Consider the following 230,686-nt stretch of genomic DNA (forward strand, 5'->3'; position numbering starts at 1 on the left):
GGCGCGGTGGAGATCCTGCGCGACCCTTCCGGCGCGCTTCCCTGCTATTATGCCGCGACACCCGCAATGACATTGCTGGCTTCCGAGGTCGAGCTGCTGCTGGCGAGCGGGCTGGTGCGTCCGGCGATCGACGCGCAGGCGCTGGCACGTCACCTCTGGCGCGGCAATCTTCCCACGTTCGAGACGGTGCTGGCCGGCGTTGCCGAGCTTCTCCCCGGCTTTGCGATCGAGATATCGGATCGCGAGCACACGCAGCGCCAACGCTGGTCGCCCTGGGACCACGTCCATGCCGCTGACGCAGAGCCAGTGGAGACCGCGGCGCGCCTGCGCCGCACCGTCAGCCAATGCGTGCTCGGCTGGACGGCCGGTCGCGGCCGGCTGCTGGTCAGCGTCTCGGGCGGGCTCGACTCTGCGATCGTCGCCGCGTGCCTTGCTGGCGGCGGCCGCGAGGCCCAGTGCCTTACCGTCTATGGCGACGATCCGAGCGGCGACGAGCGCGGCTATGCGCGCGAGCTCTGCGCGCATCTTCGAACCCCGTTGTCCGAGCAGCCCTACGCGCTCGAGGCGATCGATCTGGCCGTGCCGCTGGCGCCGCATCTGCCGCGTCCGATCGGCCGGACCCATGAACAGGCCTATGAGCGCGCGCATCTCGCGCTGGCGCGTGAGATCAATGCCAATGCGTTCGTGACCGGCAATGGCGGCGACAATGTCTTCGGCTATTCGCAATCGGCCGGTGCCATCGTCGATCGGCTGCGCAACGAGGGGCTTTCCTGCGGCGTGCTGAATACGCTCGGCGATGTCTGCCGCCAGACCGGCTGCGGCCCGCTAGAGGCGCTTGGCGCGACACTGCGGCTGTTGCGGCGGCGGCGCTATCGCTGGCGCGCGGTGCCGATGTTCCTCAACCCCGGCGTACGCGCGGCGCTGGCGCAGGAGTCGCTGACCCACCCTTGGCTCGATCAGCCAGGAACGGCCTTGCCCGGCAAGGCGGGGCATGTCGCGGCGCTCTTGCGTATCCAGCAGGTGCTCGAGCCAGGACGCAGCCGCCATGCGAGCGTGCTCCATCCGCTGCTCTCGCAGCCGATTGTCGAGGCCTGCCTTGCGATCCCGAGCTGGGCCTGGCGAACCGGCGGGATCGACCGTGCGGTTGCGCGCCAGGCCTTCGCGCAGGATTTGCCGCAAGCGATCACCCGGCGCCGCAGTAAGGGCGGTCCTGACGCCTTCTGCGCGCGGGTCGTCGAGCATCATCGCGCGCGCATTCGCGAACGGCTGCTGGACGGCCGGCTCGTCGGTTATGGCCTGCTCGATCGCGGCGCGATCGAGCAGGCGCTCCGCCACGGGCGGCCGACCACGAGCGACGAGAATGTCCGCATCCTCGACCTCATCGATACCGAAGCCTGGCTCGATAGTTGGGACACGCGGCTTGCCGCGCTCAGTGGGCCGGGCGAGCGCGCCTCGTGCGCCTGAGCTCGTCCCAGCGGCGGAGCTCCAACTGGCGTTCCGGCGCGGCCGAACGCCTATCCAGCAACCAATAGTCGAACCAGTCGAGCGCGCGGGTATAGGCGGCAAGCCGGTGCGCGGGCTGCCATTTGACATGGTGCTCTTGCGGAAAGACGAACAGGTCGACGGGCGCACCGGCTTCGCGAAGCGCGGAATAGCTTTCGAGCGCGCTCATCACCTCGTCGTCCGAGGATTGCATGAGGATCGGTGTCGCGATGCGCGCCGCATTGCGCGCGAGCGAGATCTGCGCCCAGAATTGATCGGCTGCCTGGCTGCGGTCGGTGGGCCCAGGATAGCCTATGCGCCGGAACTCGCGGGCTCCAATCAGGCCGACCCGCGTCGCGAGCATCGTGTCGATGCAGCAATTGCTGAGCGCTGCGGCCGCGACCCTCTCGCTGTGGAGCAGCGCGAACACGGCGGTCGAGGCGCCGTCGCTCATGCCGGTTACGCCGATCCGGGCCGGATCCGCGATCCCGCGCGCGACGGCGAGACGGATGCCGGCTTCGAGCGAAGCATGGATGCTGCGGCGATCGGCGAAGCCCTCAAGATCGCGGCGAGCGACCTCGACATAATCGGTATCGCCGCGCCGCCGTCCGATCGAGCGCGGCCGGCTGAAGCTCAGCACGGCATAGCCGCGGTTGGCGAACGCCTGGATCGGGTAATCGTCGCCCGTGCCGCCGCGCAGAAAACCGCGCGTGTCATATTGCACCACCACCAGCGGGTAGCGCGTGCCCGAGCGATAGCCGACCGGCAGCACCAGGTCAGCGATTGAGGGCAGGCCGAAGACGTTGGTGAGGTGGAGCCGTTCGGCTTTGCCCAAATGCAGTGCGTTGAGCTCGGGATTTGGGTCGAACAGGAGCTGGCGCTCGCCGGTCGCGGGATCGAGCCGCTCGAGCCGTCGCGGCGTCAGCGAACCTTCGATGAGACAGAGCAGCGTATCATTCAGCGGTACGCAATCGGCGAGCACATTGTCGGTAACGTAGAGACGGCGCGGGGTGCTGGATCCGGGCGTCCACTCATAGATCGCGGTCGATGCATCGGCCCAGCCGTCGCGTGCAAGAAACCGAACCCGCCCTTCGGCGGTCCACCAGGGGCGGCTCGCTTGCGCGCAAGTCTTAGCCGGGCAGGGGATCCTCCGTCCTTTCTCGTTCTCTGCGACCAGCTGGCCATGCCCGGGATTGAGTGTGCCGGCCTCTTGCTGGATCTGTGCACTCCGTCCGTCCTTGTTCCGCGCTTCGGTCCACAGGCCATCGCTGATATCGGTTGTGGAAAGAAGCGACGCTTCGGCTTTGCTTGCCTCGCGCACCGCCCCGGTTGCGAGATCCAGGACCGCCACGCTCTGGGCGATCGGCGCGGCGGGGAAGGGGCGGCTGCTCGCCGCCGGAGCGAAGCGCTCGTCATAGTGGAAGCCGGACAGGCCCTCGTGGTCGATTCCGGCGCGCGCTTCACCCAGCGCCGGCCGGCTGGTGAAGATCACCGACCGCCCATCGCGTGCGATCCGGAAATCCTCGACATCCGCTGGGGCATGCGTGAGGGGCTCACTACCGCTGCCATCGATTTGCGCGCGCCATAATTGGACCGCGCCTCCCTCACGCTTGAGGAAGGCGATCCAGCGTCCGTCGGGCGACCAGCGTGGCGTGATCGCCCTGGCGATGCCGGTAGGGAAGGCGGCCTTGCCGCGGAACATATGATCGACCCGGATCATCTCGCCGCCCTGATCGACGAGCCGCAGAGATCCGCTTGCGAGCTCGATCACCATCATCGCCAGGCAATAGTCGTTGCCTAGCGGATCGGCGCGACGCAGCTGGAATGCCGCATGCTTGCCGTCCGGTGAGAGCGTGATGAGCCGCGCACGCTGCGCGAACGGGTCCACCGGACCGATATCGCGCAGCCGGACCAGGTCGTCGGCGGTGAGGGCGCGCGACGAAGATGGGTGCGTCGGCGGTACAAGGCCAGCGCACGCGTCCTGTGGTGCCGCGCGGGCATCACCGGCGAAAGCGAGGAGCGCGATACTCGCGAGCAGGAACGGCGCGCTCATCACCATGTTTTGGTCACCGTCAGGCTGACGAAGCGGCCGAGCGGGGACTGATTAGTCGAATCGAACGGGATCTGCGCTGCGCTTGAGGTACGAATACGATCGGGCTTCGCGTTGAGCAGGTTGAGCGCTGAGAGGCGCAGCTCGAGACCCCGGAACGGCCCGCTTTGCGCGGTCGTCCGCACCGCTGCGCTCAAGTCGAGCGTGGTGAACGCGCCGACCCGAGCCGGCGTGGTGAAGCGATCATCGCGCGTGCCGCCGGCATGATTGACGAACCCCGAGAGTTGCACGCCGTCCTGTTCCCAGCTTGCCCCGCCGCGCGCGCGCCAGTGCGGTGGGGTGAAGATGAGCCCGGCACGTTCGAGCACCGCCTGGCCCGCGCTCAACTGGCGGTCCGCCTCGAGACGGCTCGCGGCCGCGGTAAGAAGCAGCCGTCCGGTGCCGATGTCGATCCTGTACTCGGCCTGGATGTCGACGCCGTGTGCACGCTCGCGCGCGGTGTTGCGCAGCGTCGTGTCGATGATCGCGGCGACTTGCGCGGGATCAAATGGTTGGCCGCTCTGGTTGCTGAGTCCGAGCGGCAAACTGGCAACGAGGTCGGCGACCTGGCTGGCCGAGGGCCTGAAGGTGATGAATTGCGCATAAGCGGGGTTGGCGAGAGCCGCGAAGAAGTCCGACACCGGCGAGGCGATCCGCCCGCGATAGTCGACATCGAACCAACTCGCCTCGATCCGCAAGCCCTCGACCGGCCGCAGCTCAAGCGTCGCCGTCCAGGTCGTCGCGCGCTCTGCAGCAAGGTCGGGGTTGCCACCGGTCAGCAACAGCACGGTCGTGCCGGTCGCGAGCGGCGGTACCGGCGGCGGCGCGAAGCGGGTACCGAGGAACAGCGCGCCGTCGCGGATCTGGTTCACCTGGTTCAGGGTGGGGATCTTGAACGACTTGCCCCAGCTGAGCTTCATCGTCACATCGCGGTGCGGCGCATAGACGAGGCCGAGCTTGGGTGTGGCGACCTCGTCGATTCCCGCATAATGCTCGTAGCGCAGCGCTGCGCTGAACCGCAGCGCCTCGATCAGCGGCAGGCGGTTGCGCGGACCCACCAGCGGCAGCGACACTTCGCCATACGCGAACAGGCTCTCGCGGCGCTCGGTGGCGTCGCGCGTCACCCGCACCGTGCCGCCCACCGTTTGCCTGGTATCTATGTCGAGCAAGAAGCTGCGATAGCCGCCGCCGATCGCGAGACGTGCGTCGCCGCCGGGAAACGCCATCAGCGGGCCTTCGGCATTGGCCTCGATATTGGTGAGCTGGTTCTCGTAGATGAGGCGCTGGGGCGTCTCGACCCCGCCGATGAAGCGGCGCGAGCGGATGTCGGTGCGGCTCTGCGCATGGGTGAGTTCGAGCGACGCTTCCCATTGCGCCGGGAGCGCGACGCGCAGGCTCGGCGTCACCGCGAACGAGCGCACGACCGGCCGGTTGACCAGCCCGTTGGTTAAGGCGTCGGTCGTGGCAAGGAACGCGTTTGCCTTGCGCATCCGCCGGTCAGCGAATTGCGCGTCGAGCTCGAAAGTCACGCCTTCGGCAATCCGCTGGTGGCCCGCCAGCACTGCGCTCCATTGCGATTGCTGTGCGATCAGCGTCTGCGAGCCATTGAGCGTGCGCGCATAGGCGCGGTCGATCGCGTCGATCGGCGTGTTGTGGCTATGGTCCGCGGCGACCATGAATCCACCCGAGTCCCAGCGCGCACCGGTCACCATGCCATATTGCTGTTGGAGGTTGCCGCCATCGGTCGAGGCGCCGAACCGCGCGCTCGTCTCGATCCCTTCATAGTCTCGCCGCAGTCGGATATTGACCACGCCGCCGACTGCGTCCGAGCCGTACAGTGCCGAGGCGCCATCGGCGATGACTTCGATCTGTTCGATTGCGGCGAGCGGGATCGCCGAAATGTCGACGCCCTGGGCGAGCGCGTCATAGGCAAGGCGATGGCCGTTGACGAGCGTCAGCGTCGCATCAGGCCCGAGGCCGCGCAGGTTGAGCGTCGTCGAGTTGTTGATGTTGCTTTGTCCGCCCTGGTCGCCGCCACCCGCGACCCCGGGGTTCTGCCCGCCGGTGAAGTTCTGCGGCACGATCCGCGAAAAGCCGACAAGATCGGTGATACCGGCTGCCTCGAGCGAACGTCGCGTGGCAACAATTACCGGCGACGGGCTGTCGGTGCCGCGGATGCGCGTGCCGGTCACAGTAACCTCGCCGTCCTGCGCAGAGCCGGCTTGCGTGGTGCGCGGGTCGTTGGCTGCCGGTGCCGGGTGCCGGATCAGTACTGCGCCCTCGCGTTGCTCGGCGACAAGGCCGCTGCCGGCGAGTGCCGCCCGCAGCGCTTGCTCGAGCGTCAACTGCCCGTTGAGCTCGGGCGCGCGGCGGCCCTGCACTGCGGCCGCGTCGAACAGGATCTCGCGCCCTGTCAGCCGGGCGATCGCCCGCAGTGTGTCGGCCAGTGATTGCGCGGGCAGGTCGTAGCGGGCGGTGGCTGCCTTGCCGGCCTCGGCGGCGGCGGGCAGGGGAGCGAGGGCCACGGCAAGAGCCGTGGCTGCAAACAGGCTCGCGCTGAGCGTCAATCTCGAAATCGTCATTGTCGTCCTCCCGTCGCCGGTCTGATGCCGGCGGCGAGGGGATTGACGCAGCGCGAGCCCGACTACGGGGGCGGCGCGGGAAAATTTCTTCGGTGAGTTCAGTCTGATCTCCCGGGCTTCACCGGGATCGGAAAGATTGTGAATGGCAGCAACTGGGCCGGCTGCAGCCAGTCAGCTCTTGGGCGAGGGATGGCGAAAGCGGACGTTGCCCGCGCTGAACGGTCTATTGACCTAGGTTGGGCCGCAAGCTGTCTGGCTGCTTTCGGGAGGCGAGTCCGAATAGCTGCTGTTCCTGGTATGGCCGGCCTTGAAGCACTTCGCATTCCGTCCAATCCTGCGCGCTCCTTGGGCAGGGGTGAGGGGCCGAACGCAGGACTGAAGGGTCAATCCCAGCTCAGTTAAACCTCTATAATAAGTATTAGGAATCAGACTCCGTTAACGATTTCCCGTGCATTTCGGAACCGCAACATTTCAGCGGGTACGTAGGGGAATCGCCTGATGCGCAGCAGCGGCCGTGTTTTCGCCGTGAGGATTGGCTCCCGCGTTCCGCATTGTCCCGCCGCGCGCCGCCCGCCGCCAGGCTGAGGCTGCACCTCTCATCCTCAGTCAGCCGGCTCCCGCGCGGAGCGCCCCCGAGCATCGGGCAAATCTATTCCAGGAGTATCAGTATGAGCGCGTCGTCGGACAGCAAGAGCGGCATCTCGCATTCCTTCGGCGGCAAGCGCCGGCTGCTGTCCGGCGCGGGGGGCGCGGCGCTCGCGCTCGCGCTGGTCCTGCCCTCCGCTGCGCTGGCGCGCGACTATACGGCGGGCACCGAGGCCGAGCTGCGCCAGGCGGTCCTCGACGCGAATGCGGATGGCGATGCGACCTCGACGATCACGCTGACCGGCAATATCGCGATCGCCGGATCGCTGCCGAACAGCACCAAGCCGCTTGTGATCAACACGGGCGCCTTTTCGACCAACGGTATGGCGCTCACCGGCATCGTGACCGTGATCGGCGCAGTCAACGGCAATGACGATATGCTTACCGGCAACGGTCAGGCCGGCCTGCGCCTGATCACCTTTGGTGGCCTGCCGACCACCGTCACGAACAACGCGACCGTCACCGGGGGCGATGGTACCAACAGCAGCGCCGATGGGCTCGGCGCCGAGATCCAGCACAACGGAAACCTGATCAACAACGGATCGATCACCGGCGGCAGCTCGGGGGGGCCGGGCTCCCTGAACGGCGGATTCGGCCTCCAGATGACCGGCACCGCGTCGGTGGTCAACAACGGCCTGATCCAGGGCGGCACCGGCATCGGCGTGACGGGCGGCCGCGGTGCCTTTATCGGCGTCAACCCCAGTGCCTCTCAGACCTTCACCAACAATGCGACGGGCGTGGTTCGGGGGGGTGAAGGCACCGGCGGCGCGCTGGGCGGCGTGGGCATCTTCGTCAATTTGATCCGCACCCCGATCATCAACCATGGCCTGATCGAGGGCGGCAACGGCGCGGCGGCGATTGTGAGCCGCCCGGAAACCAATATCATCAACAGCGGTATCATCCGGGCCGGCGCCGGCGGCACGGTGGCGATTGACGCGACGTTGTCCCCGCTCACACTGCTCGAACTGCAAGCGGGATCGAGCATCACCGGCCTCGTGCTTGCCAACGCGGGCGGCGCCTTCGCCCAGACGTTGCAGCTTGGCGGGACCGTCGATGCCAGCTTCGACATGTCGAGCGTCGGCGCGACCGCGCAATACCGGAATTTCAATCGTTTCGTGAAGGCCGGCACGAGCAGCTGGACGCTGACGGGCAATGCCAGCACGATGCCGGGAAGTGTCTGGGAGCTTCAGCAGGGCACGCTGGTGTTCGACAGCACCGCGACCGGCCAGATCGCAAACATACTTGGCAATGGCGCGCTGGTCTTCCAGCAAGACGGCAATCTGTCCGTCGGCAACCTCAACGGCGCCATCTCGGTCCTCCAGGGCGGGCCGGGCACGACGACGCTGGTCGGAAACAACCATAGCCTCGGCACGACGCTCACCGGCGGCAAGCTTTCGATCGGCGCGGAGAATGCGCTCGGAACCGGCGCGTTCACGATCAATGGCGGCACGCTCCAGTGGACCGGCGGAACTGGCTTCATTTCGCGGATAATCAACTGGGGTGCGAGCGGCGGCGAGTTCGAGGTCGCCACTGCCGGAACTCTGTCGATCGGGCTGCCGCTTCAGGGCGGCGGTGCGTTGATCAAGTCGGGTATCGGCCAGCTCACGCTGGTGGGGGACAACAGCTATACGGGCGGCACCACGATCGCTGCCGGCACGCTGAGCATCGGCAATGGCGGCACGACCGGTTCGGTCCTGGGCGACATCGTCAACAACAGCACGCTGACCTTCAACCGTTCGGATGCCTATACCTATGCCGGCGCCATTACCGGCACCGGTGGCCTCGCCAAGCCGAACACTGGGGCAATCACGCTCACCGGCCAGAACAATTATGGCGCCGGGACGACCATGTCCGGGGGACAGCTGCTCATCGCGGGGGGTGGAACGACCATATCCGGTGGCGCGACCTCGATCAACACCACCAGCGCTACCGGGGCTACGCTCGGTGTCGACGGGGCCGGTTCCGCCTACAGCACCGCCTCGATCACCGGATCGGCGACCCTCAACCGGAACATCACCGTAAGCGTCACCAATGGCGGCCATCTCACGGCCGCGTCCGGCGACATCTCGCTGCGGGCTTTGACCCTCACGGCTGCTTCGACCAACACGGGCCAGCTCATCGTCGATGGCGCAGGTTCGCACGCCGATGCGGCAGGCGGGCTGATACTCGCCAACTCGAGCACCACCAACGGCAAACTCACGATCAGTGCCGGCGGCACACTGACCACTGCGGGCGGGAGCACCATCGGCTTTTTGACCGGCAACACCCGCGGGACGCCAACGGCGACGATCACCGGCGCGGGCTCGAACTGGACGAGCACCGGCACACTGGGGATGAGCAATGGCGATTTCACTCTGGATCAGGGCGGTACGGCGAGCTTCACCAGCGCCACCTTCGGGTCGGGGGCGCTGCCGGCGAAGCTGACCGTCCTAGGCGCCGGCTCGCGCTTCGCCACCACCAGCGGCGATCTGGTGATCGGCTCTGGCAGCGGTACGGGCGAACTCGTGCTCAGCGCCGGAGGCGCGGTGAGCGTGACGGGATCGCTGGTTCTGGCCGACGCCGGCACCGCGACCGGCATCCTCAACATCGGCGGGGCTGAAGGTCAGGCCGCAGCCGCTGCGGGTACCCTGACAGCGTCGACGCTCAACCTTGGCAGCGCGACCGCGCGCGTCAACTTCAACCACACCGATCCGGACTTCACCTTCGCGGGCGCGATCACCGGCAGCGGCGCGCTCAACCAGCGGGCAGGCACGTCGATCCTGACCGGCGCCAGCACCTATTCCGGCGTTACGACGGTGAGCGGCGGGACGCTTCAGGTCGCCGCGGGCGGGCGAGTCAACGGCACCGCCAGTCTGAACCTGACCGGCGGGCAGATGGTCGTGGATGGCACGGGATCGCAGTTCGCGACCGCGGGGACGTCCACGCTCGGCACGGCTGGTCTGACGGTGCGCAATGGCGGGTCGGCGACGCTGGGCGCGCTGACTGTCGGCGACGGACTCGGCACGAACGCGACGCTCAACGTCATCGGCACGGGATCACAGCTGACCAGTACCGGCACCTTCTCGACTGCGCGATTCGGTACAGCGACGATCAACATCCTCGGCGGCGGCCGGATGACGACCACCACCGCGAGCACGCTGATCGGCGGCCAGTCCGCGACGAATGCCCGGGCTTTCGTGACGATTTCCGGAGCCGGTTCGGCGTGGGACGTCACCAATAGCCTGAACGCCCGTCGCGGAACGATCACCATCGCCGATGGGGGCCGCCTGACCTCGGGCTCGGCGGTGATCGGGGCCTATCTCGCCGGACTTAATGCACCCTCGTTCGCGATGACCGTGACCGGCACCGGCTCGCGCTTCGAAGCGGGCACGCTGACCATCGCCAATTCGGCTGCAAACGGCACCACCGGCTCGCTCACGATTGAAGAAGGCGGCACGGTCGCGGTCGGCGACGGCACCGGTACGCTGGTAATGGGGCCGGGGAGTGCGACGCTCAACATCGGTGCAGGCGGCGGCGCTGGGACGCTCGAAGCCGGGTCGGTGACCACCAGCGCGGGCAGCACGATCAATTTCAACCACGTCGATGCAGGGCATGTGTTCACAGCGGGCATTTCCGGAGCGGGTGCGATCAACCACCTCTCGGGCGTCACCAGTCTCACCGGCAACAGCGCAGGCTTCACCGGCCTGACTGCCGTGTCGGGCGGAACGCTGCGCGTGAACGGCACGCTCGGCGGCGCGGCCAGCGTTGTCAACGTGCTGAACGGCGGCCGGCTGGGCGGTGCGGGCACGATCGGCGGCAACGTCAACGTAACCGACGGCGTGCTGATGCCGGGCAACAGCCCGGGCACGCTCACGATTGCGGGCAACCTGACGCTCGCGGGCGCATCCCTGCTCGATTTCGAGTTCGGACAATCCAACGTGGTCGGCGGGCCGCTCAACGATCTGATCGATGTCGGCGGCAATTTGACGCTCGACGGCACGATCGACGTGACCGTGACGCCGGGCGGCAGCTTCGACGTCGGCGTGTACCGCATCATCAACTATGCCGGTTCGTTGACCAATAACGGCCTTGCGGTCGGCACGACGCCGTCGGGCGGCATTGTCGCCGTCCAGACCTCGATCGCCAATCAGGTCAATCTGGTGAATTTCGCTGGGGCCGACGTCAATTTCTGGGACGGCACCGGCGCGCGCGGCGATGGTAGCATCACCGGCGGCAGCGGTGTGTGGCAAGCGAGCAGCGGCAACGACAACTGGACCGTCGCCGACGGCAGCGTGAACAACGCCTATCCCAATGACGCCTTCGCAGTTTTCATGGCCGCGCCGGGCACGGTGACGGTCGATACCAGCCTGGGCGCGGTGAACGCGTCGGGCATGCAGTTCGCCAGCAATGGCTATACCCTCACCGGCGGCACGATCGGGCTGACCGGCGCACAGTCGGTGATCCGCGTCGGCGACGGCACCGCGCTTGGCGCAGGCTTCACCGCAACGATCGAGTCGAACCTGAGCGGTACGGGCGATCTGGTGAAGACCGATCTCGGCACCCTGGTGCTGAGCGGCGCCAGCAGCCTTGCGGGCGAGGCGATCGTGAAGGTTGGCGGGCTGCAGCTTGTCGGCGGCGGGACCCTCACCAGCCTGAACACGTTCATCGGCGGCGATGCCGGCGAGCAGGCCGTCCTCACCGTCACGGGCAGCAATGGCGGCGGCAATGCGTCGACCTGGACCACCGGCGGCCTGACGGTCGGCAATAGCGGAAGCGGCACGCTGAACGTCACCCAAGGCGGCCGAGTCGTGAGTGCGAGCGGTGGGATCGGGTACGACACCGGCGGCATCGGCGCGGCGCTGATCAACGGCACGGGTTCCGCCTGGCAGAATAGCGGGCGGATCACCGTCGGCCTGTTCGGCACCGGAACGCTGCGCATCGAGAACGGCGCTCAGGTTTCGAGTAACGACGGGATCGTCGGTGGCTCGGCACAGGGCGATACCGTCATCACGGGTCCGGGCAGTTCATGGACCAACACGACGCAGTTCACCGTCGGCAGCTTCGGCGCGGGCACGCTGCGCATCGAGAACGGTGCGAGCGTCACCAGCAATCAGGGCTATATCGGCGCCAACGCCGATGGCAGCGTCACCGTGACCGGTGCAGGATCGAACTGGCTGGTGAGCACATTCGGCCTCACGATCGGCAATCAGGGCAATGGTGCGCTCACGATCGAGAATGGCGGGCGCGTCCAGGCCTTTGAAGCCGTGGCGCTCGGCCAGGCGGCGGGCGTCAACGCAACGCTGACAGTGCTGGGTAGCGCTGGCAATCGCGGGGTTCTGGAAACCAGCCAGATCCGCGCCGGTCTGGGGACGGTCAATGTCACGCTCGACGGCGGCGTGCTCCGCGCGACGCAGAATGCGAGCGATTTCTTCGACGACTTCGGCGCGCGTGACCTGACCTTCGGCGCGAACGGCGGTGTTATCGATACGAACGGCCACAATATCGGCATCGCGCCGCGCTTCGTCGGCACAGGCGGCCTGACCAAGGACGGCGCAGGCACGCTGACCCTGACCGGGAGCAACGCCTATGCGGGGGCGACCGGCATCCTCGCGGGGACGCTGCTGATCAACGGTAACCAGTCGGCGGCTACCGGCCTCACCAGCGTCGCCGCAGCGGCGGCACTGGGCGGCTTCGGCACGATCGGCGGTAGCGTCGACATGAGCGCAGGCGGCACGCTGACGCCCGGCAGCGGCGGCGCGGGCACGCTCACGATCAACGGGAACCTCGTGCTCGGCGGCGGCTCGCAACTCGCCTTCGCGTTCGGCCAAGCCAACACCGCGGGCGGCGCGCTCAACGATCTCGTCAATGTCGGCGGCAATCTGACGCTGGACGGTACGCTGAACGTCACGGTGCCAACGGGCGGAAACTTCGGCGTCGGCCTCTATCGCGTGTTCAACTATGGCGGCACGCTGACCAATAACGGGCTGGCGCTGGGCTCGCTGCCCGCGGGCGCGAACGCCTTTGTCCAGACTGCCATCGCCGGACAGGTCAATCTGATCAACACCGGTGGCGCGACGCTCAACTATTGGGACGGCGCGGCCGGCCCCAAGTTCGACAGCGTCATCAACGGCGGCAGCGGCATCTGGCAGAGCAGCGCAGGCAACGACAACTGGACCGATGCCGGCGGTGCGGTCAACGCCGGTTTCACCGATAATGCGGTCGCGATCTTCTCGGCCACAGCAGGCACGGTGACGGTCGATAACGGCCTCGGCGCCGTGAGCGCGAGTGGCATGCAGTTCGCCAGCGACGGCTATATCGTCACCGGGGACTCGGTGACGCTTACCGGCGCGCAGGCGGCGATCCGTGTCGGCGACGGCACCGCTGTTGGTGCCGGCTACACCACGACCATCGCCAGCGCGCTCACCGGCGTGAGCCAACTGGTCAAGATGGACAGCGGCACCCTCGTCCTGACCGGTACCAACAGCTATGCGGGCGGCACCCGGATCGATGGCGGTACGCTGCGCATCGGCAATGGCGGCACCGCCGGCAGCATCACCGGAGACATCGTCAACAACGCCGCGCTGGTGGTGAACCGCGCCAACACGATTACGCTTGGCGGCGCGATCTCCGGCACGGGGACGCTGACTCAGATCGGCGGCGGCACGCTGATCCTCACCGGCGCCAACAGCTATTCCGGCGGCACTACGATCGGCGGCAGCATTGTGCAGGTGTCGAGCGACGCCAATCTCGGCGACGTCGCCGGCGCGCTCTCGCTGCAGGGCGGTACGCTGCGGGCCGGCGCATCGTTCACGTCAAACCGCACGATCCTGCTCGGCGGTGGAAGCTCGAACCGGATCGACACGCAGGGCTTCGACGTCACGCTGAACGGAGCGGTCGGCAACGGCCCCGGCAACCAGCCGGGCAATTTCCTCGACAAGCTCGGCGCGGGCACGCTCACCCTGACCGCCGCCAACGGCTATGCCAACCGCACGCTCATCGCCGACGGCACGCTGGCGCTGGCGGGCGCGGGGACGATCGGCGCGGGCAACCTCATCGTCGCGCCGGGCACCGTCTTCGACATCTCGCAGACCAATGTCGGCGCGCGGATCGTCCAGCTCAACAGCGGCCCGGCGGGGACCATCGCGCTGGGATCGAAGGTGCTGACGCTCGGCCTCACGGCGTCGTTCAGCGACTGGTCGGGCACGATCACCGATGGCGGCATCGGTGGCGGCACCGGCGGCCGGGTCGTGATCACCGCGGCTGGCGGAGCGGTCCGCTTCTTCGAAGCCAACAGCTATACCGGCGGCACCACCATCGCGTCCGGAACCCTTGAGCTCAACGGCAACGGTTCGCTCCATGCCGGTGGCGCGTTGATCATCAATTCCGGCCTCTTCAACATTGCCGGCCTGGCCGGCGCAGGCACGACGATCGGCGATCTGTCGGGCTCGGGCAGCATCGCGCTTGGCGCCAAGTCGCTGACCCTCGGCACCAGCAATGATTCGACCTCCTTCGCTGTCATCTCGGGCAATGGCGGTTCGCTGGTAAAGGCGGGCACGGGCACGTTCACCATCGCCGGCGCCGCCATCCACACCGGCGGTACGACGATCAGCGCCGGTACGCTGCAGATCGGCAATGGCAGCGTGTCCGGTACCATCGCCGGCGACATCGCCAACAACGGCACGCTGGCGTTCAACCGTGTCGGCGAGCTCACCCTCGACGGCGTGATCTCCGGCACCGGTGCGGTCAACCAGATCGGAACCGGCACCACGATCCTGACCGCCGCCAACAACTATGCCGGAGCCACGACCGTCTCGGGCGGCACGCTGCGCATCAACGGCAACCAGTCGGCGGCGACCGGGCTTACCAGCGTCCTGAACGGCGCCACGCTGGGCGGCACCGGTACGATCGGCGGCAGCGTGACCGTCGCAGACGGCGGCACGCTCGCGCCGGGCAACAGCCCGGGGACGCTGACCATCGCGGGCAATCTTGCGCTTTCGGCCGGCTCGCGGCTCGCCTTCGAGTTCGGCCAGGCCAATCTGGCCGGCGGCGCGCTCAACGATCTGATCAATGTCGGCGGCAACCTGACGCTCGACGGCACGATCGACGTGACCCAGAGCGCAGGCGGCAGCTTCGGACCGGGTGTGTTCCGGATCATCAACTATGCCGGTGCGCTGACCAACAACGGCCTGTCGGTGGGGACGATGCCCGCGGGCAGTCAGGCCTTCGTTCAGACCGCGGTCGCCGGGCAGATCAACCTCGTCAACACCGCCGGCCTCACTTTGGGCTTCTGGGATGGCGCGGCCGGGCCCAAGAATGACGGCACGATTCAGGGCGGCGCGGGCATCTGGCGCTTAAGCGGCGGCGAGAACAACTGGACCGAGGTGTTCGGGACGGTCAACGCCGACTATGCGCAGGACAGCTTCGCGATCTTCTCGGGCATCGGCGCCACGGTCTCCATCGACAATGGCAACGGCAATGTCCGCGCGGCCGGCATGCAGTTCGCCGTCAACGGCTACACGCTCTCGGGCGGACCGCTGGAGCTGACCGGCGCGGACGCGTTGGTGCGGGTGGGTGACGGTGGCGCGGGCGACGCCGCAATCACTGCCACGATCGCTTCTGCGCTCACCGGCTCGGCGCGGTTGGTCAAGGACATGGGCGGCACCCTCGTCCTGACCGGGGCCAACAGCTATACCGGCGGCACTGCGATCAATGGCGGCACGCTCAGCATCGCCTCTGACGCCAATCTCGGCGCGGCCGCTGGCGGGCTCAGCTTCAACGGCGGCACGCTGCGCAACACCGTTGCCTTCGCTTCCGGCCGGGCCGTCGATCTCGTCGGTGCAGGCACCTTGTTCACCGACGCCGGCCTCGTCCTCAACGGAATCGTTTCCGGTGCAGCGGCGCTCGTCAAGGACGGCGCTGGCACGCTCATACTCACCGCCGACAACACGCATACCGGCGGTACGACGATCAGGACCGGCCTGCTGCAGCTCGGCGATGGCGGCACGACCGGAAGCATCGCTGGCACTGTCGTCAACAACGCCCGGTTCGCGATCAACCGTTCGAACGCGCTAACGCTGGCTGGCGCCATTTCGGGCAGCGGTGAGCTGCTTCAGACGGGTAGCGGCACCACCGTTCTGACCGCGGCCAATAGCTATACCGGCGCGACGCAGGTGTTGGCGGGCACGCTGCTGATCAACGGTAACCAGTTGGCTGCGACCGGCCTGACCAGTGTCGCAGCCAATGCGACGCTGGGTGGGACCGGCACGATCGGTGGCAGCGTGATGCTGGGCGACGGTACGCTGGCGCCGGGTGCGGGCGGCGCGGGCACGCTCACGATCAACGGCAACCTCGTCATGGCGGCGGGCTCGCGGCTGGCGGTCGATTTCGGTGCGGCCAATGCCGTGGGCAACGCGCTCAACGACGTCGTGAACGTCGGCGGAAACCTGACGCTCGACGGCACGCTCAACGTTGCGGTCACGCCGGGCGGAAGCTTCGACATCGGTCTCTACCGGGTCGCCAATTATGGCGGCGCGCTGACCAACAACGGGCTCGCGATCGGGACGATGCCGGCGGGCGCCGACCTGTTCGTCCAGACCGCGGTCGCCGGTCAGGTCAACCTCGTCAATACCGGGTCGGCCTTGCTCAACTTCTGGGACGGCGGGGCAGGGGCGAACAAGTTCAACAACATAATCGACGGCGGGAGCGGTACCTGGCGGACCGCGCTGGATGACAGCTGGACCGATGCGACCGGCGCGGTGAACGCGCCCTACGACAATGGCGCCTTCGCGGTCTTCGCCGGCACCGGAAGGACGGTCACGATCGACAACAGCCTCGGTGCGGTCACCGCCTCGGGCCTGCAGTTCGCGGCCAATGGCTACCGCATTCAGGGCGGTGCCCTGACGCTCACCGGACCGCAATCGGTGATCCGTGTCGGCGACGGTACCAGCGGCGGCAGTGCCTATACCGCAACGATCGATGCCGCGATCACCGGCAGCACCCAGCTGGTCAAGACCGATCTCGGCCAGCTCGTGCTGACCGGTACCAACAGCTATACCGGCGGCACCGCGATCAACGGCGGCACGATCCGCATCGCGAGCGACGCCAATCTCGGCGCGGCGACGGGCGCGCTGAGCTTCAACGGCGGCACGCTCAGCACTGCGTCGGACATCAGCTCGGCGCGGGCGATCGTGCTGGCGGGGCAGGGCGTCCTCGCCACCGATGCGGGAACGACGCTGACCCTGACCGGCGGCATCACCGGGACCGGCCAGCTCGGCAAGACCGGCTCCGGGACGCTGGTGCTGGCGGGCACCGGCAGCCACAGCGGCGGGATCGACGCGGTGCAGGGCTTGCTGCTCGTCAACGGCAACTTTGCCGCGGCGGCCGGCCCCGTGACCATCCGCAGCGGCGCGACGCTCGGGGGCACCGGCACGATCGGCGGGAACGTCAGTCTCGCCGGCACACTCACGCCGGGCGCGGGCGGTGCGGGGACGCTGACCATCAACGGCGACCTCAGCATCAGCCAGAGCGCAACGCTCGCCTATGAATTCGGCCAGGCCAATGTCGCAGGCGGCGGACTCAACGATCTGGTCAACATCGCCGGTAACCTCACGCTCGACGGCACGATCAACGTGACCGTCCCGACCGGCGGCAACTTCAGCGCCGGCATCTATCGCGTGTTCAACTATGGCGGCACGCTCACCAACAACGGGCTGTCGCTCGGCGTGATGCCCGCGGGCAGCAATGTCGGGGTGCAGACGGCGATCGCCGGACAGGTCAATCTGGTCAATTTCGCGGGTCTTGCGCTCAATTTCTGGGACGGCGCGGCCGGGCCGAAGAATAATAGCGTCGTCAATGGCGGCACCGGCGTCTGGCAGCATAGCAGCGGTAACGACAACTGGACCGAAGCCGCGGGTCTGGTGAACGCCGGCTATTCAGACGGCGCCTTCGCGGTGTTCGGCGGCACGGCCGGAACGGTCACGGTCGACAACAGCCTTGGTCAGGTCACGGCGGGCGGGATGCAGTTCGCCACCGGCGGCTACACAATCACCGGCGGCGGCATCGCCCTGACCGGCGGGCAGGCGTCGATCCGCGTGGGTGACGGCAGCACCGCGGGTGCGGGCTACACCGCCACGATCAACGCCGCGCTTTCGGGCGCGAGCGAGCTGGTCAAAACCGACGCCGGCACGCTCGTGCTGGGCGGCACGAACAGCTACACCGGCGGCACCCGGATCACCGGCGGCACGGTGCAGATCGCCAGCGACGTCAATCTTGGCGCGGCGACGGGCGGCGTGACGTTCGACGGTGGTACGCTGGCAAGCACCGCGACGCTCACCAGCGCGCGCAACGTCAATCTGCTGGGTGCGGCCACCCTGTCGACCGCGAACGGCACGACCTTCACGCTCAGCGGGGTGCTCAACGGTACAGGCGCCTTCACCAAGGCGGGCAGCGGTACGCTGGTGCTGACCGGCAGCAATGGGGGTTACACCGGCTCGACAAGCATCACCGGCGGTACGCTGGCGGTGATGGGTGCGTTCGGTGGCGCAGTCGATGTCCGTACCGGCACCCGGCTTGAGGGCATTGGTGCCGTCGGCTCGGTGACCAACGCCGGAACCGTGGGCCCCGGCCGTGACGGCTTCGGCACGCTGACCATCAATGGCGGCTATACCGGCGCCAACGGCACGCTTGCGATCGATGCTGAGCTTGGCGGTGACAGCGCGCGCGCCGACCGGCTGGTGGTCAATGGCGTGACGGCTGGCAATACGGTGGTTCGGGTCACCAATCAGGGTGGCCTTGGCGCGGCGACGGTCGACGGCATCAAGATCATCGACGTGACCGGCACATCGAACGGCGTGTTCACGCTCGGTAACAGCGACTATCTGTTTGAAGGCTCACCCGCGCTGATCGCCGGTGCCTATGGCTATCGTCTGTACAAGAACGGCGTCACCAGCCCCGCCGATGGTGACTGGTATCTCCGTTCGAGCCTGCTGCAGCAGCCCGAAATTCCGCTCTACCAACCCGGCGTGCCGGTCTACGAGGCCTATGGCCAGACGCTGTCGGCGTTCACTCAGCTCGGCACGATGCAGGAGCGGACCGGCAACCGCCAATGGGCGGAGGGCAATGCGCGGTCGTTCGGCATCTGGGGCCGTTCGGAGAATATGCGCGCCCGGCCCGAAGCGGTGCGCTCGACCAGCTTCACCGACGTCAATGTCGACAGCTGGAAGATCGAGCTTGGCGCGGATCAGGTGCTGAGCGAACGCGCCGACGGGGCGTCGCTCGTGCTCGGCGTCCTCGGCAGCTACGGCGAGGCCAGCGCAACCATCGCCTCGCCCTTCGGCAACGGCCGCATCAAGACCCAGGGCTATAGCGCGGGCGCAACGCTCAGCTGGTTCGGCCCGAAGGGCTTCTATGTCGACGGGCGTGCGCAGGTCAGCTGGTTCGACAGCAAGCTCACCTCCGCGGTGCTCGGCAAGCTCGCCGACGACAATAAGGGCACGGGGCAGGTCTATAGCATCGAGATCGGCAAGCGCGCGCCGATCGGCGGCGGACTTTCGGTCACCCCGCAGATCCAGACGGCCTATTCAACCGTGGGGTTCGATCGCTTCACCGATCCGAATGGCGCGGCGGTCTCATCGAAGCTGGGCGACAGCCTGAAGACGCGCTGGGGCATCTCGCTCGACCGTCAGGACGGGCGCAGCCATGTCTATGGCGTGGTCAATTTGAACTACGAATGGCTCGACGGCACGATCACCGATGTCTCGGGCACGCGGATCGCGCGCGAGAACCACCGGCTGTGGGGCGAGCTGGGGCTGGGCGGCAGCCTGAAGCTCGGCGGCAGGCTCACGCTCTACAGCGAGGTCTCGGCCGATACCGCGGTCAACGACTTCGGCAAAAGCTATACCCTCAAGGGGGTTGCGGGGGTTCGCATGGCGTTTTGAGGACCGGGGAATCCGGGGGCGGGTCTGGGCGAAAACCTACGGCCGAATCATCCAGTAGGCGCAAGGGAAGGCTGAGCCTATAGAAACGGCCCCCAGGATATCGGGCCAGCGATGACGAAGCACTCGGCTATCTTCGAACTATCAACGCCGCTTATCGGCGATGCCGTGAAAGCGCGCATGGCTGAACTCGACGGCGGGCAAGCAGAGCTCCGGCGCGGTTTGCCGAGAACTGAAAGCGCGGTGCGTGGCCGCGTATATTCGGGCCGCGCTCGCGATTCGCAGCCCAATACTGCTGCCATGGTGGGTACCCGAGAATCGTGCTGCCGGTCTTTAGTCAATGCGGCCGCGAACCGGAGGCGTGGCGCCGCTGCAGCCGCGTCCAAGAACTGACTTATCCAAAAGCCGCCATCTGGCGAACGGCAGCTTTCTAGGTGGCCGGTAGAAAGGCTGAACGACCGAAATGAGGGCGCTTAGCCGCCAAACGCTCGATTGCGACACCGATAGGCTCGTGCAGCTAATTTCGTGCTTTGGATAACCGTTCGCTCGGGAATAGCCGGTGTCAGCGACCCGGTCCGCGATATTGGGAATCGCTGACCTGCTCCATCCACGTCACTGACTGCCCGCCTTGGGCTTCGGCGATGGCCACGTGCGCCATGCTTTCGGTAGCGCCGGCGCCATGCCAATGCTTGACGCCCGGCGGAATCCAGACGAGGTCGCCGAGACCGATCTGCTGCACCGGGCCGCCCCAATGCTGGACTAGCCCGCTACCCGCGGTCACGATCAAGGTCTGGCCCAGCGGATGGCTGTGCCAGGCGGTCCGTGCACCCGGCGCGAAGGTCACAATGCCTCCACCGGCCCGCGCAGGAAGCGGGCGCTGGAAGCGCGTGGAGACCTGTACGGCGCCAGTGAAATTATCGCTAGCGCCGGCTGCAGCCGGCTGCGAGCCAGCCTTGGTCACGACCACAGCGCCGCCCGGCGCAGGGGATTTCACCTTTTGCGCATCATTCTCGGCGAAGACCTCACGTGCGACGCCCACAGCCGCGATCGCATTGGGCCAGCCCGAATAGAAAGCGAGCTGGGTGATTGTCTCGACCAGCTCGGCCTCGGTGGCCCCGTTCTGGCGCGCCAGCCGTATATGCGATCGGAGCTGCTCGGGACGATTGAGCGCGATAAGCGCGGAGACGGTGATTAGGCTGCGGTCACGCTTGGCAAGGCCGGGCCGTTCCCAGACATCGCCAAAGAGTACGTCATCGGTGAGTTCCGCGAGCTTGGGCGCGATGTCTCCCATGAGCTGCTGCGCGCGCGATTGCTGGGGCACCATCGAAGGGGTCTCCTGTGAGTACGCTTGGGCGGAGGCGCTAGCCATGCTGAGCAGCACCCCCGTGAAGGATGCAATTCCGGCTGTTCTCATGAGCAATTCCTTGGGGAGGGACACGGGCTGCGGATCTAGAGCGTCCGCGCGAAGAACGGCGTGAGCTGGCCCAGTGCGGCCTCGACATATTCGAGTACCCAATAGGTCTCGATGTGCGTGGCACCCTCGATCTTGAACAGCGCCTTGTCCGTCGTCCCCGCTGCCTTCGCAAAGGCCTCTTCGGTCATGTAGAGGCTGTCCGCCTTGCTGCCCGCAATCATCAGTAGCGGCTGGTCGATCAACTCGGTCTGGTCGGTGGCATCCCAGCGCATCAGGTCGAGCAGGCTGCTCGTCGTATATCTGAACGTCGAGTTGGGGTGCGCGTGCGTCCGCCAGTAATATTCATAGCCCTGCCGATACATCTCGAACGGAAGCGCGGCGATCTGCGCGTCGGTCATGTCGGCGTCACCGGAATAGAGCACCGCTCCGCCCGCCGCTTCCTGCGCGCGCGCAGCGGACGCCCGCCGCAAGCGCTCCTGGATGGTATCGAGCTGTGAGTCCGCAAAGCCATTACGGCGAACCCGGCCCGAATTGAACATGCTGAGGGTCGCGACAGACTTGAAGCGCTTGTCGGCCTTCGCTGCCGCCAGCGAATATCCGCCGCCGCCGCAAATACCGAGCAGGCCAAGGCGCGCGACATCGACACCGGGGTAGCTGGCGATGAGGTCCGCGGCGCCGTGAATGTCTTCGATGCGGTTGGCGGGCTTATCCAGGCTGCGCGGCTCGCCGCCGCTCGCCCCCTGATAGGCGGCGTCCATCGCAATGGTGATATAGCCGCCCTTGCTGGCGAGATGCTGGGCATACAGCCCCGCGACCTGCTCTTTCACGCCACCATTGGGGTGCGCCACGACGATGGCCGGGTATTTCTTCGCCGGATCATAGCCCGCCGGCGTGTAGATATTGGCTGCGATATCGAGGCCGTGGAGCTTGTATGTCACCGGCTGCACGTTGACCTTGCTGGGCTCGTTTTCGGTGATCGCGCCCCGATAGACGGGACTGAACGAACGGATTCCGGGTTCTGCCGCACTGGCCATCATCGGCACTCCTGTTGCTGCAAATGAAACGGCGAACGCGGAGACTGCGAGGATCTCGCGCCGCTGTTTGTCGACGATTTCACCGGCCATTGGACTTCCGATCCCTGCTGCGTCCGGAGGACAGCGCTCGCGGCTCAGCCAGTTTCTTCTCCGCGAGGAATTTCGACACCTGATCCGCGATCTCGAGATTGTTCAGATCCGACATCATGAAGTGCGTGTTCCCGCGAATGCCGATCTCGGGGAGATGGACGAGCCGCGCGTCGCCGCCGCGTTTGTTGATGGCGTCGACCCAGAGCCGCGCCATCGCGAGCCGTACTCGCCAATTATCCTGTCCGCGCTCGGCGGTCGGCTCGACCGGGAAATTGTCGCCATAATAGATGACGATCGGGATACGGGTGAGCTTCTCGAAATCGGCCGATGATACTGCTTCAGGCGACAGGATACCGGCCGCACTCGGCATGGCCGCGGGACGCTCGCCTTCCGGGAAGATGAATCCGCTGCCCGGCTCGAAGGCGACGATCGCCTTGACGTTTGGGTTCCGGATCGCGGTCAGCCAGCCAGGACCGCTGCCTTGCGAGTGGGTGAAAAGGATGGCCGGCCCCGACCTGTCGAACAGCGCCGACATCGCATCCGCAATCATACGGGCATCATAAGGGCCGGTGTTCGGCGTCACCGAGCGAAGGAACTGATCGAGCGTCGCGGGTGCGCGATCGAACTGCACGCTCTTGAAATAGTCTGGCCATTTTCCCAGCCGGAACTGGTCGAAGAAAAGCTGATCGTTGGGCGTCGGTTCGATCGTGGTCGCGACGCTGCTGTTACCCGCACGTCCCCTGCGCGGCTGATCGACCAGATAGACGGGAAAGCCACGGCGCAGGAACAGCGTCTGGAAACCTTCGCGGCCGTCCGGGGTCGTCTCCCAGCTGCGCGCCGACTGAAAGGCGCCATGCAGCATGATGATCGGTAGCGCCTTGGGATTCTGCGGCACCTGATAGAAGGCATAGAGATGATCGCCGTGGAGCGTCTGCCCTGCGGCGGTCGGCCTGTTGTTATCGTAGGTGCCGGGCGTGGTCGCCACGACGCCGCCAACGACGAAGCTGCCTTGCTCCGCGATAACCAGCGGTTCGGCTCGGGACGTCTGGCTCGTGGCGCCGGGCGCGGCTGCAACACCGCAGCAGGCCAGAAATGGCGCAAAATGTCTCGTCCAGCGGCTCATTCGGCATTCCTCGGCGGATGGGAAATCCCTTCTACCGCCAAGCTTGCCGTGCAATTAGCCAGGGAATGTGAGATGAACTTATGAACATCTTTCAGTAATGGAGATGGCCATGTGGCGTCCGAAGTTGGCCGATCTCGAAGCCTTTGCCGTGGTCGCGGAGGAAGAAAGCTTTACGCGTGCCGCCGCGCGCCTGGGCGTCTCGTCTTCAGCCCTCAGCCACCGGATGCGCAAGCTCGAGGCGCAACTCGGCCTCAGGCTTCTCGCCCGGACCACGCGCCGGGTCGCGACGACCGAGGCGGGAGCGCGCCTTCTCGATACACTGCGCCCAGCAATCGAGACCATCGACCGGCAGCTTGCCGACCTCAGCGACCTGCGCGAACGGCCATCGGGCAACATCCGGATCACAGCTTCCGATCATGCGACGCGCACGTTTCTCTGGCCGGCCATTGACGACTTTCTCAAGCGGTATCCGGATATCCAGATCGAGATCAACGCTGAGTCAGGCCTCACCGACATTGTCGCCGAGCGCTATGACGCGGGCGTCCGCCTCGGTGAGCGGGTAGCCAAGGACATGATCGCGGTGCGGATCGGGCCGCAACTGCGCATGGTCGCGGTCGCGGCGCCGGCTTATCTCGAGGCGAACGGAACCCCGCAGACACCCCATGATCTGACGGGCCACAAATGCATCAACCTGCGCATGTCGAGCTCGGGAGGGCTCTATGCCTGGGAGTTCGAGAAGGACGGACAGGCCGTCAACGTTCGGGTCGAAGGGCAGGTCATATTGAACAGCGGCCATTTGATCCTGGAGGCGGCGCTCGCTGGACATGGCATCGCCTTCCTCATGGAGGATTATGTCATTCAAGGGGTCGAGAAGGGTCAGCTACGATATGTACTCGAGAACTGGTGTCCGCCGTTCGACGGCTACCATCTCTATTACCCAAGCCGTCGGCAACCGACACCGGCATTCAGCCTGCTGGTTGAAGCACTTCGGCATCGAGCGAAATAGTACCTAGGGCTGACCATCGCCGGAACGGCCGCTTTCGGGACTCCCCGCCGACAGGTGGAATGACCGCAATCAGGGCGCGTAGCCGCCGGCGCTGCGAACCCGAGATCCAACGTCAGCTCAGACCTCATTGCAGACATTCAAGTTCAATCAGCGATGCTGGTGCAGCCACCGTAGCGCGCGCCAAAGGCACGATTGCTAGGGTGTGCTGGAGTTCGCTTTGCCAATAGTGCATTTACCCCGGTTGACGCGGGCAGGCTTGTCAACAATCAATCCGAAACGAGTGATTTTTGGCGATTGTCTTTGTTTCGGTGGCGTAGCTAACTCAGCGCTGGCCGATTTGGAGGGGCTCATTTTCAACGATCAGGCATTCGCGCTTGCAATGTTGGAATTCAGATGTTTGTTTGATGTTCCTGAAGGGGAGGGCGGATATGAAAAGTAGCGCGAAGATTGGCGCACTTGCCGGAATTGCCGTGATTTCAGGCATTGCGGCAGCAGCCCTTGCCAGCGAGACCAAAACCTACAGTTATGACGCGCGCGGCCGACTGATCAAGGTTGAGCATAGCGGCACGATCAACAACGGGGTTGTCGCCAACTACAGTTTCGACAAGGCGGATAACCGGACCAACGTCAAGGTTACTGGCGCGCCGTAACGCGCGCCCTCCGCCACCTCACATCATCATTGGAGATTGCCATGACGCGCACAGCTTTTGCGCGCGACCGGTCGCGTCTGCGTCGTTCGCTCCTGACCGTCACCACCGCGCTTTGCACCTGTCTTGCGGCACCCGCGCTCGCGCAATCGGCTTCGCCGCATCCCAATCTGGATGAGAATGGCGTCGATCTGACCACGGGAGGGTTCCACCTCCGACTGCCCATCGCATCGATCGGTGCCGGTCAGTCCGAACTATCGCTTGTTGCGTATAGCGGCGAGACCGACAACTGGACCGGCGTCACGTCGCGCCAGACCTCATTCTCGGGCAACAACAGGATCACGGTCGAGATGGGGCCGCAATGGGACCAGTTCTCTTTGGCGGACGGCTATACCCGCTCGATCAACGGGACCGGCGCGACGCTGTCGTTCAGCGGCAACCAGATGACCTATCAGGCGCTCGACGGCACCACGATCGTGTTCGACGATCCGATCGGCGCCGGTGCGGGCGGCGGGTTCTGCACGGCCAGCAGCTCGACCAACTGCACCCGATTGCCGCTGTCGATGTCCGGGCGCAGCGGGATGAGCGTCAACTTCAACTGGGAGCCGTACGAGAATTGTTCGATTCCCTCGACGCCCGAAGAGGAGCCGGTCTGCACCTATAGCTGGCGGCTCGGCGGCGTCTCGAACGACGCGGGATACTCGATCGCCTATGGTTTCGCCGCGAACTCGGCGCCGCCGGGGCAGAATCCGGGACATTCCTGGTATCGGCGCACCAGTGCGGTGCTGAGCGGCGGCGGGGGCAGCCAGGCCGTTAACTATGCCAATCCCTCCACCAACGTGTTCACCATCACGACGCCGGGCGGCAATACATGGCGGATCACCGGGTCGGGCCTGGTGATTACCGGCGTTCGCCGTCCGTCGGCGTCGTCGGACACGACCAGCGTCACCTATTCGGGCCTTACGCCGACATCGGTCACGAAGAATGGCGTCACCACCGGCTACAGTTACAGCATATCGGGCAGCACCGCGACGATGGTGGTGACCGATGCGGCGTCGAACACGCGCACGATCGTGTCGGACCTCAGCAAATACCGGCCCACATCGGTCACCGACGAACTGGGCCGGACGACAAGCTTTGCCTATGATAGCATCGGGCAGCCGACCGAGATCAGTTATCCCGAAGGCAACAAGGTCCAGTTCGCGTACGATACGCGCGGCAATGTGACCGCGACCACGCGCAAGGCCAAGCCAGGATCGGGGCTGGCGGACATCGCGACGAGCGCGAACTATCAGACCACGTGCGTCGACGCGACGTGCAACCTGCCGACCTGGACGAAGGACGCCAAGGGCAACCAGACCGACTACACCTACGACACTGCAACGGGGCTGGTCCTGACGGAAACTGCGCCGGCGCCGACCTCAGGCGGGACGCGTCCGCAGACGCGCTACGGTTACACGACCACCAGCGGGGTCAAACTGCTGACCGGCATCTCGACCTGCCGCACGACAGGTAGCTGCGCGGGCGGCGCGGACGAGACAAAGGTCACGATCGGCTATGACGCGCGGTTGCAGCCGACCACGGTGACCCGCGCTGCGGGCGACAATTCGCTGAGCGCGACCACCACCAATGGCTATGACGGGTTCGGCAACGTCACCTCCATCGATGGCCCATTGAGCGGCAGCGGCGACACCGCGCGGTTCGACTATGATGCGGATCGCCGCGTGACCGGATCAATGACGGCGGACCCCGACGGGGCCGGCACCCGGAAGATTCCAGCGAGCAAGTTCACTTACAATAACGACGGACAGGTGACGCTGACCCAGCGCGGCACCGTGCCCAGCGGCGCGACCAACTGGTCGGGTTTCGTGGCGAGCGAGACCGTCCAGAGCAGCTATGACGGCAATGCGCGCAGGATCAAGGATGTGGTGTCAGCCGGCGGCGCCGATCATGCCGTCACGCAATATGGCTATGATGCGCTTGGCCGCGTCGAGTGTTCCGTCCAGCGGATGAACAGCGCCGCATGGAGTTCGTTGCCCGGTTCGGCCTGCTCGCTCGGCACCACCGGTTCGTCCGGCCCCGACCGGATCGCCAGGACGAGTTATGACGCGGCGGGGCAGGTCACAAAGGTGCAGACTGGCTATGGCGTCAGCGGCGTCGAGGCGGACGAGGTAACGGCGACCTATAGCAGCAACGGCCGGAACGTGACCGTCGCTGACGCAAGCGGCAACAAGACCACATACGAGTATGACGGCCATGATCGCCTCAAGAAGACCCGCTACCCCTCGCCGACGAGCGCCGGCACCAGCTCGGCGACCGACTATGAAGAATTGGGCTATGACGCGAACGACAACGTCACCAGCCGGCGGCTGCGAGACGGGAACAGCATCGCCTATGGCTATGACGACCTGAGCCGGCTGAGCACGAAGAACCTACCGGGCAGCGAACCGGACGTCAGCTACAGCTATAACCTACTGGGGATGATGACGGGGGCCAGCCAGAGCGGCAACGCACTGACGTTCGGCTATGACGCGCTGGGGCGCAACACCAGCCAGGCCGGGCCGCAGGGGACGATCGCCTTCGCTTATGATTTGGCCGGGCGGCGGACGCGGATGATGTGGCCGGACAGCTTCTATGTCGATTACGACGTGGCGGTAACCGGCGAGGTGACGGCGATCCGCGAATATGGCGCGGGATCGGGCGCGGGCGTGCTCGCGAGTTTCGCCTACGACGATCTCGGGCGCCGTACGAGCCTGAGCCGCGGCAATGGCGTGGTGACGAGCTATGGCTATGACGCGGTGTCGCGGCTCAGCTCGCTGACGCATGATCTGGCCGGCGGCGCGAACGATGTGACGACGACATTCGGCTACAACCCCGCGAGCCAGATCGCGAGCAGCACGCGCAACAATGACAGTTATGCCTGGACGGGTGCTGTGAACGCCGACCGTAACTACGCGGTGAACGGGCTGAACCAATATGGCAGCGCAGGCGCGACCACGTTCGGCTATGACGGCAAGGGTAACCTGACCAGCTCGGGCTCGGACAGCTACAGCTACAGCAGCGAGAATATGCTGCTGACGGGACCGGGCGGGGTGACGCTCAGCTATGATCCTATGCTGCGCCTGTACGAGAGCAGCGCGGGCCGTCGTTTTGCCTATGACGGCGGCAATATCGTCGCGGAGTACAACGCCAGTAACGCGTTGCAGGCGCGGCATGTGTTCGGGCCGGGCGCGGACGAGGTGTTGGTGTCGTACGATGCCGGCGGCAACCGCAGCTGGCCGATCGCGGACGAGCGTGGTTCGATCGTCGCGAAGACCGACGGAAGCGGCGCGGCGAACGCTATTCGGGCCTATGACGAATATGGCATCCCCACGGGCGGCGATGTGGGGCGGTTCGGCTATACCGGGCAGGCTTGGTTGTCCGAGCTGGGCCTGTCCTACTACAAGGCCCGCATGTACTCGCCCACGCTCGGCCGGTTCATGCAGACCGATCCCATCGGGTACGGCGACGGGATGAACATCTATGCCTATGTTGGAAATGATCCGGTCAATAAGGTCGATCCGACCGGATTGGAGGACGAAGATTCGGAAACCGTTGTGACCGGAAATAATGTTGCAGAAGTGAAGAAAGGCGGCGGTGGCGGCGGCAACAGTGGCGGATCGGTGCCAGCATTTGTCTTAGCGGAACTGAACCAGGCATATGAGAACACAGAACGAACGGTCGTAGTTACAGGCCAAAAAGTGGCAAAGCCACTAATCCGGTTTAAAGCATCGGTGGGGCGGTTTGGTTCCAAAGTGGGCAGCTTATTCTCCAAATATGGCGGGTGGCTGGACAATAATTTCCAGACTGTACACGATATCATCTTCACGCCGGCATGCGGTTGCGGCAACGGACCAACTGCAAACCGCATGAATCAGCTGGTTAGGCAAGGTAAGGCGCCAAGAGGAATTGGTAGAACCGATGTTCCAAAGGTAACGGGTGAGAAACAGCATACTCACTTGGTAGGAGGAGGAGCGATAAATATGGATGGGACGTGGAAGCATAAAGGATCTCCCTTGACGAGGGCTCAGGCTGATTTTCTTCGCGGATTCGGGTATGACATTCCATGAATGAAGCCGATCGAAATGCAGAGTATTTTTCACACCTTCTTATGAAGGTTGAAGGGAATGTATCTAGAAACCTCGCGGATGTTGCGGGAGATCTATCGATAGATACTTCATATCGCAGTTGGTATATCGACTTGTATGAGTCGATGCTTCCAAAATTTGAAGACGATGCCCGTATATTTGTATTGGTTTTGACGTTCCCGGATACTGATAATATATCTATGATCAGAGAATTCAATCAAGTTCCGGAAGTGGATGATCCGGAGAGTGTGTATTTTTATCTACATAATGACGATGATTTTTTCAATTATTCGAAAGAGGAATACAGAATCTCTCTGGAAGATTTGAGCGACCCGGTTTCGAGGGTTGTCTATAGATCGTGGATGACTCATGAATACTATCAGAATGGATGGGGTTTCAACAACTCAGTGTATATTTGGCGACCAAGGCCATCCGTGGGTAGTGTTGTGAGTTGACGGAGTATATGCTTGCACGCGGCTCTGGTATGCCAATCACGGCGTGATTGGCGGAGACGAGTGCATCCTATCCAGGGCACGTATGTCTCGTCCATATTTGGCCGGTTCATACAGGGACCACGGTAACAGTGCGCTAAATGTAGGCCAGGGACCGCCGTTCCCGGCCTTTTTTATGCGCTCCTGCCGTCGCGCGGGGCGAGGTGACGGCGCTCCGCGAATATGGCGCGGGATCGGGCGCGGGCGTGCTCGCGAGTTTCGCCTACGACGATCTCGGGCGCCGTACGAGCCTGAGCTGCGGCAATGGCGTGGTGACGAGCTATGGCTATGACGCGGTGTCGCGGCTCAGCTCGCGAGCAGCACGTGCAACAATGACAGTTATGCCTGGACGGGTGCTGTGAACGCCGACCGTAACTACGCGGTGAACGGGCTGAACCAATATGGCAGCGCAGGCGCGACCACGTTCGGCTATGACGGCGGCAATATCGTCGCGGAGTACAACGCGAGTAACGCGTTGCAGGCGCGGCATGTATTCGGGCCGGGTGCGGACGAGGTACCGGTATCGCGATTGCCATTCGAAGGTCCATGGGCTGAACGAATGGCGGCTTTCGGGATCGTCCTTAGACCGGCTAAACGACGGCTACGAAGGCGCATTGCGGTCGTGCTGAAGTTGTCGGACGACCGGCGGCCTGTCTTCAGGCCTTAACACATATACCGCACCTTATGAGCAGGTCGACCTCAACGCCTCCTACGAACTGAGGAAGGGATTGATGCTGACCGCGTCGATCATCAACCTCACCCAGTCGCAGGATTGGCAGTATCTCGGCAACGACACCCAGGATCGCTTCGCCGCGAGCGCCTATTCGGGCCGCCGCGGCTATTCTCGTACAACTTCTGACGATTTCGCCTACCGGGCACGGTTCGCGCCCCGGCAGACTAGGATTTCCGGAGTAACCCATCATGCGTAAAATCGCTCTAATCGGCCTTTCGCTGCTCGCCGCGGCACAGCCGAACGCCGCGCTCGCCTGGGGCGGGCGCGGGCATGCGGTCATCGACCGGGCGGCGCTCGCCGCGCTGCCGGCGGACGGGCCCGTCTTCCTCCAGAAACATGCCGATTTCATCGCAGAGGAGGCGACGATGCCGGACGGCTGGCGCTCCTCTTCCGAACCCTTTTCGAAGATCGACGAGGATCCGAACCATACCTGGTTCGTCGAGCGGCTGCGCTTCCTCGATCCGACGCCACGCTCACGCTACGCCTTCGTGCTGGCACTCTATCACGAGCATATGCGGCTCGCAAAAATCGATCCGAAGTCGGCCGAGCGCATCAATGTCCGCTGGACCGGTACGCTGCCCTATGCGGTGATGGAGGGCTATGGCCGCATCGTTGCCGGCATGCGCGAGCTGCGCAGGAAGCAGGCGAGGGGCGAGCCCACCGCCCATATCGAGCAGGTGCTTGCGTTCCAGACTGCCAGGATGGCGCACTATATCGGCGACGGCACCCAGCCGCATCATGCCAGCATCCATTGCGAAGGCTGGTTCGGCGACAATCCGAAGGGATATAATCGCAGCGGGGCGATCCACGGCGCCTTCGAAAGCGGATATGTCGACGCCATCAACCTCCAGCCTTCCGACATCGCAGATCGCATCGGTGCGCCGCAGCGCCAGGAAGGCGATCTGTTCGATGCGGTTCTGCAGTTCCTCGGCGACAGCGCGAGCGAGGTCGAGACGATCTATGACCTCGACAAGCGTGGAATATTGGCGGACCCCGCCAACCGCGAGGGCCGCGAATTCGTCTACCACCGGACCTCGATCGGCGCCGCGATGCTGCGCGACCTGCTCTATCGCGCCTGGAAGGAAAGCGCGAAGCCCGGCGTAGGCGAGCCTCGCCCGCAGGATCCTTCCAGTCCGCGTTACGATCCCGAGACCGGTTCGTCGCCAGCGCCCTAACCTCACGCTCTGACTCTGTTTCACCAGTTTCATCCCAGCATGGAAACGCTCCGCTCATGAAGATCGATCGCCGCACTCCTATGAAGGTGGGTGGAAGCCCTGCGCTGTTGAGCGACCCGGATGCCAGTTTTCGTCTTGACCGGGCTGCGGCTGTAACTGGACCGTCGCGAACGGTCCCTAGGTGGCGGGTGGAATCCAAAAGGGGACCCGACCATGCGTGCTGCCACCAACCGATCCTACACCGGTTTGCTCCTAGCGTCGGCGTGCGCGCTGACAGTTCTACTCCCTGGAATCGCAACCGCTCAGCAGGCGCCGCAGAAGGAAGCCGGCGAGGTCGCCGAAGAAAACACGGAACGGGCTGACATCGTTGTCACAGGCTCTGCACGTGCGCAGCGCCGGTTCGACGTGTCCTATGCGGTCAATGCGCTGCCGCAGGAGGAAATCCAGAGGATCGCACCAAAGAACTTCGCCGATCTGCTCGGTACGGTGCCGGGCATCCAGGTCGAGGCGACCGGCGGCGAAGTGCAGAACATCACCCGCATCCGCGGCATCCCCACCGACCGCGGCTATCTGATCTTCCAGCAGGACGGCCTGCCGCTCTATCACGAGATTGACGGCGTGTTCTTCAACTCGGGCGAAGGCATGAACCGCTTCGACCTGATGACCGAGCGGGTCGAGATCGTCCGCGGCGGCCCGGCGCCGATCTTCGCGAGCAGCGCCGCGGCGATCGCCAACAACATCACCGTGACCGGGGACGCCACCGCGCGCGGCAAGGCGCAGCTGACCCTGGGCGACACCGGCCTCTACCGCCTCGACCTGATGCAGGCGGGGCCGGTCGGCGAGAAAAGCTATTTCGCGATCGGCGGCTTCCTGCGCCAGCATGACGGCTATCGCGACAGCGGCTTCCCCAGCGACAAGGGCGGGCAGATCCGCGCCAATTTCAAGCGCGAGTTCGACAACGGCTTCGTCAAGATCTCGGCGATGTACGTCAACGACCACAACCTCTTCTATCTGCCGATCCCGGTCGCCGATCCGCGCAATCCCTCGGTCTCGCTCGATCGCTATATCGACTATCACACGGGCACGCTGAACTCGCCGGCACTGCGCAACGTCAACATCAAGTATCGCGACGGCGCGGGCGTGCTTCAGGGCGTGAACCGCGATCTCGCCGACGGGCGCCACATGCGCTTCTTCAACGCCGGGCTGGACTGGCAGGGCGACTATGACGGCTGGCTGGTCTCTGCCAAGCTCGGCGTGACCAAGGGCAAGAGCAGCTTCGACGCCTTCTACTCGACCACCAACCCCGCCGACGCGAACGCCTTCGCCGCAAGCTACCTCGCCGCGGCGCGGACTGCCTTCGGTGCCGGCGTGGCACGGCTCAGCTATGCGATCGCCGGCACCAACGGCGCGACCGCCTATGATCCCTCGACCGCTTCGGGCCTTATCATGTCGGGCCAGTATCGCGCGGTCGACGCGGACTTCTATTCGAGCCAGGGCGATCTCAGCGTCACGCGCAAGTTCGAGACCGGCTTCGGCACGCACGACATCCGCGTCGGCGTCTATGGCTCGGCCTATGGCAACAGCAGCCGGCAAATCTACCAGGACATGCTGGTCGAGGTGCAGAGCAAGCCGCGTACGATCGACCTCGTCGCCTATTCCGCCACCGGCGCGGTGCTTGGCTCGGTCACTCAGAATGGCGTGCTGCGGTACACGACAACGCTCAATCAGGGCAAAGGCGACGCCAAGATGGTCGCGCTCTATGCCAACGACACCTGGGACATCATGCCGGGGCTGCGGCTCGACGCGGGCATCCGCAAGGAATGGTACGACTATGAGGGCTATGCGCTGCTTTCGGCGAACGCCGATCTCGGCGACGCGACCACCCTCGCCGACAACACCACGCGCGCCTTCACCGGTGCGATCATCTCGCGTGAGCTCAAGCCTTCGGCGACCAACTGGACGGTCGGTCTCAACTACGACTTCACCGACAATCTCGGCGCCTATGGACGCGTGTCGAACCTTGAGGTGCCGCCGCAGCTCGGCGTGGTGACGAGCACCGCGCCGACGATCCTCAAGACCAAGGCGCGCCAGTATGAGCTCGGGCTCAAGGCGAGCTTCGGCCCTGCATCGCTCTACGTTACCGGCTTCTACACCAAATTCGACCCGTTCAACGCCTCGTTTGTCGCGTTCAACCCCATTACGGGCCGCAACGATCAGGCCGTACCCTTCATCGGCGAGGCCGTGGCGAAGGGCGTCGAGATCGACGGACGGATCGCACCGACGCGCTGGTTCGAGCTCGCCGGATCGGTGACCTGGGCCGACCCCGAATACCGCAATCTCGAGAACAGCTCGGGCGCGGACCCCAGCGCGGTGAACGGCAACCAGATCATCCGCGAGCCCAAATTCTTCGGCAATGTGCGCCCTTCGGTGCATTTCCCCATCGGCGACGGCAAGTTCGAGATCGCCGGCCGCTTCGAATGGGTCGGTCGCCGTTATGTCGACCTGTTCAACCTGACGGCGCTTCCGGCCTACAAGACGTTCGGCGCCAGCGCGTCGCTCACCCAGGGCAAGTGGCGCGTGCAGGTCGTGGGCGACAATCTCGCCAACGCCAAGGGGCTGACCGAGGGCAATCCGCGCACCGACCAGCTCGGCGGCCAGGGGGCGAGCGACGCCATCTACGGGCGCCCGCTGTTCGGTCGCAACTTCCGTCTCATCCTCAGCCGGAGCTGGTAACATGCACTATCTCTCCCGCACGCTGGTTGGGGTCTCTCTCGGGGTGGCGATCGCGTCGCTGGCCGGGGCGGCCCGCGCACAGGATCCGGTGGGTTACACCGCCCCCTTCGCCGACACGCTCGAGACGCGGGTCCATCCGCTGTTCGCGATGATGCGTGCGGCGGAGGGCTGGGCACCGGCGCTGCGGGAGGACGTGGTGCTGCGCAAGCTGGCGGCAGAGCGGGCGGCGCGCGTTCCCGCGGACACGTGCACGCCCGCGCCGCAATGCCTGGCCGACGCATGGCTCTGGACCGAAGCGGACATCGCCCTGGTCGAGAACCGCCTGCGTCTGCTGGTGCGTGATCGGCGCCTGCGCGACGCGCTCGTCTCGGGGCAGATGCGGGCCTCGGGGCGCTTCGCCCGGCATTCGGCGCTGTCCGATGCGGATCTGGTCGCGGCCGCCTGGGACGAGACTGCGGCGGCGGTCAACCGCGTCGTCGCCGTCTACGCCAAGGGCGTTCCGCCCCGTTACCCGAAGATCGATTCGATGATCTTCGATCTCGCGGCGCCTGAATTCGCCACGGTGCTAAGCGCGCATGGCGTCGCGACGGCTTCCCTGCCGCGCGACGGAGACTTGTTCTTCGATCCCGCGCTTCGCTATGCGGCCGGCCTGTTGCAGATGAACGAGCGGATTGAGGCCGGCAGCTTTCGCCCGCTGCTCGGCGGCGCGAACGAAGCGGCGGTGCGTGCGGTCGCCGGAACCGACTGGGCGCGCCAAGCCTACGCTGCCCTGCTCGTCTTCGGTCACGGGCCTGAGGATGCGCAGTCGCGCACAGGCGTGATGGGGCATATCCGCATGCGCATCGCCGCCGAGCTCTATACGCGCGGGCTCGCGCCGTTCATCATGGTATCCGGCGGCAACGTCCACCCCAACCGCACGCTGTTCAACGAAGCGGTCGAGATGAAGCGGCTGCTGATCGAGCAGTACGGCATCCCCGCCGATCGCATCCTGATCGAGCCGCATGCGCGTCATACCACCACCAATTTGCGCAACTGTGCGCGGCTTCTGCTCGCCGCCGGATTCCCGGCCGATCGCCCGTCCTTGATCGTCTCGGATCACAAGACGATCCGTTACATCGCGAGCAAGGAGCTCGCCGAACGCAACCTGCGCGAGATGGGCGTGCAGCCGGGCAGGGTGGCGCCGGGCCCGGATCCGTTCAGCCTGACGTTCTCGCCCTCACCGGTCGCCTTTCATGTCGAGGCAACCGATCCGCTCGATCCATGAAAGCTGGCCACCGCCATATCAGTCTCACCGGATCAGCACGATCTCCTGCTTGTCGCTAAGCTCAACCTTGCTGTCGAACAACGCCGCGAGCCGCTCTGCGAGCAGCGTGGTGTCGTCGATGCGGAATCGGCCCGACACCCGCTTCTCGCCGAGCGCAGGGTCGGCAATCCGGATCGGCCGGACGGCGCCGCGGTTCGCCTCAGTGACCAGCGCGGCGAGAGGGACGTCCTGATAGTCGCGCATCGTCGCGCCAGCCGGGGTGGCTGGCATATTGGTCGCCGCAGCCTCGAATGCGATCGTCTCGCCCGGACGCAGCTGGCGAACCAGGGGCGCCGCACGTTCGCTGCGCGGCAGTGCGACATCGACCGCGCCTTCGAGCAGTCGCACATCGACGCGGCCTGACGGCGTCAGCGCGACCTCAAACACGGTACCGCGTGCGGTGACGCTGCCGCCGCCGGCAAGAACCACGAATGGCCGGTGTTCACGCGCCACCTCGAACCGTGCCTGGCCGCGCAACAGCCGAAGGCGGCGACCTGCCTGGTCGAATTCGACCATGACCGCGCTGTCGCCGCCAAGGGCTAGTAGCGAGCCGTCGGCGAGGCGGACCGTGCGCGTCTCTCCCGCGATCGTCGCGAACGTCTCTGCGGGTCCAGCCTTGGCGGCGTACTGCGGCGGCCGGTCCGGCGGACCCGCCAGCTGGACGATGCTCAAGCCTCCCGCGGCGAGGGTGCCGAGCGCGCATGCTGCCAGGACTGCAATGCGTGCCGGCCGGCGGGACCGTGGGGCGGCGGTTGCCGTTGCCGGTGTTTCCGCATCAGCGAGGAGCTTGCCCATCGCAAAGATCTCGGCGGCACGGTTGTAGGCGGCGCGGTGAGCCGTTCCTTGCGCCAGCCAGATATCGAACTCAGGGCGCAGCGTTTCGGCGTCAGGTCCGCGCATGCGCGCGAACCATTGCGCGCCTTCGCGGTTCAGTTCGGTCGATGGTGCCGGTGCTTCGCTCATCGCGCGTCCAGTGCCTTCCCGATTCGGACGATCGCTTCGGCGACATGCCATTCGACCGTGCGGATGCTGATGCCGAGTTGTTCGGCAATCGCCTTGTAGCTGAGCCCATCGACGCGGTGGAGCAGGAATACCGTGCGCATCCGCTCAGGCAGCGCGGCAACCGCCGCGCGGTAGCACGCCTGCGTCTCGGCCAGCTCGAGGCCGTCGCTTTGGGTCGCGCGCATCACCGGTTCGTTCGCGAGGTCGATCGGCACATGCTGCGCGCGGTTGGCGAGGCGGCGCGAGCGGTCGACCAGCAAATTGCGCACGATGCGGCTGAGGAACGCTTCGGGGCGGTCGAGCGTCTCGCGCCTGGCCGAACCCAGCAGTCGCGCGAACGCGTCCTGCACCAGGTCGCGCGCGTCCTCGCCCGAATTGAGCTTCGCCGTGAGGCGGCGCGTGAGCCGCGGAGCTTGGTCGCGATAGAGCAGCTCGAGGCGAGGCTGCACGACGGCCGCGTCACGGCCGTCGACGGACTCATCATCGCTGCGCGCCGGTTCGGGCGCGTCGAAGGGGGTTCGCACGAGAGCATGTCCCGTGCCGGGCAGGGCCAAAGGGATATCGCCCGACCTGCATGGACGGGCGCGTGTGATGCCTGGCGGTTTTATCCGCAGCGCGCCGCCGGCCTTGTCCGCGCTGCCTGGCCATGATGCGCGAGATCGCCGCATCCTGCAAATTGCGCAGTGTTGCGGTCAGGAACCGGCGGCGAGGTCTCCGAACAAGGGCAGTTCGGCTCAATCGGCATCGGCCTCGAAATTGGAGACGGTGACCCCGACGAGCCGGATGCCGAGGGTGATCGGGTGGAGCGAGCGAATGAGGTCGAGGCTGGTTTGGCGTAGTTGCTCGGCCTCGCGCAGCACGAGCGGTGCGGTGCGGCTGCGCGTTACCTGCCTGAAGTCGGCATTGTCGAAGCGAGGCGGGACGAACACCAGCTCCGGGCAGCGCCTGAGCGCGGTGACCGAGGGCAGGGCGGAGCGCACTCCGAACGCGCGCGCCTCATAGCTCGCCGCCGCGACCACGCCGCGGGGCCGGCATAGCCGACCGCGACCGGCTTTCCCTGAAGCTCGGGATGGTCGCGCTGCTCGACCGAGGCGAAGAACGCATCCATGTCGATATGGATGATCTTACGGACGAGCAGGGCATCGGACACGGCGCAGGTCTAGCCCATCGAACATTTTGTGAACAGATGTGCTGGCACATGCACGCCGCCCGGGGCCATTTGGCGGCGATGCCCGACTCGACATGGCATCATGGCGTGATACGAACATAGGCGGAACAAGGGGGATTCGGGGACATGGTGGCGAGGTCGGATCGCGCACGGGGCGATAGCCGGTCGGAGGCTTCGCTTGAGCGGTTCGTCACGGCGCAGGAGGGTGTCTATGCGCAGGCGCTCGCCGAGATCCGCGCCGGCGCCAAGCGCTCGCACTGGATGTGGTTCATCTTCCCGCAGCTCGTCGGACTGGGACGCAGCGAGACCGCGCGCCGCTACGCGATTCACTCGATCGAGGAGACGCGCGCCTATCTGCGTCATCCGCTGCTCGGCGCGCGCTATCTCGAATGCGTGAGCGAGCTCCAGGATCTCGACGTGGCGGACGCGGTTGCGGTGTTCGGCGAGATCGACGCCCTGAAGCTGCGTTCCTCGCTTACGTTATTCGAGGTGGCCCGGCCACTGGCCTTGTTCGAGGCAGCGCTGGCACGCTGGTTCGGCGGCGTTGCCGACCCGGAGACATTGCGCCTGCTCGATGCGGCACAGGCATGAGCGCGCAGGTGCGCTGAATTGTCTACCTAATTGTCTGTATTACGATCGCTCGGGCAAGCGGTTTCATGTCCCATGCCCGAGGGCTTGTCCGGACCAGGCGATGGTGGCGGACGCATCGGGAACTTGTCCGCCGGCTATGGCAGCTTTTCTCCGGTGGACGCTTCGAGCACCGCATACCATTCGGCGCGCGACCACTGCACGCTAAAGGCTTGCGAGGCTTCCGCGATGCGGGCCGGGGTCTGCGTGCCGATGATCGGGATCGGGCGCGCGGGATGCGCCATGATCCAGGCATAGGCGGCGGCGGCGCGCGAAGCGCCGGTTTCCCGCGCCTTGACGTCGAGCAGGGCCGCGACCGCATTTTCATCGTTCAGCCGGCCGCCGCCAAGCGGCGACCAGGCGAGCACGGCCATGCCGCGTTCCATCGCCTGGTCGAGAATGCCATCCCGCAAGGGCTGGGTGTGGAAGGCGGAGAATTCAGGCTGGTGGCTCGCGAGCGGAAAGGGAAGCCAGGCCTGGAGCGCGCGGGTCTGGGCCGGCGAGAAGTTCGATACACCGATCGCGCGCGCCTTGCCGCTTTCGATCATGCGGGTGAGCGTTTTCGCGAGCTCTTCCGGGTGCGTGAGCAGATCGGGGCGGTGGACCTGCCACAGATCGACATGGTCGATGCCGAGCCGAGCGAGCGAAGCATCGAGCGCCGCGGTCAGATAGTCGGCGCTCGAATCATAGGGCGTGCCCGGGATGATCCCGCCCTTGGTGGCGAGCACCATGCGTTCGCTCAGCGCCGGCGCCTCGGCGAAGACCCGGCCCAGCAGCGCCTCGGCCGAGCCGAAGCCGCCTTGTGTATCGACGCCATAGATATCGGCGGTATCGAACAAGGTGATACCCTCCGCCAGCGCCGCCTCGATCAGGGCGCGCGCGGCGGTCACGCTCGCGCCGGCGAAGCGCCACATGCCCCAGGCGATCGGGGAGACGAGAATATCCGTCATGCCCAAGGGGCGCGGGTCGGGGGATCGGGGCGGCATAGCGGACCCTTTGGCAGAAGGAAGAGGTCTGCGATCGAGAAGACCATCTACGGGGGCCTAGTCAATCGGATTATGGAACCACCTGTACTTTGCATCGCAGAACCGCTGGCCGGTGGCGCTTCGTCCGAAGCGACTGCGCGGGACGGCGGCGATCGTCGCCACGGATATCGCGACTTTGCGCTAGGCTGACGACCGGAATTTGATGTAATCAATTGTCTATATAATTGTCTGTTGTTCGGATCCGTCCGCTTTTTTGCCAGGATCGGGCGAGAAGCTCGGCCATTCCTGCTTGGCTGGGTAATCGCGGTTGAGTCAGCCGCGGTGCTCTTCGTTCAATCGCCAATATCCCCTTGGCGCATGATCGCTTTTCGGCTGACGCTGGGGCGGCCTGAGTTGGAAAACCGCACAAGCCGATGTTCACTCGGTTCGCGAATCCGTGTTAGGGATCGCGCGCTCGGCCAGTCCGGACATGAACATTGTGTCGGTTCCCCGCGAGGGGATTAAATGGGAACACGGTCGGGGACTTGTCTCCAAATCCATGGCTGTCCCTGCAACTGTCGGCGGCGAGCAAGGGTGCTGGGCGGACGCGATGCGATCCGCCGGCCACTGGGCGAAAGCCTGGGAAGGTGCACTCGAAGCGATGACCCGCAAGCCAAGAGACCTGCCAGCGCAAGTCGCTGTTGCCTGGATTCAGGGAATGATCGAGGCGCGGACGAACGTCCGAACGGGATGAGCATTGGCCTGCGCTAAATTGTCTCTCAGGAAATTGCGTCGGGAGCAGGGGTCTTCCTTCTGGCCGGATTCCCCGGTGCTGGGCGGTTGATTAGATGCCTGTTCTTGGCCGGGCGGACTTGAGTGCACCAACATCGCAGGCATGGCGCGGCGGAACCCCGAGTAGCAGTCCGGTACGCTTGACGAGCCGTGCGACCAGAGGTGCGACGGAGAAGGGCGCGGCACGTGGGGCCGGAGACGGCGAGCCGCGTGGAAGATCGATCATGGCGACGATGACGAAACGGGGGTTGTCGATCGGGAAGGCGCCGGCGAAGAGCGCGCTTGGCTGCCAACGGCCTGGCCCGGCGACTTGCTCCGGACTCGCGGTCTTCCCTCCCACGCAATAGCCCACCATGTCGCTGCGGGAAGCAGGGCCATCGGTGACCGCAAGGCGCAACAGCTGACGCATTTGGGCACTGGTTGCGGATTTGAGGATGCGGCGCCCGGGTAGGGGCTGTCCGGCGTCACGTTTGAGCAAGGTTGCAGGGCGCCAGATGCCGCCATTAACGAGAGCCGCATAGGCGCTTGCGAGATGGAGAGGCGTCACTGCCATGCCATAACCATAGGCCGTCGTACCGGTCGTTATCTCGTTCCAGTGCCGGGGCCATAGCGGGCGTGCCGCCGACACTTCGCCCCCTGTGGGCCGGTCGAGACCGAAGTCGCGCAAGGCTGCCGCTGATTTGTCTCCGCCGCGCATAAGCCCGATGCGTGCGCCGGCGATGTTGGAAGAATGAACCAGCGTCTCTGCGACTGACAGCGCCCGGTTATGCGGGATCGAGTCGCGGATGAAGAAGCCGCCGATCGCAAGCGGCTTGTGCGCATCGAGACGGGTGCGGTCGAGATCAACGGTACCATCGTCCAGCGCCGCGGCGATTGTCAGAGGCAGGGCTGCGGCGCCCGGCTCAAACAGCATTTGGGTGGCGGCATTAAAGGCTGCCTGCTGCTTGGAGCGCCCAACGGTCGGATCGTAGTTCGGAAGCGAGGCCAGCGCGAGTACTTCGCCGGTGGCTACGTCGAGGATAACGCCTGCGGCAACTTGTGCTCCAAATTCGTTGAAGGCGGTCGCGAGTTCGCGTTCCAATGCTCCCTGTACCCGAATATCCAGCGACAAGATCAGCGGGGCTTCATTTCCCGTGGCGCGAAGTCGGGCATCAAGCGTCCGTTCGATGCCATCAAGTCCATTCTGATCCGCACCGGCGCGCCCGATTGCCTGCACGCCTACAAATCCTTGCGGATACACGCGCCGGGGTTCGCGCTCGAAGCTTATTCCCGGTTCGCCAAGTGCGTTCAGGCTGGCGACAAGATCGGGCAGGGCGGCTCGCTCAAGGTAGATGAAGCGCCGGTTCGAAGCGAGCAGTGTGCGATAGGCAGCCGCATCGCGCTGCGGCAGGTGGCGCGCGAGCGCCTCGGCTAGCTGTGCCTTGTCGCCGATCACACGGTGCGGCCGCAGCACGACAGACCATCCCTCGATCGTGCGCGCGAGTACCGCGCCGTGCCGATCAACGATATCGCCGCGGGCCAGGTTGGCGGTCGCAACATTGCTCGGCGGTCGCTCGGGCGGCATCGCAAAGAGCCAGATGAGGCGGGCGATGAGCGCCACGGTGAGACCGAGAAAAACAAGAGCGAACACGACCAGGTTCATATGCAGCCGGCTCGTGAAGTCAGGCGAGCGCCGTCGCGCAATCGCGCTGCGCACCGCAACGATACTATCCGGCAGGTCGGAACGCGCGTTCATCAGAAAAGCCGCGTGGCGGGTCTGGCGCGATCGCTCCGCCCGCTTTCAGGCGAAGAGGAATTTTGCATCGTAATGGGCCTTCAGGAACTCGCGCATCTCGCGATAGCTCATCAGCTCGAGGTCACGCAGCGCGCGCAGCCGGGCATCCGGGTCGGGGTGATGCATCCGCGCGTCGATTTCGCTCACCGCGTCGCGATACCAGTGATAGCGCTCGAGGTCCGGCTTGAGCTGTAATCCTTCTGCCACCGCACGAACCAGAATCGACAGCACGCCGAGCAGCGCGGCAATCGCGATCAGCATGCGCGGCGTCGCGCCGTCCATCGCGCTGGCTGAGGCAATCGGAGGGGCCGCCTGCGGCGCAATGAATAACATCAGGGCAACCGCGAAGCTCATGGCGAGCGCGGTGCAACTGAACAGCCAATTGAGCACCTGGGCGATGCGCCAGCCGGTGCCTGGTGAACCGAAACCGGCTTCAAGCTTCTCACGGACATAGGCAAGCTGCATGTCAACGCGCTGCTGCCGCGCGAGGTCAAAGAGTTGCGTCGCAGCCGCCGTCGCAGCGGGGGCTGACGGCACATCGCGCCATCCGCGCATCTGCCACGCCCGCGTCAGCGTCACATCGGCGATCACCGCTTTGAGCTCGACCTCCGTTCCTCCTTGGAGCCAACCGCTGATCGCGGTGAGCGCTGCGCGCTGGCGGTCTTGCCAGCGGGTGAGGGCTCCATCGTCGACAAGTGCATCGAGAGCGAGGGCGGGGTCGTGCAGGAGGAACTGGAAATAGAGTTGGCGAATGCGCTCCGTCCGCAAACGCGATTCGAGCCACTCGAGCTTGTCCCGGTCGGCAAGCGCAAGCGCGAGGCCCCAGCCAAAACCGAGCACCGAGGCGAGCACCGACAGCGCGAAGAGCCAGCGGACGGCCTGGGCGCCCAGCGGCTCGATCAGCGGAATGGCGGCTGCGATCGCCGCACCGAACGCGGCCAACAGCACGGCGCGAAAGCCCGCGCGCTGGCGCGCCTTGCGGCTGCGATTGGCTGCCGTGTCATGGCTCTTGAACAGATCGCGTAGCGCCTCCCAGTCGAGAATGCGCATGAACCCGGGATATTCGGCATCGATTGCGGCGCGATGGGCAGGGTCAAGCAGAAGGTCGTCGTTGCGCCACAGGCTGCGCCGGTCGGCGAAAAAACCTTTCACCCCATTGCCCCTGACGGTGGCCACATGTGGAAGGCTGGTCATCGTGTTGCTCGCTCCTGTGTCGGGACAACGGGCGGGGATGGGCGGCGCACCTCAGGCGAGATGCGCGGCAGATCGGCGATCGTTGCGGCATATTGTTCGGCCGAGGGCGCGGAGAGGGCCAGCATTTCGCTGTTCCAGCGTTCCAGCGCCGCGAGATTGGCGCGGCTCTCGACTTCGGTCTCGAGAACACGCACTGCACGTCTTGCGTCCGCAATGCGGCGGTCAGTCTGCTCGACCCTCGCGCGTTCCGCCGCAACATAAGAGCTGATCAGATAGGCGCTGGGTGCCACGAGCATTCCGCTAAGGAGCCAGCCAACCCCGGTTAGCATCCCGGTCTGGCGCGGACGGCGTGTCCGCCTTGGAAATCGTAGCCGGGAGATCGTGCGCAGCCACCCCACCCCGGTCCGGAGGCTTTGTGCGACCAGATGGCGCGCACCGATCTCGAACTGTACCCCCGGAGCTGTCGCGCGTGCGCCGCGAGCCAGAAGAGGAAAGGTGAGCAAGGTCGAGATCAGCAGCGCAAGATTGGCAAGGAGCGCGATTGCAGGGTCGGCGGGTGGATCGCGCAGAAGCCAGATCGCGGTGGTCCCCCACACCAGCGCCGGTGAGGCGTATTGCCAGAATATGCTGCTCCCGAGATAGCGCCAGATTGAAGGGAGCAACGCGGCACGTGCGGCTCCGGAAAGCAACGACGTATCATAGCTGTCGCGGACATTCTCGAGAATGAAGGCGGACAGCAGCCGATCGTCATTGATGATGCTGGCAGCCGGACTCGCGCCGGCGAAGAGAAAGGGCGGACGGGCGTTGGGCGAGGCTAGATCTAACTCCACCGGTGCAAGCGCATCGCAGATCCTTCGACACAGCACCGCGATATCGCTCTGCGACAGTTCGGCAACCAGCCGTCGCCGGGTCCATTCCGGCATCCATCCCTGACGGAACCATGGCAGCGCGAACAGTCGCGTCGCGAGAGGCACGCTCGAGAGGTCGAAGGTAATCGCCAGACTACGCGCCACCCACCACGCGGTCGTCTCATCGAGGCGCGGGAGCAGCGCGCAGCCGGCCAGCCAGCGCATGCCGTCTGCACCCAGATAGAGTTCCAGCGCGCCGCGCATCCTCTTGAAGCCGGTGCGCGTCGGTACCGATGTGAACCAGTCTACCTGGGTATTGAAAAGATAGTCGCCGCTGACTCGCTCAGCGAGCGACGGTGTCGCAAACGCCAGCCGTGAGGATGTCGCCTTGCGCGCTGCGCGCGCATGCTTGCTCAGCACTATGGGATCGAGCGTATCGCTTGGAATCGCCAGGGGAGGCGCCACGAGCCGGACGAAGCGCATGAGATGGGCAAGCTCTCGCTGACCCATCGCCCCGATTACCAGCAGTCGCGCGCCGATGCCTCCACGTGCAAGGCTCGAGCGAAGCTCGGGCGCCGGCGGCGAGCCGTAGGCGAGCGCCTCGCGACGAAAAGGCGCGAGATCAAGGGAGACGCCCGCGCGCTTTATCGCCGTAAACAGGCGATGCCACCATCGGCTCCATGCATCGCCCCCGGTTTGCTGCTCGATCGCTACCGTATAGTGCGGCAGCGTTCGTCGCAGCTTGGTGCGTGGCGTCAGGAACCCGCCGGCCGCTGCGGTCGCGAGGATCGAGCGTTCCAGATCGAATATCGGCTCGGCCGCGATGGATCCTCCGAGCAATCGCAGCCAGTTGCGTAGATAGACCTGATCGACACCGAGTTCCCCGGCTTCGTTGTTGCGAAGCTGCATGCGCGGTGACCCAGGCTCGCGCAGCAACTGGTTGAACAGAGGCAATCTGCGCAAGCAAATCAGCAATGCGAGCAGCATGATCAGCAGCAGCACCGGTATCGCCACCTGGTTCACAATCGCGCCAAATTGCCGCGTTATCGGCACGGCCTCCGCAGCGGGCGGCGCTGGCTCTGCTGCCGCCGTCGGCGCGGCCGATGCTGCCGCCGCGCCGTCGGTGGTCGTTGAAGGCGGCCCCTTGGGCTGTGCGCGGACAGGCGCCGGGGACATGAGAACCTTGCCCACCGGCGCCTTGGCTGTTTCGACCTCATTCCCGAACTGGAGTCCAATGCCCTGCCCAAGCAAGAGGATACCAAAGGCTGACAGCGGTACGATGATTGTCAGGGCGACCCAGCGCAGGCGAAAACGGCGTTCAAGTGCCCACAATCGGGCGAGGGGCGATCGCTTGCGTTTTGTTGCCGCGCCTGCAGCGGTGCCCGGTTCCGCCTCCCCGGCTGCAAACTCGACGGGCGCTAAGGTGCCCGTCACGCGCAGTTCGCCTGCGAGCAGAGCGAGATCATGGTCGAGTTGTGTCGGGCTTGCGGCGAGTCCGGCGAGCAGCGGGCGCAGATAACGTGGCAGCGCTTCGGCATCGAGACGCTCGGTGCCGGCGAGGCGCGCAATCAGAACCAGAATGCGGGTGCGGAGTGCTTCGTCGAGCCGGATGCCGGCAAACACGGGAAACGCCAGCAGTTCGATCAGCCGTTCGCTATCGATCGGCTCGGACGAGGCAGCGCCGGCCGCGGGCATGGTTCAGCGCCGCAGCTCGTTGTGCAGCGCAAGGATGTCGGCTTCGGATTTGGCTAGAAGCGGGACGCAGCGGTCGAGCAGGTCCGGCTGTTCCCACAGACCCGTTCGTGGATCTCCGCCAGCAGCCAGGAATGCTGCGATAAACTGCAGCAACTCGGCGCTGCTCGGCGGACGTTCGAGCTGACCGCGGTCGCGCAATCGTCCCGCCAGCTCGACGACATCATCCAGGAGGGCATGTTCACGCGTGAGTATGCCGAGGAAGCGCCGCTCGATCAGCTCCGCAAGTTCAGGGCCGCTTGGCGGCTGCAGATGGAGAAAGGCGCAGCGCCGCAAAAAGGCGTCGGGCAGCAGCTGCTCTGCGTTGGTCGTGATGATCAGGATCGGGCGAAGATGATCGGCCGGCGACGGTGTCTCTACGCCGCCAAGCTCCGGGATGCGGAAACGCAGATGGTCGAATTCGTGAAGCAGGTCATTGGGAAAGTCGCGCGGCGCTTTGTCGATCTCGTCGACAATCACGACGGATCGCTTGGGTATCGCCTTGTGGTCGTTCGTCCGCCCGAAACGCCCACGCTGCCCGGCTGGCAACGCGTTGACGATTGCCTTGCCGAGCGGTTGCAGCTCGATGAACGGCTCCACGTCGCGCATTTCGTCGGTCTGGGCCGCATGGAAGTGTCGCAATGCATCATAGCGGTAGAAAAGGTCGCGGGCTTGGCTTGAGGATTTGGTGACGAAAACCTCGGGCGGATCGAGACCAAGTTCATGCGCGACTGCGAAGCCCAGCTGGGTCTTTCCACTGCCCGGATCCCCGCTAACCAGCAGCGGCATACCCATCAGTATCGCGACGTTGACGGCATCGCGTGTCTCGGGCGAAGGACGGTACCCCGCGGGATCCACCAGCGCGCCGCGCGCCGGATCCGCAACGGTAATGGCCACTGGCTGGTCCGCGCGAAGACCATCGCCGCGATACCAATTCAGAATGTCGCCCCCCGCTACGCTCATCGCGGCGACGCTCGCTCGCTCGCGTCGGTGACACGCATTGCGTGCGCAGCCCACCGCATCATCTTCATCGATCGTCCCCCCGCAAAATCATCCTGCAGCCGATCACGCACCCTCACGCTTTCCGCGAGGGACACGGTTCGTCCCAGCTCCTCATCAATCCATCGTTCAACGCAAGGCCAGGCGACGTCGCCAAACGGGCGGAGCGGCACGAGTTCCACACTCCTGGCTTGCTTTGTCGCCTGAGCCAGCGTGCGGGTGATCCAGCGTTGCGGCCCGGTGTCGCGCCGCGTCACGGCCCTGACCATTGCGGCGAGCCTTCCGTTTCCGCCCGACAGATCGAGGCGAATATCGAGAAGCGGCAGCAACCGTGCCTGCGGGTCAGGCGCGCGATAGCGCTCCCACAGCGCGCACCACAGGTCGAGTGTCCGTTCAAGATGCGATGGCGAGGCGACATGACCGTGGTCAACGCATGCATAGATAATGGCGGCGCGGGGGAAGGGTGCTCGGTAATTGATCGATGCGATAAGGCAGTCGAGCGTATGCGGGTCGGCAGTGCCGGGAGATGGCAAGTTGATATGGATCTTTTCCCAGGGACCGGTGCCGTGGAGATCCGGCATGATTTGCTCTCGCACGACTTCGGCGAACTTGTCCGGGCAGTCCTGGCCTGTGCCAAGCAGGACCGGCAACCGCATGGATGGAGCTGCCATTGCTGTGCCCTGCATCGCAAATCGGATCGCATCGCGCTGGGGGTGCCGGTCGGCGAGAAAGGGTGAGGCCCTGGTTGCGCCGCCGAGCTTGTGGCGAAGCCGCTGAACAATCGGTACCGGCCGCGCCGAAACCAGTCCATTGAGCGTCTCGATGAGGTCATCGATTTCGTCGCAGCCCTGGCGGGTAAGGCGGTATGGTTCGCTTCGACCACGCACAAACGCCTTGACGCATTGGCGCATGCCGACAAGGTCGGCTCCCTGGCTGAGTTCCTCGGCGCTGAGCGCCAGAGGGTAGACTGGCACGCCAAGATAGTCTTCGAGAAACTCAGCGATTGAAAGCTCGGCCTGAACCTCCGGCCGCGCGCCGCTCAGGCTCGCGGCGGATACGACCGCCAGGACCGCGACCGATCGAACCATCGCGTCATTGCGCTGGGGTTTCCAGTTGCTTCCCGGACGAATCGTTGTGCGCAGCCCGACGCCCGGCCTGGTCAGCCGCGCTAGGTCAGGATCGTTCCAGTCATCGACGAATAGCGGGATGCCGGCGGCTTCAAGGCGCGCCAACACGGGCGCTAGACGCGCTTTGTCGAGCTTGGAATGCAAGACGAAGACGTGATTGATGACGTTCCCTCCCCGAAGCCAGTTTAGTCAGGCGGTCGCTGATTCTGGAAGAGGTAAACGCGATAGTCAGCGGAACCTCTAAAAACGGCTGCGCCCCGTCAGCCCATTAGTAGCTGTAGCCTGGAAGCGCCCAACACGCAGTCGAACAGGGCCGTGCTTGCCTTTGGCTTGTTCTCGAAGAGATCGCCTGTCTCGGTCAGGATGACGGCAACGCCGACGCGCCGGTTCTTGGTCGAGGCCTCCCTGCCCATAAGCGCTAACCTCGCGCCGATGCATCCTCCCGATGGCGGGCCTGAATTCTCCGCTTTCTGGTCATTCGCTCCTGGCAGCTGTCGCAGCTGCTCGACGGCCTCGTCGCTCCTGGATCCGATCCCGTCGGAACAGCGGGCGGCTGCCTGCACTGGGCGCGCCGCGGCGTCCCGCAACCCCGGCGAGGCCGGGGTCCTCCGCTGGCGCTACGGCCGTGCGGTGCGGCCCGCCGCTTTGGACGCGCCGTGCTGCGTTCCGCCGCCCGCTGTTCCGGCGGGCTGCGTAGCGATGGAGTTGCGGAGATGCGAAGCGAGCGCGAACGGGTCCATGATGCGGTGGCGACGTTGCCCTTGTGGCCGCGCGAGGTCTACTGGCTGAGCGCGGTCGAGGGGCTCGATCACGAGACGATCGCTGTGCGGCTTGCGATCAGTGTCGCGGATGTCGAATGGCTGCTCTCCCGGGCACTGGTCCTTCTTGTCCTGCATCTCGGCAGTGACGATGAGGGAGGGGAGGGATGATTTTCCGCGTCCGGATCGGAGGCGCCAATTGTGCGAATTCGTCTCCGCTGGCTTGCATAAGCATGGGCGCCGTCTAGGATTCTTGGATCATGCGGACCGATCTCGATCATCTCCCGGCTGCCAAGCAACGCGAACTTGAACGCGTGTTGCAGATCCTGTTCGAAGCGTTCGAGGAGGCGCGCGCGCTCGCGACCCAGGACTGGAAGAAACAGGGCCGCATCCTCAAGGTCATCCTCTACGGCAGCTATGCGCGCGGCGGCTGGGTCGACGAGCCGCATACCGCCAAGGGCTATCGCTCGGACTTCGACCTGCTCGTCATCGTCAACGACAAGCGCCTGACCGACCGCATCGATTATTGGTCGGGCGCCGACGACCGGCTGATGCGCGAGCACGACATCACCAAGACGCTCAAGACCCCAGTCAACTTCATCGTCCATTCGCTCCAGGAGGTGAACGATGGGCTGGCGCACGGGCGGTATTTCTTCATGGATATCGCCCGCGATGGCGTCGCGCTTTATGAGAGTGATGACCGCAAGCTGCGCACGCCCGTGCCTAAGACGCCCGCGCAGGCGATGGCGATGGCGAAGGAGTATTTCGAGGAGTGGTGTCCGTCAGCGATGCAGCGCTTCGCCGGCTCAAAGTTCTATATGGAGCAGGGCTATCTCAAACCTGCTGCCTTCGAACTCCATCAGACCACCGAGTTTCTCTATCACTGCGTCCTGCTCGTGCGGACCTTCTATACGCCACATGTCCACAATCTGGCCTTCCTGCGCGGTCAGGCCGAGAAGCTCGATCCGCGGCTCACCCATGTCTGGCCATCCGGTCGCCGCGAGCGCGCCATGTTCGCGAAGCTCAAGGAAGCCTATGTGAAGGCGCGCTATTCCAAGCACTATCGCATTACGATGGAGGAGCTGACCTGGCTCGCCGAGCAGATCGAGGAACTGGGTCGCGTCGTGCATGCGGTCTGTTCGGATCGCATCGCCGACCTTGAGCGAGAGGCGAATTCCACAACTGGCTAGACTAGCGCGCGTGGTAGTCCTTGCCGGGCCCCGGCGCTGCCAACCTTCCCAGCGCCGAAATCCCGACAAACGCGCCGCCGGCGACACAGAATAGCTGCCGCCAGATTTCGGAGGGCACTGCCTCTTTCGTAACACCATGAACGAGCGCGTATCCTGCTACGGCAGCGGGCGCTACGAAAACCAGTGCAACGACTACGCGTAGAATCGGCGAGTTCAGCCTCTCGAAAAGAACGGCAAGGATGCCGAAAGCCGCGCCAGCCGCGATCAGTCCAACCAGCCCTGCACCAAAGAGACCAGCGCCTGTCTGGTAGGCGAACTGCGCAGCGGTCAACCCGAGCATGAAGGGCAGGGCATAGACAGCTAGTGTATAGGCAACGACGCAAAGCATTGCGATCAACACAACGCTAATCAGGATCGCGGCGATCATGACTCCGCTCCTCTACGATCACCAGTGACTGGCATTGCCGTGCTCCATTCCCGGCAAGCAGACTTATGATGGCGACATGGTCTTGCCCTGTCGACTTGTAATACCACACGAAAGCCTCGATCCGTCGGCTGGGAGTGTCTCTATGTCTCCTGGCGCCCTCATTGTTGTTATGGAGCGTATCTTCGGCTGGGCCTGGAAGCTGTCGTTCGTTCACGATGCTGCATTTGTCACTGATCGGGTGACCAGCGCTTTGCGCAGAAGCGACAACGGTCCATTTAGCGCTGGTAGCTACCTGTTCGTTGTCAAGGTTGTGTTCGGTGTGTGCTCGCCAATTTGCGCACTGGACATGTGCTAGACCGCGCCTACCATTGCCAAATGGATGCGGCCATGCCGCGAGGGGGAGAGTCTCTGCTGTGGCGCTGGCGCCGAACGCCACCCAGATAACCGTGCGGGAAGTGATCGCCAAGTTCGAGGCCGAGTTTGCCGCGGTCGGGCACGCTCTGGAAAATGGCGAGTTCGCGTTATGGGTAGGTTCGGGGATATCGCGGCGCGCGCCCGATCTCGGGATGCTGATCGCGCGCGCAGTGGAATATCTGCGCGAGCGCGCGATCGATCCGGCGACGGCGGCTGCCTATCTGCCCGCCCTCAGGGAAGCGATCGAGTTGGGAGGCCAGGACCCCGCGGCGCTTGAGTTTCGATACGCTGAACCCTTCGTGACCTGGCCCGAGAGCGACGCGATCGTTAACGGCGCCTGGAACAATTATTCACGGGTGCTGGATATCCGCGTACTGGGCGAAGCGAGCGACTTCATCCTTTGGAACGCCATCGATATCCGCGATGCTTTCGCGAACGCTGCGCCACCCGCTGCGCAGCATCTATGCATCGCGATTCTTATGCTCGAAGGCGCGGTGCGCACCATCGCGTCCGCCAATTGGGACGGGTTCATCGAGGCGGCGGTCGAGCGGCTCAGCAACGGGCTTGCCGGTGTGCTGCAGGTCGTGGTCGATCCCAACCAGATGCGCGACCCGCCGGGTCGCGCCCAACTGCTTAAATTCCACGGGTGTATCCACTACGCGACGCAGGAGCCGCTCGTCTTCCGTCAGTATCTGACTGGCAGCCGGACGCAGATCATGGAGTGGCCGGAAGCGGCACAATTCGCTGCCATGTGCAACGCGGTCGTCAATGTAACGACCAATCAGAAGGCGCTGGTGTTGGGTTTGTCGATCCAGGACAACAATCTTCAGAGCGTCTTCACGCGTGCGAAGCAGGTCAATCCCTGGCCATGGCCCTGCGCCCCGCAGGCGCCTGCGCATGTCTTTTGTGAGAATGAGATCAAGCAGGGGCAGCGCGACGTCCTGCGTATCGTCTATGGCGACGCCTACAACGACAATGTCGCCGATATTCATGCGAGCTCGCATCTGCGGGCCTGGGCTGAGCAAGTGCTGATCGCCCTCGTCTTGAAGCTCCTCGCGGACAAACTGGCGGGCTTTATGGCGCTGTTTCTCGACGGCGCGGGCAAGGGCGGTATGGCTGCAACGCTCACTGCCTCGCTTAACGCACTCCGCGACGAAGTTGCGGATCTGGCAACGATCGATGCCGCCGATGGGAGCCGCACCAAGATTACCGAGGAAGGAATCGCGGTTTGGTCACGCATGCTGTCGATCTTCAGAACTGGAGCCCTCCCGGCAGCGCCCGAAGCCTATGAGCTTTTGAGCGCGCTTCCGCCCAATTTGCTCGCCGGGGACGCGAACGCGCAGGCCATGGGGCTCGGACGGCTGGCAGTCGGCTTGGCGCTGCTCCACCACGGCATTGCGACAGGCCACTGGAAGCTCGGCGGGCCGGCTAGCCTAGAGTCTGTCGCGGGCGCGTTCCGCGCCATGGCGACGCATGCTGGTGCGATCGAGCGGCCTGTGTTCCTCGTCAAATCTGCGACCGATGCAATCGCGCTTCAAAGCCAGGGCGCCTTCGCCAACGACAATGCCATCGTCGTGCATGGCGATGACACATGGCACCGGATGGTGAGCACCACCGGGAGCCCCCGTAGGGTCCGGGGCGCGCCAGGCCGGACGGGCCATGTAGGAACCGCGCACATCAGCCTCGGTTATCTGGTCGAACAGTGCGATGATGCGGATGCGCTACAGCAGGCATTTGTCGCGGAGATGATCCTTTGAGTGCCGCACCGCTTATTCGCGCTATTCAGGGCAGGCTTCGCGAAGCACAGTATCGTGACATCGCGACGCCGTTCCGGATGGCGGGCGTCGAGTTCGCCTTTACAGCGGCGATGCGAGGCAATGAAGGTCGCTCGCTGGACCTCATTCTGCTGTTCGACACGACCACCGGAGATTTCGGCGACCGGGAAGCGGCGCGTGTGCGTCAGCGGGTCGAGGCGTTGAGCCGCGCACTTGATGTCACGGGCTCGCGCTACGTCGTGACGGCGATCCTCGCGGGCGCGCTACTTGCCGAGACGATCGAGGCACTGGCCGAGACGTGTCGCGTGCTTCAGGTCGAAGGCATCGCGATTGGCGCCGACGGCAAACCGGGCGACGAAGCGGCGGTGCGGCAGCTTGAGGATCAGATCCGCGTGCTGCTCCCGCTCAGGCTTCCCGACGCAACCGCCGAGAGCCAGGACGGAAATGGCCCCGCGATGGACCAACTAGTGCGTGCGCTGCCAGCGACCAACAAAGCGCTTCTCGATGCCGTGATCACCGCGTCGGAGCATGGCGAGCAAGCCGTCACCGACGCAGCCGGGCTCGCCGCTGGTGCACCGTTCCGCAGCAACGAGGAGGCGGATCCGTCATGACTGCGTTGATCCTCAAGGAACTCGACATCACCAACTTCCGAAGCATCCGCGGCCATGTTCATGCGCCGTTGGACGCTAAGGTCGTGCTCATCCACGGCGAGAATGGTGCGGGCAAGACGAGCCTGCTCTCGGCGATCGAATTGGCGCTCACTGGTAGCGTGCAATCACTATACCGTGCCGATGCCAGCTATGCGAAGCAGCTGCTGCATCGCTCGGCCGCGCAAGGAAGCGTGCTGCTCAAGACATCTGGCGCTGTGGGCGAGCAAAGCTTCGAGACACGCCTCGACGCCAAAGGTGCGACCGCCGTTGGCAAGCTCGAACAACGCCTGGCGGCGTTCTTCAGCGAACGCGCTTATTTGCCGCAATCGCTGCTCGGACAGCTGTTGCAGATCTATCAGGAATCGGGCTCGGACGCGGATTCCCCGCTTGCAAAGTTCGTTGGCAAGTTGCTCGGGCTCGATCGGCTCGATGCGCTGGAGGCGGGCCTCAAGCCGCTGGTCGATGTCCGCAATGTCCGCAAAGTCGTGGATGGCTGGAGCAGCGCCGAAACAGAGAAAACTCGGCTCGAACGCCTGGTGGACAGCCAGCGCAAGTCGCGGAATGGTGTCACCGAGAGTCTGATAGCGGAATTCGCGCCGCTGAAGGTGATCTTCGCACAGATCGCGCCCGAACTTTCTGTCAATGAAGAGTCGCTCGACGCGCTGACAGTCGCACTCGACGACAAGGCCGATGCGGCGGCGTTGGAGAAGCTACTCGATCATGTGCGCGAGCTCGGAGCGATCAGGCGCGAAATCGCCAAGGCGCAGGAAAGTGCAGAGGAGCCCGCGGAGCTGCCCGATGCCGATGTGTCGGCTGTCGTCTATCAGCGATGGGAAGCGGGCGACGGCGCTCGGGTTTCCGTCTTGCGCGCACGCGTCGAACGGCTGCTCCCCGACGCGTCGCTGCCGAGCGAGCTTGGCCGGTTTCCGGAAGAGGCGCTCGCCAAGCTGCGTGCGGCTGCCAAGGAGTTGACCGATCGGGCAACGCAGGCACGGACCGACAGCGCCCGTCGTGCTGCCGGGGAATCTGAGCGCGACACGGCGCTCGCCCAGCGCAGCACGATCGATGCGGAGGTCGGCTCGATATCAAGCGACTCCGGCAGCCTTGCTTCCGCGCTGGCGGAGCTGACGAGCTTCGTGAACGATGAGATCTGCCCAGTCTGCGACCGGGGTTTCAGCGAGGTAGGAAAAGGTACGCTCAGCGAGCATGTTCACGCCAAGGTGCGACGACTGTCCGGATCCGCCGAACGGTTGCTGGCGCTCGGCCGCTCGCGCGGCGAGGTGCAGCTGAGCATCGAACGGCTTGAGCGCGAGATCGAGGCGCTGACGTCCCGCATCGTGGACCCCAAGGAGCTGGCGGACCTCGACCGGCGGGCAGCGGATCTGGAAGCTGCGGCGGCTGAACTCGAGAGCCTTGCGGAGGCTTTCCGCGAAGGCGGCCGGCTGCGCAGTCAAGATGTGGCCGCGCGCCGGGCGGTCACCGAGGCGCAGTCGCGCACCGCAGCGCTGCTGGGCGCACGGGAGACACTCGACGGCTTTGCGCGCACGGTCGGTGCCGCTGAGGCGGGCGAAGGCGAGTCGTTTGAGGCGGCGGCAGGTCGGATCGAACTCTTGCTGATGACCGAGAATAAACGGCTCGGCGACCGAGTGACGATGCGCCGCAAAGGCTTGGAACATTTGGCCACTATTCGCACCGCATTGGCGAGGCGCGCGGAGATCGATGCCGGGATAGACAAGGATATGACGGTTTGGCGGCGCGCCGACAGCGCGCTTACCCGAGCGCAGGGACTTCGCGACGAAGGCATCTTGATCCGCAATGCCGTCGACCGCGTGCGCTCGACGATCATCCGACGTGAGTTCAACGACCGGCTGAATTTCTTGTGGCGCGATCTCTTCGTCCGGCTGGCGCCGGCCGAGCCGTTCGTGCCGGCGTTCCGCATTCCGCCTTCGGGCACACAGCGGCTGCAGCCCAAGCTGATCACGGAGCACCGTTATGGAGGCGACGCAGGTGGCACGCCGGGTGCGATGTTGAGCGCCGGCAACCTCAACACCGCCGCGTTGACGCTGTTCGTCGCACTGCATTTGTCGGTGCCGAGGGAACTGCCCTGGCTGATCCTCGACGATCCGGTGCAGTCGATGGACGATGTCCATATCGCCCATTTCGCAGCTTTGCTTAGGACCCTGTCAAAGGAGCACGGCCGCCAAATACTGATCGCAGTGCACGACCGGCAGCTTTTCGAGTATCTCCGGCTGGAACTGAGCCCTGCCTTCGCCGAGGACAGCCTCTTGACGCTCGAGCTGTCGCGGAGCCAGCGGCGCGATACCTTGTGCAGCCATGAGCGCTACTCCTTCAAGGAGGAAACGGCCCTTCTGGCTGCCGCCTAGCGAGAGCCCGGCGAGTGTCTTACAGCAGGGCGGGCGGGATGAGCCGTAGAAGCATCGGTGCGCAAATGTCCATGCTCGTCGTTCAGCGGCACAAGCCTCAGTGACCCGAACTCGGTCCATGAGACTCAAGCATGGCCTTGAGTTCGGTGAAATCGCGCAATGACATGCGGTATTCGATCTTCGATGCCTCTGCCCTCGCATCCTTGGTGAAACGAGATGTGGTCAGCACCATACCGGCATTAAGCTTTTCGAGATCGACCACAGCGTGAAGGTTGCGGATAACATCGACCCTGACGGGGTTGTCAGGCGCATAGCGCTTGCACTCAACGGCGTAACGGAAGCTTCCCATGATGTCTGAGCGGGCAACGTAGAGATCCTTGCCACCGTCGCGGGTCGCCTTGGTGAGCTCTACCTCGAAGCCTTCCCGCTCGAACAGTTCGGCTGCAAGCTGTTCGAATTCGCGCGACGTCAGCTCGAAGACGAGTTCGGGGCGAACCGTTACTTGATGAAGCATGGCGCTAGTTACGAACCGAACGCGCTCGACTATCGTGCGTTCATCTCGAGAGCCGCGTCGAAGCGGGCGCCCGTCTGGACCGAGCAGGCATGGTCGGTCGATGGGGGAGAGTAGCGTGCCTAGTTGCCCGATAGGGCGATCGGGATTGCGCTGCCAGACCTCGATGAGAGTTGCGAGGATAAATGGCGAGCCGCGAGTTTGGTCCCACAGCGCTTGGGCGTCGACATCAGATATCTCGAATTTCAGCGTGTTGCGCAATAGCTCGCGGAAAGTCGCAAAACGAAAGCCGTCGGACGAAATCGCAGCACCAAGTCCAAGCGAAACGCGGCTGATAAAGAGGAACCGGAGATCCCAGGGCCCCGTTTCCATTCGACGGACCGCTTCCATCGTGTCGCTTGGATCGAGACTCTCGGCGCGGTCAACCACAAGCAGCCCGGGTCCATCAAACGATCGGAAGCGATCTACGAGGCTATCGATGTAATCGGTGAGTCGTCCTCCGGGATAGCCTGCGAAATCAACGATTCGATCCCCGAACAGGTATCGGGCGTGCTGCGTGTACATGCTCGCGAGAGTGGTCTTACCGGTACCTCCCGGCCCGACAATCTCTGCAATGCGGGACTTGATTAGGATCTCGCCGAGAGCCGAGAGTTCCTCGGGGCGATTCACAACCGAATGAACGAAATCGCCCTCCATACTGTAGTCGCTGATGGGGGATTGCAGGTCAACGTGAGTATGCACGGGTCCATCATTCCGCAAACGGGGCATGTTGCCTAGGTACAATCGATTGCAGCTAGATAGCCTTCGAATTACCTGATCACGGTGGGAGCAGATGTTCGAGGTTCGGTCGTGAATTTCAAACCGGATCGTCACGTATCTTCGCCGTCGCTTGCTTAGGAAGGGCTGCTATTCGCTGCTCACCACCGCAAACCCGCCTGTCACCTTACGGCCCGCGAGTTGCTGGGCCGCTTTCGTCGTCGTAGAAAAGGGGTGTCGTACCGCCAGAAGCTGGGCGGACGCTAAGCGTGGTCGCGCCCGGCCCCACTCTCCAGAGTCTCGAGTTCGCTGCGCGCGGCTTCGATGAAAGCCGCTTTCGCTTTGAAATAGTTGCTTTCCTCAAGCTTGGCCTCCGCGCTGATCGAGGAAAGACAAGCGTCGCTCAGACCCCGTGCCACATCGGTCACGGCCTTCGACGAGAGCATTGAGATTTCGCCGAAGAGCAGAAGGAGCGGGCTCAGATTATCGATCGTCTTCTCCCCCTTGGCGATGACCGTGATGTGATTGCGATCGGCTTCAGCGAGGAACTTCGCATAAAGCCGCTGGCGCTCGAGCAGGCGCTCGCGAACTAGGGTGAGCTTCCATTCGTGCGAACGCATTCCGCGGCCAGTGAAATAGCCGGCGACGGTGGCGGCCAGAGCGACGATGAGGGATGTGACGGCCGTCACGACGATCTGGGCAAGGGGTAAGGACATTGTTCCTCTTGGCCGGACAGGAGCGTCTGCTGCAATGCCGCTCAATCCGAAATGGATACTTCTGTCTATTGCCCCAGCACCTGCTTGCCGACCACCGCGGCGCCGGGAAGGGCAGGGCGACCCAATCTCAGAGCTCGGGCTTGCGCGACTTGCGCGGTCCTGCAACCTGTCGGCGACAGCGATAGGCGACGCGGGGCTTTCACCCGCTCGGCGCGATAGTCGAACATTCGGCATTGGCGTGATCGCCTGGGGGCAAGAACAACGGGTAGAGATGACCGATCAACCAGATACTCTGACCACGCCCGGCCGGGCACCCGCCGCTGGCGAACTTCGGGCTGTTCGCAACTTGACCGCACAGTACCGGGTTGCCGCCGCACTGGCCTATGACGCGCTGGTCAAAGGCGAACTAGAGTGGGTACGTCTCGTCGATCCCGATGCGGAGCGGCTGGACGACGTGATTATCGGCCGTCCCGGACTTCTCGACGCGTATCAGGTCAAATGGTCGCGCTGGAAGGGGAATGTCACCTTCAGGAAGCTGATCGACCCGACCAATATCTCCGGCCGACCTTACCCTTCTGCTTTCTCGTTGCTTGCCACCGGCTGGCAAGCCCTGCGCGTTCGCTATCCCGACCGCCATGTCCGCGTCCATTATCTGGCGCATGATGGGCCGTCCTCGTCGGACGATTTGCCAAATTCCAAGTCCGAGGGCGCTACCCATTTGCAAGCGTTTCTGGCGGAGGCGTTCACGCAGCGGTCGCAATGGTATGTCAATCCTACAGAGGCGATCGAGGTCTGGAAGGACGCGATCGATGCGATCGCGGTTTCGAGCGGACTTGACGTCGACGAACTGCCGCTCTTCCTTGCCGCCTGCGAGCTCGACCTGAATCACGATCTTCCGGCCCCCGGAGAGAATAGCACGCGCGCCCGCGACATAGAGCTGCTTGCGCAGCTCATGCTGCGCGCCGTCGTCGAAAGCCCGAGCAGCGAAGCGGTGACCTTGGATCGTGCCGCAATCATCGCGCGGCTCGGCTGGAGCAAACGTTTCGAAGCAGCGTTCCGGCACGAATTCCCGATCGACGAACGCTTGTACCGGCCGGTCACGGCGACGATCGACCAGCTGAATGCCGCGTTCGAAGCGCATGGACGTGGTTATGTCGCTGTGATCGGGCCTCCCGGCTCGGGAAAGTCAACGACGCTCACGCATACGCTGCGCTACCGGGAAGGAATTCGGCTCGTTCGCTACTATGCCTTCGTGCGCGACGATGCGCGGCAGGGACGGGGAGAGGCGGCTGCCTTTCTACGCGATCTATGCCTGGCGCTGGCGGATCATACGCCCCCCGGGTTCCGCCATAGCCCTATGCCGGAGTCGCTTGAGGGCTTGCGCGAATTGCTCGGTCAGCTCCTTGCCGGAATGCACGAGGAATGGACTCGCACCGGAGTCCGCACGGTCGTCCTGCTCGACGGCCTCGACCATATCGAGCGCGAGCAAAACCCGGTCCGGTCGCTCATCCATGAGCTGCCCCATCCCTCGACGTTGAGGGACGGCGTGATCTTCGTCCTAGGGACGCAGCAAGTAGGCCTGGACAGCGAGTCGGTCGCGCTTCGCCCGATCCGAGCCGAATTGGAAGCTCCAGGACGGAAAATCTCAATGGCTCCGCTGAGCCGGACCGATGTCTTTGAGATGCTGCCGATTGCGGTTCCACATCTTGCACCGGCGAATCTTGTCGATCGGGTTTACACCCTGACCGGCGGTCATCCCCTAGCGTTGAACTACCTTCTCAAACGCCTTTCTCGCGCTGAGGACGAAACCGCAGCAAGCACCGTCCTGGAAGCGGCGCAGACCTATCAAGGGGACATCGAGCAGGAATACGCGAGCTATTGGGATACGCTTGCCGACGAGACGGATATCCGGGAACTGCTTGCGCTGATCAGCCGCATGCGCGGGTCGATCGACCTGGACGTGGTACGCAAGCTCGCACCCGACGCCGCGCTGACGCGGTTCGTGAAGACGGCCGGCCATTATTTCCATCCAGAAACCCCCAGGCGCTGGATCTTCTTCCACAACAGCTTCCGCCAGTTCCTGCTGCAAAGGACCGGCGTCGATCCCTTTGGCCTGGCGGACCAGGAAAGATCCCGCGGCTACCATTCCCGGCTGGCCGAAATCGCGGGGGAAGTACCGGCGGATTGTCCATTTGGCTGGAACCGCATCTATCATCTTCTTCAGGCCGGGATGGAGAGGGAGGCACTGGCCGCCGCTTCCCAAACCGAGCTGCGCGCGCAGTTCCTTGCGCATCGCCCTATCGATGACGTTCGCGACGATATCCATGCATGCCTCAAGGCCGCCAGCGTCCAGGACGATCGCCTCGCGGCGCTTCGGCTGCTCCTCAGCGACAAGGAGATGGCAGATCGGGAGAGCGCTCTCAACGAGGTCGACACAGCCGGGCTCGCGCTTCGAGTGGCGAACCCAGAGAATTCAACCTTTGCGCTGTTCACCGGCACCGCGCTCAATGTCAGTCCGATGGACGCGATGGAAGCGGCAGCGGACCTGCTCGAGACCCAGCCGCTCCTGGCTCGCCGTACCTTCGATGCCGCCGAGCCGCTCCCGATGCTTTCCGGCGCGGTCGCCATTGAAGCAAAGGGCAATGATGAGATTTTCGCTTGGGCGCGATCCGCGTGGCGGTTTCGCCCGATCGTCGAGGTTCAGCGCGCGATTTTCCAGGTCCGGGTGGACCCCAGCCTTCCGGACTTAGCCCCCCCCTATGCCGCTGCCGAAGAGGAAGCGGCGGAGCTGCATCACAGCCTGTTGACGGCGCTGGCCGAAACCATACTCGCAGAGGGCACGAAGGCTGAGATCGAGGCGCTGGTCGCGTCGTTCGTCGCGATGGGGCACGCCGGCGAGGGCCTCCTCGACGAAGTGCGGCTCTGGCGTGCCCGCGCGGCCATCGATGGAAGGTTGGACCGGGAAGCCGGTGCGGAGGCTTTGGCGGCGCTAGTTCCAAATTTTCCCGCTGAGGAACCAGTCGACCGCGCGGATGCGGTCGGCCTCGCTGACATGATCGTTCAATTGCTGCCAGCGGAGCGGGCCGATCCCTATCTGGAGTTTGCGGACAGGCCACTCACCATCAGCGATCATCTATCCTATTCCGACAATCTCGCGACCGAACTTGAGCCTCTCTTGGTGCAAGCCCGGGTCATGGCTGCACGCGCGCGTCCAATGGATCCGGTGTCTTCTGTTCGGGCTGCCCGTGAGAAATGGGACGAAGGACTAGTTCTTTTCCAGCGCGTCCTCATCACGGTGGGGACCATGTGGGGGGAGGCGCTTCGCGGCGCGATCAGTCCAGCGTCTGAGGTAGCGCGACGTCTCCGGCCGGCAATTCGGTTTTTCAGAAGACCCAGGAGTGACGCGCATGCTTGGCATCACTGGAATCAGCTTCATCGTGCAGCGCCGCTGCTGATCGAAGGTGTCCTTGCGGCAGCTGAGGCTCACAGCCGCGAAGCGTTCCTGGCCGTAGTTGCGGCAATCGAAAACGATCGGCTCACCCTACCAGACCCCGACCTGACGGGCTGGAGCGTCGACATGGTCCGCATCGCAGGGATGAGCGCCTGGCGCATTGATGGCGATACCGCCCGCGCAATAGCGACGCTCGAGAATGCGGAGCAGAAGATCGACGTTCATTTCGAGCTTGAGGAGAGGGTTACCCTACACAGGGACATTTTGCTCGACTGGCTGGCTTTGGGCCAGCGGGACAGGGCGGTTCGAAGCTTCGATAATGTCCTGGCCACATCGTTCGGCGTCGGTTTCCACAAGGATTATCAGATGGGAACCTGGTGCGACTGGGCGTCCAGGCGTCTTCGGCTACGGAAGGCGGATGACGACGTCGCCGAGCTTGTGGCGCCGTTGCTCGATGCGCTGCCGACTCTGTTTGTCGCGGACCGGGGTGCCAACCGGGAGGATCCGAGCGTGGAGCTGCTCGCCGGTATCGCGGAAGCGGAGCCAGGGCTGGGATTTGCGGTCGGAACGGCTCTTATCCAGCAGGGCTTGTCCAGGCGTGCGATCGTTACAGCCGGCCTTCTCCGTGCGGCATTGGCAGGCGGTGCCGATGCGGAGGAGGAGGCTATCACCGCGATATCCCATCTGGTCGTTCCGTTCGACCTGTCGCCCGACCGCGAGCTCGTGCGTCGCCTTGAGATGATTGCGGCTAGGCCCACACCACCGGCCGCACTGGCTATGTTGCGCCGGGCGATCGCCACCAAGGCCAGTGCGGAAACCCGGCTGAGCTGGGCAGGCATCGAGCCTATGCCACCACGCATTGCAGTCCGCGACCGCGACGACGACTGGGACGGGGAAGAACCCAAGAATGTCTTGGTCGATGCCGACGGAACACAGCATGATTTGGCTGCGCTGGCTAGGGCGGCGGCAACGCCGGAAGCGCTGAGAAACCTTCTTGCTCGCGCAAAGGGCCGCGCGGCCATCGACTGGTCGAAGATACTCAGTGAGATTCCGGAGGGCACATCTCAAACGCTGGTCGGCGAAATTCTCGATGGAGTCGGTAAGTTGAGCTTGCGACCGACCTCGTTTTTCGCGGTCATAGCTTGTGGCGTCCGGTTCGGGTTGCGGGAGCGAGCGGCGACCATGGCCGAAACAAGCTTTGCCCATTCGAAAAGCTTTGGCTGGATGCAGTTCTACGATGGCGGGTCGAGATTGGCAGCGGCGCGCGCGATGGTGCTCCTCGATGGTGAGCTAGGGCGTCGCCGTGCATTTAGCATGCTGATCGAGGACTATCTTCAGGGCCTCAGTCCAGGTGAACTGATGAGCGCGTTGGACGAGGTTACCGAAGTATTGTTCGAAACCGTACCGGTTGTCGCGATCTGGTCGGAAATGCGCGAGCATGTCGGAGCCCTTGAGGAAGCAAAGGCTCCCGCGAGCATCCGGACTGCTGGTTTCGTTGCGCTTAGTGCGGTGGATCTTCCCTTGGCGCTGCTCGATGAGGCCCTGACGCACGCGGTCAAGGAAGTGGCGATCGAAGCGCGCAAGGGGCTAGTTGCCCTCGCGGCCCGCGGTGATCCGCGCGACACGGTACTTGTCCGGGCGAGGGAACGGCTCGCCGGCGATGAGGTGGGCCAACAAGTCGCACTCGAATTTCTGGTCTGCGCTGCAGTGTCAGCGCCGGATTGGGCGGTGCAAATGTCGGATACCGTTTCCGAATTCGCCTGGGCGCCCAATTCGATCCTTCGGGGTCTTGCCCAGCGTTACCTTTTGGCTTTGGGCCTCGAAATTCCCCCTAAGCCGCCGGAGCGGGCGCTACCGGCGATCTATGGTCTCGAGATACCGAAGGCGCCCATGCGGGATTCTGGCGGTTTCGGCTCGACTAGTGCCGCCGGAAATCCGCTTCCCGATTCGAGCGATCCGGTGGAATTGACCTACTCGGTAAGCGACGAGCTCACTTGGCTCGCGGATCGGACCGGGATCGCGCTTGAGATCCTGGAGCAGCGCGCGGTGCAGCTGATGAAGGCCATCGCTCCGCAGGAAAAATGGAGCAGGGAGGCGGAAGCGGAACTGCTTGAGCACATTAGGACGGTGGGGCCCAGAATGCCGTATCAGAGGCCGCGACCGCTCGTGGCCCATGCCGCCTTCGGACATCTGGTAAGCGAGCTCGTGGATGCCCGGAAGCTGAACTGGGGCCACGGATGGGTTCGATCGCGGCTGACTACCGTCGACGCCGTTTTATCCGTTGCGGAGCCGCGGCCCCGGCCTGATTGGCTTGCGATCCACGCGGCCGATACGCCCAACGAAATGCATCGCGGCCACTGGATTGACGGTGTCGCTGACGCGATACCGTCCGCCGACATGACTCCCGATGGCGGTTTGATCCTCGCCGAATTGACGATGACACGCAGCCTTGATCGTCAGCGCCCCGAGGAAGATCGCGCGATGCGGTTCGTTCATCCCCGGGAGCCCGCGCGGGGAGAGCCCGGATTTCAATGGTTCGATTTTCGGAGCACGCGCCTCGGCGAGGCCTATCCCCAGCTTGCCGGTCTCGACCGGCCGGTGCCCGTGGTGTCCGGCGGTGCTCTGCATGCATTCCAGAGCTTCCTAGCGCTCAACCCTCTCTTGGCTGCCGATATCGGGTGGCAGCCAGCTAAAGATGGGCTGTTTCGTTGGGTGGATGACCACGGTGCGTTGATGACCGAGAGCATCTGGTGGCGACAAGGAATGATAGCGATCAACGAATTCGTCGGCATGGATGCTGCGGCGTCCGAGGGTTGGCTTGTCATCGTGTCGCCTGCCGGTGTCGAGCCAGTTCGCTCGCGGCTGAAGCACTATGAGCGCGCCCGCGCCGCCCGGCGTTCGAATGGGCGGGCCGGAGGCGAACAGCTCGCGTATTCACGGGAAGCGGGCTGGACATAAGTATCGCGACTGCTTCCAGCCGGGGCGGAGATGGTCCAGTTCCGGCTGTCCAGCCGGTCTGGTTCACCATGTCGGCTTTCGCGGCCCAGAGCCTAAAGGCGGTGAGTCTACAGGCGGCTCAGATTCAACATTCTGACAATCGCATGATCGATGCCCGTTGACCCAATGGCTTGGCGCACGAGGGCAACCGGCCTCTTGTGCCGACCCTCACGGGAGTTTCGGCATCGAATTGGCAACGCGAAGAGCGCACAGACAGGCCGCGCAGTTGCGGCGTTCACGCGAGGTCGGGGCTGACCACCCCAAGCCATTCGAGGATGGCTGGAGGCACCGTTGTGCTGCTCTGGCGCAAGTCGAAGAGCTGTTTCTCGCCAAGCTGGATCCGGCAAACCGTGAAGGCGCGCTTCTTGTCGCGGCTGTTGTCGGTGAAGATTGAGGCATCGGCAATTTTTGCCGCTGCGGAGACGGCGTGCTGGGTCTTGGGAAAACGCCGGAGCAGGCGATCGACCTCTACATCGTGCCCATGTTCGGCCACGCGGGTCTGGACGCGCAGGATCGAGAGCTCGACATTGGTGAGGCCGACGAAGATCAGCAGGACGAAATAGCCCGCTTTCTGCATGTCGCGAATGAGGTCGAGCTTGGAGAGGATGGTGCCGTCGGGCTGCGGTTCCCAATAGGAGAACACCGTCTCCATCGCGAACGGCACCTTTGCCTGCATGGCGTGTCCGACAAAGGCCTGGACGCCATTCTGCGCCACGCGCATCCATCCCTCGTCGGTGTCGCGCACTGTTTGAGACCAGGAGGCTAGCGCGCCCTCGCTGTCGGGCTCGGGAAGGATCGACAGCATCATCCGATCGGCGTTGATCAGCGGGATCTGGAGCTGATCGGAAAGCGTGCGGCGCCACATCGTCGACTTGCCGGAGCCGTTATGGCCCGCCAGCACAATTGCGAGCGGTTTCTTCGTTTTGCGCTGGGCCTCGAGGATCTGCTCGACACCGGCCTCGAGCGGATTCACTCGCCGACCTGGAAGCTTCCGTTGACGAACTTGCCGCGATCGGTGCGGCCGTTGAGCCGGCGGATGAACACACCGGTCTCGCCCTCGGCGACCGAGAATTGTGGAACGTCCTTCTTTTCCCGGAGCACGACGCCGGGGCTGGCGAGCTTCTTGGTGACACGCGCGAGCGCTTGCGTGCTGCGCTCGACATTGGTCTTGACGGCCTCAGCGCTAGGTTTAGCGCCGCTGACCGTCACGCTGCCGAATTTCACCTTAGACCCACGCACGTCACTCGTACGGACGGTCAGAAACTGACCTGTAATGCTCGAACGCTGCGTCGTCTCTTTCCTCGTGGTCACCTTCTTGGCCATGCCACCAAGATAGTCCCTTCGCGCGCGCAACGCTAGCCTCGTGGGGACCGGATCTGCGAGTTGGCGGCTCTGCATCTCGAACGCGACCGGGTATGTCGCGCCTCGCGTCACGCCCACGGCCCAGAAGGTCCGAACTGTGGATCAACCGCGAAAACTGCTTTCCACCGTGTCAGGTGCCGCGTGCCATCTCACAGCACCACAACAGATACCGCAGTATGCTCCGACTTGGTCGACACCGCGATCGTAGAGCCTTTGACGATCGTTGCCCGCGCGACAGGTTTTGGTTCTCAGTCTCTGGTTGAAGCGATGTCACAAGCCGGCCAGGATATGCGGTACGGCCTTGGTCCGGCGAAGGTGATAGCGCGTCAGGGCACGGTTCAACCGGCTGCGCTCCACTCCCTGGAGCAGCACGCAGATCCGGTCGAATTCCTCGTCCGGGCCGTCGAGAATGTCGGGCTCGACGCGGCGGTAGGGCGCAAGCCGGTCGTTGAGCTGCGCAATGGCACGGACGTGCTCGTCGCTGCGCGTGGCGCCGGCCAGATGCAAGAACAGGTCGGCGGTCGCGGTGCCGATATCCGCCGCTGTGGCGGGAGGGGCGATCGCGGCGGATGGTTCGCCAGGGAGGTGGCGAACCGCAAACGCGAGCAGTTGTCCGTTCCACAGATAGAGGTCGCGCAGCTCGGCCTCGCTGGGCCGGGGTACGCGGAACCCGTTATGGTTGGGGGCTTCGACCAGCCGCTCGCCGACCAGGCGGTGCAGCGCGTCGCGGATCGGGGTGATGCTGGCGACGAGCTCGGCGCTTATTTGGGCGGGCTCGATCGGCTGGCCGGCTTTGAGCGTGCCGTCGCCGAGCCGGCGCTTGAGCTCGCGATAGACGCGTTCGAAGGTGACGCCGGGGCTCATCGTCAGGTCATGTGCTGGCGCGCGACATAGTCGGCGACCAGCGCCTGCTGGTCGGGGCGCAGTGCATCGATCGCGCCGATACAATCGGGCCAGTCATCCTTGAGCAGCAGCGAGGGGCATTGGCCCTCATAATTGCCAAGGTTCGGGCGGTGCTGGCGATAGCCGACCAGTGCGGCGAGGTCGGGATCGAAGCGGCGCGCGGTCGGGGGCGGATAGGCGAGCCATTGGTTCTCGTATGGCTTGAGCCAGCCAAGGCAGTAGCTGACGATCATGCCGCGCCGCGTGATGGTGGTCGTGTTGCCGCCGGCACCGTGCAGGGTCGAGCCGAGGAAGACGAGCGCGGCGCCGGGATCGAGTTCGACGGCATGGGCTTGGGTTGCGGGTTCGGGTTTGAGCGCCTCGCGGCCATGGCTGCGCGGCCAGATCAGGGTCGCGCCGTTTTCCTTGCGGTAGGGCGTGAACGGCCACATCACATTGACCAGATATTCGGTGTCGCCAAGCGTGCCGCGCCACATGTCCTGGTCACGGTGCGGTAGCTGCGGCAATGCGCCGGGGTGCAGCGCGATGGCTTGCGTCAGGTTGAGCTGGATGCTCTCGCACCAGGGCTGGAGGACACGGGTCGCGATGTCGAGGATCAGCGGGTGCATGACGAAGGCTGCGGTCTTGTCCGAGCGCGCGAGCAGCCGGCCGAACCTTTTGGTGCGCTCGCCATAGAAGCCGCCCTGGCAGAAGGGCGTTTGTGCGAAGCTTTGCTCGAGGTCGCGGTCGAGCGCGGCGGCCTGGGCTGGCGGCTGGGCATCGGGGATGACGCAATAGCCTTGCTCGAGCAACTGGCCGGTCCAGCGTTCGGTTTCGTCGGCTGGCTGCGTCGCTGGCAGGCTCGCGTGCATCACGCCGCCTCCGCCTCGATGATGGTGTCGGCTACCGGCGCGTAGATGCCGGCCGCGGCGAGCAGCGCCGGGGTCTCAGGGGTGATTTCGATGCGCAGCGCACCCAGCATCATGCCGTCGATCCGCAGGGACGGGCCGAGCGGGCGGCAGCGCCAGCCGAACGCCAGGATCTGCTGCAGCCAGCCGGTCTCGGCGACACCGGTATAGGCGGTGATGCCGTTGGCGAGCGCATAATCGGCGAGCGCGCTGACCAGCTGGTTGCGGACTTCGCGCCGGCGCCGCGCGCTCAAGGATCGCTCGAGGCAGAAGCGGGTGATCTCGTAGGTGGCCGGGCCGCTTGGCGGGCTGCCCTCGCATAGTTGGGCGAACAGCTGGCTAAGGATATGCGGGCGCGTGGTCGGCAGCAGCCGCGCCGAGGCCAGGTGGCGGTGATGGTCGTCGGTCAGGATCAGGTAGCGGGCGTGCTGGTCGTCGAACTGGTCGATCTCGTAGCGGCCGGCGAGGACCGGAAGGCCCCAGCCGAGCAGGTCGACGAACACGCGCTTGCGCGCCTCGAACATGCCGCGCATCGCCGCATCGGCGGCGTTGCTCGCGGAATCGACAGTGATGCGCATGGGTCGGGGCTCCCTCGGCCATGAAAGGCCCCGATCATCCGTCCGGCCGCTGCGTGCGGCCATTCCCCAGAAATGGGGATTTTCAACGCCTCAGCACATCGACGAAGCTGAGCGTTCCGTCGAACAGCGCGTGCACCGTGAGCTGCGTGCGCTTGCCGACCCCGTAGCGCTCGCGCGCCTGCTTCAAGTGCTGGATCACCGTGTCATGACTGAGCCCGAGGATTTGCGCGATCTCCCAGTCGGACTTGCCGCGCGACGCCCAGAAGATGCAGTCGCGCTGACGATCGGTAAGTCTCGGCCTTGCATCCTGGTCGAGTTCGCGCATCCGCGAGAGCCGGCGCGCGCCTTCGAAGGCGAAAGCGCCGACCAGCTGGGTCAGCGGCAACCATTCGGGGCGGGTCTTGCGGCCTCGGGCGGTCGCGAACGAGCAGGAACCTGCGGATTCGCCCGGAATGTGCGCCGGCACGGTAAAGCCATCGCCGAGCCCCGCGCGCCGGGAGCGCTTGAGGATATCGCGGTCGCGTGGAGAGAGGTCGACCATCTGTGCCAGCTGCGACCAGCGGAACCCCACGCCGGTCATCTGGCTGGCGCGGTGCACCGGATCCGAAGGGCCCAGCCGCTGCGCATCGAAATATTCGACCCAGGCCGGCGGGTAGTTATCGAGGCGGATCGCCGGCCGCGGTGCCCGCGGAAAGTCGACATGATGCGTCAGCGCGAAGAAGCGGAAGCCCATCTCGCGCGCGATCGCCTCCACGGCATCTTCAAGCTCCTTGAGATTGGCAGCCCGTTCCACCGCCCGCGCGAATTCCTCCGCGATCTTCGCCATGCCCATGACACACGCCACGCTGTAGCGAGGCACGCCCCAGGCTGCTCCATGCTCGCGTTGATCCTTCCGGACCCGGCCGCGCCGATTCTCAGTCGTCGCGGCGGACGTATCGACAAGAGCCGAATGTTATGCGGCGGGGTCCGATTGTGCAAACCCCGCCGCCATCGGTCTACCGACCCATGGCCCCGGTCTGGCCGCTGTGAAGCGGCCAGGGGCTGAGGGCCGCCCTGACTGGCGAGACGGCGCGCCCTACCGCGCGCTGATCGGCATCGATGCCGCCGGCCTCGCCTGGGAATGGCTGCGCCGCGATCCTGGCTATGCCGCCTGGTGGCACGCCCAGCGCATCACCGAGGGGCAGTTGCTGCAGGGTGTTCCGGTCGTCGCGGCGATGCGCGGGGTCCATCGCTGGGGGCTTCACTTTCGCCGAGCGCCCGGACTGTCCGGCGCCTGCTGCCCGGCTGTTCTGGACCGCCGAGCTCGACGGCAGCGTCGTGCCGGTCCGGGCAGAGCCGGTCGCCGTCAGGGATCCGGATGCGTTCGAGCTGGCTCGCTTCGCCGATTGCGCATCGCTCGCTTGCGGCGATGACGGCCGCGAATATCTCGTCCTGTCCGATGGCTGGCGGCGCTTGCGGCTCGATGTGGTCGAGGGCACGCTGGCGGGGCAGGGCTCTGTCCGGCTGGCATTCGAGCTGGCCGGCTTCTCGCATCTCGATGCCCGGCTATTGACCGTCCGCCGTCTGCTCTCGCTATGGCGCAAGGGGCGCTTCCTCAAGGTGCTTTTCCAGCCGCTGGCCGGATTGGGGCACCGCCTCGAGGCGCTCCGCGTCGCCGATGCGCTGGCTGCGGGCGCTTCCCATCGCGAAATCGCCGCCGCGCTCTATGGCGAGCAGCGCGTGCGCGCCGAATGGAACGGGCGCTCAGACTTCCTCCTATCGCGCGTTCGCCGGCGCGTCGCCGAGGCGCGGCGGATGGAGCAGGGCGGCTATCGTTCGCTGCTGCGGTCGAGGTGACGATGGGGATGGGAGTCGAAATCGCGGGAGTGCGATTTCGACTCTGCCCGGGCTTTCGCTGCGGGACGATGCTCGATGCGATGGCCGCAAGGGAGCAGCATCATGTCCGCATCATCGCATCGAGCGGGGAGTGCGCCGTCCGGCCGGCCCTATCTCAATACGCGCCAGTCGGCGCATTTTCTGTGCCTGTCGGTACGCAAGCTCGAGCGGATGCGCGCCGCTGGGAGCGGCCCGCGCTTCCGGCGACATGGCCGTCTCGTCTTCTATCATGTCGCGGACCTCGAGCGCTGGTCGGTGGCGAGCACCGCGGCGGAGCGGGATGATGGTTGAATACGGGCACTTCCGCGCCTGGTGCCGGATGTGGCTGGTTCCGTTGGGGGGCATACTTGCCCTGGCGGTGCTCGGCTGCGCGCTGGCGGCGACGGTGGCAGCGCCGCCGGTGCCGCGCCTCGTCTGGAACCTCTCCGATAGCGCGCCGCGCGGCCTCTATCGCGTCGGTGTGGGCAAGGTCGGCGTGGGCGACATGGTGATCGCGCGCGTTCCCCGGCACTGGCGCGGGCTTGCCGCCGTACGCCGCTATCTTCCCGCCAATGTCCCCTTGGTGAAGCGCGTTGCCGCCGGACCCGGCGATACCGTTTGCGCGTCTGACCGGTGGATCTCGGTCAATGGCCGCCGCGTCGCAGAGCGGCGGGCGGCCGATGGCGCCGGACGGCGCATGCCCTGGTGGAATGGCTGCGTTGCGCTGGGCGAGGACGTTCTTTTCCTGCTCATGGATAGTCCGGAATCATTCGACGGGCGCTATTTCGGGCCGACCCGGCGCGGCGATATTGTCGGCGGGGCGCAGCTGCTATGGCGGGGCTGAGGCTTGCCGCTGGCGCGTTGATGCTGTTCGCGGCGACGTCCGCTACGGCCGATCCTCTGGCGCGCTGGGCTTCGCTGATCGAGGCGGCGTCGGCGCGGTGCGGCATTCCGGCGGTCTGGATAAAGCAGGTCATGCGCGCCGAGAGCGGCGGGCGCACCGAGTTGAATGGACGCTCGATCGTCAGCCGCGCCGGTGCGATGGGCCTGATGCAGCTGATGCCGGGGACCTGGGCGGACATGCGGCGCGCGCTCGGGCTTGGCGCCGATCCACATGTGCCGCGCGACAATATCCTGGCCGGCACCTGTTATCTGCGACGCCTCTATGATCGCTTCGGTCACCCGGGGCTGTTCGCCGCCTATAATGCCGGCCCGGCACGCTATGCCGCGCATCTGGCCACAGGACAGCCGCTACCGGGTGAAACCCGTGCCTATCTTGCGAGCCTTGCCGGTTCGATTGCCGAGGATGCGAGGAAGGGAAGGGCGCCGGACGAGCCGCCGGGACTCTTCTTCGTGGATCGTCAGGCCCCGGTGACGGCGTCGGACCCGTGGCGGCCTAGCGCACTGTTTGTTACGCGGCGCCGAGAAGCTGTGAACGCACAGGCAAATCGATGAAGATCGTCGAAGTCAGCTTCGCGTCCTCATAGCAGTCATTAGGCCGTCGAGATGCATTAGCCAAAGGCTGCCGCGACAGCGGACTTGAGAGACATGGACCATCATAACTGTGGGGGTCGAAACGGGTGCTCTCCCACCTGTGCGGGTGGCAGAGCGGGGCCTCATGCTGGCCGCGGGCGCCCGGTAGGCACCCGCGGATCGTGCGTCAGGCGGCTGGCGCCGCTGGCTCCTGGTAGCGGCCCCTCACCACGCTGCCCTGAACCGTCTGGGGATCCTTGAGCAGGTTGTAGACGGGGCAGGTGGCCTCGACCGCGGTGCGCAGCCCGTCGATCTCCTCGCGGCTGGCCGGCGATTCGATGTGCACGCTGTACTGCACGTCGCGATAGCGTGCGGGCGCAGTGGCGGTTGCGGGAACCAGCTTGCCCTCGACACGGACTTCGAGCGAGTCGAGCACGACCTGACGGGTCGCCGCCTGAATCTCGAAGATGTGGGTGAGGCAGGTGCCGAGCACGCCGAGCTGATGCTCCTCCACCGTCGGCGCAAGGCCATAGCCGAGCAGGTCGCTGGCGCTGTCGTGCAGCAGCAGGAAATTGCCCTCGCCGGTCCGTGTCGCGCGGATGCCGGTGGCCGGCTCGACCCGGGCGCGTGCACGCAGCGAATAGGGTTCGCTCGTCTTGCCGGCCTTGGCGGCCTCGGCCTTGCGCAGGATGGCGGCGCGCTTCTCGACCAGGAAGTCGCGCAGGCCCGGCGGGAGGTTGGGATCGCGCGCCGCGGGCGACTGGGTGTAGAAAATCTTGCCGTGCTCGATCGGCTGGGCTTCCTTGACGAGGGCGAGTACCGGCGAGGTTTCGTCGACCGCCTTGCGCAGCGCCTCGAGCTCGGCCGCGCTGGCCGGGGAGTCGATATAGGCGACATAGGCAAGGTTCCGCGGATAGGCGACCTTGCGCTCCTTCTCGACCGAGGGGGCATCGGGACGGCTGGTGAACACCACGTCGATGGCATCGATGGGGATGCTGCGCTTTGCCGCCTGGACGACGAACGCATCGGCGACCGCGCTGGCGAGGACGCCGACCTCGGTGTCCCACGATCCCGCACCGAGATTATAGCCGCCGAAATCGCGGCCGCTGTCGCTCAGATACTGATAGTCCCGGATGCGTAGACGCCGCACGCCCGACCGGCTTTCGGCGGTTACCCGGGCAGTCAGCGTCTGCGGCGTGGTGCGAGTTCCCGCCTTTTGCAGGGCCGCGCGCTTCTTGACGAGATGTTCGCGCAGGGGCGTTTTCTGTCCCGTCTGAGCGGTGGCGAGCGGCGTTCCGGCGCCGAGCGCGAGGATGAGCGACGCGCCGACGAGCCAGCTGCGACGGCGATTGAGCGTGAGAATGGTCATGGATGATCCTTCGTTAAATGTCGGGTTGGTGGGTTGTTCGCTCAGAAGACCGAGCCGCGCAGCGTCACGCCGATCCAGCGCGGGACGCCGGGCTTGTACTGGTTCCAGGAGGGCTGAAGGCCGGTGTCGACGTCGAACAGGTTGCGCACGATGAGCGCCACGCCGAACTGGTTGTCCTTGAAACCCAGCCCGAGCGAGAGGTCGGTCACGCCCCAGAAACCGGTCCGGGTATAGCGGGACAGCGAGGTGTCGGCATAATAGCCGCTCTGGAAATTATAGTTGAGATTGGCCTGGAGCGTGGTCGACCCCGCCAGGGGATAGGAGAAGTCGGCAAACAGATTGCCGCTCCATTTCGGCGCGCCGGCAAGGGTCTTGCCGCTGGCATCGTAATAGGGGCCCGCGGGGTTGGCGCCGCCCAGCTCGCCCGGATTGGCGGCGAACTTGAAGTCCACATAGCGCGCATCGGTATAGGCGCCCGAGAAGCGCAGCGTCGTATAGGGAATAGCGAGCAGTGTGACGTCGAGCTCGAGGCCCTTGGTCCGGACATGGGGCACGTTGCCGAGCGCGGACAGATAGGCGAGCTGGCCATTGTTGTTGAGCTCGGTCTGGACGGCGTCATAGACGAAGCCCGGCTGGATATAGTCGTAGATGTTCTGGAGGAACGCGGTCGCGGTGATCTGCAGCGCCCGCTCGAACAGGAACGAGCGCGCGCCGATCTCGAACGCGTCGGTCTTCTCCGCACGCGCGGGCACCGACTTGCCGCCCAGCGCGGTGGCGCCGACGATCTGCGAGATGCCGGGTTTCTCACCATGCTTGTAGGTCGCGACCAGCGTCAGCTCGTCCGCGACGGTATAGGAGAGCCCCGCCTCGATCGTAGGCAACGTGCCTTCGTAGCGCTCGGCCTGGGTCAGCTGGTAGAGTGCCCCGATCCGGGCCGCGCGGATCGACTTGGCGGCCCCCACCTGCGCGCGCTGCGCGGTGCTCAGCCCGCCATAGGTCGCGATCCCGAAATATTTCTGCGCGACGAGATCGGCGAGCACGAGCTGCGCCGCCGAATTGGTGCCCGTCAGCGCGCCCGCCGCGTTGCTACTGAAGCCGTTGAGCGTGACGTTGTTGACCGAGGCCGGGTTGAGCTCGGCGCCGAAGCCGTTGGACAGGATGCCGCTTTGTGCCTGGCTCTTGCGGGTCTCGCGCGACACGCGGGCGCCGAGGTTGAGCGTCAGCCGGTCGGTCGCGTCCCAGATGATGTTCGCATAGCCCGCGAGCGTCTCATTCTCGTAGCGTTCCTTGCGCTGGGTGATGAGGCCGTTGACCGAGTTGAGCAGCAGCGCGCGGCCGGCTGCATCGGCCGCATTGGGGAGGGCGGGGTTGACCGGGTCGAGCAGCGCATATTGCGCAGCGGTTGCATACCAGGCGCCGCCGTCCGAGCCGTAGCGCTCGGTCTGGCTGTAGTTCGGGAATTTGCCCCGATAATAGAAGGCGCCGCTGCGGAAGCTCAGCGCGCTGCCGAGCTTGGCGTCGAGGCGCAGCTCCTGGCTGAACTGTTCGAACGAGGTCTGCGTGCCGCGTGGTGCGCGCAGCCATTCGAACTGGGTGTGCGAGCCGGCGCCCTGCGAGAATTTATAGTCGCGATAACCGGTGATCGAGCGCAGCGTGATGTTCTCGTCGAGCTTGAACCGGAGGTTGGCGGTCGCGCCCTTGGTCTCATAGGTGTTAGGGTATTCGCCGAGCGTGTTCACCTCGCGCGCATAATAGTCGTCGATCGTATAATCGGTCTTCTGCGCGAACCAGCGGCGCTGCAGCTTGCCGAAGGCATCGTTCGAATAGTCGACCGCGCCGCGCGTTCCCGTCGCCGGGTTGATCCAGTCGTAGTAGGCGGGGGTCTTGTTGTTGAACGCGAAGCAATTCTCGCAAATCTCGCGGCCCGTCGGCGTATAGTCCACGGTGATCAGCGCCTCGAAGTTCCTGGAGGGCGTGATCAGGAACTGCGCGCGGGCGCTGGTGCGGTCGGTGTTGCGCCAGGTGTAGTGGCTGTCATTCGCATTCTTGTAGGGTCCGTCGCCGGTCTCGCGATTGAGGGTGAAGCGCACCGCGAGCAGATCGTCGATCACGCCGCCGCCCAGCGCCGCGGTGCCGATCAGCGTGTTGCGCTCGCCAAAGGTCAGCGCCGCGCGGGCCTCGAAGTCGAAGGTCGGCCGCCGCGTCTGGATCGACACGCGGCCAAGGTTGGTGGCCTTGAGGCCGTCAACGCCGGTTGGACCGCGCAGCACTTCGACCGTCTCGATGTCGAGATAGTTGCTCAGCGCCGAGATCGAGCTGATCCCGTGGCTGACGTCGTCGACGCTGACGCCGACGCTGGGATCGAGCACGCCGGCGCCTGCCGCCCAGCCGACGCCGCGCACGAAGATCGACGCGGTATTCGGATTGTTCCACGAGGTGCGGACATTGCCGATGCGGTTGGCGATGTCGCGGAAGTTGTTGACGTGAAACTTCTCCAGCTCCTCGCCGGTGACCGCCGAGACCGAGCGTGGCGCCTCCTTGAGGCGTAGTGCGGTGACGGTGATCGCCTCGCCGAGTTCGGCATCGCCGCGGTTATCCGCGGGCTGAACGGGCGCCGGGGCGGGCGATGCTGCCGCCTGCTGGACCGGGGCAGGGCGCGCCTCAGGGCGAATGCCCGCGCGCTCGAGCGCGGCCTTGAGCCGCGCATTCTCCGCCTGCAGCTCGCGGTTCGTTCGCTCCAGTTCGTCGGCGGACTGAGCTTGCGCACTCGTCGCGGCGAGCATCGAGCTTCCGGCCAGCAGGAGCGCGGTCAGCAGCCCCGGTCGCCTTCGGCGGGTGCGGCCGGCTGCATGGTTGCGCGTTATCGTATCGGCAGAAGACATGTCCTGAATTGCCCCCAATCATCGGCCGCCGCATTGGCTGGCGGCCATGCTTAATTCATATCTATCGAATATGAATTAGCCCGATAGTTTAGGTATCAGGGGATAAAGGGGGGCGAGATTCCGAACGAGCGGTCGTCAATAATATGTTATAAAACAGCTATATACATCGATATTCGATTTTGTGCAGCGCACACTTTTTCGGCTTTAAATCATATCTAAATGATAGAATATAAGGCTATGAGTCGTCACCCGCCCCTCGATGGGGCCGATAGAAATGGGACCCGTCAATGTCGCTGAAGCTGCTCGATACCGTACCGGATTTCACCCAGGAATCGACGGAAGGCCCGCTGACCTTCTACGACTGGGCTGGCGACAGCTGGGTGCTGCTCTTCTCGCATCCGAAGGATTTCACCCCCGTCTGCACGACCGAGCTCGGCGCGGTGGCGAAGCTCAAGCCCGAATTCGATCGGCGCGGGGTTAGGGTCATCGGCCTGTCGGTCGATACGGTCGACAACCATGTGCGCTGGGCTGGCGATATCGAACGCACTCAAGGGGCCGCGGTCAATTTCCCCCTGCTTGCCGATGCCGACCGGCGGATCGCCAACCTGCTTGGGATTATTCATCCCAACGCTTCCGACACCAACACGGTGCGAAGCGTATTCGTGATCGATCCGGAGCGTCGTGTCCGCCTGACGCTGACCTATCCGGCGTCCACCGGCCGCAACTTCGCGGAGATCCTGCGTACGATCGACAGCCTGCAGCTGACCGACAGTCACAAGGTCGCAACCCCTGCTGATTGGCAGCAGGGTGAGGATGTCATCATCCTGCCGTCGGTAAATGGCGAGGAAGCGAAAGCGCTGTTCCCGGGCGGCTGGCAGGAACAGGCGCCCTATCTGCGCACGGTGCCGCAACCCCAGCCCCGATGAAAGGTCGCTCGACGAGTATGCCGCGCATTCTGCGGCCTCGGGCCTTATGCCCAATGTCCGTGCGAGCTGCATATAGTTGATGGTGCTCGGTGCAATCAGCAGTTGAAAGGATAGCGATGAGCGGACTTGTGGCAGGCATCATCGATGTTTTCGCGGACTCGCCGCTGACCGGCAATCCGCTCGCGGTGGTGCAAGATGCCGACGAACTGACGGACGAGCAGATGCGGCGGATCGCCGGCGAGTTCAATCAGGCCGAAACCACCTTCATCATGCGCAGCACGCGTGCCGACTGGAAACTGCGCTCATTCACCGCGAGCGGGGCGGAAGTCTTCGGTGCGGGGCACAACGCGCTTGGCGCCTGGCTGTGGCTGGGCGAGCATGGCGCTTTGGGGCCGCTGACGACGGCGCGAACCTTTCAGCAGGAAATCGGACCGGATATCCTTCCGATCGAGTTCGTGTCGATCGATGGCCGCGTCCATGGCCGGATGCGTCAGGCGCCGCTGAGCTTGTCGGAGCCGTTGGAGGATATCGCGCCGCTGGCGGCCGCGCTCGGCCTGGGTGAAGACGATATTCTCGTCGAGCCGAAGCCGCGCCCGGCCGACACTGGCGCCACGCATCTCATCGTGCGCGTTCGCGACGCCAGCCGGGTCGACAAGGCGCTGCCCGATGCCGGGAAGCTGCTCGCGGTCCTCGACCAGACCCCGGCGGAGGGCTGCTACATCTACGCATTCGATGCCGGTGCGCCCCAAACCGCCTATGCCCGCTTCTTCAACCCCACGGTCGGACTCTGGGAAGATTCCGCGACCGGGACGGCGGCCGGTCCCCTCGCGGCCTATCTTGCGGCCGAAGGGTTGATCAAGGAGGGTATCGTGATCGAGCAAGGCACCAAAATGGGCCGTCCCAGCTTCATCCGGCTCAGGCTCACGCCGGAACCCGAGATATCCGGGACCGGCATCGTGGTGCTGCGGGGAACGCTCCATCCCTAGCCTGTCAGGCACCGGGGGAACTACGTTCGCCCGGTCAGCTCCAGTTGCGCAATAACGTCAGCATCCGCGCGGTCTCCGCGGGGCGACCGATCGTGATGCGCAGCCAGTCGTCGAGCGGCGGAAAGGGGCGGGCGATATCGATCCCCTCCCGCTTCAGCGCGTCGCGCAGCGCCTGGGGGAGGGGCGGCTGGAAGAAGACGAAGTTCGCCCGGCTGTCGGTGCGCCGCCAGCCGCGCTGGTCGATCAGAGTGTTCAGCTTCTCACGTTCGGCGAGCGTCGCGCGGCGAACGGCCTGGACGTAGGTCTGATCGGCAAGCGCGACAGCCGCGGCGGTGAGGCCGGGGCGGGTGAGGCTGTGCGGCGCACCGATCCCGGCAGCCCTCAGCCCCTTCGCAAGCTCGACAGGCGCGACTGCGTAGCCGATCGAAAGACCGGCGAGCCCGTAGATCTTGGCGAGCGTGCGGAACACCAGCACGTTGCGGCCGGCGCGGACGTGACCGATCGCACTTTTCTGATCGAATGCGTCATATTCGAGATAGGCTTCGTCGACGACGATCAGCGTTCGCCGCGCGCTTTCCTCGATGAAGCGGTGCAGCGCCTGCGCCTCGTTGGCGGTGCCCGACGGGTTGTGCGGGTTGACCAGTGACACAGCGAGGGTCTTGTCGGTGATAGCCTGAGCCAAGGCGGGGAGGTCGTTCTCCAACCGCGCGTCGAGCGGAACCGGAACGCCACGCCCGCCGAGCGGTGCCGCGGAATCGATGAGCGCGGTATAGCCCGGCGCCGAATAGACGATCTCGCCGCCGCCAGGGCGCTGCCGCGCGAGATAGAGGCCGAGCGGCTCGAGCACTTCGCCGATCACCACCTGTGCCGGATCGACGCGTTCGTGCGCGGCGATCCGGCGGGTGAGGGCGTCGACCTCATCGCGTTCGACATAGCGTTCGATGCCGGCCGCGGCGCGAGCGATCGCCGGTCCGACACGAGGGGAGGGTCCCCATGCATTCTCGTTGAGCGAGAGCCGTGCCCGTTTGGCCGGTAGTTGTGCAGCGGCGGGAAGCGCCGGGGCTGCCGCCACCGCCGCGCCCAGCGCCAGCCATTCGCGACGGGAAAGGATCGGCTCGCTCATCAGAAACGCACTCCTGCGCGGACATAGTAGAAGGCGCCGCTGAACCCGGCCGGCGAGAACTCGCTATAGGGGAAGGCGCCGAACGTGTCGGCCCCGGTCAGCGCAGCGGTCGAGCGGATGTTCTGCGTCGGATAGACGTTGAAGATATTGTTCGCGCCGAGCGTCACGTCGAGGTGCTTGTTGACGTGGCCGGTGAAGCTGAAGTCGGTCACCCATTGCGGGCGCAACTGCTGGATCACATCGACATTGCCGGCGGCGCCGGACTCGGTCGGGATGGTGCGGAACGGGGTGGAGCCCTTCGCGATCAGCGCGACATTGGCGGCCGACTGGTTGGTCAGCGCGATCTGCTCGACCTTGCCGTAGCGCGTCGTGCGCGCGTCGAACGTCACCGGGCCGATATTCCAGTTCGCGCCGAGCGCGATCTTGTCGCGGGGCTGGCCATATTCGAAGCGGACGCGCTCGTTGACGTCGAAGAGTGGCGTGGTGATCCCGAGCGCCGTGATCTGGGAGGGTGTCGCCGATACGCGGCGCAGGTCGGTCTCGTTGTAATTGTACGCGGCGCTGAGCCTGAGATTGCCCCAACTGCCGAGTGTGGTGCGGTATGCCGCGGTGACGTCGAAGCCCTGGGAGCGCGAATCCACCGCATTGGTGAAGTAGCGGACGCTGGTGACGCCGGGGATGCCGAGCCCGGCGAGATAGTCGCGCAGGCGGCGGCTGCCCGAGGCGTCGACATAGTTGGACGAGAGCACAATGCGGTCGTCGATGTCGATATGGTAATAGTCGGCCGAGGCGGTGAAGCCGCCGCTGGCGAAGGTCAGGCCGCCGCCGAAATTGACCGACTTCTCGGGCTTGAGCGGCTGAGCACCGAGCGCCTGGGCAAGCGCGGAGCCGACGGGCGCGGTGCGCACCAGTACGAATTCGGGGAAGCCGGTCGTGTTGTTGACGATGGTGCGGCTGCTGGTCGAACTGAAATATTGCTGGGCGAGTGCTGGCGCGTGGAAGCCGGTGCCGACCGAACCGCGTAAGGCGAAGCCCGCGGGGAGCTCGATCCGGGTCGAGGCCTGGCCGTTCCAGGTGTCGCCGAAGTCGCTATAGTCCTCGAAGCGACCCGCAAGGTTTATCTGCCAGCCCTTCACCGGCTCGGCGGATAGCTCGACGAACGCGCCGATCGCGCGGCGGCTGACATCGACTTCGTCGGCCGGTTGGATGCCCGCGAAGCCCTGGCTGCCGATCGTCGGGATCGCCCCGGCATTGGGGCCGTCCAGCACGCGCGCGGGGCCGAACTGATAGCTCGTAAGCTCGCCGCGGCCGATCTTGTAGCCGTCACGCCGATATTCGGCGCCAAAGGCGATCTCGACCGGGTTTGCGAACCCGATGTCGAAGGCGTTCGAGATAGTGAGGTTCGCGGTCCATTGCGAGTTGGAATATTTGCCGTTGTAAAAGGCGGTCGGGCTCGCCGCGCCCAGCGTGGCGTTCAGCGTGTTCTCGGTCCGGTACTCGATGCTGTTCCCGCCATAGATGCCGGACAGGTCCCACTTCCAGCCGCCCAGTTCGCCGCGCAGGCCGATCGCGGCGCTGTAATCGGTGCTTTCGGTGTGGATGAAGGGGAGGAAGCCGTTGGGATAGATGGCGCGGACATTCTCGTCCTGGCCCGGGCGGCGGAACGATGCGTTCGAGTGCGCCTTGCTCACACGGTAACCGCCGAAGCTGTAGAGCGTTACCTCGCCCAGCGGCTTTTCTAGGTTGGCGACCAGCGACCAGTCCTCGACATCGCCCTGATCGGCGAAGCGCCAGACGCTGCGATCGACGGTGGCTTCGCGCGGATCGAGCCGGGTGCCCGCGACACCGCCCAGCGGGTTGAGGCCGATCCCCGCGCCGTAACGGGCGGAGAGCGGCTGGAGCGAGCCGTTGGGTGCGATGCCGAGGTAGAATTGGCGGGTGTCGGGCTCGGCACGGTTGGCAGCCTTGTGATCGCGGTAATAGCCGGTCAGATTGACGAAGCCGTCCTCGCCCAGCTTGACGCCGCCGCCCAATGAGAACTCATAGGTATCGCCGCCGCCGTCATAGGTCGTGCCGGCGCTCGCGGTGCCGTGGAATTCGGTATCGGTGCGCAACAGAATGTTGATCACGCCCGCGATCGCGTCCGAACCATATTGCGCGGAAGCGCCGTCGCGCAAGATCTCGATCCGGCCGATGCCCGCCGCAGGAATCTGGTTGAGATCGGTCGGGGTCGAACCCTTGCCGATCGTGCCGCCGGTATTGACCCAGGCGGCGGTATGAAGGCGCTTGCCGTTGAGCAGAACCAGCGTCTCGTCCGGCGACAGCCCGCGCAGCGACGCCGAGTGGATATGGGTGTTGCCGTCGGGCGTGGTCGGCGTCGCGAAGGCGAAGGAGGGCGCCAGCTGGCGCAGGATCTCGGTCGTCTCCTGATAGCCGGAAGCGCGCAGCTCCTCACCGCGCAGCGAGTCGATCGGCACGGGCGAGGTGGTGACGGTGCGCTCGCCGATGCGCGAGCCCGTCACCACGATGTCGCTGCTTTCGACCCCGGCTTCGGCGTCTGTATCCTGCGCAAAGGCGGGTGCGGCGATCGCAAGGATGGTCCCCGCCAGCAGAAGATACTTCATCGATAACCCCTTCTCATTGCCTGGCGCCACCGCGCCGCTTGAGGGGCTCATTATTCCTACTGAATTGATATGATATAGTAGATTTGTTACGGCGCCGCGAAGCTTCGGTTTGTTCCTGGGAGGCAGGTGAGCCGATCGAGTGTAGCGGTGTCCGCCGGGACCGGAGAGCGTGCTGAAACAGCCTCATTCTATGTTCGCTGCAGAATAGAGGCTGCCATGCCGCCGAGGGGTAAATGGTGTTTGCCCACGCAGGGTCCGAACCTCGGCTAGGCCATCCGTTGCGCCGGAAGCTGCCAGTCCGGTTGCGGCCCAGAAGCAGTCGGGCCGCAACCGGCCATAAGCCGTCGGGAAGGTTTGGCCGAAGCTGCCAGACAGCAATCGACCTCGTTGCAGTCGTTCGGTGCGGTCGTTGCCGATCCCGAAAGCTGCTAATTATTTGGCGACCGAGAACCGGGCGATGTGTCAGCTTCCATTGATTGGGTAAGGCGCAATGATTGCGCGATAATGTTAGGGGGCCTTTCGCGCGGCTTCCAAGCGCTTTCGGATGGCTGCGGTCTCCAAGGTGAACAGATCACCACCCCGGCCTGCCTTGCGCGCGCTCATTTCCGCCGCACTGAGATCTGGCATTGCCTTCGCAAGGTCACCCGTGGCGAAATGAAGGGCCGCGCGACTGCGCAGGTAACGTGCCTGTAGAAGGTTATCCTTGTGCGCGTGACGGAAAGACGGATCGACAAGCTTCAGTAGCACTCGACCGTCGCTCACACGGCCGACCATCGCCAGTGCCTCGATGGCAGCGACGCGGATCTGAAGGATCGCGGCGCTTTGATCTCCATAATATTCCGTGGCGATCGGCATCGCACTTCGTAGGGCAGACCATGCCTCAGCCGGTCGTTGCAGTTGGTTCAACAGCCTGCCGTAGCGCAACAGATCGATGGCGAGTTCTCCGGTCGTGCCATGCTGGCGCCGCCGTTGCATGATCGTGTCGTGCAGCAAGGCTTCTGCCCGGCCGGTATCGCCGCGCAGCGCGAGCACCTCGGCTTCGAGCCATCTCAGGTTGAGTGCGCTGGAAGACGACGATTTGCCTCCCGTAAGTTTCGCGTCTCCATGCACGAGAAGGTCAGCAGCCTCCTGCAAACGACCGGCCTCGATCAGCAGACCGGCGAGAGCAGTGTATCGTGTCGCGAGGTCACGATCATAGGCAGCATAGACGCGCTCCGCCTCTCCCATATTCCCGGCAAGCAGAGTGATTGCGGCATCCCTTCTGCCGCCGTGGCGCAGCATATAGGCTTTGGCGCCGATTGCCTCGACCTGCTCGCGTCGGAACCGGACCGGATCGCGCCGCCAGATCTGGTCAGCCTCGACGAGCAAACGGCGCGCTGCGTCATTGCGACCTTCAAGTGCCAGGATGGTACCGAGCTTCAGCTTGAGGCGTGCGAGATCAGTGGGATCGCCTGTGCCGGTACCCCGTGCAAGTGCACCGGTGATCAACGCCTTTGCATCGTCGTTTCGTTCGACGATCAGATAGAGGTCGGCCAGCGCCGCCACCATCGAGGCAATATCGGGCGAATCCGGCGAGGTTGAGTGAAGGATGCGGCGGGTGGTGTTGTCGATCAGTTCGCGCGCTGAAATTGACTCGAGCTGCCTGTTGTCCTTGGCGTCGCGGAACATGAGCAGCATCGCACGATTGATCGCCTCAAGCCGTGTAGCCTCGGCAAGCGCGGCATCGCGCTCGATCGCGGTTTGCCGTGCCTGCCACGCGATACTCGCAGTTCCGACAAACACTGCGAACAATGCTGCAGCAATTCCGCTCGCAGCCCAGCGATGGCGACGGATGTAGCGACTGAGCGCGTAGGCGGTCGATCCAGCACGAGCGACGACCGGCTGCAGGGAAAGGTGAGCCCGTACATCAGCTGCAAATCCGGTGACGCTGGCGTAGCGCTGGCTAGGTGCCTGACGCATGGCCTTGAGCACGATCGCGTCGAGATCACCCGCGATGCGCCGTGGCGCCACGGCGGGGTGAAGCGCGGTAGCGGCTACCTTGCTCGGGGCGGGGGGATCATCGTCGAGCACGCGGCGCAGCATCGAAGGCAGACGCGCGCCAGAGGTCTGCCATGGGCGAGACCCGGTGAGGAGTTCGAATAGAACCGCCCCCAGCGCATAGATGTCGGTCGCGGTGGTGGTCTCGCCGTCCATCAGCTGCTCGGGCGCAGCATAGTCGGGGGTTAGCATCGCCATGGTCACGGTGCGCTCTCCGCTCGCTGCGTCGATCAGCTTGGCGACGCCGAAATCGAGCAAGCGGGCCCGCCCTTCGCCATCGATCAGGATGTTGTGTGGTTTGATGTCGCGATGGATGACCATGCGCGCATGGGCATGCGCGACAGCATCACAGACCTCAAGAAACAGGCGCAATCGCGTCTCGAGACCAGCGTCGTGCGCCACACACCACTGATCGATCGAACGGCCTTCGACATATTCGATCGCCATATAAGGGCGTCCGTCGGGCGCGATGCCGCCATCGATCAGCCGCGCGATACCGGGATGTTCGAGCGTTGCGAGCAGTGCGCGCTCGGAATCGAATGCAGTCATCCGCTCGACGGCTTCGGGCCGCAGCATCTTGAGCGCTACCCGCTGGGCAAAGCCAATGCCGCTGCGCTCGGCCAGATAGACCTCGCCCATGCCGCCACGCCCGATCAATGTCTGGACGGTGTAGCCGTCAAAGGCGGTGCCGGGGGCGAGCGATGCGTAGGCGACACCGGGATCGGCGGAGACCGGCAACGGGGCGTCGAGCACCCCGGCATGCCGGCTCGCAGAGAGCAGGCTGCGCAACTGGTCCGCGACGAACGGGTCCAGCCTCGATTGCGCGAGCGCGGCGAGCTGCGCGTCCGCAGCCAGATCACCCAGCCGGTCGAACTGATCGCGGATGATCGACCATTCCGTTGGCGTTGGCTGCCGCATCCGCCCCCCTCCGATCTTGGAGCCTATCGGCTGGCGCATGGCGGGTAAACCTGTGACAGCGAGAGGCGATCGCTAGAACTCGCCTGCAATTCCGGCGCGAACCGCGGTGTCTCGTTTGCCGGCATGCGATACCCCCATGGTGATCGCGAAGGGCGTATCGATGTTGAGCCGGTGTGCGAGCGATGCGCTGACCGCGACTTGCCCGCGATAGACCGCCGTGTTGGCGGTGTAGCTCGTCCGGCCGGGTTCGGAAGGGAAGGGCGCCGGCGCCAGCGCAACCGCTGCCGCGATGCCGCGCTGCGCCTCACGCCGGTTGTGCTCGACCAGGTCGAACAAGTGCGTCTGCCCGAGCTGGAGCGCCTGGATCTGTGCCGCCTGCGCCGCATGCCCCTGCTGAAGTTCGCCGATCTGCACAGCCTGTCCGGCCTGGACCTGCTGGACCGCCACGACGCCCGCCAACGCCTGGTTGGCGCTGCCTTGGGCGCCTGCCGCTTCGGTGCGGGCAAGGTTCGCAGTGCCTTGCGCGGCGTCGGCCGTGACTTGCGCCGTTGCCGCCTCGGTTCGCGCTGTATTGGCGGTTTGCTGTGCGGCGGCGGCGTTGCCCAGCGCGGTGTCCGCCGTCGCCTGAGCCGCCGTCGCCAGTGCGGAGGCGGTTTGGGTACCGTCCTGCGCGGCGGTCAGCGCCGCCGCCGCTTCGGTGCGCGCCAGATCGGCGGTGGACTGCGCGGTGTTCGCGGCGATGGCTACCGCATCGAGCTGTGCCTTGTTGACCGCGTCGCTCGCGCCGGTCCCTGCAGCGACATTGACGATACGACGCTCGCCGCCGACCCTGCCGACGGAAACCGTACTCGCCTGATCCGCGATCGCGCCCTGACCCAGCGCAACGGCGTCGTTCGCGCTGGCGTCGCTGCCGGCGCCGATCGCGACACTCTGGAGGCCGTTCGCGATTGCTCGGGAACCGAGCGCGGTCGCCAGCAGTGCGTTCGCGTTCGCGCGATAGCCAACGGCGGTCGCATCGGTCTGACCGTCCATGCCCGCGCCTGCTTGCGCGCTTGCACCCAAAGCCGTGGTGCGGTCGTTGGCGATTGTACTGCCGAATGCGCCGCCGGACCACGCCGAAACGCCGAGCGCGACCGATCCCACGCCCGATGCGTTGGAGGCATTGCCAATGGCGATCGACGCTCTACCGCTCGCTTGCGCAAGATTGGAGATTGCGAGACTGCCTTCTCCCGACGCGCTTGATTGTCCGCCAATCGCGATCGCCTGCCGACCCGATGCGGTAGCGCGTTCGCCAACCGCTACGCTGAGACTACCGCTTGCCGTCGCGCTGCTGCCCAGTGCGGTCGCCTGCGACCCGCTCGCTTCGGCGCGGCCGCCAATCGCGGTACTCGCAACACCCGTGGCTACCGAACCTTCGCCACACGCGAGATTGTTCAGATCCTCAGGTAAGGTATCGGGCGGGAGTTGCGCGCATTCGGCTGGCTGGGACGGAGCGAATGGCCCTGCGTCCTGCGCGCTGGCCGTAGCGATGGTGAGCATCATCACGAGCGCACCTGCGCTCGCGGACGCCAATCCTGCGTGTTTCATGGGGGATTGTCCTGAATTGAAGTGGCGCGAGCTAATCAGAAGCCGAAGGCGACACCGACGCGGCCGCCGGTCGAGCCCCTGACGGTCGATCCCGCGAACCCGCCCGAGATATAGACCTTGGGTGCCGCGCGCACGACGGCGGCACCGGAGAAGCCCTGCTCGCCCCGATAGGTGGCGAGGTTGAACGAGATCGAGACATTACTGTCGGGCACGATCATCGTGCCCCCCATCGCCATCGCCGCGGCAATGCCACCATTGGCGTGGCGGAAGCGACGGTCCGATTCCTGCGCAAGGGCGCCGACCCGGCCATCGATCGCGGCGAGCTTGTCGTCCACGGCCTCGAGCGCGGCGCCGACATTGTTGTAGCTCTGCCCGCCGATCGAATAGCTGGGAGCGGAAATCGCACCCGTAGCGGCATTGTAGCTCGCCCCGCCGCCCAACGCCGCAGCCGTGCTGGCACCGGTCTGCGCGTTGCGTACCAGCGCGGTGTTGGCCGTGGTTTGCGCAGTGCCGGCTTCAGTCCGCGCGCTGTTGGCGGTGGTTTGGGCCGCGGCGGCTTCGGTGCGTGCGGTATTCGCAGTGGCCTGAGCGGCGGTGGCGGTCGCCTGTGCCGCGGCGGCGTTGCCTCCAACCGTGGCGACGGCGGCGTTGAGCTGTGCGACGTTCACCGCGTCGGTGGCATCGGTGCCTGCGGCGACGTTGGTGATCTGCCGTTCTGCGCCCACCCGACCCACCGAAACGGTGTTCGCACGCGTCGCGAGCGAGTTGTTGCCGATCGCCACCGCATCCGTCGCGCCCGTACTCACCCGCGCACCATAGCCAAGCGCCGAGCCCCCGTCGGCTTCGACATATGCGTAGCTGCCGGCGGCCGTCGAATTGAGGTAACCGGCGCCGCTATAGGCCCCTATTGCAGTTCCGCTTGTTCCTGCGCCTGCGCCGTTACCGACCGCCGTTGCATCGCTTGCGTTCGCCTGCGCGAATGAGCCGACGGCAGTTGCGTTGGCCTGCCCCGGCGCCGTCGCACCGGCTTGCGCGCCTGTACCGAGGGCGGTCGTGCCGTTATTGCGGAACGAGGTGGCCACCTCATAGGTGCCGTCGCCGCCAGCGCGCGCACCCGCACCATAGGCGCTGCTTCCGAACCCCCAAGCGGAGCTTTGCTTACCGGTTGCGGTGGATTCGCCCCCTCCAGCAACACTGCGATAACCGGTGGCGGTGGAATTGATGCCCTGGGCGAAACTCTCATATCCGGTCGCCGTCGCATAATCGCCCGCCGCCAGGCTCTGGGCGCCGACGGCGGTCGTCTTGTTGCCGATCGCACGTGAGCTGAAGCCGAGGGCGGAGCCGTCGATGCCCGCGGCATAGCTTTGCTGGCCAAGCGCGGTGCTGCCCGCCGCCCGGGCATTGGCGTTTTGTCCGATCGCCGTGCTTTCGACCCCTTCGGCCCGGGCCCCTTCACCCACCGCTGTGCTCTGTGCCGGCCCGGCCCTCGTGTTCGAGCCGATGGCCGTTGATAGCCTTCCGATGGCACTCGAACCGATACCGCATTCGAGTTGCCCGGTCTCATCGTCGCCATTGCCGAGAATGCCGTCGGGGCCGGCATTGACGTTGGTGTTGCACTCGACCGTATTGTCAGCGCGGGCGGGGGTGGTGACGAGAGCGGCGAGCGGCGCTGTCCCCGCAAGCAGCAGGCCAAAGGTGAACCGGCGTGCCGGGGTCGGAATGATCATGCTGCGTCTCCGTGAATGCGCCGAATTGCCGACGGCTTGGGGTCGGCCTAGGGGTTGGCGCCTGCGCGGAAATCCTACGTTCGTACGAGAAGCTCGCGAAAAGCCGGACAATCGGATAGGGCTTCCGATGGGGGCTGGAATGGGAATGGCGTATGCTTCCGACCGATGCGATCGTCGAAACGCTGTACGACGATCTGCGGCGGATTGCGCAGCGCGAACGATTCAATGCCGGCAGTCCCCAGACCCTTTCGACCACCAGCGTGATCCACGAAGCCTATCTCAAGCTGCATCAGCGCGACGGATGGGACAGCCGCGAGCATTTCCTCGGCACCGCGGCGACGGCGATGCGCCACGTTCTGGTCGATGCTGCGCGTGCGCGGCTGTCGGCGAAGCGGGGGAGAGGCGAACGCCCCTTGCCGCTCGATCAATCGGCGCTGGATGCCGCCGCTTCGCAGGATCTGGAGCTCGTGGCGCTGGGCGACGCATTGCGCGATCTCGCCGAGCTCGATCCGGAACTCGCCAGACTGGTCGACTGCCGATTCTTCGCCGGATTCGACGAATGCGAGACGGGCAAGGTTATGGGAGTCAGCGAACGAACCGTCCGCCGCCGCTGGACCCAGGCGCGGGCCTGGATCCACCGCGCGTTGGCGGACGGTTGAGCGCGGACTGCCTCAGGCGGGATCGACGGTGAAATATGCCATGTAGCGAGCGCCGCCCCGCTCCATCATCCCGGACTGCACCTTGTAGACGATCCCGGAGCGATTGTAGGTTTCCTGCTGGCGCGCCAGTTTCACCAGCTGTTTGGTCGAGAGCGGCACCGATACCTGGCCCACCACATCGTCGCCAAGATCGAGCAGGGCGGCGATCGCATTGCCGAGCTTGGGCATCAATCCGTCGAGCGCCGGACCCGCAATCTTGGAGATGATCGGGCCGACCAACGGGATGAACTGAAGCAGGAACTTGCCGACTTCGTGATTGGTCTTGACCGCATTCTCGACGATTGCCCGGTTGCTCTCGGGGTTGCCATTGTCCTTCTCCATGCCAACCACGCCCAGGGTCATGCCGTAAGCAGGACCGCGATAGAGTTCGATCCGGTCCGGGCGTGCCGACTTGTCGTCAACGCCGTCATAAACCCGGGTGCGGACCGTCCAGGGATCATGTTTGGGAACGACCATCGAGAAGATGCAATAGGGCTCATCGGAGCCGGTCTTCTGGTCGATGTCGGATTCGCTGTAGGCATAGAAGCCAACATAGGTCAGCACGATGCCGCGCAAGTCGATCGGGCCGGTATCCGGCCACCAGTAGATCCAGCCATGTTGGAAGCTGTTGGCGCGACCGCCCTCGTCGATGTCGCCTTCGTCGCTGGTCGGATATCCCAGATAGCCGCGCTCCCAGCCGAGTTCCGCCCAGCGCCTGCAGATATCGCCCCACACCCCCCATGCGCCGGTATCGGGATGCCAGTAGATCGAGGCGCCGTCCCGGAAATGGTTATAGCGGCCGGCGCCGTCGGGAGTCGTGGTCTCGTCGGTTTCGGGAATCCACTTGCCGCCCAGGGCCTTCCAGCGTTCGTGAATGGCGCCCTTGATGTGGAAGGCCTCGTCGCGCTCCGAGTTATAGACCAGGCTCTGCCCTCCGAAATCCAGCTTCTTCGCGCGCAGGCCGCCGGTCGGCCAAGCGCCGAGCACAGCTTCGCCTCCCAGCCGGTCATACTTGTCACGCAATGCCTTGCCGGAGCGCGAAACAGCGAGGTCACGCAGGCCACCGGCCACATCGATCTTCACCGTCTGCCGCGCTTTGGGATCCTTCGCGGTGACGGTAGCGGCAAGAGACGTCTTGGCCTTTGCGACCTTTGCGCTCGTGAGGTTCTTGATGACGGGGTCGTTCATCGCATCTACTCCAGCGGTTGCGTGAAGCCACGTGCCAACCGGGGAAGCGGGTTCCCGGTATGGGTGACGCCTGCAGGCTAACGGGACCGATGCAGGCGGAGCGTCCTTCGTTCGAATGAGTATGCGCGCAGTTGGTCGCGCGCGTCGGTGTATCTGTCGCTGTTCCCACCAGTTGGCCGGATGCGCCAAGATTTGTCGTCTCCTCCTCCGATAGAGGGAGACGAAGCCATGACGTTTGCAATTCGAGCCCACCGTTCCATGGATACCGCGACGGTTGACGGACCGGTCATCCTGATGATCGATCCCGAACGCCGCTTGCTCGATTGCACCCCTACGGGCCAGCGCATCCTGAAAGAGCATGACCCGTTGATCTGCGAGTTCGGGCGGATCAAGGCGTGCGCGCAGCTCGATCAGGCGCGTCTGGATCGTTTCATCCCGATCGCGATTGAGATAGGAAGCGCCGAGTTGACCTTGGCAGGCCGTCCGGTCGAAATCATAAGGCTCGGGAGCCCTGCGGGCGAAGGGTGTCTGTTGCTCATATTCCTGCGACGAGAGGATGAGTCCCAACATGTCGAGCAGGTAGCAAGCCGTTTTGGTTTGACCGTTGCGGAACGTAGGCTTCTGACCTTGCTCTTCGAAGGCGTGTCGTTGGCGAGCGCTGCTCTGTCACTTGGGGTCGCGCGAACCACCGTGCGAACGCATCTACAACGCATCTTTGACAAGACGGGCCGCCGGCGCCAGTCAGATCTGGTCCGGCTGGTTGCATTGGGAGCTGCGGGGAAGAACAACGAGGTTAGGGAGCACATTCCTGATACTCCTCGTCACCCGATTGCACAATCGACCACCTGATGTTGAAGCCGCGTCTGCTACGCGCCCGCATTTCGGTCATTCCGCGGGACCGCGCGGAATACCGAAAGCCGCCGTGCGTTCAGCTAGCGCCGGAACGCCCGCAATTGGGTGGATAGAGGACATCGTTCCTGCTCCGCATACAGATCCTCTCAATCAGGGCTCGTGTATGCGGTTTTTACTAATGCCATGATGTAGCCCCACGTACCGCTCACGATGAGGCTTCCCTGCCAGTTGCTGAACTGCCCTTGGAAGACCAGCTTCGCCAAGGCGAAGGCTCCAAACATGGCAAGGCAAATATACGCCCCCTCTACGACGGCGTGAAGCGGCCTAACAACGAGCTGAATCCGACGGCCGGCGAGTCTAGCCTTGCGAATGCTGTGCCGATTTACAATCCAAAGGACACCCGTCGCAACTACACCGGCGAGGCCAAGCGGCATAGCAATGGCCACCAAGGCCGACGTCTTGCCGAACAAGCCGATGTATTCCGTTACAAGAAGGCCGACCAAAACGCCGGGAAGAACCCCGATCCAGCCCCACATCCAGTCTCTTGTCATGCCGCTCCTTGCCCCAATCAACGGTTCAACTTAGCAGCGCTTGCCGCCCGCGAGAACGTCCGCAATGGGGTCGTAGCGGACGTTCGATCCCGGGCTCCCTGCGCTGGCGGCAATGCGCCCTCATTGCGGTCGTTCAGTCCGTCCCCCATGTTGCTCGAAAGCTGTCGTTCGCTCGTCGGTATATTCGTAATCTGGAACCGGCCCGCCCGACGCCGGAGCAGTCGTACGTATTTCCGTAACCAAGATTCGCGCTTGCAATGTTGGAATTCAAATGTTCCCTTCGATTCTCTTTCGGGGAGATTCGGGGCATGAAGAAGAACGTAAGAATTGGCGCGGTGATTGGTATTGCCGCAATTACCGGTCTTGCCGCAGCGGCACTCGCCAGCGAGACGGTTAGCTACAAGTACGATGCGAGGGGGCGGCTGATTAAAGTAGAACATAGCGGCACGATCAATAACGGCGTGGTCGCAAACTACACATTGGACAAGGCCGACAACCGCGTGAACGTCAAAGTTACCGGAGCGCCGTAGGAACTCGGTCCCTGATCTGCATGCGTTCCGAACATCATTGAGCAGATTCACAGTCGTGGATCTCTGCCTCTGTAACGGCCGCTGACGCATACCAAACTCACCCAGATAACCCTTACGCTGTTAGAAGCGGAGATTCCCGAGATGAACTGCTCTCATCCGCGCGCTGTTCGCGCGTTCCTCCTGGCGACCGCCTCCGCCGCCCGTATGTATCGGCCCGCGATCGCAGCCTCTGCGGCCTTGGCGACACTCTGGGCGGTGCCCAGCGCGGCCCAGACCGGCTCGCACCATACGTTCGACGAAAACGGCGTCGAGGTGGCAACGGGTCGCTATCGCTTCTCCTTTGTCGAAGGATCGATCGGATCGGGCCCTGCGCAGCTAACCCTCGAGCGGCGTGCGGGAACCATCGGCGGTGCCCCAAGCCAATGGGACGGCATTTCGCTGTATTTGACGCGAAACCTCTCCACCGGCGTTGAGACGATCCTGGTATGGATCGACGGCGTCGAGAACCGGTTCACCGGCAGCGCGGGCTCGTACACCTCGGCGAAGAGCGATGGCGCTCAGCTAACCGGGGGCGGACCGTCGTTCACCTATACCGGGCGTGACGGAACCAGGGTGATCTTCGAGGATCCGAGCGGCAATCCGCAATTCGGACCTTCCAATATGTGTCGCGGAACCACCGACCAGACATTCTGCTCGCTGCTTCCAGTATCGGTCGTCAGCCCCAATGCCGGATCGGTCAATTACCAGTGGACGATGCTGGAGGAATGCTATGGGGAGCCAGATATTCATGGCGATCGAAGCTGTTCGTACGACTGGCGCCTGAGCGGCGTCTCCAGCAGCTATGGCTATGGAATAAGCTTCACCTATGCCGAAGATCTCGGCTCCGGTCCCGCGACAACAGCCTGGAGGCGCCGGACAGGCGCCACGTTCTCAAATGGGGCGAGCACGAGCTACGCCTATCCGGCATCGACCACGATCGACGTCACGGATACGGCGGGGCGGGTCTGGCGGCTCGAGAATGGCTCGTTGCGTCGGCCCGGCGCGACATCGCCGACACAGCAAGTCACGGGAACGGTCGGAAGCAATTTCACCGTCAGCAACGACGGGGTGAGCACGAGCTACAGCCGTTCGGTGAGCGGCAACATCGCGACGCTCACCAAGACGAACGCGCTGAGCCAGCAAACCGTCATCACCTCGGACCTGTCGATCTCGCGCGTGAAGTCGATCACCGACGCGCTCAGCCGCACCACATCGTTCCAGTATGATTCGGTCGGGCGCTTGCAGAAGTTCACCAATCCTGAAGGGGACTATGTCGAGTATACGCTCGATGCTCGCGCCAACGTCACCCAGACCCGGCGCGTGGCGAAGCCCGGATCGGGCCTAGCGGACATCTACACCTCTGCCAGCTTCGACAGCGGCTGCTGGAACGCGGTGACGTGCAATTCACCCAACAGCGTGACGGATGAGCGCGGCCAGGTCACCGACTATACGTATGACAGCAGCCATGGCGGGGTGCTCTCGATCACCGCGCCGGCGCCTTCGGGGTCGGGTGATCGCCCCCAGACGCGGTACAGCTACACGCTCACCGACGGCGAGTATCAACTCACCGGCATCTCGGCATGTGCAAACGGAACGGCGCCTTCGTGCGTCGGCACGTCGAGCGAGCAACGGACGGTGCTGGCGTATGACGCCAACGGCAACGTGACCTCCTCCACGCAGCGCGACGGCACCGGCGCATTAGCCGCGACAAGCACCATGACCTATGATGCCGCCGGCAATCTGCTGACCGTCGATGGCCCGCTGTCGGGCACGGCTGACACGACTCGGTATCGCTACAATGCCGGGCGTGAGTTGATCGGTGTCGTCGGCGCCGATCCCGACGGCGGCAGCGCGCTCAAGCATCGCGCGAGGAGGCTGTCGTATAATGCCGCGGGCCAGCAAAGCTTGGTCGAGCGCGGCACGGTCAACAGCCAATCGGATGGCGACTGGGCGGCATTCGTACCGGCGGAGCAGGTCGCGACGGCCTATGACAGCGGCTATCGCAAGGCATCGGAGAGCCTCACCTCGGGCAGCGCCACCTATGCTCTGATCCAGTATAGCTACGACACCGCCGGCCGTCCGGACTGTGTGACGGTGCGGATGAACCCGTCGACCTATGGTGCGTTGCCGGGCGCCTGCACCGCCGCGACCAGCGGGTCGAACGGCCCCGACCGGATCACCCGCTACGGCTATGATGCCGCCGGTCAGACGACCAGTGTCATCGAAGCCTATGGGCAGCCCGAACAGGCGACCGAGCGGACGCTGATCTATACCGGCAACGGCAAGGTCATGACGGTGACCGACGCCGAGAACAACAAGACCAGCTACGAATATGATGGTCATGACCGGCTAGCCAGGACGTTCCTGCCCTCAGCCACCAAGGGGGCCGGTGTCAGCAATGGCATCGATTATGAACAGCTTGGCTATGATGCCGCGTCGAATGTCGTTTCGCGGCGTCTGCGCGATGGCAGCACGATCGGCTACAGCTATGACAATCTCAACCGCCTGACGACCAAGGATCTACCCAGTCCCGAATATGACACCAGCTTCAGCTATGACCTGCTGAGCCGGTTGAGCGGGATGGGCCGCAGCGATGGGCAGTCGCTGAGCTATGGCTATGACGGGCTCGGCCGCAATGCCACCGCGACGAGCAACTATGGCGGCACCACCAGCTATAATTACGATCTGGCGGGCCGGCGAACGCGGATGACCTGGTCGGACAGCTTCTATGTCGACTATGACTATCTGGTCACCGGAGAGATGAGCGCGATCCGTGAGAATGGCGCGACCTCCGGCGTGGGCGTTCTCGCGCGGTTCAGCCATGACGATCTTGGCCGTCGCACGGCGATTACGCGTGGTAACGGCACCACCACCAGCTACGGCTATGACGCGGTCTCGCGGCTGGCCTCGCTAAGTCATGACCTGGCGGGGTCGGCGTATGATCTGACTCACGGGTTCGTCCACAATCCGGCTGGCCAGATCATGAGCACGACGCACTCGAACGACACCTATGCGTTTACCGGCCGTGCCAATGTCGATCGCAACTATGCGTCCAACGGGCTCAATCAATATTCGGCTTCGGGCAGTACCAGTCTGGGCTATGACGGGCGCGGGAACCTGACGAGTTCGGGAGGTTCGAGCTATGGCTACACGATCGAGAATATGCTCAAGACCGGGCCGGGTGGCGTGACACTGGCCTATGACCCGTCGGGCCGGCTGATCCGGACGGTGGGAGCTGTCGAGACGCGCTTCAGCTATGACGGAAATGATCTGATCGCGGAATACAACAGCGCGAACACGCTGACCCGGCGCTATGTCCATGGCCCGGGCAGCGACGAGCCGCTGGTCTGGTATGAAGGTGCAGGGACTGCAGACCGGCGCTGGCTGCATGCCGACGAACGCGGCTCGGTGGTCGCGGTGAGTGACGGCGCCGGCGCGGCGATCTCAGGCGGTATCCATGCCTATGACGAGTACGGCATCCCGGGCGGCTTCTATACGAGCCGGTTCCAGTACACCGGCCAGGCGTGGATCCCCGAAATCGGCATGTATCACTACAAGGCGCGCGCCTACTCCCCGACGCTCGGGCGGTTCATGCAGACCGACCCGATCGGTTATGGCGACGGGATGAACTTGTACGCCTATGTGCGAAATGACCCGGTCAACAAGATTGATCCGAGCGGTCTTAATTGCACGATACTCGAAGTCACAGGCGATGATGTTGTAGGCACCGCCCGTACCGCCGGTGATTGCGGTGGTCGTGGTAGCGGGGCTGGCAGCGCTGGCGAGGCGCCCAGAAGAATTGTCGGCGGTGGCGCCATTAACCAAGGCGGTGGAGGCCCTGTCGGTGAGGGCGTTGGCAGCGAATCGCTTTTGCCGCAAAAAGGTAAGGAAGAAAAGTCGACAGCTGAAAAGCTCAAAGAATGCGCCAAGGCGCAGTATGGTTTTGGGGACGGTAAGACGCCTACCGGACTCGATTTTGGTAGGATGGTCTCTGAGCTTGGCGCATTACCTATTCCGAAGCGCTGGGTGGGCGTCCCTGTGATCGGCAACTCATCTAAGGTAACTAATGCTGTGAGCCTGATACCGCATAAGCTGGGTATCCGCCTGAACACTGGCACTCAGATTTTGGGTAGTGGTCGAGTGTTCGGTATCCTGGGCCGAGCTAACGCAGTTGTCGGCGGTGTGATGCTTGCCTGGGATGCCGCTAGTATCGCCATCTGCACGACCAGGGAGTGAATGATGCTATTTCGAAAGCCAGAACTGTCCTGTGACTCATCAAGCACGTCTTTTGAGCTGCTCTCGGACGCGCTCTCGCAGTATGGGGTTGCAGGCGTTCCCTTCAATCAGTCGCAACAGCTCAAATCTTTGAAGATGGACGACATTGACTTTTTGGAAGCGCTCCAACTCATCGAGAAGGCTATATCGGCGAAGATCAGCAAAGGAGCAATCGGTCCAACCACAACCCTAGCTGACGTTGTTGCCTTGATCGACCGCGCCCGCAGTGGTGATGGCTAGCCGCAGAATGATGCGCGCAGTACAGAGGATGATTGCCGCAAGCTTACAAATGTCAATTGCATATGCATTGTCCAATGGATGCGCGAAGGTTAAGCCATGAGAGTGCCTTTGTGCGCTGCAGCCGTCGTTGTAGCTGCGCTCCTATTTTACGCAGGATTTGTTAGCAGTGTAAGGATACATAATAATTCAGATATCGAAATGAAGCATGTATACATCTCCATGTACGGAAGTAATATATCAACCGATATAATTCCCGCCAATAAGACCGTAACTTTTAGGAAATCAGATTTGGCGGTGGAAGTCAGAAGTTAATCGTGAAGAGCGAAGGCAGGAGAGAGCGCTCGGCTTACTGCTACGAGTCTTGGTTTATACCAAATCATGCAACGGTAACTTACCAAGCGGGTAACATTTCAATTCAGTGCTAGTCTAGAAATGCCATATTTGTGAACGCGAACCGGAAATGGGCCAGAGTTGGCATTCGATCCATTTTCAGTCGGTGTGATACTACCGCAGTGACCGCGCTACGTTGGACCGCCTGATCCAAGGATCCTGCGTCTGCTCCATTGCGATCTGGCTGGAGGAAGCACCCAGTTTTGAAAGACGATGACTTCGTCGATCGAACCCTGCAACCAAGCGCCATGCAGCCGATTGACGACACCGTACCCGCACCGACGATGCTTATCCCGGTTGATGCAGACCGCCAGGCGCGCAACTTGTATTGGCGCGGGTTGGGGATACCTACGATCTCATGTCCGCTTTCTTGATTTCGGGCCTGAAAGCGGGCAGTCGGCAAGCGGCCCAAGTTCCGCCGCTCGCGCGGTAATCCGGCGAGGTCCGCTTTGCCGATCTGCGCAACAGTCGTCGTCGGTCTGGTTACGGCAGTTTTTCGCCCGTTGAGGTTTCAAGCACCGCATACCATTCGGCGCGCGTCCACAGGACATTGAAGGCTTGCGATGCTTCGGCGATGCGCGCGGGCGTCTGCGTCCCGATGATCGGGATCGGGCGTGCGGGATGCGCCATGATCCAGGCATAGGCCGCGGCGGCGCGCGAAGTGCCGCTTTCCTGCGCTTTGGAATCGAGCAGCGTGGCGACCGCACCGTCGCCGTTCAGCCGGCCGCCGCCAAGCGGTGACCAGGCGAGTACTGCCATGCCGTGCTCCATCGCCTGGTCGAGAATGCCATCCCGCACGGGTTGCGTATGGAACGCCGAGAATTCGGGCTGGTGGCTGGTGAGCGGAAAGGGAAGCCAGGCCTGAAGCGCGCGGGTCTGCGAAGGCGAGAAATTCGACACGCCAACGGCGCGCGTCTTGCCGCTTTCGATCATGCGTGTGAGCGTTTTCGCAAGTTCCTCGGGATGGGTCATCAGATCGGGGCGGTGCACCTGCCAAAGATCGACATGGTCGACGCCGAGCCGGGCGAGCGAGGCATCGAGCGCAGCCGTCAGATAGTCTGCGCTCGAATCATAGGGGGTGCCGGGTATGATCCCGCCCTTGGTGGCGAGCACCATGCGTTCGCTGAGGGCCGGTGCTTCGGCGAAAACGCGGCCCAGCAGCGCCTCGGCCGAGCCGAAACCGCCCTGCGTATCGGCGCCGTAAATGTCGGCGGTGTCGAACAAGGTTATCCCCTCCGCCAGCGCCGCCTCGATCAACGTGCGTGCAGTGGGCACATCCGCACCGGCGAAGCGCCACATGCCCCAGGCGATCGGAGACACGAGAATATCTGTCGTGCCCAGCGGGCGCGGTTCGGAGGATAGGGGTAGCATTGCAGGCCCTTGGCAGCGAGAACGGGTTCGACGGAGAAGACCCTTTGCCAGGGACACGTCAATAGGATCTTGACGGTTGCCGGCGGAGCATCGTCGGGGCGGCGCCATCATATCGCGGGCATGCGTTAGCACGCTCAGACTCGCTTCACGAGTTGCCTATGGCGGGCCTCAATCTCGCAGCAGAGGCATGACGCCTTCTCAGCGCTTTCAGAGTCCCCGGCTCTGGGAATCGTATCACGCTCATCGCCGCAGGCGGGGCGTGAGGCGCCTCCCGCGGGCGCGATGCGTGAAGGTGCGCGGATCAGCGGCGCGCGCACCGGCGGCTCCCTGCGGGACCGCCGGGGGTCGCGTGTTGTTTGTCCGCGCTGCACACCGGTCTCGGGCCGGATGGCGCGGCGACGGCTGGCGCACTTGGCGCGCGCGCACGCCGCCGCTTGGAGCCGGCTTCGCCCGGGGTGCGTTGGTTTGGGCATCGCGGTTGCCTAGGCGCGACCGCGCTCTACGCGCTGATGCGCGCCGGGCCGCGCGTTGCGCGTCCCGGCCCATGCGGGTGACGATCGCTGGCGCCGGGCTGGGGCCGGTTGGCCCCGGCTGGCGGACGCCGCGCCGCGCGATGTTCTGGCAATCGCGGCAACAAGGGCTCTGCGCGGCGGCGTTGCTGGGGGCCTTCCGGTCGAGCGGGTCTGGCCGTCGCGCCCTGCTAGGCCCGCTGCGGCGGTCCGCAAGCCGGTGGTGCCGGCTCCTCCAGTCTCTTGCGGCCCTGCGCCACCCCATTGCGCTCGCGCAATGGGGACCCCGGACTTGGGTGCGGACCCCGCGCATGCGCGGGCCTCGTGCGGCCGCTTCGCCGCACATCCCCGCTCGCCGGAAAGGCCATGGGGTTTTGGGGCGGCGAGGAGGCAACACATGGACCTGCTGACCGATAGGCTTCGCGCGGCGTTGCGCGCCAATGCCGAGGCCGCTTCGCGGCTCGGCCACGACCCCGTCCCGGTGGTCAAATTCTTCAATCCCTGCGGTGCGGCGACTTGGCTTGCGACCGAGCTCGATGTCGATGGCGACACGCTGTTTGGGCTTGCCGATCTTGGCTTCGGCTGCCCCGAGCTTGGCAGTTTCAGCCTCGTCGAGATCGCGAATGTGCGGCTGCCCTTGGGCCTGCGCATTGAGCGCGATCTGCATTTCTCGGGCGATTTCCCTTGTCGCGATGGGCCGGGGCGGCGCGGCTTGCCGGGTCGATCATCGGCGCCGAGACCGCTTTGCGCCGCGCCGTCGCGCGCGCGACCGAGGCTTCCGGCTCCTGACCGGACCGGATGACGCGGCGGCCGTTCGCCGCCGGTTTGAAGCCGGTCCCGCCCGTTCTCAAGCAAACGGGACCGGCGCTCACAAGGAGCGAAATCGATGAAACTCGACTTTATCGACCACGACAAGCTGTTCGTGGACAAGACTAACATGCGCGCGCGCCGCAAGGTCCGCGATGTCGGGCATATCCTGCCGAGCGTGCGCAAGCGCGGTGTGATCGTGCCGCTGGTGGTCAAGCCCGCCAATGACGAGGGCTGTTCGGGCATTGTCGCGGGCAGCTGCCGCTGGACTGCCAACGGCATCGTGCGCGGCGAGGGCATCGACCACGGGCCGCTGCCCTGCGCTATCCTCGAGGATGGCGACGATGCCGACGCCATCGAAGCCTCGATGATCGAGAATCTGCAACGCCTCGACCCCGATCCGGTAACGCAATGGGAGAGCTTCGTGCGGCTGGTCAGGGAAGGACGCAGCATCGAGGATATTTCGGCGACCTTCGGGCTGTCCGACCTTGCCGTGCGCCGCATCCTCGCGCTCGGCAATTTGCTGCCGCGCATCCGCGACCTTTATCGCCGTGAGGGCGTAGATGCCGCGACCGTGCGCCACCTGACGATGGCGAGCAAGCGCCAGCAACAGGCATGGCTTGCGCTCCACGACGACCCCGGCGGCTACTGCCCTACCGGGCACCAGTTGAAGGCGTGGCTGCTTGGCGGCCAGTCGATCAAGGCGGCGCATGCCCTGTTCGACATCGAGACGAGCGGGCTGGCCATCGTCGCCGACCTGTTCGGCGAGGACGCGTGGTTCGCCGATCCCGACGCGTTCTGGATCGCGCAAAATGCCGCCATCGACGCGCGCAGCGCCGACTATCTGGCAGCAGGCTGGAGCGATGTCGTGACCGTGCCGCCCGGCCAGCACTTCAATGTCTGGGAATATGAGAAGACCCCCAAGCGCAAGGGCGCGCGCGCCTATATCGTGGTGCGCGCGAGCGGCGAGGTAGACTTTTACGAAGGCTATCTGACTCGCGCGGAGGCCCGCAGGTGCGAACGCGGCGAGACGCCCGGCAGCGAGGCGAAGCCCGTACGGCCCGAGGTCAGCGGCCCGATGCAGACCTATATCGACCTGCATCGTCACGCTGCGGTCCGTGCCGCGCTGACCGGAGTGCCTCACGTCGCGCTCCGTCTGATGGTCGCGCAGGCGGTGGTCGGCTCGTCCTTATGGGGTATCCGGGTCGAGCCGCAGACGGTGCGCAACGACGCGGTGCGCGAGTCGGTCGAGACTTGCCGGGGCGAGACCGTGTTCGACGAGAAGCGCCGCGCGGTGCTCGGCCTGCTCGGTTTCGATCCCGAGCGTCCGACCATCGTGCGCAACCGCACCGACGAGTATGAGTTGGTCCGGCTGTTCCTGCGCCTGCTCGATCTGCCCGACCCGGCGGTCATGGACGTGATCGCGATTGTCATGGGCGAGACGCTGGCGAGCGGCAGCGCGGCGGTCGAAGCGGTCGGCGGACAGCTTGGCGTGGCGATGGCCGACTGGTGGCAGGCCGATCCCGCCTTTTTCGAGCTGATCCGCGACAAGGAGGTCCTGCTGCGGATCGTCGCCGACGTGGCGGGCGAGCAGATCGCCACCGCCAATGCGTGCGAAAAGACCAAGACGCTGAAAGCGATCGTGACCGACCATCTGGACGGGGCGAACGGACGGGCCAAGGCCGAGCGCTGGGTGCCCGCCTGGATGGCGTTCCCGCCCACCGCCTATACCGCACGCGGCGGGGTCGGCAGTGTCCGTGCCGCCGCACTGGTATCGGCGGCGCAGACCGGGGACGACGAACCCGAGCCGAACGGGCCGGGCGCGGTGCTGGCGCTGCCCGCGCCTGAGCCAGCACCGGCGCCCGAACCGCTCGCGGCTTGATCTCCAAGGGAGCGGCGACTGCGCCGCCGCTCCCTAATAGCCCTCAGAATCGGCCGCGCGGGGCGCGCCATCCGGCGCTGCCCCGCGCGGCTATTCTGGTCTTGCCGATGCGGTGAAGCGAGCGCAGCTGTCTTTTTGCTGCCACACGCTGCGCCTAGCCATTTGCCATAGCGATCTCGCAAAGAGACGACAGGGAACAGCGTCGCAAAGGGGTGTCAGGAAGGATGCCGCATGCGCCTCGCACTTGCTTCGCCCGCAGCCTCGGCCATCATCGATTCCGCGCGGATCTGGCGGGTCGCGCGTGATCTTGGCCAGCCAGTCCAGCCGATCCTCTATGCCCGGCTCGAGCGCCTCGGCAGCGGCATATTGGCGCCGGTGCTCGATGCGTTGCTGACCCTGTTCGAGGCCTGCTTCCGTCGCCGCTTCGATGCGGGCGACCCCGCCGACGCCGGGTTGACCGGCGACGAACGCCAGTTGCTCGACCTGCTCGATCGCGATTGCCCGATCACGCCGATCGCGCAAGTCCGCCCCGAGCTTGCCCCGGCGCTGCGCACCGCGCTGCGCTCGACCCGGATCATGCTGGGCACAGTGCTCGGCCTGGCGCCGGACGGGATCGTGGCGCGCGCGCCGCGTCCCGGCGACCGCCCGTCAGACGAGCCCGCTCTCAATTGGCAGCGTCAACTGGCGATCGGTATAGCTTGGCGGCGGCACGAGCTGCGCGCCGATCCAGCCGGCCAGCGCATCGACCGCCCACAGCCGCTCGCGCGGTGATAGGGCGGTGAGCCCTTCGCGATAGGCGAGCGGCGCGTCCTCGATCGCGCGGGCGATCGCGCCGAGAGTATCTGGATCGAGTCGGGTCATGATGGTCATTGGAACAAATATGGAACATCATTGCAAGCGGCAATGATGTCCTCTGTGCTATCGCCGCGCTGCGCCGCACCAGTCGGGGCGTTGCGCGCCACGCGGCCACCAGCGCGCCGCGCCCGCTTCGACCAGCAACGTGGCGACGTCGCGCCCGTCCAGCGATATGCGCGCGACGCTGCGGTTGTAGCTGCGTCCGACGCGCTCGAACGTGATCTCGCGATCCTTGAGCAACGCGATAGCGCGCGCGGTCGCGGCCTTGCCGCGGTCGAGTTCGGCGGGGCATTTGGCGTTGCCGGGCTGCGTTTCGGGCGCGTCGATCCCGGCGATCCGGATGCGCTCGCCGCTCGCCAGCCGGAAGGTGTCGCCGTCGCTGACCCAGGCGACGCGGCCGCGCGCGGGCTCGGCCGGTGCGGCCGATACCAGCATCGCTGCCGCCGACATCGCGGCGACGCATCGGGTCGTGCGTTTGCTCACTTCGCCTTGTGCCGGATTACGAGCTTGGTTGCGCCGCAGAGCGTGCAGGCATGCTTGCTGCGCTCGAACCCGTTATCGCCTGCGAGCTCGCCGGTGCTGTGATTGGCGTGCTGGCGGACCGAAAGCCCGAGCCGCTCGGCGATGCAATCGTCGCACACCGGCTCGGGCGACAGCCGCTCGATCAGCCTGCGAACATCTTCCAATATTGTCATCTTTCCCCCTGATCGCGCGCTTATGCTGCCGGACTCGCTGACGGGCAACGCGCCTGCGCCGAACCGAGAACGGGCCAGCCGATGGACAAGGCGCTCCCGCTGGGAATCGCACACAATTGCCCCGGCTCTGCTCCTTACCGTTGAGCACCGCCCTGGGGCTTCGTGGTTGGCGGATCTGGCAGCGGTGCGGCCAGGCCTGCAACGGCTGCGCCGCACTTTCTTCCCCGGCGCATGACCACCCCGCGCACGAATATGCGCGGGGACCCCGGTCGTGCGCCTTCCTCGCGAGGCAAGAAAGTCCGGCTCCGCCGTCCTTCGCTGGCGCTTCGGCACAAGGTGCAGCCCGTCCGTCCTGCCGCCTGAGCGACCGCCATCGAGCCCGCAATGGCGCGGCGTTCGAGCAGCAAGGAGATGTATCATGGCACAGATCGGTTCGTTCACTCGCGGCGAGAACGGTGTCTACACCGGCGAGATCCGCACCCTCACGCTTCGCGTCAAGGCGAACATCCGCCCCTGCGAACGCGAGCATGACAAGGCGCCCGACCACCGGGTCAGCGCCGGCGGCGTCGAGTTCGGCGCGTGCTGGACCAAGGCGGCGCGCGAGACCGGCGCCGAATATCTCAGCGTCAAGCTCGATGACCCGTCCTTCCCGGCGCCGATCTACGCGACGCTGAGCCAGAGCGACGACGGCGAGCTGAAGCTCATCTGGTCGCGTTGAGCGGCCTTCCGCCCCGCGCCCTAGGGCGCGGGGCATTCTCGTCCGCGATCCGCAACCGGATCGCCCGAAGGCAAGCGGGGGAGGGGCTCGTCTTGGTTCTGCCGAGAATGACGGGCGCCGGAGCGGCTCTCAAGGCCCGCGGGTGCTCCCCAATTTGCTGCGCAAATCGGCTCCCCCCGCGTCCGCTTCGCGGCGCCTGCGCTGACGCTCCGGCGGCCCTGACAGCCGCTCCGCCGCCCGTCGTCGAGGCTGCGTCCTCAAGCGTGAGGACGTCAAGCGGAGACATGTCATGACCCTGGTTCAACCCATCTCGGCCGCGGCCGATCGTGTGATGGCAGCGCTGGTTCAAGGCCTTGAACTTGAGTTCGGACGCGGCGCAGGTGAAGCGCTGGCGCATCGTTTTCTTGAAGCTGAGGACGTCGATTTCCATTGGGATGCGCGGCTTCAGGAGCGCTGGATCGGTGCCTATGAGAATAGCGACGAGTACGACATCGAGCTCGATCGGATGTGCATATTCGGGCGGCTCGATGACCGCTGGTTCGTCGCGGTGATGATCGTCGATGGCGACGGAAACCCGCACGGGATGATGGGCAAGCGCAATTACGGGCGAGTATACGATGCACGCAAAGCGTTTGCGGACGCGTGAGCGCTGAGCTTGTTCGGGCCGGGAGGCGATGCCGGTGAGGCGTCGTGTCCCGGCCTTTTCTGTGGGCTGAGGGGAGGGCGAGGCAGGAGGAGAGCGGAAAGCAAGATAGAGGGAATATCTCGCGATATTCCAAGTCATTGTCTGCACATCGTTTTTCGGGAGATTCTGCGAGACACCGCGTTCGTCCGCGAGACAGGGTGGCGGAAATGGCGGATTTCGGGGGCTCTAGCGCCGCATTTGCGAGACTCCTTGAAGCGGCGTGCGAACGCGCCATTGTTGTGGGCGGGGAGCGTCGTTCCAGCCACTGGAAAGGGCGCCGATATGCATGACGACGAGTTCGAGCCGCACCTCGGCCGGATGCGCAGCGGCGGCAAGGAAGCCCGCTATCTGAGCCTGGTGGTCAAAGCGGCGCGGCGTACCGGCCGGCGGACTGGTATCCGCAGCCGCCACTTCGATGGCAGCCGGATCGGGCGGGGCGCGGCGCTTGCGCGTGTGCTTCAGTCCCGCGATCGGCTCGGGGCATTTCGCGCGCGCCGCGTCGTGGTCAAGGCGCGGCTCGCGATGCTGGCGGGAAAGGGTACGGCCGGCGCCAAAGCGCATCTGCGCTATATCCAGCGCGACGGTGTGACCCGCGACGGCGAGCCTGGCGAGCTCTATGCGGCGGACAGGGATATCGCCGACGGCAAGGCGTTCCTCGGCCGCTGCGCAGGCGACCGCCATCAGTTCCGCTTCATCGTCTCGGCCGAGGACGGTGATCAATATCTGGACTTGAAGCCGGTCGTACGCCGGCTGATGGCGCAAATGGAAGCGGATCTTGGAACTCGGCTCGACTGGGTGGCGGTCGACCATTTCAACACGGGGCACCCGCACACTCACATCATGTTGCGCGGCAGGGATGACCGCGGCGAGAATTTGGTGATCGCGCGCGAATATATCGCGCACGGGATTCGCGAGCGCGCGATGGAGATCGTGTCGCTCGACCTCGGGCCGCGCACCGGCCTTGAGATCGAGCAGCGCTTGCGCAGTGACACCAGTGCGGAGCGGCTGACCGCAATCGACCGGCGCTTCATCCGCGACATGGATGGACATCGCGTCGTGAGCGCGGGTGATCCCGATCCTCTCTATCAGTCGCTGCGCGCCGGCCGTCTCCGGAAGCTCGCAAGTCTCGGCCTTGCCGAGCTCCTTGGCGGTGATCGCTGGCGCCTTGCAGGCGGCCTTCCCGATACGCTGCTCCGCATGGGCGAGCGCGGCGATATCATCCGGACGATGCAGCGTGAGCTTGCCGCTGGGAAGCTCGAGCGTGCCCTGGCCGAGCAAGTCATCTTCGACCCGGCGGCCCCGGATGCGGCGCCGGTCATCGGCCGCGTCGTCGCGCGCGGGCTCGCCGATGAGCTCAACGACCGCCATTATCTCATCGTGGACGGGATCGACGGGCGCACCCATTATGCCGAGATCGGCAAGGGCGAAGCGGTCGATCCGATCCCGAAGGATGCGATCGTCCGGATCGCCCCGCGTGCGGGCGGCGTGCGGACGGTCGATCATACCATCGCCGAAATCGCCGCCGCCAATGAAGGGCGCTATTCGATCGATGCGCATCTGCGGCACGATCCAACGGCCACACAGGCGTTCGCCGAAAGTCATGTCCGGCGGCTCGAAGCGATGCGGCGTACCATGCGGAGTGTCGAGCGCGAGCCTGATGGCAGCTGGGTGATCGGGCCCGATCATCTCGACAAGGCTTCCGCCTTTGAGGCGCGACAGCTTCGCGATCGGCCCGTAACGGTCGAGACCCTGTCCACGCTGCCGCTCGGCCGCCTACCGCGAGCAGAAGCCGCAACCTGGCTTGATCGCGAGCTGACCGCAGATGCGCCGACGCCGGTCCGCGATGCAGGCTTCGGGCAAGAGGTCCGGGCCGCGCAGGCGCTGCGACGACAATGGCTGATCGACGAGCGGCTTGCCGAAGAGTGCGACGGACACGTCGTCTATCGGACAGGGATGATCCCCGCACTTCAGCGGCGCGAACTCCTGCGCGTCGCGAACCAGCTTTCCGGCGAACTGGGCCTGCCGTTTACGGAAGCAAGAGTGGGGGAGCGGATCGAAGGCCAGCTCGGCCGCGCAGTCGAGATGACCAGTGGACGGCACGCGCTGATCGCGCGGTCGAGGGATTTCACGCTGTTGCCCTGGCGCCCGATGCTTGAGCCCCATGTCGGTAGAGACGTCGCTGGAGTCTTGCGCGAAACCGGGATCAATTGGACATTCGGGCGTCAGCGTAGCGGGCCTAGCGTGTCGTGAACTGGGCCGTGTCTTGACGGTCCGGTTTCAGCGAACATGGAGGTGCAAGCGGACATGCAGGGTGGAGCGTCTCGTTTACACCGAGAGGTTTGAAGCTGGACCTACTGTGGACGACATCCTTTAGACATCGCGAATGATAAAGTCGCCGTGGGCAGCGGCCTCTGAGTCGACTGAGCCTTATGGTTTGGACCCAAGATGCCCAAATGAGGGGCGCGCGAGTAGAGCGACTAAGTCGGGTAGTTGCTACGTGCCCTTGCGTAGGCAACGTCGTCGCCCTGCTGCTGCCCAGAACTCCTGAGTAGTAAAGCGCAGCCCATGCGCAAGGCGCCCCAGCGGATTATGGCTCGCGCCGGCGTTATCGTCCGCGAAGTAGAGGTTGGACTATGAAGTAAGGCAACCCGCTCCTGTGTATGCTTAACCCTCAAGCGTCAGGACTAGAGAATCGCGCCTGTGTGGTAGGCCTAATAACGCCTAAGTCCTTGGATAGCTTGTTTCTTATGGAAATTAGACAGGACTCTTCCGCGCGCCCTCGCGAAATCCATAGAACAGAAACTAGATATCTATCCATGTAGGCACATTCCGCTCTATTAAAGTACCTTACCAATTTTCTATGTTTTAGGTAAGCTAACGAGCTTTGCCTCACTTTCGCCCGATCTTTAGATTCCATACCCAAAAACGATCTTAGCAACATTGCTTCCATAGTAGATGGCGACGCTGACAGAGCACCACTGCTCAGTAGAGCGTATGTTCTATCGCATATTATTAAGGCTTCCTCATCCTTACCCTTTGAGGCCAATGAGAACGCCTTATCAACCCTTCTAATATTCAGTAGTTCTGAAAACATTTTTCCGGTCTACTCGAAAAGTTTCGATAATACGTCAAGCACTCGCCTAAAACCTTCAACAGCTCTTTGCGGTCCAGTGCTAGGAGATGGTCTCAAACCTACCTGGTCTGGTCGACCGACCTTGGCTTCAAGCGACCGTTCTACTGCATATCCACGAGGAACCTTATCTGGCTGAATTGTCCCTGCTCGTAAGGAAGTCCCGTTTCGATCAGCCCCTGCTGTTGCAACAGTATTGCCAGCGCGTCCCCCTACTACCACGCCGTTTCGATCAGCACTTGCAACTACAGCCTTATCGCCGACGCGCCCCCCTCCCGACGCCCCGTTGCGATCAACATTTGCGGTTGCAGCGGCGTCACCGAATCGCACGGTAGCGGACGCCCCAGAGTCGCGCACCGACGCTTCGCCGCTATAGATCGGATTGCTGACCTTAATGCTGACGCCCGAATCACCATAAGTGACGGTCACTTTTCCGACCAACTGAGGAATTTTAAATTCCTTGTCGTCGCCGGCCAACCCAGTCGGGTCCGTCCGGTTCACCGGATCGTTTGCGACATAAGCGTAGAGGTTGACCTGATCATCATAGCCGATGGGGTCGGTCTGCAAGAACCTCCCGAGCGTCGGCGAGTAGACCCGCGCCTTGTAGTGATACATGCCCAGCTCGGGGATCCAGGCCTGACCGGTATATTGGAACCGCCCTGTATTCGTCGTGCCCGACCCGGCAAAGCCGTTGGGAATGCCATATTCGTCATAGCCGTTCACCGCGATGCGGTTGCCATTGCTATCGGCGATGGCGATGATCGATCCCTGATGGTCCGCGTAAAGATACCGGGGGGAGGCGGTGCTCGAACCGATATACTCGACCAGCGGATCGTCCTGCCCTGCTGCGGGGCCGTGGACATAGCGCTTGAGCATATTGCCCGCGCCATCATATTCAGCGACTAGCGCGTCGCCATCATACAGGAACTGCGTCGTGCCGGTCGACGGTGAGTGGGTCTGCGCCAGCCGTCCCAGCGGATCGTAGCTCAGCGTGACGCCGGTGCCGGTTCCCACCAGCCGGTTCTCGATATCGTAGCTGTAGCTGGTCGTCCCGTCCGAGGTCAGGTTGCCGTTCGCATCATAAGTGAACGACGCGCTGCCCGCGTTCGTATATTGGTTGAGACCGTTGCGCGCATAATTGCGATCGGCGTTTACATGCCCGGTGAACCGGTAGTCGTCACTGTCGCGCGTCCGCGAAACGATCTGGCTTGCCGGGTTGTAGGTGAACGAGGTGGTGACGTTGCCGCCGCCTGCGAACACCAGTCCATAGGTTGATGGTCGCGAGATACCATCATAGAGAAAATAGGTTAAGTGTGACCAAGATGAAGTCGATTGGTCGAACCGATATAGGTTCCTGACCCGCCCCTCGAGATCATAGACCGGATGAAATAGCCTCGTGGTCGAATTTATGTTGGAATAGTATAGACGATCCATCTCGTCCCAATAGTAGTCGAAATACTGCCCATCGGGATGGGTAACCCGCGTACGGTTGCCATTCGCGTCGTGCTGATATGTGAGGATGCGGCCGACGCCGGTGACGTTGCTCTGGCTCGAAACCGGCCGCCCAAAGCCATCATAAAGGGTGGTGACCCCCACACCAGTGGGAGAGTCGAAATTAGCTGACTGCTGCAGCCCGCGCAGATCGTAAATGTAATGGACTGAACGCCCTCCGCCGCTCGGATAAGTCTTGCTGCTGACCCGGTTCAGCGCGTCGTAGCTGTACGAGATCGTCCGCGCGTCGCGCTTGCGCAGGCTGGTGCGGTTGCCATTGGCATCGTAGCCATATTCTTCATAGTCGGACGCGTTGACCGAACCGACCGTGGTGGCTGACGGAAACGTCCACTTCACGCGCCGGTCATGCCCGTCATAGGTAAACTCGGCGCGGTTACCGTTGGCGTCGATGACCGCCTTCTGCTTGCCATTGGGCGTGTATTCGTAGCGCGTATAGTCAATCTGGACGTCGGTCCCGGCCGCCGTCTGCACCTTGAGCAATTGCCCGGCTGCGTCATAGAAGTTGCGCGTGATCCGGTCGGGTCCAGCACTGCCGGCGGACCCATGTGTACACGCACTCGCCGGGAGCGCACCGAACACCGCCGGGTTCATGCGTATCGCCGTGCATTCGAGCCGGCCGAAGCTGTCATAGCTATACTGGGTGACGGTCTGCTCGGTGCCTGGAACTCCCGCAGGTGAAACCGCCTCCTTCACCTTGCGGCCCATCACGTCATAGGTGGTCTCCAGCACCTTGTTGACCGCAAACCCGCTCCAGTCTGCCGGCGCCACGGCTTCGGGCTGCCAGCTTGCCAGCGTCCCGTTCTCGACCCTGATCAGCCGTCCGGCGCCGTCATAGCTATTGCGCACAGCCAGATGCGGGTTACCCCCCGCGCCATCGGGATCGGCCGAGATCGTGCCCGTGACCCGGCGCTCTGCATCATAGCGCGTCGCGCTGGTGTACGGCGACGCTGTGGATTGCGCCGCAGCCGGCACCACTGCCAGAGCGACCAAGCCCAATGCGCCACCGATGACGCTCGCAGCGATCCGCGTGCGACGCCCCCTCCCGCCGAAGATCATGCGCATGTCGAGAGGCCCGCACGCGGTGCGGTTTCCCAGATCTTGTTGCCTTCGCCATCATAGCCGTAGCAGGTCCGCAGCGTCTGCCCGTCCGCAGTCACCGCCTTGCCCTTAAGCAACAGGTTACTCGGGCTCGAGGCGTTGCCGGCCTCATATTGGTAGCTCACCACCACCTCGTCCGTCGCGCCCGCGGCACAGGCGGCGCCCACCGTCGCGCTCGTCCGGCAGGTTCGCTCCTCCGACACGAGCCACACCGGACTTGCCGCTTGCGCGTATCCCCCGCCCGACGCCGCCAGCCACGCATAGTGCTGCGCATAGGCATAGCGCTTCACCGGCTGCACGCCCCCAACCGCGGCCCCCGTCTCCGTCAGCACGCCGCCATGGGCCGAGGCATAGGTGTAGGAGGTGGTGTTGAGGTTCGGGTCCGTGACGCTCGACGGCTTGTTACAGGTTTTCGGATCGCTGCACGTCGAAGTATAGACAGCCGTCGACGTGATATCCGCGATCCCCGAACCCGGCTTCGCTCTCCTGATGGTCTGATAGATATTTCCGCGACTATCGCGCAGATAGTCGGTTCGGCCACCTTCCGGCTCAGTCACCGCTGCGACATCTACCGTCTCATTTTCCAGGCGGTCGGCTGCTTCGTAAACGATCGTGGTAGTGCGTCCGAGCGGGTCAACGATCGACTGTGGCATCCCGCCCGTCCCCACTTCCACCGTTGTGGTCTGCGTGCCGTTCGCCGTCATCGTCACCGTGTTCCATAACCACGGGAAATAATAGGGCTCATTGGGGGCACGGCATTGCGCGGTCGTGGGTGAATAAGTGTAGGTCTCACCGGTCGCGGTCTGCTGCGAGACGATCGGATCCTGCAAGAAGCGGATGGGATCGGTGTAGCCGGGATCCCACGGAATGGGCGGGCATTCGCCATAGGTGTTGCTGATCTTGCACTGGGACGCGCCCGGATCCCTCACGCAGCTCAAATGGTCATGCGGCGAATAGCCATAGGTGGCGGTCGCACCGCCCTTGGTCACCGAAGTCAGGTTCTGTGCGTAGGTGTAATACGCCCCGTCTGTGTAACCGTATGTCGCACTGCGCGCGCCCGCCGGGCAGGTGGAGGTCGCCAACACATAGGTTCGTGAAAGGTTCACAACGCAAGCCGTTGTCGGTCTATCGAACAGGATGGCCCAGCCGCGGTTGCTGAAGATGCTTTTGAGCATCGTCGAGTAGTTGAAATCGAGTCGCGTCCCGTCAGGATAAGTGATGTCGGAGACTTTTGCGTTGGAAACGCCCGGCGTGAAGTTTGTCACTGTTCCGTCCGACTCGGTCAGTGTGTAATAACCCGACATGGTCGTGCCGTTGAAAACCAGCGTCACACCATTTTTCGAAACGGATTCATAGTTTCCCCAGGGCACATGGGTCGGGTTCTGCGCCGTCCCTCCTGAAGTACCGCCAATGAAGGCGTAGGACTTCATCCCGATGCTGATGTGATAAAGCCAGGGCCACCGGTGGGCGACCGGCGAGACCATGGCGTCGGGATGCTGGGGAAGCCGCTCGTTGCTCACATAGGTGGCGAAATTGTCGGTCCATCCCATCGCATTGAACATGCCCGAACGCGGTGGCCGGGTACTGCTGTAGGAACGGCGAAAGGTGATTCCCTCGTGCCCTTCCCCGCCGATGGACAGATCCTCCTCGTCATAGGTGAATGTCAGCGTGCGATAGCTGACACCAGTCGGACTCTTCGAATCATGGCGAGGCGGGGGCGCCGTCTGCGCTGAAGCGACACCTGCAACAAGAAGCGCAGAAAGAGCGAGGCAGGAAGCCGGTGACGGCCGCGTATATGTCATGCGAGAATCTATCCTGATTGAGGCGATGCATTTCTTAGACGCCAAGTTCAGCTGATGGCCGCGAGCGAGGCGCTCACCTGCTCGACCGAAGCGGCCCGGCCGGCAGTCTTCAGGGCGCAGGTGTGGGTGTGGGCGCTGGCAGCGGGGCCGACAGCGGATAGATCGTTGTAATGCAGGCCGCCGCCCCGGAGACCGCCGTCACATAACGCTCGCGATTGCTCGCTGCATCGTAGCAGATCGCGGTGTTGGTGCCGTTGTCCGGCCCGCCAGATACTGACGACGTGCGCAACCGGCCCTGCGCATCGTAAGAATAGGTGACTGTCTCAGCACCGTTGGCGACCGACCCGGATATCCCAGCAATAGCGCAACTTGCCAGCAACAGCACGCGGCAATGTCGAAGCATACGCGATCCCCCTCTACCCGAATCCTTTGAAAGATAGGCACGTCCCCGAAACAAAAACAATTGCGAAAGAGGCCCGGTTCGGATCGTTCGTTATCAGGTTCCAATCGAACGCCCGCGGCATACCTCCGTTTTCTCAAGGGCCAGTCGCTGCAACCCGACCGGCGCCTGAGTGGGCGGCAGCTTTCGGAGCCACCCGCGTGGGTACGAATGACCGCAATCAGGGCGCAGAGCGGACGCTCCCATGCCGAACGCCAACGATTCGAGTTGTCGAAGGTCATTGTATCTCACCGAGCCTTAGAATGACCTAGCTCCTGCAATCGAGCGGCGCCGATAGTGGGGTGGCGGCGGGATGCGGTGCAGTGCGGTGGAACGACGCTATCACCTAGATATCCACTAATGCGACTTTCTCCGAGTCAGGACGGATGTCCTTCCCGGAGTAGATTTCATGACTCCTACCAGCCTGTTGATCGGCCAGATCGTCGCCGTCTTCGCAATCGTCGTTGCGGGCATTTGGGCCGCGACCCAGTGGTGCGCTGCGATGCTTGGCTATCAGGCGCAACTCGGCCCGGCATGGTTTTCGCTGCTCGGGACACCGGTCTACGAGCCATGGGCGATCTTTCCGTGGTGGTATCACTACGAAGCCTATGCGCCCGAGGTTTTCGACCGGGCGGGGACACTGGCTGCTGCCAGCGGATTTCTCGGCTGTGTTGCCGCGATCGTGAGTTCGCTCTGGCGCGCGCGACAGTCGCGGTTCGTCACCACCTACGGCTCCGCGCGTTGGGCCAATCCGCGAGAGATTGAGCGCTCTGGTCTGTTCAAGGACGCGGGTGTCTTCCTGGGTCGGCTTCGCGGGCAGTATCTGCGGCACGACGGTCCCGAGCATGTCATGGCGTTTGCGCCGACCCGTTCGGGCAAGGGAGTCGGCCTGGTCGTTCCGACGCTGCTGAGCTGGACCGGCAGCACCGTCGTCCACGACATCAAGGGTGAGAATTGGCAGCTGACCGCAGGCTGGCGCGCGCGATTCAGCCACACATTGCTGTTCAACCCGACCGACATCCGCTCCGCCCGGTACAATCCATTGATCGAGGTGCGTCGCGGCGAGCACGAGGTTCGCGATGTCCAGAACATCGCGGACATCTTGGTCGATCCTGAAGGCGCGCTCGAACGGCGCAACCATTGGGAAAAGACCTCTCACTCGCTGCTCGTCGGCGCGATCCTCCACATCCTCTATGCTGAAGAAGAAAAGACGCTCGCCCGCGTCGCGACCTTCCTCTCCGATCCGCAGCGGCCTTTCACTGCCACGCTCAAGCGCATGATGGAGACCAACCATATTGGCACAAAAGATGTGTCGAAGGTCCATCCGGTCGTCGCGTCCGCAGCGCGCGAGGTGCTGAACAAGAGCGAGAATGAGCGGTCGGGTGTGCTCAGCACGGCCATGTCGTTCCTTGGCCTCTACCGGGATCCAACTGTGGCGGCGGTGACCTCACGCTGCGACTGGCGCATCGCCGACCTGGTTGAGGCCGAGCACCCCGTCTCGCTCTACCTGGTCATTCCGCCTTCCGACATCTCGCGCACCAAGCCGCTCGTTCGCCTGATTCTCAACCAGATCGGCCGTCGCCTGACCGAGAAGCTCGACGGGGCAGGGGAAGGTAGCCGCAAGCATCGGCTGCTGATGATGCTGGACGAGTTTCCTGCGCTCGGCCGGCTCGACTTCTTCGAAACCAGCCTGGCCTTCATGGCCGGCTACGGTGTGCGCGCCTTCCTGATCGCCCAAAGCCTCAATCAGATCGAAAAGGCCTATGGCGAGCACAACTCGATCCTCGACAATTGCCATGTTCGCATCGCCTTCGCCACGAATGACGAGCGGACGGCACGGCGGATTTCCGATGCACTTGGCGTTGCCACCGAGCAGCGTGCGATGCGCAACTATGCTGGCCATCGCCTCGCGCCGTGGCTCGCGCACGTCATGGTCAGCCGGCAGGAGACTGCGCGGCCACTGCTGACCCAGGGCGAGGTGATGCAGCTTCCGATCACCGACGAGTTGGTGTTGGTCTCGGGGTTCGCGCCGATCCGCGCGAGGAAGCTGCGCTACTACGACGACCGCAATTTTCGCAGCCGTCTCGCGCCGCCTCCAGCGCTGCAAGAGGGGGCCTACGCCGATCGGCCCGACCCACGTACCGATGACTGGGGCGGACTGGTCGGTGCTCTCGATAGGCGGCTCGGCGGGGTCGGAGAGAAGCTCGATTCTGAAGATCAGGATGGTCTCCAGCAGCAGCGTCATCCGGGACTGGGCGAGGAAGCGGCGAAGAAGCCCGAACCGCCGCGACAGCTCGATCTGCTCGGTCTCGACAAGGACGACAGCGATCCGGCCAGCGACAAGCGCGCGATGGATCGCGCCCGTCTGGTCAGCGCGGTGGTTCGCGCCCACGCCATCAACCAGTCGCGCGACCACGACGCGCTGCCGAGCTTCTGAAGGTGACTGGGATGAAGCCGAAGCGCGTCCGCTACCAGCTCTTCCTCCCCGAGGATCTGAGCCAGCGCCTGGAGACGCTCGCAGCGAAACCCGGCGCGTCTAAGTCGTCGATCCTCGCTGACGCGCTTGCTGCCTGGCTCAACCGGCAGGCGGCGAGTGAGCTCGAGAACCGCTTCAGCCAGCGGCTCGATCGCATGACGATGGCGCTGGGCAGGATCGAGCGTGACGGACATGTGCTGCTCGAAAGCCTCGCACTTTTCGTACGTTACGAACTGATGGTGCAGGCGCCGCTCGCCGAGGCCGACGAGGCGGCCCGAGCGGTCGGCCGCGACCGCTTCAATGCGTTTGTGACGCGTGTCGGCGAGGCGCTCGCCAGCGGCCAGCGGACCTTGGGTCTCCTGAAGACCGATGGAGGCTCGCGATGAGTGATACGCTCTCCGCTGAGCGTCGCAGGGCGATGCTGCGCACAGCGATGGGACCGACGATCGCTGCCGCACTCGCCGACGCAAGCGTGCTCGAGATCATGGTCAATCCCGACGGCGTGCTGCGCCTCGACCGATTGGGCGAAGGCCGGATCGAGACTGGTGCGCGCTATGACCCCGCGCAGGTCGAGCGGATCATCCGCCTGGTCGCCAGCCATGCCCGAACCGAAGTCCATGGCCAGGCGCCGATCGTCTCGGCCGAGCTGCCGCCGCACGGCGAGGGGGCAGGGGAACGGTTCGAGGGAGTCCTGCCTCCGGTAGCACTCGCGCCGTGCTTCTCGATCCGCAAGCCCGCCGGCAAGATCTACACGCTGCTCGACTATGTGAACGATGGGATCGTATCGGTGGAGACAGCGCGGCTGCTCAGCCTTGCTGTGGTTGAGCGCCGGAACATCCTGATCGCCGGCGGCACGAGTTCGGGCAAGACGACGCTCGCCAATGCCCTGCTCGCCGAGATGGCGCATCTCGACGAACGCGTGCTGATCATCGAGGACACGCGTGAGCTGCAATGCGCCGCGCGAGACGTGGTTGCGCTTCGCACGCGACCCGGCAGCGTCACTATGGCCGATCTGGTGCGCTCGACGCTGCGCCTGCGCCCGGACCGGATCATCGTCGGCGAGGTGCGCGGGCGCGAGGCGCTCGACATGCTGAAAGCGTGGAACACCGGGCACCCCGGCGGCATCGCCACAGTTCACGCGAACAGCGCCATCTCCGCGCTCTACCGGCTCGAGCAGCTCGTGCAGGAGAGCGTCGTCACCGTGCCCCGCCGGCTGATCGCCGAGGCGATCGACATGATCGTGTTCATTTCCGGGCGAGGCCTTGCCCGCCGTGTCGACACCATCGCGCGCGTCGGGGGCCTGGATTCTGACGGAAACTACGCGGTCCTCGACCTAACCCCCGATCCCACCAGCCATTGCGAAGGAGAATAGCCTTGCGCCTGCCCCGCGTCTCTCAAACCAGCAACATCGTCACCATCGCGACGGCCGCTGCACTCGGTCTCGCCATCGCCACCACCGCGCAGGCCGCGGGCTCGGGTATGCCCTGGGAGGAGCCGCTCCAGCAGGTGCTGGAATCGGTCCAGGGGCCGGTCGCCAAGATCGTCGCGGTGATCATCATCATCGTCACTGGGCTGACGTTGGCATTCGGCGAAACTGCGGGCGGGTTCCGCCGGCTCATTCAGATCGTCTTCGGTCTCTCGATCGCCTTTGCCGCGTCGAGCTTCTTTCTCAGCTTCTTCAGCTTCGGCGGTGGGGCACTGATCTCGTGATCGGCACCGGGCAGCATATCGAAGGCTTCGAGGCGCCGGTGCATCGGGCCCTGGTGGAGCCGATTCTGCTTGGCGGGGCGCCGCGCGCGATCGCGATTCTCAACGGCACGGTCGCGGCGGCGCTTGGCCTCGGTCTCCAGCAATGGATCGCGGGCCTCGTCATCTGGGCGTTCGGGCATACGCTCGCAGTGTTTGCGGCCAAGCGCGATCCCGACTTCGCGCCCGTACTCGCCCGCCACCTTCGTCAGAAGGGACGGCTGTCATGCTGAGCCTTCGTGAATATCGCCGCCGCGCCGATCGGCTTGCCGATCATCTGCCCTGGGCAGCGCTGGTCGCGCGCGGCGTCGTCCTCAACAAGGACGGCAGCTTCATGCGCGTGCTCGCCTTTCGCGGGCCTGATCTGGAATCCGCGACCGAGGCTGAATTGGTCGCTGCCTGTGCACGCGCAAACAATGCCTTGAAACGCTTCGGCTCGGGTTGGGTTCTGCAGTTCGAAGCCGAGCGGCGCGAAGCTCTGGGCTATCCCAGCAGCGCGTTCCCGGAAGCGGCTTCCTGGCTTGTCGAGGAGGAACGCCGCGCCGCGTTCGAGAGCGCAGGCGCGCACTTCGAGAGCCGCTACTATCTGACGCTCACCTTTCTGCCTTCGCCCGACCAGGCGGACATGGCCGGCCGCGCGCTTGTCGAGCGCAGCGACGAGGTGAAAGGGCGCGACTGGCGCCAGGCGCTGGTCGGCTTCATCGCGGAAACCGATCGCGCATTGGATCTGTTCAGTGGCTTCATGCCCGAGATCCGCGCGCTCGACGATGCCGAGACGCTGACTTTCCTGCACGGCACCGTCTCGACACGGCGTCACCCGGTCGCCGTCCCCGAAACCCCGATGTATCTGGATGGCCTGCTGACGGACACGCCGCTGATCGGCGGTCTCGAGCCCATGCTTGGCGACGAACATCTTCGTACGCTCACGATCCTGGGTTTCCCCAATCTCAGCCGTCCCGGCATACTCGATGCGCTCAATCACGAGGGCTTCAGCTATCGTTGGGTCACGCGATTCATCGCGCTCGACAAGACCGACGCGGTCCGGGCGCTGACGAAGCTGCGCCGGCAATGGTTCAACAAGCGCAAGTCGATCACCGCGCTCCTGCGCGAGGTGATCTACAATCAGCCCGTCCAGCTCCTCGACAGCGACGCTGACAACAAGGTGGTCGATGCCGATCTGGCGCTGCAGGTGCTCGGTGCCGATCATGTTGCGTTCGGATATCTGACGACCACGATCACCCTTGCCGACGAGGATCGCGTTCGCGTGGAGGAGAAGGTCCGCGCGGTCGAACGGATCGTCAACGGACTTGGCTTCACCTGCATCCGCGAGAGCATCAATGCGGTCGAGGCCTGGCTTTCGAGCCTGCCGGGCCATGCCTACGCCAATGTCCGCCAGCCGCTCGTTCACACGCTGAACCTTGCCCACCTCATGCCGCTGTCGTCGGTCTGGGCCGGGCCGGCGCGCAACCCTCAACTGGGTGGACCGCCGTTGCTCTATGCCGAGACCAGCGGATCGACGCCGTTTCGCCTGAGCACGCATGTCGGCGATGTCGGGCATTTGGCTGTAGTCGGCCCAACTGGTGCGGGGAAGTCGGTGCTGCTCGCGCTGCTCGCGCTCCAGTTCCGGCGCTATCCGGACAGTCAGGTCTATATCTTCGACAAGGGATATTCGGCCCGTGCCGCTACTCTCGCGATGGGCGGCGCGCACCATGCACTTGGTCTCGGCGGGGAGGATGGCGAAGGGGGCAGGGCAATCGCCTTTCAGCCCTTGCGGCGTATCGACAGGACTGACGAGCGTGCCTGGGCAGCGGAATGGATTGGTGCGCTGCTCGCACACGAGAAAGTGCTCGTCACGCCGGAGATCAAAGAAGCAATCTGGTCGGCTTTGACGAACCTAGCGACCGCGCCGGTCGAGGAACGCACATTGACCGGTCTGTCGCTGCTGCTCCAGTCGGCACCGCTGCGCTCCGCGCTCGCGCCCTATACGCTCGAAGGGCCATTCGGCCGTCTGCTCGATGCAGCGGAAGACGATCTCGCCATCGCCGATGTCCAGTGTTTCGAGACCGAAGCGCTCATGGACCAAGCGGGCGTGGTCGCGCCCGTCCTGACCTATCTGTTCCATCGGCTCGAGGCGCGCTTCACAGGAAGGCCGACGCTGCTCATCCTCGACGAAGCCTGGGTGTTCCTCGACCATCCGTTGTTCGCGGCGCGCATCCGCGAGTGGCTGAAGGTGCTGCGCAAACGCAATGTCGCCGTGGTGTTCGCGACTCAAAGCCTCGCCGACATCGCCGATTCGACGATTGCTCCTTCGATCATTGAGAGCTGCCCGCAGCGGATATTGCTCCCGAACGACCGCGCGATCGAGCCGCAGAGCCAGGCCGCCTATGTCCGCTTCGGGCTGAATGCGCGGCAGATCGAGTTGGTCAGCCGGGCGATCCCCAAGCGGCAGTATTACCTCCAGTCGAGGCGTGGCAACCGCCTCTTCGAGCTGGGCCTCGGCCCGATCGCCCTAGCCCTGTGCGGCGCGTCCGACCCTGAAAGCCAGAAGGCCATCGATGCCCTGCTCGCTGAGCACGGCGCTGCGGATTTCGCCGCGCGCTTCCTTGGCCATTCCGGCCTCGGCTGGGCCGCATCGCTGCTCGCCGATTTTCCAGATCCCTCAGCCCCCGAAGGAGAAGCCCCATGAAGAAATATGTGATTTCCGCCCTGCTTGGAACGGGAGCAGCCGGTGCGCTGACCGCAGGCGTCATGACGAGCATGCCGGCGTCCGCGCAGCTCAGTGTCTTCGACCCGTCGAACTATTCGCAGAACCTGCTCACCGCCGCGCGAACGCTCCAGCAGATCAATAACCAGATCCAGAGCCTCCAGAACGAAGCGCGGATGCTCATCAACCAGGGCAAGAACCTGACCCGGATCGATTTCCCACAGCTCGACCAGCTTCGTCAGAAGCTCGCGGAGATCGATCGGCTGATGGGGCAGGCCCAGGGAATCGATTTCCGTGTCGACCAACTCGACGAGCGGTTCCGCCAGCTTTTCCCGAGTAGCTTCGGTCAGGCACCAGGCCGCGATCAGCGCGCCGCCTCGGCCAAGGAGCGGCTCGACACTGAAATGGCCGCGTTCCGGCAGACGATGGCCGTTCAGAGCGGTATCGTCGAGAATGTCCGCGATGACGCGCAGACCCTGAAGGCCATCGTCGACAGGAGCCAGGGCGCCGAAGGCTCATTGCAGGTCAGCCAGGCGACCAACCAGCTTCTTGCGCTGACCGCCAAGCAGCAGTTTCAGATCCAGACGCTGATGGCGGCGCAGTTCCGCAGCGAGGCGCTCGAGGCTGCCAAGCGTGGACAGAGCGCGCGCGAGGCGCGTGAGCGGACCAACCGCTTCCTGGGCGACGGCAAGGCCTACACGCCGCGGCAATGAGCTGGGGCGGCGCTGGCTTCGCTCCCCGCCAGTGCCGTTCCGTCGCGGGGGCAGACGGCTCGCCCCCTCGGTCTCTGGTCCCCGCGACACCTTTTCAAGCGTCACGCAGGAATCCGCGCATATGGATGACCTCAACGTCATCGATCAGTTCATGGATGCCTTCATTCGCTACATCGACAGCGGCTTCGGGCTGCTGGGTGGCGATATCGGCTTCCTGACCACGATCCTGATCGGCATCGACATCACGCTTGCCGGTCTGTTCTGGGCGCTTGGCGGCGAGGACGACGTGCTCGCCAAGTTCCTCAAGAAGATCCTCTATGTCGGGGTCTTCGCGCTCATCCTGAACAGCTTCTCGACGCTTTCCGACATCATCTTCCGCAGCTTCGCGGGGCTTGGCCTGACCGCAGGCGGAAGCGCGATCAGCGCCGAGGACCTGTTGATGCCGGGACGGCTCGCTGGAACCGGGTTCGAAGCAGCCTGGCCGTTGCTCGAGCAGGCCAAGGAACTGGTCGGACCGGTCAGCTTCTTCGAGAATTTCATCGAGATCGCGGTGCTGGTGATCGCTTGGGTGGTGGTCATTGCGGCCTTCTTCATTCTCGCGATCCAGCTCTTCATCACGATCCTCGAGTGCAAGCTGACGAGCCTTGCCGGCTTCGTGCTGGTACCATTCGCGCTGTGGAACCGCACTGCCTTCCTCGCCGAACGCGTGCTCGGCAATGTCGTGAGTTCCGGCATCAAGGTCCTGGTGCTCGCCGTCATCGTCGGCATCGGCTCGAACTATTTCGCCGACTTCACGAGCGCGATCACGGGTGACGCGGTGTCGATCGAGCAGGCCGTTTCACTGATGCTTGCGAGCCTCGCGATCTTCGGGCTCGCGATCTTCGGCCCCAGTATCGCCTCCGGCCTTGTCGCCGGCGCGCCGCAACTGGGTGCCGGATCAGCGATCGCGACGACCGCGCTTGCCGCGGGCGGCATCGCGATGGGCGGTACTGCTGCTGTCGGTGCAACAGCAGGCATCGCCGGTGCGGGTCTTGCCGCCATCAGGGCGGGCACGACGATGGGGAGCGCCGCGTCGACCGCCTACAAGCTCGGGCAGGAAACATCCGGCCAGTCGAGTATCGGCGCGGGCCTAGGCGGCATGGCGAGCACCGCCAAAGGGGCAGCCGGCGATCGCCTTCGCAGCGCCTTTGGTCTCCGTGCCGCCGTTGAACGTGGCAAGCAGGCTGCCTGGGCCGCCGGAAGCGGCTCGACTGGCAATAGTGGCATCGCCGATGCCGCCGGATCCATGCCGGCCTGGGCGCAGAAGCTCCAGTCCACGCAAGCGTCCCGTCACCGCCGCCAGATGGCGGTCCAGACCATCCAGGGCGGTGATCGTGGCGGCGGAGGCATCACACCAGACATTCGGGAAAGGGATTGAACCATGCGATTCAAGCGGGCTGTCGAGCGATATGGGCGAACGCCCGAACCGGAGACGCCCTATCAGCGTGCCGGGCAGCTTTGGGACGAGCGGATCGGCTCCGCCCGCGTGCAGGCCAGGAACTGGCGGCTGATGGCGTTCGGCGGGCTGTTTCTGACCGCCGGCCTGTCGGTCGCACTGGTCTGGCAGTCGATGCAGAGCCGTGTCGTGCCCTATGTAGTCGAGGTCGATCGCCTGGGTGAGGCGCGCAACGTCATGCCCGCCGCGGTCGACTATCGGCCGACCGACCCGCAGATCGCCTGGCACCTTGGGCGCTTCGTTACCAATCTGCGGTCCCGCTCTCTCGATCCGGTGCTGATGCGCGAGAGCTTGCTGTCGGCCTATGATTTCGCGACCGAGCGGGGAGCGCTCTTCCTCGGCGAATATGCCCGGACCTCCAATCCGTTCGCCGAGGTCGGCCGCAAGACCGTGTCGGTGCAGGTCACGAGCGTGGTCCGCGCATCGGACACCAGCTTTCAGGTCAAATGGACCGAGAGCGCCTATGAGCGCGGCAGTCTCGCGAGCACGTCTCGTTGGACCGCGATGCTGACCGTGAAGGTGCAGCCGCCGCGCTCAGCCGAAGTCCTGCGCAAGAACCCGCTGGGCCTCTATGTCGATGCGATCGACTGGAGCCGCGAACTGGAAACGCCCGCCGAGCGTGCGACCCCGTCGCCAGCGGAAGCCCCGATGGCTGCACCGCCTGCCGGCCTGCCACTCGGCTCGCCCCTCGATCCGACCCTCGCGCAGCCTCAAGCCGCCCCCTCTCCGGAAAGGAACGCCCGATGATCCGTGCCATACTGCTGTCGGCAAGCATGACCGTCCTCGCCATGCCCGCCGCGGCGCACGCGCGAGAGGCTGTATCGCCGATCGACCGCGTCGCAGCCGCGAACAGGGCCGCGTTGCGTGAGCCGGCGCGCGAAGGATACATCAATGCCGTTCAGGTCTACCCCTATTCGGAAGGGACACTCTACCGGCTCTATGCCGCGCCGGAGCGCGTGACCGACATCATGTTGCAGCCCGGCGAAGCGATCATCTCGGTGGCGGCCGGCGACACGGTGCGCTGGACGGTCGGCGACACGACCAGTGGAGGCGGGGAGGGCACGCGCGTCCATATCTTGGTGAAGCCATTCGCGGCGGGATTGAGCACGAATCTGGTCATCACGACCGACCGGCGGGCTTATCACCTCCATCTTCAGAGCACGCCCAAGAGCGCGATGGCGGCATTGTCCTGGAGCTATCCGCAAGACGAGCTCGTCGCGATCCGCCGACGCGAGGCCGAGGCTAGGGCGGCGACGCCGGTCGCATCGGGCCTTGCGGTTGAGAGCCTCAACTTCGGCTATGCGATCCGGGGCGACAAACCCGCCTGGAGGCCGATCCGCGCGTTCGATGATGGGTGTCAGACCTATATCGAATTCAGTCCGGATATCGCGGTCGGCGAGGCGCCACCGCTGTTCGTCATCGGCGACGATGGCGAAGCCCAGCTCGTCAATTACCGGGTCGCCGGACGCTATTATGTCGTCGATCGCCTGTTCGGCGCGGCCGAACTGCGCCTTGGCGGCAAGAAGCAGAAGGTCGTCCGGATCGAGCGCATATCCGAGCGGCGGCCACGCCGTGAGGCGGCGAGGGTGTCGTGACTGACATGCCTGCTCCACCGGATATCGCGATGCCGAAGGCCGATCCTGAAACGCTGGTCCTCCGGGTATCGCCTGGACGGGTTACCCGCTTCCGGCGTGGCGCGATCGTTGCCATCGCAGCGGCGGGTTCGATCGCAATTGCCGGTGTCGCCTGGATCGCCCTGAAACCGGCGACACTCAGCCTGATCGCACCGGGCGAGGACAAACCGATTGGCACGAAGGCGTTACCTGATGTGCTTGCGGGAGCGCCTGCGGGCTATGGCGACGTACCAAAACTTGGTCCGCCGCTTCCCGGCGATCTCGGGCGGCCCATTCTCGAGCGCCAGCGGCAGCTCAGTGGGCCGCTCCCGGCCGATCCCAATGCGGACGCGCCCTCCAAGGCGGCGCAAGATGCCGAGGCCGAGCGGCAGCGTGTGGCTGCCGAGCGTCGCGCGGCGCGTGAATCCGGCGTCATGCTGCAGCTCGCAGGTGGCCGCGCCATGGCGGCACCCGCAACGGCTATTGTCCCCGACACCCCGTCGGCGCCCGATGCGGCCAAGCCGTTCCTCGATCCTGATCGCGACCCCAATGCGCAGGCACGCAAGAATGAGCTGGTCGGTCGCGCGAACCGCGACGACGACACCAATCCGCATGCGCTGATCGCGGCGCCTTCGCCATACACCGTCAGCGCTGGCAGCCTGATCGCGGCAAGCCTCATCACCGGGCTGAATTCCGATCTACCTGGTCTGGTGACCGCTCAAGTGACGGAGAACGTCCGTGACAGTGTGACTGGTCGAACCGTGTTGATCCCGCAAGGTTCTCGGCTGATCGGTCGCTACGACAGCGTGGTTGCATTTGGCCAGAGCCGCGCATTGGTGGTTTGGCAAAGGATCATCCTGCCGGATGGGGCCTCGGTCCGGATCGACAATGTTCCTGCGAGTGACGCAGCGGGCTATGCCGGTCTCGCTGATCGCGTGGATCGCCACACCTGGCATCTCCTGAAAGGTGTCGTTCTATCGACGCTGCTCGGCGTCGGAACCGAGCTGAGCTTCAATGACGAGAGCGAACTGGTCGAGATTATCCGAGAATCCGCCCAGCGAAGCGGCGCGAGGGCAGGGGGAAAGCTCGTCGAGCGCAACCTCGACATCCCGCCCACGATCCGCATTCGTCCCGGTTGGCCGTTACGGGTGGTGGTGCACAAGGACATCGTGCTCCGGCCATGGCGGTGAACATGGGTATCAAGTTGCCTCGCCTCCCGGATCGCACACCGGTCAAGATGACGATTGGTGTCTCGCCGGACCTCGCCGCTGCCCTCGCCGACTATGCCGCGATGTACGAGCAGACCTATGGCCGCGCCGAGCCGATATCCGAACTGGTGCCGGCGATGTTGGCGGCCTTTCTGGAAAGCGATCGCGAGTTCGCGCGCCGGCAGCGCTAATGGCCCACCGCGGCGGACCCACAGATCTGGGCACATCGCCGGACATGGTTTCTGAATTGCCGCGGTTCGTCACTGCAGACGAGTTTGCACAGATTGCAAGGCTATCCCGGCGTCAGATTGACCGGCTTCGCGCATCGCGGCCCATTGGCTTCCCGCGCGAATATGAGCTGGGCAGCGGCCGTGGCAAGCATGGCCACTGCCCTCGTTTCAGGCTCGATGACGTGGTCGCCTGGATGGAAAGCCGGGCCCTCTGGTAGCGAACCGACGACGCGGGACTGCTAGCCTGGGTGAAGGTTGCGGCCGTCGTGCTTCAAGCATTGGTGCTCCCAATGTTTGAGCCACGCCCATTTCACGCGCGATGCGAACAACCTCCTCTTCCCACATCAGGAACCATGCTCTTTTCTCGTCCTCGAGCTCGTACCCGTCATAAATCCGCTCGAGTCCGCGCTTGGAGTGGTTGAGCATCGCCTCCGCCGTCTCGAAGTCTACGTCGAGACGCTTGGTATTGGACCGAGCCGTCCGACGAAGGTCATGGGGAGTCCATTGTTCGATCGGTGCTCCTTCAAATTGGGACATCCGTTTAAGGAGGCGATTACGCGCCTTGTACCAGCCGCACGGCGCGCGGGGACCATCTATCCGCTCGGATGGAAAGACCCAGTCCGCGTTGGTCCCAATCAAGGATTGACCCCAAGGGCCTAGCGCAATTCTGTGCGCTCGGCTGTTCTTCACGCGCCCGGCGGGTATCGTCCAGATCCCGTTGAGATACTCTTCGCGCCTTGCGAAGATCACTTCGGAAATTCGGGCAGCGGTCAGGAGCAGGAGCAACATTCCACGCTGATAGTGTCGCGGTTCGGGAACGAGTGCCTGCAGATACAAGCCGATTTCATGGAGGCTCAGCTTTCGTTCGCGAGGCACTTCGGGAAATTTGAGATCGCTGAGCCTAGCAGCCGGGTTCGCGGTCAAGCCGATTTCTTTCCCGCGAAGCGATGATGCCCACCCAAAGAACACCTTCAGTTCGACAGCGAGCCGATTTGCGCGGATCGGTGCGGTTCGCCCCTTGGCCAGTACCAACCTGCTCAGGTCTTCCTCAGTGATGTCGAGGATCAGTTTCTCGCCGAGTGCCGGCGCGATATCGCAATCATAGATCGCGAGCTTATCGGCTATGGTGCGGGGCTTGTTGCGCTTCTTGGCTCGCGAAGCACGACCCTCGCGGACTGCGTTCATGTACCGCTCGTGCGCATGGGCTATGGTCAAGCGAGACCGCCCTACCTCCGCCACTTCGATCGCCCGGGGATCCAGACCCGCGTCGATTTTCGAGTTGAAACCAGCGGCCCATTCGCGTGCATCCGCGATGCTGAATTTGGGATAGCGGCCGAGTGTGCGCTTCAGCACCTCTCCACAACACTGGATTTGTCTGCGATACCGCCAGGTACGCACACCCTTTCCATTCTCTTCGATCCAGAGCCCCGGAGTCTGCGGATCTAGCAAATAGCCATTGGTCAGCGAATCTAGGCTGGCCGGAATCAAGGTCAATCGTCTCGTCACGGTCCGACTCCAAGTCGGCTCAAGCGTGGCTCGGGCAAAATCTCGGGCAACAAACTGCTCTCCATGGTGGAGAATGCAGGGGCAACGACAGGGGCAAAAGGGGTGTCGAAACCGGTCTGAATCGGTCTAAACCAGTCAAACCTTGGAAGCGGGAGATGTTGCTCTAAGAGCATGAACTTGCAGCCGAATCATGAGGATTCGGTGGTGCCGGATGCAGGAATCGAACCCGCGACCTTCGGTTTACAAAACCGCTGCTCTACCAGCTGAGCTAATCCGGCACTGAACCGCGAAACTGCGCGGGCGGCGCGTCTTGATCCGAACGATGGGCCTGGTCAAGGCCGATTGTGGGATGCGCCCATCAGGCTGCAAGCTCGGCATTGGCGACGTCCTCGCCGGTACAGAAGGTGAGCCGCGCTTTTCCGCCCAGTTTCGAGCGGTACAGCGCCGCATCGGCGCAGGCGAGAAGCCGCTCGAGATCGAGCCCCAGATCGGGCGCCATCGCGATCCCGATGCTGGCCGACAACTGGACCATCGCGCCGTCGATCTCATAGGGCGCGCTCAGCCCGCGAATGATCCGTCGGGCGAGCATCTCCGCTTCGCTCTCGTGCGCCAGATCGGCTTGGAGGACGACAAACTCGTCGCCGCCCAGACGCGCCACGGTATCCTCTTCCCGCAGCGAGGATTCGAGCCGCTGCGCCACGAGCTTGAGCACCATGTCACCGACGGGATGACCATGGCTGTCATTGACCGGCTTGAAGCCGTCGAGATCGATGAAGTGCACGGCGATCTGATTGCCCGAGCGCAACACGGTCTGACTGGCGTCCTGAAACCGCTCGCGCAGCAACAAACGGTTGGCGAGGCCAGTGAGCGCATCGCGCTTGGCGAGCAGTGCGAGATCGTGCTGGGTCGAGAGGTGCTCGACGGCCGAGCGATAGAGGTGGGCGACGGTCTGGAGACTGAGTCCGGTGATCATTGCGACCATCAGCGCTTCGATCACGAAGATCTGCGCGTGAAGCGGAACCTCGTGCGTGGTGAGTGCGTGTGCGAGCAATCCCGCAACCGTCGGGACCGTAGCGAGCAACAGGCTGGTGATGCAGATCGCGGGGCGTACCGAGGTGCGCGACACGACCCCGGCTCCGAAGCCGAATACAAGGCTGACCGTGAGCAGATGCAGCAGCGGGAGATGATAGGTCAGCGCGTGCAGATTGAGCGCAGCGATCAGTAGCGCGATGGCATAAGTGCCGATCGCGTAGCGCCGTTCCCAGAATCGCAGCCGCTCATAGTTCTTTTGCTCGTCGCGCGCGTAGACGTGGAGCAGCCGCAGCCGGGCCAGGGTGATGACCACGACGGTGGTGGCGATCGCGGCAAAGACCGAATCCTGCCATTGCCAGGCGGCGAGAGCGGCAAGACCCGCGAACACCAGTCCGAGGCCGAGGATCGGGAGCCGCATGGCGAACAGCGTGTCCACCAGTTGGCGATAGACGGGCAGGGGGAGTGGCAGACGCTCGCTGAAGAGGCTCCATCGTGGCCGACCCGACATATGCCGATCCGATCGTGTCATGCCCCCAAGTCTGCGCGGGCAAGGTTAACGGCTGGTGCAGATGTCCAACGGCCTGACGCATCCTGCAACGGCGTCATGCCATGCTGCATCATGCGATTCCGAAGGTCCAGCCCTCGGTCCGCGCGATTTCGGGCGTGAGGGCTGGCGGGTGCCAGAGATCGGCACGCCCGACGCTGGCGCGGAGCCATGCTGCGGTGAGAATCGCGTCGGTCGAATGGTCGTCATAGCGAGTGAGAGGGCTATGCGGCCGCGAACCGAGCGCGGCGAGGGCGGCGTCGAGCGCAGTCGCGTCCCGCAGCTTGGAGCGGCCCTTGGGCAGCCCGGCCGCGCGCGCCGCGATCGCGGTGTAGATCTCGATCACCACCGCGCCCGCCGCCGGTACCGGATCGAAGGGCCAGATCGCCAGTTCGCCGTCGAGCGTGTGGAGCAACCGCATCCCCGCGAAGCTCGCCTTGGCGACCTGCGCCGCGCCGATCGCATCGTAGACGGTCGTCACTTTGCCGCCGCCACTGGCGTTATAATGCTGTTCGCAACGGCGGAAGTGGATGAAGTCCGCCTTCGGGCCATCGGCTGCGCCAAGGTAGAAATGGCGGCCGCGGCGGGATTCGAGAAAGGCAGCAGCGCCAAGGTCTTCATCATGGCTTTCGGCGTCGACCCAAGTCCAGAAGGCGCGAGCATCGGTCGCGGTGCTTTCACCGGGCAGATAGTCGCCACGGTCGAGGATCGGGGCACAGAAGCTCATATCGAAGCCGGTCAGCAAAGGCTCGGCTGCGCGAGCAAGGAGCCAGTCGCGGATTCCCTCGCGCGACCAGTGGCGGCCGGGCGGCGGGATCAGTCTGGGCGCGGCGTCGCCAGTTTCGCACATCGCCAGCGCGATGCCGGGGTGGCTGCGGCCCTTCGCGCCCGACCAGTCAATCGCCGCGAAGCGGCTGAAGCGGACGGCATCCACTTTAGGGTCGGTCGCCATAGGCCTTGCGCTGAGCCGGTTTGGCACGGTCCCACCAGGCGCGCTGGATGTAGAGTTCGACCCGCTCGCGTGCGCCGGTGCCGTAGCGGACCAGCAGCATCGGATAATTGCGATAATGATCGGTCTGCCAGAAGGTGTCCGGATCGGTCTCGAACAGGATTTCCTTCTCGGCCTGGGTCACGCTGAGGGCGAAGCTGCCCGCCTCCCGGCCGGGCGACATGAAGCCCTTGCCGTTGACCTTGGGGCAGGGATTTCCCCACCATGACGCCATCTCCACATCGGGGAGCGAGAGGGCATAGGCGCAGGCGTCGTCCCAATCCTTCATTGCACCGTCTTCAGCACCTCTGCGACGAAGCTGCGCGCGTCAAAGGTTTCGCCCGACGGATCCTCGCCACGGCGGACCACGACAAGCCGGGCTGAGGGGATGACGAAGATGAACTGGCCGCGATTGCCCTGCGCGGCGTAAGTTCCTTCGGGAAGCCCCTGTTTCGCGCCGAACAGCCACAAGGTTGCGCCATAGCCCGGACCCATTGCGGGCTGCGGGCCGCTGGGGGTGGTCATGTACTTCATCCAGCCTTCGGGCAGGATGCGCTTGCCCTGCCAGACGCCGTCGTTGCGCCACAACTCACCGAGGCGAGCGAAGTCGCGCGCGGTGGACCAGACTTGAGAAGACAGGACGAAATTGCCCTGCCAGTCCATACCCGTGGTGGTGTGCATCATGCCGAGCGGGCGGAACAGGCGGGCGTAGGGCAGATCCCGATAAGCATCGTCATTGCCTAGCGCCGCCCGCAGCGCGCGGACCGCGAGCAGCGTGTCGTTGTTGGCGTAGCGGAAGATGCTTCCGGGCGGCGCGACCAGCGGCCAGGCCACGGACTGCTCGGTGACGCTGGTCCCGCCGAAATAGATGGCGTCGGTGCGATTGCCCGCGGTGTCGCTGCCCAGGCCCGAGGTCATGCGCAGCAGTTGGTCGAGCGTGATCGCGGCGCGGGGGTCGCCGGGTCGGCTCCATTCTGGGATTGGCGCAGGTTTTAGTGGGTCGAGCTTGCCATCGGCCACTGCGATCCCGGTCAGCGTCCCGGCGATGCTCTTGGCGACCGACCAGGTGCGGTTGGGCACCAGCGGTCCGAAGCCATCGGCATAGCGCTCGGCGATCACCTTGCCATCGCGCAGGATCAGGACGCCGGTGGTGCGGCCTTTCGATTTTGCCGGATCGAAGGCGGTCGCGACGGTGGCGCTGAGTGCTTCCGATGGCTTGGGGGCGATTCCGCCGTCACCCACGGGCCACGGACGGGAATCGGCCGGGATGGGTATCGACGGGTTGGGGTGGAGCGCCGGAGGCGTCCCCCGCTTGCCGCCGATCGGGGCAAGCGAGCAGCCGTGGCGTGGCATATGATAGGCGAGCCGCGGCGGCATGTCCGGCGCGAAGGGGACGGCGACGCTGCGGTCCAGCCGGTCGCTGGTCGCGGGAAGCTCCGCCACCAGCACCTCATATTCCGAATAAATACCCTTGAGTTCGGTCGAAGCGATCTGTTCGGGCGTGCGGCCGCCGCCATATTGGCCTTCGCACAGCGTCAGGGCCTTGTAGCCTGCAGCGATGGCGCGCTGATGCGGGGTGAGTTCGCGTGGCGTCTGCTGGGCGGCGGCGGGAGCGGCAAATGCAAGCGCGGCGAGCAGGTATCCTGATACCGGAAGGTCCCAAAGGTCACGGCCCAACGCGCGCGATATGCGCCCGATCTCGGGCAGGCTGAAGCGAGGGCGGGCGGCGGGGAGGCTGGATCCGGTCATGCGCCGATGAGAGCAGATGAATTCCAACATTGGAAGGGCGGCGGGTTATTCGCCCTTCAACGCCCTCCGCCGTTCGTCCCACCACGCCATGCGCTCGGCGATGCGCTTTTCGACGCCGCGGTCGGTGGGCGTGTAGAAGGTCTGGGGTTCCATCTCCTCGGGCCAGTAATTGTCGCCCGAAAAGCCGCCCTCGGCATCGTGATCGTAGGTATAACCCTTGCCGTAGCCGACCTCCTTCATCAGCTTCGTCGGCGCATTGAGGATGTTCTGCGGCGGCATCAGGCTGCCGGTCTCCTTCGCCGCGCGCCACGCAGCCTTCTGCGCGACATAGGCCGCGTTCGATTTGGGCGCGGTGGCGAGGTAGAGGCAGGCCTGCGCGATCGCCAGTTCGCCCTCGGGTGAGCCGAGGAATTCGTAGGTATCCTTGGCCGCGAGGCATTGGGTGATCGCGTTGGGATCGGCCAGGCCGATATCCTCGACCGCCATGCGAATGAGGCGGCGGATCAAATAGAGCGGTTCCTCGCCCGCGGTCAGCATCCGGGCGAGATAATAGAGCGCGGCCTGCGGATCGCTGCCGCGCACCGATTTGTGGAGCGCGGAGATGAGGTTGTAATGCCCCTCGCGGTCCTTGTCGTAGACCGCGACACGGCGTTGGAGGAAATCGCCGAGCGCAGGCGGGTCGAGCGGCGCCTCGAACGTCACCGAGAACAGCGTCTCCGCCTGATTGAGCAGGAAGCGGCCGTCGCCATCGGCGCTGGCGACCAGCGCGTCGCGCGCTTCAGACGTGAGGGGGAGGGGGCGTTCCTCCACCGCCTCGGCGCGGTCGAGCAGCAAGGTGAGCGCGGCATGATCCAGCCGGCGCAGGATCAGCACCTGCGCGCGGCTGAGCAACGCGGCGTTGAGCTCGAAGCTGGGATTCTCGGTGGTTGCGCCGACCAACGTGACGGTGCCGTCCTCGACGAACGGGAGGAAACCGTCCTGCTGCGAGCGGTTGAAGCGATGGATCTCGTCCACGAACAACAAAGTGCGCTTGCCGAGCCGGGCATGGTCCTTCGCCTCGGCGAACACCTTTTTGAGGTCGGCTACCCCTGAGAACACCGCGCTGATCGCGACGAAGCGCAGACCCACCGCGTCGGCGAGCAGCCGGGCGGTGGTGGTCTTGCCGGTGCCGGGCGGTCCCCACAGGATGATCGACGATAGCCTGCCCGCGGCGACCATGCGGCCGATCGCGCCCTCGGGGCCGGTGAGGTGATCCTGGCCGACGACATCCCCCAGTTGCTGCGGGCGCAGGCGGTCGGCGAGCGGGCCGTCGGTGGTGGTTTCGTCAGGGGAGGTGGCGGATTCGAGACCGCCGAACAGATCGGCCATGCGGAACGATATAGGAACTTGCGCAAAATTCGCGAAGGGGGTTGTGCGATATGTTCTAAGATATATCTTAAGCGCATCACGACTCGAATTTGAAAGGTTCAATAATGTTTCGAGGACATCATCGCGGCTGCGGGCCGCGTGGAGAAATGCACTTCGGCGGCTTTGGCCCGCGTGGACGGCGCCAATGGGGGCCGTTCACCGTGGAGTGGGACGTACGTGGCGAGGGCGAAGGCGGCGGCCGGGGACGGCGGCGCATGTTCCAGGGCGACGAACTGCGGCTGATCCTGCTCAAGCTGATCGAGGAAGCACCGCGCCACGGCTATGACCTGATCCGTGAGATCGAAGAGCGCACCGGCGGCGCCTATGCGCCCAGCCCTGGCGTCGTCTATCCGACGCTGACCATGCTCGCTGACATGGGGCTGATCGCCGAGCAGGCGAGCGACGACGCCAAGAAGGTGTTCGCGATCACCACCGCCGGCCAGGCCTATCTGACCGAGCGCGAGGAAGAGGTCGAGGCGCTGATGGAGCGGCTGACCGCGATCGGCACGATGCGCTCGCGCAGCCATGGCAGCCCCGTGCGGCGCGCGATGGGCAATCTGCGTCAGGTGCTCCAGCATCGGCTGGGCGATGGCGAGGTCAGCCAGGAAACCCTACATGCGGTCGCCGACCTGATCGACGAGGCGGCGCGCAAGATCGAGAGGTTGTAAATGAGCGTAACCGCGAACGGATTTGCGAAGACGGAGAAAGCGAGCCGCTATCTCCAGCAGCTGTGCAAGCATTGGGAGCATAATCTGAAGGTCGAATTCTCGGCCGATCATGGCACGATCGTGTTCCCGAAGGACGCGCGCGGTGCGGACTGGCCCGGCGACGGGCTGGTCACGCTCGACGCGAAGCCCGATGGCCTCGCGATCCGGGTGGATGCCAGTGCCGACGGGCAGCTAGAAGGGCTGAAAGGTGCTGTCGAGCGTCATGTCGATCGCTTTGCGTTTCGTGAAGCGCCCCTTAAGTATGAATGGGGTTCAAAGTAAATATTGACATCCTGAAATAGTCAAGTTGCACATGATCATAAATGGACGATGCTTATTCATTACGGATGCCTGTTGCATCAATTATGAATGTAACTGATTTTGTATGGTTTGAGGTCTGAACATAACATCCCGGCGCCGGGTTTTTCCGGCGATAAACAGGAGGGGTGTTATGGAAGCGAAGGGAAATCTTCCGGGATTCGACTCAAATGTAATCGATCAGTCGCTTGAGGCGGCGCAGCGCCATGGCCAGACGCTGAAGGCGGCAGCGGCAAGCCATGAATCATCGCTGGCCGACGGGGCGCTCAAGGTCAGTGCGCAATGTATCAGCGTAACGGTGCAGAACGGGCAGGTCTGCCTCAGCCTGCCGCTCGGCATTGGCAACGTCTGTCTGCCGATCCCGTCATGGATCCCCAACGGCACCGCGGCGCAGGCGTGCCTCGACATCTGTACGAAATGGGGCATCCCCTGCGGCGTAGAGGTGACGGTCTCGGTTGCCGGGCAGCGGATCATCCAGAAAGGCTTCGGCTGCAGCTGCTGATGATGTGAAGGAAGGGCGTCGCGCGACGTGCGTGACGCCCTTTTTCTATGTCCGGCTGCGGCGTTCCGCCATGACTTCGAGATACGCGTCGAGCACGGCCTGATTGATGCGATCCCAGACATAGGCCTGCATCTTCGTGTGGCCGGCCTCGCCAAAGCTGCGCCGCATCGCCGCGTCGCGGGCGAGGCGCTCGATCGCGTCGGCATAGGCGGTGACATCACGCGGTGGCACGAGGAACCCGGTGATGCCCTCATCCACCAGATCCATCGCGCCGGTGGCTTTCGCTGCGACGACAGGGACGCGGCACGCCATCGCCTCGGCGGTGACGTTGCCGAAGGTCTCGGTGACCGAGGGATTGAAGAACACATCCATCCCGGCGACTGCGCGGCCGAGATCGTCGCCTGACTGGAAGCCGGTGAAGATCGCGTCGGGCACGCGCTCGGCGAACCAGTCGCGTGCGGGCCCCTCGCCGATCACGAGGATGCGGTGCGGGACCTCGCGGCGCTTCAGCTCGCGTGCGACCTCGGCGAAGATGTCGAGACCCTTTTCGAGCACGAGCCGGCCGAGAAAGCCGATCGCGGGCACGTCGTCGGGGATGCCGAGGCCGCGGCGCCAGGCATCGTCACGGCGCTGCGGGTTGAAACGGGCATGATCGACGCCGCGCGACCAGATGCTGATCGGGGTGCGCACGCCCCAGTCCTTGATCAACTCGGCGATCGAGTTGCCGGGCACGACCACCCGGTCGAACTTGTTGTAAAAACGGGTGAGGCGGCGGATCATCCACGGCTCGAGGAAGCCGAGCTTATAGTAGCGCGGATAGGTTTCGAACCGGGTGTGGAGCGAGGCGACGTTGGCGATGCCGTTGTCGCGCGCCCAGGCGACTGCGGCGTGACCGAGGAACTCGGGTGCGGCGACATGGACGAGGTTGGGCCTGAACGCCTCAAGGTCGGCGCGCGGCGCCTTGGGGAGGCCCAGCGCGACCTTATACTCGCCGCGCCCGCCGGGCATGGCGAAGGCAGGAACGCTGACCAGATCGCCTTGCGGCTCGAACGCGGGATGCTCGACGGTGGGTGAATAGACGCGGACCTGGACGCCGCGATCGAGCAGGTGACGGACAAGCTTGTTCAGCGCCTGGTTGGCGCCGTCGCGGACATAGTTATAGTTGCCGCTGAAGAGGGCGACACGGAGGTCGGAAGCTTTCATCGCCGCGCCCATAGCGCAGCGAATGCGGCATGACTATCTCGCGGCCCCAAGCAGGAGGCTCCATCCATGACCGATCTGTCGCAATTCCCGATTACGACGCGCTGGCCGGCGCAGCATCCCGACCGCATCCAGCTCTATTCGCTCGCGACGCCCAACGGGGTGAAGATCGGCATCATGCTGGAGGAGACGGGGCTGCCCTATGAGGCGCATCTGATCGACTTTGCGACCGACGACCAGAAGTCGTCCGAGTTCCTGAGCCTCAATCCCAATGGCAAGATTCCGGCGATCATCGATCCCAACGGGCCGGGCGGACAGCCGCTGCCGCTGTTCGAGAGCGGGGCGATCCTGATCTACCTTGCCGAGAAGACCGGCAAGTTCCTCGATCCGGCGCAACGCTACGAGACGATCGCGTGGCTGATGTGGCAGATGGGCGGGCTGGGGCCGATGTTCGGACAACTCGGCTTCTTCCACAAATTCGCCGGGCGCGAATATGAGGATAAGCGCCCGCTGGAGCGCTACGTCAGTGAATCCAGACGGTTGCTTGGCGTTCTCGATGCGCGGCTTGAAGGCCGCGACTGGATCATGGACGACTATTCGATCGCCGACATCGCCTCGCTCGGCTGGGTGCGCAACCTGATCGGCTTTTACGAGGCGCGCGAGCTGGTCGGGTTCGATGACTTCAGGAATGTTGGGGTGTGGCTGGAACGCGGGCTTGCGCGCCCGGCGGTGCAGCGCGGGCTGCTGGTGACGGCGAAGGGCTAGCCTCCGCCGCCACCGGGGCATCAGGCGTCGACGGTCTCCGCGTCCCTCGCACAGGCTGCGGCGTGTGCGGGGCGGTCGGCGACGCGGGTGAGCCACGCGTCGATCGCGGCGCTTTCCGGGAAAGCCTGGCGCGCCCAGGCGATCGTCGATCCGGCCATCACGTCGACGGCGGTGAAGCGATCGCCCATCAGATAGGGGCCGTTGGCGAGCGCGGTTTCAATGCGACGGATCACCTGCTGGTAATTGCGTTCGGCGCGCGGATTGCCTTCGCCGCCGCCATAGAGACGCCCGAAGATCGCCGGCTCCATCTCGGTCGCGAGCCACATCAGCCAGGCGAGGAAGGGGCCGCGTTCGGGCGAACCTTCGGGCGCGCTGAGGCCGGATTCGGGAGCAAGGTCGCCGATATAGATGGCGATGGCGTAGCTTTCGGTGATCAGCACGCCGTCATGGACGATCGCGGGCACCTTACCGTCCGGGTGGACGTTGGCGGGATCGAGTCCGCCGCGGCCATCCATATGCTCGATCGTGACATAGCGCGTTTCGTAGGAGAGACCGCTCTCCTCCATCAGCCACATCGTGCGGCCCGAGCGGGTTTCGGGCGAGTGATAGAAGGTGAGCATCGCGGTGTCCTTTCAGGTTCCGGCCGGCGGGTGTTGCCGTCGTTGAAACCGTGCTACTGCCACCCTGCTGCCAACATGCTGTCAGCAGTGTGGCAGTAGGGTTGGAAATGAGGTTGCAGCAACGCGGCCTGACATATCCGTCACCCCGGCCTTGTGCCGGGGTGACGTGGGATTGAACAGGAAACGCCCCATGCGCCGCGCCGACCGCCTCTTTCAGATCATCCAGCTGCTGCGGCGGCACAGCAGGCCGGTGACCGCGGATGCGATCGCCGAGGAGCTGGAGACATCGAAACGCACCATCTATCGCGACATCGCGACGCTGATGGCGCAGCGGGTGCCGATCCGTGGCGAGGCGGGGATCGGTTATGTGCTCGACAGCGGGTTCGACCTGCCGCCGCTGATGCTGACCACCGATGAAGTCGAGGCAGCAGTGCTCGGCGCGCAATGGGTCAAGGCGCAGGGCGACCGGGTGCTGGCGCGCGCGGCGGAGGATCTGCTTGCCAAGCTCGCCGCGACGGTGCCCGAGAATCTGCGTGCGCTGATCCTCGAACCGGTCGTCGCGACCCCGCCCCGCTGGGGCGAGCAGGCCGAACCGATCGACATGACCCAGCTGCGCCTGTGGTGCCGTCGCGGACTCAAGCTCGACCTCGCTTATGGTGACGGCGAAGGGAAGCGGTCTCAGCGCACCATCTGGCCCTTCCTGATCGGCTACCGCGATGCGGTGCGGATGGTGTTTGGCTGGTGCGAGCTGCGCAACGACTTCCGCAGCTTCCGGATTGACCGGATCGAGAACGCCGAATTTCGCGAGGAACGCTATCCGGACCGTCCCAGCGCGCTGAAGGGGCGCTGGGTCAAGATGCAGGAAGCGAAATATCGTTCCTAATTCGTTCCGCCACTGCTAAGCGGGGTTCATGGCCAAACTTCAGAAGCGTTACGTCTGTCAGCAATGCGGATCGGTCGCGTCCAAATGGGCGGGGCAATGCGCCGATTGCGGCGACTGGAATACGCTGGTCGAGGATGCCGGCGGCGTCGTGACGCCGTTTCAGGCGAAGCATAATCTTCAGGGTGGCGGGCGGATGATCTCGCTTTCCGGCCTCGACTCCGATGTGCCGCTGCCGGACCGGATGCCCACCGGAATCGCCGAACTCGACCGCGCACTGGGTGGCGGATTCGTCGAGGCGTCGGCAACGCTGATCGGCGGCGATCCGGGGATCGGCAAGTCGACCTTGCTGTTGCAGGCGGCTGCGAAGATGGCGCTGGCCGGGCATGGCGTCGCCTACGTCTCAGGTGAGGAGGCGGCCGATCAGGTGCGGCTGCGCGCGCGGCGGCTGGGGCTGGGCAACGCACCCGTACAGCTCGCCGCGGCGACATCGGTCCGCGACATCCTGACGACATTGGGTGGTGCCGCGCCGCCGCGGCTGCTGATCATCGATTCGATCCAGACGATGCACTCGGACCTGATCGAGGGCGCGCCGGGGACGGTCAGTCAGGTGCGCGCATCGGCGCAGGAGCTGATCCGCTTCGCCAAGGAGCGCGGCACCGCGGTGGTGCTGGTCGGGCATGTCACCAAGGACGGCAGCCTCGCCGGACCGCGCGTGCTCGAACATATGGTCGACACCGTGCTGGCGTTCGAGGGCGAGCGCAGCCACCAGTACCGCATCCTGCGGGCGGTCAAGAACCGCTTTGGCGGCACCGACGAGATCGGCGTGTTTTCGATGCAAACCGAGGGGCTCACGGAGGTTGGAAACCCCTCGTCGCTGTTCCTTACCAGCCGCGACGAGAGCGTGACCGGGACGGTGGTGTTCCCGGCGCTGGAAGGGACGCGGCCGGTGCTGGTCGAGATTCAGGCTTTGGTGGTGCGGCTGGCGAGCGGCGCGACGCCGCGGCGCGCGGTGGTCGGCTGGGACAGCGGGCGACTGGCGATGATCCTCGCGGTGCTCGAAGCGCGCTGCGGCCTCAGCTTCTCGACCAGCGAAGTCTATCTCAACATCGCCGGCGGCTATCGCGTGCAGGACCCCGCGGCAGACCTCGCGGTGGCAGCGGCGCTGGTTTCGGCGCTGTCCGAGCGTCCGGTTGCGGCCGATGCGGTGACCTTCGGCGAGATCGCGCTTTCGGGCGAGGTGCGCCCGGTCGCGCACGGTGCGCTGCGGCTCAAGGAGGCGGGCAAGCTCGGTTTCACCCGCGCGATGGTGCCGGCCGCACAGGGAAAAGAGGGGAGCGTCGCGCTGACCGGGTTCAAGAGCCTGGGCGGGTTTGTCGAGCATATGCTCGGGCGTTGACCCTTACTCCCAATCGAGCGCACCCATCTTCCATTCGTAGATCAGCCCGCAGGTAAGCACGGCGAGGAAGATCATCATTCCGATCCAGGCTTCCCAGCCCACATCGAACACGCTGACCGCCCAGGGGAAGAGGAACGCGGCTTCGAGGTCGAAGATGATGAACAGGATCGCGACGAGGTAGAAGCGGACGTCGAACCCCTTGCGGGGTGCTTCGAACGCGGGGAATCCGCATTCGTATTCGGTGAGCTTCTCGGGCGTCGGCTGGTGCGTGCCGGTGAAGCGCGAGGCGACGATCGGCGCGAGGACGAAGCCGATCGACAGCAGCAGGGCGACGCCGAGGAACAACAGGATCGGCAGCCATTCGAGCAACGCAGGGGGCATGGGCACTCCTTGGGTGAAGGGGTGCCGGGCCGTCCCGGTCTTGTGCCTGTCGATGCAGGGGAGGGCGTGGCCTCCTTTTGGCGATCAGCTCGGCGAGGAGAGCTTCATCAGCACGAGGCCGCCGACGATCAGTGCCGCTGCGGTGATCCGCATCGGGGTCACCTGTTCGCCGAGCACCACGATGCCGACGACGAACGCGCCGACCGCGCCGATACCGGTCCAGATGGTGTAGGCGGTGCCGAGCGGCAGCGACTTCATCGCCAGCGAGAGCAAGGCAAAGCTTGCGGCCATGGTGATGAGCGTGGCGATGGTGGGGCCGAGCTTGGTGAACCCATCGGACTGTTTCATCAGAAACGCCCAGGCGATTTCGAGCAGGCCGGCAACGGTGAGATAGATCCAGGGCATGACAGCTTCCTTATCGAGCTGCCGGGCCGTCCCGGGCATGATGCCTGCGCAATGCAGGGAAGGACGTGGCCTTCGGGCGGTCAGATAGGACCGCCCGATGCCGGGGTCAAGCTTCGGGTTCGTAGCGGAGCAGGTCACCGGGCTGGCATTCCAGCACGCGGCACATCGCCTCGAGCGTCGAAAAGCGGATCGCTTTGGCCTTGCCGGTCTTGAGGATCGAGGCATTGGCGAGGGTCAGGTCGATCCGCTCGGCAAATTCGGTGAGGGTCATGCGGCGTTCGTGCAGCAGATCGTCGAGCATCACGTTGATCGCCATCACACCGTCCCCTCAAGATCGTCGCGCATCTCCGTGCCATGGCGGAAGACGCGGGCGAGCACGAACAGCACAAGGGCGAGGAGCAGGCCGTCGAACGTCAGGTCGATCCCGCCGCCCTTCTCGCCGATCCCTTCCGCGATCTTTGAGACCAATGGAGCGAGAATGAACATGCAGACCTGCAGCGCGACCGTGAGCCAGGCCATCTTGCTCAGCCGGTCGGCATTTTCGGGCTGGAAGGGGTCCCCGGTGCCGACGGTGGCGACCATGTGGCTGAGGTGTCGCAGGAAGAACAGGTAGAGCATCATCATCACCCCGGCCAGCACGGCGCCGGCGATGACCAGCCAGATCGTGCTGCCGTCGGACAGGCGCGGCATCAGCTGCTGATCGGGGACCACTACCAGCGCGATCGCTGCGCTGGCGGCCAGGACGATCCCGATGCCGAGGATGACCATGCCGATCCGCAGGATCAACTGGGTGACCGTGAGAAGCGGGTCATTGCGTGGAACGTTGTTCATTATCGAACTCCGATATAGTAGATATCGAATATCGATATGCCGGACTCGCCGGATGGTCAAGCGGATTTATTGAAAAACGATATGCCGCTAGACGCTCCGTTTGACCGGCGGGCGCCGCGTGCCCAGCGCCGCGATCACGCCCGATCCGGCGATCACCGCCATCCCGGTCAGCGCCCATTGGTCGGGCACGTGGCTGAACACGAGCCAGCCGAGCAGTGCCGACCACAGCAATTGCGCATAATTGGCGGGTGCAAGGATCGACGCAGGGGCGTGGCGATAGGCGGCGGTGAACAGGAAATGGCCAAGCCCGCCATAGGCCCCGACGCTGATCAGCAGCATCGCGTCGAACAGCCCCGGCTGCGGCCCGCCCACGAACCAGGGCGCGGCGATGCCATAGAGGATCGTGCCCACCAAAGCCGAGTAGAAGAGCAGGGCGGTCGTGCTCTCGCTCGCGGTGAGCACGCGCGAGAGGAGCTGATAGGCCGAAGTGGTCGCCATCGCGACGAGCGCGCAGGCGACGCCGACCGGATCCAGCCCGCTGCCCGGCCGCGCGATCAGCAGGATGCCGACGAAGCCGGTCGCGGCGGCGAGATAGCCGCTGCGGCTCACCCGCTCGCCGAGCAGCGGGCCGGAGGCGAGGATCACGACGATCGGCGCGACGAAGATGATCGAGATCGTCTCAGCCACCGGCATCCGCTGGAGTGCGAAGGAGGCGGCAAGCGTGCCGAGCGCAAGAACGCAGGCGCGGACGATGACCAGTCCGGTCCGTTTGGTCCGCGCGATTTCCCGCCCGTGGAACGGCGCGAGCAATGCGGTCATGAGGACGAGGTTCACCGCGTATCGCACCGCGGCGATCAGCGGGACCGGGTAGGATGCGGTCAGATATTTGATCGTCGTGTCCATGCACGCGAACAGCACCAGCCCCGCCATGAAGAGCGAGAGGCCGCGGAGCGTGTTGCTGGTGTGCATGGCGGCGGGGCCTAAAGCAAAACGAGGCTTCGACAAGCCCCGCACGCCCGGTATGAGGGGTCGATGACAACGGGGGACTCATGGGACTGACCGCGATCGATATCATCGTGCTGATCGCCGTCGGCGGCGCGGCGGTGCTGGGAGTGATGCGCGGCTTCGTCACCGAAGTGCTGTCGCTGATGGCGTGGCTGCTGGTGGTCGTGGCGCTCAAGTTCCTCCACACGCCGCTGGCCGCGGTGCTCGCCGATGCGGTCGGGACGGTGCAGGGCGCAGCGGTGCTGGCCTTCGCGCTGATCGCGGGGATCGCCTTTTTCGGCGGGCGGCTGGTGGCGAACGCTATCGGATCGCGCACGCGCAGCGGTCTGTTGGGACCGATCGACCGCGCGCTGGGTTTCGGCTTCGGCGCGGTCAAGGGGCTGATCCTGGTGAGCCTGGGCTTCCTGCTCGTCACGCTCGCGGTAGACACGGTCGGCGGCGGCCCCTCGCAGCGCCCCGACTGGATGACGCAGTCACGCACCTATCCGCTGCTCAACGCCACCAGTGCAAGCATCGCCGAATTCGTTGACAAGCGCCGTCGCGGTGAGCCGGTATTCGGCGAGGAAAGCGGCAACGCCAGCCTTGCGAACGACACTGCGCGCGATACATCGGGCGAATGAACGCGCCGCTCTACAATAATCAGATCCTGCGGCTCGCAGCCTCGATTCCCTTTTCCGCGCGGCTGGCGGCCCCGATGGCGACCGTCGAGAAACGTTCGCCCGTCTGCGGCAGCCGGGTGGCGGTCGATGTCGACCTCGACGACGATGGCCGGATCGGCGCGATCGGGATGCTGGTCCATGCCTGCGCGCTGGGTCAGGCGTCCGCATCGCTGATGGGGGCGCATGTGATCGGCCGCACGCCCGGGGAACTCGACGCGGCGCGCGACGAACTGACGCTGTGGCTGGCGGGGGAGCGCGATACGCCGCCCGACTGGCCGGGGCTGGAGATATTCACCCCCGCGCTGCCGCACAGCGCGCGCCATCCGTCGATCCGGCTTGGGTTCGAGGCGGTGGCGGAGGCCGCTCGGCTGGCGGCGAAGGTGCGCGTCTGATGGAACATAGCGCACACAATTACATCGCCGAATATGCGCCGCTGTTCGGCTTTGCGCTGGTCTTCGTGCTGATCTTCCGCCGCATGGGGCTGGGCGCCACGCTGGGCTATCTCGTCGCGGGCGCGCTGGTCGGGCCGCAGATGCTCGATCTGGTCGGCGATGCCGAATCGAAGATGGTCATCGCCGAGTTCGGCATTGCGCTGCTGCTGTTCCTCGTCGGGCTCGAACTGAGCCCGGCGCGGCTGTGGCGGATGAAGCAGGACATTTTCGGCTTCGGCCTGCTTCAGGTGGTGCTGTGCGGCCTCGTCATCAGTGCCGTAGTGGCGATCGGCGCAGGCTTCTCGCCCGAAGCCGCGCTCGCGCTGGGGCTTCCGCTCGCGTTGTCGTCGACCGCGCAGGTGCTGCCGATGCTGCAATCGGCGGGACGGATGCGCACCCCGTTCGGCGAGCGCGCCTTCTCGATCCTGCTGTTCCAGGATCTGTCGATCGTTCCGCTGATCACGATCATCGCAGTGATGAGCCGCAACCCCGCCGATGCGGGCGGACCGCCGGGCTGGCTGCTCGGCGTGTACACTGTGGTCGCGATCGCCGGTCTGGTGCTCGCCGGACGCTATGTGCTGCGACCGTTATTCCGGCTGATCGGCAATTGGGGCGAGCGCGAGCTATTCGTGTTCGCGGGGCTGTTCACCGTCGTCGCGAGCGCGGCGCTGATGCAGTCGCTGGGTCTTTCCACCGCGCTCGGCGCGTTCGTCGCGGGGGTGATGCTCGCTGACAGCCCCTACCGGCACGAGCTGGAGGCGGATATCGAGCCGTTCCGCTCGATCCTGCTCGGGCTGTTCTTCCTGTCGGTGGGCATGCTGCTCGACCTGTCCGCGATCGCCGAGCGTCCGCTCTTCGTGATCGCGATGGCGCTGGCACTGGTTGGGACCAAGGCGATCGTGATCACCGGGCTTGGCCTCGCCTTCCGGATGGGCTGGCGGCAGGCGGTGGCGCTGGGCCTGCTGCTCAGTCAGGGCGGCGAATTCGCCTTTGTGCTGTTCGCGCAGGCACAGAGCGCGTTCCTGATCGCGCCCGAGGGGGTGAGCGTGTTCAGCGCGGTCGTTACCCTGTCGATGGCGACGACGCCGTTCCTGATGATGTTCACCCGCCGCTTCCGCGCCGAAGAGATCGGGCCGGAGGGCGAGCGCGACGGCCCCGTGGCCGACGGATCGAACGCGATCATCGTCGGCTATGGCCGCTTCGGCCAGACGGTCGGGCAGATGCTCAATGCACAGGGCATCGCAGTGACGCTGATCGACACCGATATCGAGATGATCGACATCGCCGGCCAGTTCGGGGCGAAGGTCTATTATGGCGACGGCACGCGGCTCGACCTGCTGCGGCAGGCCGGCGCGCGCGAGGCCGAGCTGATCCTGTTCTGCCTCGACGGCGATCAGGTGAGCGCCGAGCTGGTCGAGGCGGTGCACGAGGCCTTTCCCGACGCATCGATCTTCGTCCGCGCCTATGACCGCCGCGCGCTGCTGAAGCTCAAGGGCGGTGCCGCGACGGGTGTGGTGCGCGAAGTGCTGGAGTCGGCGATCGTGATGGCGCGCCGTGCGATGGACGCGGTCGGCGTCGACGCGCAGGAGATCGACCGCACCGAGGACCTGTATCGCCACCGCGACCGCGAACGGCTGCGCATCCAGCACGAGGCGGGCGATATCCGTGCCGCGCGCGAGGCGATCATTGGCAACCCTGAGCTCGACTGGCGCGCCGGGCGCGAGAAGCCCGAGCCGCTCGAGCCTAAATCCTCGACCGAGCCTGGCTGCGGATGAAGAACCGTCCATTCACCGAACGGCTGGGTTTTGCGCTGACGGGGCTGCGTACCGGCTGGCGTCGTGAGGCGAGCTTTCGTTCGCAGACAGCGATCGCGCTCGGCGCATTGGTTGGATTGCTGGTGCTTCGTCCGGCGCCGATCTGGTGGGCGGTTGTTGCGGTGACGGTGGCGCTGGTGCTTGCGCTGGAGTTGATCAACTCGGCGCTGGAGGCGGTGATCGATCTACTCCACCCCAACATCCATCCTGAGATCAAGGTCGCGAAGGACATGCTGGCGGGTGCGGTGCTGGCGATCAGTCTTGCCGCTCTGGTTGTCGGCGGTGCGTTGCTGTTCGCGGAAGCGCAAGATTGGATGGAAATGTTGCGATGAACTGGCTGGCGATCCTTGCCGCGCTCTCGGGCGCCATCGCGGTTGGCGCAGGGGCTTTCGGCGCGCATGGCGCGACGGGCGAGGCGCAGGAATGGCTCAGGACCGGCGGGCAGTATCAACTGATCCACGCCGTCGCTGCGCTGGTCGCGGCAAGGATGGGGGCGAAGGGGCCGGGCTGGCTGTTCGTCGCGGGCGGGGCGCTGTTTGCAGTGACGCTCTACGCGATGGCACTGGGCGGACCGCGCTGGCTGGGCGCGATCACCGCGATCGGCGGAACCGCGTTGATTATCGGGTGGTTATGGCTCGCATGGAGCGCGAGGCGATAGGCTAGAGGGGGGCTGAATGCGGCTGCGGCTGACGGTTATTGGCATTGGGTCGCTCGCGCTGGCCGCATGCACCGATCAGGCGTCCAATCCTGCACCGCCCCGGCTCAAGGAGCCGCTGGTCCTAAAGGAACAGGCTTCCACCATCCGCATTCCCGTCGCGATCCCGCTCAAGGAGCTGGAGGACGCGATCAACGCCGAGGTGCCGCAGGTGCTCGAGCGGATCGACGAGCCGCAACAGGCCTGCATCAAGACCAAGAGCAAGCTGCTCCCCGACATCAGCTGCCGGCTGGTCGGCACCGTTCGCCGCGGGCATATCCGCCTGACCGGATCGGGCAATGTCCTGCGGCTGACCATGCCCGTGAGCGCGGTGGTGCGCGCCGAGAATATCGGCAAGATCATCAAGCGCGAGACCGCGACCGGGGCGATGAATGTCACCGCGCGGGTGACGCTGAGCCTCAGCCGCGACTGGCGCCCGCACGCCAGGGTTGCGGCGGATTACAACTGGACCAACAAGATCGGGATCGACTTCCTTGGCCGGCGGATCACCTTCGCGTCCAAGGTCGATCCCAAGCTGCGGCAGATCCTCTCCGGCCTCGAGCGCACGCTGCCGCGGCATCTCGACAAGGTGCAGGCGCGCTCACAGGTCCAGCGCATCTGGGCCAAGGGCTTCACCTCGGTCCGGGTCAAGACCGAACCCCAGATCTGGGCGCGCTTCACGCCCGAGCGGGTCGGTTTCTCGGGCTATTCGGTTCAGGGCGGAAACCTGATCATCGGCTTTGCCGGGCAGGCGAAGACCGAGACGGTGCTGGGTGAGCGCCCCGCCGATCCGCCGGTGACGCCGCTCCCCAATCTGATGGGCAATCTGCCCGGACGCGGGATCAACGTCCATGTGCCGGTACTGGTGCTCTACCCCCTGCTCGAGCGCACCGCGCTCAAGGAGCTGCAGAGGCCGGAGTTCCGTGCCGTCGAGCTCAAGGGCGGACTCAAGGCGACCGCCGATTATCACCGCGTCACCATCTACGGCACGCCGCAGAATCAGGTAGCGGTGGGCGTCGAGATGACGCTGAAGGGGCGGGCACTGACGACCAAGGGGACGGTGTGGTTCGTCGCCAAGCCCGTGGTCGATATCGACAAGCGTATCGTCGGCATTCGCGATCTGGTGGTGGCGGGGGACACCGACAGCAAGGCGTTCAACCTGCTGCTTGAGGTCGTCAACCAGACGACGTTGCGCGACCGGATGATGGCAGCGACCCGCTACGACTTCACCAAAGACTATGACGAGGGCCTCGCCAAGGCGGACGCATGGCTGGCGGAACAGCCATTCGAGGGCTTCGTGTTCAAGGGCAATATGGGCCGCGCCGAGATCCGCGACGTCCGCCTTGCGCCCGAAGGCTTTCTGGTCGAGGCGGACGCTACGGCAACCGCGGCAATGACCCATAACCCGCGCCGGGCCGCGCAACTGGTCGCCGAGCGGCGCGCGAAGAAGGCGGCGAAAGAGAAGGCAAAGGCGCTGGAGGCGGCGAAGGTGGCGCGATAGGCTGGCCTGTCCCGGAGGAACCCCGCCATGTCCAGCATCCGCCCGATCGTCCAGCTCGACACGCATGAGGTGCTCAACCAGCCGCCGCCGTTCGAGGAGGTAAATCTGTTCACCGGCGATCGCGCGCTGGCCGACGCCGTGGCGCGGGCAGGCGGAGCGCAGCAGGCCGCGCGGCTGTCGGAGCTCGGTGCACGCTGCGGTTCGGCCGAGGTGATCGACTGGGGCGTCGAGGCCAATCGCAATGTGCCCATACTCGACAGCTTCGACCGCTATGGCCAGCGGATCGACGATGTGCGCTTTCACCCCGCCTATCACGAACTGATGCGGCTGGGCCTCGAAAGCGGGCTGGCGTCGGTGGCGTGGGACGGGACGCCGGCGGGGCATGTCGCGCACGCCGCGATCCTGTTCCTCACCGGACAGGCCGATTCGGGGACGAGCTGCCCGATGACGATGACCTATGCCGCGGTCCCGGCATTGCGTGCCGAGGGTAGCGTGGCTGGCGAATGGGTGCCGCGCATTACAGTCGGCCGCTACGATCCAGCGTCCCGTCCGGCGTCCGAAAAGGCCGGGGTGACGATCGGCATGGCGATGACCGAGAAGCAGGGCGGGTCCGACGTTCGCGCCAACACCACGCGCGCCGAGCCGACCGGCGAGGCGGGCTGGTACAGCCTGACCGGGCATAAATGGTTCTGCTCGGCGCCGATGTGCGACGCCTTCCTGACGCTCGCCTATGCCGAGGGTGGGCTGACCTGCTTCCTCGTCCCGCGCTGGCTGCCCGATGGGTCGCGCAACGCGGGGTTCCGCGTGATGCGGCTCAAGGACAAGCTCGGCGACCGCTCCAACGCCTCGTCCGAGATCGAATATCACGGCGCGCTGGCGCAGCGGCTGGGCGAGGAGGGGCGAGGCGTCGCGACGATCATCCAGATGGTGCAGCACACGCGGCTCGATTGCGTGATCGGGTCGGCGCAGCAGATGCGCGGGGCACTGGCGCAGGCGTTGTGGCACACTGCGCATCGCTCCGCCTTCCAGCGCCGCCTGATCGACCAGCCCGCTATGGCCGCGGTGCTCGCCGATCTCGCGGTGGAGAGCGAGGCCGCGACCGCACTCGCCCTGCGGCTGGCGCAGGCATTCGACGAGAACGATCCGGTCGCCCGGCTGCTCACGCCGATCGCCAAATATTGGGTGTGCAAGCGTGCGCCGGGCTTGGCCTACGAGGCGATGGAGTGCCATGGCGGCGCCGGGTACATCGAAGCAGGGCCGATGCCGCGGCTGTTCCGCCAGTCGCCGCTCAACGCGATCTGGGAAGGGTCGGGTAACGTCATCGCGCTCGACCTGCTCCGCGCGATCGGCCGCGAGCCGGAAGGCGTCGAAGCGCTGCAGGGCTTCCTCGCCGCGCAGCGCGGGCGCGATGCCGCCTATGATTCGTGGATCGACGCGATCGACCTCAAATCGGCGCATGAGGGCAATGCCCGGCTGCGCGTCGAGCAGCTCGCGCTGGCAGCGCAGGCGGCGGTGCTGCTCGGCTGGGACAGCCCGGCGGCTGAGGCATTCTGCCGGTTGCGGCTGACCCCGCGCGGCAGCGCCTATGGCGCCTTCGACGCGGTCATCGACACGCGCGCCCTGATCGAGCGCGCGATGCCGTGATCAGCTCCCGCCCAGGATCCGCGTCACCGCGCCGACGGTGACCGGGTGGTATCCCGGCTTCGCCTTGGCGAAGATGCGCTGTGCGATCGGCATGCCCCAGTCGCCCTGCGCCTTGAGTCCGCGATAGAGCGGCGTCACCAGCAGGTTGCGGCCGACGCGCGTCAGATATTCCTCCAGCGCCGGGACGATGGGCTCGTAGCGGTTGGCGATGGCGAGATCGAACCACGCCGACTGGATGTACGCGTTGGTCGATTTGGTCAGGCCCAGCGCGTCGTCCAGTTCCTTGAGGCGAGCGGCGCTCTGTTGGCGCGGCAGTCCGCCGATCAGCCGCTGCCACTGCTGTGTCTGCCAGCCCTGGGTCTTGATCGCCGAGGCCGGCCCGCCCGCATTGAACGCGGCGAGCATCGCATCGACCTGCGCCAGCGTCTCCGACGTCACATGGACGGCGTTGGACGGGATGCCCGGCTCGAACACCCAGCGATCGAGCTGGAGCTTGCCTTCGAGAGCCTTGTCGCCCTTGATCAGATGCTTGCGAAGATCGGCGAGGAAACCGGCGCTGGTCTGCGGCTGGAAGGCGTGGCGGTCGAAATAGCCCTTGAGATAGACGTCCCACTGCTCGCGGCCGACGGTGTATTCGATCGTGCGCAGGAAGGTGCTGCCCTTGAGGTAGTCGAGCTGCCCCGCACCGTCGCCCGGATCGCCGTGTAGCCGCGTGCTCTTGGCCGCGTCGCCGCCGGCATTCTTCACGTCGCGGACCATGCCGGCATAGTCGAGGTCGGAATAGATCGCCGCGCGCTCCTTGCCGTAAAGCGATTCCATGATGCGGTTCTCGAAATAGGTGGTGAACCCCTCGTTGAGCCAGCCATCCGCCCAGGTGGCGTTGGTGACGAGGTTGCCCGACCAGCTGTGCGCCAGCTCATGCGCGACGACGTCGGTGTTCGAGCGGTCGCCGGTCAGCAGCGTCGGGGTGAGGAAGGTGAGGTTGGGGTTCTCCATGCCTCCGTATGGAAAGGAGGGCGGCAGGACGAGCATGTCGTAGCGGCCCCAGCGATAGGGACCGTAGAGCGCCTGCGCGGCGTCGATCATCTTCTCGACATCGCCGAATTCGGCGACGGAGGCGTCGAGCATCCCTGGCTCCGACCACACGCCCGACCGCGGGCCGATCGCCTTGAACTTGAGGTCGCCGACCGCGAGCGCGATCAGATAGGGTGGGACCGGATTGGTCATGGTGAAGCGGAAGGCGCGCTTGCCGCCCGCTACCGGCGTTCCCGCTGGTGTATCGGCGCGCGCGCTCATCGCCGCGACCAGCCCCTCGGGCACGCGCACCGTCGCCGACCAGGTCTGGCGGATGCCGGGGCTGTCCTGCGTCGGGATCCAGCTGCGGTTGTTGATCGCCTGACCCTGGCTGAACAGGAACGGCCTGGCCTTGCCCAACGTCTGTTCCGGGGTGAGCCATTGCAGCGCCTGCGCCCCCGGCTTCGAGCGATAGGCGATGCGGATTTTCTTCGCGGTGCCGAGCTGGATCGTCAGCGCGCTGCCCAGTTCCTTGTCCTTCGCGCCGACGGTGTAGGCGAGCTTGCCGCCCCTGGCGTCGGTGATCGACTGGATGTCGAGATCGAGCACATCGAGCACGATCTCCTTCGCGCCCTTTGCCGCCAGTATGTCGAGCGTCGCGACCCCACCGATCGTCTTGGTACCGAAATCGACATCGAGGTCGAGGTCGACATGCGTCACCCGCGCCTCGGCCGGGCGGGCATGGGTCCACGCGTCCTTCGCCTCCGGCGTGGTCAGGATCGGCGCGACCTTCTGCGCGAGGGCAGGCGAGGCGGCGGTGGCGAGCAGCAGGGCTGCGAGGGCAAGGTTACGCATGGCCGATGTTGCTAGGCCGGGTTGGTATCCGCCGCAACTGTCCAAGCGAATGGTTTTCTATTCGCGGAAGACGGCTTAGGTTCGCGCCATGCAGCACGTCATCCAGCACGCCGCCCAGCAATCCATCCAGCCCGTCGGCGACCAGCTCCGCCACTGGCGTTCGCGGCGGCGGATCAGCCAGCTCGATCTCGCGATGGAAGCTGGAATCTCGCAGCGGCATCTGAGCTTCGTCGAGAGCGGGCGATCGCGGCCGGGGCGCGATATGGTGCTGCTGCTCGCCGAGAGCCTCGAGCTGCCCCTGCGCGAGCGCAACCGGCTGTTGCTGGGGGCAGGGCACGCCCCGCATTTCGCCGAGCACGCGCTGGAGGATGACGCGATGGCCGACGTGCGCGAGGCGATGATGCTGATCCTCAAGGGGCACGAGCCGTTCCCGGCGCTGGTGGTGGATCGCGCATGGAACCTCGTCGCGCATAATGACGCGCTGGCACCGCTGCTGGTCGGGGTCGCGCCCTGGCTGCTCGAGCGGCCGTGCAATGTCCTCAAACTCAGCCTGCATCGCGAGGGGCTGGGGCCGCGTATTGTCAATTACGGCGAGTGGCGCGCGCATATCCTGTCGCGGCTGCGGCATGAGGCGAAAGCGACGGGCGACGCGGGCACCGAGGCCCTGCTCGTCGAGCTTGAAGCGATGCCCTCGCTCGAGCCGCGCCGCCAGCCGCCCGTGATCGCTGCAAGCCCGGTGGTGCCGCTCAGGCTGCGCACCGATGCAGGCGAACTCTCGTTCCTGTCGACCACAACGGTGTTCGGAACACCGCAGGACGTGACGGTGTCCGAACTGGCGATCGAGGCCTTCTATCCCGCCGACGCCGCGACCCGCGCCGCATTGGGGCGCTGACACCTTCCGGACGGTTCATGCGTTCTTCTCCCACGAGGAGAAGTGTGATGAACGATAGGATCGACAGCCCCCATCCGATGATCGCGTCGGACCGCGTGGAAGGAACCGCGGTGTTCAACCGCGCCGGCGAACGGCTCGGCCGGGTCGAACGCTTCATGGTCGATAAGGTCTCGGGCCATGCCCAGTACGCGATCATGTCATTCGGCGGCCTGTTCGGGATCGGCCACCGTCACTATCCGCTGCCCTGGAAGGCGCTCGAGTACGAGACGGAGAAGGGCGGCTATGTCGTCGATCTGACTAAAGAGCAGATCGAAGGCGCGCCGGGCTATGACGCACAGGGCGAGGAGCCGAAATACGACCGAGCCTATCAGGAGCAGGTCTATACCTATTACGGCTTTCCCTACCTCTAGTCGGCCTTGGGTAATCTCCAGCGCCCGGTTTCCATCCAGCGGAGTGCCGGCTTCAACGGCAGGATCCAGACGATGCCGGCAAAGACGTAGAAGACCAGCTGAACCAACGCATGCCATTGGCCGACGATGGTGGAAAGGCTGGCGACCGCCACGCACCAGACCACGATCAGCGTGATAATCGCGAGCGCGCCAACGGGCTGGCGCCAGGAGGGGCCGGGGTTCATGCCGCTGCTTCCCCGAATGCAGCTGTTTCGGTGACCACGCCATGCAGCGGCACGTCCCACGGATCGGTTGCGAGCGCCGCGACTCGTTGGACTGACCAGGCGACTCCGACCCGCCACGCACCGGGCAGGCGTGCAAACACCCGGTCATAATGGCCGGCACCCTGCCCAAGCCGGTTGAGCGCGGTGTCGAAGGCTAGCAGCGGGGTTAGCACGATATCGGGGTCCAGTTCCGGGGCATCGGGAGAGGGCTGGCGCAGCCCGAGCGGGCCGTCGATCAGTGGCTGGTCAGGGTCCCATACGAAGAAACGCACCGGCGATTGCCGGCTGGTAACGTGCGGAAGGGCGATGGTGCAGCCGCGTTCACGCGCGGCAAAGGCGATGGCGCTCGGATCGGCCTCGCTACCGATGGGGACGTAGCTGGAAATGACGAGGCCCGGGGTGAAGCGGTCGAGCAGGGCAGGGGTCGGCGCGATCACCCCGCCGATTGTCATCGCGAATTCGTCACGCAGCGCGCGCATTCGGGCGCGAAGAGTCTTCTTGTCGTCAGCCATTCTACGCTTCGCAATTCGCGAAGCAGGAACGGGCTTGCCGTTTCAGCGACGCTGACAAAAACTGGTGTGGCGGAACCACCATGGGCCGGTTGCCTGAATATCCTCTGACGCCAAGTACGTCAGGTGGGGACCATGTGCGACAGACCTGGATCTGCACAGGGACAGCCCCCATGGATGATGAATCGCCTCAGGGATAATCGCTAAAGCTCGTACCGGGCAGAACCGCCGCCGCCTATTTAGGGATTTTCCCCGCGATCCTCAAGGGCCGCGGCAACCGCTTCGAGCCGGTCGGCGAGATTGTCGAGCAGCACCGGCGAGACGCCGCCGGACGGGTTGCGCTCGGCTTCGTCGTACAGGTCGGCAAAGATCAGCGCGAGGAACAGCATCGTCCGCTCGCCTGACAGCCCGCCCGACGCGGTGAGCGCGGTCTCGGCATGCTTGTTGAGGATTCCTTCGAGCCGTTCGAGATGCACCTCTTCGCCATCACGGCAGGCGATGGTGTGGGCGCGTCCCGCGATAGTGAGCGTGATCTGGCCCATCAGTCCGCCGCCTGCTTCTCGATCAGCGCGTCGAGCGCCTCGATCGCGTCTTCGACTTTCTCGCGCAGAGTCGCGTGGCGGCGCTGGAGCGCGTCCGCGTCGAACGCACGTTTTGCCGCCGCTGCCTCGATACGCGCGAGTGCGCGCTCGATCCGCTCGAGCGCAGGGGATTCCGCCTCCACCATGAAAGGATTGGATAGGCAGCCTTTATCCGCCTCGCAACCCCTCGCGGTTGACGCGCGCGCCCGCTCGCCCCATTGGCACGCCACATTCGATTCGCCGGGTCAGGCGGGATGCGGGCCCGGCATCAGGGGACTTGCCGTGACCGTTTCGTTCAGTGATCGCGCCAACGCCATTCGCGCGCTCGCGATGGATGCCATTGAGGCAGCCAATTCCGGGCATCCGGGCATGCCGATGGGCATGGCGGACGTCGCGACCGTCTTGTTCAGCGACTATCTGAAGTACGACCCTACCGACCCGAAATGGGCCGATCGCGACCGCTTCGTGCTGTCGGCGGGCCATGGCTCGATGCTGATCTACGCGCTGCTCAACCTTACCGGCTATGCGCGCCCGACGATCGAGGACATCGCTTCGTTCCGCCAGGTCGGCTCGCCTTGCGCCGGCCATCCCGAGAATTTCGAGCTTCCGGGCATCGAGTGCACCACCGGACCGCTGGGGCAGGGCCTCGCGATGGCGGTGGGCATGGCGATCGCCGAGCGCCACCTCAACGCCGGCTTCGGCGACTCGCTGGTCGATCACCGCACCTGGGTGGTCGCGGGCGACGGCTGTCTGATGGAAGGCATCAACCATGAGGCGATCGGCCTTGCCGGGCATTTGAAGCTCGGCCGCCTGATCGTGCTGTGGGACGACAACAACATCACCATCGACGGTTCGGTCGACCTGTCGTCAAGCGAGAACATCCCCGCGCGCTATGAGGCAACGGGCTGGCACGTCGTTGCGTGCGACGGGCACGATCCCGCGAGCATCAAGGCGGCGTTCGACGCTGCGCTCGCCGACGAACGCCCCACTTTGGTCCGCTGCAAGACGATCATCGGCAAGGGCGCGCCCAACAAGCAGGGTACCTCGGCCACGCATGGCGCCGCGCTTGGCGCCGACGAAGTCGCCGCGGCACGGGTCGAACTCAACTGGAGCTACCCGCCCTTCGTCGTGCCCGACGATATCCGTGCTGCCTGGCTCGACGCCGGCAAGCGCGGCGCTCAGCCTCACGCCGCGTGGAACGAGCGTCTTGCAAATCATTCGGATCGTGCCGAATTCGAGCGCCGCATGGCAGGTGACCTTCCCAACGGTTTCGCGCTCGACGCCTATATCGAAGGCCTGCTCGCCGATCCGAAGAAGGTTGCGACCCGCACCGCCAGCCAGATGGCGCTCGACGTCATCAACGCTGCGCTGCCCGAGACGATCGGCGGCTCGGCCGACCTGACGCCCTCGAACAACACGCTGACCAAGGGGCTGCAGGACTTCACCGCGGACAACCGCGCAGGCCGCTATGTCCGCTATGGCATTCGCGAATTCGGCATGGCTGCGGCGATGAACGGCATGGCGCTGCACGGCGGCGTGCTGCCCTATGGCGGCACCTTCCTCGTCTTCTCCGACTATGCCCGTCCGGCGATCCGCCTCTCGGCGCTGCAGAACGCGCGCGTTGTCTATGTGATGACGCATGATTCGATCGGCCTTGGCGAAGACGGCCCGACCCACCAGCCGGTCGAACATGTCATGTCGCTGCGCCTGATTCCCAATCTCGAAGTGTGGCGCCCGTGCGACGTGGTCGAGACCGCGGAGGCATGGGGCGCATCGGTCGCACGCAAGGACGGGCCGTCGCTGCTCGCGCTCTCGCGCCAGAACTTGCCGCAGCTCAGCAGCGGCGGCGCGGCGAAGGGCGGCTACCGCCTTCAGGCGGCTGAAGCGGTACGCAAGGTTGTGCTGATCGCCACCGGTTCGGAAGTCGAGATCGCGGTCGCGGTGCGCGCCGAGCTGGAAGCGCAGGGGATCGGCGCCGACGTCGTTTCGCTGCCATGCTGGTCGCGCTTCGACGCGCAGGATGCGGCCTATCACGCCGACGTGCTGCCCGAACGCGTGCTGCGCGTCTCGATTGAGGCCGGCACGACGATCGGCTGGGAACGCTACACCGGCATCCACGGGCTGCGCTTTGGCATCGACCGGTTCGGTGCCTCGGGTCCCGGACCCAAGCTCTATGAACATTTCGGGCTGACCGCTGCCGCGATCACGCCCCAGATTCTTGCACGACTCTAAGGTCTTAGGAGACACTGATGACGAAAGTTGCGATCAACGGGTTCGGACGTATCGGCCGACTGGTAGCGCGCGCCATTCTTGAGCGCCCCGACAGCGGTCTCGAACTGGTGACGATCAACGATCTGGCCGATGCCAAGTCGAACGCATGGCTGTTCAGCCGCGACAGCGTGCACGGCAAGTATCCGGGCACGGTTGAGGCGGACGGCGACGACATCGTCGTCGATGGCAAGCGCATTCGCGTGACCAAGGAGCGCGATCCCGCCAACCTGCCGCATGGCGAGCAGGGCATCGATCTGGTGCTCGAGTGCACGGGCTTCTTCACCGACCGTGAGAGCTGCCAGAAGCATATCGATGCGGGCGCGAAGAAGGTGCTGATCTCGGCGCCGGGCAAGAATGTCGACCTGACCGTCGTCTATGGTGTCAACCACGACAAGCTGACCGCCGACATGACGATCGTCTCGAACGCGTCGTGCACCACCAACTGCCTCGCGCCGGTGGCCAAGGTGCTCAACGACACGGTCGGCATCGAGCGTGGCCTGATGACCACGATCCACGCCTATACCAACGACCAGAAGATCCTCGACCAGATCCATCCGGATATGCGCCGCGCCCGCGCTGCGGCGATGAACATGATCCCGACCACCACCGGCGCCGCGCGCGCGGTCGGTGAGGTTCTGCCCGAGCTCAAGGGCAAGCTCGACGGTTCGTCGGTGCGCGTGCCGGTTCCGGATGGCTCGCTGATCGACCTGACCTTCACCCCGAAGCGCGACACCAGCGTCGAAGAAGTGAATTCGATCCTCAAGGCGGCTTCGGAAAGCGGCCCGCTCGAGGGTGTGCTGGTCTATTCGGACGAGCCGCTGGTTTCGATCGACATCGTCCACACCCCGGCCAGCTCGACGATCGACAGCCTCGAGACCGCGGTGATCGACGGCAAGCTCGTCCGTGTCGTCAGCTGGTACGACAATGAATGGGGCTTCTCGAACCGCATGGTCGACACCGCGTCGACGATGGCGAAGCTGGGATAATGGGCCGGATCGCCGGTATCGCCCGCCATGCGTTCGCCAAGGCGCCGATCGAGACGATCGATCGCGCCGCGGTGACGCTGGAGGGCGGCATTGCCGGCGATTTCCGCGGTGGCGTGAAGGGCAAGCCCTACAAGCGCCAGGTCTCGCTGATCGAGGCCGGAGACTGGGCCGCGGCGATGGCCGAGGTGGGGCACGACCTCCCCTGGGAACAGCGCCGCGCCAATCTGCTGGTCGAGGGCCTCGATCTGCCGCAGGTCGCGGGTAAAAGGCTGCGCATCGGCACCGACGTGGTGCTCGAAGTGACGGTCGAGACCGATCCGTGCGAACGGATGAATGCGCTGGCCGACGGGCTGCGCGACGCGCTGACGCCCGACTGGCGCGGCGGCATATGTACGATGGTGATCGCCCCCGGCGAAATCGCGGTGGGCGACGAGATCAGGATCGAAGAATGAGCGAGCGAGCCTTCAAGACGCTGGACGATATGGGCGATGTCACTGGCAAGCGCGTGCTGGTCCGCGAGGACCTCAACGTGCCGATGGCCGACGGTCATGTCACCGACGACACCCGCCTGCGCGCGGCGGTGCCGACGGTCAGCGAACTCGCCGACAAGGGCGCGATCGTTCTTGTCCTCGCACATTTCGGCCGTCCCAAGACGCCGACCCCCGAGCTGTCGACCGCTCAGCTCGTCCGCCCGTTCAGCCAGGTGCTGGGTCGCCCGGTCCGCTATATCGACTGGGAAGGCGACATTGAGTCGACCGCGACGCTCCAGCCCGGCGACATTGCGGTGCTCGAGAACACCCGCTTCTTCGGCGGCGAAGAGAAGAACGATCCCAGGGTGATCGATCGCTTCGCCGCGCTCGGCGATTTCTACGTCAATGACGCCTTCTCCGCCGCGCACCGCGCCCACGCCTCGACCGAGGGGCTGGCGCACCGGCTTCCCGCGTTCGCCGGCCGCCAGATGGAGGCCGAGCTCGACGCACTCGACAAGGCGCTCGGGAACCCCGAGCACCCTGTTGCCGCGGTCGTCGGTGGCGCCAAGGTCTCGACCAAGCTCGACGTGCTCAAGCATCTTGTCGGCCAGGTCGATCACCTGATCATCGGTGGCGGCATGGCGAACACCTTCCTCGCCGCGCGCGGGGTCAATGTCGGCAAGTCGCTGTGCGAGCACGACCTCACCGGCACCGCCGAGGAGATCTTCGACGCGGCCGAAAAGGCCAATTGTACGATCCATCTGCCCTATGACGTGGTAGTGTCGAAGGAATTTGCCGCCAATCCGCCGAGCCTGCGCACCGTCAACGTCCACGAGGTGGCCGAGGACGAGATGATCCTCGACGTCGGCCCGGCGGCGAGCGAGGCGCTGGCGGACGTGCTCAAGAACTGCCGCACTTTGGTGTGGAACGGCCCGCTCGGCGCGTTCGAGACCAAGCCGTTCGACACCGCGACCATGGCGCTCGCGCACACTGTCGCGGCGCTGACCAAGGAAGGCAGCCTCGTCTCGGTCGCAGGCGGCGGCGATACCGTTGCGGCGCTCAATCAGGCGGGCGTCGCGGGCGACATGACCTTCGTCTCGACCGCGGGCGGCGCGTTCCTCGAATGGATGGAAGGCAAGGCGCTCCCAGGGGTCGCCGCGCTGGCGCGCTAGGATCAGGCCCGCTCGCGCAGCAGCGGCACCAGGATCCGGTTGAGATCATCGAGATCGAACGCGGCGGCCTTCGCATAGCGGAGCACACCGTCGCGGCCGATCACGAAATTGGTCGGAACCGCACCACCGATCGGTCCATAGGGACCACGGATCGAGCGCGCCGAAGGCATCTCCATCGCCGCGAACAAGGGCTTGAGCTTGTAGAGCGGCAGCGAGCCCTCCGTGGTGATCGCGAAGACGCTCAATCCCGCGTCCTTCTGCAGGCCGTAATAGCGGTCGAGTAGCGGCAGTTCGCGCTTGCACGGCGCGCACCAGGTCGCCCAGAAATTGAGAACGACGACACGGCCGCGCAGCTCCGAGAGGCTGACCTTGGTGTCGTCGATCATCTTCAACGTGAATTCGGGCGCTGCTTCGCCCACCTTCGGACTCTTCGGCGGTGCCATTGCCCCGGCCATCATCCCAGCGAAGGGCAGGGCGGCCAGTTGGCTGACCATTGTGCGCCGATCGACCATGTCCGTTCTCCCCCTGTCGCGAGGGTGGCGGCGGCCTGATTACACGTCAAGCACGGCGTTCGCGCGCCTGACTACCGTTGTCAGGCTTTTCACCCGCGTGCCGCACTGCAATAGGCCGGGTTGCTACAAACGACTCAACGAAGTCGCGGCACAGAAAAGCCGAAAGCTGGAGACTAGCCACAATGAATTTCACCGGGATGACCGCGAAGATCGCGGAAGGAAACGGTTTTATCGCCGCACTCGACCAGAGCGGCGGTTCGACGCCCAAGGCGCTCAAGGGCTATGGCATCGAGGAGGACGCCTATTCGGGCGACGAGGAGATGTTCGGCCTGATCCACGCGATGCGCAGCCGCATCATCACCGCGCCCTGCTTCAGCGGCGACAAGGTGATCGGCGCGATCCTGTTCGAGCGGACGATGGACGGTCAGGTCGACGGTAAGCCGACCCCGCAGGCGCTGATCGAGCGCGGCGTGGTTCCCTTCATCAAGATCGACAAGGGACTCGAGGCCGAGGAGAACGGCGTTCAACTGATGAAGCCGATGCCCGAACTCGACGCGCTGCTCGCCCGCGCGAAGGGGCTGGGGGTGTTCGGCACCAAGGAGCGTTCGGTCGTCAATCTCGCCAACCGCGAGGGCATCGCTGCGATCGTCGCGCAGCAGTTCGAAATCGGTCGTCAGGTGCTCGCCGCCGGGCTGATGCCGATCCTCGAGCCCGAGGTGAACATCAAGTCGCCCGAGCGTGCGCAAGCCGACGCGATCCTGCGCGACGAGATCCTCAAGGCGCTCGACGCGATGACCGGCGACGACAAGGTCATGCTCAAGCTGTCGATCCCGGCGCAGGCCGGACTGTTCGATGCGCTGGTGGATCATCCGCGCGTGCTGCGCGTCGTCGCGCTGTCGGGCGGGTTCAAGCGCCCCGAGGCGTGCGCCGAGCTGGCCCGGAACCGCGGCATGATCGCGAGCTTCAGCCGCGCGCTGCTTGAGGATCTGCGCCATGGCATGGACGATGCCGAGTTCGACGCCTCACTCGGCGGCGCGATCGACGAGATCCACGGCGCTTCGACCACCAAGTCGGTCGCCGTCGCCTGAACCGGATACCGGGGCGGGTCTAGAACCCGCCCTGGAAGGTGAAGGCGAAGCGATAGTCGCTCGGCTTGATCGCCATGTCGGTTCGGCGATCGGGTGTGACCGACGTCAAGGTCAGCCCGCCATCTGCGACCTGTACCGGTTCGCCCATCGTCAGGTCGATCGTGCGCTGCCACGCGCCGCCCTGAACCTTGACGCGTAGCACGACGCGGCCGGCCCAGACGCAACGCGCATTCATCGGGCAGCGGCTGTCCTCGATCACCTTGAGTGGCGTCACGCGGGGGCCGTCAACATAGATGGTCTGGCCGAGTCGCGCCGGACCAGAAGGCGGCTGAGGCGGGTTCGCCGCGGTCGCGGCGCAGCCCGCAAGGGCGACGGAGGCGATTCCCGCCAGGATGATCTTGCTCGACATGACAACCGGCTAGCCAGCTCCGGCTGACGCGCGCATGAATGGCGTCAGGGAAGCAGGGGGGATTATGGCGGGGATCGCACTGGCGGATCGGCGGCTCTGGGCATTTGCGATCGGGGTGATCGCAGTGACGGCCGGAGTCGTGCTGCACCTCCCGATGTTCTGGATGGGCCGCGACATGGGTTTCCATATGGCAGGGATGCCGATGGATGACGGTATGATCGCGGGGATGTGGCTGATCGTCGCCGGAATCGGGATCGCCGCGTTCGGCCTGCTCCCGCGTAACCTCGCCGCGCAGCGCGCCGCCTCCGAAGGACTGGTGGTCGCCGCGCCCGAGGATGCGCCGCTTTCGCCTGCGCATTGGCGGTTGATGCTGGTGCTGGTGGTGGCGCTGGTGATCGACATCATGAAGCCGGCGAGCCTCGGCTTCACCATCCCCGGCATGATCCGCGAATATGGCGTGCCGCGCCAGACCGTGTCGCTCGTGCCCTTCTTCGCATTGTGCGGTACCGTAGTCGGCTCGTTCCTGTGGGGCTGGGTCGCCGACGTCTATGGCCGCAAGGCGTCGATCCTGCTTTCTGCGGTGATGTTCGTCGGCACCTCGATCTGCGGGGCGATGCCGTCGCTCGCGTGGAATATCGGGATGTGCTTCCTGATGGGTGCGGCGGCCGGGGGGATGCTCCCGGTCACCTACGCGCTGCTCGCAGAGATGATGCCGAGCCGCCACCGCGGGTGGAGTCTGGTGCTGGTCGGCGGGCTGGGCGCGGTCGGCGGCTATGCCGCGGCGAGCCTGATCGCGACCTGGCTCGAGCCGGTCTATAGCTGGCGCATCCTGTGGCTCGCCAATCTGCCGAGCGGGCTGCTGCTCGTCCTGCTTGGCGGCCTGATCCCCGAATCGGCCAAGTTCCTGATGGCCCGCGGGCGTACCGCAGAGGCGCAGCGGGTGATGGCGGCGTTCGGATCGGCGGTGCAGAAGGTCGCGCCCGCGCAAGTGGCCGCCGCTGCGCGCGGGACCGCTACGCCGCTCACCGGCCGTGCTTTTGCCGGCAAGCTCGCGGCGCTGAGCCTGCTCGCGATCTGCTGGGGGCTCGTCAATTTCGGGTTGCTGCTCTGGTTGCCGGTCGAGCTGGTCGCGCGCGGCCATTCGATGGAGCTGTCGAGCGGGCTGCTGGCGGCCTCGGCGCTGATTGCGCTGCCCACGGTGTTCCTCGTCGCGTGGATCTATCACGCCTGGAGCACCAAATATTCGCTGATGCTGGCGATCCTCGTTACGCTCGCGGGGCTCGGTGGGGTGCTGTGGCTCGATCATTCGGGCGGGGGCAGTCCGGTGCTGCCCGTCGCGCTGCTGATCGTCGGGAGCAACGGCATCATCGCGATGCTGCTGCCCTATGCAGCGGAGAGCTTCCCGCTGCGCATCCGCGGCCGCGCGACCGGCTGGATCGCCGCGTGCAGCAAGCTCGGCGGGGTGCTGGCCCAGATTCTCAGCATTGCCGCGATGATCCCGGCGCTCGGAACCTCGGCCTGGGTGATCGCATTGCCCACTGTGCTCGCGCTGCTGCTGGTGTGGCGCTACGGCAAGGAGACGCGCGGCCGCGATCTGCGCGATCTCGATCCCGGCGGCCACACCTTCGATAAATCAGGCTATTAGCGAGGTTTCTTCGCTTCGGATTTCAACATCGGCAGCACCTTGTCGAGCGGCAGCGCATTGGCGGTGCCGCGGTGCCCGACAACCGTTTCCGCCTTGAACAGTGAATTGAGCACCGCCTCTTCGGTCGCCTCGATCGTCGCCTGGAACAGCGGTGAGACGCGGTCGTTCGGCAGATCCGCAACGCTCGCGGCCGCACTGCGCCGTGCCGGAGTCCGCCGCACCGCCTCGTGCGTCGAAAAGGCGATGGCATAGTCGCCCGACCCGTTGGAGAAGCTCGATCCCGTCCGTGCGATTCCGGCAAAGGCGCGCTCGGCGACGCGGCGCAGGTTGCGGTCCGACAGCGGCGCATCGGTCGCGATCACGATCACCACTGATCCGTCGGCCTTCTTCTCTTCGACCTGCCGCTGATAGTCATAGCGCCCGACCTTCAGGCCGACCGGCTCGCCGGCAATGGTCAGTACCCCGCCATAATTGGCCTGGACCAGCACGCCGACGGTCCATCCGCCGAGCGAAGCGGGCAGCTTGCGCGACGCGGTGCCGATCCCTGCCTTGAAGTCGAATGCGGTGGTCCCGGTCCCGGCACCGACATTGCCCTCTGCGACCGGGCCGTCCTTCGCGGTCTCGATCGCACGGCGGGCATCGGCGATCGTCACGCGGCGCGCACGGATATCGTTGAGTTCGCCGTCATTGGTCTCCCCGACCACGGCGTTGACCGATCGGACATTCTCGTTCCCCGGCTGCGCCAGCGTCCATTCGATCGCTCCCGCCGCGGCTTCGGCGACATTGAGGGTGTTGGTCAGCAGGATCGGCGTCTCGACCTCGCCCAACTCGATGACCTGAGTCGATCCCATGAACTTGCCGAATGCGTTATAGGCGACGAACCCTGCGGGCACCTTGTCCTGAAACAGATTGCCGTCGTGCGGCAGCACCGCGGTGACGCCTGTATTCACCTCGCGGCTGCGCGGCAGCGTCACCTGACCCACCTTCACGCCCGCGACATCGGTGATCGCATTGAGCGGCCCGGGCTGGAGGATCCCCACCTTCACGCCAGCCTCGCGTGCTCGCGGCCGTGCACTGTCTTGCGCCATCACCGAGGTTTCGGACAGCAGCAACAGGATGGCAAGGGCAGCGCGCATGGGTCTGGTCTCCGGGGAAGATTCGCGCGGCATCCTGCCGTTCCACGCTCGTCGTGCAAGTCCCCTCGCGTCCTGCGCGCGAGTGGCTATAAGGCGCGGATGACCGATTTCACCGATGACGAACTGGCGCTCGACCCTCAATTCGCGGAGCGCTTCCAACGCGACGGCAAGCGCCCGCCGTGCCAGCTCTACCTGATCTCTCCGCTCGACGTGTCCGGCGGCTTCTCCGACCGGCTTGCCCGCGCGCTCGACGCCGGGCCGGTCGCGGCGTTCCAGTTCCGCGTCAAGGATCTCGACCAGCATGAGGCAGCACGCCTCGCCGAACCGCTGCGGCGTGTCTGCGCCGATCGCGAAGTGGCGTTCATCGTCAATGACAGCGTCAGCCTCGCCAAGCGTCTCGGCGCCGACGGCGTGCATCTGGGGCAGGGCGATGGCGACCCGCGTGAGGCGCGCGCGGTCCTCGGCCCATCGGCGCAGATCGGCGTGACCTGCCACGACAGCCGGCACCTCGCGATGGAAGCGGGCGAGGCGGGGGCCGATTATGTCGCGTTCGGCGCCTTCCACCCGACCACGACCAAGGAAACCTCGCACCGCCCCGATCCCTCGATCCTGTCATGGTGGACGACGGTGTTCGAGATTCCGTGCGTCGCGATCGGTGGGATCACGCCGGACAATGCCGCGCCGCTGGTCGCCGCGGGCGCCGATTTCATCGCGGTTTCGGGCGCGGTGTGGAATGGCGACGAAGCCGATGCCGTCCGCCGCTTCACCGCAGTGCTGAACGGAGCCTAGTCCAGATCAGGGGAGGCCAGATGCTCGACCGTCTTTTCACTGTCGTTGCGGGGCGCATCGCGGCCATCGCGGGCCAGCCCATCGCCTTCATCGTCGCGGTGCTGCTGATTGTCGGGTGGGCCGTTACCGGGCCGTTCTTCGATTATTCGGACACCTGGCAGCTGATCGTGAACACCTCGACCACCATCGTCACCTTCCTGATGGTGTTTCTGATCCAGAATTCGCAGAACCGCGACGCGGCGGCGTTGCAGGCCAAGCTCGACGAGCTCATCCGCGCGGTCGAGGGCGCTCGAACCGAGTTCATCGGCATTGAGCATCGCAGCGATACCGAGATCGAGCTGATCCGATCCGAGCTCGAAGCGGAGTGCCGCGACGAGGAGGAAGGACACCCCATCGCGACGATCGAGCGGCTGCGGGATCGCTATTGACGGGAAACCTGACGCGCGCTTGGTCGTTATCCCTTTGAAAACCATGTGGAGAGCGGGCGTGAAGCGGGTGTTTGTGGGACTGATCGGACTGGCGGTGCTGGGGGCAGGCGCGACATCTGCGCAAAACCAGACCCAGCCGGTTGCGCCCGCAAAGGCCGTTTCGCCCGCGCTTAACCGCGATATCCTGCACGTTCAGGTGATCCTCGATCAGCTCGGCTTCTCGCCCGGTATCCTCGACGGACGTGAGGGCCAGTCGCTCACCGCCGCGCTTCAGGGATTCCAGATTTCCCGGCAATTGCCCGTCACCGGCAAGATCGACACGCGCACCCTTCAGGCGCTGCACGAGCATCGCGCGATCCGCCCGACGCGGATCCTGCGCCTCACCGCCGACTCGATCTCGGGACCCTTCATTCGCCCCTGGCCCAAAGACCCGCAGGCGCAGGCGAAGCTCAAGACGATGGGCTATCGCTCAGCGATCGAGAAGCTGGCGGAGATGTTCCACACCACGCCACAGGTGCTGATCGCGCTCAACAGTCCCGACACCCGTCTCGCCGCCGGCGTGCCGGTTCAGGTGCCCAATGCGATCCCCGCCTCTCGCGACTACCCTGCCGACCTCAAGCCTGAATGGCGCAAGACCTTGAGCGACCTCAATGTCAGCGCGGTCCAGCCCAAGGCAGGCCGGATCGTGGTCGACAAGTCGGACAAGGTGCTGCGCGTGTTCGACAAGCAGGGCAAGCTGGCGGCCCAGTTCAGCGTGACCACCGGGAGTACGTACGATCCGCTGCCGATCGGCAGCTGGAAGGTGCGCGGTGTCGCGACAAATCCGGAATTTCACTATAATCCCAAACTGTTCTGGGACGTTTCTGACAAGAAACCTAAGGTTTTGCTGCCCCCGGGGCCAAACAGCCCGGTCGGGGTGGTGTGGATCGACCTGAACAAGGAGCATTACGGCATCCACGGCACGCCCGAGCCGCATCTGATCGGCCGGACCGAAAGCCATGGCTGCATTCGGCTCACCAACTGGGACGCCGCGCGGCTTGCGCTGATGGTCGAGCCGGGCACGGCGGTGATCTTTCAGGAATGAGCGTGCCCCGGATCGTCGGCTGGACGCTGATCGCCTGCCTTGCGGGCGCGATCGCCTTTCTCGCCGCCACGATCCGGGTGATCGAGCCACAGCCCCAGGCATCACCGGCAGCTATACCCGAGGCCGCCGATGACGGGCCCGCGCCTGCGCTGATTATTCCGGTTGCCGGCGTGGAAGCCGCAACGCTCCGCAGCAACTGGGGAGAGCTGCGCGGCGGCGGTACGCGCGGGCATCAGGGACTTGACGTCATGGCGCCAGCCGGAACGCCGGTCATCGCTGCGGCGGACGGCGTGGTGGAGAAACGCTATTTCTCAAAGGGCGGCGGCGGGATCACCCTCTATCAGCGTGCCGGGCACTGGATGCTCTATTATGCCCATTTGCAGGGCTATGCCTCCGGCATCGTCGAGGGGCGGCAGGTCCGCGCAGGCGAAACGCTCGCCTATGTCGGCGACACGGGCAATGCCGGGACGGGCAACACTCACCTCCATTTCGGGGTCGCGCGGATGGCGCCGGGGCAGGGGTGGTGGCAGGGAACACCGGTCGATCCCTATCCGCTGCTTGCGGGCGACGCGTCTGGCCGCTAAGGCGCGCGCCTGTTCTTTCTCAGCACTGTAGGTTCGATCCCATGAAGATCAGCGGCGTGGACATCCGTCCCGGCAATATCATCGAATATGAAGGCGGCATCTGGCGCGCGGTCAAGATCCAGCACACGCAGCCCGGAAAGGGCGGCGCGTATATGCAGGTCGAGATGAAGAACCTGCGTGACGGCCGCAAGAACAACGTCCGCTTCCGCTCGGCGGAGACCGTCGAGCGCGTCCGCCTCGACACCAAGGACTTCCAGTTCCTGTTCGCCGAGGGCGAAGGCCTCGTCTTCATGGACAAGATCACCTACGATCAGACCACGCTTCCGCGCGATCTGCTCGGCGACGCCGCGGCGTTCCTTCAGGACGGCATGGACGTCGTCATGGAACTGTACGACGACGAAGCGATCAGCGTTCAGCTGCCCGACACGATCGAGGCGCTGATCGTCGAGGCCGACGCCGTGGTGAAGGGGCAGACCGCCTCGTCGAGCTACAAGCCCGCGATCCTCGAGAATGGCGTGCGCGTGATGGTCCCGCCGCACATCGGTGCAGGCACCCGCATCGTCGTCGACGTGTACGAGCAGACCTACGTCCGCCGCGCGGACTAAAGGCTGATGCCTACGATCATCAGCGATGCGCGCAGCTTCCGCGCCGACCGCGCCTGGGGCGCGCGCGACATCGCCGAGATCGAAGGGGCCAGCGTCCGCCTGCATTGGACGGACCAGCCCTACAAATGGCATGTCAATGATGGCGCGGAAGTGTTCCTCGTTCTCGATGGTATCGTAGAGATGCGATATCGCGAGGCGGGCGAGGAACGCAGCGCGCTGTTGAACACCGGCGATATCTTCGCCGCCGATGTCGGCGACGAGCATGTCGCACATCCCCGGGGCGAGGCCCGTATCCTCGTGATTGAACGCAAAGGCTCCGTCTGATGGTTTCGCATTCCGGCCTCATCACCGTTATCGAGCGCGCCGCGCGCAAGGCGGGCCCGCGGCTGCGGCGCGACTTCAACGAAGTCCAGCACCTCCAGGTCAGCCGCAAGGGGCCGGCCGACTTCGTGTCGGTCGCCGACAAGCGTGCCGAGGATACGCTGATCGAGGAACTGCAAAAGGCGCGGCCCGACTGGGGCTTCCTGGTCGAAGAGCGCGGTGTGATCGAGGGCGATCCGAACAAGCCGCGCTGGATCATCGATCCGCTCGACGGCACCAGCAACTTCCTCCACGGCATCCCGCATTTCTGCATGTCGATCGCGGTCGAGGACCCGTTCGGCGCGCAGGGCAAGCCCGAGATCACCCACGGCTATGTCTATCAGCCGGTCACCGACGAAAGCTTCTGGGCTGAAAAGGGCCGTGGCGCCTGGCTGCAGGGCCAGCGGCTGCGTGTTTCGGCGCGCAAGGATCTCGCGGACTCGCTGATCGGCACCGGCATCCCGTTCATGGGGCATGGCAATTTCGCCGAGTGGAGCCGCATCTTCGGTGCGATCGCGCCCGAGGTTGCCGGCATCCGCCGCTTCGGTTCGGCCGCGCTCGATCTGGCATGGGTCGCTGCGGGCCGGTTCGACGGCTTCTGGGAAAGCCAGCTCAAGCCGTGGGATATCGCTGCAGGCCTTCTGATCGTGAAGGAAGCGGGCGGCTTCATCACCGACTACCGCGGACAGGATGTGTCGCTCGACAAGGGGCAGGTGCTCGCCGCCAACGACCAGCTCCACTCGAAGCTGCATAAGCTGCTGGCGAGCTCGCTGCGGTGATCCGCGCGGGCGCGCTGCTGCTGGCATTCACTGCCGCGGCGGACGCGCCCGAGACGGTGTTCTCCGCGCCCGCGGCGCACCGGCTGGTGGAAGGGATCGCTACCGACGGCTCGACGATCTGGCTGTCGAGCGTATTCGATCGGACGATCCTGGTTCGGGCTGGCGAGAAGGCCGGCAGTTTTCCGATGCCCGCCGGCGCGCTGCACCCCATGGGCCTTGCCTGGGATGCGAAGCGGGGCTGGCTGTGGGTTGCCACCGATTGCCCCGATCTGCCCGGCGTCGCCAAATGCGATTCCGGCGCGCTGGTCGCGCTCGATCGCAAGGGGCGATTGAAGGCGAAGCTCTCGCCGGGCACCGGCTTCCACCCGGGTGACGTCTCTACCGCGAATGGCGAGGTGTTCGTGTCGGACAGCCTCAACGGCGCGGTCTATCGCCTTGATGGACGGATGCTCGATCCGCTGATCGCGCCCGGCGTCGGCCGCTCAGCGCAGGGGACGGCGTTAACGCCCGACGGCAAACAGCTGGTGGTTGCGGATTATGGCCGCGGCGTTGCCACGGTCGATCTCGTCACCAAACAACGTACGCTGCTGCCGATGGCGGACGGCAAGCCGTTGCGCGGGATCGACGGTCTCGTCCGGGTGGGCGGGGATTTCTACACCGTCTATAATGGCAGCAGCCCCGGATCGCTGATTCGCTTCCGCATCGATGGGGCGGCGATCGATGTCGCGGTCGTACATCGCGGTGCACCGCTCGCCGATCCGACTCAGCTTGCCAGCGACGGCAGGCGCCTGTTGGTCGTTGCCGATGCCGGGTGGCCTGCTGCGAGCAAGGCGGGGACTCCGCCGCGTGGGCCGGGCACGGTCGTGGCCTTCGACCTTCGTTGACGCAGGTCACGTCGCGCGTGGAGCGCATCCTTCGCGAGTGTCGATTTCCTCCCCCTGGAAACCCGCGTCGCGGGCGCGGCGCCGGGGGAGGGAGCTCGAGGCGCGCGAAGCGGTTCTACTCGGCGGCGTAGACGCGGGTGCGGAACTCGCCGATCAGGTCGGACCAGATGCTGAGGTTGTCCACGAACAGCTCGCGCGGCATCCCGCCGGGCTCGATGTTCACGTCCATTTCGATCGCAGCATCGCCGTCCTTGTCGATGTAGGCGCGGCTGAAGCGCTTGTCCCGGTTCCAGTCATTCACCCGCTTCAGGTCCATCTTGGGCTTCTGGAACCCGGCATAGAATTGCACGCTCTGGCAGTTCTTGCCCTTCTCGCAATTGTAGAAATAGACACCGAAGGTGCTGCCCGAGGCGGCGCTGGTGATCACCGGGTCCTCGCCTTCCTTCTTCGGGTCGACCTTAGCCTGATAGCCTTCCTTGCGCAGCAGTTCGGCGATCAGCTCGGGGTTCCGGGCATTCATCGTCTGGGCCGCGGCGGGCAGGGTGGAGGCGGTTGCCACGGCAGCCAGTGCCGCAATCCGAAACCAGTTCATACATGTCCCCCAAATCTGATTCGTACGACTCTTTCATAGCGACAGTTCACGGCTGCATGCCAACCTCTTAGTTGCGAGTGATTCTCAAGGGTTTCCGCCTTGAAGCCCCCCATCCATCGGCCTAAAGCGGCCCCAAGATTCCGCAACCGCGAGAGCCATCTTGGTCGATCTGACGCAATATCTGCCGATCCTCTTGTTTCTGGGGGTCGCACTGGTGCTTTCGAGTGCCTTCGTGTTCCTGCCGATGATCGCGGCGCGCTTCACGGGGGCGCATCAGCCGACCCCGGAAAAGCTCACCGAATATGAGTGCGGTTTCCCCGCGTTCGAGGATTCGCGCAGCCAGTTCGACGTGCGCTTCTACCTCGTGGCGATCCTCTTCATCATCTTCGATCTCGAGGCGGCGTTCCTCTACCCTTGGGCGGTCAGCGTGTTCGACCTCGGCTGGGTGGCGTGGATCTCCATGATGATCTTCATCGGCGAACTGGCGATCGGCCTCGCTTATGCGTGGAAGGTCGGGGCGCTGGATTGGGAATGACCGACGTGAACCAGACTTCTTCCATCCTCATGCCGCCCGCAGGCGGCTCGGTCGTCCAGCCCGATCAGGGGTTCTTCAACGACCTCAATGGCGAGCTCAACGACAAGGGTTTCCTCGTCACCTCGACCGAAGACCTGTTCCAGTGGGCGCGTACCGGCTCGCTGTGGTGGATGACCTTCGGCCTCGCCTGCTGCGCGGTCGAGATGATCCACGTCAACATGCCGCGCTACGACATGGAGCGCTTCGGCGCCGCGCCGCGCGCGTCCCCGCGCCAGTCGGACGTGATGATCGTCGCGGGCACGTTGTGCAACAAGATGGCCCCGGCGCTGCGCCGCGTCTACGACCAGATGTCGGAGCCCAAATACGTCATCTCGATGGGCAGCTGCGCCAATGGCGGCGGCTATTACCACTATAGCTACAGCGTCGTGCGCGGATGCGACCGCATCGTTCCGGTCGACATCTACGTCCCGGGCTGCCCGCCGACTGCTGAGGCGCTGCTCTATGGCGTGATGCAGCTCCAGCGGAAGATCCGTCGTTCGGGCACGGTGACGCGGTGAGGGCGCCGGCACCGAAATACGCCGCCAATGACGGCGTGATCGCGGCTGCACAGGCGGCGCTCGGCGACAAGCTGGTCGAGGCGACCGATCTGGTCGGCGAGGTCAACCTGACGGTGAAGCGCGACTCGCTGGTCGACGCGATGATCGCGCTGCGTGACACCGCTGGCCTTGAATATCAGGCGCTGATGGAAGTCGCGGGCGTGGACTATCCCGCCCGGGCCGAGCGCTTCGACGTCTGCTACATGCTGCTCAGCTACACGCGGAACCACCGCATCCGCGTCCGCGTGACGACGGACGAGGTGCAGCCGGTCCCGACCGTCACCGGCATCTGGCCGGTCGCCGGCTGGCTCGAGCGCGAAGTCTACGACATGTACGGCGTGCTGTTCGACGGTAACGAAGACCTGCGCCGCATCCTCACCGACTACGGCTTCCGTGGCCATCCGCAGCGCCGGGACTTCCCGCTCTCTGGCTTCGTCGAACTGCGCTACTCGGAAGAGGCCAAGCGCGTCGTGTATGAGCCGGTCCAGCTCGCGCAGGATTTCCGCAACTTCGACTTCATGAGCCCGTGGGAAGGCGCGCAATATGTGCTGCCGGGCGACGAGAAGGCGCCGCCTGCGCCGCCTGCGCCGCCCGCCGCCGCTCCGCCGCCGGCCAAGGCCCCCGAGGCCAAGCCCGCTGCTGCGGTGCCTGAGGCGAAGGGCGCGCCGACGCCGCTCACCGCCGACCAGATCGTCAAGGCCGATGACGCCGCCAAGCCGGTCAAGGCGCGCGTGCGCAAGCCCAAGACCAGTGATGGCCCCGCCGACACCGGCGCAGGCAAGGCGTCGCCCGACGCGGGCCCCAAGCCCGCTGATCCGGATGTTGTGAAAAAGCCCCGCAAGCCCGCGAAACCGCGTGCGAAGAAGGGGGAGGGTGAAGCGTAATGGCCCAGTATCTCGACGAAATCGCGGGGGTCACTGACGCCAGCGACCCGACCGTCGGCGACACCGCGATCGCCAACTACACGATCAACTTCGGCCCGCAGCACCCGGCGGCGCACGGCGTGCTCCGCCTCGTCACCGAGCTCGACGGCGAGATCATCGAGCGGATCGATCCGCATGTCGGCCTGCTCCACCGCGGCACCGAAAAGCTGATCGAGTACAAGACCTATACTCAGGCGCTCCCCTATATGGACCGCCTCGACTATTGCTCGCCGCTGGCGATGGAGCACAGCTTCGTCCTCGCGGTCGAAAAGCTGCTCGACCTCGAAGTGCCGGTCCGCGCCCAGTATCTCCGCGTGTTCTTCGCCGAGCTGACCCGCATCTGCAATCATATGCTCAATCTCGGCGCGCATGTGATGGACGTCGGCGCGATGACGCCGAACCTGTGGATGTTCGAGCTGCGCGAGGATTGCCTCAACTTCTTCGAGCGCATGTCCGGCGCGCGCATGCACCACAATTACCTTCGCCCGGGCGGCGTCCATCAGGACGTTCCGCTCAAGCTGCTCACCGATATCGGTGACTGGCTCGATAATCGCCTGCCGAAGCTGTTTGGCGACGCGATCAGCCTGGTCGCGGAGAACCGCATCTTCAAGCAGCGCAACGTCGACATCGCCATCGTCAGCCGCGAAGACGCGATCAAATGGGGCTTTTCCGGCCCGATGATCCGCGCGGCGGGCCTGCCCTGGGATCTGCGCAAGTCGCAACCCTACGACGTGTACGATCGCATGGACTTCGAGATCCCGGTCGGGACAAAGGGCGACTGCTACGACCGCTTCATGGTCCGCGTCGAGGAAGTCTATCAGTCCGCGCGCATCATGCGTCAGTGCCTCAACGAGATGCCGTCCGGCCCGATCGCGTCGCTCGACCGCAAGGTGGTGCCGCCCAAGCGTGCCGAGATGAAGCAGTCGATGGAAGCGCTGATCCATCACTTCAAACTCTATACCGAGGGCTTCCACGTCCCCGCGGGCGAAGTCTATGTCGCGACCGAAAGCCCCAAGGGCGAATTCGGCATCTACATGGTCAGCGACGGCTCGAACAAACCCTACCGCTGCAAGATCCGCCCGACCGCGTTCAGCCACCTGCAGGCGATGGACTTCATGTCGCGCGGCCACATGCTCGCGGACATCACCGTGATCCTCGGTGCGATGGATATCGTGTTCGGGGAGTGCGACCGGTGAGCGTCGCGCTTGGATATCCGTCTCGCGAAACTATTCCGACCCGAGGCTGGGAGCGTCTTTGCTTTGCAATGGCGGCCGTCCTGTTCGCGCTGGCGATGTTCGGCGCGATCACCACGGGTGAATTGCTCATGATCGGTGCAGCTGCACCCTTCATCGCGACGTTCCTCGGTACCGCCGCGATTTGCCGCACGCGCAGGATCAAGCTCGGCAAGGTGCGGGAAGCATTTTTGGCGAACCTCAAGGCGTCGGCGCATGGCTGACGCAACCACCATTCAGGACGCGCCGGTGAGCACCCGCATCGCCACCGCGCACGAGATGATCGCGCGCTACAATGCGCAGGATGCGGACGCCTATGTCGAGCTGATGACCGACGATGCCTGCGAAGCGGGCTATCGCGGCGCCGTGCTGCGCGAGGGGCGCGAAGGCGTCCGCTCGGGCCTCAAGGCGATGTTCGCCCAATTCCCGCAGAACCGCGCCGAGATCCTGGCCAGCTACGAGCTGGGTGAGACGGTGCTGCTCCACGAAACGGTCTCGCGCGCGCCCGATGGCGAGCAGTTCGAGGTCATGTCCATCTACACCTTCAGCGGCGACCAAGTGAGCCGCGTGGAGTTCATCCGCTAATGGCCGACGCAAACGCAATCGAAGACACGCCGGAAATCCGGGCACGCTGGGGCAATTTCGCGTGGGACGCGGAAACCGCCGCCAAAGCTGCGATCATCCGCGCGCGCTATCCCGCCGGACGCCAGCAGAGCTGCACCATCCCCTATCTCGACCTCGCTCAGCGTCAGGTCGGGGCGGAGACGAACACCCAGGGCTGGCTGCCGATCCCGGTGATCGAGTTCGTCGCGCGTGAGCTCGACCTCGCAGTGATCCGTGTGCTTGAGGTCGCGACCTTCTACACCATGTTCAACATGCACCCGGTCGGGAAGTACCATGTCCAGGTGTGCGGGACGACGCCGTGCTGGCTGCGCGGGTCGGACGATGTGTTCGCCGCGTGCAAGAACCGCGGCATGACCAAGGGCAAGACTACGCCCGACGGCCTGTTCACGCTGACTGAGGTCGAGTGCATGGGCAATTGCTCGAGCGCGCCGATGGTCCAGATCAACGACGACAATTACGAGGATCTGGATTACGACCGCACGGTCGCGATCCTCGATGCGCTGGCGAACGGACAGCAGCCCAAGACGGGCACGCAGGAGCCGGGCCGCCACACCGTCGAGCCGGTCGGCGGGCCGACCACGCTCAAGGAAATGGTCTCGGAAAACCACGACTACAGGGGGCAATGGTGAACAAGAACACGATCTACACGATCCTCGCCGTCATCGGCGGTCTTGTCGTCCTCGGCTGGGTGCTCAAGCTCGCCGTCAAGCTCTTCATCCCGCTGCTGCTGATCGGCGTCGGGGTGGCCGTGTACATCGCGGTCCAGAACAACAAGCGCATCGGGGGCCCGAAGTAAGTGCTCGCTGACAAGGATCGTATCTTCACCAACCTCTACGGCTATCAGCCGTGGAACCTGTCGGCTGCGATCAAACGCGGCGCGTGGGACAATACGAAGAAGCTGCTCGAGCTCGGCCCCGATGTGATCATCGAGAAGATCAAGGCGTCGGGCCTGCGCGGTCGCGGCGGCGCGGGTTTCCCGACCGGCATGAAATGGTCGTTCATGCCCAAGAATCCGACGCCCGAGCGTCCCAGCTTCCTCGTCATCAACGCCGACGAATCCGAGCCGGGTTCGTGCAAGGATCGCGAGATCATTCGCCACGACCCGCATCTGCTGCTCGAAGGCGCGCTCGTCGCGGGCTTCGCGATGCGCGCGCGCGCGGCGTACATCTACATCCGCGGCGAATATATCCGCGAAGCCGAGACGCTGTTCGCAGCGATCGAGGAAGCCTATGCCAAGGGCCTGCTCGGCAAGAACGCCTGCGGCTCGGGCTATGACTTCGACGTGTTCTGCCACCGCGGTGCGGGCGCCTATATCTGCGGCGAAGAGACCGCGATGATCGAGAGCCTCGAGGGCAAGAAGGGCCAGCCGCGCCTCAAGCCCCCGTTCCCGGCGGGTGCCGGCCTTTATGGCTGCCCGACCACGGTCAACAATGTCGAGAGCATCGCGGTCGCCCCGACGATCCTGCGTCGCTCGCCCGAATGGTTCGCCAGCTTCGGCAACGAGAATAACCGCGGTACCAAGCTGTTCCAGATCAGCGGCCATGTCGAAAAGCCGTGCGTGGTCGAGGAAGCGATGAGCATCCCGTTCCGCGAGTTGATCGAGAAGCATTGCGGCGGCATCCGTGGCGGCTGGGACAATCTCCTCGCGGTGATCCCCGGCGGCTCGTCGGTCCCGCTGGTTCCGGCGGCGCAGATCATGGACGCGCCGATGGATTTCGACGGCCTCAAGGCGGTCGGTTCGGGCCTCGGCACCGCGGCGGTGATCGTGATGGACAAGTCCACCGACATCGTGAAGGCGATCAGCCGGATCAGCTATTTCTACAAGCATGAGAGCTGCGGTCAGTGCACCCCGTGCCGTGAGGGCACCGGCTGGATGTGGCGCGTGATGGAGCGGCTGCGCACCGGCGACGCCGACATCAGCGAGATCGATACGCTGTTCAACGTCACTAAACAGGTCGAAGGCCACACCATCTGCGCGCTCGGCGACGCGGCGGCCTGGCCGATCCAGGGCCTGATCAAGCACTTCCGCCCGGAAATGGAGCGCCGCATCCTCGAAAAACAGGGCGGCGGGCTGAGCTCGATGCAGGAGGCGGCGGAGTGAAGGGGCTCGGTTTTATCCTTGCGGCCTTGGCTGTCGGACTGCCAGGCGTCGCTGCGGCGCAAAGCTCTGGCGTGATCGATTTGAATGCAAAGCCGCGGCCTTTCACCGCCGCGGACTATTCGAAGATGCTTGCCTGCACGCTTTCCCGTCATCCCGACGAAACCCGGCGCTACGCGCGGTATCATTTGCTCAGGCGCGATGTTCAGACGCCCGAGCAGAATGGGCGCGACCCGGATAGCGACCTCATGCTCGCAGCGCTCAAGGGTTGTTTTGAGATCCGGGTTGGGGAGCCGTTTCCGTTTTCGCTGGATAGCCTGGTTGCCGATTGGGGCGATGCCCACGGCGTCCGGTCATCTCAACCAGCCGCGGATGGTCCACCGGAGGTTGTTCTCGCACGCTGTGTCTGGGCAAAGCGCCCTGAGGCTGCGGAGAAAATGGTGAGTTCGAAGTCGCCGGACGAGATCACGATGGCCTTGGGTGCGGGCATGGCAGCCTGCGCTGGCCCGAGTGGATCGATCGACCTCGACAAGTTCCGAGAAGCGCTGAGGGCAAATCGCCCCGCTTCCGAAAGCAAGGGTGAGGCACGCTGATGCCCAAGGTTACCGTAGACGGGATCGAAGTCGAAGTCCCCGCAGGCGCCACCGTGCTGCAGGCGTGTGAGGCTGCCGGCAAGGAAATCCCGCGTTTCTGCTATCATGAGCGCCTCAGCATCGCCGGCAATTGCCGGATGTGCCTGGTCGAGGTGAAGCCGGGGCCGCCCAAGCCCCAGGCGTCGTGCGCGCTTCCCGCCGCCGACAATCAGGAAATCCGCACCGACAGCGCGATGGTCAAAGCCGCACGCGAAGGCGTGATGGAGTTTCTGCTCATCAACCACCCGCTCGACTGCCCGATCTGTGATCAGGGCGGCGAGTGCGACCTGCAGGATCAGTCGATCGCGTACGGGCGTGGCCATAGCCGCTACACCGAGAACAAGCGCGCGGTGACCGAGAAGTATATGGGTCCCATCGTCAAGACGGTGATGACCCGCTGCATCCAGTGCACCCGCTGCGTGCGCTTCGCCGAGGAAGTCGCCGGCGTGGAAGAGATCGGCGCGATCTATCGCGGCGAGAATATGCAGATCACGTCGTACCTTGAGAAGGCAGTTACCTCGGAGCTTTCGGGCAACGTGGTCGATCTCTGCCCGGTGGGCGCGCTGACCTCGAAGCCCTATGCCTTCGAGGCGCGTCCGTGGGAGCTCAAAAAGACCCTCGCGATCGACGTGATGGATGCCGTCGGCACCAACATCCGCATCGACAGCCGTGGCCGCGGCGTGCTGCGCGCGCTGCCGCGGATCAACGAAGACGTGAACGAGGAATGGGCGCACGACAAGACGCGCCACCATGTCGACGGCCTCGGCTTCCGCCGCCTCGACAAGCCCTATGTCCGCCGCGACGGCAAGCTGGTTGAAGCGACGTGGGACGAAGCCTTTTCGGCGATCGCGGTTGCGGCAGCCGGGGCAGGGGACAAGGTCGCTGCTATTCACGGTGACCTGCTCGATTGCGAGACGATCTTCGCCGCCAAGGCGCTGGTCAAGTCGTTCGGCTCCGACCTGCTCGAAGGCCGCCAGACCGGCATGGCCTATGACGCGACCAGCATGGCCGCGGTCAACTTCAACACCACCATCGCGGGTGTCGAGGACGCCGATGTCGTCCTGCTCGTCGGCACCAATCTGCGCTGGGAAGCGCCGCTGGTGAATACGCGCGTGCGCAAGGCGATCAAGAAGGGCGCCAAGGTCTTCGCGATCGGCCCCGAAACCGACCTGACCTACAAGGTCGAATGGCTCGGCAACGACCTGTCGCTGCTCGGCAAGCTGCCCAAGGCCGCGGCCGATGCGTTCAAGGACGCGCAACGCCCGATGGTCATCGTCGGCGGTGCCGCGCTCAAGAACGGCCATGGCGCCGCTCTGGCGCTCGCCAAGAAGCTCAACCTCGTGCGTGACGGCTGGAACGGCTTCAACGTGCTGCACATGGCGGCGAGCCGCATGGGCGGGCTGATGCTCGGCTTCGCGATGAAGGGCGGCATCGCCGACATCGTCGCGGCAGAGCCCAAGCTCACCTTCTTCCTCGGCGCCGACGAGGTGGACTTCTCGAAGTTCGCCAACAGCTTCAACGTCTATATCGGCCATCATGGCGACAAGGGCGCGCACGCAGCAGATGTGATCCTGCCCGGCGCCACCTATGCCGAAAAGGCCGGGACCTACGTCAACCTCGAAGGGCGCGTGCAGCGCGGCGACAAGGCCGTGTTCGCGCCCGGCGATGCGCGTGAGGACTGGACGATCCTGCGCGCGCTCTCGGAAAAGCTCGGCAAGACGCTGCCGTTCGACAATTTCGAACAGCTCCGCGCCGCGATGGCCGCCGATACCCCCGCGCTGGGTGCAGAGGGTCTCGCCAGCTTCGACTGGAACCCGCCGGCGCTCGACGCCAAGGGTGAAGGCGAAGTGGCTTACCCGATCGCCGACTTCTACCTCACCAACGCCATCTGCCGCGCCTCGCCGACGATGCAGCGTTGCTCGGCCGAACTGATCCACGGCCAGGACTTCGCGGAGGCCGCAGAGTGACCGCTTTCTTCCAGAACATTGTCGGCCTGCCCTTCGAATGGGCGTGGTTCGTCGCGACGATCGCGGGCATCCTGCTGATCGCGCTGCCGCTGATGCTGGCGGTGGCGATGATCATCTATGCCGACCGCAAGATCTGGGCGGCGATCGCGCTGCGTCGCGGTCCGAACGTCGTCGGCCCGCTCGGCCTGCTCCAGTCCTTCGCCGACGGTCTCAAGGTCTTCCTTCAGGAAACCATCATTCCGTCGAGCGCGAGCAAGGGCCTGTTCCTGCTCGGTCCGATCATCACCTTCACCGTCGCGCTGATCGTGTGGGCGGTGATCCCGTTCCAGGCGGGTGTGGTGCTGTCGAACATCAACCTCGGCCTGCTCTACATCCTCGCCGCCTCGTCGCTCGGCGTGTACGGCATCATCCTCGCCGGCTGGTCGTCCAACTCCAAATATCCCTTCTACTCGGCGATCCGCGCTGCGGCGCAGATGGTCAGCTACGAAGTCGCGATCGGCTTCGTGCTGGTCTCGGTCGTGCTGTGGGCGGGCACGTTCAACCTGTCGGGCATCGTCGAAGCGCAGAAGGGCCATGTCCTTGGCATCGTCAACGGCTTCGGCTTCAACCCGCTGCTGTTCCCGATGGCGGTGGTGTTCCTGATCTCGGCGCTGGCCGAGACCGCGCGCGCGCCGTTCGACCTGACCGAGGCGGAATCGGAGCTCGTCGCAGGCTACCAGACCGAATATTCGTCGATGGCCTTCGCGCTGTTCTGGCTCGGTGAGTACGCCAACGTCATCCTGATGTGCACGCTCAACGCGGTGCTGTTCTGGGGCGGCTATCTCCCGCCGCTGGACATCCCGATCCTCTACGCGGTGCCGGGCATCATCTGGCTGTTCGCCAAGATCCTGTTCTTCTTCTTCGTCTTCTCGTGGATCAAGGCCACCGTCCCGCGCTATCGCTATGACCAGCTGATGCGTCTGGGCTGGAAGGTCTTCCTGCCGATGTCGCTGTTCTTCGTGTTCGCGGTGTCGGGCTGGCTGATGATCCAGCGGGTGGGGCTGTGAGCTTGACCTTTCTGGCCCTTCTTCTGCCCAGCTTGATGTTGCAAGCCGATGCGCAGCGCCCCGTAATCAGTATTCCTCCACCCCCGCCGCCGCGGGATGGCGCTCAATCGCTTGAGTGCAATGTTACGACGTTGAATGGCAAGCAGCTTACCGCCAAGATCATGCTGGTATATGACGAGAACCCGATCTCCCCTTCGGTAGCGATACGCTCGTCGGATGAAGCCGTCCTTGCATCGATGGTGCTAACCGAGGCCACGCCGAGAAATAACTCGCTCTCAAGGTATTCAGGAGTGAAGCTGGCCAACGGGCGTTGGCAGGTGCTTGAATACCGGGTGAGCTCGTCCACCAGCGATCGGACGACGGTCACCTTCTATGAGCAGGACTATCCCCCAACTGAAGGGGGCGGATTCCATAATACAGCGAGTGCAGTCGGTATCTGCACGGTCAAACAAATGAGTCGCAAATGAGCGTCGCCCAACTCGTCCGTTCGTTCACCCTGTGGGAGTTCGTGAAGGCGCATGCCTTGACGTTCAAATACCTGTGGAAGCCCAAGGCGACGATCAACTACCCGTACGAGAAGAACCCGATCTCGCCCCGCTTCCGCGGCGAGCATGCGCTGCGCCGTTATCCCAATGGCGAAGAGCGCTGCATCGCGTGCAAGCTGTGCGAGGCGGTCTGCCCGGCGCTCGCCATCACGATCGAGGCCGAGCCGCGCGACGACGGCAGCCGCCGCACCACGCGCTACGACATCGACATGACCAAGTGCATCTATTGCGGTCTGTGCCAGGAGGCCTGCCCGGTCGATGCGATCGTCGAGGGACCGAATTTCGAGTTCGCGACCGAAACCCGTGAGGAGCTGATCTACCATAAGGAAAAGCTGCTCGAGAACGGCGACCGCTGGGAGCGCGCAATCGCCGCGAACCTTGCCGCCGATGCACCGTACCGGTAAGCGCGCGGCACCAAAGGGGAACTTGATTCCGTGATCCAGGCAATCGCCTTCTACATGTTCGCCGCGGTGGTCATCCTCGCCGCCGCGATGACGATCTCCGCGCGCAACCCGGTCCATTCGGTGCTGTGGCTGATCCTCGCCTTCTTCAACGCCGCGGGCCTGATGGTCATCGCCGGTGCCGAGTTCATCGCGATGCTGCTCGTCATCGTCTATGTCGGCGCGGTCGCGGTGCTGTTCCTGTTCGTCGTGATGATGCTCGACATCGACTTCGCCGAGCTGCGCGCGGGCTTCGTCCGCTACGCGATGTTCGGCCTTGCGCTCGCGGTCGTCCTGCTGGCTGAGGTCATTATCGGCGTCGGCGCATGGAGCGCGGGCGGGGTCGATCTCGCCAGCCGCATCGCTCCGATCGACGCGGATACCGCGCTGGGTCAGGTGCCCAATATTAAGGCGATGGGGCTGCTGCTCTACAGCCGCTATCTCTATGTGTTCGAGGCCGCCGGCTTCGTTCTGCTCGTCGCGATGATCGGTGCGATCGTCCTCACCCACCGCCAGCGCGGCGGGGTGATGAAGCAGAATATCTGGAAGCAGGTCAGCCGCCGTTCGGAGGATGCCATCCGCAAGGTCAATCAGCCCGTCGGGCAGGGGATAGAGCTGTGATCGGTCTGACACACTATCTGGTCGTCAGCGCGATCCTGTTCACGATGGGGGTGCTCGGCATCTTCCTCAACCGCAAGAACCTCATCGTCATCCTGATGGCGATCGAGCTGATCCTGCTGTCGGTGAACCTCAACCTCGTGGCGTTCTCGTCCTATCTCGGCGATCTGGTCGGCCAGATCTTCGCGATGTTCGTGCTGACCGTCGCCGCGGGTGAGGCCGCGATCGGCCTCGCCATCCTCGTCATCTATTTCCGCGGCCGCGGCACGATCTCGGTCGACGACGTCAATCGGATGAAGGGCTGATGTCTTCGATCCATTTCATCGTTTTCCTGCCGCTGCTGGCAGCGATCGTCGCGGGCTTTAGCAACCGCGCGTTCGGCACGTTCTTCCCCAAGGTCGTGACCACCGGGGCGCTGTTCATTGCCGCCGCGCTCAGCTGGATGACCTTCATCCCGTATCTCAGCGGCACGGCGGAGCCTCAGGTGGTTCAGGTGCTGACCTGGATGCATTCGGGCAGCCTCAACGTATCCTGGGCGCTGCGCGTCGACAGTCTCACTGCGGTGATGCTGGTGGTGGTGACGAGCGTCTCGGCGCTGGTCCACCTCTACAGCTGGTCGTACATGGACGAGGATCCCGATCAGCCGCGCTTCTTCGCGTACCTCTCGCTGTTCACCTTCGCGATGCTGATGCTCGTGACCGCGGACAATCTGCTTCAGATGTTTTTCGGCTGGGAAGGCGTCGGTCTCGCGAGCTATTTGCTGATCGGCTTCTGGTTCAAGAAGCCCTCGGCCAACGCCGCCGCGATCAAGGCATTCGTGGTCAACCGCGTTGGTGACTTGGGCTTCATGCTCGGCATCTTCGGCGTGTTCCTGGTGTTCGGCACGATCTCGATCCCCGAGATCCTCGCCGCCGCGCCGAACCATGCCGGCAGCACGATCGGTTTCCTCGGCTACCGCTTCGACACGCTGACTGTGCTCTGCCTGCTGCTGTTCGTCGGCGCGATGGGCAAGTCGGCGCAGCTCGGCCTCCACACCTGGTTGCCCGACGCGATGGAAGGCCCGACCCCGGTGTCGGCGCTGATCCACGCCGCGACGATGGTCACCGCGGGTGTGTTCATGGTCTGCCGCCTGTCGCCGCTGTTCGAACAGTCGCCGGTGGCTCTGGGCTTCATCACCTTCATCGGCGCCGCGACCTGTCTGTTCGCCGCGACGGTGGGCACGACCCAGACCGACATCAAGCGCGTCATCGCCTATTCGACCTGTTCGCAGCTCGGCTACATGTTCTTCGCCGCCGGCGTCGGCATGTACGGCGCCGCGATGTTCCACCTCTTCACCCACGCCTTCTTCAAGGCGCTGCTGTTCCTCGGTGCCGGCTCGGTGATCCATGCGATGCACCACGAGCAGGACATGCGCTATTATGGCGGCCTGCGGAAACACATCCCGGTCACCTTCTGGACGATGATGGCGGGCACGCTCGCGATCACCGGCGTCGGCATCTACTGGCTCCATGCCGGTTTCGCCGGCTTCCACTCGAAGGACGCGATCCTCGAGGCGGCCTATGCCGCCGGCGGGGGCGGGCAGGGTGCCTTCTGGGTCGGCGTGTTCGCCGCCTTGCTCACCAGCTTCTACAGCTGGCGCCTGATGTTCCTGACCTTCTGGGGCAAGCCGCGCTGGACGCAGTCGGAGCATATCCAGCACGCGATCCACGATTCACATGGGCATGACTCGCACGGCCATGACGACCACGCGCATGGTCACGACGATCATCACGCGCACGACGCCCATGGCGACGGTACCGGCGGCTACAAGCCGCACGAAAGCCCGCTGCCGATGTTGATCCCGCTGCTGCTGCTGTCGGTCGGTGCGGTTTTTGCCGGGTTCGCCTTCAACAAGTTCTTCATCCAGCCCGAGGCTGGCGAGATCTTCTGGAAGGGCGCTGTCGCGTTCGACGAGCATCTCGCGCACGCGATGCATGAAGTGCCGCTGTGGGTGAAGCTCTCGGCGACGATCGTGATGCTGCTCGGCCTGTTCGGCGCATGGGTGGCGTACATCAAGTCGCCCACCATCCCGGCGCGCTTCACCGCGACCTTCGGGCTGCTGTACAAGTTCCTGCTCAACAAATGGTATTTCGACGAGCTCTACAACGCGCTCTTCGTGAAGCCTGCTTTCTGGTTCGGCCGCCTCTTCTGGAAGAAGGGCGACGAGGGCACGATCGACCGCTTCGGGCCCAATGGTTCGGCGGCCGTCGTCAAGCTCGGCAGCGTGCTGACCGGCAAGCTCCAGTCCGGATATGTCTATAGCTATGCGTTCGTCATGCTGATCGGCCTGACGGCAGCCGTTACCTGGGTGATCGCGCGATGAGCGGTATTCTCTCCCTCATGCTCATCGTGCCGCTCGCCGCGGCGCTGATCTGCCTGTTCGTCAACGCCAGTCAGGCGCGCTGGATCGCGCTCGGCGCGACGCTGATCGATCTTGCGCTCGGCGGGGTGCTCTGGGCCAATTTCGAGATTGGCGGGCCGCAGTGGCAGTTCGTCGAATACACGCCGGTCTTCGGGCGCTTCGCCTGGGCGCTCGGCATCGACGGCTTCGCGCTGCTGCTGATCATGCTCTCGGTGTTCCTGATGCCGATCTGCATCGGCGCCAGCTGGGAAGCGATCACCGATCGCGTCCAGGAATATATGGCGGCGTTCCTGATCACCGAAGTGCTGATGATCGGCACCTTCGCGGCGCAGGATATCTTCCTGTTCTACGTGTTCTTCGAAGCTGGCCTGATCCCGATGTTCCTGATCATCGGCATCTGGGGCGGGGCGAACCGCATCTACGCGTCGTATAAATTCTTCCTCTACACGTTGCTCGGCTCGGTGCTGATGCTGATCGCGATGATGTATATGACCATCACCGCGGGCACGACCTACATCCCCGATCTGATGGCGTATGACTTCCCGGCGCATGTCCAGACATGGCTATGGCTCGCCTTCTTTGCCTCGTTCGCGGTCAAGATGCCGATGTGGCCGGTCCACACCTGGCTTCCCGACGCGCACGTTCAGGCGCCGACCGCGGGTTCGGTGATCCTCGCGGGCGTGCTGTTGAAGCTCGGCGGCTACGGCTTCCTGCGCTTCAGCCTGCCGATGTTCCCCGAAGCCTCGGCGCAGCTGATCTGGCTGGTGTTCGGCCTGTCGTGCATCGCGGTGGTGGTCACCAGCCTGATCGCGCTCGTCCAGAACGACATGAAGAAGCTGATCGCCTATTCGTCGGTCGCCCACATGGCGATCGTCACCATCGGTCTGTTCACCTTCAACCGTCAGGGTATCGAAGGCGCGATGATGGTGATGCTGGGCCACGGTCTGGTGTCGGGCGCGCTGTTCCTCTGCGTCGGCGTCATCTACGATCGCCTGCATACTCGCGAAATCGACCGTTACGGCGGCCTCGCGATCAATATGCCCAAATACGCCGTGCTGTTCATGCTGTTCACCATGGCGTCGGTCGGCCTCCCGGGCACCAGCAACTTCGTCGGCGAACTGCTCGCGCTGATGGGCGCGTATCAGGTGTCGACGCTGGTCACGCTGATCGCCACCACCGGCATCATCCTCGGCGCCGCCTATATGCTCTACCTCTACCGGCGCGTCGTATTCGGCGATCTGGTCAAGGACGACGTCAAGGCGATGCCCGACCTCAACAAGCGTGAGATGGCGTTGCTCGCTCCGCTCGCTGCGGTGGTGCTGTGGATGGGTGTCTATCCCGAAAGCTTCCTCGCGCCGATGCGCAACGACGTCGCGCTGCTGCTGGAGCGGATCGACCGCGCCAAGCCCGCGGGCGACAGCCTGCCAACGCCGGGCAACCCGGCCGCCGCGCACGCCGCTGAACACAAATCCGCCGGACACGGCGAAGCTGCCAAGGGGGCGGCGCACTGATGGATTACGCAGCTGAAATCACGAAGGTCCTGCCCGAGGTCGTTCTCTCGGTCGGTGGTCTCGCGCTGCTGATGGTCGCCGCCTGGGGTGGCCAGGCGGTGTCTCGTCTGGTGAGCTGGGTCGCGGTGCTGGTGCTGATCGGGGCGGGCATCGCGCTCACTGGTCCAGCCTCCAATGGCGGCCTCGCCTTCCACGAGCTGTACAAGGCCGACCTGTTCGGCGCCTATGCCAAGGCGTTGATCTTCTTCGCCGCGGCGATCTCGATCATCATCGCCCCGCGCTTCTTCGCGCGGACCGCGGGTGAAGATCTGCGTCCCGAATATCCCATCCTGATCCTGTTCGCGACCGCGGGCATGGGCATGATGGTCTCGGCCAACGACATGCTGACGCTCTATGTGGGGCTCGAGCTCAACAGCCTCGCGTCGTACGTCCTCGCCAGCTTCGTGCGCCGCGATGTGCGCTCGGCCGAAGCGGGCCTGAAGTATTTCATCCTCGGCTCGCTCGCCTCGGGCATCCTGCTCTATGGCATCAGCCTGGTGTACGGCTTCAGCGGCACCACCATCTTCGGCGATATCGCCACCGCCTATGCCGGTGCGCAGGGCAGCACCAAGATCGGCCTGCTGTTCGGTCTCGTCTTCATGTTTGCCGGCTTCGCGTTCAAGATGTCGGCGGTCCCGTTCCACATGTGGACCCCCGACGTTTACGAGGGCGCGCCGACCCCGGTGACCACCTTCTTCGCCTCGGCGCCCAAGGTTGCCGCCATCGCGCTCGCTGTCCGCGTCGCGATCGAGGCAATGGGCCCGGTGACCAGCGACTGGCGCCAGATCGTCGTCTTCGCCGCGCTCGCCTCGATCGTGCTCGGCGCGGTCGCCGCGATCGGCCAGACCAACATCAAGCGTCTGCTCGCCTACTCCTCGATCAACAATGTCGGCTTCGCGCTGATCGGCCTCGCCGCGGGCACCGCGGATGGCGTGGCCGGCGTGCTGACCTATCTCACCATCTATGTCGTGATGACGCTGGGCAGCTTCCTCGTCGTGCTTCAGATGCGCGATGCCGACGGCAAGCCGGTCGAGACCATCGCCAGCCTGTCGGGCCTGTCGCGCACGCGCCCGGCGCTGGCGGCGGCGCTGGCGATCTTCATGTTCAGCCTCGCGGGCATCCCGCCGCTGTTCGGCTTCTGGGCCAAGTTCGCGGTGTTCTGGGCGGCGGTCGAGGCTGGGCTGTTCTGGCTCGCGGCGATCGGTATCGCGGCCTCGGTGATCGGCGCCTTCTATTACCTTAAGGTCGTCAAGACGATGTACTTCGACGCGCCGGCACCGGAGTTCGGCCGTGAGAGCAACCCGGTCGAGGGCGGCCTGATCGCCGCTGCCGCGCTGTTCGTCTCGCCGCTCGGTTATCTGCTGATTCCGGTGCTCAGTGCCTGGTCGCTGGCAGCGGCGAAGACGCTGTTCTGACCGGCCTGATCCGCACGGTCGCGCAGACCGGCTCGACCAATGCCGATATGCTCGCGCTCGCCTCGGCGGGCGCGGGTGAGGGCAGCTGGCTCCGCGCCGAGCGCCAGACCGGCGGCAAGGGGCGCCAGGGCCGGCCGTGGGACTCGCCTCCCGGCAACCTCTACGCCAGCACGCTTGTCCGCCAGCGCCCCGCCGATCCGCCTGCGGCCACCCTCGCTCTCGTCGCCGCGGTCGCGCTGGAAGAGGCCGTCCGCGTGTTCCTGCCCGCGGGTGCCGCGATCAAATGGCCCAACGACCTGTTGATCCACGGCGCCAAGCTCTCGGGCATCCTGCTCGAACGCGCGAACGACGCGATCATCATCGGCATCGGCGTCAACCTCGCCTATCATCCCGACCTGTCCGATCGCCCCACCACCAGCCTCGCGGCACAGGGCGCGCCGGTCGATCCTGCTACCTTTCTCGACGTTCTCGCCGACAGCTTCGCGCGCTGGCTGTCGCGCTGGCGGCAGGAGGGACTCGATCCCGTCCGCCTGCGCTGGCTCGATCGCGCGCACGCGCCCGGCACCGCGCTCACCGCGCGTCTGCCCGATGGCGAGGCGATCGACGGGCTGTTCGACGGCCTCACCGGCGACGGCGCGCTCATCCTGCGCTTGGCGAGCGGCGTACGCCGTGTCATTCACGCCGGCGACGTGTTCCTGATTTAAGGGGGTTCCCGGATGCTGCTCGCCATCGACGCTGGCAACACCAATGTCGTCTTCGCGCTGCTAGAGGGGCGCGAGATCCGCGCGCGCTGGCGCATCGCCACCGATCCGCGCCGCACCGCCGACGAATATGCGGTGTGGCTTAGCCAGTTGCTCGCGCTCGAGGGGTTCGACCGCAGCGACGTCACCGGCGTGATCGTCGGCACCGTCGTCCCGCGCGCACTCCACAATCTTCAGGTGCTGGCGAGCAAATATTTCAAGACCGACGCGGTGATCGCGGGCAAGGATGGCTGGCCGATCCGGCTGGATGTCGAAGAGCCCCAGAGCATGGGCGCCGATCGGGCGCTCAACATCATCGCTGCGCACGACAAGCACCCCGGCGACCTGATCGTCATCGATTTCGGCACCGCGACGACCTTTGAAGTCGCGGACTATGAAGGCAACTACAAAGGCGGGATCATCGCCCCGGGCATCAATCTCTCGCTCGACGCCCTCGTCAGCGCCGCCGCCAAGCTCCCCCGCGTCGCGATCGAGGCGCCGCAGTCGGCCAGCGTGATCGGCCTCAACACCGCGGACCAGATGCAGATTGGCATCTACTGGGGCTATATCGCGATGATCGAAGGCCTGCTCGCGCGTGTAAAGGCGCAGATCGGCCGACCGGTTAAGGTCATCGCCACCGGCGGTCTCGCGATCCTGTTCGAGAAGAACACCGACGTGTTCGACGTGATCGAGCCGGACCTCACCATTCAGGGCCTCGCGATCCTGTGGGAACGCCGGCGTAGCTAGCCCGTATACACCCCCACTATCGTCACCCCGGCCTTGTGCCGGGGTCCACTTGTCCTTACGCGCTAAACTCACACCTCTTGCGCATTGCTGGCCTCCCGGTGGACCCCGGCACAAGGCCGGGGTGACGGGTGAGGAACGGATGGCGGTGCTCGCGCGGCATGCGCCGGCAGCTTGAGATAACGAAAGATCAGATGACCCCCGGCAACGAACTTCTCTTCCTCGCGCTCGGCGGTTCCGGCGAGATCGGCATGAACGTCAATCTCTATGGGTGCCGCGGCAAGTGGATCATGGTCGATTGCGGGGTGATCTTCGGCAATCCCGATTATCCCGGCATCGACCTGATCCTGCCCGACCTCCAGTTCATCGAAGAGCGGCTCGACGACCTGCTCGGCATCGTGCTGACGCATGGGCATGAAGATCATATCGGCGCGCTGCCCTATCTCGCGGGCGACCTCGGCGTTCCGCTCTACGCGACCCCGTTCACCGCTGGCCTGATCCATGGCAAGCTCGATGAGGAAGGCCTCACCGAGCGCGTCGAACTCAATGTCGTGCGTGAGGAAGAGACGTTCGAGCTCGGCCCGTTCGGCATCCGCTACGTCCCGCTCGCCCATTCGATCCCTGAGGGCAACGCCGTCCTCATCGACACGCCCTATGGCCGCGTGTTCCACACCGGCGACTGGAAGATCGACGACACCCCCGTGATGGGTTCGCCCTCGACCGCAGAAGAGCTGACCGAGATCGGCGACGAGGGCGTGCTTGCGCTCGTCTGCGACTCGACCAACGTCTTCAATCCCGAAGCCTCGGGTTCGGAGCAGGAGGTTCGCGAGGGCCTCGACAAGGTCATCGCCGGCGCGAAGGGCCGCGTCCTCGTCACCACCTTCGCCTCCAACGCCGCCCGGCTGCAGACGCTGGGCGAGGCGGCGCGCGACACCGGTCGCGCCATGTGCGTCGCCGGGCGTTCGCTCGACCGCATCCTGCGCGTGGCGAAAGCCACCGGCTATCTCCGCAACTTCCCCGAGACGGTCGATTTCGACACCGCGATGACGCTTCCGCGCGACAAGGTGATGATCGTCGCCACCGGCGGACAGGGCGAGCCGCGCGCCGCGCTCGCGCGCATTGCCGACGGCACGCACCAGCTCAAGCTCGACAAGGGCGATCGCGTGATCTTCTCGTCCAAGCAGATCCCGGGCAACGAGCTGGCGATCGGCCGCATCATGAATGCGCTCGCGACCAAGGGCGTCGAGATGGTCACCGACCGTCAGGCTTTCGTCCATGTCTCGGGCCATCCCGGCCGCCCCGAGCTTGCCGAGATGTATCGCTGGATCCGTCCGGAGATCCTCGTCCCGGTCCATGGCGAGATGCGCCACATCGCCGAACAGGCGCGCTTCGGGATCGAACAGGGCATCCCCGGCGCCGTGGTGCAGACCAATGGCGAGATCATCCGTCTCGCCCCCGGCAAGCCCGAAAAGCTCGGCCACGCCCCTGCGGGCCGTCTCGTCCTCGACGGCGACGTGATCCTTCCCGCCGACGGCTCGACGATGAACGAGCGCCGCAAGCTCGGCCTCTATGGCCAGATGTCGGTCGCGGTTGCCCTCAAGGCGAGCGGAAAACTCGCCGGAACGCCGGAAGTGCGGATCCAGGGCGTTCCCGTCGAAGAAGACCGCGAGCCGTATCTGGAGGAAGCCGCAGAGGCCGCCGCGAAGGCGGTGTCGGGCTTCAAAGGCGGCGACCGCGAGAAACTGCGTGAGGCCGTTCGGCTCGCCACGCGTCGCGTGGCCGTGAAGTGGACTGGCAAGAAGCCGGTCGTCGATGTCCTGCTGATCGAGGTTTAAGGCACATGAACTGGCCCAGCGCGCTGGCGATCTATTTCCTGTTCTGGTTCCTGGCGCTGTTCCTGGTGCTGCCCTTCCACACGCGCACCAGCGTCGAAGCGGGGGAGCCGCTGGTCAGGGGCCAGGCCGAAAGCGCCCCGCAACATTTCCCCGCGGCAAAGATCGCGCTGCGCACCACGATGGTCGCGACCGTGCTGTTCGGGCTCTTCTATCTGAACTACGTCAACGGCTGGATCACCGCCGACATGCTCGACTACTGGAACTGATACCCGTCATCCCGGCCTTGTGCCGGGATCAGCGCACCATCGGTTCACCGGGCTTGTACTTGCGGTTCTCCGCCTGCGCCCGCTGATAGTCGTGCTGGGCGTCCATCTTCCTGAGCTCGGTTGCGGCCTTGTCCATCGACTCGATCGCCTGACCCTGAATCTTGTTCATGTTGGTGAGGACATAGGCCGACATCGCTTCGGCGATCTTCCCCGAATCGAACGGGCGCTTGTCGAGCCGTGAATCGATCTGCTCGTTCATCGATACCCGGCCGATCACCTTATACTGATCGGCGCCGGAGAGCGCGAAGCCTTTGCTCAGCACCTGCTCGGCGCCGTCGCTCATCTCGAAATCGGTCGTGACCCGCGTCTTGTCAGCGCCCGAAGGCGCGATGCCCACGGTGTATTTCGCGACCTGTTTCCCGTTGGCGTGAAAATACCAGATCATCGACTTTTCGGGCTCGCCGCCACGCGTCACCGCGCCGCCGCGCTGGTTGTACACCATCTTGTCGAACATCGAGGGCAGGGGGGTTGCTTCGACGATACGATACACTTCGGCCGGGGAGCGATCATAGGTCTCGCCGCCTTTGACCGGTCCATGGAAATAGGCGCCCGCCGCCAATGCGATCGCGACGCCGCCGAACATGATTTCCTTCATCGCTATCCCCGATGGCCCATCGGGGCAAATAGCGGGCGTGCGTCAATCGCCCGCCAACACCTATCCCTAATGCGCGATTAGGAGACGAGCGGCAGCACGAAGAAGCGATTGAAGTCGGTCGCCTCATAATCGGCAAAGGGTGGGCAGGGGACAAAGCCATGCCGCGCATACAGCGTGTGTGCCGCATCGAACGCGGCCCCGGTCCCGGTCTCCAGCTTGAGCGCTGTATAGCCGCGCGTCCGCGCCAGCCCGATGATGTGCTGCAGAATCGCGGTACCAACACCGCGCCCCAGCGCCGCTTCCGCGGTCCGCATCGACTTGATCTCGCCGCTCTCGCTGTCCAGCGCCTTGACCGCGCCGATCCCCAGCAGCGCCTCGCCGTCCCATGCCGACAGGAAGGTGATATCCGGCGTCTTCAGCCCCGACAGGTCGAGGAAATGGCAGGTCCCCGGCGGCGAGTTGGCGAGCATTCCTCCGGCATGGATTTCCAGCAGGCCGATCACCTGCGGGTCGTCGAGTTTTCCTTCGTGGATATTCATCGTGTCACCCGGAAACTATAGCGTGCGGCGATCGGGCGTCCTGCCCGGTCCACTGCAGGTGCGAACGGCCAGTCGCGCAGGCGCTGGCAGATCCGCAGGTCGACGGTATCGACTCGCGTCGCGCCGACCAGCGTGCACGCGCTGACCCGGCCGTCCGCTTCCACCCTCAACCCTCCGCTGACGCCTGTGACGCGGCCCGGCACGTCGCTTCCGATCAGCCCGGCGCCTGCGGCATCGATCGGGCGGACCGGCACGGGCCTGGAGTCCCGCGATATTGCCGACGGCATTATGCGGACGAGCGGGGGTGCGACCGGAATCACCATGAAATAATAGCTGACGCGCATCGTCAGCCGGTCGGTGGTTCGCTTGCCCTGCCAATCCAGCGCCGGGGTATGACGCAGATGTTGCATCAGGTGCGGACAGGCATGCGCATCGAAAGCGGGCTGGCCGCTCGGGCGCAGCATGCTGCATGCTGCGGGCCTCCCCGCTGCATCGATGTCCACCACCACGCGCAATTCCACCGGTTCCTCGTCGCCGCGCGCCGGAACCGGAAAAGCGCCGGTGTCCATCGTGGAGTTCAGCGAATCATAGTCGGCCCGGCGCACCAGCGCCGGATGCGGATCGAGTATTCCCTCGTCCAGGGTGCCGATCTGCGCGACCCGCCGGCTGCCGTCAGGCGCGATGAAGGGCCGGTCGAACGTCCGCATTTCCTGCGCCGGCGCGGTTGCGGGCGCGATCAGTGCCAGTGCGATCGCGCCCCACCGCATCGTCACACCTCGTCGATGAAGCCCGCCAGCGTATCGAGGCAGGCATGCGCCAGCGCCTTGCTGCGCTCGGGCGACCAGCCATATTCGGCATCGGGGCTGGGGTCGTGATCCTTGAACGGCATTTCCAGCGTCATCGACACTGCGCCGAAGCGCTCGGCGAGCTGGTTGGTCGACATCGACAGGTTCGCCTGTCCCGGCGCCGCCTTGTCATAGCCCTTTTCGAGCTGGAACAGCGGGGTCGCGGCGGCCAGCCGCTTGCCATATTCGTCGTATTTCGCGCCCAGTTCCGCGGTCCAGCTTGGGATGCCGTCGAACCCGGCGATGAAGTTGGCGGGGATCGCTTCGTCGCCATGCACGTCCATCGCAAAGTCGACGCCGGTCGCATCCATCGCATTGCGGACGTGGAGGACCTCGGGGCTCTTCTCCAGCGTCGGCGAATGCCATTCGCGGTTGAGGTTCACGCCCGCGGCGTTGGTGCGCAGATGCCCGCGGAAGCTGCCGTCGGGGTTCATATTGGGGACGATGTGGAAGGTCGCCTTGGCCCGCAGCGCTTTGGCGTTCGCGTCATCGGGGTCGGTGAGCTTCTCCAGCGCGCCTTCCATCCACCATTCGGCCATCGATTCGCCCGGATGCTGGCGGGCATAGAGCCACACCTGCTTCGGCCCGTCGCCCAGCGTCAGCAGGTCGAGCGCGCGCCCGTCGAGCGTCACGCCGATCTCGCGATGCGTCACGCCCGGCTGCGCGGCCATGCGCGCGATCAGGTCGGCGTGGCGCTCCATCGAATAGGGGGCGAAATAGGCGAACCATGCCACATCGCCGTCGAATTCATGGCTGAAGCTGAACACCCCGTCGGCATAGTCGCCATCGGTCATCCGCCACGCCTCGCGGTCGCTGCTCACCCGCGCCTTGTAGCCCGGCCAGCCGAACGCATAGGCCGATCCGCCGGCATTGGTGATGCGGAAGGTCAGCCGCCGCCCGCGCGCACCCGCGACGCGGAAGTGGAACCACTGGTAGAATTCGGACAGGTGATCGGGGACGATCTCGAGGTTGACGGTATCGCCGTCGATCCCGGTCAGGCGAATGTTGCCGCTGTCGAACGCGGCGTTGATCTGAATGCTCATGTCACCGTTGCTGATCTGGAGAAAAGGGAAGGGCGGTTACTTCACCGTGGTCGTGATGCCGGATTGACCCGGAAACTCCTTGAACAGGGCCGCGGCTAGTCTGGCCGCGCCATCGTCCGGCTGCGCGCCGGGCGCGCCGCTCAGCGTCTCGGTGATCGCCTTGCCTTCCCACACGACGGTGTTGTCGCCATGGCGGCGGATCTGGACGGAGAGTTCCATGCCATAGACGGTGCGGGTCTTGCCGCCGATGCCGGTACTCACGCCGCCGCCCACGCCGACATTGCCGCCAAAGCTGCCGCCACCGATCCCGATCGTCACGGGCGGGCGGGTGCGGACCTGACCGCGATCGGTGCGGGTGAAGCTGACTGCAGCGGCATAGTCGGCGGTGCCGCCCGGTGCTGCCGGCGCGAAGCCCAGACGCTCGAACTCGCTTGTCACAGCGTTGGCATAGATGCGGAATTCCGGTCCGGCGAGCTGCCCGGCCCCCGCCTGCACAGCGACGGTCCCGGGCGGGATCGGTTGCGACAGATGATAGCGAGTCGCCTCGACCGGCGCTGCGCGCCCGCCTCCGGTGGTCGAACAACCGCCGGCCAGTGCGGCCACGGCGGTCAGGGCGATCAGGACGCGGGTCTTCATCGGAAATACTCCTCCTGCCGTTCGCAACGAACGGCCTAACGCGGTCAACATGGTTACGCGCGCGAGGGTTCCGCTGCCAAGCCTTTTGACAGCGGTTTGGCGTGGGTTTCTGCCATGCTCGCCTTGACTTCCCCGGGATCGACCTCTAGGCGAGCCCCTCTTTCCGGCACCAGCCACACAATTCGAGATAGTAGAGACCGGTCATGAAGATCGTGAACAGCCTGAAGTCGCTCAAGGGGCGCCACCGTGACAACCGCGTGATCCGTCGTCGCGGCCGTGTCTATGTGATCAACAAGACGCAGCGTCGCTTCAAGGCCCGCCAGGGCTGAAGCCTGCCATGGGAGGGGTCCGCGCCGCTATCTTCGATATCGGCAACGTCCTTTTCACCTGGCATCCGCGTTTTCTCTACGAGCGCCTGATCGGTGACGATCGGGCGCTCGCAGCGTTTCTGGATGACGTCGTCACGCTGGAATGGCATTTCCAGCATGACGAGGGCCGCGACTTCGCCGACACCTCGGCGGAGCTGACCGCGCTGTATCCGCAGCATGCCGATCTGATCGCCGCCTGGCAGCCGCGCTTCAACGAAAGCATCGGCGGGCCGGTGCCCGGCATGCACGACCTCGTCGGCGACCTCGATTCGGCGGGGGTGCCGCTGTTCGCAATCACCAACTTCAGCCACGAATTCTGGCCGCCCTTCCGCGCCGAATGGACCGGGCTGTTCGATCGTTTCCGTGAGATCGTCGTCTCGGGCGATGAGAAGCTGGTGAAGCCCGATCCCGCAATCTATCACCTCGCGCTCGACCGCTTCGGTCTGCAGCCGCACGAGGCGGTGTTCATCGACGACAATGAGGCGAATGTGCTGGCCGCCCGCGCGCTCGGTATCCACTCGATCCATTTCACCGATACCGCCTCCACTCGCAGCGAACTTGCCGATTTGGGTTTGCCGCTTCACGCCTGATCAATAAGAAGTGCCCGTCTGACGCTATCAGGAGACGGGTATGAGTATTTTCAAGATCGGTGCACCGGCGGCATTGCTGGCACTGGCGGCCTGCAATGGCGGCGTCGGCGGAAACAATTCGACGGCTGCCGTCGGCGGAGACGCTGAAGCGGTAACCGAAGCCGGTTCGCAGGAAAACGCGAAGCTCGCTGCTTATACTCAGGCGTATAACAAGCTGATCGGCACCTTTGGCCTCACTGAAACTGCCAAGCGGTACGAGGACGCCAACGTCTCGAAAAAGGCCGGCAGCGACAATGTCTCCATCACCGACGGCTGGGTTTCGCAGGGCCGCGATGCGCTGAACAAGGCGATCGAGAGCCCGGGCGATCTGGGCAAGGCGGATGCCGCGGCCAAAGCGCTGCGCGATACGCTCGATCCGCTGCTCAAGCGGCTCGACGCTCTGAAGATCTATTATGATTCCAAGGCGTACAAGGATGATGCGCTGGCGCGCGGCAAGGCCGAGGACGCACCGATGCGGGCCGACTTCACGCGCGCGCTGGATGCACTGCATGCATTCGACGCCCAGATCACGATTCTGCAGCGCGCGCGCGACGAGAAAATGATCGCCGAATTCAAGGCCAAGGGCGATCTTCTGTCGTTCAACAGCAAGACCGCGCTGCGTCAGGCCGAGGATCTGGTCAATTTGTTCAACAAGCCCGAGGATCTCAAGGACCCTGCGGTGATCGCCAAGGGCAATGCCCAGATCACCGTGCTGGAGAAGACCCTGAGCGATCTGCGGGCCGAAACCGAAAAGGCCAAGGCGGGCGGCGGCGATGCCGACCGCACCCGCAGCCTGATCTATCACGGACAGGTCGCGGACTATCTGACCAGCCTGGTCGGCAAGTATCGCGAATTGCGCGAGGATGGCGACGCGGACGATCGCAACTCGATGATCGACTATTACAACCGCGCCATCGACGCGGCGAACAACCTCAACTGACACGGTTGCGGGGGGCGGTCCGGTGACCGCCCCCCGCCATCGCCCGTCCGGCCCGCTTCCTGAGCGCGTCGCTCGGGATGGGCCCCAGCTCCGTTTCACCGATGTGGCGGCGTGCCGGGCGGAATTGTCGCGGCTCGATCTGCCGGGCTGAGCTCGGCCAGAAACGCGCCGACCGCATCGAACAACGCCTGCCGGCGGGTCTCGAGATGCATGCGATGCGCCCCGCCGGGCAGCCTGACGTCGCGCGCGCCGCCGGGAACGCCTGAAAGCCGCGCGAACAGCCATGCCGCATCCGCATCCGTCGTGACCGGATCCCATTCTCCCCGCACGATCAGGGTCGGCGCACGGATCGCGGTCGGGTCATAGGGATAATGCCCCGCCCATGCGGCGGCCAGGTCACGCTGCGGTCCCGACGGCACCAGCACCGATGGCGGGGTGCGCGACCCGCTGGTCGGGTCCGTGGCGAGATAATCATGCGCCCAGACCTCGAACCGTTCGCGCGCGATGACGGTCTCCCCGGCAGGGACACCCCATTGGAATCCGTTCCACTGATCTTCGGCGGTCACCGGATAGGTCGGGGCCGTCGGTACCGGCTCGGCGGGCTCGTGGCGCAGCGCGACCGGGCCGAACAGCACCAGTCGCTCGACCCGTTCGGGGTGCCGCGCGGCGAACATGCCGGCGGGCAGCGACCCACGCGAATGCGCGATCAGCGACAGCCGCTTGCGGCCCGACTGGCGCAGGATGTGGCGGACCACGCGTTCGATCTCGAGCACCGAATCCCCGGCATCGCCGTTATAGGGCGCGGCCGGCCGATCCGATCCGCCAAAGCCCGCAAAGTCGAACGCCCAGACGTCGAAACCGCGCGCGCGCAGGTCGTCCATCCAGCTGCGCCCGTCGATGCGATAGGCGATCGACGACCCCGACGGGAAGGTCGCGCCATGGATATAGAGGACGGCCGGTCCGTCCGCCGGAGCGTGGCGGAGCAGTAGCGCCGGCTCGCCACGCGTGCCGGTCAGCCGCGTCACCTCCTCGGCGGCTGACGGCGCCGCGGCCAGCGCCAGCGCAGCTGCGATGCCCTGAACGACGGGTTTGAACATGACTTTTCTCCTCGATTCGAACGTGCCCGGTGAAGGCAGGTTCGTAGCGAGGCATCATGCCCGAACGCTTCGGTTAAGGCCGAACTATGGGGCTCAGCCCCGGTTCTTCAGCTCGTCGCCCAGGATCCGCACCACGTGCAGCACGTTGGTCGAGCCCGGCGTGCCGAACGGAACGCCCGCGCACACGATCACGCGGTCGCCTGCCTTGGCGATACCCTGACGCAGCGCCATGCGCTTGGCCTTGGCGACCATGTCCTCGAACGAATCGACGTCGCGCGTGTGGACCGCATGGGTGCCCCACAGCAGGCCCATCCGCCGCGCCGTCTCCATCTTCGGGGTCAGCACGAGGATCGGCACCGCGGGCCGCTCGCGCGCGATGCGGCGCGCGGTCGATCCCGACATGGTGAAGCAGATGATCGCGGTTGCCGACACCGTCGCCGCGATCGACTTGGCCGCTTCGGCCAGTGCGTCCGCCGTCGTCGGGTCGGGGCGGGTCACGGTGAAGTGCACGCGGTCGCCATGCGCCGGGTCGCGCTCCACCGAATCCGCGATCGCGTCCATCATCGTCACCGACTCGATCGGCCATTCGCCCGCGGCGCTCTCGGCCGAGAGCATGATCGCGTCCGCGCCGTCATACACCGCGGTCGCGACGTCCGAGACCTCGGCGCGGGTCGGGGAGGGCGAAGTGATCATCGATTCGAGCATCTGCGTCGCGACGATCACCGGCCGGCCCAGCCGACGTGCGGTCTCGACGATGCGCTTCTGCATCGGCGGAACGCTCTGCGGCGGCAGTTCGACGCCCAGATCGCCGCGCGCGACCATCACACCGTCGCACGCCTCGACGATTTCCTCGAGCCGCGTCACCGCGCTCGGCTTCTCGATCTTGGCGAGCAAGGCCGCGCCGCCGCCGATGAGCTTGCGCGCCTCGGCCAGATCCTCGGGCCGCTGAACGAACGACAGGGCGATCCAGTCGACCTTCTGGTCGACCGCGAACGCCAGGTCGCTGCGGTCCTTCTCGGTCAATGCTGCCAGCGGCAGGACCATGTCGGGGACGTTGAGTCCCTTGGAGTTTGAAAGCGTGCCGCCGACCTCGACCCGCGTCTCGATCCAGCCGTCGCCATAGCGCGTCACGCGCAGCACCATCTTGCCGTCGTCGAGCAGCAGGCGCGCGCCCTCGGTCACTGCTTCAAAGATTTCGCGATGGGGCAGCTCGACGCGGGTTGCATCACCCGGCGTCTTGTCGCGGTCGAGGCGGAAGGTTGCGCCGGTTTCCAGCACCACCTTGCCGTCGGCGAACTTGCCGACGCGAAGCTTGGGTCCCTGCAGATCGGCGAGGATCGTCATCGGGCGGCCGGTGCTCTTTTCCAGCGCGCGGATCGCTTCGATCACCGGCACCTTCGATGCCTGATCGCCATGGCTCATGTTGATGCGGAAGGCGTCGGCGCCCGCGGCATAGAGCGCGGCGATCATCTCGGGCGCGTTGCTCGCAGGGCCGAGCGTCGCCAAGATACGCACCTTGCGCGAACGCGGATGGATCGCCTTCGACATTGTTCTTGTCTCCTCACTCGATTTCGGGGGCGGAGGGGTTTCCGCCAGCTGCTGGGTCGAAATCGTTCCGCCATCCAGCGCTCGCGATCCATCTGGAGCGGATCGTCGCAACGCGGGCTTGTGCGGGCCGTTCCCTAACGGCAAATGCGGACGATACAACCGTGGAGGCGAAACAATGACAACGTTGGACCGAATCGACGACCGGATCGCCGCCGAAGCCTTTCGCCGCCTCGTCCGCCACCTGCGCCATCGCACCGATGCCGAGAATATCGAACTGATGGGCCTTGCTGGCTTTTGCCGCAACTGCCTTGCCGACTGGCTTGAGGAAGAAAGCCGCGGCCAGCTCAACAAGGACAGTGCGCGTCAGGCGATCTACGGCATGCCCTATGCCGACTGGAAGGCGCTCCACCAGAAAGACGCCACCCCCGAACAGGTCGCGCGGATGGAGGCGAGCATCGCCCGCAACAGGCGCGAGGCGGAGCTGGACGACGCGCTCGACGACAGCTTCCCCGCCAGCGACCCGCCCTCGATGACCGATCCGGGGCGCTGAGCCCGGCCGCCAAGTCCCTGCTTCCCCGGCGGTAAATCGCTTGATAGACAAGCGCCGCCGCGGAGGTTCCCGCGTGACGGGGAGGGCAAGACATGTTCGAATATTTCATCGGCACGCTGCCGCATTTTCTGGCCTATTTCGGCGCCGCGGTGGCGCTCGCGGTCGTGTTCCTGCTGATTTATGTGACGGTTACGCCGCACCGCGAATTCAAGCTGATCCGCGAAGGCAACAGCGCCGCCGCGACCCAGCTCACCGGCACCTTCCTCGGCTTTGCCATCCCGGTCGCGATCGTGATCGGCAATTCGGTCAGCATCCCCGACATGCTGCTCTGGGGCGCGGTCGCCGCGATCGTCCAGCTCGCGGTCTTCTTCGTCATCTCGCGCCTTTTGTTCAAATCGATCTCGGACAAGATCGCGGAGGACTGCGTCTCTTCGGGCATTTTCGTTGGCGGCATGGGGCTCGGCATCGGCATCCTCCAGGCAGCGTGCATGGTCCCCTGAGCGGCCGGCGAGGAGATCGAACATGAAGAAGCATCTCACCATGACTACCGCGATGGCTGCGGCGCTCATCGCGCTGCCGGGCTGCTCGGGCGGCGACGACTGGAACGAGGATGTCTATGCCTCGGGCGACACCGCAATCTGTGTCGACAAAGAGGGGAAGCGCGTCGACGACGACCAGTGCAGCAAGGATCGCGTCCATTATTCGGGCGGGGGCGGGTCCAGCGCCTTCCTCTGGTACTATCTCGGGCGCAGCTCGGCGGTCCCCTATTATGGCGATTCGATCCGGGACAAGCGTTACGCGGGTCAGGGGTCGTATCAGCCGCGTCCCGGCGCCAGCTATACCTCCGCGCCTTCGAGCACCCGCATGACCCGGTCCGCGGCAGTGTCGCGCGGCGGCTTCGGGTCGAGCGGGCGGAGCTTCGGCGGCGGCAGGTCCTGACCGGATGCAACGACACACGATCGCCCCGCGCGACAATTGGCAGGGCGCCGTCGAGGAACAGGGGCTGATCTGGCACAGCGATGCCGACGGCCCCTATTGGGACGAAAGCGCCTATTATTCCTTCACGCTGGATGAGGTCGAGCGGTTCGAGGCGGCGAGTGAGGCCGTCTATCAGCTGTTCATGGAGGCCGGCGAGTGGATCGTCGGCCAAACCGACGTGCTCGAACAGTTCGGCATCCCCGAATATTGCCACAAGGCGATCCGCACCGCGTGGAAGGCCGAGCCGCCCGCGCTCAACTATGGCCGGTTCGACTTCGGCTATACCGGTGACGACGATCCCAAGCTGTTCGAATTCAACTGCGACACCCCGACCTCGATGCTCGAAGCGGCGGTGGTGCAATGGGACTGGAAGGAAGCCTGCTTCCCCGATCTCGACCAGTATAACAGCCTGCATGAAAAGCTGATCGGCCGCTGGGCCGCGCTCCGCGCGCGTCTGCCTGGCCAGCGCGTCTGGTTCACCCATGTCGCCGACGCCGCGCATGAGGATACGATCACCACCACTTATATGCGCGATCTCGCGGCGCAGGCGGGGCTGGAGACGCATGCCGTGCTGATCGACGATATCGGCGTCGATGCGCAGGGCCGCATCGTCGATCAGGAAGATCAGCTGATCTCGGCGATCTTCAAACTCTATCCATGGGAATGGCTCGTCCGCGAAAGCTATGGACAGGACCTCATCCGCCATTTGCCGACGACCGTCTGGATCGAGCCGATCTGGAAGATGCTGTGGAGCAATAAGGCGATCCTTCAGGTGCTGTGGGCGATGTTCCCGGGCCATCCCAATCTGCTCGCCGCCTCGGTGGTGCGTGAGCGGATCGGCGAGAGCTATGTCGCCAAGCCGTTCCTCGCGCGCGAAGGCGCGAATATCGAGGTGGTCCGGCGCGGCGAGACGCTGGCGCGCTCGCAGGGCGAATATCGCGACGGGCTGACCATGTATCAGGAGCTCTTCCCGATGCGCGATTTCGGCAATGGCTATCCGGTGCTCGGCTGCTGGGTAGTCGATGGCGTCGCGGCGGGGATGGGCATCCGCGAGGACGGGCTGATCACCGGCAACCGCGCCCGCTTTGTCCCGCATGTCATCAGGGGGTAGGGGAATGCGCAATCTCAAGGCCGCGACCGACACGTTGCGTGAGCTGGCGGCGGCGTATCTGGTGTTGCTGTTCGCCGCGGCGGCGCTGTTCATGTATCTCGAAAGCGCACCGTTCCTCGACAGCCTCTATTGGGCGGGCACCACCGCGACCTCGACCGGCTATGGCGATATCTCGCCCAAGACCTCGGGCGGGCGCGTGCTGGCGCTGGCACTGATGCATATTTCGATTTTCGGTGTCGCCCCAATGATTATCGTCCGGCTGATCGACCGCCTGAACGAGAATCGCGACGCCTTCACGCATGAGGAGCAGGAGCTGATCCTTAAGCGCCTCGACCGGATCGAGACGCTGCTCGCCGCGCAGGCCGCAGCGCATCCTCGCCCCGACGCGCCGCGCGAATGATGCCGCACCCATAACCCCGGTCTATTGGCGTCCAACGCTTGAGTCATGGACACCCAGCGGGCGCGCGGCCAGTTTTCGCCTTCATGCGGATATTGGGGGAAACTTGCCGATGCTCAACCGACGTTGCTTTCTGTTGGGCTCGACCGCCGCGCTGGCCGCACTTCCTGCCGTCGGGGCACCACTCCGGCTCGCCCCGGTGATCACCGGGGGCACCCGGAGCGTCGCGGGGCTGTCCGCGCCGATCGACATCGTCGACGACAAGTTCGGCATTCCCCATATCCGCGCCGCGACCATCCCCGACGCCTTCTTCGGACAGGGCTATGTCGTCGCGCGCGACCGACTGTTCCAGATCGATCTGTCCTATCGCCGCGATCTTGGCCGGCTGGCCGAGGTTTTCGGCCAGAAATTCGCAAAGCATGACGGCGTCGCCCGCCTGTTCCGCTATCGCGGCGACCTGAATGCCGAACTGGCGCGTGTCCCCGCCGACGTGATCGCCTGCGCCCGCGCCTATGTCGCCGGGATCAACGCGCGCGTCGATGAGGTGACCGCCGATCCGAGCCAGCTCCCGCTCGAATATGGCATTCTCGGCATCACCCCGCTCAAATGGGATTTTGAGGATCTGGTGCGCCAGCGCGAGGCGTCGGAGGGCAATACCGACGACAGCGTCCGCCGCGCCCAGCTCGCCGCACTCGGGCTGCTCGATCTCGACGCGGTGGTCGCGCCGCTGCGCCCGGCCTGGACGATGACCGTCCCCAAGGGCCTCGACGCCGCCGCGGTCACCGATGCCGATCTCGGCGTGCTGCGCATCGGCCGGCTGCCCTTTGGCGGCCCGCCGCCCGCCGCCGATCCCGCCGCACCCGCTGCGCGCGTCTCCTCGCTCGATCACGCCGTGTCGGCCGAGCGCAACAATGCCGGCAGCAACGCCTGGACCGTGTCGCCCTCGCGCACCACCACCGGCCGCCCGATCCTCGCCAACGACCCGCATCTCGGGATCGGCGGGTTCAGCCCGCGCCATGTCGCGCACCTGACCGCCCCCGGCCTCGACGTGATCGGCGGCGGCTCGCCCGGGCTGCCCGGCATCATGCAGGGCCATACCGACCGCTTCGCCTTTGGCCGCACCAACTTCCATATCGACCAGAGTGACCTGTTCATCCTCGAGCTCAACCCCGAGAACCCTGAAGAGTATCGCCACAATGGCGGCTGGAAGCGCTTCGACACGGTCACGGAGACGATCCCGGTCAAGGATGGTGCAGCCGAAAGCGTCACGCATCGCTACACCCTTCAGGGTCCGGTGATCGCGCACGATCCCGCCCGCCGCCGCGCCAGCGTGCTCACCACCGTCGCGATGCAGCCCGGTTCCGCCGATTGCTTCGCGATGATCGCGATCAACCTGTCGAAGGACTGGGTCAGCCTGCGCAAGGCGTTCGCGCTGCACCCGTCGCCGACCAACTTCCACTATGCCGACGTTCAGGGGAATACCGGCTGGCAGGTGATCGGCTTCGCCCCGGTGCGCAAGGATGGCGACGGCCTGCTCCCCGTGCCCGGCGACGGCAGCCACGACTGGACCGGCATGCGCAACTTCAGCGCGCTGCCGAGCGAGTATAACCCGAAGAAAGGCTGGTTCGCCTCGGCCAACCAGAACAATCTGCCCGATAACTGGCCGCGCGACCGCATTCCGGCCTTCTCGTTCCGTGAGCCCTATCGCTACGACCGCTGCGCCGAGGTGCTGGCGTCGCAGCCCAAGCACAGCATCGCCGACAGCGTCGCGCTCCAGCACGACACGCTGTCCAAGCCGGCGCAGCAGTTCCTCGCCCAGCTGCCCGCCAACCCCTCCGCCGCGGTGAAGCCTGCGGTCGACCTGCTCCGCGGCTGGAACGCGCATCTCGACGCGAACAGCGGCCCGGCGGCTTTGTTCGAGACCGTCTGGCGCGACCTGTCGAAGCGCATGCTTGCCGCGATCGTGCCCGATCGTGCGAAGAACCTCGTCACCGAAATCTCGCCGTCGGTCCTGCTCGGCCTGCTCGCCAAGCCCGATGCCCGCCTCGGCGCCGATCCCAAGGGCACCCGCGACGCGATCCTCGACGCCGCGCTCGTCGCCGGCTGGGCCTCGGCACAGCAGCTGCTTGGCGCCGATCCCGCCGCGTGGCGCTGGGGAACGCTCCATCAGGTCAAGCTGCGCCACCCGCTCTCCGCCATCCCCGCCATCGCCAGGGCGTTCCCGGCGATCGAAGGGCAGGGGTCGGGCGGCGACGGCTTCACCGTGATGGCGCGCTGGCTCGGCTCTGGGCCGGGCTGGAACGTCGGCGGCGGCTCCAGCTACCAGCAGGTGATCGACGTCGGCGCGTGGGACAATTCGCAGATCCTGATCATTCCCGGCCAGTCGATCGATCCGCGCTCGCCGCATTATCGCGACCAATATGGCGCGTGGATCGCCGGCGACACGCTCCCCTTGCTCTACAGCCGCGCCGCGGTGGATAAGGCTGCGGCTTCGCGCACCACGCTCAAACCGTCCTGAGGGGGACCATGCTCCGCCACATCGCCGCCTGCCTGCTCCTCGCCGCGCCCGCCGCGGCGCAGGACGCCCCCCTCGATCGCGCCCTGACGGACTTCCGCAAGCTCCACCGCGCCGAGGTCCAGCGCGCCAATATCGCCGGCAGCAGCTTCTATCTTGTCCGCAATGGCCGCACGCTCGCCGCCGACCATCTCGGCGAGCAGGACGCCGACGCCCATGTGCCGGTGGATGCCAACACCATCTATCACTGGGCCTCGGTCACCAAGACGATGACCGGGATCGCGATCCTGCAGCTGCGCGACCGCGGCCTGCTCAAGCTCGATGATCCGATCGTGAAGTACGTCCCCGAACTCGCCAAGGTGCACAACCCCTTTGGCGACACCGGCGCGATCACGATCCGCCAGCTGCTCAGCCACAGCGCCGGCTTCCGCAATGGCACCTGGCCGTGGCGCGACAAGGACTGGCAGCCGTTCGAGCCGCCGAGCTGGAAACAGCTCGAAGCGATGCTCCCCTATACCGAAGTCCAGTTCAAACCGGGCAGCCGCTACAGCTATTCCAACCCCGGCATCGTCTATCTGGGTCAGGTGATCGAGCGCCTCTCGGGCGAGGATTACGAAGTCTATATCGACAAGAACATCCTGCGCCCGCTCGGCATGCACGCCAGCTATTTCGACCGGACCCCGCCGCATCTGCTGCGCCACCGTTCGCACAGCTATTATATCCGCGACGGCAAGCGCAGCGCCGCGCCGTTCGATGCCGATACCGGCGTCACCGTCTCCAATGGCGGCCTCAACGCGCCGATGCCCGATATGGCGCGATACGCCGCCTTCCTTCTCGGCAACGACGCGATGCGAAAGGCGGACTACGACCTCATCCTCAAGCGCGCCTCGCTCGACGAGATGTGGCAGCCCCAGCTCCCTGCGGGCGAGGATTTCAGTCAGGGCCGTATGGCCACGACCACCCAAATTGGCCTGAGCTTCTTCATCGACCGCGTCGAGGGCATCCGCGTCGTCGGCCATAATGGCGACCAGAACGGCTTCCGCGCCTATCTCAGCCTGTGTCCCGATCGCGGCATCGCCACGCTGCTCGCCTTCAACACCGAGACGCGCGGTGTGCGCAACGACTCCAGCAACCGCGAGACCGCCGAATCGCGCGTGGCGCTTGGCACCGACGCGCTATGCCGGGCAGGCGGGTAGGGCCCTTCCACCTGAAAACGACCGCGAAGTGCCGGCGATAGTGGTTAATGCTGGCCCATTGTCTTCAGCGCCTGCTGATCATTCGGCGTCCGGAGCCGATCACCCAGATTGATGATTCGCGCGCCGATAGTTAGTGTCCGTGCGTGCGATGTCCGAACTCGTGAGATCTTCCTCTGCGCTGACTGCGATCCAGATCGCCACGCTTCGCCTCGTCTATTGCGGACTGTCGTCGAAACAGATCGCCCGGCGCCTCGGGACTTCACCCCATACGATCGATGCCCGCGCTGCGCGCGCCGCCCGGAATCTGGGCTTGCCGGATCGAGGAGCGGCTGCGCGATGGGTCATGGCGAATATGCCCGGCCCATATGAGAGGTTGATATATGAACTGATGGCGGTTGCCCCTCGCCTGCCATCCGCTGCAACCTTCTCCTCGCCGAACGATGCTCTGATCGGTTTGAGTGAGGGGGTTGCGGAAATCCACGCCGCCTATGTCCCGCCCTCGAACCTGCTCAGGGAGGAAGTCCGGTCTTGGAAATGGGGGAATCCGGATGAAGTTCGTCCGCTCACACGTGCCGGGCTAATCCTGATCCTCGCGTTCCTGATCCTGGCGATCGTCTTCACCCTGCTTGCGATGGGTGAACGAGCCAGCGACTGGGCCCGCGAGAATCTCCCAAATTACTCGCAGGCCAACGACTAACCGCAGCGCCCTTCGCGCTGCGAAGGGGATGATGCATGTCGGAATTCATTCATGAGATCGCCGCGGAGGTGTCTCCGCTCGTTCTGGCTGCCGATGAGGCAATGGAAGACGCGGTGGTCGCGCTCGCGAACCTGATGGCCGGGGCTGTCGCCCGGCGCCGGGAGGCCGGCATTCTTCCGGCGCAAGCTCAGCCGACCGTACTGCTCCTTCACCGCGCGCTCTCGCAGACGATCGAAACGCAGAGCAATGTTCTGCGCGTCCATGGCAAGCTCGCGGATCAATACCGCACCCTTGCCAGCGACGATGTGCACGCGATCACAGTCGAGGGCGTCCAGCGCTCTGCCGAGCGGGCTACGCGTCATCGTCATGGTCTTGTTGCGGTCAACGCTGCCTGAACGTTTGATCGCTTGACCGCAGCCGGCAGGCATGGCGGGTCTAGCCAATGCGATTAGCAATTGTCCTGGCCATTCTCGCCTTCCTGCTCACGGTCGTCGTGAGTGTTGGATTGAACGCGCACTATGCGCAGACCCATGGAGAGTTCCTTGTCTATGTCTCCGCGGCACGCGTCGCTTTCTACATCGGCTTGGCGATAGGCACATGCACCTATGCCATCCGCTGTGGCGGCACGCCCGAGCGCATAGTCGGGATCGTGATTCTCGCCGGACTGGCGGGGGATCCGATCCTGCATCAACTCCTCCATCTGCGCTTTGCGACGGTCGATCCAACGCATCTCGTCATCGACATCAGCCGGTTCGCGGCTTTCGCCGCCGTCGCACTGACTGCCAGCAGGTTTTGGCCGATATGGATCAGCTCATTTCAATTGCTCGCTCTCGGCGCGCACGTCGCCAAGGCGATGAACCTCGCAATTCACCCGATCGTCTACGCAACAATGAGCGTGATGTGGTCGTACGGGATGCTCGCCGTCCTGATCATCGCGACCCATTATCATCGGCGGCAGACCGCGCACGGCGAGATGCGGAGCTCCTGGAGCGACTTCTCGCGCCGATAGGCAAACCGGCAGCTGAATTTGCAGAGCGCCTGATTCTGCGCTTTGCGTCATTGGGCGGGGTGCTCAGCGCCAGTTCGACAGCGATCATCAACGAGACGTCGGCGGATGTCGTGGAGCTGCTCGATGCGCATCGTGCGCTGCTCGCGCATAGCCTTCGCGACCGGCTTCTCGATATGCCCATCACGGCCAGCGGGGCTGCGCTCGAGCGATACCTCGTCGCCACACTGGGCGATGCGCGCTCCGAAAGGATGCGCGCGCTCTTTCTGGACAGCGGCAATCGCCTGATTCAAGACGAGCTGATTGCCGAGGGTGATCCGGGATGCATTCCCGTTTCGACCCGCAAGGTTCTGAACCGGGCACTCGAGCTGTCTGCCAGCGCGGTCATCCTGGTTCACAATCATCCGGGCGGATCGGCTGAGCCCAGCTCGGCGGATATCGCGTTCACACGACGGGTTGCCGACGCGGGAAAGCATCTCGCGATTCGGCTTCACGATCATCTCATCATCGCAGGAAACGCGTGTGTCAGTCTGCGTGAGCGGGGGTTGCTTCAATGAGCATGTCAGTCGAAAATGCCCGGACCGTAGCCGGGGGTGCCGAAGACGCGATGTCTGGCTCCAAACCTATCGTTCAGATGATGCGTGGGAGCGGCCGCTCGGACTGCACCGCGTCGGATCAGTCGATTACCCTGGCAGCTCGATCGCTCTATCGAGCGAGACGGCGCCGGCTACAGCATTTCCCTTCGCTGGAGCGCGACTTCGGCGAGCCGGTCTGGGACGTGATCCTCGACCTGTTCGTTGCGGAACGGGAAGGGCGGTCGGTTTCGATCACCAGTGCATGCGTTGCCGCGTCTGTTCCTCTCACCACCGCGCTTCGCTGGGTTCAGCAGCTGGAGGAGATGAAAGTGGTTCTTCGCGAACCCGACCCAACCGATCGACGCCGCGCGTACATTCGCCTTTCCCGATCCACCGCAGCAGCGATGGAGGGTTACATCCGCGAGCTGATTGCGGAAGGAGCGGCTGGCTGATCGGTGGCCATCGCTTCGAGTGTCAGCGCAAGCGCGTGGTCGATGTGGCAGGCGATGCGGGACATCCCAAGCGCATCGGCGACATCCAGCGCGGAGCGCAGCAACGAAATCAGCTCGGTCGGGGCAGGTTGTACAGGCATCGGGATCAATCCTTGTGTCTCCAGCGGCATGTCAATTCCGATGGCTGAACACAATCCGCGATTGGGTCGTGAATTGCCCGACTTGCTCCAAATCAAACCAAATCAACGAAGGACCCTCTGATGATTCAGGATGAGGCCGAGCGATACGCCCTCGAGGTTCGCGATCGCGTCTTCGGCGCGACCGTTCGCGCTATCGCCGATCAGATGCATCCGAAGGGGGTTTCGGAGTCGGCGCGCTCGCTCAGTTTCAATGCAACGATCGATGCGCTTTTGAAGGTCGTTGCCGAGTTGGTGGCGGAGGCGCAGGTCTCGACAAACCCCGTGGTTCAAAATGCGATTCTGGCCAATCTGAACCATGCGCTGGAACAGCATTTCGAGAACGCGAAGCGCTCCATCGCAGAGCACGAAAGTCATCAGGCTCGCGCCCGCCGCGACCTCAATTGAGCGTGTGCGGGATTCGATTGCCGCGTGGCGGGGGCTGGGCTTCGGCGCAGCAACTGCTCGGCGCCGATCCCGCCGCATGGCGCTGGGGACGGGCGCGCTGTGCCGGGCGTTGGATTAGCCCGGCGATCGGAAGGCGGGGGACACATTTCCCCTACTTCAATACCCCGCTCCGTCGCATTGCGAACCAGATGATCGCGACCGCAAACGATCCGACGATAAACACTCCCCAGGTGTCACCTTCTCCGGCCATCGAAAATATCGCTATCGGGAATGAAAATGCGGCAACTATTGATCCCGCTAGAATACCAAACATAATTGACAGTGCCACGATAGCGGCAATGGCGAGTCCGAATACTATTATAATGACTTTATCTATGATATTGTACATTCCGCACCTAATCTGAATAACAGCCATTTTTATAGTCGGAAATTCCCTGCTTAATCATTTCCTGATCGCGTGGATCGTCTCCGTATGAACCACCTCGATCGTACCAATGTCCGTCCTTGGGATTATATGACGGGTTCTGCTCTTGGTTTCGCCCTGCGGCGCGAAGCAGTACCTGTTCCGGAATTCCCGCAGCAGCGCCCATGGCACCATAATTATAATTTCCGAAGGGCTCGAAACCTTTGCTGTGCTGCTTGTAGTCATAAGGGCCGCCGGTTTTAAGGCGCGAGTGAAACCAGCTCAACGTTCGGACAGCGCCATAGGACACGACGTCGCGTTCTTCTGCCAAGGCGACGTTCGTTCGCACCTGCCTTGACAGGTCGGCGGTACTGGCTCCCGTGCCGGGTGCGCTCGGCGGTCCCTTGCAATTATTGGCTTCGGATTCGTCCTTTTTCTTATCTTCTCTTCCTTGGGCGTAGGGATATCTGGGGTAGACCTGCCCGTAATTATAGCGATCATTGTTCCTCAAATATTCAAGCCAGTACGTTGGCCCGAAGAAATCGTACTTTATCCCCCAGACGCGGATTTCTGGGTGCTCGGGGGGAGGGGTGTAGTGGGGAGCGCTCATCCGCCCTGACGGATCGTTGGCATTCACAGGATCGCCGCCGACATAGTTGTACAGGTTCATTCCGTCGGCGTAGCCAGCCGGATCGGTCTGGAGGAACCGGCCGAGCGTCGGGGAATAGATGCGCGCCTTGTAGTTCCACATGCCAAGCTCGGGCAGCCAAGTCTGGCCTGTATAGCCGAAGCGTCCCTGATTGCCCGCGGCCGGGATGCCAAAATCGTCATAGCTGTTGAGCGCGATCACTGTGCCCGCAGTGTCGGTCACACTGAGGATGCTGCCGCGTTCGTCGGCCATCAGGAAGCGGCGGCTGCCGCTGCCGATTGTACTGCCTTCATACCACACGATCGGATTGTCGGTGCCGGGGCCGTGGACATACCGGCGCAGCACATTGCCCGATGCGTCATATTCGGCGAGCAGCTCGCTGCCATCATACTGGAACCGCGTCGTGCCGGTTCCTGCGGTTTCGTAGAGGCGGCCGAGCGGATCATAGCTCAACGTCAAACCCGGGGCGGTCTTGAGCTGGTTCTCGGTCGAGTAGGTATAGCTGCTCGTGCCCGAGCTGGTCATGTTGCCGTTTGCGTCATAGCCGAAGCTTGTGCCTCCCGCAGTCGTCACGCGATTCAGCCCATCGATGCCATAGCTGCGGTCGACATTGTAATGACCCTGCCAAGCATAGAGATCGTTGCTGCGCGTTACACTCGCGATCTGGCCGGCGGGGTTGTAGGTGAAGCCCCGCGTCAGGTCGTGCGTGCTGCCCGGCAAATTGTTGGTCAGCGTCGCGAGTTGCGATGCGGGGTTGTAGGCGAAGCTCTGCACACTTCCGTCGCCCAGCGTCACGCTGGCCCGGCGACCGGCGCTGTCATAGCCATAGCTGGCGAGCACGCCTGCACCCGATGTCGCGCCATTCTCGCGGATCGCGGTGACGTTCCCCGTAACGTCATAGTCGTAATTGATCGTCAGTGCGCCACCCGGATAGCTCGTCGTCGCGCGCCGTCCTGCGGCGTCATAGCTATAACCGATGGTCCCATGCGGCCCGGTCTGGCTGATCAACTGGCCTAGCGCATTGTGCGTGAAGCCCAGCGTCTGGCTGCCCTTGGTCGTCGTCGTCGGACGTCCCAGCAGGTCGTGGTTGTAGGTGGTCGTTTCATAGACCCCCGCGCCCGACGACCAGAGCCGCTTCATCGTGAGGCGGTTGAGATTGTCATAGTCGCTGATGATGGTGTGCCCGTCGCGCCGGCCGATATGGATCGCATTGTCTGCCAGGAAATAGGTGATCGTGGTGCGGTCGGTGGTCGAACTGACACCCGGCGTCGACGGATGGGGATAATAGGTCGCGATCTGCCGGTCATGGCCGTCATAGGCGTTGTCGGTCCGATTGTTCTTCCCGTCGGTCAGTGACGCGACCCTGCCATTGGCGGTATAGGTGGTGGTCACCTCGTCCGCCGCGTCGGCGGTGCCGACGGCGGTTTCGACCTTCACGATCCTGTCGTCCGCATCATAGCTGCTGCGCGCGATGCGATCCGGGCCGGCGCCGCCGGTCGTGCCGAGCGTGCACGCGTCCGCAGGAAGCGATCCCCAGGCCGCCGGGTTCATACGTTGCGCCGTGCATCGCAGGCGGTTGCTGCTGTCGTAGCTCAGCTGGGTGACGCTCACGTCGCCGGCAGTTCCCGACACGGTTTCGCGGATCTTGGCGTTGGTGGTTGCATCATAACTGCTGGTGACGGTCGTGAGCGCGGCAAATGCTGCCCAATCGCCGTCGCTCTGACTGGCGACGGTTCCGGTCTGCTGGGTCGCGATCTGGCCCTTGGCGTTGCGGGTGGTACGCAGCGCGATATGCGTGCGCGGGCCTGCGCCATCGGGATCGGGGCCGATCGCCCCGACCTGCTGTCGTCCGGCGTTGTAGCGGAAGCGCGTCGTGTCGCTCGTGCCGCTCAGCGGTCCGTCGACGCTTGAGACGTTCCCGATCGTGTCATAACCATAGGCCGTTGTGCTGCTGACGCTGCCGTTCCCGGTGGCGGTCGTGACCGATGCCGTCATGCTCTTGCCATTATAGGCCATGGTCGTGATGATCTCATCCGCAGTGCCGACACATGACGCCCCCGTCTGGCAGTTCGAGACGCCGGCTAGCTCATAGACGCCGGCGATCAGCGTATAGCTATAACGCGTCTGCGGGCGTACGCCGCCGCTGGTCGCCGCCGGCGCGGTGACGGTCAGAACGCCGCCATGGGTTGCGTCATAGGTGATGTCCGTCACCTGGCCGCGCGCATCCGTGACTGAGTTGGGTTTGTTGCACTTCACCCGGATGGTGCAGGTCGTGTCGAAGCTGGCCGAGGTGACGATGTCCGCCAGGCCCGATCCGGGCTTGGCTACCTTGCGCGACTGGGTGACGTTGCCGCGCGCGTCGTAGGTGCTCTCCTCGTAATTTCCTTCCGGGTGGGTGACGCGGGTCAGTCGCTTGTTGGCGTCATACTGATAGAGCGTCGTGCGGCCAGTTGCGCTGGTGTGCTCCTTGAGCAGTTTGTTGGCGATGTCGAACTTGAAGGTTTCGGTGCCGGCGGGGGTGGTCCGCAACGTAGTCTGGATGCCGGCGATGTCCGCATAGGCGTAGTTTGTGACGACGTTGTTGTTGCGGAGTGCAGAGATTTTGCCGTCGGGCGTGAAACCGGTGACTGCGAAGTAGAAGGCGGAGTCACCGACCCACAGGCGACCGGACGTCGTGGTTATTTCCTGTACGCCATCGGGGCGGGTAAAGGTTCGCTGGCTCAGCGCGTCGGTCGTGATGGTGAGGGTGGGCCATTCATAACCCGAGGGCATCGCGCAACTGTTGGCGGATGATGCGCATCCCACGATCGAATTGTCGAAGGCGGTTACCTTCTTGGGCTGCCGCCATGTCTCCAGGTCGGCGAGCGTGGCACTGGAATCGTTGGTGTATTCGGGCTTGATCATCCAGCCGGTGCCGGTTTGCATCGATTGCAGGCGGCGAACGGCGGCGTAGCCGGCGAGATGGGTTCCGGGGCCCCAGCCGAGAATGATCGGTTTCACCACCTTCGCATAGGTGAAGGACTTGGTCCGGCCGTTGGTCTCAATGATCTGGGTCAGCGCACCCATGTCCAGCCCATCAGGGCCCGGCCCGCTCGCCGCCAAATTCATCGCCCCGTCAAAGATGTACGTCTTTCCGTTTTTATCGATGAACGTAAGTGTCGCACCGTCCCGGGTTAACGAATTTCCATTGGCCTCTACTTCGGATATCACCATTGTCGTGGTGTTCAGGGAGAATTTTGTGCTCCTTCCGCCGATGATAACCGAGTAAATTGTGCTCGACTCTGAGAAATAGATTTGCGCCGCTTCATCGTCGACGAACGACGATCCGTCGATCTTCGCGGTGTAGGATATCCCGCCTTCGTCACCTGGGCCGGCGGACACTGTTGCGATACTCTGCTCCAGCCGTCCGCTGATCAGATCGACGCCATTCTCGTCCATGGTCTTACGCACAGGCGGCGCCGCGGGGGGCGCATAGGCCGTCGATTGCGCGTGCGCGACACTTGGCAGCAGCGCCATGACCGGAACCAATGTGCCAAGTGCCGTGCTCGCAAGCCATCGACGCGAAACGCGTGCGCGTTCAACCTTCATGATATCCCCCGGTAATGAATGAACTCGTCCTGATGCGCGGGAGCGCTAGGGCGGTGGATTGGGCGAATTGATCGTCGTCACGCGGGTGCGATTGTCGGCCTTGTCGTGCACATAGTCGGTCGTGACGTTATTGTTCACGGTCCCGGTCCGCACGGTCCTGACCAGCCGCCCTTTGGCGTCGTAGCTATAGGTGACGGTTTCGGATGCGTGCGCGACGGCGGCGCTCGCCAGAAGAATAATCGACGTGCCGGCAACCACGAGCTTCTTCATCGCGTCCCCCGTTTTCCCCGATTCTGTTCGGGTGTAACTAAAGTTTCGTTATATTGGTCTTTTCCGTCAAGGTACTTATTGGATACCAAATAAATACCTGATGCTTGAGTAACCCGCGGGCGGATTTTGCATCAGCGGGTGAGGGGAGGGGTCGCATCGTGGACTTGCCCTCCCTATCTCCCCCCTAGCTTCCCTTAAAGAACAAAGCTAGAACCACGCCCCATGAGTCTTACCCATATCTCCGTCCGCGGCGCGCGCGAGCACAACCTCAAGGGCGTGGACATCGACATCCCGCGCGACACGCTCACGGTCATCACCGGCCTGTCGGGTTCGGGCAAATCCTCGCTCGCCTTCGACACCATCTATGCCGAGGGTCAGCGCCGCTATGTCGAGTCGCTCAGCGCCTATGCGCGCCAGTTCCTCGAGATGATGCAGAAGCCCAATGTCGAGCACATTGAAGGCCTCAGCCCTGCCATCTCGATCGAGCAGAAGACCACCTCGCGCAACCCGCGCTCGACCGTCGCGACCGTCACCGAGATCTACGATTATATGCGCCTGCTGTGGGCGCGCGTCGGCATCCCATATTCGCCTGCGACCGGCCTCCCCATTGCCGCGCAGACCGTCAGCCAGATGGTCGACCGCGTCCTCGCGCTGCCCGAGGGCACGCGCATGCTCCTCCTCGCCCCCGTCGTGCGCGGGCGCAAGGGCGAGTACCGCAAGGAACTGCTCGAGTGGCAGAAGGCCGGCTTCCAGCGCGTCCGCATCGACGGTGAGACCTATCTGATCGAGGACGCCCCCGCGCTCGACAAGAAGTACAAGCACGACATCGAAGTGGTGGTCGACCGCCTCGTCGTCGGCGGCGACATCGCCACCCGCCTCGCCGAAAGCTTCGAGACCGCGCTCAAGCTCGCCGATGGCCTCGCCTATATCGACCTCGTCGACACCACCGTCGACGCCCTCACCGGCAACCGCGTCCAGGAAGCCCCGCAGAAGTTCGTCGCCGAGACGCCAATCGCCTCTACAAACGTCACCGGCGGCGCGATGAAGGGCACCGGCATCCCCGACAACCGCATCGTCTTCTCCGAGAAGTTCGCCTGCCCGGTCAGCGGCTTCACCATCGCCGAGATCGAACCGCGCCTCTTCTCGTTCAACGCCCCGCAGGGCGCATGCCCGGCGTGCGACGGCCTCGGCGAGCGGCTGGTGTTCGACGAGGACCTCGTCGTCCCCAACCACGATCTCACGATCAAGAAGGGTGCCGTCGCCCCCTGGGCCAAGTCCAACCCGCCATCGCCCTATTACATGCAGGTCCTCGGCAGCCTCGCGCGCGAGTTCGGCTTCAGCCTCGACACCCCGTGGAAGGACCTGCCGGGCGAGGTCCAGCTGATCATCCTCCACGGCACCGGCGGCAAGCCCGTCACGCTCACCTTCGTCGACGGCAAGAAGTCCTACGACGTGAAGAAGCCGTTCGAGGGCGTCATCGGCAATCTCAACCGCCGCATGCTCCAGACCGAGAGCGCGTGGATGCGCGAGGAGCTGGCGAAGTACCAGGCGAGCCACGCGTGCGAGACCTGTGAGGGCGCGCGCCTCAAGCCCGAGGCGCTGGCGGTCAAGATCGCCGGCCGCGACATCTCCAGCGTCACCCGCCTGTCGGTCACCGACGCGCTGCCCTTCTTCGCCAATCTGCCGCAGGACCTCACCGGCCAGCAGCAGGAGATCGCCAAGGCCATCCTCAAGGAGATCGACGAGCGGCTCGGCTTCCTCAACAATGTCGGCCTCGACTATCTCAACTTGAACCGCACCAGCGGCACTCTCTCGGGCGGCGAGAGCCAGCGCATCCGCCTCGCGAGCCAAATAGGTTCGGGATTGTCCGGCGTATTGTACGTATTGGATGAGCCGAGCATCGGCCTGCACCAGCGCGACAACGACATGCTGCTCGCCACGCTCCGCCGCCTGCGCGATCTCGGCAACACCGTCCTCGTCGTCGAGCATGACGAGGACGCGATCCGCACCGCCGACTATGTCATCGACATGGGCCCCGGCGCGGGCGTCCATGGCGGCCAGATCGTCGCGCATGGCAGCTTCGAGCAGGTCCTCGCCTGCACCGACAGCATCACCGCCGACTATCTCGCCGGCCGCCGCGCCGTCCCGCTGCCCACCAAGCGCCGCAAGGGCACCGGCAAGAAGCTCACCGTCCACAACGCCACCGCCAACAACTTGACCGGCGTCACCGCGAGCATCCCGCTCGGCACCTTCACCTGCATCACCGGCGTGTCCGGCTCGGGCAAGTCGAGCTTCACCATCGACACGCTCTACGCCGCCGCCGCGCGTCAGCTCAACGGCGCGCGCCTGCTGGCGGGCAAGCATGACAAGGTCACCGGGCTCGAGCATCTCGACAAGGTGATCGACATCGATCAGTCGCCGATCGGCCGCACCCCGCGCTCCAACCCGGCGACCTATACCGGCGCCTTCACCAACATCCGCGACTGGTTCGCCGGGCTGCCCGAGGCGCAGGCGCGCGGCTACAAGCCCGGCCGCTTCAGCTTCAACGTCAAGGGCGGCCGGTGCGAGGCGTGCACCGGCGACGGCCTGCTCAAGATCGAGATGCACTTCCTCCCCGACGTCTACGTCACCTGCGACGTCTGCCACGGCCAGCGCTACAACCGCGAGACGCTGGAGGTGAAGTTCAAGGGGATGAGCATCGCCGACGTGCTCGACATGACGGTCGAGGATGCGGTCGAATTCTTCAAGGCCGTCCCCCCGATCCGCGACAAGATGGCGATGCTGGCGGAGGTCGGCCTGGGCTATGTCAAGGTCGGCCAGCAGGCGACGACCCTGTCGGGCGGCGAGGCGCAGCGCGTCAAGCTCGCCAAGGAGTTGGCCCGGAGAGCCACCGGCCAGACCCTCTACATCCTCGACGAGCCCACCACCGGCCTCCATTTCGAGGACGTCCGCAAGCTCCTCGAAGTCCTCCACGCGCTGGTCGAGCAGGGCAATACGGTCGTGGTGATCGAGCATAATCTCGACGTCATCAAGACGGCGGACTGGATCCTCGACCTCGGCCCCGAAGGCGGCGTCAAGGGCGGCGAGATCGTCGCCGAGGGCACGCCCGAGACCGTGGTGAAGGCGCCGCGCAGCTATACGGGGAAGTATCTTGCGCCGTTGTTGGAGCGGGGCAGGGTGGGAGAGAGTGTGGCGGCGGAGTGAAGCTGTTGAACGACATTGTCCTCCTTTCTTCAAAGATGGACGTGACGGCGTTCATCCCAAAAGTCGTCGAGGCCGCTGATGGTGAGCGAAACTCATTCGGCTTCTTGCCAGCGAGAGCTTATGAAGACTTTGCGTTGCAGCAACGGCTTATCGTCGCTTGCGACAATAAATCCAATAAGCTGGCAGGGTACGTTGTTTTCGGTGGTACTCCACCTCAGGCCAGAATCTTCCAAACCTATGTTTCACCTGACTACCGGCGAAGCGGGGTTGGGCGAGCTCTAGTCGAAGAAGTTGTGAAGCGCTCAGAGGAAATTTCTTTCTTGAGCATTCGTGTCGAAGTGGCTTCTGATCTCGAAGATGCCAATGAATTTTACAAGAATCAAGGATTTAGACTGGTACGTGAGAAGGCGGGTGGGAGTACTCGTAACCGCGTAATTTATACGCGCGTGAGGGAGCTTGATACGCCAAGTTTGCTCGATTTCGCGACATATGGTGTCGTCGACGGCCCCGCGATCAGCTTGGTCCTTTCTACAGCTGCGGAACAGCCTTTCTACCTGATCGACTTGAACGTCCTCTTCGACCTCACCAAACGGCGTAGCAATGCGCTGGGGGCTGGTCGTGTTCTAGCGGCAGCCGTAGGAAATTCGGTAGCTTTGGCTGTCTCTAGCGAACTGGTATCGGAGTTAGAGCGTAATACCTCTGCAGAAAAACCTGATCCGATCCTGGAAATCGCTAGAGCTTGGCCTCGCTTGAGGTCGCCCGCGCCTGCTGTGTTGGCGACATACGTTGACACCTTAGGACCGCTCATTTTTCCAAATCGGTGGGCGAATGGAGCGCTAACGATCCAAGATCGATCCGATATCGCCCATCTTGCGACGGCGATTGAGGAAGGTGCTGACGGGTTCATCACTTCTGAAAAGGCAATTTTGGTCTGTGCGGAGTGGTTTCGTACCAAGCATAAGCTGGACATCATATCTCCGAATGTATTCGGTAAGCGGCATACTGCCACGGCGCGTAAATCAACGGCATATCAAGTAAGACTTCAGGGAAGGGTCGTCTCCGCTGGGGAGGTTTCGCAGCATCAAGTCGCCAGCGTAAGGGGCTTCCTGTCTTCTCAAGAGGTGCCTGATGACATCATTAGAAGCGCTATTTCTCAGGGGACATCTACCGCGCCGAGGCGAAGGCTTGTCGTTTGCGCGGAGAATGAGATCGTTGCTTTCGCTTCTTGGGCGACTCCTAAGACAAGTGATCGTATTCTGCGCATCTATATATTTGCAAATGAAGTCGATCCTGCGTGTGAGATTGCGGTAGATCATCTCTTTGAGATGGCAGCGCGTGAGGCTTCGACCGATCAACCGCGAGTACTGCAGGTCAACCCTACGACAGAGCACGTGCTCACCAGAAGCCGTGCGATGAACCTCGGTTTTAGGCCTCGGGCAGGGTCTACATCGCGATCCGGAAAGCTAGAAAAGCTATGCCTCGGTTCGGTTGTTACAGAACGAAATTGGTCGCTAATGCGCACGCAGGTTCGCGATCTCTCAGGCATCGAATTTCCTGAAGAGCCACCACTTTTCCGCAATGCGAGTGATCAGATCGGGTTGCGTTCAGGCGATGGACGGCATGCCGCAACCGGCTTGGGCGCGCTTGAGGACTTTGTGTCTCCGGCAATTTTCGCTTTGAAGGGGCGTGCTGCGGTGGTCGTGCCAATCTGGCCGGAGTATGCCGAGGCGCTTTTTCGTGGATCATTGCAGCCATCGTTTCTCAACGATGAGCAAGCGGCATTGCTGCGTAAGCGAAGATATTTCGGGAACGCGCGTACCTATGGGACAATCCCCGATCAGGGGCTGATCTTCTTCTATGAGTCTGCACACAAAGGGGCTGGCCGTTCAGCGGTCATCGCCGTGGGTCGTGTTGCGCGTAGATATCTTGCTCAGGAAGACGTGGCCAAAAATTTGTCCGCTGAGCGGGGTGTTCTATCAGCACGAGCCGTTAAAGGGATCGCGAAGGGCGAGGAGGCCTGCGTGACGGAGTTTGATAGCGTTATGATTTTTGCTCAGCCCGTTTCGCTCAAAGCCTTGAAGGAAATGGGGGGGGCTGACGACTCAAACATGGTAACGGCGCGAGCGATCGGCTCCGACGTAGCGAGTGCGCTTATCGAGGCGGGGAAGCCCAAGTGCGCGCGTTGATCCCCGACAATGTAATTTTCTCTTTGCGGCGCGTTTACGTCGACGGCCTGTTGTCGGGTAGTAAGTGCGTGGAATTCAGGCGCAGAGTTCCTTCGCTCGATAGCGGCACGCGTGTCTGGCTGTATTCGAAAGTGCCCGATGGAGAGGTTTTGGGTGTGGGCGTCCTTGAGGAAGTGGAAACTGGAAATCCTGCGGACCTTTGGGAGAAGTATTCTCAGTGCTCTGGCCTTACGAGAGGCGAGTTTTTCTCATACTTCTCTGGGGTTGAGCGAGGGGCGGCTCTAATATTCGATACCGTTGCCAAGTTGCGACATCCAATACCTTTGTCGCGGTTAAGGGAGCTGGAACCTAATTTCCACCCTCCCCAGTTTTTCCGCCATGTTAAATCGGAAGCTTTGCGAAATCGGCTCACCTCGGCGGAGACCGAGGAACCCACTTCCCCATGTGATCACTAACTGGCGCTCGGCTGAAGTGGCTTGGAACAAAAATAGAACTTTCCTGCAGCCCCCATTCCGGCATACCTAAACGGTCCTCTGCACGACACGATGAGGACCAAGGCCATGAACGCGATCACTCAGACCGATCCCGAAGCCGAATTCACCTTCGATCACGCCGCCTTCCACGAGCTTGAATCCGGCGTCCCCGATTCCGCGCGCTACAATGGCTGGACCGCGGAGAAGCAGAAGCGCTTCCTCACCGCGCTGTCGCTCGGCCACCCGATCAACCGCGCCTGCGCCATCGTCGATATGTCGCGCCAGTCGGCCTATGCGCTGCGTAACGCTGCGCGCGGTGCCGCCTTCCGCCTTGCCTGGGACGCCGCCTTGCTCCGCTCGCGCGATGTCCTCGCCGACGAGCTGATGGAGCGCGCGCTCAACGGCGTGCGTACCACGGTCACCGCCGATGACGGCCGCACCGTCACCCGCCACCGCCACGATAACACGCTGGCCTGGCGCATGCTGACCCGGCTCGACCGGCGCGCGGACACCGCCTGCGCCGATGCCAATGCCACCGCGGTGCGCCTCGCCGCCGCCGATTTCGAACAGCTGCTCGATCTCGTCGCGCGCGATGCCGCGCCGGCGCGCGCCGGCCTGTTCCTCGCCGCGCGGCTCGGCGCGTGCGGCACCGAAGCGACCGAGGACGATCTCGCCCCGATCCGCACGCTCGCCCGCGCCGATCGCTGGCTGCGCACGCATACCGACGTCGCCGAGCCGCTCGACACCGCCGACCTCGATCCCGCCAACCGCGCGCACTGGACCGCCGAACAATGGGTCCGCGCCGAGGCGATCGGGCTGGTCCAGCTCGCGCCCGAGCCGCCCGCCGCGGAAACAGCCGATTCAAGTCAAGTATGTCATGTGGATGAGGACCCCGCCGTCTGGTGGTGCGAGACTCTCGAGGAATGGCGCACCAGCTTCCCGCCGCCCGAGGATTTCTTCGGGGATGAGGAGGGGGAGGCGGGCCAACCCGGCTATGAGCGCGAGCTGACGCCCGAGGAGGTCGCGGTGGCCGAAGCGCACCATGCCCGCGACCTCGCGCCCTTCATCGCCGCGGGCCATGCCGCGCGCGAAGCCTGGATTGCGCAGGGCAGTGAGGCCGGCGGAGGAGGGGCGAACGGCGCGATGCAACCGCATTAGTGCCTGCGTCGGGTCGAACCCGGCATGCCGCGTCGTTTCGCCGCAAAAGAGGGCGGCGCGACGGTCCGCCGCGCCGCACCCGATCAGTCCGCGTCCGCGCAGCTGCACGGGCCGATGGGCAGGAACTCATCCTCGAACGCCACCGGCCCGGCGTCGGCGGCGGTGATCCGCCGCGCCGCGCTGGCGGGCACCTCGAGCACCGACAGGTCGAGCGCCGCGACCTCGGCGGCGGTCAGCCAGGCGATGTCGGTGCCCCAGATGTCCCAGCACTGGTTGATCGGTCCATAGCCGATGCACGCGCGCGCCTGCAGCCGCACCTTGTTGCCGCCGCGCGGCTCGATGCAGATCTCGATCTTGCCCACCGCGATGGTGAAGATCGTGTGGCAGGCGTTGGTCAGCCGGTATTCGAACTGCTTGCCCGCCGCCTCGACCTGCAGGACGACCACGCCGCCCTTCTCGATCAGGCGCAGGCACGCGCGCACGCCGACGCAGATCTTGGTGTTGAACGGAAAGCCCAGCTTCACGCACTTCTCGAACTTGAGGCAGGTCTCCCAGATCGTGCTGGCGACCGCCGCCTGTACCTTGGTCATCTCGCGTCTCCCCTGTGGGGACGGCCCGATGCCGCCCCGTCCGGGTTGTCGCGCACTCAGGGGCGCGCTGCGCGTGACGGCCGTCACGCCGGCCTCTTGTCAGCGCGCCGAAAACCCGACAGCTTCCGCGTATCGTGCCGGCGCCATGGTGTGCGTGCGGCGGGGGAGGGAAGAGATGGTCTCATTCGGAAAGCTGGTCGCGGCCGCGGGATTGGTGGCACTGGCCGCCGCGCCGCTCGCTGCACAGACGGCACCGGCACCGGTGCCGGAAAAGAAGATCTGCAGGTCGGAAGTTTCCACCGGCTCGCTCGTGGCACGCAAGAAGATCTGCAAGACCAAGGCGCAGTGGGATGCGGAGCGGCGCGAGGCACAGGCGGCTACGCAGCAGATGCAGGAACCGCGCACCAGCTGCGGCGCGACGGACCCCGGCATCTGCTAAGCGCTGAATCTGCGGTTCCGCCGCATCGGGGCATGGCGGATTGCGGATCGGATCGCTAGGTTGCGCTCCGCATGTCCGACTCCTTCGATCTTGGCGAACCGCCCCAAAGCCCTGTCAATTCGCGTGACGCCGCCTATCGCGTCCTCGCGCGCAAATATCGGCCAAACACCTTCGCCCAGCTCATCGGGCAGGACGCGATGGTGCAGACGCTGGGCAACGCGATCAAACGCGACCGGCTGGCGCATGCCTTCCTGCTGACGGGCGTGCGCGGGGTCGGCAAGACCTCGACCGCGCGGCTGATCGCCAAGGCGCTCAACTGCATCGGTCCGGACGAGCAGGGCGGCCCGACGATCGATCCGTGCGGGGTGTGCGAGCCGTGCCGGGCGATCGGCGAAGGGCGGCATGTCGACGTGATCGAGATCGACGCCGCCTCGCATAACGGCATCGACGACGTCCGCCAGATGACCGACGCGGTCCGCTATGCGGCGGTGTCGGCGCGGTACAAGATGTACATCATCGACGAAGTCCACATGATGTCGAAACCCGCGTTCAACGCGCTCCTCAAGACGTTGGAGGAGCCGCCCGCGCATGTGAAGTTCCTGCTGGCGACGACCGAGGTGGACAAGGTCCCGGTGACCGTCCTCTCGCGCTGTCAGCGCTTCGATCTGCGCCGCATCCCGGCGGACAAGCTTGCGGCGCATTTCGCCGAGGTTGTTGCGGCCGAGGGTGCGGAAGCGGAGCCTGAGGCGCTGGCGATGATCGCCCGTGCCGCCGAAGGGTCGGCGCGCGACGGCCTGTCTATCCTCGACCAGGCGATCGCCCATGCCGGGATCGAGGGCGGGGCGGTGAGCGCCGAGGCGGTCCGCTCAATGCTCGGCCTCTCTGACCGCAACGCGATCCGCTCGCTGTTCGGCCTCGTGATCGCCGGCGACGGCCCCGGTGCGCTCGCTGCGGTCCGCGACCAGTATGACCTCGGCGTCGATCCGCAGGCGGTACTCAAGGCGCTGCTCGAGACCGTCCACCGCGTGACGCTGTCGAAGCTCGGTAACGAGGCGATCCCGGGACAAGCGATCGAGGAAACGGCGGCCCTTACCGAATGGGCGGCCAAACTCGGCTTCCCCGCCCTGCACCGGCTGTGGCAGCTGCTGCTGCGTGGTCATGACGAGGTCATCCGCGCCGCACTCCCGATCGAAGCGTGCGAAATGGCGCTGCTCCGCGTCATCCATGCCTCGACCTTGCCCGACCCCGGCGAGCTGGCGCGCAAGATCGCCGAAGGCCTGCCCATCGGCGCCGCGCCGGTGGCCGCGTCTTCGGGGCCGGCCGAACCGCCCGCACCGCGCGATCTCGCGCAGGTTCTGGATCGGCTGGAGGCAGTGAATGAACATCATGTCGCCGCCCGCGCGCGCAACCTCATGCGTGTCATCGCGTTCAACGAACCGGTGATTGAAGTGAGCAGTCACGGCCTGCCCGCCGATCTGGTGAGCGATTTCGAGCAGGCCATCCGCCGCGTGCTCGGCAAGCGCTGGTCGCTACGGGTCATCGACGCGCCGGGCGAAGCGACGCTCGCCGAGATCAAGGGTGCGGAAGCCGCTGCCGAGCGGGACGCGGTACTGCGTTCGCCGGTCGTCGCTGCCGCGCTTGAAGCCTTTCCCGAAGCCGAGCTGATCGGCTGGACCCCAATTCGGAGGACCGCATGAAGAGTATCGAAGACATCATGGCCATGGCGCAGAACGTCCAGGACGAGCTGACCAAGGCCCAGGCCAATCTCGACGGGATCGAGGTCGAAGGCGTCTCGGGCGGCGGCTTGGTCAAGGTCAAGGCCAGCGCGAAGGGCCGCATCATCGGCGTCGATATCGATGAATCGCTGCTCGCGCCGAGCGAGAAGCAGATGCTCGAGGATCTGGTCGCGGCTGCGCTGAACGATGCGCGGGCGAAGGCGGATGCCGCGGCGCAGGGCGAAATGTCGAAGCTTTCCAGCGGTATCCCGCTCCCGCCGGGGTTCAAGCTTCCATTCTGAACATTTCACAACGGGAACAATCGTTTCGCCGCATCCGTTAGTGCCGCCATCAGATCCTGTCGGGAGATGCAATATGAGCGATGATGACCGGACCGAAGCGACTCGTGTCGAAACGCCGACTCACACCACCACGATCGTTGAACGGCGCGGTGGTGGTGGTGGGCTGATCCTGGGCATCCTCGCCTTGGTGGTCGTGGTAGTCGGCGCCTTCTATTTTCTGAGCGAGAAGAGCAGCGAGACCAAGAAAGACGCTGCGATCACCGAAGCCGCCAAGAGCGTCGGCGAGGGCGCGGAGAAGGTTGGCGACGCTGCCGAGAAGGCAGGCAAGCGGATCGAGAATTCGGTCCAATAGCCGGGGCATTTTGCCTGACGATGCGAAAGAGCGTCAGGCAGGTGTTTCAGATCGGCGGCGTGTAGGAAAATGTTTTCTGCGCTGTCGTTCAGCGCAGGCACGTATCCAGCCCGTCATTCTGAACGACGCCGATCCGCGCTGCGATCGAATTGCCGTAGCGGCGGGTGAAGCCCTTTGGGGCGACACCCGCCCTTTTCTTGGGCAGCGGCAGTACTGCCGCGATCCGCGCCGCCTCGGCGCGGGTCATCTTCGCGGCGCTATGCCCGAAGTAACGCTGCGACCCTGCCTCGACACCATAGGTGCCGATCCCGGTCTCCGCGACGTTGAGATAGACCTCCATGATCCGCTTCTTGGGCCAGATCAGCTCGATCAGGACGGTGAACCACGCCTCCAGACCCTTGCGAAAGAAGCCGCCGCCCTGCCAGAGGAAGACGTTCTTTGCGGTCTGCTGGCTGATCGTCGACCCTCCGCGCAGCACTTTGCCGCCCTTGGCATTGCGGTACATCGCCGCGGCGATCGCGTCGTAATCGAAGCCACCATGGGTGCAGAAGGATGAATCCTCGGCGGCGATGGCCGCACGGGGCATGTCAGGGTCGATCCGGCTCAGCGGCACCCATTGCTTGCTGATGCCATGGCCCGAGACCAGATCGCCCGCCATGGTCAGCGTGAAGGGCGGGGGGACGAAGCGGAAGATCAGCACCAGCAGCAGCGAGCCGCCGACGAACGCCAGCAAGGCCTTGCCGGCCCAGATGATGAGCCGGCGGCCCCATCGCCGCGTGCCAGTCGCTGCCGTCAACTCCGCCCCCCGGCCGCGCCGTCAGGCGACGGCGAGCAGGCGCCGGTCGCCGGCCAGCCGCATCATCGCCTTTTGCAGCTTCTCGAACGCGCGCACCTCGATCTGGCGGACGCGCTCGCGCGACACGCCATAGACCTGCGAGAGTTCCTCTAGGGTCTTGGGATCGTCGGTCAGGCGGCGCTCGGTCAGAATGTGCTGCTCACGCTCGTTGAGTTCGTCCATCGCCTCGACCAGCATGCCGTGACGGACATCGGCCTCCTGCGCCTCGGCGACGACTTCGTCCTGCAACGCGCTGTCGTCCTGCAGCCAATCCTGCCACTGACCGTCGCCATCCTCGCGCATCGGCACGTTGAGCGACGTGTCGCCGCCCATCGCCATGCGGCGGTTCATCGACGTGACCTCGTCCTCGGTCACGCCCAGATCCTTGGCGATCTTGGCGAGATGCTCAGGGTTGAGATCGCCATCCTCGAACGCGTCGAGCTTGGCCTTCATCCGGCGCAGGTTGAAGAACAGCTTCTTCTGCGCGGCGGTGGTGCCCATCTTCACGAGCGACCAGCTGCGCAGGATAAATTCCTGGATCGAGGCGCGGATCCACCACATCGCATAGGTGGCGAGGCGGAAGCCGCGATCGGCCTCAAACTTCTTCACACCCTGCATCAGGCCGATATTGCCTTCGGAGATCAGCTCGGACACCGGCAGGCCATAGCCGCGATAGCCCATCGCAATCTTCGCCACGAGGCGCAAATGCGAGGTCACGAGCTGAGCCGCTGCCTCAGTGTCACCATGCTCCTCAAAGCGCTTGGCGAGCATATATTCCTGCTCGGGCGCGAGGATCGGAAACTTCTTGATCTCGGCCAGATAGCGATTGAGGCTCTGCTCACCGCCGAGTGCGGGGATCGTCGCCGGGACGTTGCTTCCGCTTGCCATGATCTACTTACTCCCTTTTGCGCGTCCCCCCTGAAGCGGCGAGGACAATGTGCGACCCTCCGAAGACGGGTCAGTGAAAACCTATACGACAAGCTGGCGGAACAGTTCCTCCATGTCGGGCGGCATTTGGCTTTCAAAGGCCAAAGCCCGGCTATCTATGGGATGGATAAACCCCAAATGCGCCGCATGTAAGGCCTGACGATGGAAACCCAGGGTTTCCAACAGCTCACGATGTTCTTTTTTCGTTCTGCCATAGACCGGATCGCCGATCAAGGGATGACCGATCGAGGCCATGTGGACGCGGACCTGATGCGTCCGCCCGGTTTCGAGCCGGCATTCGACCAGAGCCGCCTCGTGAAGCTGACCAACTTGACACATCTGCCAATGTGTCACGGCGCGCTTACCGCCGGCGACGATCGCCATCTTCTTGCGATTCTGTGGCGACCGGGCGAGCGGAGCGTCGATCGTTCCGCCCGACGTTTTCGGCCGCCCCGATACGATCGCCTTGTAACGGCGGTCGATCGAGTGCGCCTTGAACTGGCGGGCGAGCCCGACATGCGCGCGATCGGTCTTGGCCGCCACCATGAGCCCCGATGTGTCCTTGTCGATGCGGTGAACGATTCCCGGCCGCGCCACGCCACCGATCCCCGACAGACTGCCCTGGCAATGGTGGAGCAGGGCGTTGACCAAAGTCCCATCGTAATTGCCGGCAGCAGGATGGACGACGAGGCCGGCCTGTTTGTCGATAACAATCAGATGTTCATCCTCGAACACCACGTTGAGCGCAATTTCCTGCGGCTCGTTATGCGCCGCCGCCGGTTCGGGAACGTCGATGCGGAACATCGCGCCGCCCGGAGCCTTTTTCTTGGGGTCGCGTACCTGCCCGTCGGGGCCGGTGACGTTACCGGTCGAGATCAGCGCCTTGATCCGTTCGCGCGACAGCGTGGGAAGGGCATCCGCCAAAGCCCGGTCGAGACGCCAGCCATTGGCTGCGTCCGCAATCCGCGCTTCTAGTGTGGAAACCCCCGGACTCATTGTCGTAGGAGATGGCAATGAACCCCGAAATTTCAAGCGCCATCATCCTACGGATCATGCGGTCGGTCCTTCACGCATCCTATCGCGACGGCGGATATGGGCGTCCGCATGAGAAGTGTGGGATCCTCCGCGGGAGGGGGCATCGAATTACGGCCGCGGACCGCACGAACAACGTGTCATCCGAACCAGAAATCGCGTTTGAGATCGACCCAGCCCAGCTTCTCGCGGCGTACAAGGCGCAGCGCAAAGCCAACGCGCTGCAGATCATGGGCTTCTACCACACCCATCTGACCGACGACCCCACACCGTCGGTACGGGATGCGGAAGGTGCCGCGCCCGACGGCATGCTCTGGGTGATCGCAACCTCGATGCGCGCGCGGCTGTGGCGCGCGGTTCCGAACGGTTCGATCCATGGACGATTCGAGCCGGTTCGTTTCGATCTGAAGGTCGGAAAGCAACTCAGGCCGGGACTGCTGGATATCCAGCATGTGGACTATGGGAAGGACTATGAGATCCGCATCGAAGGCTTGCCTTCCGGACTAAGCTGATCGGCGGATCGCAAGTCGCGTGCTCGTTCAGGCCCCGCGCTCTGGCAGCCGGAAGAACAGCGCGAGTTGCAAGCTCTCGGCGATGCGCCGTGCCTTGTCCTGCAACGCCGCCGCCGCTTCGGGCACCATCAGCGCGTTGCTGGTCTCGTCCCACAGAGCGAGCCAGCGGTCGAACAGCTCGGGGCTGATCCGTGCGGCGTGCTTGTGGTGCGCGGGGACTGGCCGGCCCTTGTAGCGGCCGCTGGTCAGCATCACCGACGACCAGAAGTCGGTGAGCAGGTCGAGATGCGCGGGCCAGTCGTGGATCGCATCATTGAAGACCGGGCCGAGCTCCGCATCCGTGCGAACGCGGGCATAAAATTGCCCGACCAGCTCGCGAAGGCTGTCCTCGTCGATCCTGCGTCGTTCGATCACCCTGTCTTCGCTCATGTCACCTATCTATGAACGCGCCTGGCAGGTTTCCATTGGACAAATCGCCCCGGACTTGCGCAGGCGGATCCGTGCGCGTCGCCCGAAGCGGCTTCCGTTTCATCGATCTGGCGATGAGAACCCGCTGAAGGCAGGGTGCCGGGCGACGATCGAGCGAGAGGAGCAGGATCTTGGCGAAGACCGATTTCAGGACCATCGACCAGTATATCGCCACCTTCGATGGCGAGAACGCCGCGGGTCTGCAGGCGCTCCGCGAGACGATCATGGCGGCCGTTCCCGAGGCGGAGGAGCGGATCAGCTATCAGATCCCGGCTTTCTTCCATCACGGCTGGATCTTCTACATCTCGGCCTATGCGAAGCACTTCAACCTGTCGTGCCCGCCGCCGAGTGCCGCGTTCGAGACGTTCAAGGACGAACTCGCCGGGTACAAGATGACCAAGTCGGCGGTGCAACTGCCCAAGAGCAAACCGCTGCCGCTCGACCTGATCGGGCGCATGGCCAAGGTACAGGCCAGAGCGAATGCCGAGCACGAAGCGAGCAAGCCCGGCAAGAAACGGTGAGCTAAAGGCAGGGAACATTCCACGGCCCGTCTTGTTACTCCTTTGTAACAAAAGGATTTGACATGCTCTGGACCATCGCCGTCGTTATTCTGATCCTCTGGCTTCTGGGCTTCTCGCTCAATATTGCCGGCGGCCTTATCCACTTGCTGTTGGTGGTGGCATTGATCGTGGTCGTTGTGCAGTTCCTGCAGGGGCGACGCGGGGTGTGAACCCCGCCTCGCGGCGGCGGGTCAGTGCCCGTCGCCGGTGGCCAGTTCGGTGATCGCCACCAGCGCAGCGTCGTACCGGCCTTCGATCTCGGCGTTGCGCAGGAACTTGACGCGCTCGACCAGGATTTCGCGCGGCGTCGGCGTCTGACCGAACAGCGCAAACACTTCGTCCGCGAACTCTTCCAGCGGCTGATAGCCGGCGCGGCTACGCTGGCCCGGCGTCAGGTCGGTCTGCGTTGCGGGTGGCGCCATCTCGATCACCTCGACCTGACCGGCCAGTACGTCGCGAAGCGAAACGGTGTAGCTGTGGATCGCCGCCTTGGTCGCACTGTAGGTCGCGGCAGCGGGGAGCGGCACGAAGGCGAGGCCCGAGGTCACGTTGACGATCGCTGCGTCCGCCTGCGCCTTCAGATGATCGACCAGCGCGTTGGTCAGCCGGATCGGGCCGAGCAGATTGGTGGTGATCATCGCTTCGGTGGCGCCAAGATCGCGGTGGGTGTCTACATCCTCATGCTGCATAACGCCGGCGTTGTTGAACAGGATGTTGAGCAAGGGGTGTGCGGCGACCAGTTCGCGCGCGAACGCCTCGATCGCCTCCGGACTATCGATATCCAGCACCATCGCATGCATGTTGGTCCTGCCCGCGATCGTGGCCTCAAGCGCGTCGTGGCGGCGGCCCGCGACGATCACAACGTTGCCCGCATCGTGGAAGCGCTGCGCGAGCGCTGCGCCGATGCCCGATCCGCCGCCGGTGATGAGGATGGTGTTGCCGCTGCGCTTCATGGAAATGCCTCCTGAGTTAGAGGCGGCGATGTAGCGCTGCACTAACCACTGGAAAGAAGGCACCCAAAAGATTTATACTCACCAAATGGAGAGTATTGCGAAATCCTGCGAATGGCATGCCGCGGACCCGCGCGTCGATGCCCTGGTCAACGAGCTGATCGGCAACGTTGCCGATAAATGGACGATGATCCTGCTCGAAACGCTGGAACAGCATGGCGAACTGCGTTTCACCCAGCTTTCGAAGCTGGTGCCGCAGATCAGCCAGAAGATGCTCACCCAGACGCTGCGGCGGATGGAGCGCGACGGCATGGTCACCCGCACCGTGCATGCAGTGGTGCCGCCGCGCGTCGACTACCGCCTCACTCCAGTGGGCGAGAGCCTGGGCGAGGCATTCTGCGGCGTCTGGCGCTGGGCGGAGGCCAATCTGGAAACGGTGCTGGCCGCACGCACCGGTTTCGACACGCGCTGCACCTGACGCGTCAGTCGCCCGGCGGCCCGAGATAGTCGGCGCCGTACACCGCCTTGCGGATATCGGTGTGGAGCGTGCCATCGAATGGGATCGTCTGGACGAAGAACACTGCCGCCATGCGGTTGGCGGGGTCGACCCAGAACAGCGTCGAAGCCATGCCGTCCCAAAAGAATTCGCCGACCGCGCCGCGGTTGCGATCGGGGGTGGCGGGGCGGGCGGTGCGCACGGTGAAGTCGAAGCCGAACCCGCCGTCGATCTTGCCCATCAGCCACTCGCGCTCCCTGATCGCGGGATCGAGCTGATCGGTCGCCATCAGCCGGATCGTGGCCGGCTTGAGGATCCGCGCGCCGTCGAGCTCGCCGCCGTTGAGCAGCATTCGGGCGAAGCGCATGTAGTCATCAATCGGCGCGACGACGCCCGCACCGCCCATCGTTAGCTTCGCGCTCGCGAAGTTCATGCGCCGGGTCTGCGCATCGGGCTGGCGGACCAGCTTGCCGTCCTGTTTCACATAGGTCGCGGCGAGACGGGGGAGGCGGTCCATCGGCTGGTGCCACGCCGCCTCGCGCATCTTGAGCGGTTCGAAGATATGCGTGCGGATATAGTCGGTGAACTTCATGCCGGAGAGGCGCTCGACCAGCAGTGCCTGCACGTCCACCGCGGCACTGTAATGCCATTCGGTGCCCGGCTCGGACAGCAGAGGCACCTTCGCCAGCCTGCGGCCGAACTCGGCAAGATCATTGTCGAGATTGAGCGGATCGGCGGCGGCGAACGCTTTGTGCGCTGCAGTCGGGCCGTCGCCATAGGCGAAGCCTGCCGTATGCCGCAGCACATCGCGGATCGTGATCGGGCGGCTCGCCGCGCGCCATAGCGGCTTGCCATCCTTGTCGGTACCGTCCTGAACCAGCGGATTGGCGAATTCGGGCAGATAGTGCGCCAGCGGATCGTCAAGCCGGAACTTGCCCTGTTCCCACAACTGCATCAGCGCGACCCCGGTGACCGGCTTGGTCATCGACCAGATCTGGACCAGCGTATCGCGGCGGAAGGGCCTGTTGCCCTCGCGGTCGGCCAGGCCGCGCTCGCCATAATAGACTTCGCGCCCGTCCTTCCACACCAGCGCCGACACGCCCGCGGCGCGGCCATCGGCGATCATCGTGGCGAGCATCTTGTCGATCCGGGCCTTGTCGATGCGCAGCGTCTCCACCGCCGCCGGACGCTGCTGCGCCAGCGCCGGGAGCGGGACCGCCCCGGCCAGCATCCATCCGGTCAACGCTGTCACCATCATTCGCTGCATGAATTCGCTCCGCCCGTTTCGGACGAGGCTATCGGGCTTCGGGGCCGGATGAAAGATCGTTCGCTTGCGGCATGGGCGCTGCTGCGCCAAAGAGTTGCGCGAATTGCCGGAGCATCATGTGACTATCTCGCCCACCGACTTCGCCAGCCTGCTTTGCTCGCGCCTGTGCCATGACTTGCTGAGTCCCGTGGGCGCGCTCAACAACGGGCTGGAGCTGCTGGCGGACGAGAATGATCCCGAGATGCGCGCACGCTGCCTCGAGCTGCTCGCGGAAAGCGCTCGGGCGAGCGCGAACAAACTCAAATTCTTCCGCCTCGCCTTTGGCGCTGCGGGCGGGTTCGGCGATACCGTCGACACGCGCGAGGCGCAGGCGGCGATCGAGGGACTGTTCGGCGACAACCATCGCGTCAGCATCGGCTGGATGGTTGAGGATCCGGTACTGCCCAAGCAGGTGATCAAGGTTCTGCTCAACCTTGCACTGATCGGCGGGGACGCGCTGGTACGCGGCGGCCAGCTCGATATCGGTGCGGAGGCGCGCGACGGTACGGTCGAGATCGTGGTGCGCGCCGACGGCCCGCGCATCGTGCTGGATCAGGAGCTTCGCGGCGCGCTGACCGGCGATACCGGCGACTCCCCGGTCACCCCACGTGCGGCGGCGGCCTATCTGGTGCATCAGCTCGTCGCGCAGGGCGGTGGTGACCTTCAGGTCTCCCCACCCGACGCGCCGGTGCTGCTGTTCGGGGCGGCATTCACGGCGGGATGAGATGACCGGGCCGGTTCGCGTCGCGGCGCTCTATCAGTTCACACGGTTCGGCGATCCGGCGGCTATTCGGGGCACGCTCGCAGAGTTGTGCGCGACGCAGAGCGTACGCGGCACGCTGCTGATCGCGCGTGAGGGGATCAACGGAACGATCGCGGGCAGCGATTCCGGGATCGAAGCCGTGCTCGAGCATATCCGCACTTTGCCCGGATGCAGTGCGATCGAGGTCAAGGAATCGCGCGCTGCGACGATGCCCTTCCACCGGACAAAGGTGCGCCTGAAGCGCGAGATCGTGACGATGGGTCAGCCCGATATCGATCCGCTGGTCGATGTCGGTCACTATGTCGCGCCCGCGGACTGGAACGCGCTGATCGCCGATCCCGACACGGTGCTGATCGACACGCGCAACGACTATGAAGTTGCGATCGGCACCTTCCGCGGCGCGATTGATCCGAAAACGCACAGCTTTCGCGAGTTTCCCGACTGGTTCCGCGCGCACCGCGTCGAGCTGGAGCGGGAAGGGCGGGCCCCCAAGATCGCGATGTTCTGCACCGGTGGTATCCGGTGCGAAAAGGCGACCGCCTTCATCAAGGCCGAGGGGCTGGATGAGGTGTATCACCTCAAGGGCGGCATCCTCGCCTATCTGGAAACGATCCCCGAAGCCCGCAGCCTGTGGGACGGCGAGTGCTTCGTCTTCGACGAGCGGGTTTCGGTGAAGCACGGGCTGGAGACCGGTGATCATAGCCTGTGCCGCGCATGCCGGATGCCGGTGAGCCCGGAAGAACGCACCTCCCCGCTCTATGCTGAGGGGGTGAGCTGCCCTGCATGTCACGAGACGCGAACCGACGAACAGCGCGCGGGTTATGCCGAGCGGCACAAGCAGACATTGCTGGCCGAGGCGCGTGGCGAGACGCACGTCGGGCGGTGATCGCGACATCGGCTCGAAAACCGGTATCTGGATAACCTGGTCTTAACCCCCGTACCCCCATGACCTTCGTGTACGTGTGGGGGCATCGTGGACGACCTGCTGCAAGAATTCATCGCGGAGACACGCGAGACGCTGGAAGCACTGTCGGGCGAGATCGTCGCCTGGGAGGCGAATCCGGGCGATCGCGCGCGTCTCGATGCGATCTTCCGCTTCGTCCATACGGTCAAGGGAAGCTGCGGCTTTCTCGACCTGCCGCGCCTCGCACGCCTTAGCCATGCCGCCGAGGATGTGCTGGCCGCAGTCCGGGCGGGTGAGCGCACACCCGATCGCGCGCTGGTCAACGCGGTGCTGGCTGTCGTCGACCGGATCGGCGAGCTTGTTGAGGCGATCGACGCCGGCGCCGGGCTCGACGATAGTGGCGAAGACCTGCTGATCGCGGCGCTTGCCGAGGGATCCGAAGAAGTCATCCAGGTAGCAGCCCCTGCTGCCCAGCGTGCTGCCGCGCGCAGCGTCCGCCTCAACGTCGATCTGCTCGACCGGATGATGAGCGGCATGTCCGACATGGTGCTCGCCCGCAACGAATTGTCGCGGCGGCTCCGCAATGCCGAGGTCGATCCGCAGGTCGAGGCGGCGCTCGAACGCATGTCCGCGACCGTCGCCGATCTGCGCGATACCGTCACCCGCACGCGGATGCAGAAGATCGACGCGCTCTTCTCGGCACTGCCGCGTATGGTACGCGACACTGCGGCGAGTCTTGGCAAGTCGGTCAACCTCCAGATCGACGGCGCTGAGGTCGAACTCGATCGCGAGATGATCGAGGTACTGCGTGACCCGCTGGTTCACATCATCCGCAATTCGATCGATCACGGCATCGAATCGCCTGAAGATCGCCGCACCGCGGGCAAGCGCGAAAATGGGCGCCTCAGCGTCGCCGCGCGCCAGTCGGGCAACCAGATCGTGGTCGAGGTCGCCGATGACGGCCGCGGCATCGACACCGACCGGCTGATCCGCAAGCTCGCCGATACCGGCCGCGACGAACGCGCGCTGCGTGCGCTTGGCGAGCGGGCCAAGCTCGATCTGGTGTTCGAGCCGGGTCTGTCGAGCAAGGATGAGGTCTCCGAGATTTCAGGGCGCGGCGTCGGCATGGATGTGGTGCGCGCTGCGATCGAGCAGATCGGCGGCCGGGTCGATCTCGACAGCCAGCCGGGCAAGGGGCTGCGCATCCT

The 230,686-nt window shown here is 64.7% G+C and carries 205 protein-coding genes, 1 tRNA gene, 3 pseudogenes and 1 riboswitch (2 of these 210 only partly in view); of the genes and pseudogenes, 131 read left to right on the forward strand and 78 right to left on the reverse strand.

Going from position 1 to position 230,686, the window contains the following annotated elements; genetic code table 11:
- Positions 1-1,464 carry the 3' portion of an asparagine synthase-related protein gene (locus AC07NK_RS16320; protein WP_495171668.1) on the forward strand. 312 nt of this gene lie to the left of the window's left edge, so the window shows 1,464 of its 1,776 coding nt (coding positions 313-1,776); its start codon lies off the left edge, out of view; it ends in the stop codon at positions 1,462-1,464.
- Here the strand turns inward: AC07NK_RS16320 and AC07NK_RS16325 are convergent.
- Both AC07NK_RS16325 and AC07NK_RS16330 read right to left on the reverse strand, forming a co-directional pair.
- A complete protein-coding gene (locus tag AC07NK_RS16325; protein WP_495171669.1) occupies positions 1,430-3,541 on the reverse strand; it encodes an Atxe2 family lasso peptide isopeptidase in 2,112 nt (703 codons plus the stop codon). The genes AC07NK_RS16320 and AC07NK_RS16325 overlap by 35 nt on opposite strands.
- Positions 3,535-6,153 (reverse strand): TonB-dependent receptor domain-containing protein, encoded by a 2,619-nt coding sequence (locus tag AC07NK_RS16330; RefSeq protein ID WP_495171670.1) that lies wholly within the window; start codon positions 6,151-6,153, stop codon positions 3,535-3,537. The genes AC07NK_RS16325 and AC07NK_RS16330 overlap by 7 nt, the downstream gene beginning before the upstream one ends.
- A gap of 668 nt (positions 6,154-6,821) precedes the next feature.
- Here AC07NK_RS16330 and AC07NK_RS16335 point away from each other — a divergent pair.
- Positions 6,822-19,712, forward strand: a complete 12,891-nt coding sequence (locus AC07NK_RS16335) for an autotransporter outer membrane beta-barrel domain-containing protein (RefSeq protein ID WP_495171671.1) — start codon at positions 6,822-6,824, stop codon at positions 19,710-19,712.
- A gap of 559 nt (positions 19,713-20,271) precedes the next feature.
- Here AC07NK_RS16335 and AC07NK_RS16340 read toward each other — a convergent pair.
- From AC07NK_RS16340 to AC07NK_RS16350, 3 genes are all read right to left on the reverse strand, one after another.
- Complete coding sequence (locus tag AC07NK_RS16340; RefSeq protein ID WP_495171672.1) at positions 20,272-21,033, reverse strand: (R)-mandelonitrile lyase; 762 nt, start codon at positions 21,031-21,033, stop codon at positions 20,272-20,274.
- 125 nt (positions 21,034-21,158) lie between these two features.
- Positions 21,159-22,157, reverse strand: coding sequence for an alpha/beta hydrolase (locus AC07NK_RS16345; RefSeq protein ID WP_495171673.1), 999 nt, complete (start codon positions 22,155-22,157; stop codon positions 21,159-21,161).
- Between the two features lie 79 nt (positions 22,158-22,236).
- Positions 22,237-23,232: an alpha/beta hydrolase gene (locus AC07NK_RS16350; protein WP_495171674.1), complete on the reverse strand. Its 996-nt coding sequence runs from the start codon at positions 23,230-23,232 to the stop codon at positions 22,237-22,239.
- A 247-nt stretch (positions 23,233-23,479) separates the two neighbouring features.
- Here AC07NK_RS16350 and AC07NK_RS16355 point away from each other — a divergent pair, with 247 nt between their 5' ends.
- From AC07NK_RS16355 to AC07NK_RS16400, 10 genes are all read left to right on the forward strand, one after another.
- On the forward strand, positions 23,480-24,376 hold the full coding sequence (locus tag AC07NK_RS16355; RefSeq protein WP_495171675.1) for a LysR family transcriptional regulator: 897 nt from the start codon (positions 23,480-23,482) through the stop codon (positions 24,374-24,376).
- Positions 24,377-24,780: 404 nt separating this feature from the next.
- A complete protein-coding gene (locus tag AC07NK_RS16360) occupies positions 24,781-25,026 on the forward strand; it encodes a hypothetical protein (protein ID WP_495171676.1) in 246 nt (81 codons plus the stop codon).
- 41 nt (positions 25,027-25,067) lie between these two features.
- Entirely contained in the window at positions 25,068-29,132 is a 4,065-nt protein-coding gene (locus tag AC07NK_RS16365) for an RHS repeat-associated core domain-containing protein (RefSeq protein WP_495171677.1), read from the forward strand.
- Positions 29,129-29,605: a hypothetical protein gene (locus tag AC07NK_RS16370; protein WP_495171678.1), complete on the forward strand. Its 477-nt coding sequence runs from the start codon at positions 29,129-29,131 to the stop codon at positions 29,603-29,605. Before AC07NK_RS16365 ends, AC07NK_RS16370 begins: the two co-directional genes overlap by 4 nt.
- A gap of 200 nt (positions 29,606-29,805) precedes the next feature.
- Positions 29,806-30,003, forward strand: coding sequence for a hypothetical protein (locus AC07NK_RS16375; protein WP_495171679.1), 198 nt, complete (start codon positions 29,806-29,808; stop codon positions 30,001-30,003).
- A complete protein-coding gene (locus tag AC07NK_RS16380) occupies positions 30,000-30,308 on the forward strand; it encodes a hypothetical protein (RefSeq protein WP_495171680.1) in 309 nt (102 codons plus the stop codon). Before AC07NK_RS16375 ends, AC07NK_RS16380 begins: the two co-directional genes overlap by 4 nt.
- Before the next feature lie 64 nt (positions 30,309-30,372).
- Positions 30,373-30,570 (forward strand): hypothetical protein, encoded by a 198-nt coding sequence (locus AC07NK_RS16385; RefSeq protein ID WP_495171681.1) that lies wholly within the window; start codon positions 30,373-30,375, stop codon positions 30,568-30,570.
- Positions 30,563-31,549, forward strand: a complete 987-nt coding sequence (locus AC07NK_RS16390) for a phospholipase C/P1 nuclease family protein (RefSeq protein WP_495171682.1) — start codon at positions 30,563-30,565, stop codon at positions 31,547-31,549. Before AC07NK_RS16385 ends, AC07NK_RS16390 begins: the two co-directional genes overlap by 8 nt.
- Positions 31,550-31,762: 213 nt before the next feature.
- The gene (locus AC07NK_RS16395; protein WP_495171683.1) at positions 31,763-34,282 is read left to right on the forward strand and encodes a TonB-dependent receptor; all 2,520 of its coding nucleotides are present in this window, start codon (positions 31,763-31,765) and stop codon (positions 34,280-34,282) included.
- A 1-nt stretch (position 34,283) separates the two neighbouring features.
- Positions 34,284-35,546 carry a YdcF family protein gene (locus AC07NK_RS16400; protein WP_495171684.1) on the forward strand — a complete coding sequence of 421 codons (1,263 nt, stop codon included), beginning with the start codon at positions 34,284-34,286 and terminating at the stop codon, positions 35,544-35,546.
- A gap of 24 nt (positions 35,547-35,570) precedes the next feature.
- On the opposite strand, the gene AC07NK_RS16405 is transcribed toward AC07NK_RS16400, so the two are convergent.
- From AC07NK_RS16405 to AC07NK_RS16415, 3 genes and pseudogenes are all read right to left on the reverse strand, one after another.
- The gene (locus AC07NK_RS16405) at positions 35,571-36,548 is read right to left on the reverse strand and encodes a FecR family protein (RefSeq protein ID WP_495171685.1); all 978 of its coding nucleotides are present in this window, start codon (positions 36,546-36,548) and stop codon (positions 35,571-35,573) included.
- A complete protein-coding gene (locus tag AC07NK_RS16410) occupies positions 36,545-37,111 on the reverse strand; it encodes an RNA polymerase sigma factor (RefSeq protein WP_495171686.1) in 567 nt (188 codons plus the stop codon). Before AC07NK_RS16410 ends, AC07NK_RS16405 begins: the two co-directional genes overlap by 4 nt.
- Positions 37,112-37,351: 240 nt before the next feature.
- Positions 37,352-37,695: pseudogene (locus tag AC07NK_RS16415) on the reverse strand (Y-family DNA polymerase); the annotation flags it as partial.
- On the opposite strand from AC07NK_RS16415, the gene AC07NK_RS16420 reads away from it, so the two are divergent.
- Positions 37,657-37,857 carry a hypothetical protein gene (locus tag AC07NK_RS16420; protein ID WP_495171998.1) on the forward strand — a complete coding sequence of 67 codons (201 nt, stop codon included), beginning with the start codon at positions 37,657-37,659 and terminating at the stop codon, positions 37,855-37,857. The pseudogene AC07NK_RS16415 and the gene AC07NK_RS16420 sit on opposite strands and share 39 nt — an antisense overlap.
- Positions 37,858-37,881: 24 nt before the next feature.
- Positions 37,882-38,346, forward strand: coding sequence for a DUF1810 domain-containing protein (locus AC07NK_RS16425; protein WP_495171687.1), 465 nt, complete (start codon positions 37,882-37,884; stop codon positions 38,344-38,346).
- Between the two features lie 134 nt (positions 38,347-38,480).
- Here AC07NK_RS16425 and AC07NK_RS16430 read toward each other — a convergent pair whose 3' ends face one another.
- The 6 genes from AC07NK_RS16430 to AC07NK_RS16455 form a co-directional block, all read right to left on the reverse strand.
- Positions 38,481-39,332, reverse strand: a complete 852-nt coding sequence (locus tag AC07NK_RS16430; protein ID WP_495171688.1) for an aldo/keto reductase — start codon at positions 39,330-39,332, stop codon at positions 38,481-38,483.
- A 501-nt stretch (positions 39,333-39,833) separates the two neighbouring features.
- A riboswitch (cobalamin riboswitch) is annotated at positions 39,834-40,051 on the forward strand.
- Positions 40,052-40,191: 140 nt separating this feature from the next.
- Positions 40,192-41,874 carry a peptidoglycan D,D-transpeptidase FtsI family protein gene (locus tag AC07NK_RS16435; protein ID WP_495171689.1) on the reverse strand — a complete coding sequence of 561 codons (1,683 nt, stop codon included), beginning with the start codon at positions 41,872-41,874 and terminating at the stop codon, positions 40,192-40,194.
- Between the two features lie 45 nt (positions 41,875-41,919).
- Positions 41,920-43,107: a hypothetical protein gene (locus AC07NK_RS16440; protein WP_495171690.1), complete on the reverse strand. Its 1,188-nt coding sequence runs from the start codon at positions 43,105-43,107 to the stop codon at positions 41,920-41,922.
- Entirely contained in the window at positions 43,104-45,650 is a 2,547-nt protein-coding gene (locus tag AC07NK_RS16445) for a hypothetical protein (protein WP_495171691.1), read from the reverse strand. Before AC07NK_RS16445 ends, AC07NK_RS16440 begins: the two co-directional genes overlap by 4 nt.
- 3 nt (positions 45,651-45,653) lie before the next feature.
- Positions 45,654-46,649, reverse strand: coding sequence for an AAA family ATPase (locus AC07NK_RS16450; protein ID WP_495171692.1), 996 nt, complete (start codon positions 46,647-46,649; stop codon positions 45,654-45,656).
- Positions 46,646-47,956: a hypothetical protein gene (locus AC07NK_RS16455; RefSeq protein ID WP_495171693.1), complete on the reverse strand. Its 1,311-nt coding sequence runs from the start codon at positions 47,954-47,956 to the stop codon at positions 46,646-46,648. Before AC07NK_RS16455 ends, AC07NK_RS16450 begins: the two co-directional genes overlap by 4 nt.
- A gap of 569 nt (positions 47,957-48,525) precedes the next feature.
- On the opposite strand from AC07NK_RS16455, the gene AC07NK_RS16460 reads away from it, so the two are divergent.
- Positions 48,526-48,741, forward strand: coding sequence for an RNA polymerase sigma factor (locus tag AC07NK_RS16460; protein ID WP_495171694.1), 216 nt, complete (start codon positions 48,526-48,528; stop codon positions 48,739-48,741).
- Positions 48,742-48,830: 89 nt separating this feature from the next.
- Entirely contained in the window at positions 48,831-49,760 is a 930-nt protein-coding gene (locus tag AC07NK_RS16465) for a HEPN domain-containing protein (RefSeq protein WP_495171695.1), read from the forward strand.
- 1 nt (position 49,761) lies between these two features.
- Here the strand turns inward: AC07NK_RS16465 and AC07NK_RS16470 are convergent, their stop codons facing one another.
- On the reverse strand, positions 49,762-50,187 hold the full coding sequence (locus AC07NK_RS16470; protein WP_495171696.1) for a hypothetical protein: 426 nt from the start codon (positions 50,185-50,187) through the stop codon (positions 49,762-49,764).
- A gap of 413 nt (positions 50,188-50,600) precedes the next feature.
- Here AC07NK_RS16470 and AC07NK_RS16475 point away from each other — a divergent pair, with 413 nt between their 5' ends.
- Genes AC07NK_RS16475 through AC07NK_RS16485 form a run of 3 tightly spaced genes read left to right on the forward strand, consistent with a single transcriptional unit; the run spans position 50,601 to position 55,410 of the window.
- On the forward strand, positions 50,601-52,358 hold the full coding sequence (locus AC07NK_RS16475) for an SIR2 family protein (protein ID WP_495171697.1): 1,758 nt from the start codon (positions 50,601-50,603) through the stop codon (positions 52,356-52,358).
- Positions 52,355-52,987 carry a hypothetical protein gene (locus tag AC07NK_RS16480; RefSeq protein WP_495171698.1) on the forward strand — a complete coding sequence of 211 codons (633 nt, stop codon included), beginning with the start codon at positions 52,355-52,357 and terminating at the stop codon, positions 52,985-52,987. Before AC07NK_RS16475 ends, AC07NK_RS16480 begins: the two co-directional genes overlap by 4 nt.
- Positions 52,984-55,410: an AAA family ATPase gene (locus tag AC07NK_RS16485; RefSeq protein WP_495171699.1), complete on the forward strand. Its 2,427-nt coding sequence runs from the start codon at positions 52,984-52,986 to the stop codon at positions 55,408-55,410. The genes AC07NK_RS16480 and AC07NK_RS16485 overlap by 4 nt, the downstream gene beginning before the upstream one ends.
- A gap of 97 nt (positions 55,411-55,507) precedes the next feature.
- Here AC07NK_RS16485 and AC07NK_RS16490 read toward each other — a convergent pair whose 3' ends face one another.
- Together AC07NK_RS16490 and AC07NK_RS16495 are read right to left on the reverse strand one after the other, a co-directional pair.
- On the reverse strand, positions 55,508-56,662 hold the full coding sequence (locus AC07NK_RS16490) for a restriction endonuclease (protein WP_495171700.1): 1,155 nt from the start codon (positions 56,660-56,662) through the stop codon (positions 55,508-55,510).
- 278 nt (positions 56,663-56,940) lie between these two features.
- The gene (locus AC07NK_RS16495) at positions 56,941-57,438 is read right to left on the reverse strand and encodes a hypothetical protein (RefSeq protein ID WP_495171701.1); all 498 of its coding nucleotides are present in this window, start codon (positions 57,436-57,438) and stop codon (positions 56,941-56,943) included.
- Between the two features lie 226 nt (positions 57,439-57,664).
- Here AC07NK_RS16495 and AC07NK_RS16500 point away from each other — a divergent pair, with 226 nt between their 5' ends.
- Complete coding sequence (locus AC07NK_RS16500; RefSeq protein ID WP_495171702.1) at positions 57,665-63,802, forward strand: AAA family ATPase; 6,138 nt, start codon at positions 57,665-57,667, stop codon at positions 63,800-63,802.
- Positions 63,803-64,076: 274 nt separating this feature from the next.
- Here the strand turns inward: AC07NK_RS16500 and AC07NK_RS16505 are convergent, their stop codons facing one another.
- From AC07NK_RS16505 to AC07NK_RS16530, 6 genes are all read right to left on the reverse strand, one after another.
- Positions 64,077-64,814: a zeta toxin family protein gene (locus AC07NK_RS16505; protein WP_495171703.1), complete on the reverse strand. Its 738-nt coding sequence runs from the start codon at positions 64,812-64,814 to the stop codon at positions 64,077-64,079.
- Positions 64,811-65,164 carry a hypothetical protein gene (locus AC07NK_RS16510; protein ID WP_495171704.1) on the reverse strand — a complete coding sequence of 118 codons (354 nt, stop codon included), beginning with the start codon at positions 65,162-65,164 and terminating at the stop codon, positions 64,811-64,813. Before AC07NK_RS16510 ends, AC07NK_RS16505 begins: the two co-directional genes overlap by 4 nt.
- Positions 65,165-65,473: 309 nt before the next feature.
- Positions 65,474-66,067, reverse strand: a complete 594-nt coding sequence (locus AC07NK_RS16515; protein ID WP_495171705.1) for a GntR family transcriptional regulator — start codon at positions 66,065-66,067, stop codon at positions 65,474-65,476.
- Between the two features lie 2 nt (positions 66,068-66,069).
- A complete protein-coding gene (locus AC07NK_RS16520) occupies positions 66,070-66,957 on the reverse strand; it encodes a phytanoyl-CoA dioxygenase family protein (RefSeq protein WP_495171706.1) in 888 nt (295 codons plus the stop codon).
- The gene (locus AC07NK_RS16525; RefSeq protein ID WP_495171707.1) at positions 66,957-67,571 is read right to left on the reverse strand and encodes an acyl-homoserine-lactone synthase; all 615 of its coding nucleotides are present in this window, start codon (positions 67,569-67,571) and stop codon (positions 66,957-66,959) included. Before AC07NK_RS16525 ends, AC07NK_RS16520 begins: the two co-directional genes overlap by 1 nt.
- An 82-nt stretch (positions 67,572-67,653) precedes the next feature.
- Positions 67,654-68,430 carry a LuxR family transcriptional regulator gene (locus AC07NK_RS16530; protein WP_495171708.1) on the reverse strand — a complete coding sequence of 259 codons (777 nt, stop codon included), beginning with the start codon at positions 68,428-68,430 and terminating at the stop codon, positions 67,654-67,656.
- A gap of 166 nt (positions 68,431-68,596) precedes the next feature.
- Here AC07NK_RS16530 and AC07NK_RS16535 point away from each other — a divergent pair.
- From AC07NK_RS16535 to AC07NK_RS16555, 5 genes and pseudogenes are all read left to right on the forward strand, one after another.
- Positions 68,597-68,761 (forward strand): annotated as a pseudogene (locus AC07NK_RS16535) (transcriptional regulator domain-containing protein); the annotation flags it as partial.
- A gap of 4 nt (positions 68,762-68,765) precedes the next feature.
- Positions 68,766-69,407, forward strand: coding sequence for a DNA -binding domain-containing protein (locus tag AC07NK_RS16540; protein ID WP_495171709.1), 642 nt, complete (start codon positions 68,766-68,768; stop codon positions 69,405-69,407).
- Between the two features lie 102 nt (positions 69,408-69,509).
- Positions 69,510-69,737 (forward strand): helix-turn-helix domain-containing protein, encoded by a 228-nt coding sequence (locus AC07NK_RS16545; RefSeq protein ID WP_495171710.1) that lies wholly within the window; start codon positions 69,510-69,512, stop codon positions 69,735-69,737.
- Positions 69,730-70,269, forward strand: coding sequence for a S26 family signal peptidase (locus AC07NK_RS16550; protein WP_495171711.1), 540 nt, complete (start codon positions 69,730-69,732; stop codon positions 70,267-70,269). Before AC07NK_RS16545 ends, AC07NK_RS16550 begins: the two co-directional genes overlap by 8 nt.
- 20 nt (positions 70,270-70,289) lie before the next feature.
- Positions 70,290-70,880 (forward strand): lytic transglycosylase domain-containing protein, encoded by a 591-nt coding sequence (locus AC07NK_RS16555; protein WP_495171712.1) that lies wholly within the window; start codon positions 70,290-70,292, stop codon positions 70,878-70,880.
- 205 nt (positions 70,881-71,085) lie between these two features.
- Here AC07NK_RS16555 and AC07NK_RS16560 read toward each other — a convergent pair whose 3' ends face one another.
- Together AC07NK_RS16560 and AC07NK_RS16565 are read right to left on the reverse strand one after the other, a co-directional pair.
- The gene (locus tag AC07NK_RS16560; protein ID WP_495171713.1) at positions 71,086-72,267 is read right to left on the reverse strand and encodes an OsmC family protein; all 1,182 of its coding nucleotides are present in this window, start codon (positions 72,265-72,267) and stop codon (positions 71,086-71,088) included.
- A gap of 41 nt (positions 72,268-72,308) precedes the next feature.
- Positions 72,309-75,149 (reverse strand): TonB-dependent receptor, encoded by a 2,841-nt coding sequence (locus tag AC07NK_RS16565; RefSeq protein ID WP_495171714.1) that lies wholly within the window; start codon positions 75,147-75,149, stop codon positions 72,309-72,311.
- Positions 75,150-75,436: 287 nt separating this feature from the next.
- Here AC07NK_RS16565 and AC07NK_RS16570 point away from each other — a divergent pair, with 287 nt between their 5' ends.
- Together AC07NK_RS16570 and AC07NK_RS16575 are read left to right on the forward strand one after the other, a co-directional pair.
- Positions 75,437-76,075 carry a peroxiredoxin gene (locus tag AC07NK_RS16570; RefSeq protein WP_495171715.1) on the forward strand — a complete coding sequence of 213 codons (639 nt, stop codon included), beginning with the start codon at positions 75,437-75,439 and terminating at the stop codon, positions 76,073-76,075.
- Positions 76,076-76,191: 116 nt separating this feature from the next.
- A complete protein-coding gene (locus AC07NK_RS16575; RefSeq protein WP_495171716.1) occupies positions 76,192-77,061 on the forward strand; it encodes a PhzF family phenazine biosynthesis protein in 870 nt (289 codons plus the stop codon).
- A 34-nt stretch (positions 77,062-77,095) separates the two neighbouring features.
- On the opposite strand, the gene AC07NK_RS16580 is transcribed toward AC07NK_RS16575, so the two are convergent.
- The 5 genes from AC07NK_RS16580 to AC07NK_RS16600 all read right to left on the reverse strand — a co-directional run bounded on the left by AC07NK_RS16580 (position 77,096) and on the right by AC07NK_RS16600 (position 87,077).
- A complete protein-coding gene (locus AC07NK_RS16580; protein ID WP_495171717.1) occupies positions 77,096-78,184 on the reverse strand; it encodes a pyridoxal phosphate-dependent aminotransferase in 1,089 nt (362 codons plus the stop codon).
- Positions 78,184-80,808, reverse strand: coding sequence for a TonB-dependent receptor plug domain-containing protein (locus tag AC07NK_RS16585; RefSeq protein ID WP_495171718.1), 2,625 nt, complete (start codon positions 80,806-80,808; stop codon positions 78,184-78,186). Before AC07NK_RS16585 ends, AC07NK_RS16580 begins: the two co-directional genes overlap by 1 nt.
- Before the next feature lie 507 nt (positions 80,809-81,315).
- Positions 81,316-83,802 carry a serine/threonine-protein kinase gene (locus AC07NK_RS16590; protein ID WP_495171719.1) on the reverse strand — a complete coding sequence of 829 codons (2,487 nt, stop codon included), beginning with the start codon at positions 83,800-83,802 and terminating at the stop codon, positions 81,316-81,318.
- A gap of 33 nt (positions 83,803-83,835) precedes the next feature.
- The gene (locus AC07NK_RS16595; RefSeq protein ID WP_495171720.1) at positions 83,836-85,350 is read right to left on the reverse strand and encodes a hypothetical protein; all 1,515 of its coding nucleotides are present in this window, start codon (positions 85,348-85,350) and stop codon (positions 83,836-83,838) included.
- 35 nt (positions 85,351-85,385) lie between these two features.
- Positions 85,386-87,077: a hypothetical protein gene (locus tag AC07NK_RS16600; RefSeq protein ID WP_495171721.1), complete on the reverse strand. Its 1,692-nt coding sequence runs from the start codon at positions 87,075-87,077 to the stop codon at positions 85,386-85,388.
- Between the two features lie 152 nt (positions 87,078-87,229).
- Between AC07NK_RS16600 and AC07NK_RS16605 the strand changes: the two genes are divergently transcribed.
- Positions 87,230-87,736 carry an ECF-type sigma factor gene (locus tag AC07NK_RS16605; protein ID WP_495171722.1) on the forward strand — a complete coding sequence of 169 codons (507 nt, stop codon included), beginning with the start codon at positions 87,230-87,232 and terminating at the stop codon, positions 87,734-87,736.
- A gap of 12 nt (positions 87,737-87,748) precedes the next feature.
- Here AC07NK_RS16605 and AC07NK_RS16610 read toward each other — a convergent pair whose 3' ends face one another.
- Positions 87,749-88,963: an LGFP repeat-containing protein gene (locus AC07NK_RS16610; RefSeq protein WP_495171723.1), complete on the reverse strand. Its 1,215-nt coding sequence runs from the start codon at positions 88,961-88,963 to the stop codon at positions 87,749-87,751.
- Positions 88,964-89,221: 258 nt separating this feature from the next.
- Here AC07NK_RS16610 and AC07NK_RS16615 point away from each other — a divergent pair, with 258 nt between their 5' ends.
- Positions 89,222-89,812: a helix-turn-helix transcriptional regulator gene (locus tag AC07NK_RS16615; RefSeq protein WP_495171724.1), complete on the forward strand. Its 591-nt coding sequence runs from the start codon at positions 89,222-89,224 to the stop codon at positions 89,810-89,812.
- Positions 89,813-89,961: 149 nt separating this feature from the next.
- On the opposite strand, the gene AC07NK_RS16620 is transcribed toward AC07NK_RS16615, so the two are convergent.
- Positions 89,962-90,366: a hypothetical protein gene (locus AC07NK_RS16620; protein WP_495171725.1), complete on the reverse strand. Its 405-nt coding sequence runs from the start codon at positions 90,364-90,366 to the stop codon at positions 89,962-89,964.
- 308 nt (positions 90,367-90,674) lie between these two features.
- Between AC07NK_RS16620 and AC07NK_RS16625 the strand changes: the two genes are divergently transcribed.
- The 3 genes from AC07NK_RS16625 (at position 90,675) to AC07NK_RS16635 (ending at position 95,450) form a co-directional block, all read left to right on the forward strand.
- On the forward strand, positions 90,675-90,896 hold the full coding sequence (locus AC07NK_RS16625; RefSeq protein WP_495171726.1) for a hypothetical protein: 222 nt from the start codon (positions 90,675-90,677) through the stop codon (positions 90,894-90,896).
- 255 nt (positions 90,897-91,151) lie between these two features.
- On the forward strand, positions 91,152-95,171 hold the full coding sequence (locus AC07NK_RS16630; protein ID WP_495171727.1) for an RHS repeat domain-containing protein: 4,020 nt from the start codon (positions 91,152-91,154) through the stop codon (positions 95,169-95,171).
- 3 nt (positions 95,172-95,174) lie between these two features.
- Positions 95,175-95,450 (forward strand): hypothetical protein, encoded by a 276-nt coding sequence (locus AC07NK_RS16635; RefSeq protein ID WP_495171728.1) that lies wholly within the window; start codon positions 95,175-95,177, stop codon positions 95,448-95,450.
- Positions 95,451-96,323: 873 nt separating this feature from the next.
- On the opposite strand, the gene AC07NK_RS16640 is transcribed toward AC07NK_RS16635, so the two are convergent.
- Entirely contained in the window at positions 96,324-97,211 is an 888-nt protein-coding gene (locus AC07NK_RS16640) for an aldo/keto reductase (protein WP_495171729.1), read from the reverse strand.
- A gap of 906 nt (positions 97,212-98,117) precedes the next feature.
- On the opposite strand from AC07NK_RS16640, the pseudogene AC07NK_RS16645 reads away from it, so the two are divergent.
- Both AC07NK_RS16645 and AC07NK_RS16650 read left to right on the forward strand, forming a co-directional pair.
- Positions 98,118-98,509 (forward strand): annotated as a pseudogene (locus AC07NK_RS16645) (DUF2958 domain-containing protein).
- 97 nt (positions 98,510-98,606) lie between these two features.
- Positions 98,607-100,409 (forward strand): ParB/RepB/Spo0J family partition protein, encoded by a 1,803-nt coding sequence (locus AC07NK_RS16650; protein ID WP_495171730.1) that lies wholly within the window; start codon positions 98,607-98,609, stop codon positions 100,407-100,409.
- Between the two features lie 648 nt (positions 100,410-101,057).
- On the opposite strand, the gene AC07NK_RS16655 is transcribed toward AC07NK_RS16650, so the two are convergent.
- From AC07NK_RS16655 to AC07NK_RS16665, 3 genes are read right to left on the reverse strand one after another with little or no spacing between them, the layout of a single operon-like run.
- The gene (locus tag AC07NK_RS16655; RefSeq protein WP_495171731.1) at positions 101,058-101,279 is read right to left on the reverse strand and encodes a DUF6771 family protein; all 222 of its coding nucleotides are present in this window, start codon (positions 101,277-101,279) and stop codon (positions 101,058-101,060) included.
- Between the two features lie 48 nt (positions 101,280-101,327).
- A complete protein-coding gene (locus tag AC07NK_RS16660; protein WP_495171732.1) occupies positions 101,328-101,747 on the reverse strand; it encodes a thermonuclease family protein in 420 nt (139 codons plus the stop codon).
- Positions 101,744-101,959, reverse strand: a complete 216-nt coding sequence (locus AC07NK_RS16665) for a hypothetical protein (RefSeq protein WP_495171733.1) — start codon at positions 101,957-101,959, stop codon at positions 101,744-101,746. Before AC07NK_RS16665 ends, AC07NK_RS16660 begins: the two co-directional genes overlap by 4 nt.
- A 418-nt stretch (positions 101,960-102,377) precedes the next feature.
- Here AC07NK_RS16665 and AC07NK_RS16670 point away from each other — a divergent pair, with 418 nt between their 5' ends.
- The 3 genes from AC07NK_RS16670 (at position 102,378) to rlxS (ending at position 105,612) form a co-directional block, all read left to right on the forward strand.
- Entirely contained in the window at positions 102,378-102,677 is a 300-nt protein-coding gene (locus AC07NK_RS16670; RefSeq protein ID WP_495171734.1) for a DUF736 domain-containing protein, read from the forward strand.
- Between the two features lie 289 nt (positions 102,678-102,966).
- Positions 102,967-103,323, forward strand: a complete 357-nt coding sequence (locus AC07NK_RS16675) for a hypothetical protein (RefSeq protein ID WP_495171735.1) — start codon at positions 102,967-102,969, stop codon at positions 103,321-103,323.
- A gap of 321 nt (positions 103,324-103,644) precedes the next feature.
- Positions 103,645-105,612 (forward strand): relaxase/mobilization nuclease RlxS, encoded by a 1,968-nt coding sequence (gene rlxS, locus AC07NK_RS16680; protein ID WP_495171736.1) that lies wholly within the window; start codon positions 103,645-103,647, stop codon positions 105,610-105,612.
- Positions 105,613-106,465: 853 nt separating this feature from the next.
- On the opposite strand, the gene AC07NK_RS16685 is transcribed toward rlxS, so the two are convergent.
- On the reverse strand, positions 106,466-108,976 hold the full coding sequence (locus AC07NK_RS16685) for an RHS repeat-associated core domain-containing protein (RefSeq protein WP_495171737.1): 2,511 nt from the start codon (positions 108,974-108,976) through the stop codon (positions 106,466-106,468).
- An 80-nt stretch (positions 108,977-109,056) separates the two neighbouring features.
- On the reverse strand, positions 109,057-110,664 hold the full coding sequence (locus tag AC07NK_RS16690) for a hypothetical protein (RefSeq protein WP_495171738.1): 1,608 nt from the start codon (positions 110,662-110,664) through the stop codon (positions 109,057-109,059).
- A 1,088-nt stretch (positions 110,665-111,752) separates the two neighbouring features.
- On the opposite strand from AC07NK_RS16690, the gene AC07NK_RS16695 reads away from it, so the two are divergent.
- The 12 genes from AC07NK_RS16695 (at position 111,753) to AC07NK_RS16750 (ending at position 123,489) form a co-directional block, all read left to right on the forward strand.
- On the forward strand, positions 111,753-113,780 hold the full coding sequence (locus tag AC07NK_RS16695; RefSeq protein ID WP_495171739.1) for a conjugal transfer protein TraG: 2,028 nt from the start codon (positions 111,753-111,755) through the stop codon (positions 113,778-113,780).
- Between the two features lie 11 nt (positions 113,781-113,791).
- Entirely contained in the window at positions 113,792-114,205 is a 414-nt protein-coding gene (locus AC07NK_RS16700) for a CopG family transcriptional regulator (protein WP_495171740.1), read from the forward strand.
- Complete coding sequence (gene trbB, locus AC07NK_RS16705) at positions 114,202-115,191, forward strand: P-type conjugative transfer ATPase TrbB (RefSeq protein ID WP_495171741.1); 990 nt, start codon at positions 114,202-114,204, stop codon at positions 115,189-115,191. The genes AC07NK_RS16700 and trbB overlap by 4 nt, the downstream gene beginning before the upstream one ends.
- Positions 115,192-115,199: 8 nt before the next feature.
- Positions 115,200-115,529 (forward strand): TrbC/VirB2 family type IV secretion system protein, encoded by a 330-nt coding sequence (locus AC07NK_RS16710; protein WP_495171988.1) that lies wholly within the window; start codon positions 115,200-115,202, stop codon positions 115,527-115,529.
- On the forward strand, positions 115,526-115,798 hold the full coding sequence (locus AC07NK_RS16715) for a VirB3 family type IV secretion system protein (protein WP_495171742.1): 273 nt from the start codon (positions 115,526-115,528) through the stop codon (positions 115,796-115,798). Before AC07NK_RS16710 ends, AC07NK_RS16715 begins: the two co-directional genes overlap by 4 nt.
- Positions 115,792-118,251 carry a conjugal transfer protein TrbE gene (gene trbE, locus AC07NK_RS16720; RefSeq protein WP_495171743.1) on the forward strand — a complete coding sequence of 820 codons (2,460 nt, stop codon included), beginning with the start codon at positions 115,792-115,794 and terminating at the stop codon, positions 118,249-118,251. Before AC07NK_RS16715 ends, trbE begins: the two co-directional genes overlap by 7 nt.
- Positions 118,248-118,982 carry a P-type conjugative transfer protein TrbJ gene (gene trbJ, locus AC07NK_RS16725; protein WP_495171744.1) on the forward strand — a complete coding sequence of 245 codons (735 nt, stop codon included), beginning with the start codon at positions 118,248-118,250 and terminating at the stop codon, positions 118,980-118,982. The genes trbE and trbJ overlap by 4 nt, the downstream gene beginning before the upstream one ends.
- A 121-nt stretch (positions 118,983-119,103) precedes the next feature.
- Positions 119,104-120,399 (forward strand): P-type conjugative transfer protein TrbL, encoded by a 1,296-nt coding sequence (gene trbL, locus AC07NK_RS16730; protein ID WP_495171745.1) that lies wholly within the window; start codon positions 119,104-119,106, stop codon positions 120,397-120,399.
- 3 nt (positions 120,400-120,402) lie between these two features.
- Positions 120,403-121,224 (forward strand): conjugal transfer protein TrbF, encoded by an 822-nt coding sequence (gene trbF, locus AC07NK_RS16735; protein WP_495171746.1) that lies wholly within the window; start codon positions 120,403-120,405, stop codon positions 121,222-121,224.
- On the forward strand, positions 121,221-122,072 hold the full coding sequence (gene trbG, locus AC07NK_RS16740) for a P-type conjugative transfer protein TrbG (protein WP_495171747.1): 852 nt from the start codon (positions 121,221-121,223) through the stop codon (positions 122,070-122,072). The genes trbF and trbG overlap by 4 nt, the downstream gene beginning before the upstream one ends.
- Positions 122,073-122,077: 5 nt before the next feature.
- The gene (locus AC07NK_RS16745; RefSeq protein ID WP_495171748.1) at positions 122,078-123,280 is read left to right on the forward strand and encodes a TraB/TrbI/VirB10 family type IV secretion system protein; all 1,203 of its coding nucleotides are present in this window, start codon (positions 122,078-122,080) and stop codon (positions 123,278-123,280) included.
- Between the two features lie 2 nt (positions 123,281-123,282).
- Positions 123,283-123,489, forward strand: a complete 207-nt coding sequence (locus tag AC07NK_RS16750; protein ID WP_495171749.1) for a DUF2274 domain-containing protein — start codon at positions 123,283-123,285, stop codon at positions 123,487-123,489.
- A 207-nt stretch (positions 123,490-123,696) separates the two neighbouring features.
- Here the strand turns inward: AC07NK_RS16750 and AC07NK_RS16755 are convergent, their stop codons facing one another.
- From AC07NK_RS16755 to AC07NK_RS16785, 7 genes are all read right to left on the reverse strand, one after another.
- A complete protein-coding gene (locus tag AC07NK_RS16755; protein WP_495171750.1) occupies positions 123,697-125,022 on the reverse strand; it encodes a tyrosine-type recombinase/integrase in 1,326 nt (441 codons plus the stop codon).
- A 214-nt stretch (positions 125,023-125,236) separates the two neighbouring features.
- Positions 125,237-125,312: transfer RNA gene (locus AC07NK_RS16760), tRNA-Thr, on the reverse strand.
- Positions 125,313-125,392: 80 nt separating this feature from the next.
- On the reverse strand, positions 125,393-126,574 hold the full coding sequence (locus tag AC07NK_RS16765; RefSeq protein WP_495171751.1) for a diguanylate cyclase domain-containing protein: 1,182 nt from the start codon (positions 126,572-126,574) through the stop codon (positions 125,393-125,395).
- A 109-nt stretch (positions 126,575-126,683) separates the two neighbouring features.
- Positions 126,684-127,562, reverse strand: coding sequence for a hypothetical protein (locus tag AC07NK_RS16770; protein ID WP_495171752.1), 879 nt, complete (start codon positions 127,560-127,562; stop codon positions 126,684-126,686).
- Positions 127,546-127,887: an MmcQ/YjbR family DNA-binding protein gene (locus AC07NK_RS16775; protein WP_495171753.1), complete on the reverse strand. Its 342-nt coding sequence runs from the start codon at positions 127,885-127,887 to the stop codon at positions 127,546-127,548. Before AC07NK_RS16775 ends, AC07NK_RS16770 begins: the two co-directional genes overlap by 17 nt.
- Positions 127,884-129,347 carry a serine hydrolase domain-containing protein gene (locus AC07NK_RS16780; RefSeq protein ID WP_495171754.1) on the reverse strand — a complete coding sequence of 488 codons (1,464 nt, stop codon included), beginning with the start codon at positions 129,345-129,347 and terminating at the stop codon, positions 127,884-127,886. Before AC07NK_RS16780 ends, AC07NK_RS16775 begins: the two co-directional genes overlap by 4 nt.
- 45 nt (positions 129,348-129,392) lie before the next feature.
- Positions 129,393-130,715: a replication-associated recombination protein A gene (locus AC07NK_RS16785; protein WP_495171755.1), complete on the reverse strand. Its 1,323-nt coding sequence runs from the start codon at positions 130,713-130,715 to the stop codon at positions 129,393-129,395.
- 146 nt (positions 130,716-130,861) lie between these two features.
- Between AC07NK_RS16785 and AC07NK_RS16790 the strand changes: the two genes are divergently transcribed.
- From AC07NK_RS16790 to AC07NK_RS16800, 3 genes are all read left to right on the forward strand, one after another.
- Complete coding sequence (locus AC07NK_RS16790; protein ID WP_495171756.1) at positions 130,862-131,422, forward strand: PadR family transcriptional regulator; 561 nt, start codon at positions 130,862-130,864, stop codon at positions 131,420-131,422.
- A complete protein-coding gene (locus AC07NK_RS16795) occupies positions 131,423-131,743 on the forward strand; it encodes a DUF2218 domain-containing protein (protein ID WP_495171757.1) in 321 nt (106 codons plus the stop codon). It begins immediately after the preceding gene.
- Positions 131,744-131,912: 169 nt separating this feature from the next.
- On the forward strand, positions 131,913-132,281 hold the full coding sequence (locus tag AC07NK_RS16800; protein WP_495171758.1) for a hypothetical protein: 369 nt from the start codon (positions 131,913-131,915) through the stop codon (positions 132,279-132,281).
- A 45-nt stretch (positions 132,282-132,326) separates the two neighbouring features.
- Here AC07NK_RS16800 and AC07NK_RS16805 read toward each other — a convergent pair whose 3' ends face one another.
- Positions 132,327-133,484, reverse strand: a complete 1,158-nt coding sequence (locus AC07NK_RS16805; RefSeq protein WP_495171759.1) for a glycosyltransferase family 4 protein — start codon at positions 133,482-133,484, stop codon at positions 132,327-132,329.
- A 66-nt stretch (positions 133,485-133,550) separates the two neighbouring features.
- Here AC07NK_RS16805 and AC07NK_RS16810 point away from each other — a divergent pair, with 66 nt between their 5' ends.
- Positions 133,551-134,246 carry a glutathione S-transferase N-terminal domain-containing protein gene (locus AC07NK_RS16810; protein WP_495171760.1) on the forward strand — a complete coding sequence of 232 codons (696 nt, stop codon included), beginning with the start codon at positions 133,551-133,553 and terminating at the stop codon, positions 134,244-134,246.
- Positions 134,247-134,266: 20 nt separating this feature from the next.
- On the opposite strand, the gene AC07NK_RS16815 is transcribed toward AC07NK_RS16810, so the two are convergent.
- Complete coding sequence (locus AC07NK_RS16815; RefSeq protein ID WP_495171761.1) at positions 134,267-134,866, reverse strand: glutathione S-transferase family protein; 600 nt, start codon at positions 134,864-134,866, stop codon at positions 134,267-134,269.
- A 190-nt stretch (positions 134,867-135,056) separates the two neighbouring features.
- Here AC07NK_RS16815 and AC07NK_RS16820 point away from each other — a divergent pair, with 190 nt between their 5' ends.
- The gene (locus AC07NK_RS16820; RefSeq protein ID WP_495171762.1) at positions 135,057-135,749 is read left to right on the forward strand and encodes a helix-turn-helix transcriptional regulator; all 693 of its coding nucleotides are present in this window, start codon (positions 135,057-135,059) and stop codon (positions 135,747-135,749) included.
- A 28-nt stretch (positions 135,750-135,777) separates the two neighbouring features.
- Positions 135,778-137,145, forward strand: a complete 1,368-nt coding sequence (gene radA / locus AC07NK_RS16825) for a DNA repair protein RadA (RefSeq protein ID WP_495171763.1) — start codon at positions 135,778-135,780, stop codon at positions 137,143-137,145.
- A 3-nt stretch (positions 137,146-137,148) separates the two neighbouring features.
- Here the strand turns inward: radA and ndhC are convergent, their stop codons facing one another.
- The 5 genes from ndhC to AC07NK_RS16850 all read right to left on the reverse strand — a co-directional run bounded on the left by ndhC (position 137,149) and on the right by AC07NK_RS16850 (position 139,731).
- Entirely contained in the window at positions 137,149-137,526 is a 378-nt protein-coding gene (gene ndhC / locus AC07NK_RS16830) for an NADH-quinone oxidoreductase subunit A (RefSeq protein ID WP_495171764.1), read from the reverse strand.
- An 84-nt stretch (positions 137,527-137,610) separates the two neighbouring features.
- Positions 137,611-137,931, reverse strand: coding sequence for a DMT family transporter (locus tag AC07NK_RS16835; RefSeq protein WP_495171765.1), 321 nt, complete (start codon positions 137,929-137,931; stop codon positions 137,611-137,613).
- 106 nt (positions 137,932-138,037) lie between these two features.
- Positions 138,038-138,247 carry a helix-turn-helix domain-containing protein gene (locus tag AC07NK_RS16840; protein ID WP_495171766.1) on the reverse strand — a complete coding sequence of 70 codons (210 nt, stop codon included), beginning with the start codon at positions 138,245-138,247 and terminating at the stop codon, positions 138,038-138,040.
- On the reverse strand, positions 138,247-138,762 hold the full coding sequence (locus tag AC07NK_RS16845) for a DUF2975 domain-containing protein (RefSeq protein ID WP_495171767.1): 516 nt from the start codon (positions 138,760-138,762) through the stop codon (positions 138,247-138,249). Before AC07NK_RS16845 ends, AC07NK_RS16840 begins: the two co-directional genes overlap by 1 nt.
- 87 nt (positions 138,763-138,849) lie before the next feature.
- Positions 138,850-139,731, reverse strand: a complete 882-nt coding sequence (locus AC07NK_RS16850; RefSeq protein ID WP_495171768.1) for a DMT family transporter — start codon at positions 139,729-139,731, stop codon at positions 138,850-138,852.
- Between the two features lie 80 nt (positions 139,732-139,811).
- On the opposite strand from AC07NK_RS16850, the gene AC07NK_RS16855 reads away from it, so the two are divergent.
- From AC07NK_RS16855 to AC07NK_RS16885, 7 genes are read left to right on the forward strand one after another with little or no spacing between them, the layout of a single operon-like run.
- Positions 139,812-140,387 (forward strand): CvpA family protein, encoded by a 576-nt coding sequence (locus AC07NK_RS16855; RefSeq protein WP_495171769.1) that lies wholly within the window; start codon positions 139,812-139,814, stop codon positions 140,385-140,387.
- A complete protein-coding gene (locus AC07NK_RS16860) occupies positions 140,384-140,818 on the forward strand; it encodes an iron-sulfur cluster assembly scaffold protein (protein ID WP_495171770.1) in 435 nt (144 codons plus the stop codon). The genes AC07NK_RS16855 and AC07NK_RS16860 overlap by 4 nt, the downstream gene beginning before the upstream one ends.
- On the forward strand, positions 140,818-142,632 hold the full coding sequence (locus tag AC07NK_RS16865) for a cation:proton antiporter domain-containing protein (protein ID WP_495171771.1): 1,815 nt from the start codon (positions 140,818-140,820) through the stop codon (positions 142,630-142,632). The genes AC07NK_RS16860 and AC07NK_RS16865 overlap by 1 nt, the downstream gene beginning before the upstream one ends.
- On the forward strand, positions 142,629-143,003 hold the full coding sequence (locus AC07NK_RS16870; RefSeq protein ID WP_495171772.1) for a diacylglycerol kinase: 375 nt from the start codon (positions 142,629-142,631) through the stop codon (positions 143,001-143,003). The genes AC07NK_RS16865 and AC07NK_RS16870 overlap by 4 nt, the downstream gene beginning before the upstream one ends.
- Complete coding sequence (locus AC07NK_RS16875) at positions 143,000-143,329, forward strand: DUF423 domain-containing protein (protein ID WP_495171773.1); 330 nt, start codon at positions 143,000-143,002, stop codon at positions 143,327-143,329. The genes AC07NK_RS16870 and AC07NK_RS16875 overlap by 4 nt, the downstream gene beginning before the upstream one ends.
- A 16-nt stretch (positions 143,330-143,345) precedes the next feature.
- On the forward strand, positions 143,346-144,866 hold the full coding sequence (locus AC07NK_RS16880; protein ID WP_495171774.1) for a DUF4403 family protein: 1,521 nt from the start codon (positions 143,346-143,348) through the stop codon (positions 144,864-144,866).
- Positions 144,867-144,893: 27 nt separating this feature from the next.
- Positions 144,894-146,510, forward strand: a complete 1,617-nt coding sequence (locus tag AC07NK_RS16885; protein WP_495171775.1) for an acyl-CoA dehydrogenase family protein — start codon at positions 144,894-144,896, stop codon at positions 146,508-146,510.
- Here the strand turns inward: AC07NK_RS16885 and AC07NK_RS16890 are convergent, their stop codons facing one another.
- Positions 146,511-148,379, reverse strand: a complete 1,869-nt coding sequence (locus tag AC07NK_RS16890; protein ID WP_495171776.1) for a M1 family metallopeptidase — start codon at positions 148,377-148,379, stop codon at positions 146,511-146,513.
- An 88-nt stretch (positions 148,380-148,467) separates the two neighbouring features.
- Between AC07NK_RS16890 and AC07NK_RS16895 the strand changes: the two genes are divergently transcribed.
- On the forward strand, positions 148,468-149,271 hold the full coding sequence (locus AC07NK_RS16895) for a helix-turn-helix domain-containing protein (RefSeq protein ID WP_495171777.1): 804 nt from the start codon (positions 148,468-148,470) through the stop codon (positions 149,269-149,271).
- Between the two features lie 47 nt (positions 149,272-149,318).
- Positions 149,319-149,681 carry a PRC-barrel domain-containing protein gene (locus AC07NK_RS16900; RefSeq protein ID WP_495171778.1) on the forward strand — a complete coding sequence of 121 codons (363 nt, stop codon included), beginning with the start codon at positions 149,319-149,321 and terminating at the stop codon, positions 149,679-149,681.
- Here AC07NK_RS16900 and AC07NK_RS16905 read toward each other — a convergent pair.
- From AC07NK_RS16905 to AC07NK_RS16920, 4 genes are all read right to left on the reverse strand, one after another.
- Positions 149,678-149,905 (reverse strand): DUF2842 domain-containing protein, encoded by a 228-nt coding sequence (locus AC07NK_RS16905; protein ID WP_495171779.1) that lies wholly within the window; start codon positions 149,903-149,905, stop codon positions 149,678-149,680. The genes AC07NK_RS16900 and AC07NK_RS16905 overlap by 4 nt on opposite strands.
- Positions 149,902-150,456, reverse strand: a complete 555-nt coding sequence (locus AC07NK_RS16910) for a 5-formyltetrahydrofolate cyclo-ligase (protein ID WP_495171780.1) — start codon at positions 150,454-150,456, stop codon at positions 149,902-149,904. Before AC07NK_RS16910 ends, AC07NK_RS16905 begins: the two co-directional genes overlap by 4 nt.
- Before the next feature lie 236 nt (positions 150,457-150,692).
- Positions 150,693-150,995, reverse strand: a complete 303-nt coding sequence (locus AC07NK_RS16915; RefSeq protein WP_495171781.1) for a cell division protein ZapA — start codon at positions 150,993-150,995, stop codon at positions 150,693-150,695.
- Positions 150,995-151,180 (reverse strand): hypothetical protein, encoded by a 186-nt coding sequence (locus AC07NK_RS16920; protein WP_495171782.1) that lies wholly within the window; start codon positions 151,178-151,180, stop codon positions 150,995-150,997. The genes AC07NK_RS16915 and AC07NK_RS16920 overlap by 1 nt, the downstream gene beginning before the upstream one ends.
- Before the next feature lie 136 nt (positions 151,181-151,316).
- Between AC07NK_RS16920 and tkt the strand changes: the two genes are divergently transcribed.
- The 4 genes from tkt to AC07NK_RS16940 are packed head-to-tail and all read left to right on the forward strand — an operon-like array spanning position 151,317 to position 155,933.
- Positions 151,317-153,266, forward strand: coding sequence for a transketolase (gene tkt / locus AC07NK_RS16925; protein ID WP_495171783.1), 1,950 nt, complete (start codon positions 151,317-151,319; stop codon positions 153,264-153,266).
- 14 nt (positions 153,267-153,280) lie between these two features.
- A complete protein-coding gene (gene gap / locus AC07NK_RS16930; RefSeq protein ID WP_495171989.1) occupies positions 153,281-154,291 on the forward strand; it encodes a type I glyceraldehyde-3-phosphate dehydrogenase in 1,011 nt (336 codons plus the stop codon).
- Positions 154,291-154,743, forward strand: a complete 453-nt coding sequence (locus AC07NK_RS16935; RefSeq protein ID WP_495171784.1) for an MOSC domain-containing protein — start codon at positions 154,291-154,293, stop codon at positions 154,741-154,743. Before gap ends, AC07NK_RS16935 begins: the two co-directional genes overlap by 1 nt.
- Positions 154,740-155,933, forward strand: a complete 1,194-nt coding sequence (locus tag AC07NK_RS16940) for a phosphoglycerate kinase (protein WP_495171785.1) — start codon at positions 154,740-154,742, stop codon at positions 155,931-155,933. Before AC07NK_RS16935 ends, AC07NK_RS16940 begins: the two co-directional genes overlap by 4 nt.
- Positions 155,934-155,935: 2 nt before the next feature.
- Here the strand turns inward: AC07NK_RS16940 and AC07NK_RS16945 are convergent, their stop codons facing one another.
- Positions 155,936-156,445, reverse strand: coding sequence for a TlpA family protein disulfide reductase (locus tag AC07NK_RS16945; protein WP_495171786.1), 510 nt, complete (start codon positions 156,443-156,445; stop codon positions 155,936-155,938).
- Between the two features lie 182 nt (positions 156,446-156,627).
- On the opposite strand from AC07NK_RS16945, the gene AC07NK_RS16950 reads away from it, so the two are divergent.
- On the forward strand, positions 156,628-157,533 hold the full coding sequence (locus tag AC07NK_RS16950; protein ID WP_495171787.1) for a fructose bisphosphate aldolase: 906 nt from the start codon (positions 156,628-156,630) through the stop codon (positions 157,531-157,533).
- Between the two features lie 19 nt (positions 157,534-157,552).
- On the opposite strand, the gene AC07NK_RS16955 is transcribed toward AC07NK_RS16950, so the two are convergent.
- Positions 157,553-157,942, reverse strand: coding sequence for a hypothetical protein (locus tag AC07NK_RS16955; RefSeq protein WP_495171788.1), 390 nt, complete (start codon positions 157,940-157,942; stop codon positions 157,553-157,555).
- A 64-nt stretch (positions 157,943-158,006) separates the two neighbouring features.
- Here AC07NK_RS16955 and AC07NK_RS16960 point away from each other — a divergent pair, with 64 nt between their 5' ends.
- Positions 158,007-159,587, forward strand: a complete 1,581-nt coding sequence (locus AC07NK_RS16960) for an MFS transporter (RefSeq protein WP_495171789.1) — start codon at positions 158,007-158,009, stop codon at positions 159,585-159,587.
- Here AC07NK_RS16960 and AC07NK_RS16965 read toward each other — a convergent pair.
- Positions 159,584-160,723 carry a DmpA family aminopeptidase gene (locus AC07NK_RS16965; RefSeq protein WP_495171790.1) on the reverse strand — a complete coding sequence of 380 codons (1,140 nt, stop codon included), beginning with the start codon at positions 160,721-160,723 and terminating at the stop codon, positions 159,584-159,586. The two genes, AC07NK_RS16960 and AC07NK_RS16965, sit on opposite strands and share 4 nt — an antisense overlap.
- Positions 160,724-160,822: 99 nt before the next feature.
- On the opposite strand from AC07NK_RS16965, the gene thiE reads away from it, so the two are divergent.
- The 8 genes from thiE to AC07NK_RS17005 are packed head-to-tail and all read left to right on the forward strand — an operon-like array spanning position 160,823 to position 166,236.
- Positions 160,823-161,512, forward strand: coding sequence for a thiamine phosphate synthase (gene thiE / locus AC07NK_RS16970; protein WP_495171791.1), 690 nt, complete (start codon positions 160,823-160,825; stop codon positions 161,510-161,512).
- Positions 161,513-161,532: 20 nt separating this feature from the next.
- A complete protein-coding gene (locus tag AC07NK_RS16975) occupies positions 161,533-161,940 on the forward strand; it encodes a low affinity iron permease family protein (protein WP_495171792.1) in 408 nt (135 codons plus the stop codon).
- Between the two features lie 58 nt (positions 161,941-161,998).
- Positions 161,999-163,024: a L,D-transpeptidase family protein gene (locus AC07NK_RS16980; RefSeq protein ID WP_495171793.1), complete on the forward strand. Its 1,026-nt coding sequence runs from the start codon at positions 161,999-162,001 to the stop codon at positions 163,022-163,024.
- Positions 163,021-163,608 carry a M23 family metallopeptidase gene (locus AC07NK_RS16985; protein WP_495171794.1) on the forward strand — a complete coding sequence of 196 codons (588 nt, stop codon included), beginning with the start codon at positions 163,021-163,023 and terminating at the stop codon, positions 163,606-163,608. Before AC07NK_RS16980 ends, AC07NK_RS16985 begins: the two co-directional genes overlap by 4 nt.
- 41 nt (positions 163,609-163,649) lie before the next feature.
- Entirely contained in the window at positions 163,650-164,213 is a 564-nt protein-coding gene (gene efp / locus AC07NK_RS16990; protein WP_495171795.1) for an elongation factor P, read from the forward strand.
- A 6-nt stretch (positions 164,214-164,219) separates the two neighbouring features.
- A complete protein-coding gene (locus AC07NK_RS16995; protein WP_495171796.1) occupies positions 164,220-164,537 on the forward strand; it encodes a cupin domain-containing protein in 318 nt (105 codons plus the stop codon).
- Complete coding sequence (locus AC07NK_RS17000) at positions 164,537-165,352, forward strand: inositol monophosphatase family protein (protein WP_495171797.1); 816 nt, start codon at positions 164,537-164,539, stop codon at positions 165,350-165,352. The genes AC07NK_RS16995 and AC07NK_RS17000 overlap by 1 nt, the downstream gene beginning before the upstream one ends.
- Positions 165,349-166,236, forward strand: coding sequence for a hypothetical protein (locus AC07NK_RS17005; protein WP_495171798.1), 888 nt, complete (start codon positions 165,349-165,351; stop codon positions 166,234-166,236). Before AC07NK_RS17000 ends, AC07NK_RS17005 begins: the two co-directional genes overlap by 4 nt.
- Positions 166,237-166,351: 115 nt before the next feature.
- Here the strand turns inward: AC07NK_RS17005 and AC07NK_RS17010 are convergent, their stop codons facing one another.
- Positions 166,352-166,828, reverse strand: coding sequence for a YbjN domain-containing protein (locus AC07NK_RS17010; RefSeq protein WP_495171799.1), 477 nt, complete (start codon positions 166,826-166,828; stop codon positions 166,352-166,354).
- A 160-nt stretch (positions 166,829-166,988) separates the two neighbouring features.
- Between AC07NK_RS17010 and AC07NK_RS17015 the strand changes: the two genes are divergently transcribed.
- From AC07NK_RS17015 to AC07NK_RS17125, 23 genes are all read left to right on the forward strand, one after another.
- Positions 166,989-167,363 carry an NADH-quinone oxidoreductase subunit A gene (locus tag AC07NK_RS17015; protein ID WP_495171800.1) on the forward strand — a complete coding sequence of 125 codons (375 nt, stop codon included), beginning with the start codon at positions 166,989-166,991 and terminating at the stop codon, positions 167,361-167,363.
- On the forward strand, positions 167,360-167,920 hold the full coding sequence (locus tag AC07NK_RS17020; protein ID WP_447725413.1) for a NuoB/complex I 20 kDa subunit family protein: 561 nt from the start codon (positions 167,360-167,362) through the stop codon (positions 167,918-167,920). Before AC07NK_RS17015 ends, AC07NK_RS17020 begins: the two co-directional genes overlap by 4 nt.
- Positions 167,917-168,843 (forward strand): NADH-quinone oxidoreductase subunit C, encoded by a 927-nt coding sequence (locus tag AC07NK_RS17025; RefSeq protein ID WP_495171801.1) that lies wholly within the window; start codon positions 167,917-167,919, stop codon positions 168,841-168,843. The genes AC07NK_RS17020 and AC07NK_RS17025 overlap by 4 nt, the downstream gene beginning before the upstream one ends.
- Positions 168,843-170,078 (forward strand): NADH-quinone oxidoreductase subunit D, encoded by a 1,236-nt coding sequence (locus tag AC07NK_RS17030; protein WP_495171802.1) that lies wholly within the window; start codon positions 168,843-168,845, stop codon positions 170,076-170,078. Before AC07NK_RS17025 ends, AC07NK_RS17030 begins: the two co-directional genes overlap by 1 nt.
- Complete coding sequence (locus AC07NK_RS17035) at positions 170,075-170,338, forward strand: hypothetical protein (protein WP_495171803.1); 264 nt, start codon at positions 170,075-170,077, stop codon at positions 170,336-170,338. Before AC07NK_RS17030 ends, AC07NK_RS17035 begins: the two co-directional genes overlap by 4 nt.
- Positions 170,331-170,699 carry a nuclear transport factor 2 family protein gene (locus tag AC07NK_RS17040; RefSeq protein ID WP_495171804.1) on the forward strand — a complete coding sequence of 123 codons (369 nt, stop codon included), beginning with the start codon at positions 170,331-170,333 and terminating at the stop codon, positions 170,697-170,699. Before AC07NK_RS17035 ends, AC07NK_RS17040 begins: the two co-directional genes overlap by 8 nt.
- Positions 170,699-171,367 (forward strand): complex I 24 kDa subunit family protein, encoded by a 669-nt coding sequence (locus tag AC07NK_RS17045; protein ID WP_495171805.1) that lies wholly within the window; start codon positions 170,699-170,701, stop codon positions 171,365-171,367. The genes AC07NK_RS17040 and AC07NK_RS17045 overlap by 1 nt, the downstream gene beginning before the upstream one ends.
- Positions 171,364-171,534, forward strand: coding sequence for a hypothetical protein (locus AC07NK_RS17050; RefSeq protein ID WP_447725401.1), 171 nt, complete (start codon positions 171,364-171,366; stop codon positions 171,532-171,534). Before AC07NK_RS17045 ends, AC07NK_RS17050 begins: the two co-directional genes overlap by 4 nt.
- On the forward strand, positions 171,535-172,839 hold the full coding sequence (gene nuoF / locus AC07NK_RS17055; RefSeq protein WP_495171806.1) for an NADH-quinone oxidoreductase subunit NuoF: 1,305 nt from the start codon (positions 171,535-171,537) through the stop codon (positions 172,837-172,839). It begins immediately after the preceding gene.
- On the forward strand, positions 172,836-173,429 hold the full coding sequence (locus AC07NK_RS17060) for a hypothetical protein (protein ID WP_495171807.1): 594 nt from the start codon (positions 172,836-172,838) through the stop codon (positions 173,427-173,429). Before nuoF ends, AC07NK_RS17060 begins: the two co-directional genes overlap by 4 nt.
- Positions 173,429-175,435, forward strand: coding sequence for an NADH-quinone oxidoreductase subunit NuoG (gene nuoG, locus AC07NK_RS17065; RefSeq protein ID WP_495171808.1), 2,007 nt, complete (start codon positions 173,429-173,431; stop codon positions 175,433-175,435). The genes AC07NK_RS17060 and nuoG overlap by 1 nt, the downstream gene beginning before the upstream one ends.
- Positions 175,432-176,481, forward strand: a complete 1,050-nt coding sequence (nuoH, locus tag AC07NK_RS17070) for an NADH-quinone oxidoreductase subunit NuoH (RefSeq protein ID WP_495171809.1) — start codon at positions 175,432-175,434, stop codon at positions 176,479-176,481. The genes nuoG and nuoH overlap by 4 nt, the downstream gene beginning before the upstream one ends.
- A gap of 2 nt (positions 176,482-176,483) precedes the next feature.
- The gene (locus AC07NK_RS17075; protein WP_495171810.1) at positions 176,484-176,948 is read left to right on the forward strand and encodes a hypothetical protein; all 465 of its coding nucleotides are present in this window, start codon (positions 176,484-176,486) and stop codon (positions 176,946-176,948) included.
- On the forward strand, positions 176,945-177,430 hold the full coding sequence (gene nuoI / locus AC07NK_RS17080; protein WP_495171811.1) for an NADH-quinone oxidoreductase subunit NuoI: 486 nt from the start codon (positions 176,945-176,947) through the stop codon (positions 177,428-177,430). Before AC07NK_RS17075 ends, nuoI begins: the two co-directional genes overlap by 4 nt.
- A 30-nt stretch (positions 177,431-177,460) precedes the next feature.
- A complete protein-coding gene (locus AC07NK_RS17085) occupies positions 177,461-178,087 on the forward strand; it encodes an NADH-quinone oxidoreductase subunit J (protein ID WP_495171812.1) in 627 nt (208 codons plus the stop codon).
- Positions 178,084-178,389 (forward strand): NADH-quinone oxidoreductase subunit NuoK, encoded by a 306-nt coding sequence (gene nuoK, locus AC07NK_RS17090; protein ID WP_066575999.1) that lies wholly within the window; start codon positions 178,084-178,086, stop codon positions 178,387-178,389. Before AC07NK_RS17085 ends, nuoK begins: the two co-directional genes overlap by 4 nt.
- Positions 178,389-180,446 carry an NADH-quinone oxidoreductase subunit L gene (gene nuoL, locus AC07NK_RS17095; RefSeq protein ID WP_495171813.1) on the forward strand — a complete coding sequence of 686 codons (2,058 nt, stop codon included), beginning with the start codon at positions 178,389-178,391 and terminating at the stop codon, positions 180,444-180,446. The genes nuoK and nuoL overlap by 1 nt, the downstream gene beginning before the upstream one ends.
- Positions 180,443-181,996, forward strand: a complete 1,554-nt coding sequence (locus AC07NK_RS17100; RefSeq protein ID WP_495171814.1) for an NADH-quinone oxidoreductase subunit M — start codon at positions 180,443-180,445, stop codon at positions 181,994-181,996. Before nuoL ends, AC07NK_RS17100 begins: the two co-directional genes overlap by 4 nt.
- Positions 181,996-183,450 carry an NADH-quinone oxidoreductase subunit NuoN gene (gene nuoN, locus AC07NK_RS17105; protein WP_495171815.1) on the forward strand — a complete coding sequence of 485 codons (1,455 nt, stop codon included), beginning with the start codon at positions 181,996-181,998 and terminating at the stop codon, positions 183,448-183,450. The genes AC07NK_RS17100 and nuoN overlap by 1 nt, the downstream gene beginning before the upstream one ends.
- A 5-nt stretch (positions 183,451-183,455) precedes the next feature.
- Positions 183,456-184,154 carry a biotin--[acetyl-CoA-carboxylase] ligase gene (locus tag AC07NK_RS17110; protein WP_495171990.1) on the forward strand — a complete coding sequence of 233 codons (699 nt, stop codon included), beginning with the start codon at positions 183,456-183,458 and terminating at the stop codon, positions 184,152-184,154.
- A 12-nt stretch (positions 184,155-184,166) separates the two neighbouring features.
- Positions 184,167-184,937 (forward strand): type III pantothenate kinase, encoded by a 771-nt coding sequence (locus AC07NK_RS17115; protein WP_495171816.1) that lies wholly within the window; start codon positions 184,167-184,169, stop codon positions 184,935-184,937.
- A 191-nt stretch (positions 184,938-185,128) separates the two neighbouring features.
- Complete coding sequence (locus tag AC07NK_RS17120; protein WP_495171817.1) at positions 185,129-186,769, forward strand: ribonuclease J; 1,641 nt, start codon at positions 185,129-185,131, stop codon at positions 186,767-186,769.
- Positions 186,770-186,774: 5 nt separating this feature from the next.
- Positions 186,775-187,035, forward strand: a complete 261-nt coding sequence (locus AC07NK_RS17125; RefSeq protein ID WP_495171818.1) for a DUF1467 family protein — start codon at positions 186,775-186,777, stop codon at positions 187,033-187,035.
- A gap of 28 nt (positions 187,036-187,063) precedes the next feature.
- Here the strand turns inward: AC07NK_RS17125 and AC07NK_RS17130 are convergent, their stop codons facing one another.
- The 5 genes from AC07NK_RS17130 to AC07NK_RS17150 form a co-directional block, all read right to left on the reverse strand.
- Complete coding sequence (locus AC07NK_RS17130) at positions 187,064-187,690, reverse strand: hypothetical protein (RefSeq protein ID WP_495171819.1); 627 nt, start codon at positions 187,688-187,690, stop codon at positions 187,064-187,066.
- Positions 187,691-187,767: 77 nt separating this feature from the next.
- On the reverse strand, positions 187,768-188,229 hold the full coding sequence (locus AC07NK_RS17135) for a GNAT family N-acetyltransferase (RefSeq protein ID WP_495171820.1): 462 nt from the start codon (positions 188,227-188,229) through the stop codon (positions 187,768-187,770).
- The gene (locus tag AC07NK_RS17140) at positions 188,226-188,996 is read right to left on the reverse strand and encodes a hypothetical protein (RefSeq protein WP_495171821.1); all 771 of its coding nucleotides are present in this window, start codon (positions 188,994-188,996) and stop codon (positions 188,226-188,228) included. The genes AC07NK_RS17135 and AC07NK_RS17140 overlap by 4 nt, the downstream gene beginning before the upstream one ends.
- 2 nt (positions 188,997-188,998) lie before the next feature.
- Entirely contained in the window at positions 188,999-190,117 is a 1,119-nt protein-coding gene (locus tag AC07NK_RS17145; RefSeq protein ID WP_495171822.1) for a M14 family metallopeptidase, read from the reverse strand.
- A gap of 36 nt (positions 190,118-190,153) precedes the next feature.
- The gene (locus AC07NK_RS17150) at positions 190,154-190,753 is read right to left on the reverse strand and encodes a DUF4136 domain-containing protein (RefSeq protein WP_495171823.1); all 600 of its coding nucleotides are present in this window, start codon (positions 190,751-190,753) and stop codon (positions 190,154-190,156) included.
- A gap of 203 nt (positions 190,754-190,956) precedes the next feature.
- On the opposite strand from AC07NK_RS17150, the gene ykgO reads away from it, so the two are divergent.
- The 3 genes from ykgO to AC07NK_RS17165 are packed head-to-tail and all read left to right on the forward strand — an operon-like array spanning position 190,957 to position 192,690.
- Entirely contained in the window at positions 190,957-191,082 is a 126-nt protein-coding gene (gene ykgO / locus AC07NK_RS17155) for a type B 50S ribosomal protein L36 (protein ID WP_066575973.1), read from the forward strand.
- 8 nt (positions 191,083-191,090) lie between these two features.
- Complete coding sequence (locus AC07NK_RS17160; RefSeq protein ID WP_495171824.1) at positions 191,091-191,711, forward strand: HAD family hydrolase; 621 nt, start codon at positions 191,091-191,093, stop codon at positions 191,709-191,711.
- Between the two features lie 40 nt (positions 191,712-191,751).
- Positions 191,752-192,690, forward strand: a complete 939-nt coding sequence (locus AC07NK_RS17165; RefSeq protein ID WP_495171825.1) for a DUF3829 domain-containing protein — start codon at positions 191,752-191,754, stop codon at positions 192,688-192,690.
- Between the two features lie 95 nt (positions 192,691-192,785).
- On the opposite strand, the gene AC07NK_RS17170 is transcribed toward AC07NK_RS17165, so the two are convergent.
- Together AC07NK_RS17170 and pyk are read right to left on the reverse strand one after the other, a co-directional pair.
- Entirely contained in the window at positions 192,786-193,787 is a 1,002-nt protein-coding gene (locus AC07NK_RS17170) for an alpha/beta hydrolase (RefSeq protein WP_495171826.1), read from the reverse strand.
- Positions 193,788-193,880: 93 nt separating this feature from the next.
- The gene (pyk, locus tag AC07NK_RS17175) at positions 193,881-195,335 is read right to left on the reverse strand and encodes a pyruvate kinase (RefSeq protein ID WP_495171827.1); all 1,455 of its coding nucleotides are present in this window, start codon (positions 195,333-195,335) and stop codon (positions 193,881-193,883) included.
- A gap of 175 nt (positions 195,336-195,510) precedes the next feature.
- Between pyk and AC07NK_RS17180 the strand changes: the two genes are divergently transcribed.
- The 12 genes from AC07NK_RS17180 (at position 195,511) to AC07NK_RS17235 (ending at position 204,812) form a co-directional block, all read left to right on the forward strand.
- Positions 195,511-195,885: a DUF1244 domain-containing protein gene (locus AC07NK_RS17180; protein WP_495171828.1), complete on the forward strand. Its 375-nt coding sequence runs from the start codon at positions 195,511-195,513 to the stop codon at positions 195,883-195,885.
- 92 nt (positions 195,886-195,977) lie between these two features.
- Positions 195,978-196,385, forward strand: a complete 408-nt coding sequence (locus AC07NK_RS17185; protein ID WP_495171829.1) for a DUF350 domain-containing protein — start codon at positions 195,978-195,980, stop codon at positions 196,383-196,385.
- Between the two features lie 22 nt (positions 196,386-196,407).
- Positions 196,408-196,824: a hypothetical protein gene (locus AC07NK_RS17190; protein ID WP_495171830.1), complete on the forward strand. Its 417-nt coding sequence runs from the start codon at positions 196,408-196,410 to the stop codon at positions 196,822-196,824.
- Positions 196,825-196,828: 4 nt separating this feature from the next.
- Positions 196,829-197,974, forward strand: coding sequence for a glutathionylspermidine synthase family protein (locus AC07NK_RS17195; protein WP_495171831.1), 1,146 nt, complete (start codon positions 196,829-196,831; stop codon positions 197,972-197,974).
- 4 nt (positions 197,975-197,978) lie between these two features.
- Positions 197,979-198,374 carry a potassium channel family protein gene (locus AC07NK_RS17200; RefSeq protein ID WP_495171832.1) on the forward strand — a complete coding sequence of 132 codons (396 nt, stop codon included), beginning with the start codon at positions 197,979-197,981 and terminating at the stop codon, positions 198,372-198,374.
- A 133-nt stretch (positions 198,375-198,507) separates the two neighbouring features.
- Positions 198,508-200,889, forward strand: coding sequence for a penicillin acylase family protein (locus AC07NK_RS17205; RefSeq protein ID WP_495171833.1), 2,382 nt, complete (start codon positions 198,508-198,510; stop codon positions 200,887-200,889).
- 8 nt (positions 200,890-200,897) lie between these two features.
- The gene (locus AC07NK_RS17210) at positions 200,898-202,082 is read left to right on the forward strand and encodes a serine hydrolase domain-containing protein (protein ID WP_495171834.1); all 1,185 of its coding nucleotides are present in this window, start codon (positions 200,898-200,900) and stop codon (positions 202,080-202,082) included.
- Between the two features lie 148 nt (positions 202,083-202,230).
- Positions 202,231-202,779, forward strand: a complete 549-nt coding sequence (locus AC07NK_RS17215) for a LuxR C-terminal-related transcriptional regulator (protein WP_495171835.1) — start codon at positions 202,231-202,233, stop codon at positions 202,777-202,779.
- Between the two features lie 35 nt (positions 202,780-202,814).
- On the forward strand, positions 202,815-203,174 hold the full coding sequence (locus AC07NK_RS17220; protein ID WP_495171836.1) for a hypothetical protein: 360 nt from the start codon (positions 202,815-202,817) through the stop codon (positions 203,172-203,174).
- A 47-nt stretch (positions 203,175-203,221) separates the two neighbouring features.
- Positions 203,222-203,788, forward strand: a complete 567-nt coding sequence (locus tag AC07NK_RS17225) for a hypothetical protein (protein ID WP_495171837.1) — start codon at positions 203,222-203,224, stop codon at positions 203,786-203,788.
- Entirely contained in the window at positions 203,680-204,342 is a 663-nt protein-coding gene (locus AC07NK_RS17230; RefSeq protein ID WP_495171838.1) for a JAB domain-containing protein, read from the forward strand. Before AC07NK_RS17225 ends, AC07NK_RS17230 begins: the two co-directional genes overlap by 109 nt.
- Complete coding sequence (locus tag AC07NK_RS17235) at positions 204,339-204,812, forward strand: MarR family transcriptional regulator (protein ID WP_495171839.1); 474 nt, start codon at positions 204,339-204,341, stop codon at positions 204,810-204,812. Before AC07NK_RS17230 ends, AC07NK_RS17235 begins: the two co-directional genes overlap by 4 nt.
- Here AC07NK_RS17235 and AC07NK_RS17240 read toward each other — a convergent pair.
- Complete coding sequence (locus AC07NK_RS17240; RefSeq protein WP_495171840.1) at positions 204,773-204,982, reverse strand: hypothetical protein; 210 nt, start codon at positions 204,980-204,982, stop codon at positions 204,773-204,775. The two genes, AC07NK_RS17235 and AC07NK_RS17240, sit on opposite strands and share 40 nt — an antisense overlap.
- A 90-nt stretch (positions 204,983-205,072) precedes the next feature.
- Here AC07NK_RS17240 and AC07NK_RS17245 point away from each other — a divergent pair, with 90 nt between their 5' ends.
- Positions 205,073-205,396, forward strand: coding sequence for a hypothetical protein (locus AC07NK_RS17245; RefSeq protein ID WP_495171841.1), 324 nt, complete (start codon positions 205,073-205,075; stop codon positions 205,394-205,396).
- Between the two features lie 395 nt (positions 205,397-205,791).
- On the opposite strand, the gene AC07NK_RS17250 is transcribed toward AC07NK_RS17245, so the two are convergent.
- Together AC07NK_RS17250 and AC07NK_RS17255 are read right to left on the reverse strand one after the other, a co-directional pair.
- On the reverse strand, positions 205,792-209,964 hold the full coding sequence (locus tag AC07NK_RS17250) for an RHS repeat-associated core domain-containing protein (protein ID WP_495171842.1): 4,173 nt from the start codon (positions 209,962-209,964) through the stop codon (positions 205,792-205,794).
- A 117-nt stretch (positions 209,965-210,081) separates the two neighbouring features.
- Positions 210,082-210,306, reverse strand: coding sequence for a hypothetical protein (locus tag AC07NK_RS17255; RefSeq protein ID WP_495171843.1), 225 nt, complete (start codon positions 210,304-210,306; stop codon positions 210,082-210,084).
- Positions 210,307-210,528: 222 nt separating this feature from the next.
- Between AC07NK_RS17255 and uvrA the strand changes: the two genes are divergently transcribed.
- The 3 genes from uvrA (at position 210,529) to AC07NK_RS17270 (ending at position 217,327) form a co-directional block, all read left to right on the forward strand.
- Positions 210,529-213,510: an excinuclease ABC subunit UvrA gene (uvrA, locus tag AC07NK_RS17260; protein WP_495171844.1), complete on the forward strand. Its 2,982-nt coding sequence runs from the start codon at positions 210,529-210,531 to the stop codon at positions 213,508-213,510.
- Positions 213,511-213,515: 5 nt separating this feature from the next.
- The gene (locus AC07NK_RS17265) at positions 213,516-215,696 is read left to right on the forward strand and encodes a GNAT family N-acetyltransferase (protein WP_495171845.1); all 2,181 of its coding nucleotides are present in this window, start codon (positions 213,516-213,518) and stop codon (positions 215,694-215,696) included.
- Positions 215,697-216,256: 560 nt separating this feature from the next.
- Positions 216,257-217,327, forward strand: coding sequence for a hypothetical protein (locus AC07NK_RS17270; protein WP_495171846.1), 1,071 nt, complete (start codon positions 216,257-216,259; stop codon positions 217,325-217,327).
- 83 nt (positions 217,328-217,410) lie between these two features.
- On the opposite strand, the gene AC07NK_RS17275 is transcribed toward AC07NK_RS17270, so the two are convergent.
- Entirely contained in the window at positions 217,411-217,917 is a 507-nt protein-coding gene (locus AC07NK_RS17275; RefSeq protein WP_495171847.1) for a hypothetical protein, read from the reverse strand.
- 73 nt (positions 217,918-217,990) lie between these two features.
- Here AC07NK_RS17275 and AC07NK_RS17280 point away from each other — a divergent pair, with 73 nt between their 5' ends.
- From AC07NK_RS17280 to AC07NK_RS17295, 4 genes are all read left to right on the forward strand, one after another.
- Entirely contained in the window at positions 217,991-218,356 is a 366-nt protein-coding gene (locus AC07NK_RS17280) for a hypothetical protein (protein ID WP_495171848.1), read from the forward strand.
- 71 nt (positions 218,357-218,427) lie between these two features.
- Complete coding sequence (locus AC07NK_RS17285; protein ID WP_495171849.1) at positions 218,428-220,053, forward strand: DNA polymerase III subunit gamma/tau; 1,626 nt, start codon at positions 218,428-218,430, stop codon at positions 220,051-220,053.
- Entirely contained in the window at positions 220,050-220,373 is a 324-nt protein-coding gene (locus tag AC07NK_RS17290; protein ID WP_495171850.1) for a YbaB/EbfC family nucleoid-associated protein, read from the forward strand. The genes AC07NK_RS17285 and AC07NK_RS17290 overlap by 4 nt, the downstream gene beginning before the upstream one ends.
- Positions 220,374-220,446: 73 nt before the next feature.
- Entirely contained in the window at positions 220,447-220,725 is a 279-nt protein-coding gene (locus AC07NK_RS17295; RefSeq protein WP_495171851.1) for a hypothetical protein, read from the forward strand.
- An 88-nt stretch (positions 220,726-220,813) separates the two neighbouring features.
- Here AC07NK_RS17295 and mtgA read toward each other — a convergent pair whose 3' ends face one another.
- The 3 genes from mtgA to AC07NK_RS17310 form a co-directional block, all read right to left on the reverse strand.
- Complete coding sequence (gene mtgA, locus AC07NK_RS17300; RefSeq protein ID WP_495171852.1) at positions 220,814-221,521, reverse strand: monofunctional biosynthetic peptidoglycan transglycosylase; 708 nt, start codon at positions 221,519-221,521, stop codon at positions 220,814-220,816.
- Positions 221,522-221,542: 21 nt separating this feature from the next.
- On the reverse strand, positions 221,543-222,448 hold the full coding sequence (gene rpoH, locus AC07NK_RS17305) for an RNA polymerase sigma factor RpoH (protein ID WP_495171853.1): 906 nt from the start codon (positions 222,446-222,448) through the stop codon (positions 221,543-221,545).
- Positions 222,449-222,529: 81 nt separating this feature from the next.
- Positions 222,530-223,483, reverse strand: a complete 954-nt coding sequence (locus AC07NK_RS17310; RefSeq protein ID WP_495171991.1) for an RluA family pseudouridine synthase — start codon at positions 223,481-223,483, stop codon at positions 222,530-222,532.
- 17 nt (positions 223,484-223,500) lie between these two features.
- Here AC07NK_RS17310 and AC07NK_RS17315 point away from each other — a divergent pair, with 17 nt between their 5' ends.
- Positions 223,501-224,031: a Mov34/MPN/PAD-1 family protein gene (locus AC07NK_RS17315; protein ID WP_495171854.1), complete on the forward strand. Its 531-nt coding sequence runs from the start codon at positions 223,501-223,503 to the stop codon at positions 224,029-224,031.
- A 27-nt stretch (positions 224,032-224,058) separates the two neighbouring features.
- Here the strand turns inward: AC07NK_RS17315 and AC07NK_RS17320 are convergent, their stop codons facing one another.
- Positions 224,059-224,460 carry a group III truncated hemoglobin gene (locus AC07NK_RS17320; protein WP_495171855.1) on the reverse strand — a complete coding sequence of 134 codons (402 nt, stop codon included), beginning with the start codon at positions 224,458-224,460 and terminating at the stop codon, positions 224,059-224,061.
- A gap of 170 nt (positions 224,461-224,630) precedes the next feature.
- Between AC07NK_RS17320 and AC07NK_RS17325 the strand changes: the two genes are divergently transcribed.
- Together AC07NK_RS17325 and AC07NK_RS17330 are read left to right on the forward strand one after the other, a co-directional pair.
- Complete coding sequence (locus AC07NK_RS17325) at positions 224,631-225,020, forward strand: iron chaperone (protein ID WP_495171856.1); 390 nt, start codon at positions 224,631-224,633, stop codon at positions 225,018-225,020.
- A 62-nt stretch (positions 225,021-225,082) separates the two neighbouring features.
- A complete protein-coding gene (locus tag AC07NK_RS17330) occupies positions 225,083-225,229 on the forward strand; it encodes a lmo0937 family membrane protein (RefSeq protein ID WP_495171857.1) in 147 nt (48 codons plus the stop codon).
- A 21-nt stretch (positions 225,230-225,250) separates the two neighbouring features.
- Here AC07NK_RS17330 and AC07NK_RS17335 read toward each other — a convergent pair whose 3' ends face one another.
- Positions 225,251-226,012: an SDR family oxidoreductase gene (locus AC07NK_RS17335; protein WP_495171858.1), complete on the reverse strand. Its 762-nt coding sequence runs from the start codon at positions 226,010-226,012 to the stop codon at positions 225,251-225,253.
- Positions 226,013-226,097: 85 nt separating this feature from the next.
- Between AC07NK_RS17335 and AC07NK_RS17340 the strand changes: the two genes are divergently transcribed.
- Positions 226,098-226,487, forward strand: a complete 390-nt coding sequence (locus tag AC07NK_RS17340) for a winged helix-turn-helix transcriptional regulator (protein WP_495171859.1) — start codon at positions 226,098-226,100, stop codon at positions 226,485-226,487.
- 4 nt (positions 226,488-226,491) lie between these two features.
- Here the strand turns inward: AC07NK_RS17340 and AC07NK_RS17345 are convergent, their stop codons facing one another.
- Positions 226,492-227,772 (reverse strand): serine hydrolase domain-containing protein, encoded by a 1,281-nt coding sequence (locus AC07NK_RS17345; protein ID WP_495171860.1) that lies wholly within the window; start codon positions 227,770-227,772, stop codon positions 226,492-226,494.
- A 118-nt stretch (positions 227,773-227,890) separates the two neighbouring features.
- Between AC07NK_RS17345 and AC07NK_RS17350 the strand changes: the two genes are divergently transcribed.
- The 3 genes from AC07NK_RS17350 to AC07NK_RS17360 all read left to right on the forward strand — a co-directional run.
- Positions 227,891-228,535: a histidine phosphotransferase family protein gene (locus tag AC07NK_RS17350; RefSeq protein ID WP_495171861.1), complete on the forward strand. Its 645-nt coding sequence runs from the start codon at positions 227,891-227,893 to the stop codon at positions 228,533-228,535.
- Between the two features lies 1 nt (position 228,536).
- Positions 228,537-229,460, forward strand: coding sequence for an oxygen-dependent tRNA uridine(34) hydroxylase TrhO (gene trhO, locus AC07NK_RS17355; protein ID WP_495171862.1), 924 nt, complete (start codon positions 228,537-228,539; stop codon positions 229,458-229,460).
- 87 nt (positions 229,461-229,547) lie between these two features.
- Positions 229,548-230,686 carry the start of a chemotaxis protein CheA gene (locus AC07NK_RS17360; protein ID WP_495171863.1) on the forward strand. 1,162 nt of this gene lie beyond the right edge of the window, so the window shows 1,139 of its 2,301 coding nt (coding positions 1-1,139); it begins with the start codon at positions 229,548-229,550; its stop codon lies beyond the right edge, outside the window.

This window comes from Sphingomonas sp. GW821-FHT09B04, from assembly GCF_059418285.1.

Coding starts and splice junctions, on each gene's coding strand:
- AC07NK_RS16325 (WP_495171669.1), bottom strand. CDS start 3,541: ATGGTGATGAGCGCGCCGTTCCTGCTCGCGAGTATCGCGCTCCTCGCT.
- AC07NK_RS16330 (WP_495171670.1), bottom strand. CDS start 6,153: ATGACGATTTCGAGATTGACGCTCAGCGCGAGCCTGTTTGCAGCCACG.
- AC07NK_RS16335 (WP_495171671.1), top strand. CDS start 6,822: ATGAGCGCGTCGTCGGACAGCAAGAGCGGCATCTCGCATTCCTTCGGC.
- AC07NK_RS16340 (WP_495171672.1), bottom strand. CDS start 21,033: ATGGTGCCCCAGCAATCGCGCGCGCAGCAGCTCATGGGAGACATCGCG.
- AC07NK_RS16345 (WP_495171673.1), bottom strand. CDS start 22,157: ATGGCCAGTGCGGCAGAACCCGGAATCCGTTCGTTCAGTCCCGTCTAT.
- AC07NK_RS16355 (WP_495171675.1), top strand. CDS start 23,480: ATGTGGCGTCCGAAGTTGGCCGATCTCGAAGCCTTTGCCGTGGTCGCG.
- AC07NK_RS16360 (WP_495171676.1), top strand. CDS start 24,781: ATGTTCCTGAAGGGGAGGGCGGATATGAAAAGTAGCGCGAAGATTGGC.
- AC07NK_RS16365 (WP_495171677.1), top strand. CDS start 25,068: ATGACGCGCACAGCTTTTGCGCGCGACCGGTCGCGTCTGCGTCGTTCG.
- AC07NK_RS16370 (WP_495171678.1), top strand. CDS start 29,129: ATGAATGAAGCCGATCGAAATGCAGAGTATTTTTCACACCTTCTTATG.
- AC07NK_RS16385 (WP_495171681.1), top strand. CDS start 30,373: ATGCTGACCGCGTCGATCATCAACCTCACCCAGTCGCAGGATTGGCAG.
- AC07NK_RS16390 (WP_495171682.1), top strand. CDS start 30,563: ATGCGTAAAATCGCTCTAATCGGCCTTTCGCTGCTCGCCGCGGCACAG.
- AC07NK_RS16395 (WP_495171683.1), top strand. CDS start 31,763: ATGCGTGCTGCCACCAACCGATCCTACACCGGTTTGCTCCTAGCGTCG.
- AC07NK_RS16400 (WP_495171684.1), top strand. CDS start 34,284: ATGCACTATCTCTCCCGCACGCTGGTTGGGGTCTCTCTCGGGGTGGCG.
- AC07NK_RS16405 (WP_495171685.1), bottom strand. CDS start 36,548: ATGAGCGAAGCACCGGCACCATCGACCGAACTGAACCGCGAAGGCGCG.
- AC07NK_RS16420 (WP_495171998.1), top strand. CDS start 37,657: ATGGTCGCGCTGCTCGACCGAGGCGAAGAACGCATCCATGTCGATATG.
- AC07NK_RS16425 (WP_495171687.1), top strand. CDS start 37,882: ATGGTGGCGAGGTCGGATCGCGCACGGGGCGATAGCCGGTCGGAGGCT.
- AC07NK_RS16430 (WP_495171688.1), bottom strand. CDS start 39,332: ATGACGGATATTCTCGTCTCCCCGATCGCCTGGGGCATGTGGCGCTTC.
- AC07NK_RS16435 (WP_495171689.1), bottom strand. CDS start 41,874: ATGAACGCGCGTTCCGACCTGCCGGATAGTATCGTTGCGGTGCGCAGC.
- AC07NK_RS16440 (WP_495171690.1), bottom strand. CDS start 43,107: ATGACCAGCCTTCCACATGTGGCCACCGTCAGGGGCAATGGGGTGAAA.
- AC07NK_RS16445 (WP_495171691.1), bottom strand. CDS start 45,650: ATGCCCGCGGCCGGCGCTGCCTCGTCCGAGCCGATCGATAGCGAACGG.
- AC07NK_RS16450 (WP_495171692.1), bottom strand. CDS start 46,649: ATGAGCGTAGCGGGGGGCGACATTCTGAATTGGTATCGCGGCGATGGT.
- AC07NK_RS16460 (WP_495171694.1), top strand. CDS start 48,526: ATGCGAAGCGAGCGCGAACGGGTCCATGATGCGGTGGCGACGTTGCCC.
- AC07NK_RS16465 (WP_495171695.1), top strand. CDS start 48,831: ATGCGGACCGATCTCGATCATCTCCCGGCTGCCAAGCAACGCGAACTT.
- AC07NK_RS16470 (WP_495171696.1), bottom strand. CDS start 50,187: ATGATCGCCGCGATCCTGATTAGCGTTGTGTTGATCGCAATGCTTTGC.
- AC07NK_RS16485 (WP_495171699.1), top strand. CDS start 52,984: ATGACTGCGTTGATCCTCAAGGAACTCGACATCACCAACTTCCGAAGC.
- AC07NK_RS16500 (WP_495171702.1), top strand. CDS start 57,665: ATGACCGATCAACCAGATACTCTGACCACGCCCGGCCGGGCACCCGCC.
- AC07NK_RS16510 (WP_495171704.1), bottom strand. CDS start 65,164: ATGGCCAAGAAGGTGACCACGAGGAAAGAGACGACGCAGCGTTCGAGC.
- AC07NK_RS16515 (WP_495171705.1), bottom strand. CDS start 66,067: ATGAGCCCCGGCGTCACCTTCGAACGCGTCTATCGCGAGCTCAAGCGC.
- AC07NK_RS16520 (WP_495171706.1), bottom strand. CDS start 66,957: ATGCACGCGAGCCTGCCAGCGACGCAGCCAGCCGACGAAACCGAACGC.
- AC07NK_RS16525 (WP_495171707.1), bottom strand. CDS start 67,571: ATGCGCATCACTGTCGATTCCGCGAGCAACGCCGCCGATGCGGCGATG.
- AC07NK_RS16545 (WP_495171710.1), top strand. CDS start 69,510: ATGTCCGCATCATCGCATCGAGCGGGGAGTGCGCCGTCCGGCCGGCCC.
- AC07NK_RS16550 (WP_495171711.1), top strand. CDS start 69,730: ATGGTTGAATACGGGCACTTCCGCGCCTGGTGCCGGATGTGGCTGGTT.
- AC07NK_RS16555 (WP_495171712.1), top strand. CDS start 70,290: ATGCTGTTCGCGGCGACGTCCGCTACGGCCGATCCTCTGGCGCGCTGG.
- AC07NK_RS16560 (WP_495171713.1), bottom strand. CDS start 72,267: ATGACCATTCTCACGCTCAATCGCCGTCGCAGCTGGCTCGTCGGCGCG.
- AC07NK_RS16565 (WP_495171714.1), bottom strand. CDS start 75,149: ATGTCTTCTGCCGATACGATAACGCGCAACCATGCAGCCGGCCGCACC.
- AC07NK_RS16570 (WP_495171715.1), top strand. CDS start 75,437: ATGTCGCTGAAGCTGCTCGATACCGTACCGGATTTCACCCAGGAATCG.
- AC07NK_RS16575 (WP_495171716.1), top strand. CDS start 76,192: ATGAGCGGACTTGTGGCAGGCATCATCGATGTTTTCGCGGACTCGCCG.
- AC07NK_RS16580 (WP_495171717.1), bottom strand. CDS start 78,184: ATGAGCGAGCCGATCCTTTCCCGTCGCGAATGGCTGGCGCTGGGCGCG.
- AC07NK_RS16585 (WP_495171718.1), bottom strand. CDS start 80,808: ATGAAGTATCTTCTGCTGGCGGGGACCATCCTTGCGATCGCCGCACCC.
- AC07NK_RS16590 (WP_495171719.1), bottom strand. CDS start 83,802: ATGCGCCAGCCGATAGGCTCCAAGATCGGAGGGGGGCGGATGCGGCAG.
- AC07NK_RS16595 (WP_495171720.1), bottom strand. CDS start 85,350: ATGAAACACGCAGGATTGGCGTCCGCGAGCGCAGGTGCGCTCGTGATG.
- AC07NK_RS16600 (WP_495171721.1), bottom strand. CDS start 87,077: ATGATCATTCCGACCCCGGCACGCCGGTTCACCTTTGGCCTGCTGCTT.
- AC07NK_RS16605 (WP_495171722.1), top strand. CDS start 87,230: ATGCTTCCGACCGATGCGATCGTCGAAACGCTGTACGACGATCTGCGG.
- AC07NK_RS16610 (WP_495171723.1), bottom strand. CDS start 88,963: ATGAACGACCCCGTCATCAAGAACCTCACGAGCGCAAAGGTCGCAAAG.
- AC07NK_RS16615 (WP_495171724.1), top strand. CDS start 89,222: ATGGATACCGCGACGGTTGACGGACCGGTCATCCTGATGATCGATCCC.
- AC07NK_RS16620 (WP_495171725.1), bottom strand. CDS start 90,366: ATGACAAGAGACTGGATGTGGGGCTGGATCGGGGTTCTTCCCGGCGTT.
- AC07NK_RS16625 (WP_495171726.1), top strand. CDS start 90,675: ATGAAGAAGAACGTAAGAATTGGCGCGGTGATTGGTATTGCCGCAATT.
- AC07NK_RS16635 (WP_495171728.1), top strand. CDS start 95,175: ATGCTATTTCGAAAGCCAGAACTGTCCTGTGACTCATCAAGCACGTCT.
- AC07NK_RS16640 (WP_495171729.1), bottom strand. CDS start 97,211: ATGCTACCCCTATCCTCCGAACCGCGCCCGCTGGGCACGACAGATATT.
- AC07NK_RS16650 (WP_495171730.1), top strand. CDS start 98,607: ATGAAACTCGACTTTATCGACCACGACAAGCTGTTCGTGGACAAGACT.
- AC07NK_RS16655 (WP_495171731.1), bottom strand. CDS start 101,279: ATGACCATCATGACCCGACTCGATCCAGATACTCTCGGCGCGATCGCC.
- AC07NK_RS16665 (WP_495171733.1), bottom strand. CDS start 101,959: ATGACAATATTGGAAGATGTTCGCAGGCTGATCGAGCGGCTGTCGCCC.
- AC07NK_RS16670 (WP_495171734.1), top strand. CDS start 102,378: ATGGCACAGATCGGTTCGTTCACTCGCGGCGAGAACGGTGTCTACACC.
- AC07NK_RS16675 (WP_495171735.1), top strand. CDS start 102,967: ATGACCCTGGTTCAACCCATCTCGGCCGCGGCCGATCGTGTGATGGCA.
- rlxS (WP_495171736.1), top strand. CDS start 103,645: ATGCATGACGACGAGTTCGAGCCGCACCTCGGCCGGATGCGCAGCGGC.
- AC07NK_RS16690 (WP_495171738.1), bottom strand. CDS start 110,664: ATGTTCAATGCGATGGGATGGACCGACAATTTCGCCACCTATGTGAGC.
- AC07NK_RS16695 (WP_495171739.1), top strand. CDS start 111,753: ATGACTCCTACCAGCCTGTTGATCGGCCAGATCGTCGCCGTCTTCGCA.
- AC07NK_RS16700 (WP_495171740.1), top strand. CDS start 113,792: ATGAAGCCGAAGCGCGTCCGCTACCAGCTCTTCCTCCCCGAGGATCTG.
- trbB (WP_495171741.1), top strand. CDS start 114,202: ATGAGTGATACGCTCTCCGCTGAGCGTCGCAGGGCGATGCTGCGCACA.
- trbE (WP_495171743.1), top strand. CDS start 115,792: ATGCTGAGCCTTCGTGAATATCGCCGCCGCGCCGATCGGCTTGCCGAT.
- trbJ (WP_495171744.1), top strand. CDS start 118,248: ATGAAGAAATATGTGATTTCCGCCCTGCTTGGAACGGGAGCAGCCGGT.
- trbL (WP_495171745.1), top strand. CDS start 119,104: ATGGATGACCTCAACGTCATCGATCAGTTCATGGATGCCTTCATTCGC.
- trbF (WP_495171746.1), top strand. CDS start 120,403: ATGCGATTCAAGCGGGCTGTCGAGCGATATGGGCGAACGCCCGAACCG.
- trbG (WP_495171747.1), top strand. CDS start 121,221: ATGATCCGTGCCATACTGCTGTCGGCAAGCATGACCGTCCTCGCCATG.
- AC07NK_RS16745 (WP_495171748.1), top strand. CDS start 122,078: ATGCCTGCTCCACCGGATATCGCGATGCCGAAGGCCGATCCTGAAACG.
- AC07NK_RS16750 (WP_495171749.1), top strand. CDS start 123,283: ATGGGTATCAAGTTGCCTCGCCTCCCGGATCGCACACCGGTCAAGATG.
- AC07NK_RS16765 (WP_495171751.1), bottom strand. CDS start 126,574: ATGTCGGGTCGGCCACGATGGAGCCTCTTCAGCGAGCGTCTGCCACTC.
- AC07NK_RS16770 (WP_495171752.1), bottom strand. CDS start 127,562: ATGGCGACCGACCCTAAAGTGGATGCCGTCCGCTTCAGCCGCTTCGCG.
- AC07NK_RS16775 (WP_495171753.1), bottom strand. CDS start 127,887: ATGAAGGATTGGGACGACGCCTGCGCCTATGCCCTCTCGCTCCCCGAT.
- AC07NK_RS16780 (WP_495171754.1), bottom strand. CDS start 129,347: ATGACCGGATCCAGCCTCCCCGCCGCCCGCCCTCGCTTCAGCCTGCCC.
- AC07NK_RS16785 (WP_495171755.1), bottom strand. CDS start 130,715: ATGGCCGATCTGTTCGGCGGTCTCGAATCCGCCACCTCCCCTGACGAA.
- AC07NK_RS16790 (WP_495171756.1), top strand. CDS start 130,862: ATGCACTTCGGCGGCTTTGGCCCGCGTGGACGGCGCCAATGGGGGCCG.
- AC07NK_RS16795 (WP_495171757.1), top strand. CDS start 131,423: ATGAGCGTAACCGCGAACGGATTTGCGAAGACGGAGAAAGCGAGCCGC.
- AC07NK_RS16800 (WP_495171758.1), top strand. CDS start 131,913: ATGGAAGCGAAGGGAAATCTTCCGGGATTCGACTCAAATGTAATCGAT.
- AC07NK_RS16805 (WP_495171759.1), bottom strand. CDS start 133,484: ATGAAAGCTTCCGACCTCCGTGTCGCCCTCTTCAGCGGCAACTATAAC.
- AC07NK_RS16810 (WP_495171760.1), top strand. CDS start 133,551: ATGACCGATCTGTCGCAATTCCCGATTACGACGCGCTGGCCGGCGCAG.
- AC07NK_RS16815 (WP_495171761.1), bottom strand. CDS start 134,866: ATGCTCACCTTCTATCACTCGCCCGAAACCCGCTCGGGCCGCACGATG.
- AC07NK_RS16820 (WP_495171762.1), top strand. CDS start 135,057: ATGCGCCGCGCCGACCGCCTCTTTCAGATCATCCAGCTGCTGCGGCGG.
- radA (WP_495171763.1), top strand. CDS start 135,778: ATGGCCAAACTTCAGAAGCGTTACGTCTGTCAGCAATGCGGATCGGTC.
- ndhC (WP_495171764.1), bottom strand. CDS start 137,526: ATGCCCCCTGCGTTGCTCGAATGGCTGCCGATCCTGTTGTTCCTCGGC.
- AC07NK_RS16835 (WP_495171765.1), bottom strand. CDS start 137,931: ATGCCCTGGATCTATCTCACCGTTGCCGGCCTGCTCGAAATCGCCTGG.
- AC07NK_RS16840 (WP_495171766.1), bottom strand. CDS start 138,247: ATGGCGATCAACGTGATGCTCGACGATCTGCTGCACGAACGCCGCATG.
- AC07NK_RS16845 (WP_495171767.1), bottom strand. CDS start 138,762: ATGAACAACGTTCCACGCAATGACCCGCTTCTCACGGTCACCCAGTTG.
- AC07NK_RS16850 (WP_495171768.1), bottom strand. CDS start 139,731: ATGCACACCAGCAACACGCTCCGCGGCCTCTCGCTCTTCATGGCGGGG.
- AC07NK_RS16855 (WP_495171769.1), top strand. CDS start 139,812: ATGGGACTGACCGCGATCGATATCATCGTGCTGATCGCCGTCGGCGGC.
- AC07NK_RS16860 (WP_495171770.1), top strand. CDS start 140,384: ATGAACGCGCCGCTCTACAATAATCAGATCCTGCGGCTCGCAGCCTCG.
- AC07NK_RS16865 (WP_495171771.1), top strand. CDS start 140,818: ATGGAACATAGCGCACACAATTACATCGCCGAATATGCGCCGCTGTTC.
- AC07NK_RS16870 (WP_495171772.1), top strand. CDS start 142,629: ATGAAGAACCGTCCATTCACCGAACGGCTGGGTTTTGCGCTGACGGGG.
- AC07NK_RS16875 (WP_495171773.1), top strand. CDS start 143,000: ATGAACTGGCTGGCGATCCTTGCCGCGCTCTCGGGCGCCATCGCGGTT.
- AC07NK_RS16880 (WP_495171774.1), top strand. CDS start 143,346: ATGCGGCTGCGGCTGACGGTTATTGGCATTGGGTCGCTCGCGCTGGCC.
- AC07NK_RS16885 (WP_495171775.1), top strand. CDS start 144,894: ATGTCCAGCATCCGCCCGATCGTCCAGCTCGACACGCATGAGGTGCTC.
- AC07NK_RS16890 (WP_495171776.1), bottom strand. CDS start 148,379: ATGCGTAACCTTGCCCTCGCAGCCCTGCTGCTCGCCACCGCCGCCTCG.
- AC07NK_RS16895 (WP_495171777.1), top strand. CDS start 148,468: ATGCAGCACGTCATCCAGCACGCCGCCCAGCAATCCATCCAGCCCGTC.
- AC07NK_RS16900 (WP_495171778.1), top strand. CDS start 149,319: ATGAACGATAGGATCGACAGCCCCCATCCGATGATCGCGTCGGACCGC.
- AC07NK_RS16905 (WP_495171779.1), bottom strand. CDS start 149,905: ATGAACCCCGGCCCCTCCTGGCGCCAGCCCGTTGGCGCGCTCGCGATT.
- AC07NK_RS16910 (WP_495171780.1), bottom strand. CDS start 150,456: ATGGCTGACGACAAGAAGACTCTTCGCGCCCGAATGCGCGCGCTGCGT.
- AC07NK_RS16915 (WP_495171781.1), bottom strand. CDS start 150,995: ATGGGCCAGATCACGCTCACTATCGCGGGACGCGCCCACACCATCGCC.
- AC07NK_RS16920 (WP_495171782.1), bottom strand. CDS start 151,180: ATGGTGGAGGCGGAATCCCCTGCGCTCGAGCGGATCGAGCGCGCACTC.
- AC07NK_RS16935 (WP_495171784.1), top strand. CDS start 154,291: ATGGGCCGGATCGCCGGTATCGCCCGCCATGCGTTCGCCAAGGCGCCG.
- AC07NK_RS16940 (WP_495171785.1), top strand. CDS start 154,740: ATGAGCGAGCGAGCCTTCAAGACGCTGGACGATATGGGCGATGTCACT.
- AC07NK_RS16945 (WP_495171786.1), bottom strand. CDS start 156,445: ATGGTCGATCGGCGCACAATGGTCAGCCAACTGGCCGCCCTGCCCTTC.
- AC07NK_RS16950 (WP_495171787.1), top strand. CDS start 156,628: ATGAATTTCACCGGGATGACCGCGAAGATCGCGGAAGGAAACGGTTTT.
- AC07NK_RS16955 (WP_495171788.1), bottom strand. CDS start 157,942: ATGTCGAGCAAGATCATCCTGGCGGGAATCGCCTCCGTCGCCCTTGCG.
- AC07NK_RS16960 (WP_495171789.1), top strand. CDS start 158,007: ATGGCGGGGATCGCACTGGCGGATCGGCGGCTCTGGGCATTTGCGATC.
- AC07NK_RS16965 (WP_495171790.1), bottom strand. CDS start 160,723: ATGCGCGCTGCCCTTGCCATCCTGTTGCTGCTGTCCGAAACCTCGGTG.
- thiE (WP_495171791.1), top strand. CDS start 160,823: ATGACCGATTTCACCGATGACGAACTGGCGCTCGACCCTCAATTCGCG.
- AC07NK_RS16975 (WP_495171792.1), top strand. CDS start 161,533: ATGCTCGACCGTCTTTTCACTGTCGTTGCGGGGCGCATCGCGGCCATC.
- AC07NK_RS16985 (WP_495171794.1), top strand. CDS start 163,021: ATGAGCGTGCCCCGGATCGTCGGCTGGACGCTGATCGCCTGCCTTGCG.
- efp (WP_495171795.1), top strand. CDS start 163,650: ATGAAGATCAGCGGCGTGGACATCCGTCCCGGCAATATCATCGAATAT.
- AC07NK_RS16995 (WP_495171796.1), top strand. CDS start 164,220: ATGCCTACGATCATCAGCGATGCGCGCAGCTTCCGCGCCGACCGCGCC.
- AC07NK_RS17000 (WP_495171797.1), top strand. CDS start 164,537: ATGGTTTCGCATTCCGGCCTCATCACCGTTATCGAGCGCGCCGCGCGC.
- AC07NK_RS17010 (WP_495171799.1), bottom strand. CDS start 166,828: ATGAACTGGTTTCGGATTGCGGCACTGGCTGCCGTGGCAACCGCCTCC.
- AC07NK_RS17020 (WP_447725413.1), top strand. CDS start 167,360: ATGACCGACGTGAACCAGACTTCTTCCATCCTCATGCCGCCCGCAGGC.
- AC07NK_RS17030 (WP_495171802.1), top strand. CDS start 168,843: ATGGCCCAGTATCTCGACGAAATCGCGGGGGTCACTGACGCCAGCGAC.
- AC07NK_RS17040 (WP_495171804.1), top strand. CDS start 170,331: ATGGCTGACGCAACCACCATTCAGGACGCGCCGGTGAGCACCCGCATC.
- AC07NK_RS17045 (WP_495171805.1), top strand. CDS start 170,699: ATGGCCGACGCAAACGCAATCGAAGACACGCCGGAAATCCGGGCACGC.
- nuoG (WP_495171808.1), top strand. CDS start 173,429: ATGCCCAAGGTTACCGTAGACGGGATCGAAGTCGAAGTCCCCGCAGGC.
- nuoI (WP_495171811.1), top strand. CDS start 176,945: ATGAGCGTCGCCCAACTCGTCCGTTCGTTCACCCTGTGGGAGTTCGTG.
- nuoL (WP_495171813.1), top strand. CDS start 178,389: ATGTCTTCGATCCATTTCATCGTTTTCCTGCCGCTGCTGGCAGCGATC.
- AC07NK_RS17100 (WP_495171814.1), top strand. CDS start 180,443: ATGAGCGGTATTCTCTCCCTCATGCTCATCGTGCCGCTCGCCGCGGCG.
- nuoN (WP_495171815.1), top strand. CDS start 181,996: ATGGATTACGCAGCTGAAATCACGAAGGTCCTGCCCGAGGTCGTTCTC.
- AC07NK_RS17115 (WP_495171816.1), top strand. CDS start 184,167: ATGCTGCTCGCCATCGACGCTGGCAACACCAATGTCGTCTTCGCGCTG.
- AC07NK_RS17120 (WP_495171817.1), top strand. CDS start 185,129: ATGACCCCCGGCAACGAACTTCTCTTCCTCGCGCTCGGCGGTTCCGGC.
- AC07NK_RS17125 (WP_495171818.1), top strand. CDS start 186,775: ATGAACTGGCCCAGCGCGCTGGCGATCTATTTCCTGTTCTGGTTCCTG.
- AC07NK_RS17130 (WP_495171819.1), bottom strand. CDS start 187,690: ATGAAGGAAATCATGTTCGGCGGCGTCGCGATCGCATTGGCGGCGGGC.
- AC07NK_RS17135 (WP_495171820.1), bottom strand. CDS start 188,229: ATGAATATCCACGAAGGAAAACTCGACGACCCGCAGGTGATCGGCCTG.
- AC07NK_RS17140 (WP_495171821.1), bottom strand. CDS start 188,996: ATGCGGTGGGGCGCGATCGCACTGGCACTGATCGCGCCCGCAACCGCG.
- AC07NK_RS17145 (WP_495171822.1), bottom strand. CDS start 190,117: ATGAGCATTCAGATCAACGCCGCGTTCGACAGCGGCAACATTCGCCTG.
- AC07NK_RS17150 (WP_495171823.1), bottom strand. CDS start 190,753: ATGAAGACCCGCGTCCTGATCGCCCTGACCGCCGTGGCCGCACTGGCC.
- ykgO (WP_066575973.1), top strand. CDS start 190,957: ATGAAGATCGTGAACAGCCTGAAGTCGCTCAAGGGGCGCCACCGTGAC.
- AC07NK_RS17160 (WP_495171824.1), top strand. CDS start 191,091: ATGGGAGGGGTCCGCGCCGCTATCTTCGATATCGGCAACGTCCTTTTC.
- AC07NK_RS17165 (WP_495171825.1), top strand. CDS start 191,752: ATGAGTATTTTCAAGATCGGTGCACCGGCGGCATTGCTGGCACTGGCG.
- AC07NK_RS17170 (WP_495171826.1), bottom strand. CDS start 193,787: ATGTTCAAACCCGTCGTTCAGGGCATCGCAGCTGCGCTGGCGCTGGCC.
- pyk (WP_495171827.1), bottom strand. CDS start 195,335: ATGTCGAAGGCGATCCATCCGCGTTCGCGCAAGGTGCGTATCTTGGCG.
- AC07NK_RS17180 (WP_495171828.1), top strand. CDS start 195,511: ATGACAACGTTGGACCGAATCGACGACCGGATCGCCGCCGAAGCCTTT.
- AC07NK_RS17185 (WP_495171829.1), top strand. CDS start 195,978: ATGTTCGAATATTTCATCGGCACGCTGCCGCATTTTCTGGCCTATTTC.
- AC07NK_RS17190 (WP_495171830.1), top strand. CDS start 196,408: ATGAAGAAGCATCTCACCATGACTACCGCGATGGCTGCGGCGCTCATC.
- AC07NK_RS17195 (WP_495171831.1), top strand. CDS start 196,829: ATGCAACGACACACGATCGCCCCGCGCGACAATTGGCAGGGCGCCGTC.
- AC07NK_RS17200 (WP_495171832.1), top strand. CDS start 197,979: ATGCGCAATCTCAAGGCCGCGACCGACACGTTGCGTGAGCTGGCGGCG.
- AC07NK_RS17210 (WP_495171834.1), top strand. CDS start 200,898: ATGCTCCGCCACATCGCCGCCTGCCTGCTCCTCGCCGCGCCCGCCGCG.
- AC07NK_RS17215 (WP_495171835.1), top strand. CDS start 202,231: ATGTCCGAACTCGTGAGATCTTCCTCTGCGCTGACTGCGATCCAGATC.
- AC07NK_RS17220 (WP_495171836.1), top strand. CDS start 202,815: ATGTCGGAATTCATTCATGAGATCGCCGCGGAGGTGTCTCCGCTCGTT.
- AC07NK_RS17225 (WP_495171837.1), top strand. CDS start 203,222: ATGCGATTAGCAATTGTCCTGGCCATTCTCGCCTTCCTGCTCACGGTC.
- AC07NK_RS17235 (WP_495171839.1), top strand. CDS start 204,339: ATGAGCATGTCAGTCGAAAATGCCCGGACCGTAGCCGGGGGTGCCGAA.
- AC07NK_RS17240 (WP_495171840.1), bottom strand. CDS start 204,982: ATGCCGCTGGAGACACAAGGATTGATCCCGATGCCTGTACAACCTGCC.
- AC07NK_RS17245 (WP_495171841.1), top strand. CDS start 205,073: ATGATTCAGGATGAGGCCGAGCGATACGCCCTCGAGGTTCGCGATCGC.
- AC07NK_RS17250 (WP_495171842.1), bottom strand. CDS start 209,964: ATGGCGCTGCTGCCAAGTGTCGCGCACGCGCAATCGACGGCCTATGCG.
- AC07NK_RS17255 (WP_495171843.1), bottom strand. CDS start 210,306: ATGAAGAAGCTCGTGGTTGCCGGCACGTCGATTATTCTTCTGGCGAGC.
- uvrA (WP_495171844.1), top strand. CDS start 210,529: ATGAGTCTTACCCATATCTCCGTCCGCGGCGCGCGCGAGCACAACCTC.
- AC07NK_RS17270 (WP_495171846.1), top strand. CDS start 216,257: ATGAACGCGATCACTCAGACCGATCCCGAAGCCGAATTCACCTTCGAT.
- AC07NK_RS17275 (WP_495171847.1), bottom strand. CDS start 217,917: ATGACCAAGGTACAGGCGGCGGTCGCCAGCACGATCTGGGAGACCTGC.
- AC07NK_RS17285 (WP_495171849.1), top strand. CDS start 218,428: ATGTCCGACTCCTTCGATCTTGGCGAACCGCCCCAAAGCCCTGTCAAT.
- AC07NK_RS17290 (WP_495171850.1), top strand. CDS start 220,050: ATGAAGAGTATCGAAGACATCATGGCCATGGCGCAGAACGTCCAGGAC.
- AC07NK_RS17295 (WP_495171851.1), top strand. CDS start 220,447: ATGAGCGATGATGACCGGACCGAAGCGACTCGTGTCGAAACGCCGACT.
- rpoH (WP_495171853.1), bottom strand. CDS start 222,448: ATGGCAAGCGGAAGCAACGTCCCGGCGACGATCCCCGCACTCGGCGGT.
- AC07NK_RS17310 (WP_495171991.1), bottom strand. CDS start 223,483: ATGAGTCCGGGGGTTTCCACACTAGAAGCGCGGATTGCGGACGCAGCC.
- AC07NK_RS17315 (WP_495171854.1), top strand. CDS start 223,501: ATGAACCCCGAAATTTCAAGCGCCATCATCCTACGGATCATGCGGTCG.
- AC07NK_RS17320 (WP_495171855.1), bottom strand. CDS start 224,460: ATGAGCGAAGACAGGGTGATCGAACGACGCAGGATCGACGAGGACAGC.
- AC07NK_RS17330 (WP_495171857.1), top strand. CDS start 225,083: ATGCTCTGGACCATCGCCGTCGTTATTCTGATCCTCTGGCTTCTGGGC.
- AC07NK_RS17335 (WP_495171858.1), bottom strand. CDS start 226,012: ATGAAGCGCAGCGGCAACACCATCCTCATCACCGGCGGCGGATCGGGC.
- AC07NK_RS17340 (WP_495171859.1), top strand. CDS start 226,098: ATGGAGAGTATTGCGAAATCCTGCGAATGGCATGCCGCGGACCCGCGC.
- AC07NK_RS17345 (WP_495171860.1), bottom strand. CDS start 227,772: ATGCAGCGAATGATGGTGACAGCGTTGACCGGATGGATGCTGGCCGGG.
- trhO (WP_495171862.1), top strand. CDS start 228,537: ATGACCGGGCCGGTTCGCGTCGCGGCGCTCTATCAGTTCACACGGTTC.